This window comes from Caulobacter segnis (assembly GCF_029543125.1).
In the GTDB taxonomy this organism is placed as follows: Bacteria; Pseudomonadota; Alphaproteobacteria; order Caulobacterales; family Caulobacteraceae; genus Caulobacter; species Caulobacter segnis_D.
On the sequence record NZ_JARQWW010000003.1, the window covers coordinates 560,292 to 734,959 of the forward strand.

A 174,668-nucleotide genomic window follows, 5' to 3' on the forward strand; every position below is an offset into this window, starting at 1 on the left:
GTTGCGCATCAGGCCCGTGCGCGGCGAGATCGAGCCCGGACCGCCAAGGCCGACCGTCCCCTGACCGCCCGCCTCGGCCTCCACACGGACGATCAGTTCGACGACGGTGCGGATGGCGGCGTCATAGTCGCCGGGATTGGGTTCGCGCAGGCGCGCCAGGAACCGGCCGTCGGCGTCGAGCGCCGCCGCCTCGATCTTGGTGCCCCCGAAATCGACGCCGATCTGGATCATCTCAACTCGCCTAAGAACTAGCCGGCCAGGAACTTACGCAGGAAGCGCCGGGTGCGTTCCTCCTTCGGCGCGGCGAACAGAGCCTTGGACGGCCCCTGCTCCACCACCACCCCGCCATCCATGAAGATGGTCCGGTCGGCCACGTCGCGGGCGAAGCTCATCTCGTGTGTGACAATGACCATGGAGCGCTTCTCCTGCGCCAGGTCACGGATCGTCGCCAGCACCTCGCCCACCAGTTCGGGATCGAGGGCGCTGGTCGGCTCGTCGAACAGGATCACGTCCGGCCGCATGGCCAGGGCGCGGGCGATGGCCACCCGCTGCTGCTGACCGCCCGACAGGCGGGACGGATAGGCGTCCGCCTTCTCGGCCAGCCCGACCTTGGCCAGAAGGTCGCGGGCGCCGGCCACGGCTTCGGCGCGCGGCTCCTTCTTCACGATCACCGGACCTTCGATGACGTTCTCCAGCGCCGTGCGATGAGGAAACAGGTTGAAGCTCTGGAACACGAAACCGACATGCAGGCGCAGCGACTTCACCGCCGCCTTCTGCCTGGCCAGCGGCTTCGCTCCGTCCAGCACCACGCCGGCCACGCTGATCGTCCCGGCGTCGGCCGCCTCCAAGGCGTTGAGGCACCGCAGCAAGGTCGTCTTGCCCGAGCCGCTGGGGCCGATGATGGCGACAACCTCGCCCTCGCCCACCGTCAGATCGACGCCCTTGAGAATCTCGTTGTCGCCGAACCGCTTATGGAGGCCGCGCACCTCGATCATGCTCATCGCGCGGCCTCCCGGCTGTGCCGGCTGGCGCGCTTCTCGGCGGCGCTCTGAAGGGTCGCCAGACCGGTCGAGACGATCCAGTAGATGGCCGCCGCCGACAGATACATGGCGAATATCTCGTAGGTCCGGGCGGTGATCAGCTGCGCCTGACGGAACAGCTCCGGCACCTGGATAGTCGCCGCCAGTGAGGTGTCCTTCACCAGGCCGATGAAGCTGTTGCCCAGCGGCGGCAGGGCCGTGCGCGCCGCCTGGGGCAGGATGATCCGCACCAGGGTCTGCCCCCGGTTCATGCCGATGGCGCTGGCGGCCTCCCACTGGCCGCGATCCACGGCGGCGATGGCGCCGCGCAGGATTTCGGAGGCATAGGCCCCGACGTTCAGGGAAAAGCCGATGATCGCCGACGGCATCGGCTCGATCTCGATCCCGATGGTCGGCAGGCCGTAATAGATCAGGAACAGCTGCACCAGCAGCGGCGTGCCCCGGAACGCCGACACATATACCGCCGCGATCCAGCGCACGGGCGCCAGGGTCGACAGCCGCATCAACGCCAGGCCAAAGCCCAGCAACAGCCCCAACGCCATGCTGCTGACCGCCAGCACGATCGTGAAGAGGCACCCCTTCAGCAGAAAGGGCGCCGACTGCATGATGAGGTCGAGACCCGTCTCCATCCGTTATTTCGTCACGTCCTGGCCGAACCACTTGGTGGAGATCGCCGCCAGCTCGCCCGAGGCGCGAAGGTCGTCGATGGCCTTGTCCACAGCGGCCTTGACCTCGTCGCTTTTCTTGAAGGCGACGCCCATCTCGGTGCGTGCGAACGATTGCCCCGAGGCTTTCACCGGCGCGCCGCTCTTCACCAGGTCCAGCACCACCAGCTTGTCGTTCAGCACGGCGTCGATGCGCCCGGCCTTGAGGTCCTGGTACTTGGTGGGATCGTCGTCATAGGTCTTCACGACCGCCGTCGGCACGTCGCTGCGCAGCCACGCTTCGTAATTGGTGCCCAGGCCCACGCCTACGGACTTTCCGGCCAGATCGGCCGGGGTGGCGATGGGGCGCGGGTCGTCCTTGCGAAGAATGATCTGGATGCCGCTGACCGTATAAGGCTGCGAGAAGCCGTACTTGGCCTGACGCTCCGGCGTCATGCTGATCTGGTTGGCGACCACGTCCAGGCGGCCGGACTCCAGGCCGCCCAGCAGGCCGGCGAACGGCGTCTGGATGAACTCGGCCTTCAGCCCCATCTTCGCGGCCAAGGCCTTGCCGAAGTCGATCTCGTAGCCGGCCAACGCCCCATCCCTGCCCTGGAAATTGAAGGGCGGGTACGTCCCCTCAACACCGATCCGCAGGACGCCGCGCTCCTGGATCGCAGCCAGGCCTTCTTTCTTTTCACCCTTGGCGCAGGCGCTCAGGGCGAGCACGGCAGCCAGGGCGACAAAGGCGCGGCGATGAAGGCGAGCAGACATGGCGGCTCCGAATCTGGTTTTCGCCACTATAGGCCGCTGCACGAAAATCCGAGCGGCGCCTTGCGGCCTTGCGTGTAATCCGCATAGAGGCGCCTAAGTATCAGCGCAATCGCCACGCACGGTCCCCTGGATGCCCGACGAACTTGTGCCCAGACAGAAGAAAGGCCCGGAACGCATCGTCGTGCGCCCGGACCAAGTCTATCAGCAAGAAAGCCGGGGACTCGAAGGCCTGCCGCGTTCTCTGCGCAGCCATATCAACGAGTTCCTGGCCATCTCATTCATCGTCGTGATCGGTCTGCTCGGCGCGGCCGCATTGGCCATCACCGTCCTTACCTGATCACCGCGCCCTAGCGCGGATCCGGATCCACGATCGGCGGGGTCGCATTCACCGGCGGCTGCGCGTTCATCGGGTCGACCGTAAGCGCATCCGGCTGAGGAGTCGGCGCCGGGGCCGGCGTGGAGGCCTGCGGAATGGCCACGATCGGCGGCGGCACGCTGGCGGACACATCGCTGGTCGCCGCAGACGCGCTCGGCGCGGTCACACGAGAGGCAGCCTGAACACGCTCGGTGGCCTCAGCTGCGGCGGCCCGGCTTTCGGCCGAAGCGGCGACACGGCGCGGAGCGGGCGTCGAACGGACGGCCGGAGCCGGCGCGGCGGCGGGCTCGGTGACCGGTTCAGCCTCGGCCACCTCGGTCGGCATCGGCGCCGGATTAGGGGCCGGGGCCGGCGTGGTCACCGGTTGCGCATCCGCGATCTCGGTCGTGGCGGCCTCATCGGTCGTCTTGGGGCCGCTGGTCGCCCAGACCAGGGCGCCCGTGGCGACCAGCGCCACCGGAATGGCGAACAGCATCATCTTGTTGGTGGCGCTGCTCTTGGCCTTGCGGGCGTAGACCGGCCTATAGACGCCGTCGTCACGGTCCAGATTGACCGGGCCGCCGTCCACCGGACGCTCGCTGCGGATGTTGCGCGCGGCGTAGTTGTCCTCACCGCTCAGGTCGGGACCGCCAAGGTTCGGGCCAGGATGATAGGACGTCATCTTGTCTTCCTCCGTTATCTGAAGTCGGAGGGAGAACGAGGCTCAGGTTCCTACTGTTCCGCTCGGCGCGAAATGACCTTGAGCTCGTCACAATCGCGCCCCGATCCTGAAACGCGCGTTTTCAGGTCTTCGGAAGACTGTCCAGATACCTGATCAGCATGCCCATGTTGTCGATATAGGCCCCGGTGGAGATGCCGATCGGCGGGTTCTCGGCAACGTAGGGCGAGGTGTCCGTCTTGTCCCCCACCCGCGTCTGCGAATAGTCGCCCGGCGCCGGGGTGGGCGAGCCGTCACCCGCATAGGGATTGCTCGCCGCCTTCAGTTCGGTCGGCCACCAGCCGGCCTTGTTCAGGCCCGCGATCAGCTTTTGCGCATCCTCCGGCTTCACGCCGTCGGCGACGTGCAGGGCGTTGACGTTCAGGTCGGAGACCGAGACGTCGTCGCCGGTGAAATACTTGGGCAGGCCGATGGAGCCCGGCTTGGCCTTCAGGGGCGAGTTCTTGGACACCTCGGCCGGTGACGCCGCCTTCAGCGCCTCATACTCCGCCCGCAGCTTGGAGACGTTCACCGCGCGGGTGGAGCCGTAGTGGATGACCGTCTTGTCGGGATTGTAGTCGGCGTAATAGCGGCCATTGACCACGTTGGAGCCGGAGCGGTGGATGAACAGCGCCTTGCCCGTGCCGATCTCGATGAAGGTCGGGTGCGTGCGGCCATCCTTGGCCAGTTCCGGCGGCAACTTCACCTGGTCCAGCCAGTCTAGCGCCTCGGGAATGCGGGCCAGGAACTTCGGATCGCCCGTCAGACGATAGAAGCCCATCATTGAGGTGACGTTCTGCGCCGTCGTATGGGTGGCGAAGGCCTTGGGTTCATAGGTCCGCGCGCCGGCCGGCTTCAGATCCTCGACGGTATGCTGCAAACCCCAGCCCGGCTGCGGTTGCGGCTGCTGGGTGACCACGAAGCTGTTCATGGCGCGGTTGATCGGGTCGACCACCCGCTGATCGCCCAGGGTCTGATAGACCATGAGCAGGAACTCCAGGTTCTCGCCCGCCACGTCGTCGTTGAAGGTGATGTAGCCTGTATAGTCGGCGTTGCCGTGCAGGCCGCCGTCCTTGGTCAGCGGATAGCGCTGCGGCCAGCCGCCCACGGGATACTGGCTGTCCAGGACGAAGCTGATCGCCTTCTGCAGCGGGGCCCAGTACTGCTTGTCCTTCTTTTCCAGATAGATGCGCAGCATGAACTGCGACGCCTCGGCGGTGCCGGCGTCGTCGAAGGTGGCGTTGCCGTAGTAGTGCTGGAATTCCTCCAGCCGCCAGCCGTTCTTGCCGATGGTGTCGTACCAACGCTTGATCGAGTCTTCGCCGGCGAAGTCGTACAGATAGTTCCACCCACCGGCCGGATGCTGGGCCGCGATCAGGGCCGAGGCCGCCGACTGGGCCGCCGTGTAGTAATACTCGTCGCCGGTGGCGTGATAGGCGTCCAGGAACAGGTGGCCCGCCGTCGCCGTGCCTGGCGGCTGGACCCACATCATGGTCGGAAACGCCTCCATCTCGCCGAAACGGCGGGAGAAGTCGGGCAGGTACGACCACACATAGCCGCCCTTGTAGGCCACGGTCTCCACCATGAACTGCGTGGCGCGCTTCATGGTCGCCAGGGTCTGGGCCCGGGTCGGAACAGCGCTTTGCGCCATGACCGGAGTGAAGGCGGCCAGGGCGGCGCCCATGGCCAGCAGGCCGCGACGGGACATCGAATTGTTCATGGTGACCGCTTCTCCCCAGACTTTGTTTTGATGATGGCTACCCCTGGATGACACCGGTGTCCACGGGTTCCGGGGTTCGTTGAGCGGAACCGCCGCAGTTCGTGTGGATTTGGCCCTCGAGACGCCAGAGCGGGAAACATCGACCGTGGCCAGCGCCAAGCTTTCCACCTATCGCGCCAAACGCGATTTCACCAAGACCGCCGAGCCCAGCGGGAAGGGGGCTGTCGAGGCCTCCGAACGCCTGCGCTTCGTCATCCAGAAGCACGCCGCCACCCGCCTGCACTACGACCTGCGCCTGGAGCACAAAGGCGTGTTCCTGTCCTGGGCGGTGACGCGCGGCCCATCCCTCGACCCGGCCGACAAGCGCCTGGCGGTGGAGGTTGAGCCGCACCCCCTCGACTACGGCGATTTCGAAGGCGCCATCCCAAAAGGCCAGTACGGCGGCGGCACGGTGATGCTGTGGGATCGCGGCTACTGGTTTCCACCGCCCGGCGAGGACGTGGACGCCATGCTGAAGAAGGGCGACCTGAAGGTCGTCTTCGCCGGCGAGCGGATGCAGGGCGAATGGGTGCTGGTGCGCATGAAGCACGACCGCAACGGCGGCAAGCGCACCAATTGGCTGCTGATCAAGCATCGCGACGGCTATGAGCATGAGGACGACGACGACGCTCTGCTGAACGATAACGCCTTCTCTATCGCTTCCGGCCGCAAGATGGAGGAGATCGCCGAGGGCAAGGGCAAGGCCCCCACCCCCTTCATGACCGATCAGAAGCGAAGCGCCGGGTCGGTGTGGAAATCCAACCGCGATCCGGAGGCCTCCGCAGAGAAGGCCGCCCGGAAAGCCGACGCCCCCAAAGCCAAGGCCTCCCAACGCCCGAAGAAACCGGCGAAGGCCGCCAGGCTCCCTGACTTCATCGAGCCGCAGTTCTGCAAGCTCGTCGATCGCCCGCCGGTCGGCGACGGCTGGGGCCATGAGATCAAGTTCGACGGCTACCGCATGCAGCTTCGCGTGCACGACGGCGCTGCGGCCCTTCGCACCCGCAAGGGCCTCGACTGGAGCGACAGCTTCCCCGCCATCGTGGAGGACGCGGCAGACGCCCTACCCGACTGCATGATCGACGGCGAGGTCGTGGCGTTGGACGAGAACGGCTCTCCCGACTTCGCCGGCCTGCAGGCGGCGCTTTCGGACGGCCGGACCGACGACTTGATCTACTACGTCTTCGACCTGCTGTTCGCGGATGGCGAAGACCTTCGCCCCCTGCCCCTTTCCGAGCGCAAGACACGGCTGAAAGCGCTGCTGGAGAAGGCCAAGCCGGGCGACGGACGCATCCGCTACGTCGACCATTTCGCCACCGGCGGCGACGCCGTGCTGCAATCGGCCTGCCGCATGTCGCTGGAGGGCATCGTCTCCAAGAAGCTGGACGCTCCCTATCGCTCAGGCCGTGGCGGGGACTGGACCAAGTCCAAGTGTCGCGCGGGACATGAGGTGGTCATCGGCGGCTACACCACCACGGGCTCGGCTTTCCGCTCCCTGATCGCCGGGGTGAATCGCAACGGCAAGCTGGTCCACGTCGGCCGCATCGGCACCGGCTACGGCAAGGAGAAGCTCGCGGACCTGGTGCCCAAGCTGAAGGCGCTGGAGACCGACAAATCTCCCTTCGAAGGCGCGGGCGCTCCCCGGAAGGCCGCAAACGTCCGCTGGGTGAAGCCGCAATTGGTGGCCGAGATCGAATACGCCGGCTTCACCGGCGACGGCGCTCTGCGCCAGGCCAGCTTCAAGGGGTTGCGCGCCGACAAGCCGGCCAGGGAAGTGCAGTCCGAAGCGCCGGTCCCTGTCGAGGAAGCCGAGTTGGCGCAACCCGCGCCCGCCAAGTCCAAGGCGAAGGCCCGTCCCGCCGCCAAGGCTCCTGCCGCCGACAATCACGTCCTGGGGATCACCATCTCCAGCCCCGACCGTATCGTGTGGCCGGACGCCGGCGACGGCGAGCCCGGGACCAAGCTGGACAACGCCCGCTATCTGGAGGCCGTCGCTGACTGGATGATGCCGCACATCAAGGGGCGCCCCTGCTCGGTCATCCGTTTCCCGGACGGCATCGGCGGCGAGAAGTTCTTCCAGCGTCACGTGGGCAAGGGGATGTCGAGCCTGATCGCCGCCAAGGAAGTGTCCGGCGACCGTCAGCCCTACATCCAGATCGACCGCAAGGAGGCGATCATCGCCCTCGCCCAGTTCGGCTCCATCGAGTTCCACCCCTGGAATTGTCAGCCGGACGACGTGGAGCACGCCGGACGCCTGGTCTTCGACCTCGATCCCTCCGAGGAGCTCGGCTTTGACGTGGTTATCCAAGGCGCCCGCGAAATCCGCGACCGCTTGGAGGAACTGGGCCTGGTCAGTTTCTGCAAAACTACGGGGGGCAAGGGCCTGCACGTGGTCACGCCGCTCACCGCCGGCAAGGCCGCCGTGCCGTGGGACGAGGCCAAGGCCTTCGCGCGGGAGGTCTGCGACCGCATGGCCGCCGACAGCCCCGACCGCTATGTGGTCAACATGGCCAAGAAGGTCCGCAAGGGCCGGATCTTCCTCGACTATCTGCGCAACGACCGCATGTCGACAGCAGTGGCGCCGTTATCCCCCAGAGGACGGCCGGGCGCGCCGGTCTCCATGCCGCTGAACTGGACGCAGGTCCGCACGGGGCTGGATCCCAAGCGCTTCAACATCCGCACCGTCCCCGACTTGTTGGCCAGGAGCACGGCTTGGGCCGACTATGACGACGCAGCCCGCTCGCTGGCGGCGGCGATCAAGCGGCTGAAATAGATCAGGACGCCCGCTTGCGCGCCGCCGTCGGCTTCTTGCGCGGCGTCGCCTTCTTGGCCGCCGTCGCGGGCTTGCGTCGCGTTGCGGCGCCGCTGGACCCCAAGCTCTTCTTCAGCGCCTCCATCAGGTCGACGACATTGGTGTCGTCCGGCTCCTCGACCTTCACCTTGCGGCCGACGCCTTTCTCCTTCTGCGCGATCAGCTTGCGCAGGGCTTCTTCGTAGCGATCCTTGAAGTCGGACGGATCGAAAGGGCCGTCTTTCTGCTCGATGATCTTTTCGGCGATGGACACCATGCCCGCATCGGCCTTCTTGGCCGGGATGTCGTCGAAATAGTCGGCGGCGTCGCGCACCTCGTCATGACTGCGGATGGTGTAGGCCAAAAGGCCCTTGTCCCGCGCCTCGATGGCCATGATCCGCTCACGCGTGTGCATGACGACGCGGCCAAGCGCGATCCGCCCGGTCTTCTTCAGGGCGTCGCGGATGACGCTGTAGGCCTCGATGGCAAGCTTGCCGTCCGGAACCAGGAAATACGGGCTGTCCCAGTAGAGGCGGTCGATCTCGTCCTCATCCACGAACCGCTCGATGTCGATGGTCTTGGTGCTCTCCAGCCGGACGCTGTCGATCTCGTCCTGGGTGACCACGATGTAGCGGTCCTTCTCGTACTGGTAGCCCTTCACCAGATCGCGACGCTCCACCGGCCCCAGCTCGGGATCGGTGGGCACCATGCGGATGCGGTTGTGCGTGTCCTTGTGCAGCAGGTTGAAGTGAACATCGCCCGCGGCCGCCGTTGCGGTGTACAGAGCCACAGGACAGGTCACCAGCGACAGGCGCAGGTGCCCCTGCCAGGTCGGACGTGCAGCCATGATCGAACCTCTTCTCCCAGAACGAGCGAATCAACGCCGCCGGAAGCGCGAGGTTCGATCGTGAGCGAGGAGATCCTGGTCGACGCTCGGGGGCACCACTGCCCCGTCCCGACGCTGCGCCTGCGCAAGGCGCTGGAGCAGGCCCCTGCCGGCGCCCGCATCCGCCTGCTGGCCACCGATCCCATGGCGAAGATCGACGTTCCGCACTTCGCAAGCCAGTCCGGCGCTCAGCTCCTGGAATCCGGCGAGGACGCCGGCGCGCTCAGCTTCCTGGTGTCGAAGCCGCTCTGAGGTCTTCGGTCTCCAGCTGCGCCAGCAGCCGGCGCGGAGCCTCTTCGATGGCGATCTCCACCTCGGTGGCCAGCGCCCCGCCGAAGAAGATCGCGTTGACGTTCCAGCTCAGCCAGATCAGCGCCACGATGATCGCCGCCAGCGAACCGTACATGGCGCCCAGGTGCGCGATCTGGTCCACATAGAAGGCGCTGGCCCAGGACGCCCCGACGAACATGGCCGCCGCCGCCGCTCCGCCGATGATCGAGGCCCGCCACCCCACCACCTTGGCCGACATGGCGTAGCGATAGACCAGCGTCATGCCGAGCGTCAGGCCCAGGCTGACCCAGGTCCACTCGCTGTAGATCCAGGTGACGCCCTCCAGCGGCCGCCAGTCCAGGGTCGCCCCCACCAGGCGGAAGGTCAGGAACACGCCCGACAGGAAGATCATCATGGCCATGGCCGCCAACAGGACGATCAGGGCCAGGAAGTTGAACTTGAAGAAACCGCGCGGGTCCTCTTCGTCATGAATGAAGGCCAATCCCGCCAGCATGGCCTTGAAGCCCCGGTGCGCCGCATAGCCGCCGATGATCAGCGAGATGGCGCTTTGAGCGGAGGTCGCCTGGATCGGCGCGTGCGACAGGCGGTTGAGCTCGCTGCGGAACAGCTCCTGGGCGCCCGGCGGCAGCAGATAGGCAAAGCTGTCGGCTTGCGCCGCCGCCGCCTCGGGGGTCAGCAGGAAAGTGTAGATGCTGACCAGCAGCGACAGGGCCGGAAACACCGCCAGCATGGCGAAGAACGACACCCCGCCTACATAGAGCATGACGTCACGGCCCCACAGGCGGCTGAGCGCCCGACCGAGCACCATCAGGACTTCACGCGTCCAGTAAAGCGGATCCAGGGCCCGGAATCGGTTGAGGAGCTTGCGCAGCCGCATCGGCGGAACCTGCCCGCCCGATTGCTGCGGCGCAACCTTCGAAGCTCTACAGCGCCTCTGTGCTCCTGAGCGCTTCGATCTCGTCGCCGCTGAAACCCCAGTCCGACAAGGCCGTGTCGTTATCGGCGCCGATCTTCGGGGGCGGACCCTGGATCACGCCCGGGGTCGCCGAAAAGCGCGGCGCCGGCGCGGGCTGGGTCACCCCGCCCAACTCCAGGAAAGTCTGACGCGCGACGTTATGCGGATGCTTCGGCGCCTCATCCAGATCCAGAATGGGGGCGAAGCAGACGTCCGTGCCGCCCATCAGGGCCGTCCACTCGTCCTGCGTCTTGGTGAGGATCACGGTCGCCAGCTTCTCGCGCAGGGCCGGCCATTCCTCGCGGCTCATCTGTTCCTGGAAATGCGGATCGGTGATCCCCGTCTTCTCCAGCAGCAAGGCGTAGAACTGAGGCTCGATGGAGCCGATCGACACCCACTTGCCGTCGCGGCACTGATAGGTGTCGTAGAAGTGCGCCCCGCCGTCGAGCATGTTGGCGCGGCGCTCCTCGCGTTGCAGGCCCATGGCCTTGAAGCCGTAGAACATCGACATCAAGGACGCCGCGCCATCGCTCATGGCGCAGTCGATCACCTGCCCCTGCCCGCTTTCGCGCGAATGGATCACACCCGCCAGCAGGCCGAAGGCGAGGTAGAGCGCCCCGCCCCCGAAATCCCCCACCAGGTTCAGCGGAGGCACCGGCTTGTCCTCGGTTCCGATGGCGTGCAGGGCGCCGCTGATGGCGATGTAGTTCATGTCGTGGCCGGCGGCGGTGGCATAGGGGCCCGTCTGTCCCCAGCCCGTCATCCGGCCATAGACCAGCTTGGGATTACGCTTCAGCGCCACATCCGGCCCCAGGCCCAGACGCTCCATGACACCCGGACGGAAGCCCTCGAACAGCGCCTCAGACCGCTCGACCAGCTTCAGGCAAGCCTCGACCGCCTCGGGTTTCTTCAGGTTCAGGGCGATGGACCGCCGCCCCCGGGCGGTGATGTCCGCCGGGGACGACCGGCCCGAACCCTTGCGGTCGATCCGCACCACATCGGCGCCCAGGTCCGACAGCAGCATGCCGCAGAACGGCCCCGGCCCGATGCCGGCGAACTCCAGCACCTTCAATCCTGCAAGCGGCCCCTGAGCCATGACGACCTCCCTGTTCTTATCCTCAGGCTGGCAAGCCTGACGCACGGGCAGGCAAGACAGAAACGCCAGTCTCTAGGATTGGGGCTTCAGGCCGGCCATCAGGATGTCGATCAGGCGACAGGCGCTTTGCGCCCAGCCCGGCTGGTCGTAGCCGTAGCTGACCCCGACCATGGCGCGATAGACATCATCGTTCGTGACGTCTGAGCGGATGTCGCCGGCATCGATCGCCGCCTGCGTCAGCCTTTTCATGGCGTCGGTGATCGTCGCGCCGGAGGCCGCATAGACTTGCGCGCTGTCGCCAGTGGAAGCTTGCAGAGCCGGCATGATCACCCGCTTGGTGGACATGTAGTCGACCAGCAGATGCAACCAGGCCTCAAGCGCTTCGCCCGCGCGGCGGGTCTCCAGCAGCGTATCGGCCCAGGCGCCAAGCTGCTCGACCTCGCGCTGATAGACCGCCGACAACAAGGCGCCGCGGGTCGGAAAGTGCCGATAGAGCGTCCCGATCCCCACCTTGGCCTGCCGGGCGATCTCCTCCAGAGGCACATCAGCGCCCAGTTCAGTGAAAGCGGCCTTGGCCGTCTCCAGCAGGCGGATGCGATTGCGAAGGCTGTCGGCGCGCGGCTTGCGCCTTTTTTCTGCTCCGGTCTCCACCGTCGCTCCTTGAAAAACGGAGGGGCCCTCCGAATATATGCGGAGACCGCCTCCGCTTTTACACCTGGATGGCGATCATAACAACGATCCACCTCCCGGGAGAGATGTCCATGAGCGGACCTTACGGCGCCAAATCCACTACTGATGAAGTCCTGAACGGCGTGAACCTCAGCGGCAAGCGCATCCTTGTGACCGGCGCCTCCGCCGGCCTCGGCGTTGAAACCGCCCGCGTGCTGGCCGCCCACGGCGCGCATGTGGTCGGCGCGGCGCGTGATCTGGAGAAGGCCAAGCGGGCCACCGAAGTGGTGCGCGCGGACGCCGCGAACGGCGGCGGCCTCGAACTGATCGAACTGGACCTGGCAAATCTCGCCTCGGTGCGCGCCGCCGCGGACAAACTTCTGGCCGCCGGCCAGCCCTTTGACGTCATCATCGCCAACGCCGGCGTCATGGCCACGCCCTTCGGCCGCACCGACGATGGCTTCGAGACCCAGTTCGGAACGAACCATCTGGGCCACTTCGTGTTCGTGAACCGCATCGCATCGCTGCTGAAGGCGGGGTCCCGCGTGATCGCCCTATCCTCCGCCGGCCACCGCTTCTCGGACGTCAATCTCGACGATCCGAATTTCGAGACGACCGAGTACACACCCTTCGGAGCCTATGGGCGCTCCAAGACGGCCAACGCCCTCTTCGCGGCCGAGTTCGACCGCCGCCATCGCGACCGCGGGGTCCGCGCCGCCGCCGTTCACCCGGGCGGCATCCAGACCGAACTGTCGCGCCACATGAGCGACGGCGATATCGAAGCCCTGGTCGAGCAGATCAACGCCGCCCGCGCCCAAGGCGCGCCGGCCTTTGAGTTCAAGACCATCCCGCAGGGCGCGGCCACTTCGGTCTGGGCCGCGATCGTCGCTTCGGCCGACGAAATCGGCGGTCGCTACTGCGAGGACTGCCATGTGGCGGAGTTCGTCGGCGAGGAAGCCGACATGATGAGCGGCGGCGTGCGCCCCTACGCGCTCGACCCCGACAACGCCAAGGCGCTGTGGGCCAGGAGCGAGGAACTGGTCGGCGAACGGTTCTGACCCTGGCAAAGCCCGCCGATGTTCCAACATCGGCGGGCTTGAAGGCCTACAACGACTGCCCGTCGTCCACGGTGATCAGCGATCCGGTCATTCCGCGCGCGCCCGGGCCGGACAGCATCAGCAGGGCGGCGTCCAGATCGCCTTCCTGGCCCAGACGACGGCGTGGCAAGCCCTGGATCTGCTTCTTGCCGCCCTCGCTGGCGAACCACGCCGAATTGATCTCGGTCTCGATATAGCCGGGGCAGATGGCGTTCACGGCGATCCCGTGCCGCGCCCATTCCAGCGCCATGCCCTTGGTCATGTGGGCCGCCGCCGCCTTGGTTCCGCAATAGGTGGTCAGGCCCGGCAGAACCTTCTGGGCCGCGATGGAGGCGATGTTGATGATCCGCGCCTCACCCGCCCGGGCCCGGCCGTTCTCGATCATCCGTTTGGCCGCTTCCCGCGCGCCGAAAAACAGGCCCCGCACATTCACGGTGAAGGCCGCATCGAAATCCTCCGGCGTGATGTCGAGAGACCGCCCCTCCGCGCCCACGCCGGCGTTGTTGATCATGATCGAGATCGGCCCCAGAGCGTCCTGCACCTGATCCAGCACCGGTCCGATGGCGTGGGCGTCGCTGACGTCCAGCGCGAGGGCCACGGCCTTGCCGCCCCGCGCCTTGATCGCCTCGGCCTCAGCCTCAAGCCGGTCCGTCCGGCGAGCCAGCAGCGCCACCGCCGCGCCTTCGTCCGCCAGGATGTGGGCGAAGCGCCGCCCCAGCCCGCTCGAAGCGCCCGTCACGACCGCCACGCCGCCCGCCACAATACCTTGCATTAGATGTCCGTCCCTGATGATGCCCGTCTGTCGCGGGCGCGCGCTTCTGATACTGTCGCCATTCCGAATCTGGAAGGCGATGGAAATCGTCGCCGTCGGTGTTTCAACCTGGTTCTTAGGTCTTGTCTCAGCCTCGCCTCCTGATCATCGCGCGTGACGACACGCAGGCTGGCCCCTTGGCCGAAGGGCTCGACCGCCTCGGCTGGCGGACCGTAACGGGCCGAGGCCCCGGCGCCGCCCTGGCCGCCATCGACGATTTCCCGATCGAAGCGGCGATCATCGACCTCGAAAGCGGCCCGGACCTCGTCAGCCTCGCCAAGCATCTGAAGGCCGCCGCCGCCCCGCGCCACCTGCCGATCATCGCCCTGGGCATCCCGCCCCTGGGGGAGGACCGGCAAGGCTTCGACCTGATCCTCGGCCACCCCGTCCACCCGGCCCAGGCCGTTCTTCGCATCGAATCCCTCGTGCGCACCGCCATCGCCGAGGAGGAGTTCGAACTTCGCCGCGAAACCTTCGCCGACCGCGACAAGCCCCTGGCGCCCGTGGAGCCGTCGGATCAGCCCTACCGCATCCTGGCCATCGGCGAGCCGGCTCCGCAGTTCCTGGCCCTGTCCAACACGCTCAAGAGCTTCGGGGTCGAAGTCACGGGCGCCTTCACCGCCTACACCGCCTTCGACTACCTGCACGAACGCCCCTTTGACGCGGTGATCCTGTGGGCCGGCGAGAACCGGCAGGAGGCGCTGTCCATCGCCTCGGGCCTGCGCCGCAACACCCGCCTCTTCCACATCCCCGCCCTGCTCTATCTGGGCGCGGCGTCCGAGATCACGCCGACGGAGGCCTTCCACAAGGGCGTCTCCGACGTGGCCGTCCACGGCACGCCGGAGGACGAGACCGCCCGCCGCATGATCGAGCTGGCCCGCGCCCATCGCTATGGCGAGGCTGTGCGCGGCGGCCTGGAGAAGGCGCGCAGCTGCGGCCTGATGGATGTGGCCACCGGCCTCTTCACCCGCGACCTGTTCGCCGCCCACCTCGCCCGCCAGGCCGGGGCGGCCGTCAGCCGCGCCCGCCCCCTGTCCGTGGCGGTCCTGAAGATCGCCGAGAAGCCCGGCCTCGCCCAGATCCGCGCCGGCGGCTGGGTCGACCGGGCGGTGCCACAGATCGGCTCCATGATCGGCCGGCTCGTCCGCGCCGAGGACACCGCCGCCCGCCTGGCGCCGGAAGTCTTCGCCCTGTCCCTGCCCGCCACCAACGAGGCCCAGGCCCGCGCGGCCGCCGAACGCATCGCCGCCGTCATCAGCTGCACCGCCTTCGACGCCGGCGACGGCAAGAAGCCTTTCGTTTGCGATTTCGACATCGGCGTCGCCCAGGTCCGGGGTGAAGAAGGCGCGGCAAAGGCGCTCGAACGTGCCGCGGCTCTGGCCTTGCGGCCCGTAGCCCGCTAGGAGGCGCCATGCCTCTCGCCATCGACTTCATCGCCGACGTCGTGTGCCCCTGGTGCTATCTGGGCTGGAAGCGCCTGCAGCAGGCCCTCGCCCTGCGCCCGGACGTCGAAGGCGTGATCACCTGGCGGCCCTATCAGCTGGATCCGAGCCTTCCCGAAGAAGGCGTGGACCGCGCCGCCTATATGGCCGCCAAGTTCCCGGACAAGGCCCGCCTGCAAGCCGTTCACGACGAACTCGTCCGCCAGGCCGCCGAGTGCGGCGTGACCATGAACTTCGCCATCATCGACAAGGCGCCCAACACTGGCGCGGCCCAACGCCTGATCCGCTGGGCCGGCGGCGCCGGTGTCCAGGGCGAGGTGGCCGAGGCCGTGATGGCCGCCTACTTCACCGAAGGTCGCGACATCGGCGATCCGGTCGTCCTGGCCGATATCGCTGAAGCCGCCGGCATGGACCGCCTCACGGTCCTCAAGCTGTTGTCCGAAGGCGCTGACCGCGAGGTCGTCGCCCACGAGCACCAGATGGCCGTGCGCGGCGGCGTCACCGGGGTGCCCTTCACGATCTTCGGCGGCAAGGTCGCCGTAGTCGGGGCCGAAAGCGCCGAGAACATGGCACGCGCCATCGACAAGGCGCTGGAGATGTCAGCGTGACCCTGGATCAGGTCGCTCACTACTGGCCCTACATCGCCGTGCCGATCGCGGCCGTGGTGGTGATGATCCGCCTGCACCGCATGAAGAAGCACCGCCCCATGCGGCTGGAGATGATCTGGGTTCTGCCCACGGCCATGGCCGTCCTGTGCGGTCTGCTGCTCTGGCGCTTCCCGCCCGAGGGGCTGGAATGGCTTTGGCTGGGGGCGATCTTCGCCCTCGGCGGGGCGGTCGGCTGGCATCGTGGACGGATGGTCGACATCATCGTCTGCGATCAGACCTCCATACTGAAGATGAAGGCCACGCCCGCGGCGATCTTCATGTTCGTGGGCCTGGTGCTGTTTCGCGCCGCCCTGCGCCCGATCCTGGAGGTGGAGTCCGCCGCCTGGCACGTGCGCGCCGCCCTGATCACCGACGGCTTCATCGTCTTTGCCGTCGGCTTGGTTATCATGGCGCGCATCGAGATGGGCACGCGGGCCCTGCGCCTCCTGCATCAGGCGAGGACGGCGGCCTAAGCCGTCTTCGCCAGTTTCGCCAGCTCGGTCAGGATCCGCTCGGCGGCGTTCAGACGGTCCTTGGGCGTATCCCACTCGCCCTTCACCACCAGCTTCTGGTCAGGCCGCACCTTCCAGGCCGCGCCATGCTTGGCCACGAACTGGATCAGGCCCATGGGGTTGGCGAACTCGTCGTTGCGGAAGGTCGCTACGGCGCCCTTCGGCCCCACGTCGATCTTGGCGACATTGGCTTCGCGGCACAGCCCCTTGATCCCGACGACCTTGAGCAGGCTGTCAGCCTCCGGCGGCAGCGGGCCGAACCGGTCGATCAGCTCGGCGGCCAGAGCTTCCCGGTCCTGCGCCTTTTCGGCTTCCGACAGACGGCGATAAAGCGACAGGCGCACGTTCAGGTCCGGCACGTAATCATCCGGAATCATCACCGCCGCCCCGGCGTTGATGATCGGCGACCAGCCGCGGTCCGCGAACAGGCCCACATCCTTGCCGGCGCGCTCCTTCAGCTCGGCGACCGCGTCTTCCAGCATCTGCTGGTAGAGCTCGACCCCGATCTCCTTGATGTGGCCGCTTTGCTCGTCGCCCAGCAGATTGCCGCCGCCCCGGATATCCAGGTCGTGGCTGGCCAGCTGGAAGCCGGCGCCCAGGCTGTCGAGGGATTGCAGCACCTTCAGCCGCTTCTCGGCCGACAGGGTCAGTTGTTTCTCCACCGGCGTGGTCAGATAGGCATAGGCGCGCGCCTTGGACCGGCCGACCCGGCCGCGGATCTGATAGAGCTGCGCCAGGCCGAACATGTCCGCCCGGTGGACGATCAGCGTGTTGGCGCTGGGAATGTCCAGGCCGCTCTCCACGATGGTCGTCGCCAGCAGCACGTCGTACTGCCCGTCGTAGAAGGCGGTCATCACCTCCTCGAGCTGGGTCGGCGCCATCTGGCCGTGACCGACGATGACCTTGATCTCGGGCACCTGCTCTCGCAGGAACTTCTCGATGTCGGTCAGGTCCTTCAGGCGCGGCACCACGTAATAGGCCTGACCGCCGCGGTACTTCTCGCGCAGCAGCGCCTCGCGGATCGTCACCGGATCGAACGGGCTGATGAAGGTGCGCACCGCCAGGCGGTCCACCGGCGGCGTGGCGATGATCGACATCTCGCGGATGCCCGACAGCGCCATCTGCAATGTGCGCGGGATCGGCGTCGCCGTCAGGGTCAGCATATGCACGTCGGCGCGAAGCTCCTTGAGCTTCTCCTTGTGCTTCACCCCGAAGTGCTGCTCCTCGTCGACGATGACCAGGCCCAGGTCCTTGAAGGCCACCTGCTTGGACAGCACCGCATGGGTGCCGACCACGATCTCGAACTCGCCGTTGGCCAGACCGTCGCGGGTCTCGCTGGCTTCCTTGGCCGGGGCCAGGCGCGACAGGCGGCGCACCTTGATCGGCCAGCCCTGGAAGCGCTCGACGAAGGTCTTGTAGTGCTGACGGGCCAGCAAGGTCGTCGGACAGACGACCGCCACCTGCTTGCCGCTCATGGCCACGACAAAGGCCGCGCGCAGCGCAACCTCGGTCTTGCCGAAGCCCACGTCGCCGCAGATCAGGCGATCCATCGGCTTGCCGGAGCCCAGATCGTTCAGCACGTCGGCGATGGCGTTGAGCTGATCGTCCGTCTCCTCGTACGGGAAGCGGGCGCAGAACTCGTCGAACACGCCCGACGGCGGATCGGTCTCCTCCACCGACTTCACCGAGCGGGCGGCGGCGATGGCGATCAGGCCTTCGGCCATCTCGCGCAGGCGTTCCTTGGCGCGCGCCTTCCGCGACTGCCAGGCGGCCCCGCCCAACTTGTCCAGCACCGCATCCTCGCCGTCCGCGCCATAGCGCGTCAGCAGGTCGATGTTCTCCACCGGCAGATACAGCTTGGAGTCGCCCGCATAGTGCAGCTCCAGGCAGTCGTGCGGCGCCTCCTGGACCTCCAGCGTCTTCAGGCCCTCGTACCGACCGATGCCGTGGTCGATGTGGACCACCAGATCGCCCTGGGTCAGGGCGCTGGCCTCGGCCAGGAAGTTGGCGGCCCGGCGCTTCTTCCTCGGCCGCGCCAGACGGTCGCCCAGGATGTCGGTCTCGGCGATGACCACCAGGGTCTCGGTCTCGAATCCGGCGTCCAGCGGCAGCACCACGCGCAGCGGCGTCTTGGGATCGGCCGCCTTGGCCGCCTGCCAGTACGGCGCGAAGTTGATCTTCTTGACGCCATGGTCGCCCAGCATCGAACCCAGGCGTTCGGACGAGCCCTCGGTCCAGCTGGCGAACAGCACCCGCTTGCCGGCCGCGATCTGGCGGTTGGCGTAGTCAGCCACCGCCTCGAACAGATTGCCGCTGTCGGTCTGGCGCTCGGCGGCGAAGGTGCGGCCCAGCTTGGCGCCCATGTCCACCACCTGCTCGCCCTCGGTCAGGAAGGGCGTGAAGCGGCGATTGGCCCGATGGCTGATGCGCTGCTCCCACTCGGCGGCGTCCATATAGAGCGCGCGCGGCTCCAGCGGCCGGTAGGCGCTTTTACGGTCGGCGGCGGCGCGGGCGTCGTAGGCATCCTCGATCATCGCCAGACGCTCGTCCCGCGCCTCCGTCGCCAGGTGATCGACGCCGATCAGGGTATGCGGCGGCAGGTAGTCGAAGATGGTCTCCATCTTCTCGTACAGCAGCGGCAACCAGTGCTCGAGACCGGCGCGGCGCGAACCTTCGCTGACAGCGGCGTACAGCGCGTCCTCGCCCGGGGCGCCGAAGCGGCTCACATAGCCCTTGCGGAAACGGCTGATCGCATCGGCGTCCAGCAGCGCCTCGCTGACGGGCAGCAGGTCGATCTCCTTCAGCTGCTTGGTGGAGCGCTGGGTCTCGGGATCGAAGGCCCGGATGCTCTCCAGCGTGTCGCCGAAGAGGTCCAGGCGCACCGGCTCCTCGGCCGCCGGCGGGAAGACGTCGATCACGCCGCCCCGGATGGCGAACTCGCCCCGATCCGACACCGTGGAGGCGCGGACATAGCCGTTGATGGCGAAATAGCGCTCCAGGTCGGCCACATCGACGCTGTTGCCGACCTTGGCCGCATAACCCGCGCGGCTGACCACGCTCTTGTCCGGCACCCGTTGCAGGGCCGCCGGCGCGGCGACTACCAGGATGGCCGGCTTCTTCGCGTCGAACCCGCGCGCCAGCCGCGCCAGGGTCGCCATGCGCTGAGCGCTGACGCCCGAGGTCGGGCCGATGCGGTCGTAGGGAAGGCAGTCCCAAGACGGGAACAGCGCCGTCTCGACCTCCGGCGCGAAGAACTTCAGCGCCTCGATAAAGGCCCCGGCCCGCGCCGCGTCGCGGGCGATGAACACCGACAGCCCGCCGCGCGCCCGCGCGACATCGGCCATCACCAGGGCGTCGAACCCCTCCGGCGCGCCGGCAAGGTCGAGGCGACCATCGTCCTTGGCGATGCGTTTGGCGTCGTAAGCCATGAAATTCCCTAGAGTTTAGGCGCCCTGCCCTTGGCCCCGCGCGGCGTGCGCCTCGAAGCGGAAGGTCTTCAGCATGTCCATCACGTCGTGATCGAACGCCGCCGGCGTCGAAAAGCGCCCGATGATCCAGCCGTAGATGTCGTGATCGTTCTCCTCCATGAGCGTCTCGAACCGATCGAGCTGCTCCGGGGTCAGGAGATGCACATGATTGTCCGCGAACGGCCCCAAAATGAGGTCCGCTTCACGAAAGCCGCGATGCCAGGCCCGAAACCTGATCTTCTTCAGTCGTACGTCATCCATGGGCACGGGCGGATATAGGCGCGCGCCGCCCATTAGACCAGCAGCTTCGATTGCTTTTCGGGGGGCGACGCCGCGATCGGTTGCCAACCCACGATGCGCCGCTTAACCCGCAGACTTTGGGGGAGCGTGATGTTGCATATCGTTGAAGACGACCTCGAAGGCGCCGCGACGCTGGAGCTGCTGGACCTGCACCTGGCCGGAATGCACGAGCATACGCCGCCAGGCTACGTCCACGCCTTCGACGTCTCGCATCTGAAGGTTCCGGAGATCACCTTCTGGACCGCCCGCTCCGGTGACCGGGTGGCCGGCATGGCGGCTCTGCGGATGCTGGACGACGGCCTCGGCGAGCTGAAATCCATGCGCACCCACCCCGACTTCCTGCGTCGGGGCGTGGCGGCGGCGCTGCTGGAGCATGCGATCGCGACGGCGAAGCAACGCGGTCTTTCCCGGCTGAGCCTGGAGACCGGCAGCGGCCCCGGCTTCGACGCCGCCCTCATGCTCTACCGCCAACGCGGCTTCAAGAACGGCCCGGCCTTCGGCGGCTACCAGGCCACGGACTTCAACCAGTTCCTGCACCTCGATCTGGCCTGAAGGCGATCTCGCGAAAAAATCCGCCACGCCGTGTCGGGTCCGGGCATAGTCCCCCGTCCTTGGGTCATGAACAGGACGGGATATCCCATGCAGTACGCCATCCTCTGCTACAATCAGGAAGACGTCGTCGGCGCCTGGACCAAGGAGGAAGATGACGCCGTCATGGCCCGCCTCATGGTGGTCCAGACCAACCTGGCCAAGCAGGGCAAGCTTGGCCCCACGGCCCGCCTGCTGCCCACCACCTCCGCCACGACCCTGCGCAAGACCGCAGGCGAACCCATGGTGATCGACGGCCCCTTCGCCGAGACGAAGGAGCAGTTCCTCGGCTTCTACGTGGTCAACTGCGACACGCTGGAAGAGGTCATCCAGATCGCCAAGGACCTGGCCATCGCCAATCCCGGCGTAGGCTCCTACGAAATCCGCCCCGTCGGGGTCTTCTTCCCCCATGGCGCTCCGCAGGAAGCCATCGACGCATGACCGACCTGGACTGGATCGAGGCGGCGATCACCGCGGCCCGACCCCAGGCCGTCGGCGCCCTCCTGCGCTACTTCCGTGACCTCGACGCCGCCGAGGAGGCGTTTCAGGAAGCGTGCCTGCGTGCTCTGAAAAGCTGGCCGCGCAACGGCCCGCCCCGCGACGCCGCCGCCTGGCTCATCCTGGTGGGCCGCAACAGCGGCGTGGACGCGGTGCGCAAGCAGGCCCGCCTCACCGCCCTTCCGGATGAGGCCGCCATCTCGGACCTCGACGATGTGGAGGACGGCGTCGTCGAAACCCTGGACGCCGACCACTACCGCGACGACGTCCTGCGCCTGCTGTTCATCTGCTGCCACCCGGACCTGCCGGCCACCCAGCAGATCGCCCTGGCCCTGCGCATCGTCTCCGGCTTGACCGTGAAGCAGATCGCCCGCGCCTTCCTGGTCAGCGAGGCGGCCATGGAGCAGCGGATCACCCGCGCCAAGGCCCGCATCGGCGCCGGCGACGCCTCCTTCGAGACCCCGGGGCCCATCGAGCGCGCCGAGCGGTTCGAAGCCGTGGCCGCCATGCTCTATCTGGTCTTCAATGAAGGCTATTCCGGCGCCGCCGATCCGGCCCGCGCCGGCTTGGCGGATGAGGCCATCCGTTTGTCACGCCTGCTGCTGCGCCTGTTCAAGACCGAGCCGGAGATCATGGGTCTGACCGCCCTGCTCCTGTTGCAGCACGCCCGCTCCGCCGCCCGCTTCGACGCCGAAGGCCAGGTGATCCTGCTTGAGGATCAGGACCGAAGCCGCTGGAGCCGCACGATGATCGCCGAGGGCTTGGCCCTGGTCGACAAGGCCGTGCGCCACCAGCGCCCCGGGGTCTACCAGATCCAGGCCGCCATCGCCGCCCTTCACGCTCGCGCGGCGACGCCCGCCGATACCGACTGGCCGCAGATCGACCGGCTCTACGCCGCGCTTGAGCATATGCAGCCCTCGCCCGTCGTCACCCTGAACCGGGCGGTGGCTGTGTCAAAGGTCGCGGGACCTGAGAAGGCCCTGGCCCTGATCGAGCCCCTGGCCGACCGCCTGGCCAACTACTTCCATTTCCACGGCCTGCGTGGCGGTCTGCTGCTGCAGCTGAACCGTCAGGCCGAAGCCCGCACGGCCTTCGACCGCGCCATCGCCCTGGCCGGCACGCCCGCCGAGGCCGCGCACATCCGCACCCACCTGGACCGCATCCTCAAGGAAACCGGCCTCGCTGCCGAATGATCGGCATCGACTGGCCCGCCAGGGCATAACCCGGTAAGCGCACCCCATGAGGATGACCCGCGAACTCGAAGGCTACATGTCGGCCCTCGCCCACCCCATGCGGGCGCAGGTGGAGACGGTGCTCGTCGCAATGCTCTCCGAGGACGCCGACATCGCGGCGGGCGTTAAGTGGAACGCCCCCAGCTTCACCTGGAAAGGCGAAGACCGGGTCACCTTCCGCCTGCATCCAAAGGGCTGGCTTCAGCTCATCCTGCATCGGGGCGCCAAGCCGCGCGACGGCGCCTTCGCGTTCGAGGACCCGACCGGCCTGATCACGTGGCTGGCCCCTGACCGCGGCATGATCGAGCTGAGGGATTCAACGGCGGTGGCGACCAACCTGCCGGCCGTCGTCGCCGTCAGCCGCGCCTGGATGGTGGCGACCGCCTAAAAGGTGTCGAGCCGGGCGATCACCAGGCAGGTGGGCTCGCCGCTCTCCAGCGACACCAGCACCGACTTGCCCTGCTTGGGGGCAAAGAACGCCGCCTTGTCCGGCATCTCCACCCCGACCATGCCAGGACTGGAGAACCGGCAGACCGGATAGGTCTTGCCGCTCCGGCCGCCGTCGGCGTGCAAGAGCGTGCATTCCATGTGACCCAGCCGGCGCTCGAACCGGACGCCTTCATATTCAGTGGCCCTGGCCTTGGGCAGGGCCGCGCCGTCATAGCCGGCCCGAGTGACTGTCGGGCAAGGCTCCCCGGGCATCGACCAGGCCTTCGCCTCGGCCACATTGGCGTTCCGCTGCTTGATCATCTTTGGAATGAAGGACGCCGGCAGCAGCACCGCCAGCCCGCCTAGCACGAGCCAAAGGATCGGCGGCTTCTTGCGAACCTTCAGAACCCCATAGTCGTTCGTCATGCCAAACACCTCCAGCACGCCGAGGAGCTTTGCAAAACGCGCCTGCTGCTGACAAGCGGGACAATCGCCCCCGATGCGCGTTACACACGGTCATGGCCAAACGCCCGCCCCTGAACAAGACCGCCCGCCCGCCGCAAGGGCTCCCTGACAAGGAAACCCTGCTGAAGTTCCTGCGTGAGGCGGGGGAAGCCGACAAGGCCGACATCGCCCGCGCCTTCGGGCTGAAGGGCGCCGACCGCCGGGCCCTGCGCGACATGCTGAAGTCCCTCAACGCCGAAGGCGCCCTGGGCAAACGCGGCCGCAAGGGCTTCGCCGAGCGCGGCGCCCTGCCGGAAGTCGGCGTGGTCGAGGTGGCGGAGCGTGACCCCGACGGGGATCTCTACGTCCAGCTCATGCGAGCCGAGGACGCCGACCTGATCCGTCTGGCCCCCGACCGCAACGAGGCCGCCGCGGGAGCCCCCGGCCTGGGCGACCGCCTGCTGGTCCGCTTCGAGAAGCTGGAGAACGGTGAGACCGAAGCCCGCATGATCAAGCGCCTGGGCCAGAGCGCCCACCGCCTGCTCGGCGTCATCCGCAAGCACCGCCGTGAGGTCCGCGTCGAGCCTGTCGACCGCAAGGTCAAGGAAAGCCTGCTGATCCCGGAAGCCGAGGCCGGCGACCTGAAGGACGGCGATCTGGTCCTGGCCGCCATCGGCCAGTCCTCCAGCCGCTACGGCCCCAAGCGCGGCAAGATTCTGGAGGTCCTGGGCCGCGAGGATGATCCCAAGGCCGCCAGCCTGATCGCCATCCACTCGCACGGCATCCGCACCGGCTTCTCCGAGCAGGCAGAGGCGGAAGCCGAAGCCGCCGAGGCGCCGACCCTGTCAGGTCGCGAGGACCTGCGCGACCTGCCCTTCGTCACCATCGACCCGGTGGACGCGCGCGACCACGACGACGCCGTCTACGCCCATCCCGATCCGTCGGAGAAGAACCCGGGCGGCTGGGTCGTCTGGGTCGCCATCGCCGACGTGGCCGCCTATGTCCGCGCAGGCTCGGCCCTGGACCGCGAGGCCCGCGACAAGGGCAACAGCGTCTATTTCCCCGACCGCGTCGAGCCGATGCTGCCCGAGCGCCTGTCCAACGGCCTGTGCTCCCTGCGCGAGGGGGAGAACCGCGCCACCTTGGCCGTGCGCATGGTCTTCGACGCCAGCGGCCGCAAGATCAGCCACCGCTTCGTGCGCGGCCTGATGCGCTCGGCCGCCAAGCTGTCCTATGAGCAGGCCCAGGCGGCCATCGACGGCATGCCCGACGACAAGGCCGGCCCGCTGCTGGAGCCGATCCTCCAGCCGCTATGGATTGCCTATCGCGTTATGCTGAAGGGCCGCGAGGCCCGCGCCCCGCTCAAGATCATGAGCGAGGAGCGCAAGATCGCCATCAGCCCCGAGGGCGAGGTCGTCTCCATCAACCGCCGCGTCTCCCTCGAAGCTCACCAGCTCATCGAGGAGATGATGATCCAGGCCAACGTCTCGGCCGCCGAGACGCTGGAAGGCAAGAAGACGCCCCTGATCTACCGTGTCCACGACACGCCCAGCCAAGAGAAGGTGTTCAGCCTCGCCGACTTCCTCGGCACCCTGGGCATCAACTGGAACAAGGGCGAGGCGCCGCGCACCGATCGCTTCAACAAGCTGCTCGACGAGACGCGCGAGGGGCCGCACAGCGACATCGTCAACGAGATCGTCCTGCGCACCCAGATGCAGGCGCACTACTCCACCGACAATATCGGCCACTTCGGCCTGAACCTGGACCGCTACGCCCACTTCACCAGCCCGATCCGCCGCTACGCCGACCTGATCGTCCATCGCGGCCTGATCCGCTCGCTCGGCCTGGGCGACGACGGCCTGACCGATCAGGACATCAGCCAGCTGCGCGATACGGCCGAGCACATCACCCACTCCGAGCGCCGCGCCATGGCGGCGGAGCGGGACGCCACCGACCGCTATGTCGCCGCGTTTCTTCAAGACCGCGTGGGCGCCGACTTCACGGGCCGCATCACCGGCGTCACCCGCTTTGGCCTGTTCGTGCGTCTGGCGGAGACCGGGGCGGACGGCCTTGTGCCTGTCTCCACCCTGGGCGGCGAGTACTTCGTCCACGACGACCGCATGCACGCCCTGGTGGGTGAGCGCACCGGCCGCCGCTGGCCGCTGGGCATGACGGTGGAGGTTCGCCTGATCGAGGCCACGCCCGTCACCGGCGGCCTGGTCTTCGAAATGCTCAGCGAGCCCATGGCCGCCGACAAGTCCCTGCCACAGCCCCGCCTGGGCATACGCAAGCGGGGCGGCCCGCCGCCCGGCGTCCGTCTGTCCAAGAAGGCCGGCAAGGGCGCCCGCAAGGACAAGGGCGCTCCGAAGAAGAAGGGCGCGCGCAAGCGTTAGGCGCGCGCCGCCTCGTCCCTATTTCGCGGCCTTGGAGTCCAGATAGTCCATGGCCAGGGTCACGTGGGCCTTCACCCCGGTCTCCAGCACCTTCTCGTCGATGTCGAAGAAGGGCGAGTGGTTTACCGGGCTCTCACCGGCCTTGTACTGCGCCTTGCGGCCGCCGAGTTGCAGGTACAGGCCGGGCACTTTCTGGGCGAAGAACGAGAAGTCCTCGGCCCCCGTCACCAGGTCGCCGTTCGGCTCGATCTTGCCGCCTGCCGCACGCGCCAGGCTCGGCTGCGCCCACTTGGTCAGGGCCGGGTCGTTGTAGGTCACCGGATAGAAGCCGTCGAAGCCGACCTCCGCGGTGGCGCCCCAGGTGTCGGCGATGCCCTTCACGGTCTTTTCGATGCGCGCCTTGGCGTCCGCATTGCGCGCATCGGAGAAGGTGCGCAGCGTCCCTTCCATCACAAAGTCCTCGGGGATGATGTTGTTGCGCACCCCGCCATGCATGGTGGCGATGGTGATGATGGTCGGCGAGGCCGTCACATCCAGTTGACGCGCCGCCACGCCGTTCAGGGCGGTGACGATCTCCGACGCCGCCGAAGACAGGTCCACGCCGCTCCACGGCCGGGCGCCATGGGTTTGACGGCCCTTCAGCTTGATCGTGATGCGGTCGGCGCTGGCGTAGAACCCGCCGGAACGCCAGTTCAGCACGCCCGGCTCGCCCGGGCCGATATGAATGCCGAAGATCGCATCGACCTTCGGGCTGTTGAGCACGCCCTCCTTGACCATCACCTGCGCGCCGCCGATGCCCGCGCCGGCCTGCATGCCCTCTTCGGCGGGCTGGAAGATCAGCACGACCGTGCCCCGGATCTGGTCCTTCATGCCGGCCAGCACCTCGGCCGCGCCCATCAGCATGGCGATGTGTGTGTCATGGCCGCAGGCGTGCATGACGGGGACTTCCTTGCCCTCCCACACGCCCTTGGCCTTGGACGCGAACGGCAGGCCGGTTTTCTCCTCCACCGGCAGGCCGTCCATGTCGGCGCGCAAGGCCACCACGCCGCCCGGCTTGCCGCCCTTCAGCACGCCGACGACGCCGGTCTTGGCCACGCCGGTGCGGACCTCGAAGCCCAGGTCCTTCAGGTGCTTGGCGACGATCCCCGCCGTGCGGGTCTCCTGCTCGCCCAGTTCGGGATGCTGGTGGAAATCACGTCGCCAGGTGACGACCTTCGGCTGGATCTTCGCCGCCGCCGCCGCGATCGCTTCGGTGGTGGCCGCCTGCGCGACCTGACCCGAAACCAGCGCGGCCGCAGCCGCCAGACCCAAACTCACAACGCGCATGGCTCAAACCCCCGCAAAATCCGGGTTGCAACCTCTCCGGCGACAGAAGCGCGGTCAAGCAGATCACGCGATTGACGCTACGGCGCCTCTTTTCGCGTCAGCGAAAGAGCCTAACCTGCCTTGCATGGCTGAACCGACTTTGGACGCTGAGTACGACCCCCTCACCCACGGCGCCTTGCGAAAGGCGGGCGCGGCGGCGGTCGCCACACGCCATGCCGCCACGCTGATCGTGGTCCGCCGGGACGGTCCGTCCCCGCGCGTGCTCATGGGACGCCGAAACGGCGGCCACGCCTTCATGCCCGGCAAATGGGTGTTCCCGGGCGGCCGCGTCGACCGCACCGACTTCACCGCCCCTTCGGCCACGGACCTGCCCGCCGAGGTCCTGGGCCAGCTGTCGGACGCTCCTCGGCACAAGAGCATCACCCTGCCCCGCGCTCTGGGCATGGCCGCGATCCGCGAGACGTTCGAGGAGGCCGGCCTGCTGCTGGCCAAACCCATTCCGCCGCGTCCCGGCGCGGGTCCATGGCGGGATTTCCTGGCCGCCGGCGCCGCGCCGGACCTTTCGGCCCTGACCTATGTGGCCCGCGCCATCACGCCGCCCTATCGCCCTCGCCGCTTCGACGCGCGCTTCTTCATGGCCGAGGCGGACCGCCTGATCAGCCTGGAGCGCCGCCCGGGGGACGGAGAGCTGGACGAGATCGGCTGGCTGTCCTTGGATGAAGCCCTGACGCTGGAGGAGCTGCCCGCCATCACCCGCTTCGTGGTGCAGGAGGTGGCCGAGCGCCTGAAACAGCCCGGCCGCCCGATCCCCTACATGCGCTTTCTCAACGGCCGCCGGAAGCTGGTCTATCTTTGAAAGCAGACAGGCGCACATATGTATATGCGCGCCGTCAGGCCCTACTCAGCCAACGGCTTGCTCAGATCGAACCGGACCCGGAAATCCCGGTTCTGCCGCGCCAGCGAATAGGTGAAAGCCTCGCCCGGGAGCACTTCCACGGCCCAGACGTTGGTCACCGAGGCCGGATTGCCCTTGGTCGTGAAGAGGGTCTTGGAGAAGGCGTCCGCCGGGAAGGCCTGCCGCATCGCCGATCCTGCATCGGCCGTGTCGCCGCCGTATTGGCTCAGGGCGTCCTCCGTCCCGTCCTCATGACGATGATCATGCTTCAGGCGCAGGCCGGCTTCCGTCCGTGTGATCACCCAGGTGCGCGACCTGTCGGCCCCCACCTGAAACGGAATGCGGATCTGCGTCGCCGAGCAGTCGCGCACATGCATCAACATGGACTGAGACCGCATGGCGGCGTCCGCAGCGTCGCTGCTTACCAGCTTGCCGGCGAATCGCTTGCCGCACAGGGCGGTCAGGTTCCGGAAGAACGCGTCTTGCGTCGAAGCGGCGCTCGGGGTGGAAAGAGCCGCAGCGGCGGCCAGTACTGTGCTTATGATCATGGTTACAGCCTAGTTCGACTAAGGCGTTGACTTCCAGCGCTCCTTGAGTATTTTCCGCGCTCTCAAGTTTTTGGGCGCGCGGAGTTCGCGCTCCTGCGCAGGATTCGACCATGGCTAAACCGGCTTCCATCAAGATCCGCCTCAACTCGACGGCGGATACCGGGTTCTTCTACGTCGCGAAGAAGAACGCCCGCACCAAGACCGAAAAGCTCGTGCTGAAGAAGTACGACCCGGTCATCCGCAAGCACGTCGAATTCCGCGAAGGCAAGATCAAGTAAGATCGGCCTCAGCGCTGCTATTCAAAGAACGCCCGGTCCCGCGACCGGGCGTTTTTCGTTTCCGGCATAGCCGCTAGGATATCGGCATGACCCGCCTGATCGGCCTCGCCGCCGCCCTCTGCCTGCTCACCGCCTGCGCCGCGCCCCCGGCCAAGGTCGAGGCCGCCACGCCGGAATACGGCTATCAGGTGGTCCAGACCCTCCCCCACGACCCGCAGGCCTTCACCCAGGGCCTGTTCTTCAAGGATGGCGTGTTCTTCGAAAGCACCGGCCAGCACGGGCAATCCTCGATCCGCCGGGTCGATCCGGCCACGGGCAAGGTCCTGAAGCTCCAGCCCCTGGACGAGCGCTACTTCGGCGAAGGCATCATCGACGCCGGCGACCGCCTGGTGCAGCTCACCTGGCGGCACGAGGTCGGCTTCATCTACGGCCTCGACGACTTCAAGCCCCGGGGCCAGTTCGCCTATCGGGGCGAAGGCTGGGGCCTGACCCGCGATGCGACCCGCCTGTTCATGAGCGACGGCACCGCCGACATCCGCGTTCTGGATCCGGCGACATTGAAAGAGACCAGCCGCATCCACGTGACAGACGCCGCCGGCCGTCCCGTGGACCAATTGAACGAACTGGAATGGGTGAAGGGCGAGATCTACGCCAACATCTGGCAAACCGACCTGATCGCCCGCATTGATCCGAAAAGCGGCAAGGTCGTGGGCTGGATCAATCTTTCGGGCCTGTTGCCCGCGGAAGATCGCGGCAGCGCCGATGTGCTCAACGGCATCGCCTATGACGCGGCGACCGACCGGCTGTTCGTCACCGGCAAGCTTTGGCCCAAGCTCTTCGAGATCAAGCTGACCACCCCGCGCAAGCCTTAGGCGCGGCGCGAGATCACCCGGTTGCGGCCGCTCGCCTTGGCTTCATAAACCGCACTGTCGGCCCGCTTCAGCAGGGCCTCGGGCGTGTCGGTCTCATCCAGGGTCGCCGCCACACCGACCGAGATGGTCGCCGTCAGAAGCTCTGTCCCGCCCGCCACGCGGAACGGAGAGCCCGCCACGTGAGTGCGGATGCGCTCGGCGATCCGTTCGGCGTCCTCGATCCGGGTGTCGGGCATGATCACCGTGAACTCCTCGCCGCCATAGCGGCAGGGCAGGTCGATGGCGCGGACGTTGGACGCCAGGCGCACGGCGAACTCGCGCAGCACCTCGTCGCCCACGTCGTGGCCGAAGGTGTCGTTGATCTGCTTGAAGTGATCGATGTCGATCATCATCGCCGCCACCGGCTCGCCGCCGCGCACGGCACGCGTCACCAGCGCCCCCAGCTGCCCCACCATGTAGCGGCGGTTGTGCAGGCCGGTCAGCTGGTCGGTGACCGCCAGCTCCAGCGAATGGTCCAGGTTGTCGCGCAGGAAGTCGGTATAGCGCTTGCGCTTGATCTGGGTCCGCGCCCGGGCGGCCAGTTCCTGCGGGTCAATCGGCTTGGTCAGGATGTCGTTGACCCCGATCTCCAGCGCCTTGACCAGACGGCCGCGGTCATCCGGGTCCACCACGGTGATCACCGGGATATGGCGCGTCGCTTCGTCCGAACGCAGGCCGGCGGCGAAACGCAGGCCGTCGAAGGACTTGGCCGTGGCGTTGACGATGACCAGGTCCACCGGGCCGCGGCTGGCCACCTGGGCCTTGTCCACGTCGCGCTCCCAGACCGGGCGATGGTCGATGGTCAGGTCGTCGATCAGGCGTTGAGCCTGGCGTTCGTTGTCATCGACGATCAGCACACGCCCGCCGGTGCCGCCCAGGCGCGCGGCGGCGCCGGCGATCACCCCGATGCGGCGGCCCGAGGCCTCCCGCTGGCGAAGCTCGTCGATCACCAGCTTCAGCCGCGTCAGGCTGCGCACGCGCGCCATCAGCAGGGCGTCGTCGATCGGCTTGGTCAGGAAGTCGTCGGCCCCGGCCTCAAGCCCGGCGATGCGGTCGGCGCGCCCGTCGAGGGCCGTGACCAGCACCACAGGGATATGGCGGGTGGCGGGATCGTCCTTCAGCCGGCGGCAGACGGCGAACCCGTCCATGCCCGGCATCATGACGTCCAGAAGGATGATGTCCGGCCGCTGTTCCGCGGCCATGGCGAGGGCCGTCACGCCGTCATAGGCGTGGCTGACGTCGTAATACTCCGCCGTCAGCTTGGCTTCGAGCAGACGGACATTGGCCTCGATGTCATCGACGACCAGAATGCGCGCGCTCACAGTTCCCCCTCAGCTCGGATGCGGCGCGTGTTTAGCCCAGAAAGCGCCGAATCGTCTCGAGGAAGTGTGATACCGAAATGGGCTTGGAGATATAGGCCTCGCAGCCGCCCTCGCGGATGCGCTCTTCGTCGCCCTTCATGGCGAACGCCGTCACGGCGACCACGGGGATGTGCGACAGGTCGTCGTCTTCCTTCAGCCACTTGGTGACCTCCAGCCCGGAAATCTCCGGCAGCTGGATGTCCATGAGGATCAGGTCCGGGCGGTGCTCACGCGCCATGGCCAACGCCTGCAGGCCCTCGCGGGTCTCCAAGGTGTCGTATCCCTGGGCCTCGAGCAGATCATGAAAGAGTTTCATGTTCAGCTCGTTATCCTCGACGATGAGGACCTTCTTCGTCATCCTGACTCCGAACGCGGCGACCGGCGCGGGAAACGGCCCGCGCCATCTACGGCTTGCCTAGGTGCCACGGATATCCTTAAGCCCGCGCTAATTACGATCAGAACGGGACATTTTGCGTCCCACAATGGGAGAGCAACGGTGGATCAGCGGGTTTCAGACCTAGAGTCCGCCAGGGTCGATCCCCATGCGCCGCTGCTGATCGTGGACGTGGACGAGGTCATCGCCCACTTCGTCGGCGGCTTCTCCGCCTTCCTGGGTCGGCACGGATTCGAGCTGCGGACCGACCGCTACGCCCTGTTCCAGAACATCTTCCGCCCGGGCGAGGCCGAGCATCTCGACATGGCGATCGGCTACCAGCTCTACAACGACTTCTTCAGCGAAGGGGCCGACTTCCTGCCCCCCGTGGACGGCGCCGCCGACGCCCTGGCCACCCTCTCCACCCGCGCCGCCGTCGTCATCCTGACCAATGCCCCGGAGTGCGGCCGCCACCCGCGCGCGGCCTGGCTGAAGAAGCACGGCTTCGACTATCCCATGGTCATTGGCTCCGGGCCCAAGGGCCAGCCCGCCGCCACACTGGCCGCCCGCACCACAGGCCCCGTCGCCTTCATCGACGACCTGCTGCCCAATCTGGACTCGGTGGCCGAGGTCGCCCCCGCCATCAGCCGTTTCCAGATCGTCGCCCACCCGGAGCTGCGCCACCTGGCGCCCACCGCCCCGGACCGCCACGCCTGCTTCCACGAATGGTCGGAGCTTCATCCGGCTCTGGAGAAGGCGCTTTGGCCCGCCTGACCGCGCTTTGCCGCGACTGCGGCTGGACCGCAGACGCCTCCCCTCGCCGCTGCCCGTCCTGCAACGGCTTCCGCGTCGTCGCCCATGAAGAGCTTGCGACCCTGTCCATGGCCCACATGGACTGCGACGCCTTCTATGCCTCCGTCGAAAAACGCGACAATCCGGAGCTGCGCGACGTCCCTGTCATCATCGGCGGCGGCAAACGCGGCGTGGTCACGACCGCCTGCTACATCGCCCGGGTGAGCGGCGCGCGCTCGGCCATGCCCATGTTCAAGGCCCTGGCTCTGTGCCCCAACGCCGTGGTCATCAAGCCGAACTTCGCCAAGTACAAGGACGCCTCCCGCGCCATCTTCGGCCGGGTGGAGCAGCTGACGCCCCTGGTCCAGCGCCTGTCCCTGGACGAGGCCTGGATCGACCTGTCCGGCACCGAACGCCTGCACGGCGCGCCGCCGGCGGTGATCCTGGCCCGCCTGCAGGCCGAGATCGAACGCGAGGTCGGCCTGACCGTCTCCATCGGCCTCGCCCCCAACAAGTTCTTGGCCAAGATCGCCTCGGACCTCGACAAGCCGCGCGGCTTCTCGGTGATCGGCGCGGCCGAGGCCAAGACCTTCCTCGCCTCAAGGCCGATCAGCATCCTGCCCGGCGTCGGGCCGGCCTCGGTGAAGTCGCTGGAGGCGCAGGGCTTCCGCACCGTCGGCGACATCGCCGCCGCCGATCCCAAGGATATGGTCAAACGCTTCGGCGCCCACGGCCTGCGCCTGTCGCAACTGGCCCAGGGGCGCGACGCCAGGGCCGTCGATCCCGACCAGACCCGCAAGACCATCAGCGCCGAGACCACCTTCAACGACGACCTGCATCGCCTGTGCGATCTGGAGGACATGCTCTGGCCGCTCTGTGAAAAGGTCGCCCGCCAGGCTCGGGCCGAAGGCGTCGCCGGCCGCGTGGCGGCGCTGAAGCTGCGCACCCCGGACTTCAAGATCCACACCCGCCGCCGCACCCTCGCCGTCCCCACCCAGACGGCCAAGACCCTGTTCAACGTCGTCCGCGAACTGCTGAAGGCCGAGCCCGGCGGTGTGGCCTATCGCCTCATTGGCGCCGGTCTCACCGAATTCGTCGAGGCCGAACAGGCCGCGTCCGACTTTTTCGCCACGGACGAGCGCCGGGCCCTGTCAGGCGAGCGCGCCATGGATTCCTTGCGGGCCAAGTTCGGCGCCGACGCCTTGGTCACCGGACGCGCGCTGCGCCGCAAAAAGTGATCACTTCCCACAGGCTTTTCGCCCCTGCGGGAAAGATGTGGTGAAGAGGACCCTTCCAAAGCGGCGCGCTTTTCATATCTAATCCCCAGAACGACGGACTGCTTCGTCCTGTCGGGAGACCTTGATTGATGCCGGAGAGAGCAGGCGCAGGACAGAACAACGGGGCGGGTTCGGCCATCGTCACCCAGACGAAACCGAAGACGCAGAAGCCTTCGCTGTATCGCGTGCTCATCCTGAACGACGACTACACGCCGATGGAGTTCGTCGTGTACGTCCTCGAGCGCTTCTTCAACAAGAACCGCGAGGAAGCGACTCGCATCATGCTCCACGTTCATCAGAACGGCGTCGGGGTGTGCGGCGTGTTCACTTATGAAGTCGCAGAAACCAAGGTCGCCCAGGTCACGGATACAGCTCGCCGGCACCAGCATCCGCTGCAGTGCACCATGGAAAAGGACTAGGAGACCGGATGCCGTCTTTTTCTCGTCCGCTCGAGGAATCCCTGCATCGCGCGGTGGCTTACGCCAACCAGCGCAAACATGAGTACGCGACGCTTGAGCACCTGCTGCTCTCGCTGACTGACGACGAGGACGCCGCCGGGGTGATGCGCGCCTGCGACGTCGATCTCGCCGCCCTCAAGAAAAGCCTCACCAACTATCTCGACGTGGAGCTGAAGTCGCTCATCGTCGAGGATGGTGAAGACGCCAAGCCCACGGCCGGCTTCCAGCGCGTGATCCAGCGCGCCGTCATCCACGTCCAGTCTTCGGGCCGCGACGAGGTGTCGGGCGCCAACGTGCTCGTGGCCATCTTCTCCGAACGCGAAAGCCACGCCGCCTACTTCCTGCAGGAGCAGGACATGACGCGGTACGACGCGGTGAACTTCATCGCCCACGGCATCGCCAAGAAGGCCGGCGCTTCCGAAGCCAAGGCCGCCAAGGGCGCCACGGTGGAGAACGACGAGGACAAGCCCGCCGTGAAAACCGGCGGCGAAGCCCTCGAAGCCTACTGCGTGGACCTCAACGAAAAGGCCAAGCAGGGCAAGGTCGACCCGCTCATCGGCCGCGCGGCCGAGGTCGAGCGCGCGATCCAGATCCTGTGCCGCCGCACCAAGAACAACCCGCTGCTCGTGGGCGACCCCGGCGTCGGCAAGACCGCCATCGCCGAGGGCCTGGCCCGCAAGATCATCACCGGCCAGGTGCCGGAGGTGCTGGCGGAGGCCACCATCTTCTCGCTCGACATGGGCGCGCTGCTGGCCGGCACCCGCTATCGCGGTGATTTCGAAGAGCGCGTGAAGCAGGTGGTCAAGGAGCTGGAGAACCACCCCAACGCGGTGCTCTTCATCGACGAGATCCACACCGTCATCGGCGCCGGCGCCACCAGCGGCGGGGCCATGGACGCCTCCAACCTGCTGAAGCCGGCCCTGGCCTCGGGCACCCTGCGCTGCATGGGCTCGACGACCTACAAGGAGTTTCGTCAGCACTTCGAGAAGGACCGCGCCCTGGTGCGTCGCTTCCAGAAGATCGACGTGAACGAGCCGACGGTCGAGGACACGATCAAGATCCTCAAGGGCCTGAAGACCTACTACGAGGACTTCCACAAGCTGAAGTACACCAACGACGCCCTGAAGGTCGCCGTTGAGCTGTCGGCCCGCTACATCACCGACCGCAAGCTGCCGGACAAGGCGATCGACGTGATCGACGAGGCCGGCGCATCGCAGATGCTGCTGCCGGAGGGCCGCCGCAAGAAGACCTTGGGCGTCAAGGAGATCGAAGGCGTCGTCGCCAAGATCGCCCGCATCCCGCCCAAGTCGGTGTCCAAGTCCGACACCGAGGCCCTGCGTCAGCTCGACAGCGATCTGAAGCGCGCGGTCTTCGGCCAGGACGAAGCGCTCAATCAGCTGTCCAGCGCCATGAAGCTGGCCCGCGCCGGTTTGCGCGATCCGAACAAGCCCATCGGCTGCTACCTGTTCACCGGCCCCACCGGCGTCGGCAAGACGGAAGCCGCCAAGCAGCTGGCCTCCACCCTGGGCATCGAGATGCTCCGCTTCGACATGTCCGAGTACATGGAGCGTCACACGGTCAGCCGCCTCATCGGCGCGCCTCCAGGCTATGTGGGCTTCGACCAGGGCGGCCAGCTCACCGACGCGGTCGATCAGCACCCGCACGCCATCGTCCTCCTCGACGAGATCGAGAAGGCGCATCAGGACGTCTACAACATCCTGCTGCAGGTGATGGACAACGGCGCCCTGACCGACAGCAACGGCAAGAAGGTCGATTTCCGGAACGTGGTCCTGATCATGACCACTAATGCCGGCGCCTCCGACGCCCAGCGCCAGTCGATCGGCTTCGGCCGCGGCAAGGTGGACGGCGAGGAGGAAGCGGCCCTGAAGCGCATCTTCACGCCGGAGTTCCGCAACCGCCTGGACGCCATCGTGACGTTTAAGCCGCTGGATCAGGAGGTCATTCGCCAGGTCGTGCAGAAGTTCGTCATGCAGCTGGAGGCCCAACTGGCCGACCGCAACGTGACCATCGAACTGTCCGACGATGCGGCCGACTGGCTGGCCAAGAACGGCTTCGACGAACTGTACGGCGCCCGTCCCCTGGCCCGCGTCATCCAGGAGCACATCAAGAAGCCCCTGGCCGACGACATCCTGTTCGGACGCCTCGCCAAGGGCGGCCACGTCAAGGTCATCCTCAAGGACGCCAAGATCGCGTTCGAGATCGACGACGCCGTGGGTCCCGAAACCGCCGAGGAAGCGACGGACGAGGCCCCGCCGCCTCCCCGCCGTCGCCGCAAGAAGCCCGACGACGCCCTGGCCTAAGCCGCGGCCGATCGGCGAACTAAAGCAACGGGAGGCGTCGCAAGGCGCCTCCCGTTTTCTTTCGGGTGAGGGCTCGCCTCAACCGCGGCCACGTGGAAGTGCGCGAGAATATCAGATTAGCGTCATGATTGATTTCTCGTATCGCCGGACGGCCAGTGAGAGCCTCACTCCTTCGTTGACTTGGACCTTGCCCGCCCCGGAGGCGTTGCGAGGTTTGATCGAACCGGATCACCTGGACTACATCGTCCAGCTGGCTCGCTATGAACGCTTCGGCAGGACTTCGACGCTGTCGTAAAGGCGCTGCAAGCTAAGGGCGTGGCCTTTGAGCATTACGCCGAGCTGCCGGACACCAGACTTGAGGGAGACGTCCACGTCTCAGGCGAGATGCGCATCGCCTGGTTCAAGGACCGTGACGGCAACATCATCAGTATAGGCAATTACGCCGCGGACTGACGGCTCAGCCCATCGCCGCGGCTTGGCCTGCGCCCTGCCCGCTCAGCACGCGTTCGATGGCCGCGAGCAGTTGATTCAGGTCGATGGGCTTGGCGATGTAATCATCCATTCCCGCTGCGAGATAAGCCTGGGTCTCATGGCTCAGCACGCTGGCGGTGATCGCCACGATCGGCGTGCGCTGACGCCCCTGCGCCTTTTCAGCGGCGCGAATGCGGCGTGTGGCGGTCAGGCCGTCCATGCGCGGCATGTGGATGTCCATCAGGATCATGTCCCACTGCTCGTTCTCCCAAGCGGACAAGGCGTCCTCACCGCCCTCGGCCAACGCACATTCGACACCGAACTGGCGCAGCAGAGTCTGGATCACCAGGCGGTTGGTGGCGTTGTCGTCCGCCACCAGCACCCGCAAGTCCTCCAAGGGCGCATCGCTGAGCCCCGCCTGCTCACCGCCGCTCTTGGCGACGTCCTCTGCATCCGCCCTCGGCAAGGGTGCTTCGAAGCTGAAGCATGAGCCCTTGCCCGGAGTGCTTTCAAACCGAATCTCGCCACCCATCAGGCTGACGATCTCCTTACAGATCGCCAGGCCAAGACCGGTGCCCCCGAACCGCCGCGTCGTCGAAGCGTCGGCCTGCACGAACTTCTCGAACAGGCGCGGCGACTGGTCGACGGCGATTCCCACGCCCGTGTCCGTCACTCGGCAAGACAGTTGGTCGCCGTCGCAGGTGATGCTGGCGGTGACGGAGCCCTTCTCGGTGAACTTCAGGGCGTTGGATAACAGGTTGCTCAGCACCTGCCGCAGGCGCGCTTCATCACCCAGACGCCAGCGATGGCCGCCGTCATTCAGGCTCAGGGAGAACTTCAGCCCCTTCTCCTTGGCGAGAGCCTTGTAAAGATCGCCCAGCTCCTTGCCGAAAGCACGCAGGTCAAAGACCGTCTCCGACAGCTCCAGCCGCCCGGCTTCGATCTTGGAGATGTCGAGCACGGTATTGATCAGCCCCAGCAGAGCGTGGCCGGAGCCCCTGATCGTCTCCAGCCGGGTGCGCTGCGTGGCGTCCAGCGGACCGTGCGCCATGGCCTGCGCCATGCCCAGCACCCCATTCAGCGGCGTCCGCAGTTCGTGGGTGATCGTCGCCAGAAACTCGGTCTTGGCCCGGTTGGCGGCCTGTTCGCGAAGCGCAAGCTCATGAGCGCGGCGGCGCCAGGCCTCGGTACGGGCCAGTTCCTGTTCGATCTGACGGTTCAGCGCCTCAGTGGCCAGACGCGCCCTCACCTCTCGGGTGATGGCGCCGCGCATCAGGGCGGCCATGCCGATAGCCGCGAAGGCGCCAGCCAGACCAATAAACTGATACTGGTCGCGAATGCCGGGACCCACCGACGCCGCCAGCGCGATCATGCTGCCCAGGGACAACGCGACGCTCGCATACACAACTCGCCGGCTGGGACCGGCGGTGGCGAAGGCCATGGCCATCAATACGAAGTAGACGAGCTTGTGGGTCTCCGCCGGGTGAGTCTGGATATAGACCAGCACATTGCCGAACAGCGCAGCGTTGCCGACCAGCGCGCCGACCTCAAGGCGCCACAGTCGCGTGTTGGGTCGGCAAACCCACTTCCAAGCCGCCATGCAGGCGGCCACGGCGATTGCCGACAAGGTGACCAAAATCCAGACCAGCCGGCTTTCCTCGACCGCCGCATGAACGGCGGTGATGATCGCGTAGTAGCCGGCCACGGCGAGCAGATAGGTGCGGACGACCGGCGAATAGAATGTCGCCAGCTCCTGGCTCGGAAGCGGAGCATCTTTTGAGAGACGGAGCTGTTTTTGGCTCTGGGTCATGGCGATCGGCGAGAAAGTAAGCCGATGTGCGATTTAGATTACATGAATCCCCGAAGCCATCAGCGCCGCCGGCTAACGGAGGCCGCCGCCTATCGCCGTTCGCCGCTCGGTTGTTTTCCTTGGCCAGCTTGAGTTTTGGCAAGTCTAATCAAGCTCAGCCGTGTCAATGCGTCGCGCCCCTGTCGCATTGTTCCAACTAGACTGTCGCGTTCGCCAAGAGCAGCGTCCCCGACGTTTTACAGTGGCCACGGAGTTTGTCGCCACTTCCTACTTGAAATGAGGTGCTCATCGTTCCGCCCCAGGGAGGCGACCCGTGAAGACGATCGCAGTGCTTTCGCGTAAGGGCGGCGCCGGGAAAACCACCCTCGCCGTCAATCTGGCCATCGCAGCCCATCTGGCCGGCCGCGCCGTCACCCTGGCCGATGCCGATCCGCAGAGATCCGCCTCGGACAGCCTGCGCGCCCGCACAGGGCCGGGCCCCGAACTGGCCGAGACCAGCGCCGGCAAGATGTTCCAGATCCGCTCGGCCGCCGAGCGTGCGGACATGGACTATCTGTTGGTGGACACGCCCGCCGCCCCAGAGGCGGAGGTGGTGCAGATCGCCAACTGCGTGGACTTCTGTCTTCTGGTCTGTCGACCGAGCTTCCTCGATATCGCTTCGATCGCACGTTCAGCGGAAATGGTCCGGCGCCTCGGCAAACCTTCGATGATTGTCCTGAACCAGGCTCCGGCTCGGCGAAACGGGTTCGAAGCTCCGGCGGTGCTCAAGGCGGTCGAAGCCCTGCGCTTTACGGGCCTGTCGATCGCCCCGACCGGCGTGCGCTCCCGGGTGATGTTCCAGCAGGCCATCGCCCATGGGCGCTCCACCCTCGAGTGGAGCCCAACCGATCCAGCCGCTCAGGAAGTCGCCGCGCTTTGGGCGGCGGTCGAGGCGGCGATCATGCGTCCGGCCATCGACCGGCTTTTCGGCTAAAGCGCCGCCGAGATCAGGGCCGCCAAAGCCTTGAGCTCCTCAAGGTCGGCCATGCCCTCGCCGTGCCTGCCGAGCGTCTCGCCCTCGTAGCGGGGAATGACGTGGAAGTGCAGATGGAAGACGGTCTGCCCGGCAGGCGCCCCGTTGAACTGGGTCACCACCACACCATCCGGCTTGAGGGCCGATGTCGTCGCCTTGGCCAGCTTCTGCGTCGCCGCCGCCAGGGCCGCCACGGTTTCTGGCTCAGCCTCCAGCAGGTTGCGCGCCTTGGAGGTCTTGGAGATCACCAGCGCATGCCCCTTGGACTGCGGGAACACGTCCATGAAGGCCAGAACCTGATCATCCTCGAAGATCTTCACGGCGGGCATCTCGCCGCGCACGATCTTCGCGAAGATGTTCCCCTCGTCATAGGTCCCGTTCAGGCTCATCACGTCGTCTCCGAATGTTTGAAAGGCGAGAACTCGGCCGTCAGCATGTCCATGTCATCCTGCACGGCCTCGCGCTCACGCTCCAGATAGCGGGCGACCGGATCACGCAGAGCCGGATCGGCGATCCAGTGGGCGGAGTAGACGGCGCTGGGCAGGTAGCCGCGGGCGATCTTGTGCTGTCCTTGCGCTCCGGCCTCGACACGCGGCAGGCCCAGGCGGATCGCGTGTTCGATCGCCTGATAATAGCAAAGCTCGAAGTGCAGGAAGGGCACATCCTCGACGCAGCCCCAATGACGGCCATAGAGGCAATCGTCGCCGACCAGGTTCAGCGCCCCGGCGATCCATTGGTCCTCGCGCCGCGCCATGATCAGCAGCACGCGATCGGCCATCCGCTCACCCAGCAGCGAAAAGAAGGTGCGGTTCAGATAGGGCCGCCCCCACTTTCGCCCGCCGGTATCCATGTAGAAGCCGTAGAAGGCGTCCCAATGGTCCTCGTTCAGATCGGCGCCAGTCAGGGCGACGATCTCCAGACCGTCCCGGGCGTCGCGCCGCTCGCGCCGGATCGTCTTGCGCCGATTGGACGACAGAGCCGCGAGGAAATCGTCGAAGGCCGCATAGCCGTTGTTGTGCCAGTGATACTGCTGGTCCTGCCGCAGCAGCATCCCCTGCCCGCCCATCCACGACCACTCATCCTCGGTGGGAAAGGTCACGTGCAGGGACGAGGCCTCCATGCGCTGACAAAGCTGCAGCGCCCCGCCCAGCAGCATCGACCGCGCCGCGTCGGCCTCAGCCCCGGGCCTGACGATCAGCCGAGGCCCGGTCACAGGCGAAAACGGCGCCGAGCACTGGAGCTTGGGATAGTACCGGCCTCCCGCCCGTTCATAAGCCTCCGCCCAAGCGTGATCGAAGACATACTCACCCTGGCTGTGAGACTTCAGATAGAGCGGCATCACCGCCGCGATTTCGCCGTCCTCGTCCTCGACGCTTAGATGCTGCGGCGCCCAGCCCGTACGCTCCACAGCACAGGCGCTCTCCTCCAGGGCGTTTAGGAAGTCGTACGAGACGAACGGATCGCCATGCGGGGCGGCGCAGGCCTCCCAGGCTTCCCTGCCGATTTCACTGATACGGCGATGAACGCGGACCGCGGGCCGCAGGGAACTCACGCGCGAAAACCCTCGAAGATCTGGTTGTCGCAATGGTCCTTCACCCGATCCCATTGGTCGGGCGACCGCACGGTCCAGGCGATCACCGGCATGCCGCCGGCCCGCAGTTCATCGGCCTTGGCCGAGGGCAGCATATCGAGACCCAGGGCCAGGAAATCCGGTCGCGCAATGGTCACATGCTCCAGCGCCGCCAAGGACTTTCGCAGGGCCGGCGCCAACTTCTCCGCACCCTTGTCGGCCCAGTTATAACTGTCGAGCCCGCGCAGAACCTGCGGATGATGATCAGCGAACCACGCGTGGGAGTATGGATTGAAGCCGATCACCGCCGTCGGGCCGTTGTGATCGATCAGGATTTCGCAGACCCGCTTCTCCAGCGGGCCGACCTCGCCGAACGGGGTCTTCAGCTCGATGTAGACCATGGCGCGGTGGCCGATATGGACCAGCACTTCCGCCAGGCTCGGGATGGTCTCTTCCGTTCCCGCCAGACGCAGTCGGGAAAGATCGGCGGCGGTGTGATCGGCGATACGCCCGTCAACACCGCACATGCGGTCCAGGCGATCGTCGTGAAACACCATGGCCTCGCCGTCGGCGGAGAGCTGGACATCCAGCTCGACGCCATAGCCGCCGGCGCAAGCGGCTTGGAAGGCCGCCAATGAATTCTCCGGCGCGCCATCAGGCGACCAGAGCCCGCGGTGCGCCACCGCGGGTCCGAACAGGCGCTCCCAAGCCTCGCCGAAGGTCTCGACGGCGGGCCGTTCGCGCGTGCGCATCAGTTGATCTCCACCACGGCGTCGACCTCCACCGCGAAGTTCAACGGCAGGCGATAGACGCCCACGGCAGAACGCGCATGGCGGCCGGCGTCGCCCAGCGCCTCGACCATCAGGTCGGAGCAGCCGTTCACCACCTGCGGGATGTCGAAGAAGCTCGGGCCGGCCTGGACGAAGCCGCCCAGCTTCACGACGCGGACCACGCGGTCCAGATCGCCGCCGCAAGCGGCCTTCATCTGGGCCAGCAGATTGATGCCGCACAGGCGCGCCGCCTTCTGTGCCGTCGCCAGATCCACCGCTTCGCCCACCACGCCGGTGATGCCGCCGGCGGCGTCGCGAGACACCTGGCCCGAGATGTGGACGAGGTTTCCGCTGCGCACGAACGGCACATAGTTGGCGATCGGCGCGCCCGGCTCCGGCAGGGTGATGCCCAGGGCGGCGAGGCGTTGTTCGACTTGGCTCATAAGGGACTCCTGAAGGTCGCGGTCATGAATACAGCGACGCGACCGCGCGGCAAAGCAGGAGCCTAAAACGAAAAGGGCCCGGACCTTTCGGGCCGGGCCTCAACTCGTTGGGGGACGCCCGGGTTTAGCGGGCGGCCTGCACGCGCTCGACGGCGGCGGTGACGCGCTCGTTCAGCGGCTGGACCGACTCCTTAACCGAGGCCGACACGGTTTCGGTCCACTTGCCGACTTCGGCAAGGTAGGTCTCCATCGCGGTCTTGGCGAAGGCGGTCTGCAGCTCGATGGCTTCCTGGACGCTCTTGGCCGAGGCCAGGGTCTTGGCGGCGGCCACCTGGTCTTCAACCGACTTCTTCGAGAACGCGATGGCCTGGGCGCCCAGAGCTTCGGCGCCCTTGGTGGCCGCAGTGACCGAAGCGACGACAGCTTCCAGGTTCTTCTTGGAGTGAACGTTCATTTCGTTCAGGGCGGCCAAGGACTTTTCGATATTGTCCTTGAACGCTTGGTTGCCGGCGGTGGTGAACTGCTCGACGGTGGTCTTCAGGGTCTCGGTGGTGGCGGCCATCGGAAATCTCCCGGTGTGGAATTGGCGGAGCTCTGACGGCTCCGATGTGCGGAGAACGTCTCATGTTGCAGTGCAGCAGTCAACTGATTTTTGTGCAGCGCACAAATCAAGCGCCGCTGTAATTGCTCATGAATTCAGCGCTGCGGCCAATTCACTCACAATCCTTTAACCTTAGCGAAACCCTACGGCGCTCATGTTAGACATTCGTCCGGCGCTACAGCGCCTCAGTGATTCCAACGACGGACGCCGCGCATGACCCAGCACGCCCGCCGCCTGCTTACCGCATTCGGCCTCGCCGCCGGCCTGATCGTCTCGGCTACCGCCGCGACGGCTGCGCCCATCCTCAAGGTCCCGACCTCCGAGCCGCGCTACGCGGCCATCGTGATGGACGCCAACTCGGGCGAGATCCTCTACTCCAAACGCGGCGACAGTCCCCGGTATCCCGCCTCCATCACCAAGGTGATGACCATGTACATGGCGTTCGAGGCGCTGGCCGAAGGCAAGCTGCGTCTGACGGACGAGATCGTGGTCTCCCCGCGGGCCGCCGCGCAGCAGCCGACGAAGCTGGGCCTTCGCGCCGGGTCGCGCATCACCGTCGATGAAGTTCTCCGCGCCATGGCGCTGAAGTCCGCCAACGACATGGCCGTGGCCATGGCCGAACGTCTGGGCGGCACCGAAACCCGCTTCTCCGCCATGATGACCCTGCGCGCGCAGGAGTTGGGCATGGAGAACACCCGTTTCGTGAACGCTTCAGGCCTGCCGGACAGCCGCCAGATCTCGACCGCTCACGACCTGGCGATCCTGTCGCGCGCCGTCATGCGCGACTACCCGCAGTACTATGCCTATTTCGGCCAGCAGAACGCCGTGGTGCGCGGCCAAGCCATGCGCAACCACAACAAGCTGTTGGGCAAGATGCCTGGCGTGGACGGCCTGAAGACAGGCTTCACCAACGCCTCGGGCTACAACCTCGCCGCCTCGGCCGTGCAGAACAACCGCCGCCTGATCGCCGTCGTCCTGGGCGGCCCCTCGGGCGCCTCGCGCGACAACAGCGTCGAGGACCTCCTGCTCACCGGTTTCGACGTCATCAAGCGCCGCAGCCGCGGCGAGCGGATCACGGTCGCTCAGAACCTGTTCGAGCCGGAACCGTCCGGCCCCATCATGCGTCCGTCCATCGAGCAAGGCGACGCCGAGCAGGACAACCTAAAGATCGTCCTGACCGAGAACCCGGCCACGCCGCCGAAGATGACCGTTCAAAAGAAGATGCCGGCCAAGTCCGCTGGCGCCTACAAGGTCCAGGTCGGCGCCTTCAAGCAAAAGAGCCTGGCCGGCAAGCAGCTTCAGATCACCGAGAAGAAGTTCGCCAAGGTGTTCGCCAACGCCACCGGCTCCGTGGAATCCGGCCCCGGCGGCTCGTTCCGCGCCCGCTTCAGCGGCTTCTCGGCCGATGGCGCCCAGCGCGCCTGCGCCACCCTGACCGCCCAGCGTCAGGTGTGCATGATCGTGAAGCCGTAAGGTCTAGCCTTTCAGTAGACGGTCCCGCGCGGCGTTCAGCTGCGCGGCCAAGCCGGCGGTTCCGCCCTTGTCGGGATGCGCCATGCGGATCAGGCGGCCATAGGCCGCCTGTATCTGTTCGGGACTGGCGCCTTCTTCGACACCCAGAATGTCCCGTGCTTCGCGGGCTGAAAGACCGGAGACCGGCTGCGAAGCCGCACGGGCCTGCGCCTTGGGGCGGCTCCCACGGGCGGCCGACGCCAGGCCAAGACCCACAACCAGCAGAACCAGAGCCGTGCCCCAGGCGCCCCGAATGCCCATGAAGGCGCCGACGGCAAAGACAGCGATCGCGCCCGCGCCGAAACCCACGCGCCACCCCTCGCCCTTCAACCGGCTCCAGGAGCCGGCGCGACCGAGCGAAACGAGCAGGGCCAGAAGCCCCGCGCCGATGGCGAGATAGAGCATGAAACGCCCTTACTGGGCGGCGAGCAGAACTTCGCCGGAGAAGCCGGACAGGCCCACGAAATGCATCAGCGCCCGCAGTTCCTGCCGCGCCGCCACGTGGGTCAGTGAGACAGGCACCGGGCGAACCTGAGCCGACAGGTCGGCGATGGTCAGGCCGAACGGGAACAGCTCGCGATAGATCACGCGGTCGCGCAGGCCCGGGCCCATGCGGAAGCCGGTCTTGCGGGACAAAGCCTGCATGCGGTCGCTGACGCGCTTGCGGTTGCGGGCTTCGGTGGTGGCCATGCGGTTCGACAGCACGACCCAGTCCAGCGCCTTGCCGGCCGAGGCCGCGCGCTGCTTGCGGGCCTCCCAAACCGTCTGGGCGTAGAGGCTGGGGCGCGTGACTTCCAGGGTCACGGGATCGACAACGCCCAGCATATCGAAGTCGACGAAGCTGTCGTTCATCGGGGTGACGATCAGGTCGGCGCGCCCATGGGCCAGACGGGAGACGGCGGTGTCGCCGCCCGGCGTGTCGATGAGGATGAAGTCCACCTGCTCGGTGAGCTCGGCGAAGGTCGCCTCGAAACGGGCGATCTGTTCTTCATCGGACGCCTGGGCGAGCGCCACGCCTTCGTCGCCATAGGTGGCGTCGACGGGCATTGGCAGCTCCACACCCTTGGCCGCCACCCACGCGCGGCGGTTGGCGAAGAAATGACCCAGGGAGCACTGACGCAAATCGAGGTCCATGATCCCCACCTTCGCGCCGCCATGAAGCAGCGCCGTGGCGAGGTGGACGGCGATGGTGGACTTGCCCGCACCGCCCTTTTCGTTGCCGACGACTATGACGTTCGCCTGCGACATGACTTAGCCTCCTGCACCCCGAATCGGTTCCGGGTTAACGATAAGTGAAGCCGAGCCGCTGAGTCGGTCAACGCAACCGCCTGAGTCGTTCACAATTGTCGCAGGTCAATCGGCCACTTGGCGGAAACCAGTGGACGCCTCACCAGGCGCCGAGTTCGCGCAACTGGCGCGCCAGCTCCGGCGGCATGTCGCCAAGATCGCCCACGGCCAGATCACGCGGCGCATCATCTCCGGTCAGGTAACGCCAACCCTGGAACGCCCGGCGCGGCTGCGGCTCGACACGGATCACGTCGCGATCGAGGGTGACCTCACAGCGCGCGGCCTGCCCATCACCCACCGTGTCAATGGCGATGATTCTCTGACGGCACAGGATCACGCCCTTGAACACACGGTACAGCGAACCGCCGTCCACCAGTTCGTCGATCCGCTTGGGGGTCATGCGGGTCTGCATGATCCAGGGACGGTCGGCTTCCTTATGCCATTCGAGGAGCTCTTCGACGGTGTCGCAACCGACGCAGAGCTTGATCATATTGAGCGCCATGGTCGTGACTTAAGCCGCCGGCTCGAGTCTCGCCAGAGTGATCCCTTCGGAAACCTGCGCGCCCGTCGTCGCAGCCAGTTCGGCGACCACTCCATCGAACGGGGCGGTCAGGGCGTGCTCCATCTTCATGGCTTCAAGCACCAGCAGGGCCTGCCCCTTGGTCACGGCGTCGCCGGCCTTGACCGAGATGCTGACGATCTTGCCCGGCATGGGCGAACGAACCGCCCCATCGCTCGCGCCGCCGCCTTCACCGGTCGCATGGGCGCGCGGGGCGGAGAAAACCAGCGCTTCGCCGCCCTCGAACAGGACGATCTCGCCATCCTCGCCCAGCAAGACATCGGCCTCTACCTCGCCCGGCACGGCGGCCTCGACCACCTTGCCGTCATGGACCAGGCGCACCGGAGCGCGGTCCCGACGGTTCAGGCGGAAGCCCGCCAGCCCCTCGGCCGGCGACCAGGGAGACACATCGTCTTCGGCCTGGGACAGCAGGGCCGCCACAGCCGCGGCCTTGGCGTCCTCGGAAGGCTCGACAGTCGCGATCAGAGCGTCGATCCGCGCCTCGATGAAGCCGGTGTCCACGCGGCCGGCAACGAAGTCCGGATGATCGGCGCAACGGGCCAGGAAAGCGGCGTTGGTCTTCACCGGCCAGACCTCGACGTGCCGGCAGGCGTCGGCCAGCTCTGCGGCCGCGGCCTCACGCGTCGATCCGTGAACGATCAGCTTGGCGATCATCGGATCGTAGAAGGGCGTCACGTCGCCGCCCTCCTCCACCGCGCTGTCGACGCGGATGTGGTCCGGCAGGCGGAAGTGGTCCAGCGGCCCGGTGGACGGCAGGAAGCCCGTCGCCGGGTTCTCGGCATAGAGGCGCGCCTCCATGGCCCAGCCGTTGATCGACAGCGCCTCCTGCTTCAGCGGCAGCGGCTCGCCCGAAGCGACGCGCAGTTGCCACTCCACCAGATCCTGGCCCGTGACCGCCTCCGTCACCGGATGCTCCACCTGAAGGCGGGTGTTCATCTCCATGAACCAGATGCGGTCGGCGCGCAGGCCTTCTGAAGCGTCGGCGATGAACTCCACCGTGCCGGCGCCCACATAGTTCACGGCCTTGGCCGCCTTCACCGCCGCCTCGCAGACGGCGGCGCGGGTCGCCGCGTCCATGCCGGGGGCCGGCGCCTCCTCAATCACCTTCTGGTGGCGGCGCTGCAGGGAGCAGTCACGCTCGAACAGATGAACGACCTCTCCGTGGTTGTCGCCAAACACCTGCACCTCGATGTGGCGCGGGCGGGTGACGTACTTCTCCAGCAGCACGCGGTCGTCGCCGAAGCTGGCCGAGGCCTCGCGACGGCACGATCCGAGAGCGGCGATGAAATCCTCCGCCGCCTCGACCTTGCGCATGCCCTTGCCGCCGCCTCCGGCCACGGCCTTGATCAGAACCGGAAAGCCGATCTTGGCCGCTTCGTCTGACAGGCGCTCTTCCGACTGGTCGTCGCCCAGATAACCGGGCGTGGTCGGCACGCCGGCTTCGATCATCAGCGCCTTGGCGGCGTCCTTCAGGCCCATGGCCGTGATCGCCGACGGCGGCGGACCGATCCAGACCAGGCCGGCGTCGGTCACCGCCCGGGCGAAGGCCGCGTTCTCGGACAGGAAGCCGTAGCCAGGATGGATCGCCTGCGCGCCGGTGGCCTTGGCCGCCGCCAGGATTTTCTCCGGCAGCAGATAGCTCTCACGCGCCGCCGCCGGGCCGATCAGTACGGCTTCATCCGCCTCATGCACATGCGGCGCGTCGGCGTCGGCCTCGGAATAGACGGCGATGGTGCGCACGCCCAGGCGGCGCGCGGTGCGGATCACCCGGCGCGCGATCTCGCCCCGGTTGGCGATCAGGACAGACTGGATCATTCGGCTCTTCTTGTTATTCCGCCCGAGCTTTACTCAGCCCACGACGGTTTGCGTTTCTCCAGGAAAGCGCGGACGCCCTCCTGCCCTTCCTCACTGACGCGGCGACGCGCGATCTGGCGCGCGGTCTCCTCCATCAGCCCATGATCGATCTGTTGGCCGACCACCATGTCCACCAGACGCTTGCTGTCCCCGATGGCGCCGGGCGCGCAGGGCTTCATGCCGTCGGCGATGGCGGCCTTGAGCGCATCCATGGTGCCGGCGTCAGGCGCCACCTCGCTCACCAGCCCATAGGCCTGTGCGTCGCCCGCGCCGAACACGCGGCCGGTGGCGAACAGCACCTTGGCGTTTCGCGGACCCACCGCGGCGACCACATAGGGGCTGATGGTCGCCGGAGTCAGGCCCAGCTTCACTTCCGAAAACGAGAACTTCACGTCCTGCGTGGCGATCGCCATGTCGCACGCGGCGACCAGACCCGCGCCCCCGCCGAAGGCCGCGCCCTCGACCAGCGCCACGGTCAGGGCCGGCACGTCGTGCAGGGCCTTGAGCATCGACGCCAGCTCCATGGCGTCTTCGCGATTGTCCGCCTCGCTCCAGTCGGCGGCGGAACGCATCCATTCCAGATCCGCCCCGGCGCTGAACATGCCGCCCGCGCCGCGCAGGAACACCACCCGCACGCCTTCGGCCCCGTGCAGGGTTTCGAAGGCCTGGCGCAGGGCGGCGATGGTCGCCGCATCGAAGGCGTTCTTCTTGGCCGCGCGGTTGATGGTGACCGTCACCGCGCCGTCCACCGTGCCCTCGATCAGCACCAGATTGGTCGTGGCGTCGGTGTCGATGTTCTCCACCAGGGGGTCGGCGATGGGGTTGGTCACTGTGCGGGCTCCTAGCTCTTACATCCGGAAGATGCCGAACGTCGTGTCGGGCACGGGGGCGTTCAGACTGGCCGATATGGCCAGACCCAGAACGTCCCGGGTTTGCGGAGGATCAATAATGCCGTCGTCCCACAGGCGGGCAGAGGCGAAATACGGGTCGCCCTCGGCCTCGTAGCGGGCGCGGATCGGATCCTTGAAGGCCTCCTCGTCCGCCGCCGGCCAGTCCTCGCCCTTGGCCTCCATGCCGTCGCGCTTGATGGTCGCCAGAACGCTGGCCGCCTGCTCGCCGCCCATGACGCTGATGCGGCTGTTGGGCCAGGTGAACAGGAAGCGAGGGGAATAGGCCCGGCCGCACATGCCGTAGTTGCCGGCGCCGAAGCTGCCGCCGATCAGGACGGTGAACTTCGGCACATTGGCTGATGCCACGGCGGTGACCAGCTTGGCGCCGTCCTTGGCGATGCCGCCGGCCTCGTATTTTCCGCCGACCATGAAGCCGGAGATGTTTTGCAGGAAGACCAGCGGGATCTTCCGCTTGCAGGCCAGCTCGATGAAATGCGCGCCCTTCAGCGCACTCTCGCTGAACAGAACCCCGTTGTTGGCCAGGATCGCCACCGGATAGCCCCAGATGCGGGCGAAGCCACAGACGAGGGTGGTGCCGTACAGCGCCTTGAACTCGTCGAACTCCGAGCCGTCGACGATGCGGGCGATCACCTCGCGCACATCATACGGCGCACGCACATCCGTCGGGACGACGCCGTAGAGCTCCTCTGGATCGAAGGCCGGATCCTTGGGCTCGCGAACATCCATGTTCACGGTCTTGGTGGTGTTCAGGTTGGCGACGATGGAGCGCACGATCTCAAGGGCGTGCTCATCGTTTTCGGCCACATGGTCCACGACGCCGGACTTGCGGCCGTGAGTGTCCGCCCCGCCCAGCTCCTCGGCGCTGATAACCTCGCCCGTGGCCGCCTTCACCAGCGGCGGCCCGCCCAGGAAGATGGTCCCCTGGTTGCGGACGATCACCGTCTCGTCCGACATGGCCGGCACATAGGCGCCGCCCGCCGTGCAGGACCCCATGACACAGGCGATCTGGGCGATGCCCTCGGCGCTCATCCGCGCCTGGTTGAAGAAGATGCGGCCGAAATGGTCACGGTCCGGGAACACCTCCGCCTGATGCGGCAGGTTCGCCCCGCCGCTGTCCACCAGATAGATGCACGGCAGACGGTTCTGCTGGGCGATCTCCTGGGCGCGCAGGTGCTTCTTCACCGTCAGCGGGAAATAGGCGCCGCCTTTCACCGTCGGATCATTGGCGACGATCATCACCTCGCGGCCCGACACCCGGCCGACGCCGGCGATAACGCCCGCGCCCGGGGCCTCATCGCCATAGAGGCCAAACGCCGCCAACTGGCCGATCTCCAGGAACGGGGCGCCGGGATCCAGAAGGCGCTCCACCCGGTCGCGGGGCAAAAGCTTGCCGCGCGAGGCATGCCGCGTCCGTGACGCTTCGGGCCCGCCGAGCGCCGCCGCCGCGACTCGTTCGTGAAGCTGATCGGCCAGGCGGCGGTTGGCCTCTGCGTTGCGGGCAAAGGCTTCGCCTTTGGAATCTATGGCGCTTTTGAGCTTTGGCATGAACCGACGCATAGCCTGTTGAACGGAACCCCGGAAGTCGAAGAGGTCGCACCCTGCGTTCTTCGCCAACCGGACGGCCACGCTATAATCGGGGCCTTCGGGGGGAACGTCTTGCCTGAGTCGCTGACCAAGACCGCGCTTGGCCGCCTTTTCGCGCAGGAACAGTCGCGCGGCGGCGCCAGTTGGTTCTCTTTGCCGGGCGGCACGCCGCTCTACGATCCCGGCGGTCCGGCGGAAGAGCTCTACTTCCTGCGCGCTGGCCGCCTCGGCGCCTTTCGCCAGGAGGAGGGTCAGGAGCCGCAGTTCCTGGGCGTCATCCGTCCTGGTGAACCGGCCGGCGAAATGGCCTTCATCGCCGAAACCCCGCACTCCGCCCGCGTGGTCGCCCTGCGCGACAGCGAAGTGCTCGCCCTGCCCCGCGACGCCTTCTTCGAGGCCGCCGACCGCGATCCGGCGGTGATGACCGAACTGGCGCGTCTGATGATCCTGCGCTCGCGCCAGGCGGCTACCCAAGCCTCGATCGGCGAGCCCTCGGTGTTCGGCTTCGTCGCCACCAATCCCGGCCCGCCGGTTCGCGATCTGGTAGAGGCCGTCGGCGAGGCCATTGAGGCGCTCGGCTACGAGGTGGCGGTCGCCGGCGCTGAGTCCCTGCAGGCGCCGATGGAGTGGTTCTCCAACGTCGAGCGGGATCACGATTTCGTTCTCTACGCGGTCGAGACCGGCGAAGACGCCTGGAAGCACGTGGTCGGCCGGCAGGTGGACCGCCTGTTCCGCGTGGGCCACGGCGACCAGCCGCCGCCGCCGGTGGCCGCCAAGGCCTATGAGCCGCTGCAGCGCCAGCGCCTGGTGGACCTGATCCTTATCCATCCCGCCAAACGCGCGCGGCCCAGCGGTTCGGCGGCCTGGCTGGACATCACTGAAGCCGCCCGCCTGTTCCACATCCGGCACGGCGACGCGCATGACATCGCCCGCATCGCCCGCCTGATCACGGGCCAGTCGGTCGGTCTTGTCCTGTCCGGCGGCGGCGCCCGGGCCTACGCCCACATCGGCGCGATCCGGGCCCTGCGCGAGTTCGGCGTGCCCATAGACTTCGTGGCCGGCGCCTCCATGGGCGGAATCGTGGCGGCGGGCCTCGCCATGGGGTGGGACGATGCGGAAATGGAGACGCGCATCCGCGCCGCCTTCGTGGATTCCAGTCCGCTGGACGACATCGCCTTCCCGATCCTGGCCCTGACCCATGGCGACAAGGTGCGCGCCCGGCTGGAGCAGCACTTTGGCGACACCCAGATCAGCGACCTGTGGCTGCCCTTCTTCTGCGTGTCCTCGAACCTGACCTCCGGCGCCTATCACGTGCACCGGCGCGGCGTGCTGAAAGACGCCCTGCGCGCCTCGATCTCACTGCCCGGCGTCCTGCCGCCCATGGTCGAGGACGGCGAGGTGCTGGTGGACGGTGCGGTGATGAAGAACTTCCCGGCCGACGTGATGCGCGCCTTCCAGCTTGGCCCTATCATCGGCGTGGACGTCACCCGCGGCCGCAGCATCAACGCCGCCGACATGCATCGCCCCAAATCCTGGCTGCGATGGCTGCTCAGCGGCGAATGGCGGAAAGGCCCGCCCATCGTCGCCCTGCTGATGCGCGCGGCGACGGTGACCACGGGGCGCGATCTGGCCGCCTCCCGCACCGCCTCCGACGTCCTGGTGACGCCCAAGGTTGACGGTGTCGACATCCGCGACTGGGGGGCGTTCGAACCGGCGGTCCATGCCGGCTATCTGGCCGCCATCGAAGCGCTCGAAGCCTTGGACAAGCCGGTGTCGGAGCTGCGCCGACGGCCCAGCCTCAGGGAGCGCGCTGCGCTACGATGAACAGCCGCTCGAACGGGAACAACGTCGTCCCGTCGGCGCGCATCGGAAACGCCGACGCGATATTGACGCGGAAGGCGTCGAGGAACGCGTCCTTCAACGCTCCCTCGCCCAACACGTCGAAATAGGGCCGCAACGCCGTCCCGCTCATCCAGTCGACGACCGCGTCCTCCCCCTCGAGCACATGCAGATAGCGCGTGCTCCAGATATCGACGCTGTCGCACAGGGGCGCGAGCCAGTCGTGGTATTCCGCCGCCGTCGGCATCCGGCGGATCGCGTCAGCATCCTTCAGGACTTCGGCCCAGGGCCCCTTAGCCGCCGTGCGCCGCAAAATGCCGTGGTGGACGCTCTCGTAGGCCAGCGGCATCTGGCAGGCGAACACGCCGCCAGGATTCAGCAACTTCACAAGACGCAGGAACAGCGTTCCGTGGTCTGGAGCCCATTGCAGGGCGGCGTTGGTGAAGATCAGGTCGGCTGACGCCTCAAAGCTGTTCAGATCGCCCAACACCCAATCCACGGCCTCTGTCCGCTTGCGGCACTCGGCGATCATGTGCGGGCTGGAATCCAGGCCATGAACCTTCGCCGCGCGATAGCGCCGAGCCAAGAGAGCCGCGTGCTCGCCCGTGCCGCAGCCCAGATCCCAGATTTCACCAAGATCACCGCCGCGCGGAATCTGCAGCATCAAATCCAGCGCCGGGCGGTCGCGATAACGCTTGTAGCGCTCATAAAGGGCAGGGTCCCAACTGGGCATGGCGCTTGCTCCGTCATCGACTCAACACACTTCAAGCCTGCCTCAATTCCTCCCTCAAAGCCGCATAAGCATCACACATCGCCTCCTCGCCGAGGGAACACTCCGCTGTCTCGTCGGTTCTTGGCGTGAAGGAGAAACGCAGTGCCTCGTACCGCTCCCCGACCGATTGTCTGGTCCTCCAGCGATCAAAACCCGGACGCCGAAGCCCGCGCCGAACTCAACTGGGCGATCCTGGCCGCCATATCCTTTTGTGGCGCGGTCTGGGCCGGCGCGCTGCTGCTGGCCTCCGCGGTCGTAAACTGACCTGCGCGCAAACGCCGCTTGTCGCGCGGCGAAAACGGGTCACATACTGACCTTCCTGTTCAACAGCTGAAAGGAGGTGATCCAGTGTCTCATTGTCTCCAACCGCGGTCGCAAGCCGTCACCTGGAGCCTCAAGACCGAGGTTTCCGCCTGACAGCTCGTTGAGCTGATCAGTTCGGTTTCGTGGCCGCGGCCACGACGATGGAAGGGCTGCCCCCAAGGGGCGGCCCTTTTTCATTGGCTGGTCAGGTGGTGCAGGACGATGCCGCCGGTGGTCGACACGTTCAGGGAGTCGAAGCCGCCACGCATGGGAATGCGCACCGTCTGCGCTTGCGCCATGAGCTTTGCAGATAATCCGGGGCCCTCTGCTCCGAGCAGAACCGCCACACGCTCAGGCCGCCGGGTCTCCGCCAAGGTGCGTTCGCCATTGGGACTGAGCGCCAAGGCCTGGAAGCCGCCTCGCTCCAGCAGGCCCACCACATCCGCGCCCGGCGCCAACCTCACGAACGGCGTCAGCAACGCCGCCCCCACCGAAACCCGGATGGCCTTGCGGTACAGCGGATCGCAGCAGTCGGAATCCAGCAGCACCGCATCGACGCCGAACGCCGCCGCGTTACGCAACAGTCCGCCCATGTTGTCGTGATTTGCGATCCCAAACAGGCACATGACAACCGCGCGCGCCGGCAGCACCGCCAACAGATCATCGGGCTCCGGGTCCAAGGGACGGCGCCCCAAGGCCAGGATGCCGCGATGGATCGGAAAGCCGACGATGGCGTCCATAACCGCCTGGCTCGCCACATGCACCGGAACCTCCGGCGGCAGGTCGGTCAGCATCGACGCCAAGCGCTCGGCCTGACGCTCCAACAGCAATAGCGACAGGGTCTCGCATCGCTCGCTGCGGATCAAACAGCGCAGAACGACTTCGCCCTCGGCGATGAACAGCCCCTCGCGCCCCACCAGATCGCGTTCACGCACGTCGCGATAGGCGGCGATCCGCTCATCGGTCGGGTCGTGAATTGGGACAATCATCCGCCGCCTTTGGCGTCCCGCGCGGACGAAGGCAAGCCTCAGTCGAAGACTGCCTTTGGAATGTGCGTCATCCGGCACGCCAGGTCCGCCTCGCCCGACGCCACGATCCACACATCGCCGCCATCGGCGATCCCTGTCGTAAACACTACGTCACGTATGTACATATGTTCTTCCAGGTCAGCCGTCAGGTCCGCCCTTCCCTCCAGCAGGGCAACCTCGTCCTCCAGGCGCAGGATACGGCTGGGGTCCTCCAGGTCGAGCAGAGCCCAGAAGGTGCGATAGATCCCGATCAGCGCTCGGGTCTCCACCCCGTGATAGAGAACCAGCCAGCCCTTGTCCGTTCTTACCGGCTGCGCCCCGCCGCCGAGGCGCATATTGGCCTTCGAGCCCTTGCGCGGCCGGATGCCCGTGCCGTGCAGCGGCCGCCAATGCAGGGCGTCCGGCGAACGAGCCAGATTGATCGACGCTCCACCCAGCCACTCGCTGTCGGGGGGGTAGGCGAAATAGCAATCGCCCTGCGGCCGCGTCAGCGCGTGGAACGCTCCGTCGATCATGCCTTCGAAGAACAGCATGTCCTTGTTCTGGTGATCGAGGATGATCCCTTGCAGGGTCCAATCCATCCCGTCCGTGGACGTATGGAGTGTTGTGGAATGCCGCTCGGGGCTCACCGAGCAGGTGGTCATGTAATAGGTCCCGTCGATCCGGGTGATGCGCGGGTCCTCCACCCCATACATCTGGTATGAGGCCGCCGGCTCGATTGCACGGTCGTAGTGAACCTCGACGACCTCCAGCCCGTCGGGTGACAGCTCCACCGGCAAAAGCCAGGACAGCGAGGTCAGGCCCAGCACCTTTGAATGGTGATGCGTCAGCTGAAAGACGCGCGGATCGGCGGTATTGGCGTCGGCCAGGGGAAAGGCGTCGCGGACATAGCCATCCGCCGTCCAGCGGATGCTGTAGACGTGCTCAGCGTCCGTGGGGTCGCGCAGCGCCTCAGCCACCCGCACCATCAGCAGCAGGTTGCCGTTGGGCAGCCGGCAAAGCGCGGGATTGAACGCGCCGAGCACGAAGGTCGGCGCATCCAGGGTCTTGCGCAGTGGAGAGCGGCTCAGATCGACGTCGCCGGGCCTGAAGACCAGTCGGTCGATCTCGAACTGCGCCATGGCCGATCCCCCTCTAGGCTCACCCGAAGCCTAGAGAACCATCGACATGCGCCGGTGTTCCGAACCTAGACCTTGAACTGAGCCAGGGCGTCCGTGGCGGCCTGGGCCAGGCTCTGGATCTTGCCCCAGTCGCCGTCCTTCATGGCGGCGTCGGGGGTCAGCCAGGAGCCGCCCACGCAGGCGACGTTCGGCAGCTTCAGGAAGTCAGGCGCGGTCTCCAACGTCACGCCGCCCGTGGGGCAGAAGCGGACATAGGGGAACGGCCCCCCGAAGCTCTTCAGCATGGGAACGCCGCCGGCGGCCACGGCCGGGAAGAACTTGAAGGCGCGATAGCCGTGCTCCAGCCCGGCCATCAGCTCAGACGCCGTGGCGATGGCCGGCAGATACGGGATCGCGCCGTCGCGGCCCATGGCCAGCAGAGCCGGCGTTGCGCCGGGCGAGATGGCGAACTGGGCGCCGGCCTTGGCGGAATCCTCGAGATCCTTGGCGCTCAACACCGTGCCCGCGCCGATCACGGCTTCCGGCACAGCGTCGGCGATGGCGCGCATGGCGTCCAGGGCGGCCGGCGTGCGGAGAGTCACTTCGATGGTGGTGCAGCCGCCGGCGACCAGCGCCTTGGCCATCGGAACCGCCTGGGCCACGTCGGCGATGGTCACCACGGCCATGACCGGGGCCAGATCCATGTAGGTTTCGATCGCGTCGGTCATCGGGGTCGCCTTGAGCCAGGGTTTGAATTTCGAGCGCTGTCATGTCACGGGCGAGCTCGGGTTTGAACCCGTGCAGCCATGAAAAAATGGGGCGCCGACAACGCGGCGCCCCAGTTTGCGCAGGAGCGAGCTCCCGAAAGAGCCGCTAAGTGACGTCGGCAAGGCCGACGAAACAGGTGTGTCGCGGTGGGAGCCGTGACACCGGTGTCAAAGATGCCACGATCCTGACGTTACGCAAGCGTTTTCGTATACGGATATCAGCCGGTGTTCCGCAGGCCCGCCGCGATGCCGGCCACGGTCGACTGGATCGCCAACTTGATGCGCGGATCTTCATCCCCTGCCCGTCGGCGGCGCAGCAGCTCAAGCTGGAGATGGTTGAGCGGATCAACCGAATGACCGGCCAGTTGCACGGATTCCGCCAGCTGGGGCTGGTTGTCGAGCAGGGCCTCCCCGCCCCGGATCGCCAAGGCGAGCTTCACGGCGGCATCGTGCTCGCGTTTGACGGCGCCGAAGATTCGCTCCGCAGCGGTGCGGTCCGGCGACAGCTCAGCATAACGAGCCGCCATGGTCATGTCGCTCTGCGCCAGGGCCAGCTCCATGTTCGACAGCAGGGCCGAGAAGAAGTCGTACTCCTCGACCAGTCCCTTGAGCTGATCGGTGGAGAGACCCGCCTTCTCCACGCCCGAGGCGAAGCCGTACCAGCCCGGCAGCATGAAACGCGCCTGCGACCAGGAGAACACCCACGGAATGGCCCGCAGGTCCTCGATCTTGCGGCTGGCGGTCCGCGAGGACGGGCGGCTGCCGATATTCAATTGAGCGATCTCGCCCACCGGCGTCGCCGACCAGAAGAAGTCCTCGAACCCGGTGTCGTCATAGACCAGGGCGCGATAGGCTTCGAAGGATGCGTGCGCCAAGGCATTCATCGCATCCTCCACCGGAGCCGGCGGGTGCGTGATCCCCTCCTCTACACTGGCCAGCAGCACGGCGGCGGCCATGCCGTCCAGATTGCGCCGCGCCGTCGGCTGGTCGCCATAGCGCCGGGCGATCATTTCGCCCTGCTCGGTCATCCGCATGCGGCCCTGAACCGTCCCGGGCGGTTGCGCCAGCACGGCCTCGGCGGCCGGACCGCCGCCGCGTCCGACAGAACCCCCGCGGCCATGGAAGAAGCGAACGCCCGCGCCACGGCTCTGCGCCGCCTCGGCCAGGGCCGAAGCCGCGGCCGCGACCCCGCGACGAGAGGCGACATAGCCGCCGTCCTTGTTGCTGTCGGAATAGCCCAGCATGATCTCCTGCACAGGCTTGTCGCCCAGCAAGGACTTGGCGATCGGCATGTCCAACCAGGCGCGGATCACATCCGGCCCACGCTCCAGATCACCGATGGTCTCGAACAGCGGACTGACGAAGACGGTCGACGACGGCTCGGCGCCGCCGGTGACGATGCCCACCTGCTTGAGCAGCACCAACGGCTCCAAGATGTCCGACACCGTGGCGGCCTTGGACACCACATAGGCGCCGATGGCGGCCGGGCCGAAGTCGCGCACCGCCTCGGCGGCGCTCTCGAGAATCTTCAGCTCCTTCTCCGTCTCCTCGGAATAGGTGACGAAAGGCGAACGCAACGGCCGTTCATGCGCCAGTTCCGACAGCAGGAGCGGCACGCGGAACTTCTCGTCCAGGCCCAGATAGTTCGCCTCCGAGCCCGTGCGCGCGAACAGCTCATGCAGCACCCGCTCGTGCACATCCGCGTTCTGGCGCAGATCGATGGCCAGCAGATGGAAACCGCAGGCCCGCGCCACATCCAGCAGGGTGCGCAGGGTCGAGCCCACCAGCCGCTCGCCCTCATGGTCGATCAGGGAGTCGCGGACCGTCTCGAGATCACTGATGAAGGCTTCCGGCCCCACATAGGGCTCCGCCGTCGACGGACCAAAAGCGTAGGACACATGCTGCCCGGCCAGCTTCTGCGCCGTCGCCGAAAGGCGCTCGAAGATGTCCGACAGAACCAAGCGATAGGGTTCGTCCTTGCGATGGACGTCATTCGCCGACTCACTGAGCTCCGCCATGGCCTGAAGGTCGGCGGACACCTCGGTGTAGCCGGTGGAGATCGCCAGATCCGACCAAAGCTTGCGCACCTGGCCTGCATAGAAGTCGAGAATGATGCGCGCCTGGGACTTCAGCGCGGCCTTCAGGGTCTCGCCGTCCACGCCGGGGTGACCATCGCGGTCCCCGCCCAGCCAGGTGCCCAGCTTAAGCATCGGCGGAACCGGCGCGCCGTCCTCGATCGCGTGCGACCAGGAGCCATACAGGTCCACCAGCGCCGGCAGGATCGAGGTGCGCACGATCGACAGGGCGTTGCGGATTTCATCCCGCACCGTGATCCGTTCCGGGCGGTGCTGACGGGTGCGCCACAGAAGAGCGATCTCGCGGAAAAGGTCGGCGCGGATCTGGCTTTCCAGGTCAGCCGGCAGATGGTGGCGACGAAGCGCCATCAGGCGGGAGATTTCGAACTCCCGATCCACCACGCCTCGGCGCCGCACTTCGGTCGGATGCGCGGTCAGGACCGGCACCACATTCAGCCCGGCCAGCAATTCTTCCAGGCGCTCGGGATGATCCTTCTTCACCCCGGCGATGGCGGCGGCCAGGGTCATGGGCTTCTCGCTGCCCGGCATGACCTCGGCCTCGGCGTGACGACGGCGCCCGGCCACGTCCTCGCCGATATTGGCCAGCAGCGAGTGATAGGCGAAGGCCCGCGCCAGGAAGAGCCCCTGGTCAGCCGACAGGCCCGTGAACAGGGCCTCCAGATCGGCCTCCGCTCCCTCAAATGCCGCCTTTCGCGCCCGCTCGACCAGGTCCGCCGCGTCATCGCCATCGAGATAGCGGATCGCCTCGGTCAGGAGGGCGTCCAGAAACTCGGCGTTCTGCTTGACGTGGCGGCCGGTGTGCGGCTCACGACCCGGTTCGAGGGAAGGCATGGCGTCTCCGTTCGGCGGCCTCTCAGGCCAGGGCCGCCACCCTTGGGTGACGTGTCGTAAGGTGGCGCTTAAACTGCTGCTTGCAGGCCGTCCACAATAGAAGAACTGGGGTCGCTATCGATCCTCTTCGAGGTGCGTATGCGTGTTCAGAACGCCCACGAACTCCGCTTCGCGACCGGCGTCGCGGGCTTGCTCCACCATTATTCGGGCGGCGTCGCTGGCGGCCTCCTGCGTCGGGTGAAGGCTGACGATGTCGGCCCCGATGTTTACGGTCCAACCATCCCGGTACTTGAGGACGACATAACGCTCTGACGACATGGGTCTTGGCTCCTAGAGCGCCAAACCCGTTCGCCGCCGAACAGTTGCGGCTACGCTTTGAATTACCGGGAGAAATTCCGCGCGCTGATCACTGGCGCGAAGGTCGCGATCAGGATCTTGATGTCGAAGGCCAGCGACTGACGATCCATGTACTCTCGGTCCAGCCTCACCTTTTCGGCGATGGAGATTTCGTCCCGCCCGTTGATCTGAGCCCAACCCGTCAGACCGGGACGCAGAGCATCGACGCCGACCGCGGTACGCTGCGCCACCAAGTCGTCCTGATTGAACAGGGCAGGTCGGGGGCCCACCAAACTCATGTCGCCGATCAGAACGCTCCAGAGCTGCGGCAGCTCGTCGATGCTGAAACGGCGCAGGACCTTGCCGTTGGGCGTCAAAAAGGCGTCTGCGTCGGTGAACAGATGCGTCGCCACCTGGGGCGCGTCGATCCGCATGGTCCGGAACTTGGGCATCAGGAACAGGCGGTTGCCCCGCCCCACCCGCTTCGACCAATGCAATCCCGGCCCTGGCGTCTCGAACCGCACGAGCAGCCACACCACCAGCAAGACCGGCCAAAGCATCATCAGCCCACCGCCGGCGGCTACGATGTCGAACAACCGCTTCATCTCAGCCCCACAGCGCCGCGACGGGCGGGTGGATGATCGAACCTTCGAACCGCAGGCCGGGGTCCCGGTCCCGCGCCAAAAGCAGCGGCCCGTCCAGATCCACGACCGCAGCCCCTTGAGCAATCAGCATGGCCGGCGCCATGGCCAAGGAGGTGGCGACCATGCAGCCCGCCATCACCTTCAGCCCCAGAGCCCGCGCCTCGTCGTCCACGGCAAGCGCCTCCGTCAGACCGCCGGTCTTGTCGAGCTTGATGTTCACCGCGCCATAGCGCCGGGCGCAGGCAGCCAGTTCGGCGCGGGTATGAAGGCTCTCATCGGCGCACAGCAGGACCGGGCTCACATATCCCTCCAGCGCCTCGTCCTCCCCCGCCTTCAGCGGTTGTTCGATAAGGCGCACATCCAGCCTGACCAGTTCCGGCGCCAGACGGCGCAGATCATCGAACGACAGCCCTTCATTGGCATCGACAACAAGTTTCGAGTTCGGAGCTGCGCCCCGCACGGCCTCAACGCGAGCCAGATCATCGGGCCCGCCGATCTTCAGCTTCAGCCACGGACGGTGCGCCGCCTTGGCGGCGGCCTGCGCCATGGCTTGCGGCTCACCCATGCTGATGGTGTAGCAGGTCTCCACCGGCCCTGGTTCGGCGCGCCCGGCCAGCGCCCAACCCGGACGCCCGACCCGCTTTGCCTCCAGGTCCCATAGGGCGCAGTCCAGTGCGTTTCGCGCCGCGCCGGCGTGCAACAGACCTTGAAGTCTCGCACCATCCAGCCCGCCTTCAACGGCGGCGCGGACAAGCTCGATTTCAGCGAGCACGCCCTCGACGGTCTCGCCGTAACGGGCATAGGGTGTGGCCTCCCCTCGCCCGACAAGGCCGCCGTCCTCGATCTCGACCACCACCACACGCGCCTCGGTCTTGGAGCCGCGCGCGATGGTGAAAGCGCCGGCGATAGGCCAGCGCTCGTCGCTTACGGTAAGGCGCATCAGGCCAGGTCGCCAGCCGCCGCTTCCAGCAGCAGATAGGCGCGCCCAACCTCGGAAGCGACTAGCGCGCCCACCAGGAAGCCGCCGCGATCCTGCTCAACCGCCTCGTCGATCATCGCCGCCTGGCGACGCAGGAAACGGTCCACCTGAGTGCGCAGGGCGGTGTCGGAGAACAGGCGCCGCACCAGACGGCGGGTCGCTGCGGGCGCCAGCTTCTTCACCATCTCCCGCGCCCCGGCCCGGTCACCGGTCTTCAGAACCTCGGCGATGTCGTCCAGGCGCGACTGCGGCAGCAAGGCCGTCGGGTCGATGCCCATGCCGGTGATCTCGCCATGCAGCTTTTCGCCAAGGCGCTGATCGTCAGCGGAGCCGTCGTCGATGGTGGACAGCAGGTCCTTCCACGACCAGTCGCCACGATCTCCCTGCGGCTCCGGCGCAACCTCCTCCTTCGGCCCGCCGGCGGCGCCGAATACCGAGCGGAACTCCTCGTCCGTGGCGGTGGGCGTCAGCCTCAGGCGCGGACGCAGGCCGCCGGGCTCGGGCACAGCTTCCGGCAGGGCGGCGCGGGCCTTGGGCGCCGGCGGCGCGGCGACGGGAGCCGGCGTCGGGGCGGACTGACGCGGCGCGGCGGGGGGCGTCGAAGACACCCGGCTCGCGGCCTCGTTGAGGATGTCGTAGTTGCGGCGCACCCGGGCCTGGAAGGCCGCGTCGATGGCTTGCGTCTCCTCGGCGGCCTGACGGGCGGCGCTGAGCAATTCGCCCACCCCGCGCTCAACGGCCAGCTTGACCGCCTCGGCCTGCTGCAGGGCGTCGTCGGGCAGGCCGCGCACGCGATCCGCCACTTCCGCCATCAGGGCCTCCAGCTCGCCCAGCGTATGGCGGGCGCGGCCGACGCCGTCCTCCAGCTTCTGGGCAGTGCGGGCCCCGGCCTGCTCGACCATCAGGGCCGATTGCTCGATCAGTTCGCGGGCATCATTCAGGCGCGCCTCGAAGATGGCGTCAGCCTTCTGGCCAGCGGCGAAGGCGGCTTCATTGAGCTGGTCCACCCGCGCCATGGCGGCGTCGGCGTGCTGGTCAGCGGCCTTGCGCGCCTGTTCGGCGGCGGACGACAGCCCTTCGAAGGCGCCGGAAAGCTGCTGCTCCAACCGCGCGCGTTCGGACGCGGCGGCCTCGGCCACGGCGCCGAGCGAACGGCCCGCTTCGATGCCCAGGGCCTCGCGCTCCTCCTTGGCGGACTCGGCGATCTGACGAAACTGCTCGGTGGTGCTGGCGATCAGGCCGGTCAGGGTCTCTGCCGCGCGGGTCGATATCTCATTCAACTCCCCGGCGCTCTGACGGGTATGGCCGACAAATTCCGAAAGCTGCGCCGTGCGGGTCTCCGTCTCGGCGGCGAAGTCCTCCTGATCGGCGCGCAGCCCTTGGGCGGCGTCCACCAGGGCGGTGCGTTGATTGGTCAGCGCGAGCTCGACGGCGCGCAGCTGCTCGCCGACGCCAATGCCTGCGGTTTCCAGACGAGCGATCTGGCGCGACAGGTCGTCAGCCGTGGTGCGGGCGGCGGTGTTGGCCTCTCCCGCGGCGGCGGCCATGTCGGCGGCGCGGGCGGCCAGGGCCGCCTCGGCCTCGCGAAGCTGAGCCTCGGCGAGGTCGGAGGCCTCGGCGACCATGCGGGCCTGACGGGCGATGGCGTCGGTGACGGACGAAGCCTGGCCATCGAGGGTCTGCGACAGGGTCGTCATCGACTCCCGCTCGCGGCCAAGGTTCTCCGCCAGATGACTTGCGGTGCGGGCGGAGGTCGCGGCGGCCTCGGCCAGACGCTCGGTCTCCACAGCCAGAGCCTCACGCAGGGCGAGCATACGCTCCCGCGCCTCGGCGGCGGCGGCGTTCGCGTGCTCGATCTGCAGGCGTACGGCGGCGACCACATCGCTGGCCCCGCTGGCGGCCAAGGCGGCCGGGCTCAGCAGCTGGTCGGCCATCTGTCGGGCGCGTCGCGCTTCCGACGCCAGTCGCATCCCTTGGCGCAGCAGATAAGCGGCCAGCAGCACGAAGGCGGCCGAGCCGACGCCCAGCAAAAGCAGCAGGCCCAGCGTGAAGCCGTCGAAAGCGAAGGGACCGGAGCTTTGGCGCCAGCCCAGCGTGAAGGCGATGGGCGTCACGCTCCAGATCGCCGCCACGGCCCAGGCCGCGAACCAGAACAGGCCGCCACCCGACGCCGGTTCGGGGCGGGTGTCGAGGCGGAAGGCAGACGCAACGGGCTCGACTGGCGGCGGAGGCGGCGCGGATGCGGCGGGTGCGGTCTCGACCTCCGGCTGCACCACGGGCGTCTCTGCCGCGGGAGCCTCGACGATGGCCATGTCGAGATCAGGCGCGGTTTCGGGGGCAGCCTCCGGCGACGCCGCGGCGGGCGTCTCGGCCGCCAGCGGTTCGGTGGGAAGAACGGAGAAATCGAGCGGTTGGCGCTTACGAGCCTTCATGCGGCAGCCGAAATCCTGCGACGATGCGAACTTAGGACCACAGGGCTATGCGCACGGCGGCCCCACCTCGCGCGCACGGCGAGCCTACCGGCGAAAACCTCGCCAGCAAAGACACTTCGCACTGTCTGTGAAGGTTATCCCCGACCGATATGACGGCCAGCGACTTGAGGTCAGGCCGGGGTCCGGCGAGCCTTGAGTGCGTCCGGGGTCTGGCCAGCATTGACCGAGACCGGCTGCATCTGCGGTGAGCGGGCCACCGAGCGGCCGGCCTCACGCTTGCGCAGGTGGTCGCTATCCGAGTGGGTCTGCAGGTTCACGCCGAACGACGCGAAAGCGGCGCAGGCGGCGGACACCACCAAAGCTGCCAGAATTTCCACGATCGCGGTCAAGAGTCAGAATCCCCAGTTCGACAACCCGGGTTATGTTGCAAGCGCGGCCTTAAAGCAACGTGACCAAACATGAACTTTCAGTCATGCGAGCGCGGGCGCCGGCCCTGAAAGCGTCGATAGAAATCATGGCCGCGCTCGAAGCCGGTTCGACTTGCCGCCGCAAGCGCCGTTCTCTAGCTGAAAGGACAGGGCCCAACCGCCGCCGCGCTCGCGGCCGGCGGAACATTGTGCGTTGATGGAACCCGCCGTGGCCCTGTCCGATATCGAAGCCGCTCCCGTAACCTCAACCGCCTCCCCGGCGGTCGACTCTTCGCGGCTGACCCACCTGCAGCGGCTGGAGGCTGAAAGCATCCACATAATGCGCGAGGTGGCCGCCGAGGCCGAGCGCCCGGTGATGCTCTACTCCGTCGGCAAGGACAGCGCGGTGATGCTGCATCTCGCGGTGAAGGCCTTCTATCCCTCACGCCCGCCCTTCCCCTTCCTGCACGTGGATACGACCTGGAAGTTCCGGGAGATGATCGCCTTCCGCGACCGCATGGCGCGTGAACTGGATCTGGAGCTGCTGGTCCACACCAACCCCGACGGCCTGGCCCAGGGCATCGGCCCGTTCAGCCACGGCTCCGCCGTCCACACCGACGTGATGAAGACCGCCGCCCTCAAGCAGGCCCTGAACCTCTACGGCTTCGACGCTGCCTTCGGCGGCGCCCGCCGTGACGAGGAGAAGAGCCGCGCCAAGGAGCGGGTGTTCTCCTTCCGCTCGGCCGAACATCGTTGGGACCCCAAGAATCAGCGCCCCGAACTGTGGAGCCTCTACAACGCCCGCAAGCACCGGGGCGAGAGCATCCGCGTCTTCCCGCTGTCCAATTGGACCGAGCTGGACATCTGGCAGTACATCCATCTGGAGAACATCCCGATCCCGCAGCTCTACTTCGCCGCCGAACGGCCGGTGGTGGAGCGCGACGGGACGCTGATCATGGTCGATGACGACCGCATGCCCCTGAAGCCGGGCGAGACGCCGCAGATGCGCAGCGTCCGCTTCCGCACCCTGGGCTGCTATCCCCTGACCGGGGCGGTGGAGAGCACGGCCTCCACTCTGCCCGAGATCATCCAGGAGATGCTGCTCACCACCACCTCCGAGCGTCAGGGGCGGGTCATCGACCACGATCAGGCCGCCTCCATGGAGAAGAAGAAGCAGGAGGGCTACTTCTGATGGCTCACCAAAGCGCCCTTATCGCCGAGGACATCGAGGCGTACCTCACCGCGCACCAGCACAAGTCCCTGCTGCGCTTCATCACCTGCGGCTCGGTGGATGACGGCAAGTCAACGCTGATCGGCCGGCTGCTCTACGACTCCAAGATGATCTTCGAGGACCAGCTCTCGGCCCTCGAAAGCGACTCCCGAAAGGTCGGCACCCAGGGCGGCGAGATCGACTTCGCCCTGCTGGTGGACGGCCTCGCCGCCGAGCGCGAACAAGGCATAACCATCGACGTCGCCTATCGCTTCTTCTCGACCGAGACGCGCAAGTTTATCGTCGCCGACACGCCTGGGCACGAGCAGTACACCCGCAACATGGTCACCGGCGCCTCCACCGCCGACGCGGCCGTGATCCTGATCGACGCGCGCAAAGGCGTCCTCACCCAGACCCGCCGTCACAGCTACCTCGTCAAGCTGCTGGGCATCCGCCACGTGGCCCTGGCCGTGAACAAGATGGATCTGGTCGGCTGGGACCAGGCGGCCTTTGACGCGATCGTGGCCGACTACACCGACTTCGCCCGCAAGATCGGGTTGGACGCCTTCACCGCCATTCCGATCTCCGGCCTGATGGGTGATAATATCACAGCGCAGAGCACTGACTCTGAATGGTATTCTGGCCTAAACCTCATGCAGTGGTTGGAAAGCGTCGAGGTCGATGACGATCTGCGCGAACGCCCCTTTCGCATGCCTGTCCAGTGGGTGAACCGCCCCAATCTCGACTTCCGCGGCTTCTCCGGCCAGATCGCCGCCGGCACGGTGCGGTCGGGCGATCGAGTGAAGGTGCTGCCCTCTGGCCGCGAGACCACGGTGGCGCGCATCGTCACCCTGCCGGGCGACCTCGACGCCGCCGTCGCGGGCCAGTCCGTGACCCTGACCCTGGCCGACGAGGTCGACATCTCGCGAGGCGACATCCTGGCCGCCGCACAGGATCCGTTGCCGGTCGCCAACCAATTCGAGGCCACTTTGGTCTGGATGGACGACCACGCCCTGTCGCCGGGCCGCCCCTACTTGCTGAAGATCGGCGCGCGGACCGTCACCGCCAGCGTCACCGACATCAAGCACCGAGTGAATGTCAACACACTGGAAGAAAACGCCGCCAAGCGGCTGGAACTGAACGAGATTGGCGTCTGCAACATCAACCTCGACCAGGCCGTTCCGTTCGAGTCTTACAGTGAGAACCGCGACCTCGGCGGCTTCATCCTGATCGACCGGTTGTCCAACCGGACTGTGGGCGCCGGGCTGATCCGCTTCGCTCTGCGCCGTTCGGACAACATCCATTGGCAGCACACGGACGTCGACAAGACCGCCCGCTCCGCGCTCAAGAGCCAGAAGGGCCGCGTGGTCTGGCTGACCGGTCTGTCGGGCGCCGGCAAATCGACCATCGCCAACCTGGTCGAGAAGCGCCTGCACGCCAACGGCCGCCACACCTATCTGCTGGACGGCGACAACGTCCGCCACGGCCTGAACAAGGATCTCGGCTTCACCGAGGAGGACCGCGTCGAGAACATCCGTCGCATCGCCGAAGTGGCGAAGCTGATGGTCGACGCCGGCCTGATCGTGGTCACCGCCTTCATCTCCCCCTTCCGGGCGGAACGTCAGCTGGCTCGGGAACTGCTGTCCGAGGGCGAGTTCGTGGAGGTGTTCATCGACACACCCATCGCCGTCGCCGAGGCCCGTGACGTGAAGGGCCTCTACGCCAAGGCCCGCTCAGGCGCGCTGAAGAACTTCACCGGGGTCGACAGTCCCTATGAAGCTCCGGACAAGCCTGAGATCCGTATCGACACGACCGCCACCTCGGCGGTGGAGGCGGCCGAGCAGATCGTCGACTGGCTGGAAGGCCGTGAGGCGGACTACACCATCTAGGCCCTGGAGCGGCGGATCAGGACCACGGAGCCAGCCACGCCGACGCCCGCCAGCAACGCCATGGCCAGATAGCCGTGCGCGCCGAAGTGATCGAAGATCGGACCGGACAGGATCGTCGCCAACCCGATCATCAGGCCAGACGACAAGGCGGAGCTGACAGTTTGCGCCGCCGAGGCGCTCTGTGGCGGGGACAAGCGCTCCACCAGGTTCAGCGACGCCATGTAGGTCGCCGCAAACGTCATGGCGTGCAGGGTCTGCAGCGGGAACAGCATTCCGACCGGCGGTGAGAAGGCGAAGGCCCCCCAACGGATCACGGCCGCCAGACCGCCGATCACCAGCAACCGCTCCGGCCCGGTGGCCCGCCGCCACCGCTCGCCGAACCACATGAACAGCACCTCGATGGCGACGCCCGTGCCCCACAAGAGGCCGATGACCGCCTCGGATATCCCCTGCTTGCGCCAGAGCAGCACCGAGAAGCCGTAATAGAAGGCGTGCGCCGCCTGGATGCAGCCGACGGAAAGCACCATCAGCATGAAGGTCCGGTCGCGCAGGAGGTCGCCCAAGCCGCGCCAGCGATCCCGCCGCCCCGCCTTTTCACCGTCCGCGTGAACCAGATCCTTTGGCGCCGCCATGACCGCCAATGCAGTCAAAGCCGCCGCCCCGGCGGACCAGATGATGACGATGCTGGCGTCCAGCCGGGTCAGCAGCAAACCCATGCTGACATTGGCGACGATATAGGCCACCGACCCGATGCCCCGCGGCCAGCCATAATTGAAGCCGTCGCTGCGCGCCCGGCGCATGGTCAACACGTCGGTCAACGGCGTGATCATGGGCAGCAGGGAAGCCGCCAGAAACCAGCACAGCATCCACGCACCCAGCCCATGCACGGCCAGAAGCGCGCCGTAGGCCACCGCCGAACCGGTCGCCAAGATGATGATCGGCGTCCGCCGCAAGGTGAAGCCGTCCGCCCACACCGCCAGCACCGGCGAGGTCAGCACTCGACCCAGCATCGGCGCCGACAGGATCAGGCCGATCTGCGCGCCGCTCAGCCCCTTGCCGCCCAGCCACACGCCGATGAACGGCAAACTGACCCCGGTGCCCAGGAACAGGGCCGAATAGACCACGGCGAGGCGAAGCGGCACGGACATCGCCGGGCCTTTAGCAGAGTCCCGCGAACTGGTTTAGACACAGCCTGAACAAACGGAGCCTTGAGATCATGTCCCTCCGGAACCGCCGCACTTGGCTTTGCCTCGCCGCCCTCAACGGCCTTTTCGCCGTGGGTTTCGGCGCCTTCGCCGCCCATGGGATCCAGGACCTCAAGGCCGCGGACTGGCTGCGCACCGGCTCCACCTACGCCTTCATCCATAGCTTCGCGATCTTCGCCGCCGCCCTGGTGGCCAGCCTGGGCGCGCATCGCGCGCGCTGGGCTCCGGCTTTCTTCCTGTCCGGCGCCCTGCTCTTCTCAGGCTCGCTCTACGCCATGGCCCTGGGCGCGCCGCGCTGGCTGGGCGCCATCACCCCGATCGGCGGCGTGTCGTTCATGATCGGCTGGGCGATCCTGGCCTGGGCCGCCCTTTCACTTCAGGCCGACTGAGGCTTGCGGAAGGCCAGCAGGTAAAGGGCGGCCATCGAGCCGACCAGGCACAGCAGCATCACACCCGCCATGGGCCGCGCCGTGCCGTCGTGCAGCGCACCGCCGGCCCAGGCGGCCAGTGCTCCGGCTCCGAACGACGCCCCGCCCATCAAGGCGGAGACCGACCCCGCCCGACGCGGATCAACGCTGAGCGCCCCCGCCATGGTGTTGCCGGCCATCAAACCGTAGGACGCCAGCGCCGCGAACAGCAGCAGAAGAACCGACCACATGCCGCCGATCCCGGTCACGGCGGCGATGGTCAGCAGCACCGCCGAGATCACCGCCGCGATCGACGCTCGCGCCAGCACTGCGTCCGGCGTCAGGCGACGCAGCAGCAAGCGATTCACCTGGCTCGCCCCAATCACTCCGAAGGCGTTGAGCCCGAACACCCAGCCAAAGGCCTGCGGCGTGAAGCCGTAAGTCCCGATCACCAGATCCGGCGAGGCGGATATGTAGGTGAACAGCACCGCCCCGTTCAGCGCCCCGGCGGCGGCGTAGCCCAGCAGCCGGGTGTTCCTCAGCAGCGCCTGAAACGCCCGCAGCGGGTTCTCCGATCGCGCCTGGGCCGCCGTCTCTTCCGAGCGCGACTCCTGCAGGCTGAAGATCACCCCCAGGCCGCACAGCACCCCGAACCCGGCCAGAACCCAGAAGATCGCCCGCCAGCTCGCCACCGTCAGCACCCAACCGCCCAGCAGCGGGGCCAGGATCGGCGCCAGGCCCATGATGAGGGTCAGCAACGACAGGATGCGCGCCGTATCCACGTGGTTGAAGCGATCTCGGACCACGGCCCGCGCCACCACGGCCCCGGCGCAGCCGCCTAGCGCCTGGACCAGACGCGCGATGATCAGGCTTTCCATGTTCGCCGCCAGGGCGCAGGCGACGGAAGCGGCGATATAGACGCTGATCCCCACCAGGATTGGAATGCGGCGGCCGAACCGGTCAGACGCCGGACCATAGAAGAACTGCCCAACCGCCATCCCCGCGAAGAAGGTCGCCAGGGTCAGTTGCGCCTGCTCCGGCGGCGCGTTCAGGTCCCGCGCCAACTGCGGCAGGGCCGGCAGGTACATGTCGATGGACATGGGCGCGAAGGCGGTCAGCGCGCCCAGAAGGACGACAAGTCCCCAGGGCGTGCGGGCGGGATGGTCTATGGGAGAGGAAGTCACGGGCCGTCCTTACGCCCCTCGCCCACGGGATGAAAGCGCCTTGCGCTTGCGGAACTCCGGTCGCCGCGTCAGGGTGGCCGACAACGACAAACAAATGTTTGGAAACGCCATGTCCGCTCTTGAACAGATGATGCCGCCCGTCCAGTACGCCGACGTCAACGGCGTCCGCATGGCCTATTACGAGGCCGGCACGCGCGGCGGCGTCCCCATCGTGTTCAGCCATGGCTTTCCAGAGCTCGCCTTCTCCTGGCGGCATCAGATCAAGGCCCTGGCCGACGCTGGCCGCTGGGTGATCGCCCCGGACCAGCGCGGCTACGGCCTCACCTCCAGCCCCGAGGCGGTCGAGGCCTATGACATGGAGAACCTGACCGGCGATCTGGTCGGGCTGCTGGATCACCTGGACGCCAAGAGGGCCGTGTTCGTCGGCCACGACTGGGGCGGCATCGTCGTCTGGCAGATGCCGCTGCGCCATCCCGACCGTACGGCCGCGGTGATCAGCCTGAACACCCCCTTCATTCCCCGCGCGCCTGTCGATCCCATCGCCATCATGCGTTCGCGCCTGGGCGAGGAGATGTACATCGTCCACTTCCAGAAACCCGGCGAGGCCGACGCCATCCTGGGCGCGGACGTGGCCAAGACCATGGGCTTCATGCTGCGCCGCCCGCCAGCGGACCAGGGTGAATCCGCCGGCTTCGCCACCGAGCGCAAGGAAGGCGACGGCTCCGCCTTCCCCCTGGTGCGGATGGTCGAGGCCTACGACCCCAAATTCGACACCCGCGAGACGTTCCTGTCGGATGAAGAATTCGCCGTCTTCGTGGACAGCTTCCAACGCACCGGCTTCACCGGCGGCATCAACTGGTACCGCAACTTCACGCGCAACTGGGAGAAGTCGGCCGACCTGCCGACCCGGGTGGACGTGCCCAGCCTTATGGTCATGGCCGAGCGCGACGCGGTCCTGCCGCCCTCCTCCGCCGATCACATCGGCCAATTCATTCCCGATCTGGAGAAGGTGTTGATCCCCGGCAGCGGGCACTGGACCCAGCAGGAGGAGCCGGAAGCGGTCAACAAGGCGCTCATCGACTGGCTCGACCGGCGTTTTCCGCTGTAGCGCTGGCGGGCGTTCGCGCGGCGCCCTAGGCTGGCGGCATGGATCACAACGCCGCCTCCCCCGTCATGTCCACCTCCGGCCGCCGGGGCCTCTACCCCGAGATCGACGCCTACGCCTTCGGCTGGATGCAGACCGACGGCCCGCACGAGATCTTCTACGAGGAATGCGGCAATCCGAACGGCAAGCCGGCTGTCGTTCTGCATGGCGGCCCGGGCGGCGCCATCAACCCGACCATGCGGCGCTTCTTCGACCCCACGAAGTGGCGCGTCGCCCTGTTCGACCAGCGCGGCTGCGGCCGGTCACGGCCGAACGCCAGCCTGGAGGACAACACTACCTGGTCGCTGATCGCCGACATCGAGCGCCTGCGTGAAAAGCTGGGCGTGGAGAAGTGGACGGTCTTCGGCGGCTCCTGGGGCTCCACCCTCGCCCTCGCCTACGCCGTCACCCATCCGGAACGGGTGGAAGGTCTGGTCCTGCGCGGCATCTTCCTGCTGACCGAGCGCGAGCTGCGCTGGTTCTATCAGGACGGCGCCTCCATGCTGTTCCCCGACGCCTGGGAGCGGTTCCTGAAGCCGATCCCCGAGGCCGAGCGCGGCGACCTGATGGCCGCCTATCACAAGCGCCTGACCTCCCCTGACCGCGCCATCCAGGCCGAAGCCGCTGCCGCATGGAGCCAGTGGGAGGGCGACACCATCTCCATTCGGGGACCGGAAGCCCGCCCGCCGAAGTTCAACGAGATTGACTTCGCCATCGCCTTCGCGCGCATCGAGTGCCACTTCTTCACCAACCGCGGCTTCTTCGAGCATGACGGCTGGCTGCTGAAAAACATCGACCGCATTCGCGACATCCCCGGCTGGATCGTTCAGGGCCGCTTTGACGTGGTGACGCCGCTGGAAAGCGCCTACGCCCTGCAGAAGGCGTGGCCCAAGGCCAGATTCGACATCATCTGGGACGCCGGCCACGCGTCCACAGAGCCGGGGGTCATCGACGCCCTGATCCGCGCCACCGACGCGGCGGCCCGCTGAGCTAGCGTTCCAGCGCCGCCAGAACGTGCTCGGTAAGCAGCGTGTCGGTGACGCCATGAGGGTTACGGACGCCGAAGTTCTCGGTCGTGACGACGACGACAGCCTCCAGGTCCGGGAACACCATCACCCGATTGCCGCCGCTGCCGGACATCATCCAGGCCCGATGTGAACCGGCGGCGGTCTTATAGGTCGGCAGCCAGACCAGATAGCCGTAATCGCCCCGCGTTTCGGACACATTCACGTGGGGTTTGGTCATCGACCGCACCCAGGCTTCCGGCAATACTTGGCGACCGTCGCGACGCCCGCCGTCCAGCAGCAACTGGCCCAAGGCCAACAGATCGCGGCTTCGCAGCCCCAGCCCCCCGCCGCTCATGGCGATGCCCGTCGGAGATGCCTGCCAGCGCTCCCCCTCAATGCCGAGAGGACCAAACAACGCGTCGTGGGCAAAGGCCTGCAGCGGCCGCCCGGTCGCCTTCTGCACCACGGCGCCCAGCGTCACCACGCCGGCCGTACAGTAGCTGAACGACCGACCATAGGGCGACGCCTCCGGTTTGGGGGTCCATTCGGGGAAGCCCTTGATCGGCAGGTCCAGGGCGAACCTGGCCCAGTCCTCGATCAGGTACATCCGCTCCTCATTGCCCCGCGAGAATGAGTTGTTGTCATCACACTCCAGCAGCGAACTCATCGTCAGGAAGTCCTCGACGGTGATGCGCGCCTTGCGCGGGTCTGGGTTCTCGAATGGCCGACGGCCGCTGACGAAGGGGGCGACCGGCGTCTCGACACTCTTCAGATCGCCCCGCGTTATGGCCGCGCCGACCAGCATCGCCGTTACGGTCTTGGTCACCGAACGGGTGTTGCGCCGCGCCTCCGCTCCGCCTTCGTCGAAATAGGCTTCGTGGACCAGTTGCCCACGACGAGAGACAAGGACGCTGGTGATCTTCTGGAACTTGCCGGCGCGAACCGCCTCATCCATCGCCGCCCAGCTTTCAGTGGCCGAAGCTCCAGCGGCAGGCTGGGCGATGACCGGTGTGGAGACGGCAACGACGGCCACGACGGCGGCCAGCAGATTACGCATTTCAAAGTTCCCCGACGAAACAGGAGCCTTCAATGCCGCTCCGACGTCCAGCCGTCTTGAACAGGTGAAACCGTCTAGACGAATGCGGCCCGGTAACGCGCGGGCGTCAGACCATAGACAGCCCCGAACTCCCGCGTCAGATGGCTCTGGTCGGCATAGCCCGCACGATCAGCCGTCTCAGCCAGATCAACGCCGCGCGCGACAAACACGGCGGCTTGGTCCGCCCGGGCGATGCGGATGGCGGTGGCCGGGGAACGGCCGAAGTGGCGACGATACCGGCGAGCGAGGCTGACGGGATGAACCCCGACCTCGCGAGCCACCTCCCGCACCTCAAGCCCGGGCTGAACGCAGAGGTCCCAAATCATCTGATCGGCCCGCAAGAGCCAGTCCGGCGCTGGATCTTCATCCAGCTCTCCGGCGCTCAGGACGGCCGAGGCCATATCGAGAACCAGCCCCTCCACCGCGACCTCGTCACCCGCCGATAACCGCGCCAGGCGACCGACGAGGCGGCGGGCCGCTGTCCCGGCGCAACTATCCCTCAGCCGCAGCGGATCGCCCTGCGCCGCCCCCTTAGGCGGCATGAAACTGACAGACAGAAAACGACCGCCCGGCTTCTCGAAGGAGTCGCGGTGCTCCACGCCCGGAGGGTTCCACAGCAGGGCGCCCGGCCCAAATGACGCGTCGCGTGGGCTTTGCGGATCGTGCGCCAGGCTGCGGTAGCCGCCGTCCAGAGCCAGAACGAAGTGAGCGTCCTCATGGACGTGAGTGGGAACGCCTTCCGGCGGCAGGCTCGCCCGCCACAGTCCCACCTTGAAACCGGCCACATCTGTCGCGCGGGACCGATCGCCCAAAAACGCGCCGGGGAGGAAGGACATGGCAGCCATGACGTCAGACTAGGCGGGCAATTACGACCAAGCCATGGCGCCGCTTGCGGGACCATAAACTTCACCGTCCATGTCACATCCGCGATCCACGCCTCGTCTTCGTGTCGGAAGTTCAATCACACAAAGACAGGATCCAAACCCATGACACGCCTGACCTGGTATGAAGTCGCTCCGGAAGGCGCCAAGGCGCTGTTCGGCGTCCATCATTATGTCACGAAGAACACCAGCCTCCCTGAGGAGCTGGTCCATCTGGTTTTCCTCCGGGTGTCCCAGATCAATGGCTGCGCCTACTGCATCGACACGCACAGCCGCGACCTCCTGAAGACCATGTCCATCGACAAGGTCCTGCTCGTGCCGGTGTGGGATGAGGTTCCGCACCTCTTCTCGGACCAAGAACGCGCCGCTCTGGCCTGGGCCGAGGAGGTCACCCGTCTCAGCGAGACCCACGCTTCGGATGAAGCCTATGCGGCGGCGTCGGCGGCGTTCGACCCGAAGACGCTCGTGGAGCTGACCATCACCATCGCCGCCATGAACGCCTTCAACCGATTGGGAGCGCCGTTCCGCCTCCCGGTGTCCGCCAAGGCCTAGCTCAGGATAGGCGGGGTGCGCTCACCGCCCATCCCGCCCCTTACGCCTAGAGCAGCGTGCCCTTGCCGCTGGTCACTTCGGTGTAGCGATGCACGCGCGCCGCCAGGACCAGGCCAAAGCCGATCATCATGGTCAGCATCACGGTGCCGCCGTAGGACAGCATCGCCATGGGCACGCCCACAACGGGCGCCATGCCCATCACCATCGCCCCGTTGATCAGCACATAGAGTGCGAAGGTCGCCGTGACCCCCGCAGCACCCAGACGGCCGAAGTGGCTATGGGTGATCGAGGCCATGCGCAGGGCCATGAAGATCACCGCCCCGTACAGGAACAGCACCGAGACACAGCCCACGAAGCCGAACTCTTCAGCCAGGGTCGCGAAGATGAAGTCGGTGTGCTTCTCCGGCAGGAAGTTGAGCTGACTCTGCGAACCCAGGCCGAAGCCCTTGCCCAGCGGCCCGCCGGACCCGAGCGCGATCTTTGACTGCAGGATGTGATAGCCCGAACCCGACGGATCGTTCTCCGGGTCGAGGAAGGTCAGCACCCGTTTGCGCTGATAGTCGTGCAGCACGAACATCACGAATGGCGGAATGGCCAGGCCGACCGCTAGAGCCGCCCCGCCGATCAGCTTCCACGACAGGCCCGCCAGCACCATGATCGCGCCGCCCGTGGCGGCGATCAGCACGGCGGTGCCGAGGTCCGGCTGGTGCGCCACCAGCAGCACCGGCACGCCCACCATGGCCGCCGGGATCAGCAGCCACCAGGACATCCGGGCGCTGTCGCCCGACATGCCGTGATAGAACCGCGCCAAACCCAGCACGACCCCGATCTTCATGATCTCCGACGGCTGAAGGCGCACCGGCCCCAATTGCAGCCAGCGTTGGGCGCCGAGCGAGATGTCGCCCATCACCTCCACCGCCAGCAGCAGGATCAGGCCTATGCCGTAGACGGGATATGACAAGGCGAACCAGACCCGCAGGTCGATCATCGCCAGGCAGATCATCAACGCGAAGCAGAAGGCGAAACGCCCCGCCGTCGATAGCGCCCACGGCGTCCAGGACCCGCCGGCGATGGAGAACTGCATCAAGATGCCGGCGCCGGCGATCAGGCACAGCGCCAGGCAGAAGACCCAGTCGATCTCCTTGAACTTGACGATCAGCCGGTCGCGTTCACCCGGCCGGGTCAGGGCGCTCATGGTCATCGGGGCGTCTCCGGCGTGGGAGCAGGCGTCGGCGCAGCAGCCTCGGCCGGCGGCGTCGGGGTCTCGATCGGCGCGTCAGGCGCCACGCCGTCCGCGGTCGTCTCCGGCGTCAGTTCGGGCATGGGCAGCGGACGCTCGATGCGGGCGCGGACCTCGGGATCCTTCAGGAGGGCCACACGCATGACTTCACGGGCGCGGGGGGCGCCGGCGGTGGCGCCGCCCATGCCGCCATGCTGGATGATGACCGACAGCGCGTAGCGTGGATCATCATACGGCGCGAAGGCGACGTACAGGTTGTGGTCCTTGAAGCGCCACGGCACGCCGGTCATCTTTCGCGATCCGGCGCCGTAGGAGCGGACCTGCGCCGTGCCGGTCTTGCCCGCCATCTTCACGTCGCCCAGGCCAAGCTGGCTTTGGCGATAGGCGGTGCCGCCGGTGTCATTGGCCACAGCGGCCATGCCGCCACGCACGATGTTCAGGTGTTCTTGGCTGAACGGCAGGTCCGGCACGTCGTCGCCGTGCGGCCGCTCCACTCCACCCACGGACTTGATAAGCCGAGGATTCAGCGCCTTCTTGCCGTTGGCCAGACGCGCGGTCATCACACACAGCTGCAGAGCGTTGACCGCCAGAGCCCCCTGCCCGATCGCATAGCTGGGCGTCTCGCCCGGATACCAGGTCTGGTTCGCGGGATTGCGCTTGAAGGCGCGCTTCTTCCATTCCCGGTCGGGCACAGTGCCCTTTTTCTGGCCGGGAATGCCGATGTCGAAAGTCTGGCCAAAGCCGAAGGCCCGCGCCACCTGGGCAATCCTGTCCGGCCCGACCCGCAGCGACATCGTATAGAAATAGACGTCGCAGGAGTTCTTGATGGCGTCGTGGACGTTCTGCGAGCCATGGCGGCCCCAGCAGTGGAACGTCCGCCCGCCGAAGAACCAGCCGCCGGAGCAGTGAACCCGTTCCTCCGGATTGATCCCCGCCTCCAGACAGGCCAGCGCCGTCATGGTCTTGAAGGTCGAGCCCGGCGGATAGGTCCCGCTCAGCGCCTTGTCGAGCAGGGGCTTGCGCTCATAGTCCGCCAGCGCCCGGTACTCCGGCCCGGACAGGCCCCGCACGAACCGGTTGGCGTCGAAGCTAGGCGCGGAGACCATGCACAGGATGTCGCCGCTGCGGCAGTCCATCACGACGATGGCGCCGCTCTCGTCCCCCATCACCTCCAGGGCGCGGTTCTGGATGTCCGCGTCCAGGGTGAGGCGAACCTCCTTGCCCGGGATGGAGGGAATGTCCCCCTCCGGATCGGCCCTGACCACGCGGCCACGGGCGTCCACCTCAACCTTGTTGGCGCCCGGCTTGCCCCGGAGCTGAACATCCAGGGCCTTCTCGACCCCCTGCTTGCCGATCCGGAAACCGGGGTGCAGCAGCAGCGGCTCGGGGTTGGGTCCGGCCTCCTTCAGGTCGCGGTCGGAGATTTTGGCCACATAGCCGATCACGTGGGCGAAGGCCCCGCCAAACGGGTAGACCCGCACCTCGCCCATGTCGGCGGTCACGCCCGGCAGCTCCGGCGCGCGCACATTGATGCGGCTGAACTCCTCCCAGGTCATGTCCTCCATGACCGCTACGGGGGCGTTGCGGGGGCTGTTGTTGATGTCGCGGATCACGCGCTTCTGGCGCGCCTCGTCCATCGGCAGCAAAAGCGCCAGCTCCGCGACCGTCTTCTCCACGTCCATTTCCTTGGATCGTGAGACCAGAAGCCGGAAATTAGGGCGGTTGGACGCCAGCGAAACGCCGTTGCGGTCCAGGATCAGGCCACGCGGCGGCGGCGCCAGACGGAAGTTGAACTGGTTGCCGGCCGACAGCTTCTGATACCGCTGCGCCTCGACAAGCTGAAGCTGCGCCAACCGCCCGCCCAGGGTCAGCAAGCCGATTCCGGTCAGGCCGCCCATGAGGAACGCGCGGCGGTGGAAGGTCCCCTGCCGCTCGTTCACCTCCGAGAAGAAGATCGACGGTTCGCCCATCAGCGGAAACGCACGTCCTGGTCTTCAAACCGTTCGATCAGCCAGGCGGCGGCCGGATACAGCGCCACCGTGATCAGGAACTGCCAGAAGATCGACAGCGGCCCAGGACGGCCAAGCTCGCCGAACACCATGAAGACGTAGCCCACGGCCATGGCCAGGGCGATGCAGCCGACGTACCAGGCGAACATCATCAGCTCGCTCTGGCCGCTGAGAATGTTCCGCAGGGCGATCACCACGCCATAGACGATGAGCAGCGCGAGAGCCCACAGGCCGATCGGGCCGCCCCAGAAACCGTCGAAGAACAGGCCCAGGATCAGCAGGGCGAACGGCGCCAGCACCGAGGGGCGGATCACCCCCCAGGCGAAGGCGGGAACCAGAGCCCACATGGGCTCCGGCATCTGGAAACCGAAGGCGCGCGCCGGCATGGCGAACAGGATCGCGGCGACGATGCAGATCAGCATCGGCACGGCCAGCCATTGGACAGGATTGAGCCCGGCGGCCGCGCGCCTCACTGCGGCGTCCCCGGGGTCGTCGCGGGGGCCGCCGGCTGCGGGGCCGGAGGCCGGGGCGCGGCGGGTGCTGGGGCCGGTTGAGCAGGCGCCGGCGTCACGGTCGCCGGCGGCGTCGTTCCGCCCGCGGGCGGCGGCGGGGTGTTGCCCAGGATGCTCTGCTGCTTGAACGCTTCAGGATCTTCCGTCTTGGGCGTCGGCAGTTGTGTGGTCGACAGCGACTTCTGGTCCGCCAGCTGGCCGAAATCCCGGAACAGCAGGATGCGGACATAGTCGATCGGCGTGGAGTCCGCGAACAGGGCCACGCGCCAGGCGCCGTCCAGCCCCTTCACCGCCACGCCCACGGGCAGACCGCGCGGCAGCACGCCGCCGTCGCCGGAGGTGACGATGCGGTCCCCCTCCTTCACCGGGTCGCGGCCGCGCAAATACTCCAGGCGCGGATTGGGTCCGCCGTCACCGGTCAGGATCGAGCGGGCGTTGGTGCGGTCGATCATGACCGGGGTGCGCGAGGTCGTGTCGGTCAGCAGCAGCACGCGGCTGACATTAGCCCCCACCCCGACAACCCGGCCTATCAGGCCGTGCTCGCTCATCACCGGGTTGCCGCTGATGACGCCCTTGTCGCCGCCGGCGTCAGCCAGACGGGTGTTGGCGAAAGGACCACGGCTGTCGCTGATCACCCGCGCCGCCACCATGGGGATCGGCGGATCGGTGCGCAGACCCATCAGGGTGCGGTAGCGTTCGTTGATGTCGCGCTGGGCCAGGGCCACGTCGCGCCACTGGCGCATCTCGACCAGCTCGGCCTTCAGCTTGCGGTTGTCTGAGACGGCGAAGAAGTAATCTCCGACCCAATCGACGACCGAGCGGGTCCAGCGGCCAGGCGCGGCCACGGCCCCGCTGACCGGCGCGGCCACGGTGTCCACGGCCTGGCGGGTCACGCCATAGGCCTGGTTCTGCAGGGTCTCGCGGCGGTCATTCACCAGCAAGGCGACGGCGACAATGCCGGCCACGATCAAGGCCACCGCCGCCGTCCAGGTCAGCGGGACCTTCAACTCGCCAAACTGACCTTCTTTCAAGGCCACTTTATGGGGTCTCCCGGCGCCCCCGCGCCCGACTCAGGTGTCGCCCCAGTCTAGCCCGCATTGCGGACGAAACGCAGGGGCGTCACGGCGTTTAAGCGAGCGTGGATTCCAGGACGCCCTTCATCCACTTGGGATGCTCGAGCACCTTGCCGCAGCCGAGGGCCACGCAGGACAGCGGGTCGTCGGCCACGGTCACCGGCAGGCCGGTGTGGTCACGGATTTCAGCGTCCAGACCGCGCAGCAGCGCGCCGCCGCCGGTGAGCATGATGCCCTTGTCGGCGATGTCGCTGGCCAGTTCCGGCGGCGTGGCTTCCAAAGCCACCTTCACGGCTTCGACGATCTGGCCGACCGGCTCCGACAGTGCGTCGGCGGCCTGCTTTTCGCTGATGCGCACTTCGCGGGGCACGCCCTGCATCAGGTCGCGGCCCTTCACGTCGATCGACAGGCCTTCGCCGTCGGCCGGCGCGCGGGCGGTGCCGATCTCCTTCTTGATCCGCTCAGCCGTGGTCTCGCCGATCAGAAGGTTATGGTGGCGGCGCATGTAGCTGATGATCGCCTCGTCCATCTTGTCGCCGCCCACGCGGACGGAACGCGAATAGACGATGCCCGACAGGGACAGAACGGCCACTTCGGTGGTGCCGCCGCCGATGTCGACGACCATCGAACCGGTAGGCTCATGGATCGGCAGGCCGGCGCCGATGGCGGCGGCCATCGGCTCGTCGATGAGGCCGACGCGGCGGGCGCCGGCGTTCAGGCAGCTGTCGTTGATAGCGCGGCGTTCCACGGCGGTGGCGCCCGACGGCACGCATACGATCACCTTCGGGTTCACAAAGCCCTTTCGGTTGTGAACCTTGCGGATGAAGTACTTGATCATCTCTTCGGCGACTTCGAAGTCGGCGATGACCCCGTCGCGCATCGGACGGATGGCTTCCATGTGGCCGGGCGTGCGGCCCAGCATCTGTTTGGCCTCGATGCCGACCGCGTGGACGGTCTTGCGGCCGCCGACATTGCGCAGAGCCACGACGCTGGGCTCGTTCAGCACGATGCCCTTGCCCTTCTGATAGATGAGGGTGTTGGCGGTGCCGAGGTCGATGGCGATGTCGTTGGAGATCACGCCGAAGAGGGATGAGAACATCGAGGGCCCTGGAACTGGGTTTTTTTGGCGACGGGCGGATTTTTGCTCCACGGACGCCAGGGAGATGCTGCGGAAGCGCAAGCCCCCCGGCCGCGCCATCGCCAGACTCACCCTCAGGCCCGCCGAACTCGCTTCGTTTGCCCTGCTAGTAAGTTGATTTCAAGGCCTATCGCGCGCGCCGTTCATCATCCTGTCGCGGCGAGCACGACGCCCGCCGCCGTCAGGCCGCCCGCCGCCCATTGCAGCAAACTGAGCCGTTCAGCGAACAGGCGTCTTCCAACCAGCGCCGCGATAGGCATCTCGATCACGCCGACCGCCCTCACCGGCCCCACCGGGCTGAGCGCCATGGCCGTGAACCACAGACCCGACGCGGCTGCGCCGCAGAATCCTGCGCCGAGCGATCGCCGCCAGGCTGCGACCACGGCGATCACCGCCGTCCGGTTGGTGGCGAGCAGCCAACCACCCAGACTCACGGTCTGGATCGCCTGCACCACGGCCACGGTTGCGAAGGCCGACAGCACCAGATGGTTCGGATCCAGCGCCAGCGCCCCCTGACGGAAGAAGTTGGCGCTCAGCGCGAACATCGCCCCGGAGCCTAGCCCGAACAGCACCGCGCCACGCTGCATATGCACAGCGCCGCCTCGCGGCCAGGACAGCGCGGTCAGGCCAAGCGTGGCGATCCCGCCGCCCAGCCAGACCAGGGGCCCCACGTGATCCCCGAAAAACAGAACACCCCAGACCAGGGCGAACGGCAGGCCGCTTTGCTGCATGGCCGTGCCCAGCGCGAAGGACGACCTCTGCATGGCCGTCAACATCGAGGCCGTGGCGGCCATCTGCAGCCCCGCCCCCGCCAGACAGGCCAAGAAGAACGCTGCTGACGGATGAAATCGCGCCCCAGGCGTCGCCAGCCAGAGAATGCCGACGAACAACAGCGCGAACGGCAGGCCGAACAGGAACCTCACCAGGGTCGCGCCCCAGGGCCCCGCCCCGGTCATGACCGAGCGTTGCGCGGCGTTGCGGGCGACCTGAAGGGTCGCCGCGCCGATGGTCACGGGAATCCAGAGCATGGGATGCGGGGCTTAGCCTGCGCCGGATGGCGCGGCCAGGACTAGAAGCCGCTGGCGATGGCCGTTTCCGGCCGTGCCTTCTCCCGACGCGCGAACAGGTTGTTGAGCGCGTTCACATACGCCTTGGCCGAAGCCGTCAGGGTGTCGGTGTCGGCGGCCTGGCCGGTGGCGATACGGCCGTCTTCTTCCAGACGCACCGAGACCTGGGCCTGGGCGTCCGTGCCCTCGGTCACCGCATGCACCTGGAACAGACGCAGAGCGGCGCTGTGCGGCACGATCTCGTGGATGGCGTTGAACACCGCGTCCACCGGGCCGTCGCCGGTCGCCTCGGCGGTCTTGACCTCGCCGTCCACGTCCAGGGTCAGCTCGGCCGACTGGCCGTCGGTGCCGGCCACGACGCGCAGGCGCTCGACCTTGATCTTCTCCGAGCCACGCGCCAGCGCGTCATCCACCAGGGCGACGATGTCGTCGTCGAAGACGTGCTTCTTCTTGTCGGCCAGCTCCTTGAAGCGGGTGAAGGCGTCGTTCAGGGCGTTCTGACCCAGCTCGTAGCCCAGGGCCTTCAGCTTCTCGCGGAAAGCGTGGCGGCCCGAGTGCTTGCCCATCACCAGGTTGGTGGCGCCCTGGCCCACGTCCTCGGGACGCATGATCTCGTAGGTCTCGGCGTTCTTCAGCATCCCGTCCTGGTGGATGCCGCTCTCGTGGGCGAAAGCGTTCTTGCCGACAATGGCCTTGTTGAACTGCACCGGGAAGCCGGTGATGGCCGAGACATAGCGGCTGGCGCGGGTGATATGCACCGCGTCGATCTTGGTCTGGTAAGGCAGGGTCTGGCCGCGCACTTTCAGCGCCATGACCACCTCTTCCAGGGCGGTGTTGCCGGCGCGCTCGCCGATGCCGTTGATGGCGCACTCGATCTGGCGAGCGCCCCCGTCCAGGGCCGCCAGGCTGTTCGCCGTCGCCAGGCCCAGGTCGTTATGGCAGTGGGCGGAGAAGATCACCGCGTCAGCGCCGGGCACGTTCTCGATCAGGTCGCGGAAGATCGCGCCGTACTCGTCCGGATAGGTGTAGCCGACAGTGTCGGGGATGTTGATCGTGGTCGCCCCGGCCTTGATCGCCGCCTCGACGCAGCGGCGCAGCACGTCGCGCTCGGTGCGGGTGGCGTCCTGGGCCGACCATTCCACGTCGCCGCACAGGTTGCGGGCCATGGTCACCGACTTGGTGGTGGCGTCGATCACGTCCTCGATGGACATGCGCAGGATGTGGTCGCGGTGCTGCGGGCTGGTGGACAGGAAGGTGTGGATGCGGCCGCGCTTGGCCGGGCGGATCGCCTCGGCGCAGCGTTCGATGTCGGCGGCGGCGGCGCGCGCCAGGCCGGCGATGATGCTCTCGGTGACGACCTTGGAGACTTCGCGGGTGGCTTCGAAGTCGCCGTTGGAGGCGATGGGGAAGCCGGCCTCGATCACATCGACGCCCATCTCCTCCATGATCTTCGCCAGCTCCAGCTTCTCCTCCAGAGACATGGACGCGCCGGGCGACTGCTCGCCGTCACGCATGGTGGTGTCGAAGATGATGACGTGGTCGCGCTTGGCGCTGGATACGGAGGCGGTCATGGAAGAAGTCTTTCGCGGGATCGGCTGGCTGGGTCAGTTACTGGGAACGCCCCTGAGCGGCCGGCCGCGAAGATAAGCGCGGCTAAACGGCGGCCCAGGGGCGGCTAAGCCCCAGCGCAAGAAGCAGCAGGTTGTCGCGGTTGCGGCGCATGGGCCCTCTCTACCGATTCAGCGGGTCGCGCGCAATAGAAATGCGCGAAATAGGGCTGTCGGCCGCCATCTCGGCAAGATCGTTCCCCAAATCCTCGCGGGAGAGATCTGCAGCGCGCCTATTCCTGCTCGCGCTTCTTCAGCCAGTTGCGGGCGACCCAGCCCAGACCGATCCACAGAGCCGCCACGCCGACCAGCAGCCCCACATGGCCCATGCCGCCGCCCTTCATCGCCTGGACGATGGAATTGCCGGCGAAGGCGGTCAGAGCGATCTTCGGGATGATCCCGATCGCCGTGCCCGCGGCGAAGTGCCAGAACTTCATGGGCGTCACGCCCGCCGCCATATTGACGACGATGAACGGCGCCGACGGCACCAGGCGGACGATCAGGCTGGCGCTGAAGCCGTTGCGTCCGATCAGGCGCATGAAGCTCTTCACCCCGTCGCCCGGAATGTCACGCAACAGCCGCCCGCCGAAAGCCCGCCCTAGCCAGAATCCCACCACCGAGCTGACCAGCGTGCCAATCCAGCTGTAGGCGAACCCGGTCCAGGCTCCGAAAGCCACCACCGCCGCCGCGATCAGCACGAACTGGGGCACGCCCAGGAACGCCAGGGCCGCGAAGGCGAACACCGCAACCGGCAGACCCCAGATGCCATGAGCCGATCCCAGCCAGCGCTCGACCGTCGCCTCGCCGGAGAAGCCCAGGACCGACGCCCCGAACAGGAACACCACCCCCACCCCGCCGAACAGGACGAAGGACACCGCCAACGCCCGCCAGGCGCGGGCGTCCATGTTCATGACGAAATCGATCAGGCGACGCATGGGCATGGCCTCGCCGATCCGTCCGGGCGGGTCAAGCCGGCTCTACCGTCCGCAATAGATAAGGTCAGCCTTCCAGTCGAACGGCCCGCCCTCGACCGTCATGCGCTCTGTGACCTCCGTGAACCGAAGGCGGAGTCGGCCGTCAGCCGTTTGCCCCTCCGCCAGGCAGGAAGCATCGACATCGTAGCCGCCGGCCGCCTCGCGCACGTCCTTGAAGGTGCAGGACACCTCGCCGGGCGTGGAGACGCTGCGATCCTGGAACCGCCACGCCGCGTGACCGCAGGCCGTCTCGGCCGCCGCCCATCGGCCGACATAGCGCGGCGGCGCCGCGACCGACGGCGCGCGGCTCGGCGCTTGCACCGAAGTCACGGGAGAAGATGTCGCCTGCGAAGCGCCCGCATCCTGGGGCGGGGTGTCGTTGCAGGCGGCCAGCAGGAACGCCGCTCCGATCCATGAAAGATGACGCATGCGATCCTCGCCTTTGACCTCTGTGCAAAAAGAGCCGCGCCTGATGGGGTTCCATTCGTTGCGCCGCAGCACGACCGCGCGTAAAGACCGCCGCAATCCTGAAACCTTCCAGGGGAGCCCTGACCCGCCATGTCCATCGAATCCGCCGCCCTGCGCCGCATCGCGCCCTCGGCCACCATCGCCATCAGCGCCAAGGCGCGGGCGCTGCAAGCCGCCGGCCGCAATGTGATCGCGCTCTCCGCCGGCGAGCCCGACTTCGACACTCCGGACAACATTAAGGCGGCGGCCATCAAGGCCATTCAGGACGGCAAGACCAAATATACCGACCCGGACGGCATGCCCGCGTTGAAGGAGGCGATCTGCGCCAAGTTCGCCCGCGAGAACGGCCTGACCTACAAGCCGAGCCAGGTTCACGTGGCCCCCGGCGGAAAGCCGGTGATCTACAACGCCCTGGTCGCCACCCTGAACCCGGGCGACGAGGTGGTGATCCCCGCCCCGTACTGGGTGTCCTATCCCGACATGGTCCTGCTGGCTGGCGGCACGCCGGTCTCGGTCGAGACCCGCGCCGACAACGGCTTCAAGCTGGAGCCGGCGGCGCTTGAGGCGGCGATCACCCCCAAGACCAAGTGGCTGATCCTGAACTCCCCGTCGAACCCCTCGGGCGGCGCCTACACCAAGGCGGACCTGCAGGCGATCGCTGACGTCCTGCTGCGCCACCCGCAGGTCTGGGTGCTGACCGACGACATGTACGAGCACCTCGTGTTCGACGACTTCGAATTCTTCACCATCGCCCAGGTGGAGCCCAAGCTTTACGACCGCACCCTGACCATGAACGGGGTCTCCAAGGCCTACGCCATGACCGGCTGGCGGATCGGCTACGCCGCCGGCCCCGAGCCGCTGATCAAGGCCATGGCCAAGATGATCAGCCAGACCACCTCCAACCCCTGCTCCATCTCGCAGCACGCGGCGGTCGAAGCGCTGAACGGCCCGCAGGACTTCATCAAGCCGAACCAGAAGCTGTTCCAGGAACGCCGCGATCTGGTCGTCTCGATGCTGAACCAGGCCACCGGCATCCAGTGCGCCACGCCGGAAGGCGCCTTCTACGTCTATCCGTCCTGCGCCGGCCTGCTGGGCAAGACCGCGCCCAGCGGCAAGGTGATCAATTCGGACGAAGACTTCGCTGTCGAGCTTCTGGAAGCGGAAGGCGTGGCCGTGGTCCACGGCGCGGCCTTCGGCCTGTCGCCGTTCTTCCGCATCTCCTACGCAACCTCCAACGAGGTGCTGGAGGACGCGTGCGGGCGCATTCAGCGCTTCTGCGCCTCGGTCCGCTAAACAAAAGGCCCGCCGAAAGGCGGGCCTTCTTTCTTAGGGCGGGAAGCTTCTAGTGCTTCTCGCGCCATTGAGCCTTGGCCTGATCCTGGGTCAGGTTCAGACGAACCTTCTCCTTGGCCTCATCCACATAATCGACCCACGACAGCGGGATCATGTGGTGCTTGAAGCCGGCGCCGAGATCCAGCTTGGCCAGCTCAATCTCCTGGCCGACCACATGGTCGACGCGGCCGACGTGCTTGTCGTCCGAACCGACAACTTCGAAATGTTCGCGGATCTGGGTGGGGGTGATCATCGGATCGTCTCCTCTTGCGGGCCTCGGGGGCGGCCCGTCGGCTGTTCCAACGGCCTGACCGGATTCAGGTTCAATCATCGTTGAACCGAAGCGGCCGAGACGGCATCGTCCCCACATGCGTGCCTTTCTCCCCCTCGCCTTCGCCGCGGCCGTTGTCTCGACCGCTCCCGCCTCCGCCCAGATCGCCGCGACCATGGCGGGCGACGGCGTCACCGTGACCGACGGCGGCAAGCCGGTGCTGTTCTACCGCACCAAGGCCGCCGATCCGGCCGATCCCGGCCGCCTGAACTTCGTCCACCCGCTCTACGCGCCCGACGGCAAGACCGTGCTGACGGAAGAGAAACCCGCCGACCATATCCACCACCGCGGCGTGTTCTGGAGCTGGCACCAGGTGTTGGCGAACGGCGCCTCCGTCGGTGACGGCTGGTTCATGCAGGGGCTGGGCTTCCGCACCACCGACCGCGCCTTCGCTGACGGCGTGCTGACGGTGAAGGTCGACTGGCTGGACGCCAAGGGCGTGGTGATCGCCAATGAGGTCACCAAGGTCGCGCCCCGGAAGCTCGGCCCCGAAGGCGCACGCCGCATCGACTTCGAAACGGTCATCACCCCCGTCGTGGGCGGCTTCGCCCTCGGCGGGAGCGACGATGTGAAGGGTTATGGCGGCTTCTCCATCCGCACCATAAAGCCGGACGCCCTGAGCTTCGTCTCCGACGGCAAGCCGGTGACGCCGACGAACGAGGCGGTGGAGGCCGGCGGCGTCATGGCCCTGGAATGGCCCAAGGAGGCCGCCTACCCCGCCTGGACCATCCACTTCGGCTGCAAGGCCCAGGGCAAGCCGATCACGAGCTGGATTCTGCGCAAGTCGCTGTCGATGCAGAACTGCGTCTTCCCCGGCCGCCAGCCATTCCCGCTCGCCAAGGGTCAGCCGCTGCGCCTCGAGTCTTCCGTGGTGGTCAGCCCGGCGGGAGCTCGCTGATGGCCGAGGTCATCAACTTCAACAAGGCCCGCAAGGCCAAGGCGAAGGAAGCTGGCAAAACGGCGGCGGTGGAGAACCGCGCCCGCTTCGGCCGCACCAAGACCGAGAAATCCCTGGACGAGGCCCGCGCCGAAAAGGCCGAGCGAGCGCTCGATCAGGCGAAGCTCGACAAGGACTAGAGCGCCATCGCAGGCCGGCCCAAGCGGTCGCGTTCCTGCGACGGGATCGCCAGATACAGGTCCGGCGCGTCGATCTTCAGCCGCTTGCGGGCGGCCTCCAGATCTTCCGCGAACAGGGCGTTGTAGTCCTCGCCCGGCAGCCAGGCGGCCTTGCGCCCGTTGCGATAGGCCTGCCAAGCCGCACGTCCGAAAGGGTGGCCGGAGCGCATCTTCATGTACTCCCGCGCCCCGGCGAAAGAGATGAAGCCGAAGCCGAGATTATCCGTCTGGCCATAGGAGAAGGCCACCACGCACACTTCGCCGAAGCCGTCCGTGCCGTAGCCGGTCAGGACGTGCCAGACATCGTGGATGTCACGCACGCGACGCCCGAACCAGGCATAGGGATGGGCCGCGTCCACATCGTTGTCAGGGACTTTGCGGCTCTCATCCGCCAACCCTTCCGCTGACAGGCCGCGCGGCGCGATGAAGTCGCGATAGGCCGCGCCCACCGTCCCGGGGCCGAAGCTGGCCAGCCACGCGTGGTCCGACAGGCGGTCGGCGAACTCTTCGCGCTGATAGGCGATGTAGCCGCCCTTGGGCGTGGACAGCAACCGGCGGTAGCCCCGCGGGATCGTCTTGCCCGACAGGGCGCGCATGATCTCAAAGACCTGCTGGGTGTCTTCCTTGTCAGCGATCAGGCGGCGCATGGCCTGCAGGGCGCGCACCGGCTGCAGGGAGAACCTGCCCGGCGTGGCGCGGCTGGTGGGCCGCCTTGCAAGGTCGGCGGTCATGTCCATAGAACGGGTCTCCACGGGCGCGCGAACCTGACGCGGCCGTCACCCTTTTTCAAGCCGAGGCGCCGTTGGCCGGTCTCTCCAAACGCTCCGTGAACCTGTCCGGTCACGCCACGTCCCTCGCCTTGGAGCCTGAATTCTGGGCGATTTTGGACGAGGCGGCGAAGCAGGAGGAGAGCATGGCCAAGCTCCTGCTGCAGATTGACGCAAGCCGCGGCGACCGCCCTCTAGCGTCCGCCTGCCGGGTCTTTGCGCTCAATCGCGTGCTCACCTCTGCACGGGGCGCGTAGTCTCCGGCGCCTTCTGCGGTTCGGTCATCGGAATAGTGGTCGTCCGGGAGACGGATTTCTTTTCGGTCCCGAAGACCAGCCACAGGGCGACCGCCCCGACGACGATCACGCCGATCATCGCCCACAGCAGCAGCGGCACCTGTCCGCGCTCTTCACCTTGCGGTTCGTCAGGATCAGACATCACACGCCTCCCAATGCCTGAACGACCCAGCCGTAAGCGCGTTCCCGCCCCTTAAGCCGGGCGGCGTTTGTGCTACATATGTTCCATTGAATCAGAGAGTTTTGTTTCCGTGTCCGACCTGCCTGCCGTCCGCATCTCCGACCTCGCCCGCGCCGACGGTCCGCAAGGCTCGTATCTGGACGGCCTTAACACCGAACAGCGCGCCGCCGTCGAGGCGACCGACGGTCCTGTGCTGGTCCTGGCCGGCGCCGGCACGGGCAAGACCCGCGTCCTGACCACCCGCCTCGCCCACATCCTCGCCACCGGCAAGGCGCGCCCGTGGGAGTTGCTGGCGGTTACCTTCACCAACAAGGCCGCGCGCGAGATGCGCGAGCGGATCGGCCACATCATCGGCGGTCAGGCCGCCGACCTGCGCTGGTTGGGGACCTTTCACTCCGTGGCCGCTCAGATTCTACGCCGCCATGCCGAGCTGGTGGGCCTGAAGTCCAACTTCACCATCCTGGACACCGACGACCAGGAACGCGTGATCAAGCAGGTGCTCGAAGCCCAGAACATCGACCCAAAACGCTGGACGCCCAAGGCGCTCGCCGGCCTGATCGATCACTGGAAAAACCGCGGCTGGACGCCGGACAAGCTGCCTCCGGGCGAGGCCGAGCACTTCGCCAACGGCAAGGGCGGAACCTGCTACCGCATGTACCAGGACCGCCTGCGCACGCTGAACGCCTGCGACTTCGGCGATCTGCTGCTGCACAACCTTACCCTGTTCATGAACCACCCGGACGTGCTGGAGGACTACCACCAGCGCTTCAAATACATTCTGGTGGACGAGTATCAGGACACCAACGTCGCCCAATACCTGTGGCTGCGCCTGCTCGCCCAGAAGCGCCAGAATGTCTGCTGCGTGGGCGACGACGACCAGTCGATCTACGGCTGGCGCGGCGCGGAGGTGGACAACATCCTGCGCTTCGAGCGGGACTTCCCCGGCGCCAAGGTCGTCAAGCTTGAACGCAACTACCGCTCCACCAGCCACATCCTGGCCGCCGCCTCCGGCCTGATCGCCGCCAACAAGGGCCGCCTGGGCAAGACCCTGTGGACCGAGGGCGAGGACGGCGAGAAGGTCCGCGTCGCCGGCGTCTGGGACGGCGAGGCCGAAAGCCGCCTCGTGGCCGACGAGATCGAGCGTTGGAAGAAAAGCGGCCGCAAGTACAAGGACGTCGCCATCCTGGTGCGCGCCTCCTTCCAGATGCGCAGCTTCGAAGAGCGCTTCGTCCTGCTGCAGATCCCCTACACCGTCATCGGCGGCCCCCGCTTCTTCGAGCGGGCCGAAATCCGTGACGCGCACGCCTATCTGCGCCTGATCAATTCGGAAGACGACGATCTGGCCTTCGAGCGGATCGTCAACGTTCCCAAGCGCGGCATCGGCGACACCACGGTCCAGAAGCTGCTGGCCGTGGCCCGCAACAACAACATCTCGGCCACCCTCGCCTCGCGCGGCGTCGTCATGACCGACGAACTGGCGGCCAAGACGCGCACCTCGCTGGCCAACTTCATCCGTGACATCGACCGCTGGCGCTCCATGAAGGACAGCCTAGACCACGCCCGCCTCATGGAGACGGTGCTGGAGGAGAGCGGCTACACCGACATGCTGCGCGCCGACAAAGGGCCGACCAGCCAGACCCGCCTCGAGAACTTGAAGGAGTTGGTCCAGTCCATGGCCGCCTTCGACACCCTGGAGGCCTATCTGGAGCACGTCTCCCTGGTCATGGACCTGGATCGCGGCTCCAGCGACGACAACGTCCAGATCATGACCCTGCACTCGGCCAAGGGCCTGGAATTCCCGCTGGTCTTCCTGCCAGGCTGGGAAGAAGGCGTCTTCCCGTCCCAGCGCAGCATGGACGAGAAGGGCGAAAAGGGCCTGGAGGAAGAGCGGCGCCTGGCCTATGTGGGCATCACCCGCGCCCGCGAAGAAGCTCGCATCTCCTTCGCCGCCAACCGTCAGGTCTATGGCCGCTGGACCAGCCAGCTTCCCAGCCGCTTCGTGGACGAACTGCCGCTCGCCAATGTCGAGGCGGGGTCCGAGACCGGCTATTACGGCGGCGGTCCCGGCATGCAGCAGGCGGCCAGCCGCTGGGACGATCAGCCAGCCTTCGACTCCGGCTACACCTCCCCCGGCTGGAAGCGGGCCCAGGACCGCTCGGCCAGCTTCGTCCGCTCAGGCTCCGGCTCGCGGGGCCCGGTGATCGAGGGCGACGGCCGCCTGGTCGCCGTCTCCGATCCGTCGGCTGCCTCCAACGGCTACAAGCGCGGCGACCGCGTCTTCCACGTGAAGTTCGGCTATGGCGCCGTGAAGGGCGTAGAGGGCAACAAGCTCACCGTCTCCTTCGACAAGGCCGGCGAGAAGAAGGTCATCGACAGCTTCGTGGAGAAGGCTTGAGGCCTAGTGTGCTTCGAGACGCGCTGCCGCGCACCTCAGCACGACGAAGGTTGGGTTGGCTTTGAGTCCGTCATCCTGAGGAGCGGCCTTGAGGCCGCGTCTCGAAGGAGGCATTGAAAAAGGCCCGGGCGGCGAACCGTCCGGGCCTCCCTTGTAAATCCATATGTACATATGGATGGGATTAGTAGCTGGCGTAGCGGTAGCCGCCGTTCGCCGGACGGACGTAGTCGGCGTGGACGTAGCCGATGCCGACGCCGTCACGGCCCACCAGGATCCACTCGCCCTCGTTCGCCACAGCCATGGCCTTGAAGGTCTGACCGCGGGTCAGCGAGGTGGTCTTCGCACCGCGGGTGGTCGGGGCGGCCCGGACATTCACCGTCGAGGTGGCGACGAACATCTCGTTCAGACCGTCATAGCGGGCGGGCTGGACGTAGGAGGCCAACTTGTAGCCACCGCTCTTGTACGTGCCGCCGTATTCGTTGGCGGTCCGCTTCTCCTGCATCTTGCAGCCGATGGCCGAACCCGCCGCCGCGCCGCCGACGGCGCCGATGACAGTGCCCGTGCCGCGGTCGTTCTTGGCCAGGTTGCTGCCCAGGACGCCGCCCAGGATCGCGCCGATCAGGGCGCCGCCCTCCTGCTTGCCGCCGGGAGCCTCACAGCCGATGACCGGCTTCAGGTTCGCGGCGCTCGCCATGGTGGGCGCGGCGGTCGTCGCCAGCATGGCGGCGATCGAGGCGGCCGTCACAGCGGCCAGGGTGTTCTTCGTCTTGGCGGTCATGATCAGGTCTCCTCTGGTTTTTGATCAGCCAGTGAGGAGACCCTAGAGCGCTCAAGCTGAACGCCACTGGAGCCTGTCGTTATCTGCGGTTCAGCTTGGTGAAGGACCGTTCACGCACGGGGTGTCACGATCCGCCCGCCGGTCATGGCCGCCTTCACCCCCGTGGTGCCGGGAAAGCTGATCGGCAGCCCCTTGGCCGTGCGCGCCGCCAGATAGGCGAAGGCCTCCGCCTCAATGGAGTCCCCACGCCATCCCAGGTCTTCCGCCGTCCTCACCGGCATGGGCATGACCTTTTCCAGCGCCTTCATCAGCTCCGGATTATGCCGCCCGCCGCCGCAGACGATCAGGGCCTTGGGCTGCACGGCGGCATAGGCCACGCCCTTCGCCGCGCCCGCCGCCGTGAACGCCACCAGGGTCGCGGCCGCATCCTCCAGCCGCAGGGCGGCCACCGGCTCCAGGGAGAAGTCGTAGCGGTCCAGGCTCTTGGGCGGCGCGGCCTCGAAATAAGGATGGGCCAGCATGGCGTTCAGGGCCGCCTCGTCAACCGCCCCGACGCTGGCGTACTTGCCGCCGGCGTCGAACCGCCCCGCCCCGCGCTCCTGCATCAGCAGGTCGATCATCCCGTTGCCCGGTCCGGTGTCGAAGCCCAGCATGGTCCCATCGGCGTCGATCAGAGTGACATTGGCCACCCCGCCAATGTTCAGGATCGCCACCGGCGGCTCCAATCCCCCGGCCCGGGCTCGCGCCAAGTGATAGATCGGGGCCAGCGGCGCCCCCTCCCCGCCCGCCGCTACGTCGGCGGTGCGGAAGTCGAAAGCCACGGGAACACCCGCCCTGTCGGCCAGCGCCTGAGCGTCGCCCAACTGTATCGTCCGCCCGATCCGTTCGGCGGTCGGCCGCTCGTGCAGAACCGTCTGGCCGTGCATGCCGACGAGGTCGAAATCCGCCCAGGTCAGGCCGTGCTCCTCCAGGAAGCTCGATGCGGCGGCGAAATGCTCATCCGCCACCGCCTGCGCCGCTGGGGCGAAGCTTTCCGGCTTCGGCGTCCCGCGCTCCCACTTCAGGGCGTCATGGGTGGCGGCCAGCACCAGATCGCGCGTGGCGTCGCTCAGCTTGCGCTCGCCCGCCGGTCCGAAGGCGCTGATCGCCTCCCCGTCCGTCTCCAGCACCGCCATGTCGACGGCGTCCAGGGACGTGCCCGTCATGAATCCGAGAACCTTCATGCGCCTTGACTGCCATTCCCTGCGGCGGGTAGCTAGCGTCCATGATCGCTCGCCGCGCCCTTTCCGGCCTCTATTACCGCTCGCAGTCCTAGCGAGCGGCTCCGCGATCCTGCCTGCCGCCCAACCGCCGGCGGCATGTCTTCCACACAGCCCGTGTCTCCGGCCTTCAATCCAAGCCCGGACTCATGAAATCCACGACCATCCCCACCCCAGCCGTGCTAAACGCGCGCACCCAGACTGAAGAGAGCACCGCCATGTCCGCCGATCCCGCGTTCAAGTCCGACTTCCTGCAGACCCTGCAGGCGCGGGGCTACATCCACCAGATCACCCATCCGGAGGAGCTGGATGAAGCGGCGGCCAAGGGAACGATCACGGCCTACATCGGCTTCGACGCCACGGCCCCGTCCCTGCACGTGGGCAGCCTGATCCAGATCATGATGCTGCGCCGCCTGCAGCAGGCCGGTCACAAGCCCATCGTCCTGATGGGCGGCGGCACGACCAAGGTGGGCGACCCCACCGGCAAGGACGAAAGCCGCAAGCTGCTGTCCGACGCCGACATCCAGGCGAACATCGCCGGCATCAAGCAGGTGTTCTCGAAGTTCCTGACCTTCGGCGACGGCCCCACCGACGCCGTGATGGTCGACAACGACGAATGGCTGTCGAAGCTGGGCTACATCCAGTTCCTGCGGGACTTCGGCGTCCACTTCACCGTCAACCGCATGCTGGCCTTCGACTCGGTGAAGCTGCGGCTGGAACGCGAACAGCCGATGACCTTCCTTGAGTTCAATTACATGCTCATGCAGGCCACGGACTTCCTGGAGTTGCAGCGCACCCGCGGCTGCGTCTTGCAGATGGGCGGCTCGGACCAGTGGGGCAACATCCTCAACGGGGTGGAGCTGATCCGCCGCGTGGACCAGAAACCGGCCTTCGGCCTGACCACCCCGCTGCTGACCACGGCCTCGGGCGCCAAGATGGGCAAGACCGCCGCCGGCGCCGTGTGGCTGAACGCCGAACAGCTTAGCCCCTACGACTACTGGCAGTTTTGGCGCAACACCGAGGACGCCGACGTCGGCAAGTTCCTGCGCCTGTTCACCGACCTGCCCCTGGACGAGGTCGCGCGGCTTGAGGCCCTGGAAGGCGCCGCCATCAACGACGCCAAGAAGGTGCTCGCCGACGAAGCCACCCGCATGGCCCACGGCGAGGAGGCCGCCAAGACCGCCCGCGACGCGGCCCAGAAGCTGTTCGAGCAAGGCAGCCTCTCCGCCGACCTACCGACCTTCGAAGTCCCGGCCGCGACCCTGGCCGAGGGCGTTCAGCTCGCGGCCCTGTTCACCGACGCCGGCCTGGCCGGCTCGCGCGGCGAAGCGCGCCGCCTGGCCCAGGGCGGCGGCGTGCGCATGAACGACCAAGCCGTCTCCGACGCCAACGTCATGGTGACCGAGGCCGATTTGGTCGACGGCGTCATCAAATTGGCCGCCGGCAAGAAGAAGATCGTTCTGGTGAAGCCGGTCTGAGACCCGACTGAGGAATTAAGAGCATGACCGAACTGTCCGTCGGCGACCGCGCCCCCGATTTCGATCTCGAGACCGACACCGGCCGCATCAGCCTGTCGGGGCTGAAGGGCAAGACGGTCGTGCTCTACTTCTATCCCAAGGACGACACCCCTGGCTGCACGACCGAAGCGCTGGACTTCTCCGCCGCCCGGGACGATTTCGCCAAGGCCGGGGCCGTGGTGGTCGGCGTCTCCAAGGACACCGCCAAGAAGCACGGGAAATTTCGCGCCAAGCACGACCTGACCGTCGAGCTCGGCGCTGATCCTGAAGGCGGCATGGTCGAAAGCTACGGCGTCTGGATCGAGAAGACCCTCTACGGCCGCCAGTACATGGGCATCGACCGCGCCACCTTCGTCATCGACGGCGAAGGGGTGATCCGCCATATCTGGCGTAAGGTGAAGGTTTCCGGGCACGCGGCGCAGGTTCTTGAGGTCGTTCGCGCGCTTTGACGGAACCAACCGACTGCCTTCGCATTAGGCTGTCCACACAACAAAATCCCATTGACGCGCCATTAACCATTAATGGTGCATCTTTGCCGCGCCTGCGTGTGCTTTTCGCCTCTTGCACCGCTTCTTAAGTTTGTGCCCTTATCCCGGCCGTCGTGAGTAATTGTGCGGGGTGGGCATGACACGCTTCAGGCGACTGTGGCGATCGCTCCATGAGCTTTTTCCGGAACGGCATCTCTATGTCCGCTCCGGCGGCCAGATGCGTGGCGTTGTTCTGACCCCTGCCAAACAGATGGTCATCGCCGGCGGCGTCGCCGGCCTCGCCCTGTGGACGGGCGTCTCGACCGTCGCGATGCTGATCAACGCGTCGTCGCTGAACGCCGCAGACCAGCAGGTCATGCGCATCAAGGCGCAGAACGAGCGGATGAATGCGGACCGTCAGGCCCGCCTCAACAGCGCCATCGCCCAGCTTTCCGCGGTCAACGGCTCGGTCGACGACCTGGCCGCCTCGGTCGAGCGTCGCCATGCCGCCCTGGCCATGCTGGTCAGCGACTTCAAGGGCGCGCCCGGCGCGGCCGAAGCCCTGAAGCCCGCCGCCCCGCGCCTGGCCGAAGCCAATCCGGTGGAACGCATCAACGCCACCCGCATGGACCAGGAACGCCTGATCCAGTCGGCCGAGACCTACGCCAAGACGCGAGCCGAGCGCCTGCGCGTGGCCTTCCGTCTCGCCGGCCTGAACCCCGAATCCTACGTCAATCGCGGCGGCTCGCTGGGCGGGCCGCTGATCGAGGCGAAAGACCCCCGCGCCCTGGCTGCCGTCCTGGACGTGGAGCCGGACTTCGCCATGCGCATCCAACGCGCCTCGTCGAACATGTCGGACATGCGCAGCCTGTCCACCGCCGCCAACCGCCTGCCGCTCGGCCGTCCGGCCTATGCGGTGAAGACCAGCGGCTTCGGCGTGCGCTTCGATCCCTTCACCCGCCGTCCCGCCCTGCATTCGGGCCTGGATTTCGCCGGCGGCATCAACACCCCGATCAGCGCCACTGCGCCGGGCGTCGTGTCCTTCACGGGCGTCCGCTCGGGCTACGGCAACACCATCGAAATCGATCACGGCAGCGGCTTCAAGACCCGCTACGCCCACCTCCAGGCCATCGGCGTGCGTCCGGGCCAGCGGGTCGGCGTCGGCCAACGGATCGGCGGCATGGGCAACACGGGCCGCTCCACCGGCCCGCATCTGCATTACGAGGTCTGGGTCAACGGCAAGGCGCAGAACCCAGACCGCTTTGTGAGGGCCGGCGACTATGTTCAGCAAGCAAACAGCTAAGGGCGGCGCGACCGTCGAGAACCTGCCCGCCGTCCATGACGGGGGCCGTCGTCACAGCGCCCCCAAGGTCGCGTCCCTGATCAGCGCCGACATCGCCATCAAGGGCAACCTGTCCGGCGGCGGCGACCTGCATCTGGACGGCACGATCAAGGGCGACGTGAAGGTCGAACGCCTGACCATCGGCGAGACCGGCCACGTCCAGGGCTCCATCACCGCCGAGACGGTCGATGTGCGCGGCCGCGTCTCGGGCGCGATCACCGCCAAGCAGGTGCGCCTTTTCAGCACCGCCCACGTGGATGGCGACATCACCCACGAGCAGCTGTCGATGGAGATCGGCGCCTACTTCCAGGGCCGAAGCCTCAAGCTCCAGCGCCCCGCGCCCGCCGCGGCGCCGCAGCCGGAAGCCGACGTGGTCGCCCTCCCCGCCGCCGAATAAGCAAAAGGCCCGCATGAATGCGGGCCTTTTTCATTTCTAGCCTTCCACCGCGTCCCGGGTGGCGCCGACCCGCTGAGCCAGGGCCGCGCCCATGAACTGGTCGAGGTCGCCGTCCAGAACCCCCTGGGTGTCGGAGGTTTCAACCTCCGTCCGCAGATCCTTGACCATCTGGTACGGCTGAAGAACGTACGACCGGATTTGATGACCCCAGCCGATGTCGGTCTTTTGATCTTCCAGCGCCTGCTGCGCGGCTTCACGCTTCTGCAGCTCCAACTCGTACAGGCGCGCGCGCAGCATCTTCCACGCTTCTTCGCGGTTCTGGTGCTGCGAGCGGCCCGCCTGACAGGCCACGGCCACGCCGGTCGGAATGTGCGTCAGACGCACAGCCGAGTCCGTCTTGTTGATGTGCTGACCGCCGGCGCCGCTGGCGCGGTAGGTGTCGGTCCGCACGTCGGCAGGGTTGATCTCGATCTCGATGGTGTCGTCCACCACGGGATAGACCCACGCCGAGGCGAAGCTGGTGTGGCGCTTGGCGGCGGCGTCATAGGGGCTGATGCGGACCAGGCGGTGGACGCCGGCCTCGGTCTTTAGCCAGCCATAGGCGTTCGGGCCCTTCACCTGCAGGGTGGCGGACTTGATCCCCGCCTGTTCGCCGCTGGTCTCTTCGATCAGCTCCACGCTGTAGCCGTGGGCGTTGGCCCAGCGGGTATACATGCGCAGCAGCATGCCGGCCCAGTCGTTCGACTCCGTGCCGCCGGCGCCGGAATTGATTTCCAGGTAGCAGTCATTGCCGTCCGCCTCACCCGACAGCAGAGCCTCCAGCTCGGCGCGGGCGGCGCGCTCCTTCAGGGCGGCCAGTTGGGCGCGGGCGTCCTCCAGAGAGCTTTCATCGCTCTCCATGTCCGCCAACTCGGCGTATTCGACCGCGTCCTTCAGTTCGCGCTCGAGGCTTTGCACGGCCTCGACGCGGGCGGCCAGGGCGGCGCGTTCGCGGCTGACGGCCTGGGCCTCCGACGGGCGGTCCCAAAGGGTCGGGTCCTCGACCCGGGCGTTCAGCTCATCAAGCTTGCGAAGCGCAGGCTCCCAGTCGAGACGCCGGCGCAGCAGTCCGACCGACTGCTCGATGTCGGCCGCGGCGGCCTGGACATCCGGTCTCATGTGACACTCCTAGAATTCGAGCGGCGCAGATAGCGTGCGCGGCCCGTCAATACAATCCGGTCAGGTCAGGGTCGCGCTTGGGCGGCGCCTGTCCGGGGGCTGTGGGCGCGATCTGACCATAGGGAATCGGGCCGGTGGGGATCAGCGGCGTCGTCACCGGCTTGGGCTCGGTGCCCGGGCGGAACGCTTCACGCATGCCGCGGACATAGCCGAACTTGGCGTTCTTCGGCTCCTTGAACGGGGTCGGCGGCACGCCCTTCATGGCTTCCTGCATGAAGTCGATGAAGATCGGCACGCTGGCCACCCCGCCCGTCTCGCTGGAGCCCAGGGAGCGGTTGTCGTCGAAGCCGATGAAGACACTGACGATGATCTGCGGCGTGTAGCCCACGAACCAGGCGCTGCGGTACTCGTTGGTGGTGCCGGTCTTGCCCGCCACCGGACGGCCCAGAACCCGCGCCTGGGTGGCGGTGCCGCGCTGGACCACGCCTTCCAGCATCGAGGTGATCTGATAGGCCGTGATCGGGTCCATCACCTGCTGACCGGTGACCGGCAGGCGGGGGCTTTCTTCGCCGTTGAAACCGGAGCCGCACTTGGGGCACTCGCGCTTGTCGGCCCGCAGCAGGGTCTTGCCCTCGCGGTCCTGCACCAGCTCGATCAGGTGCGGCTCCACCTTGCGGCCGCCGTTGGCGAACGGTGCATAAGCGGCGGTCAGGCGGAACGGCGTGGTCTCGCCGGCGCCCAGGGCCATGGCCAGAACCGGCAGCATCTTGTCGGTCACGCCGGTGCGCACCGCCATGTCGGAGATCTTCCGCATGCCGACGCCCTGCGCCAGGCGCACGGTCATGGTGTTGCGCGACAGCTCAAGACCCCGGCGAAGCGGCAACGAGCCGTAATATTCGTGGTTGTAGTTCTCCGGAGACCAGACCTCGCCCTCCTTCGCCCCGACCAGGCTGATCTGGGCGTCGGCGACGGTGCTGGCGGGCGTATAGCCGTTCTCCAGCGCTGTGGCGTAGACGAACGGCTTGAAGGCCGAACCCGGCTGGCGCTTCGCCTGGGTCGCACGGTTGAACTTCGACAGCGAGAAGGAGTAGCCGCCCACCATGGCCAGCACGCGGCCCGTATGGGGCTCCATGGCCACCAGCGCGCCGTTGACCAGCGGAACCTGCTTCAGACGGTAGCCGCCGCCCTGCGCGGGCTCCACGAACACCAGGTCGCCGGCCGAAAGCCCCTTCCCGGCTCGCGCCCACGCCACATCCTCGGACGCCAGCAGGCCCGGCGCGCCTTCCTTGGCCGGGCGCACGCGCACCGAACCGCCGGACACGCTGTCCACCAGCGCGGCCTGCCAGGCGCGACGCTCGGACGGCGGGCTCTTCTTCAGGGCCGCGGCCTCCCAGCCCTCGGCAACCTCGACCTGACCCCACGCGCCGCGCCAGCCGTGACGGCGGTCGTAGCGCTCCAGCCCTTCCATCAGGGCCTCACGGGCGGAGGACTGCAGGCGCGGATCGAGAGTCGTCCGCATGTAATAGCCGCCCTCGTTCAGGCGCGGCCCCAGGGTGGCGAGGGCGCGGCGGCGCACCTCCTCCACAAAGTAGTCGGCGTCGCGGTACTGGGCGCGGGTCGGCGCGGGCTGGACCTTCAGGTCCTCCTTCATCGCCGCCTGCGCCTGGGCGCGGGTGATCCAGCCGGCCTCGGCCATCTGACCCAGCACCCAGTTGCGGCGCTGGACGGCCCGGGCCTTGTTGCGGATCGGGTGATAGTTGTCCGGCCCCTTGGGCACGGCGGCCAGATAGGCGGCCTCGGCGATGGTCAGGTCGTTGATCGCCTTGCCGAAGTAGTTGTAGGCGGCCACGGCCACGCCGTAGGAGCGGTAGCCCAGCCAGATCTCGTTCAGATACAGCTCGAGAATCTGCTGCTTGGTCAGGCTGCTCTCAAGCCGCTGGGCGAGGATCGCCTCCTTCAGCTTGCGGCCCACCGTCCGGTCGGACGTCAGCAGGACGTTCTTGGCCACCTGCTGGGTGATGGTCGAACCGCCTTCCAGGCGGCGGCCGGCCGTGGCGTTGCCGACGTTCTTGATCATGGCGCGCGACAGGCCGCCCACATCCACGCCGCTGTGCTCGAAGAAATTGCGGTCCTCGGCGGCCAGGAAGGCGTAGATCAAGTGCGGCGGTATCTGGTCGTAGCGCACGAAGATGCGCCGCTCGCGCGAAAACTCGCCGATCAGGGTGCCGTCCCAGGCATAGACGCGCGTGGCGGTAGGCGGACGATAGTCCTGCAGATCGCCTGCGTCGGGCATGTCGTGGAAAAGCCAGGCGGCGTACACAGCCACAGCGAAGCCCGCCAAGGCGATGACGCTGAGCGCCGTCACCCCGGCGATCGCGGCCCACTTTTGCAGCGGTTTCAAGCTCGACTGACCTCCGCGGGAAACCGTCCCGCAGACCGTCCTCTATCGTGCTCCGCGCAGGGCGCCAACGGGCCAGTGGCCGCATCCCCTCGCGAACATGGTTTACCGAGCGGCCAGCCGCGTCTGCTGAGCAAAATAGGCGTCGATGGCGTCGCCGATGGCGGACGTCATGCGGTTGCGAGACGCCGGATCGGACAGGCGCGCCTCGTCATCGGGATTGGTCATGAAGCCCATCTCGAACAGCACGGCCGGAACATCCGGCGCCAGCAGCACGACGAAGCCGGCGTCACGATGGCTGCGGCGCAGCAGCGGAATTTCCGCCCCGCTCACCTTCTCCAGCAGGGTCTCGGCGAACATGGCCGAGCGATTCTTGGTGGTGCGCTGGGTCAGGTCCAGCAGGATCTGGCTGACCGCCTTGTCGCCGCCCGACAGGCTGGCGTTCATGAACCAGTCGTTCTTGTTCGCGACCTCGGCCACACGCCCCTGCCCCTTCTCGGACAGGGTGTAGACGCTGGCGCCCTGGGTCGACGGGTTCGGGCCGGCGTCTGCGTGCAGCGAAATGAACAGGTCGGCGTCGGCGCGGCGGGCGATCTGCACCCGGCCTTCGCGCGGCACATAGACGTCCGTATCGCGGGTCAACAGCACCTTGTACTTGCCGCTGCGCTCCAGCCGGGTCTTCAGGCTCTGGGCGGCGGCGAGCACCAGCTCCTTTTCCTTGTAGTGAGCGCCCGAGGTGCCGGGGTCGTTGCCGCCATGGCCGGCGTCGATCACCACGACCTTCTTCAGGCGCAGCGGCGGCGGCGAGGCGGTCGAGATCGGGGTGGCCGCCAGGGCGGCCTTGGCCTCCGAAGCCAGCGGCGCGGCCGGCGCGCCCTTGGCCCGCAGGTCGATCACATAGCGATAATTGGTTGCGCCGTCCGACGGCGGCAGCAGAAAGCGGCGGCGGACCTCGGCGTCCTGGCGCAGATCAAGACTCAGGCGGGCGCCGCCCGCGGCCTCTTCGACCATCCAGGCCTTCACCAGGCCATAGCCCGCGCCTTGCAGGTCGCCCGTGACCGTGGTGCGCGGCATGGCCAGGACCACACGGCGGTCCAGGGTTCCATCGGCCAGAAGCTTGGCGCTGGTCTCCTTGTCGAGCTCCAGCACCACGCGCGTCTCGAAGCGGTCGCCGCCGAATCGCACCTTGGTCAGACCGGCGGATTCAGGTCCCTGGGCGAACGCCACCGCGGCCGCGCCAGCGGCGAGCGCCGCCGACAGCGCCAGCGCCGTCCACTTGATCCCAGACCCTTTAACCCTCGCGCCCATCAACCAGAGCCCCGAAAATACACGCCATGGCGCAGAAGCTGTCATTTGGCCAGATCATGGTGAGCAAGTGGTTAAGACGCCGCACGTATCGTGGCGCTTCCCTTTTGCGGCCCGATGCTGCAAAAGTACGCGCGCGTTCGCTGTGTCTTTGACGACGCGCGCTATCGCACCCCGGCCCGCGTCGGGTCAGAGCCGCCATTATCGGCATCGACGCGTCATCCGATCCGCGCCTCACCGGCGCGTCAGGGAATTGAACCCATGGGCTGCGTCGCACACGCCCGCTTCCGGCTAAACGCCGCTCGCAAGATCCGCTTCGGCGGCGCGAGCAGCGCGGCCGCGCGCGCCCTCATCACAAGCCGGCGCCCGGGCTGCATGCCTGCCGCGCGCCGTGGAGATCGCCTTAATGTCGAAGAAAATGTTGATCGACGCCGCTCACGCCGAAGAGACGCGTGTGGTGGTCGTGGATGGAACTCGCGTCGAAGAGTTTGATTTCGAAAGCCAGACCCGCAAACAGCTTCGCGGGAACATCTATCTAGCCAAGGTCACCCGCGTGGAGCCCAGCCTCCAGGCGGCGTTCGTCGAGTACGGCGGCAACCGTCACGGCTTCCTGGCCTTCAACGAAATCCACCCGGATTACTATCAGATTCCCGTCGCCGACCGCGAAGCGCTGATGCGCGAGGTCGCCGAGGAGGATGACGATCATCACCACGCCCCAGCCGCGCCGGAGCTGGACGAGGATGGCGAGCCGATCGTGCGCGCCGCCTCCGACCACGACGACGACGACGTCATGGAAGAGGAAGTCGAGCGCCGCCGCCGGCGCCTGATGAAGCGCTACAAGATCCAGGAAGTGATCCGCCGCCGGCAGATCATGCTGGTCCAGGTCGTCAAGGAAGAGCGCGGCAACAAGGGCGCGGCCCTGACCACCTACCTCTCCCTGGCCGGCCGCTACGGCGTCCTGATGCCCAACACCGCCCGTGGCGGCGGCATCAGCCGCAAGATCACCACGGCCACCGACCGCAAGCGCCTGAAGACCGTCGTCCAGAGCCTGGACGTGCCGCAGGGCATGGGCCTGATCGTCCGCACGGCGGGCGCCAAGCGCACCAAGCTCGAGATCAAGCGCGACTACGAATATCTGATGCGTCTGTGGGAGAATATCCGCGAGACGACCATGAGCTCGGTCGCCCCGGCGCTGATCTACGAGGAGGAAGACCTCGTCAAACGCGCCATCCGCGACCTGTACGACAAGGATCTCGACGGGATCTGGGTCGAGGGCGAGGCCGGCTTCCGCGAAGCCCGCGACTTTATGCGCATGCTGATGCCGTCGCAGGCCAAGAAGATCCAGCAATGGCGCGAACCGACCCCGCTCTATGTGGCGCACAAGGTCGAAGACCACCTGTCCCAGATCTACTCGCCGGTCGTGCCGCTGCGCTCCGGCGGCTATCTGGTGATCAACCAGACCGAGGCCCTGGTGGCCGTGGACGTCAACTCGGGCCGCTCCACCCGTGAGCGCAACATCGAGGCGACGGCCCTGAAGACTAACCTGGAGGCGGCGGAGGAAGCCGCCCGCCAGATGCGGCTGCGCGACCTCGCCGGTCTCGTCGTGATCGACTTCATCGACATGGACGAGGGCAAGAACAACCGCGCCGTCGAGAAGAAGCTGAAGGACTGCCTGAAGGACGACCGCGCGCGGGTCCAGATGGGCAAGATCAGCGCCTTCGGCCTGATGGAGATCAGCCGCCAGCGCCGCCGTTCGGGCGTTCTGGAAGCCACCACCCACGTCTGCGAGCACTGCGAAGGCGCCGGCCGCGTCCGCACCGTCGAGTCCTCCGCCCTGTCCGCCCTGCGCGGCATCGAGATGGAAGCCCTGCGCGGCGGCGGCGAGGTGATCCTGAAGGTCAACCGCACGGTCGGCCTCTACATCCTAAACGAGAAGCGCGCCTATCTGGCCGGTCTGCACCAGCGCCACGGCCTGTTCGTGGTCGTGGTGATCGACGAGCTGATGCACTCGGGCGACTTCGACATCCAGCGCAACGGTGAAGCCGCCGCCCGTCCGATCCCGGACTACGGTCTCCCCGCGCCTTCCGCTCCCGAACCCGAAGACGACTTCGTCGCCGAGGAGGAGGAAGAAGAGGAAGACGAAGAGATCATCGACGAGAGCGAGGACGAGGACGAGGAGTCCGACGCCCGCCCGCGCCGCGAGGAATCCGAAGGCCGCAACGGTCGCGGCCGCCGCCGCCGTCGTCGTGGCGGCCGCCGCGATGAGGAGCGTCCTGAACAGGCCGCCCGCCCCGCGAGCGAGGAAGATGACTTCGACGCCGAAGGTGACGACGACGAGGACGGCCCGCGCCGCCGCCGCCGCCGCGGCCGTCGCGGCGGTCGCCGCATGCGCGACGACTCCCGTCCGGCGGACTCCTTCACCTGGACCCGCCCGCGCGTGCCGTTCGGCGACGATCCGTTCGTCTGGCACAACGTGGCCGATCTGGACGGCTCGCAACCGCGTCCGGCCAACGACGCCCCGCCTCGCCCGGCGCGTGAGCCCCAGGCGGCCGTCGCCGAGGCCGCTCCGGCTGAAACGGTCGCCGCTTCGGTCGATGAAAAGCCCGCCAAGCCGGCCCGTCGCGGTCGTGGCCGTCGCGGCGCCGCTGCCGAAGCTGTCGAGGCCGCTCCGGTCGAGGCCGTGGCCGAAGCTGAAGTCGCGCCCGTGATCGCTGCTCCCGCTGAGGAGCAGGACGTGTGGGTCGAACTGCCGGCCAAGGACGAAGCGCCGAAGAAGCCGCGCCGCAGCCGCTCGCGCAAGAAGACCGACGCCGAGCCGGAAGCCGTTGAAACGGCGCCGGTCGAGGCTGAAGTCGAACCCGCTCCGGCCCCGAAGCCGGCCGCCAAGAAGACCGCCCCCAAGCCGGTCGTCGAGGCGCCGGTCGAACCGGAACCCGAAGCCGCCCCGGCCGAGCCCGATCCGAACGAGATTTCGGGCCCGGCGACGACCAAGCGTCGCGGATGGTGGCGCCGCTAGACCGGCGTGCTTAACTTGGTGGCGGGCGCGCGGGGGCGCGGTCTGGAGTTTCTTGGATGACGTCGCTTGCGCGGCCCGCCCGTCGCCTTCTCAGCATCGCGCTCGCCGCCGTGGTCGCGGCCGGATCAATCCTTCCGGCCGCCGCCAGCGCTCAGCAGGGCGTGTCCCTGATCCGCGACACCGAGATCGAGGAGATCCTGCTGGGGGATTCCAAGCCGCTCTTCGCGGCGGCCGGGATGGACCCCAACAGCGTCGAGATTCTGCTGGTGGGCGGCAAGGATCTGCAGGCCTTCGCCGGGCCGGGCGTCATGGGCGTCTATACCGGTCTGATCCTGCAATCTGAGAACCCCAACCAGCTTCGCGGGGTCATCGCCCACGAAATCGGCCACCTTCAGGGCGGCCACTCCTTCCGCCGGGGCGAGATGCAGCGCGCGGGCCTCAAGCCCATGCTGCTGACCATGGGCCTGGGCGTCCTGGCCGCCCTCGCCGGCGCGCCTGACGCAGGCGCCATCCTGGCCGGCAACGCCAGCTATTTCGGCACCCTGGGCGCTCTCGGCTACAGCCGCGAACAGGAAAGCCGCGCCGACCAGGCCGGCGCCACCCTTCTGGAGAAGACCGGCCAGTCGGGCCGCGGCCTCGTCGAGTTTTTCGACAACTTCCGTTACCAGGAGGTCTTCGACGAAAGCCGGCGCTTCGCCTATTTCCGAAGCCACCCCCTGTCCTCGGACCGCATCGAGGCCCTGCGCGGCCGGGTCGAAAAGCTTTCCCACTACGACGCGGTCGACAGCCCCGACGATGTGGCCAAGCACGAGATCATGAAGGCCAAGCTGGACGGGTTCATCAATCCGCAGCTCTCCCTGATCCGCTACAAGGAGACGGACGCCTCCTATCCGGCCCGGTACGCCCGCGCGATCGCCTACTACCAGATGAAGGAGCCTGATCGGGCCATCCGCCTGGTCGACGCCCTGCTGACCGAACAGCCGAACAACCCGTACCTGTGGGAGCTCAAGGGCCAGATCCTGTTCGAGTTCGCCCGCACGGCCGAGGCTGAAGGCCCGCAACGCAAGTCGGTGGAGCTGAAGCCGGATGCGCCCCTGCTGCGCACCAATCTCGGCCAGACCCTGATCAACATGCCCGATCCCAAGAAGATCGAGGAAGGCATCGCCGAGCTTAAGCGCTCCCTGGTCGAGGACCCGGAGAACTCCACCGCCTGGCGCCTGCTGGGTCAGGCCTACGACACGCAGAAGGAGCCGGGCAAAGCCCGCCTGGCCACCGCCGAGTACTACTTCTCGCTCGGCGCCCTGCAGGAGGCGCGGGTCTTCGCCATGCGCGCCCGGGAAAACCTGAGCAAGGACACCATCGATTGGCGACGCGCCACCGACATCGTCCTGGCCTCCCGCCCCTCCGACGAGGACCTCAAGCGCATCGCCCGCGAGGGCTAGGCTTGACCGTCCCCGGCGTTTAGACCGGGCGGGACATCAGGAGAATCTGCCTTGCGCCGCACCGTGTTCGCCGCCGTCCTCACCTCCGCCCTCGCCCTCGGCGTCTCCGCCTGCGGCGAGCCCCAGGCCGACAAGGCGTTTGGCGAGAAGGTCCGGGCCTACCTGCTGGAGCATCCCGAGATTCTCATCGAGATGAGCCAGAAGCTGGAGCAGAAGCAGCAGGCCGCCGCCAATGAGCAGGTGAAAGGCGCCCTCGCCCAGCATCGCCAGGCGCTGGAGCGTGACCCGCGCGACTTCGTGGCCAATCCCAACGGCAAGATCACGGTGGTCGAGTTCTTCGATTACCGCTGCAGCTTCTGCAAGCTCGCCACCCCCGCCGTCGTCCAGCTGATCAAGGAGAACCCGGACGTCCGCTTCGTCTTCAAGGAGTTCGTGATCTTCGGCGCCGCGTCCGAGACCGCCGCCCGCGCGGCGCTGGGCGCCAAGGCCCAGGGCAGGTATCTGGACGCCCACGGCCGCTTCATGGCCGAGAAGTCCTTGGACGCTGCTGGCGTCGACCGCCTGCTGAAGGAAGCCGGCGTCGATGTGGAGAAGGCCAAGCTCGACGGCCAGAACGCCGCCGTCACCCAGCAGCTCAAGGACGTCCACGACTTGGCCGTCGCCCTGGGCGTGGACGGCACCCCCGCTTTCTTCATCGGCGACACGGTCGTGCGCGGCGCGGACATCGAGGGCCTCAAGAAGGCCATCGCCGAAGCCAAGAAGACCGCCGGCTGACCTGTCGGAACTTTAAGCTGCGGGATCAAGGTCGGCGGTGTATTCGCCGACCAACGTTCAACACCGGATTCCGCATGTTCAAGACCATCCTGTCCGCCGCCCTGGCCGCGCCGACGATCGCTCTCGCCACCCCGCCGCAGCAGGTCGCCCCGGAAACCGTCAAGGCGATCGAGGCCGTGGCCTACGACTATGTGGATGGCCAGTTGGAGGGTGATCCGGCCCGGGTCGCCCGCGCCCTGCATCCCGATCTCGCCAAGCGCATGGTCAAGACCGCCGATCGCGACGAGACCCTGCCCCTGCGCCGGATGACCAAGGACGAGCTGGTCTCCCTCACCGCCGACGGTGCGCTGAAGACGCCGAAGGACCAGTGGGATCGTCAGGTGCGCGTGGTCGAGGTCGACGCCAACATCGCCATGGCCCGCGTCGAGACGCCCTGGTTCATCGACTACTTCCACCTCGGCCGCTTCGGCGACCGCTGGGTCATCGTCAACGCCCTGTGGCACATGAAGCCGCGCCAGGCGGCTCCCGCAAACTAGATCAGGCTGGCCTAGATCAACCCAGAGAGCGGCGAGGATGGGTCGGCGTACATGCGCTTGCCCATCCGGCCCGCCAGATAGGCGTCACGGCCGGCGATCACCGCGTGCTTCATGGCGTTGGCCATGCGGATCGGGTCCTTGGCCTCTGCGATGGCGGTGTTCATCAGCACCGCGTCGCAACCCAGCTCCATGGCCACCACCGCGTCTGACGCCGTGCCGACGCCAGCATCCACCAGGACCGGCACCGCGCTCTGCTCGATGATCAGGCCCAGGTTCAGGACGTTCTGGATGCCCCGGCCCGAGCCGATCGGCGCCGCCGCCGGCATGATCGCCGCCGCACCCGCGTCCTCCAGCTTCTTGGCGTAGACCGGGTCGTCCGAGCAGTAGACCATCACCTGGAAGCCGTCGCTGATCAGCAGCTTCAGCGCGCGCAGGGTCTCCTCCATGTCGGGCAGCAGGTGCGGCGTGTTCGACAGCACCTCCAGCTTCACCAGGTCCCAGCCCCCGGCCTCGCGCGCCAGACGCAGGGTCCGCACCGCATCCTCGCCCGTGAAGCACCCCGCCGTGTTCGGCAGATAGGTGAACTCGTCCGGCTTCACATAGTCGACCAGCATCGGCTGGTTTGGATCGGTCAGGTTCACCCGGCGCACCGCCACGGTGACGATCTCCGCCCCGGCCGCGCGCGCGGCGGCGGCGTTGGTGGGGTAGTCCTTGTACTTCCCCGTCCCGACGATCAGGCGCGAGTTGAAGGTGCGACCGGCGACGGTCCAGGTGTCGGCTTGGGCGGCGGGGGTATGAGCGTTCATGACCCGGGTTCTACTCCCCCTGCCGGGCAGAACAACCGCTCAGATCAAAGGAATCCAGCAATACGTCCGCATCGACTCGACCTCGGGCGGGATATGGGCTCGGTTGCGTCTTGATAGAAAAGACACTGGGGGGAAACATGCGCTTCATCACCTCGACGGCCCTGGCCGCCGTTCTCGCCGCCGCTGCGAGCCAAGCCTCGGCCGAGGTCTCCAGCGCCGTGCGGCAGGAAAGCCAGTCCCTCGCCGGCCTTTCACAGCCCGCTGAGTTGATCGTCGACCGCTGGGGCATCCCCCACATCTACGCCGCCAACACCCGCGACGCCTTCTTCATGCAAGGCTGGAACGCCGCCCGCGACCGGCTCTGGCAGATCGATCTGTGGCGCAAGCGGGGTCTCGGCCGCCTGTCGGCCAGCTTCGGCCCCGCCTATGTGGAGCAGGACCGCGCCGCGCGCCTGTTCCTCTATCGCGGCGACATGGCCGCCGAATGGGCCGCCTACGGACCGGACGCCAGGACGGCTGTCGAAGCCTTCGCCGCCGGGATCAACGCCTATGTGGCCGAGGTGAAGGCGGGCACGAAACCCCTGCCGATCGAGTTCAGCCTCACCGCCAGCCAGCCGGAGACCTGGTCGCCGGAAGACGTCCTGCGCATCCGCAGCCACGCCCTGGTCTCCAACGCCGTGCAGGAACTGGCCCGCGCCCGCACCCTCTGCGCCGGCGGCGACAAGGCCGAGCGCATGCGCCGTCGGTTGGAGCCCGCGCACGAACTGATCCGTCCCGAGGGCCTCGATCCCTGCGACGTCCCCGCCGACGTGCTCAAAGACTATCTGCTGGGCACGGCCACGGTCAGCTTCGACCCCATGAAGACCAAGGTCGCCGCCGCGCCGCTGGACTTCGCCGAGACCGCCGACCGCATCACCGCCGAAGGCTCCAACAACTGGGTGATCTCGGGCGCGCGGACGCAAAGCGGCCGCCCGATCCTGGCCAACGACCCGCACCGCGCCGTGGGCGCCCCGTCCCTGCGCTACATCGCCCATGTGGAGTCGCCGGGCCTGTCGCTGATCGGCTCTGGCGAGCCGTCCGCCCCGGGCATCTCCTTCGGCCACAATGGCAAGGCGGCCTTCGGCCTGACCATCTTCGCCATCGACCAGGAAGACCTTTACGCCTACCAGACCGACGGCGACCGCTATCGCTACAAGCACGGCTGGGAGCCCATGAAGGTGGTCCGCGAGACCATTGAGGTGAAGGGCCAAGGCCCGCGCGAGGTCGAGCTGCGCTTCACCCGCCACGGCCCCCTGCTCCACGCCGACGCGGCCAAGAAGCGCGCCTTCGCCCTGCGCACCGTCTGGAATGAGCCCGGCATGTCCGGCTACTTCGCCTCCTCCTGGCTTTGGGGCGCCAAGGGCTGGGACGATTTCGAGAAGGCCAGCCACCGCTGGGGCGCGCCCTCACTCAACCTGATCTACGCCGACACCGGCGGCACGACCGGCTGGGCCGCTTCGGGCCTGACACCGGTCCGCTCCAACTGGGACGGCCTGCTGCCCGTGCCCGGCGACGGCCGCTACGAGTGGGCGGGCTTCCAGCCGGCTGGCGCCCTGCCCTCGATCAAGGATCCCAAGGCCGGCTTCTTCGCCACCGCCAACGAGATGAACATCCCGGCCGACTATCCGAACGAGGAACGCCGCCTCGCCTTCGAATACGGCGACCGCTCGCGCATCGACCGGATCACCGAGGTGCTGTCCGCCAAGTCGAAGAGCACCCTGGCCGACTCCATGGCGCTGCAGGGCGACAGCATCAGCGTCAATTGCCGCCGTCTGATCGGCCTGCTCGCCGGCCTCTCCTCGCCCGACGCGCGTGTGCAGCAGGCCATCGACCTGATGCGCGGCTGGAACGCCGACATGGCGGTGGACAGCGTCCCCGCCGCCATCGCCGAGGTCTGGGCGGTCAAGCACATGGCGCCCGCCCTGATCCAGGCCCTTGCGCCCGAGGCCAGGGCCGCCATGGGCATCCCCACCCAGCACGCCATCCTCTCCACCCTGGAGGAGATGCCGGCCGCCGAGCGCGCGCCGATCCTGCTGGGCAGCCTGCCGGCCGCGCTGGACGAACTGACCGCTCGTCTGGGCCCGGACATGACCACCTGGCGCTGGGGCCGCCTGCATGTGGCCCGCTTCGAGCCCGCCGTCGCCGTCCTGGCGGACGCCCAGACGGCGGAACAGATGAGTGTCGGTCCGCTGCAGGTGCCGGGTTCAGGCTCCACCCCGCACGCCGCCGGCTATCGCTTCAGTGATTTCCGCCTGACCGCTGGTGCCACGGTGCGCCTGGTGATCGACGTGGGCGGCTGGGACAATTCCATGGCCGTCAATTCGCCCGGCCAGTCCGCAGACCCGCTCAGCCCCCACTACCGCGACCTGTTCCCCATATGGGCGGCCGGCGACTACGTCCCGCTGCGCTACAGCCGCGAGGCCGTGGAGCGGGACGCCGAGACGGTGATCAGGCTGACTCCGGCGAACTAGCCCTCTTCGCCGTCCTCGTCGCCGATGGCGGCGGTGACCAGTTCGCGCCACACGGGATCGCTGTCGTCCACCAGATCGACATCCTCCAGCAGCGCGACCGCGCCGCCGCCGTCGGGCATGACCAGGCCGAGAACCTCCATGGTCTCGCCCTCCTCGGTCTCGTGCGCCTCGGCCTGGACGGCCACGGCCGCCTCCTCGCCGTCATCGCTCCACCAGATCACCGGTTGCGGCAGGGCCATATCGATGGGCCGGCCGTTCTCGGTGTCGTCCAAGGCGAAAATGGCCCGCTTGGCCTGCACGTCCTCCAAGGTCGCCACAGCGCCTGTGAACGGCTTCAGCCGGCTCCAGTCCTCGACGTCATAGCCGCCCTCTTCGAACAGGGGCTCTTCGGCGTCGTCGATCATTGTCATGCTCCGGAGGTTCAGGGGCGACGACCTAAACTCCTGGCGGCCGCCGTCCAGAAAAATCTCATGCGTCCTGTCGGTCCGAGGCGCGCCGAGACGTCCTTGGGACATCGAAACAGCCCGCAAGGAGCCCTCCGATGCCCGATTCAGCGCAAGGCCAGACTCTCGAACCCGTCGAAGTGAAGGGCGGCGTCGTCGCCTACCTCTGCGTGGACGGCGCGGCCAAGGCCGCCGCCTTCTATGAAAAGGCCTTCGGCGCCGTGATCGCCGCCCAGTATCCGCCGGACGAGAATGGCAAGACCATGCATATCCATATGTACATGAATGGAAGTTCGGTGATGCTGTCCGACGCCTATCCCGAGCACGGCCATCCTTATGTCCCGATGCAGGGCCTCACCCTGATGCTGCCTGTCACCGACATCGCAACCTGGTTCAAACGCGCCGTCGACGCCGGGGCGGAGGCGAAGCTCGAGCCCCAGGTCATGTTCTGGGGCGACACCTATGGCGAGTTGAAGGACCCGTTTGGCGTGACCTGGGCCATGAACCAGGCGGCGTAGAACCTTTTCTCCTGCCCCGTAGGCGTACGGGGGCGCTCTACCGGCGCTAACCCTATAAAACTCCGCTCACCCCGGCGAAGGCCGGGGTCCAGGTGAAGCCCTGCTGACGCTCTGGATGAATCTGGATCCCGGCCTTCGCCGGGATGAGCGGTTGAGGGTCAAGCCAGTTCTGCGCCCTCCCCGGCAGGCGGGCAGGAGAAGAAACCTCACCCGCCCCCGATGAAATGCACGATCTCGATCCGATCTCCGTCCATCAGGGGCGTATCGGCATAGGTCGATCGGGGCACGATCTCCAGATTGCGCTCCACGGCGACCTTGCGCACGTCCAGACCCAGCGAAACCACGAGGGACGCTACGTCACCCACGCCCTCCACCGCACGCTGTTCGCCATTGATCATCAACTGCATGGTTCGCCTCGTTTGAGCCGCAAAGCTTGTGACCCCGTCTTTCGGGGGATACAAGACGGCGGAATCGACCGCGGGGCCGAATGTCCAAACCGATCTATGTGCTGAGCGGGCCCAATCTCAACCTGCTGGGCCAGCGCGAGCCGGAGATTTATGGGAAAGACACCCTGGACGACGTGCGCGCGCGCTGCGAAGCCGCCGCCGGAGCCAAGGGGCTGAGCGTCGTTTTCCGTCAAACCAACCATGAAGGCGAACTGATCGACTGGGTCCAGGAAGCCCGCACCCAGGGCAGCGCCCTGGTGCTGAACCCGGCCGGTTATGGTCACACTTCCGTGGCCCTCCTCGACGCGCTCAAGACTTTGGCTATACCCATTGTCGAGTGCCATCTCTCCAATCCGGCGGCGCGAGAGGATTTTCGCCGTCACACCTACGTTTCGCTCGCGGCGACGGGAGTCGTTTCCGGCTTCGGCGCGGCGAGTTATGAACTGGCTATAGCGGCCGCGGCCGGCCTCGTCGGCGCCGCCTGACCCGCACGGCCAACAGAACAAGGTCTAATCTCCAAATGTCCACGCCCAAGGCCCCAGCGGATTCCATCGACGCGCGTCTGGTGCGCAAACTGGCCGACATCCTGTCCGACACCGGCCTGACCGAGATCGAAGTCGAACAGGGCGAACTGCGCATCCGCGTCGCCCGCGAGGTGACCGCCGTCGCCGCCGCTCCGGTCGCCTACGCCGCCGCGCCGGCCCCGGCGGCCGCGCCTGCGCCCGCCGCCGCCCCGGCTCCGGCCGCGGCCCCGGCCGCTGAAGCTGCTCCGGCCGCCGCCCGCGGCGACGCCGTGAAGTCGCCCATGGTCGGCACCGCCTACCTGGCCCCGCAGCCGGGCGCCGACAACTTCATCAAGGTCGGCGACAAGGTCACCGCCGGTCAGACCCTGCTGATCGTCGAAGCCATGAAGACCATGAACCCGATCCCGGCCCCCAAGGGTGGCGTGGTGGTCGAGATCCTGGTGGGCGACGCCCAGCCCGTCGAGTTCGGCGAGCCGCTCGTCGTCATCGAGTAGCGGTCATGTTCGACAAGATCCTTATCGCGAACCGCGGCGAGATCGCCCTGCGGGTTCACCGCGCCTGCAAGGAGATGGGCATCGCCACCGTGGCGGTCCACTCCGAGGCCGACCGCAACTCCATGTGGGTGCGTCTGGCGGATGAAAGCGTCTGCATCGGCCCCGCTCCGGCGGCCAAGAGCTACCTGAACATCCCGTCGATCATCGCCGCCGCCGAGATCACCGGCGCTCAGGCGATCCACCCCGGCTACGGCTTCCTGTCGGAAAACGCCCGTTTCGCCGAGATCGTCGGCGCTCACGGCTTCACCTTCATCGGCCCGAAGCCGGAGCACATCCGGGTCATGGGCGACAAGATCACCGCCAAGCAGACGGTGAAGGACGCCGGCATCCCGGTCGTTCCGGGCTCCGACGGCGGCGTCGCCACTGTTGAAGAGGCCCTGGCGGCTGCCGAGCACATCGGCTTCCCCGTGCTGATCAAGGCCGCCTCAGGCGGCGGCGGTCGCGGCATGAAGGTCGCCCTGGACCGCGATTCCCTGGGCGAAGCTGTCGCCACCGCCCAGGCCGAGGCCGCCGCGGCCTTCGGCGACGGCACGGTCTATATGGAGCGATACCTCCAGAAGCCGCGCCACATCGAGCTTCAGGTCATCGCCGACGCTCACGGCAACGTGGTTCATTTGGGCGAACGCGACTGCTCCCTGCAGCGCCGCCACCAGAAGGTCCTGGAAGAAGCCCCGTCCCCGGTCATCGACAGCGCCGCCCGCGCCAAGATCGGCAAGGTGGTGGTCGATGCCGTCCGCGCCATCGGCTACCTCGGCGTCGGCACCATCGAGTTCCTGTACGAGGACGGCGAGTTCTTCTTCATCGAGATGAACACCCGCCTGCAGGTGGAGCACCCGGTCACCGAAGCCATCACCGGCATCGACCTGGTGCGCGAACAGATCCGCATCGCGGCCGGCCTGCCCCTGTCCTTCACCCAGGAAGACGTCGTGTTCGAAGGCCACGCCATCGAATGCCGCATCAACGCCGAGAACGCGCGGACCTTCACCCCGTCTCCGGGCGTGGTGACGGACTTCCATGCCCCCGGCGGCCTGGGCGTGCGTCTGGATAGCGCCATCTACGCCGGCTATTCGATCCCGCCGTATTACGACAGTCTGATCGGCAAGCTGATCGTCCACGGCCGCGACCGCGCCGAGTGCATCGCCCGTCTGAAGCGCTGCCTGGGCGAAATGGTCGTGGGCGGCGTCGAAACCACGACCCCGCTGTTCCAGGACCTGTTGAACCAGCAGGACATCCTTGACGGCGACTACAACATCCACTGGCTGGAAAACTGGATCAAAGCGCAGGGCTGACGTGGACGCGTTCACGGTCGAGGACCTGATCGACTGTTATCGTCGGGGCGTCTTCCCCATGGCGGACGCCCGCGACGATGACCGGGTCTTCCTGATTGATCCCGAGCGCCGGGGCGTGCTGCCGTTCGAACGGTTCCACGTCCCGCGCCGCCTCGCCCGCACCCTGCGGAGCGAACCCTTCACCATCCGCATCGACACCGCCTTCGACGCCGTGGTCGAGGCCTGCGCCGAGGCGCGACCCGACCGGCCGGAGACCTGGATCAATCACCCGATCCAGATGATGTACCGCGAACTCTATCTCCTCGGCCTCGCTCACAGCGTCGAATGCTGGCGGGACGGCGAGCTGGTCGGCGGCCTCTACGGCGTGTCCCTGGGCGGGGCCTTCTTCGGCGAAAGCATGTTCAGCCGCGCCACGGACGCCAGCAAGGTGGCCTTGGTCCACCTCGTCGCACGCCTGATCGCCGGCGGCTTCGTGCTGCTGGACACACAGTTCCTCACCGACCACCTGGCGCGGTTTGGGACGATGGAGATTCCTCGCGACAAATACCGCCGGCGGCTCGAAGCCGCCCTGGCGATGGACGCCGACTTCTACCGCTTCCCGGCGGGCGCCGGCGCGGCCGAGGCCTTGCAGGCGATCAGCCAGGCGTCATAGACCGGGTGCTCCAGCGGATGCACGCCCGGCGAGGACGCGTACATCCAGCCCTTGAAGACATCGCGCACCGCCCCGACCGGACGGCCCCGGTCATCTCGGCTCTGCGACACAACCTGTACATATGCAGCGGCGTCCGGCGACGCCTCGTCCGCCGCGCTGGTCTCGCAGGCCCGCACCGTGAAGATCAGGTTCTTGTAGCGGATCGGCTGACCGATCGGCGCCTCGAAGCGCATGGTCTCGGCGGTGATCTTGTCCAACGCCTGCATGATCGCCACACCCGAACGGCCGCGCTTCAGCGGTTCATCCGGCTTGGGAGCGATGGCGGGCTTAGCTGGCGCGGCCTCGGCCGGCGCGGGGGTCACCACGGCCGGCTCGGCGGCCGGCGCGGGCGGCAACGGCACCACGGCGATGGGCGGCGGCGCTTCCGATGCGGGCGGCGGCGCGGGCGTGGCGGCAGGCGGCGTCGCCACCTGGGCCGGCGGATCGTTGCGAGGCTGGGTCTGCTGAGCGACTGCGAAGCTTGCAGCGGCGGCCGACAGCAACACCGCGCCGCCGACGATGATCCGCGCGGGCTTCAAGCGCCTTACTCCGGCGACCAGGCCTGATAGTCGCCGGTGGCGGCCTGACGCTCGCCGCCGCGCGCGATGGAGCCCTGCGGACGCCAGGCGTGGACGGTGCCGGTCAGGTTCGGCAGGTGATCCTTCTCCCACGCCTTGCGCGGCAGCGGCTGCGAGGTCGGAACCTCGTCCAGGGTGTAGTGCAGCCAGCCGTGCCATTCGGCCGGGACCTTCGAGGCGTCGGCATAGCCGCGGAAGATCACCCAGCGGCGCTTGCGGCCCTTGTCATAGCTTTCCCGGTCGTCGCGGGCTTCGAAATAGCGGTTGCCGTACTCGTCCGTGCCGACATGGCGGCCCAGGCGGCTGACGGTGAAGCGCAGGCCCACGGTGCCTTGGTTCCACCAGGTGAAGATCGATTTCAGCAGGTTCAGCACGCGGACGGTCGCTTCCGAAAACAGGGGCGCAAAGCATCCGCCGGACGACGGATGCGCGCGGAATATAGGCGGGGCTTGTCGCAGCGTCCAGCACGTCGGCCAATGCAACATCTTGGGGATAAGCCGTCGCAAACCCCAACATCTATTGATCCTGACGCACCCGGACACTAGCCTTTCGCCGGCATGGTGAATGGGAGAGTCGCTTCATGCGGTTCGTAAAGCGTCTTTCGGCCAACGGGCGTGCGGCGGAGGTCGAACTCCGCACCGTCGAGACCGCGGACGCCCTGGCTGGAATCCTGGCTCCCAAGAGCTGGTCCGACGCCCGCGTGCAGGCCTGGATCGACTGGGCCGCCCAGCTTCCCCACGACCTGCCCAAGGCTGACACGCCCAAGGCCCTGATCGCCGAATCTCCCGCCGGCGCCTTGCTGGCCGGCGGGCCCGACCGCTACGCCCGCCGCCTCGCCGCCCACGGCCTGGCCCAGGGCCTGTTCGCCAAGGCCGCCGACGCGCAGACCTTCCGTGAGGAGCTGTTCGCCGCCCTCGCCCACGGCCTCATCGCCCCCGCCGCGCTGACGCCGACGGTCCGCGGCGAGACCGTCGTCCTCGACGACCTGGAGTTCAACGTCGCCGCCGCCCGCCACGTGGCCGATGTCCGCGCCGCCGCCTGCGCCGAGCGCGCCGCCCTTCACCTGGCCGGCCGTCTGGCCGCTGTGTCGGACGCCGTGACACGCTGCGAGGGCGACGCCGCCGCCTGCGCCGATCCGCGCCGCAACACTGCTCTGGCCCGCGCCGCCCGCGCCGCGCGTGAGGCCGGCGCCGATGACGCCCAGATCGCCGACGCCATTCTGCTGGCCCGCAGCGGCGCGACCCCGGTCGCCCAGGCCGCCCCGAGCCTGACCACCCCGTCCCGCCTGTTCGTCTCCGCCAGCCGCAAGGCGGTGGAGGCCGCCGAACCCGCCGCCCGCCGCGCCGCCCAGACGGGGTGGGAGACCGGCCGCCTGACCCTGGCCTTCGATCCCCCGGCCGCCGCCGCCCTGGCGACCCCCGCGCCGCGCGCCGCCATCGACGTCCGCGCCTTCGCCGCTGAAGCCGGCTTCGACCTCGACGCCTTCGCCCATGTGGTCCGTCTGGCGACCGCCGCCCTGGAGATCGAGCGCGCCGCCGCGGGCCTGCCCGCCGGACGCATAGACCTGACCCTGGCCGGCCTCGGCGACCACGTGGTCGGCCTGGGCCTGGCCTACAGCTCGGACGAGGGCCGCAAGGCCGCCTCCGCCCTCTACGCTTTGCTCGCCGCCGAGGCCTTCCACGCCTCCGCCGAGCTCGGCGCCGCGCCGGTGGCCGAAGACGACCGCGCCGCCCTCGCCGCCTCCCTGCGCAAGCGCGCCCAGGCCGCCCGCAAGCTGAAGGGCGACATCGCCGCCCGCGCCGCCACCCTGTTCAGCGCCGCCGCCGACCAGCCGGAAAAGCTGGCCCACGCCTCGGTCGCCGCCCTGTTCGACGACGCCGAGCTGGCCCTGCGCCTCGCCGCGCCCCTGGGCGCCGCGCCCTGGACCGGGGCCATGACGGTGTCCGAGACCGCCGACGGCCAGATCGTGCCCGTCCTGTCGGAAGCCGCCCTGGCCGGCGCGGCCGCCCTCGGCCTCAAGGACGACCTGCGCGCCCATGCCCTGGGCGTCGGCGACCTGCGCGAGGCCCCGGCCATCGACCACGCAGCGCTGGAGGCCAAGGGCTTCACCGCCCACGAGATCGCCGCCGCCGAAGCCGTCCTGCCCCTGGCCGGCTCCCTGCGCGCCGCCTTCGCCCCGGCGGTCATCGAGGCCGGCTTCGTCTGCGACGTCCTCGGCGCCGACGGCGACGCGGTCATGGACCCGGACTTCGACACCCTGGCCTTCGCCGGCTTCACGCCGGAGCAGATCGCCGCCGCCGAGGCTCACGCCCTGGGCGCCCGCCGCCTGTCCGACGCGCCGTTCCTGGGTGAGAAGGCCCAATCGGTCTTCTCCGAGCCGGCTGAAATCGCCCTGCCCGCCCGCCTGGCCATGACCGCCGCCGTGGAGGCCTTCGCCTGCACCCCGGCCGCCTTCGTGCTGGAGCTGGACTTCGCCGACACTCCGACCGAGGCCGCGCGTCTTCAGGCCGCCGCCGCCCGCGCCGGGGTCCGCGCCCTGCGCCTCAGCCGCGCCGCCGCCCCGGCCAGCTTCGTCCTAGACCTGCCCGAGATCGAGGAAGCCCCCCGCCGCAGGCTGGAGAGCGCACCCGAGATCCGCGAACGCATCGTCGAGAAGATCGTCGAGCGCGACCGCTCCCGCCGCAAGCTGCCCGACCGCCGCAAGGGCTACATCCAGAAGGCGGCCGTGGGCGGCCACAAGGTCTACATTCACACCGGCGAGTACGACGACGGCGAGCTGGGCGAGATATTCATCGACATGCACAAGGAAGGCGCCGCCTTCCGCTCGCTGATGAACAACTTCGCCATCGCGGTCTCCATCGGACTGCAGCACGGCGTGCCTCTGGACGAGTTCGTCGAGGCCTTCGTCTACACCCGGTTCGAACCCGCCGGCCCGGTGACCGGCAACGACTCCATCCGCTCGGCCACCTCGATCCTCGACTACATCTTCCGCGAGCTGGGCGTGTCCTATCTGGACCGTGACGACCTGGCCAACGCCGACCCGTCCGAGTTCAACGCCGACGGCCTCGGGGCCGGCAAGAACGCCCCGGAAGGGGTGGAGGACGAAACGCCGCAGCCCGCCTCCAAATTTATCTCCAAGGGCTTCTCCCGCGGCGCGGCGCCCGACAATCTGGTGCTGCTGCCCTTCGGCGGCCGCAAGGCTGAAACCCCTGCTGCGACTGGGGTTATCGCCGGCATGTGCGCCTCTTGCGGCGACCAGGCCGTGGTCCAGCGCGGCGGCGTCAGCATCTGCGACACCTGCGGCGCACAGTCCGGACGGGCCGACGGCGGGGCCATTAACTCGAATTAAGTGGCGCCGCAGCAGGGCCGGGACCAAATGGGGACCGTAACCGTCGCTGGAGCGTATGTAATGTCGCGTACCGCCTTCGCCCTCTCCGCCCTGATCCTCGCCGCCTCGTTCGGGAGCGCCCACGCGCTCGCCCCGAACGGCGAAAAGGACGTGGCGCGCATGATCTCGCTCAGCGGGTCGTGCAGCGGGTGCGATCTGTCGGGCAAGAAGCTGCTCAACGCCCGCATCAACGGCGCGAACTTCCAGAGCGCCAAGCTGGTCGGCGCCGACATGCGCGGCGCCAAGATCGTCGGCTCCAACTTCGCCAGCGCCGACCTGTCCCGGGCCGACCTGCGCGGCGCCTACATGATGGGTGCGAACTTCCAGTCGGCCGAGCTGTCGGGCGCCCAGATGGAGGGCCTGGAGGCCACCGGCTCCAACTTCGTCAACGCCAGCCTGCGCCGTGTGGACCTGCGCAGCGCCGAACTGCGCGGCGTCAATTTCTCCAGCGCCGACCTGGCGGATTCCGACCTGCGCCACGGCGAACTGCACGGCGTGGTCCTGGTCAACGCTTCGGCCAGCCGGGTCGACTTCCGCAATGCGGAGATGAACGGCTCGAACCTCAGCGGCGGCAACTTCTCCAACGCCGATTTCCGCAACGCCGATCTCACCGGCGCGGTCCTCAACGGCGGCGATTTCCGCGGTGCGGACTTCCGCAACACCGACCTCAGCGGCGTCTCACTGCATGGCGCGGACCTGTCGCGGGCCAAGGGCCTGACCCAGGACCAGATCGACGAGGCCTGCGTCAACAACTCCACCCGCCTGCCCTCGGGCCTTTCCGCGCGCGGCTGCAAGAACGGCCACCGCCGCGTCATGATCAACGCCGCCGAAGCCGGCCGCATCAAGGCTGAAGCCAAGGCCGAGGCCATGGCCGCCGCCGAGGCCCGCGCCAATGCGGCCGCCGCGGCCCGAGCTGTCCCGCGCCCGCCGGCTCCGCCCAAGCCGCCCCGCAGCTGACGCGGCCTCGCCCAGACCAAAGAAAAACCCTCCGGCCCGCAAGCCGGAGGGTTTCTTGTTTCAGGCTGTCGCCGCCGATCAGGCCTTGATCGGCGGGGCGGTGCGGATGTGCAGCTCCTTTAGCTGACGATCCTGCACCTCGGCCGGGGCGTTCATCAGCAGGTCCTGGCCCTGCTGGTTCAGCGGGAAGGCGATGACCTCGCGGATGGCCACCTGCTCGGCCAGCAGCATGACGATCCGGTCGATGCCCGGGGCCAGACCGCCGTGCGGCGGGGCGCCGAAACGGAAGGCGTTCAGCATGCCGCCGAACTGCTCCTCGACCACCTCGGCGCCGTAGCCGGCCGTGGCGAAGGCCTTGAGCATGATCTCGGGCTTGTGGTTCCGGATCGCGCCGGAGCACAGCTCATAGCCGTTGCAGACGATGTCGTACTGGTAGGCGCGGATCGTCAGCGGGTCCTGGGTCTCCAGGGCCTCCAGACCGCCCTGCGGCATCGAGAACGGGTTGTGCGAGAAGTCGACGCGCTTCTCTTCCTCGTTCCACTCGAACATCGGGAAATCGACGATCCAGCAGAACTTGAACTGGTTCTCGTCGACCAGCTTCAGCTCGGTGCCGACCCGCGTGCGGGCCAGGCCCGCGAACTTCGCGAATACGGTCGGGTCGCCGGCCACGAAGAAGGCCGCGTCGCCCGAGCCCAGGCCCAGCGATTCCATCAGGGCCTGCGTCGGCTCGCCCAGGTTCTTGGCGATCGGACCGCCCCAGCCGCCCTGGTCTTCCGACCAGAACACATAGCCCAGGCCCGGCTGGCCTTCGCCCTGCGCCCAGCTGTTCATGCGGTCGCAGAACGCGCGGCTGCCGCCGGTCGGCGCGGGAATAGCCCACACCTGGTTCTTTTCGTCCGCGCCCAGGATCTTGGCGAACAGGCCAAAGCCGCCGTCACGGAAGTGCGCGGAGACGTCCTGCATCTTGATCGGATTGCGCAGGTCCGGCTTGTCGCTGCCGTACCAAGCCATCGACTGGGCATAGGTCAGGCGCTCGAAGCCCTGGTGCTCGAACGATTGGCCGAAGTCATTGGTGAAGGTGTGCGTGCCCGAGATCGGCGAGACCGGCTTGCCGTTCGAGAACTCTTCAAAGACGCCGTGCATCACCGGCTCGATGGCCGCGAACACGTCTTCCTGGGTGACGAAGCTCATCTCCACGTCGAGCTGGTAGAACTCCAGCGAACGGTCGGCGCGCAGGTCTTCGTCGCGGAAGCACGGAGCGATCTGGAAATAGCGGTCGAAGCCAGAGACCATCAGCAGCTGCTTGAACTGCTGGGGCGCCTGCGGCAGCGCATAGAACTTCTCGGGATGCAGACGCGACGGCACCAGGAAGTCGCGCGCGCCTTCCGGCGACGAGGCCGTCAGGATCGGCGTCTGAAACTCGTTGAAGCCCTGCGCGAACATGCGGTTGCGGATCGACTGGATCACGCGCGAACGCAGGACGATGTTCTTGTGCAGCGTCTCGCGGCGCAGGTCGAGATAGCGGTGCTTCAGGCGGATTTCTTCCGGATAGTCCGGCTCGCCAAACACCGGCAGCGGCAGCTCGGCGGCTTCCGACAGCACCTCGACCGCCTTCACGCGGACCTCGACCTCGCCCGTGGGCAAGCCGGCGTTCACGGTCTCGGCCGAGCGGGCGATCACCTCGCCGTCGATCTTCAGCACGCTTTCGGTGCGCAGGCGCTCCACCACGTCGAAGCCCGGGGTCTCCGGGTGCAGCACCAGCTGCGTCAGGCCGTAGTGGTCGCGCAGGTCGATGAAGACCAGACCGCCGTGGTCGCGCTTGCGGTGGATCCAGCCGGACAGGCGCACCTGGGCGCCGGTGTCGGAAGCGCGGAGCTGGCCGCAGGTATGAGAGCGATAGGCGTGCATGGGAGGCGGTTGGAATCTTCAACAAAAAGGTGAAATTTCGAGCGGCGGAAGGGCGCATGGCGGGCCGATGATGTCAAGGTTTGCGGGGATTTTCGGCTGCTTGTCCCCAGCCCCAAAACCTCCCGTACTCTCATCCCATCCCGTCGCATGGGAGGGCGCTAGGCCGGCGATCCGAAGCGTGGCGGGATGTGGTCGAGCGGGACAAGCGCCGGCGGTCAAGGGCCGTCGGGGTGAGGATGAGGGACGTAAGCTCATCCATCGGACGGCGTCGTCGCGCCTCCGCCCGTCCAGGGGCCTCCGGGAGTGAAGGGCCTAAGACGTCCGCGCGCTCCCCCCTCTGGGATAACGGCTACGCGGAGCGTGCGACTTCGTCGAAACGGTTCTCCAAACTCAATCCCCGGGCGAAGCCCCGGACGCTCCGCCGCCCTTCCAACTTTTCGGGTTCGTGCCCGTGGGATGCGGAGCCGTGTCTAATTCAACCCAAACGCCGTCACCCTAGGCCTTGTGCCGAGGGCCCAGAAACTCCGCCTAAACCGCGTGAACTCCGCACCCTCAGCCGCGTCCGGATCCTCGCCACAAGGGCGAGGAAGACGGAAGAAAAGACTGATCGTCCTTTGAACTACGAAGTCACCCCGTCACGATCCGACCACACCCCAACACCAAGCTTCACAACGGTTTTGCTTCCACGCGGCCAAGTCGGCGCCTAACCTCCGCTTTGCTCCCTCCTTGATCCAGGAAACGCCATGCTTCCTCTCGTCCTGGCTGGCGCGCTGGCCCTGGCGTCCCCTGCCCCTTCGTCCAACGCTTGGGATGGCGTCTACACCTACACCCACGATGGCGGCCGCACGGCCGGAGGCTCGCCGATCCTGGTGACCTGGCGCCTGACCCTCAAACAGGGGCTCTGCGAGTTTCATGGCGAGGGATTCCAGACCCTGGAGACCTTCCAGTGCAGCACCCACGATTCGCCCTCGGGACTTGAGGTGCGGTTTCTGCGCTATCCGCCGCCGGCGACCGGCAATCGCTTCGGCGTACAGGTCTACAAGCCGGGCGCGCCGCTCTTCACCCTCTCCCGATCCAAGGGCCGCGTGCTGACGCGCTGGACCGGCTTCGTGCCCGACGAGGGCGTTGATCGCAAGCCGGCGCCCTATCTGAAGAAGGTCCAGTGATGCGCGTCTCGAAACCTCTCATCGCGTTCCTGGTGCTCGCCGGACTGATCGCCGCCGGATGGAAGGCCTATGACACCGCCAAGCCACGGGTCCACCCGATCAAGGTCGCCGACGCCCAGAGAATCGCCGCCGCCGAGAAAAAGTACGGCGCCGGCGCGCCGCAGGAAGTTCCGGCCGGGGATGAGGTCGCCGAGCCTGCCGATCCCGTCGACAGACGCACCGAACTCTTCGGTCCGGCCCGCGCGGTCGATGGCGACACCTTGCTGATCCAGGGCGTTGAAGCCGATCTCTGGACCATCGACGCCCCGGAGCTCGCCCAGACCTGCCTCGACAAGAACAAGAAGCCGTGGACCTGCGGCGAGGCGTCCCGCGAACATCTGGAAAAGGCGATCGCCGGCCGCAAGGTCGCGTGCCGTCCGGAAGGCCCTCCGCCACGCGACGGCCGCTGGCTCGGCCTCTGCTTCGTCGCCGAGGCGCCTTGCAGCGACCCGAGCCAACCCTGCGAATCCGACCTCAAGTCTCTGAACCTGGCGCAGGTGCGCAACGGATGGGCCATGGACTTCGAAGGCCAGTATTCGGAACCCGAATCCGACGCGCAGAAGGACAAGGCCGGCCTATGGGTGGGCAGTTTTGACCCGCCCGAGAAATGGCGGGAGCTCAATCCGCAAGCCCGATGACCTGAGCGCCCTCATGGCAATCTGGTGATTGAAGACAAAGCGCGCCCTGCGAACCGGTCTCAAATCCCGCCCGGTCATCCACAACTTGCCGAAGTCCTCCACACCCCGTCGCAAGGAAGACATCGACCTGCCACAGAAGTCCCGTTAAATTCGCAACGTGATTAACGACTTGGACGTCAGCGCGTTTGGCTCGGCAACTGAGACTGAAGCTTAAGAGGCCTCCCTCCTTCGCGCGGGAAGACTTCGTGACGTCTCCGACGAATAGTGAAGCTTTGCGCGCGCTCGACGCCTGGCCTCAATGGCACGGCGGCTGTCTCGCCCTGATCGGCCCCGCCGGCGTGGGCAAGAGCCACTTGGCCCGCGAGTGGGCCGCGCGTGTCGACGCCGTCGCCCCCACCCGCAAGGAGCCCGCCGACCTCGCCTCTCTCCATGGCCGCCCCGTGCTGCTGGAGAACGCCGACACCTGGGTCAGCGACGAGGCCCTGTTCCATCTGATCAATATGGCCGCCCAGCACGACGGCTCCCTGCTGCTGACCTCGCGCAAACCGCCCATGGAGTGGACCACCCGCCTGCCCGACCTGCGCTCGCGTCTCAACGCCATGCCCGTGGCCGAGATTGAAGAACCGGACGACACTGTGCTGGAAGGCGTGCTGCGGAAATTCTTCCTGGAACGCAACATCCGCCCGGCCGAGGACGTCTATCCCTACTTGCTGCGCCGGATGGAGCGTTCAGTCCCGCAGGCCCTCGACATCGTGAAGAAGCTGGATGAGGCCGCCGACGCCGAGCAGAAGGCGATTTCCCGCGTCCTCGCCCGTCAAATTCTTGAAAACGACACGGAAAACCTAGAACTTTTTAGCGAATAGCGCTGACATTCGCGGTTCGCGCCAGGAAAGTTCAAGCATGACCGATGTGATCCAGACCGCCCCGACCGAGCCCAAACTGGCGCTCGACGAGGCCTTGCTGGCGTCGCCGGAACGCTTCATCAACCGCGAGCTTTCTTGGCTGGCCTTCAACCGCCGGGTGCTCGAGGAAAGCCAGAACCCTCGCCACCCGTTGCTGGAGCGCCTGCGCTTCCTGGCCATCTCCGCGGGCAACCTCGACGAATTCTACATGGTTCGCGTGGCCGGCCTGAAAGGCCAGGTCCGCGAAGCCGTGCGCACTGTCAGCCAGGACGGCCTCACCGCCCAGGAGCAGCTCGCCGCCATCAACGAGTCGGCCGCCGAGCTGATGGCCGATCAGCAGGCCATCTGGAGCCAGATCCGCGCCGAGCTGGCGTCCGAGAACCTGACCCTTCTGGACGCCAAGGACGTGACGCCCCGAGACCGCGCCAAGGCCGAGGAGATTTTCCTCTCGCGCATCTTCCCGGTGCTGACGCCCCTGGCCATCGACCCGGCGCACCCGTTCCCCTTCATCCCGAACCTGGGCTTCTGCCTGGCGCTGAAGCTGAAGCGCACCGCCGACGGCAAGTCGCTCTACGCTCTGGTGCCCGTCCCGGCCCAGGTGGAGCGCTTCTGGCAGCTCACCGAGGCCTCCAGCCGCTCGCGCAAGAGCGAGCGCCGGATCATCGCCCTCGAATCCCTGATCATCCTGTTCCTCGACCACATCTTCCCCGGCTACGAGGTCGAGGGCCGCGGCCTGTTCCGCTTGATCCGCGACAGCGACGTGGAGATCGAGGAAGAAGCCGAAGACCTGGTGCGCGAGTTCGAGGCGCGGCTGAAGAAGCGCCGCCTGGGCTCCGTCGTCCGCGCCAAGCTGCAGACGGCCATGCCGCAGGACCTGCGCGACTTCATCATCGAAGGCCTGCGCGCCGAGCCGCAGGACGTCGTGCTGGTCGACGGCAAGCTGGGCCTGGCCCAGATGACCCAGCTCATCCCCTCCCACCGGCCGGAACTGAAATTCCCGCCCTTCCAGGCCCGCTTCCCCGAGCGGATCCGCGACCACGGCGGCGACTGCTTCGCCGCCATCCGCGAGAAGGACATCCTGGTTCACCACCCGTTCGAGAGCTTCGACGTCGTCGTCCAGTTCCTGAAGCAGGCGGCCCGTGACCCCAACGTCCTGGCCATCAAACAGACCCTGTACCGCACCAGCGCCGACAGCCCGATCATCGCCGCCCTGATCGAGGCGGCGGACAACGGCAAGTCCGTCACCGCGGTCGTGGAGATCAAGGCTCGCTTTGACGAGGAAGCGAACCTGAAGTGGGCCAAGGACCTGGAGCGCGCCGGCGTCCATGTCGTCTTCGGCTTCATGGAATACAAGACCCACGCCAAGGTCAGCGTCGTGGTCCGCCGCGAGGGCGACACCCTGCGCACCTACTGCCACTTCGGCACCGGCAACTATCACCCGCAGACGGCCAAGGTTTACACCGACCTGTCGTTGTTCACGACCGATCCGGCCATGGCGCGCGACGCCGGCCTGCTGTTCAACTTCATCACCGGCTACGCCCGGCCCGAACGGCTGGAGAAACTGTCCTTCTCGCCGATCACCCTGAAGACCGATCTGCTCGAAATGATCGAGCGAGAGGCTGAAAACGCCCGCGCCGGCAAGCCGGCCGCCATCTGGGCCAAGCTGAACAGCCTGGTCGACTCCATGGTGATCGACGCCCTCTACGCCGCCAGCCAGGCGGGCGTGGAGATCGACCTGGTCATCCGCGGCATCTGCTGCCTGCGCCCCGGCATCAAGGGCCTGTCCGAGAACATCCGGGTCAAGAGCATCGTCGGCCGCTTCCTGGAGCACGCCCGGGTCGTCGCCTTCGCCAACGGCCACCCCATGCCCAGCGCGCATACGCGGGTCTTCATCTCGTCGGCCGACTGGATGCAGCGCAACCTCGACCGGCGGGTGGAAAGCCTGGTGCCGATCGAGAACCCGACCGTGCATCAACAGGTGCTCAACCAGATCATGGTCGCCAACCTCAACGACGAGGCGCAGTCCTGGCGCCTCGACGCCGAGGGCGAGTACGCCCGCGATCCGGCCTGGAACCACAAGGGCGCCTTCTCCGCTCATGATTACTTCATGACCAACCCCAGCCTGTCCGGCCGGGGGGCGCGTGTGAAGGACATGCCGCGAGCCTTTGACCACGTGGGCCCGCGCGGCTAAACGCGTCTCTAGGATCGCCCTCCCCGGCGAGGCCAGGAGCTCTTCGTGCTGACGACCCGTAGCTTTCGGGAAAACTGGCTGACGCCCGCCTCGCGCCGCACGGCGACCGGGGCCGTGTCCCAGGACGCCGCCGTCATCGACATCGGCTCCAACTCGGTCCGCTTGGTGCTGTACCGGCTGGAGGGCCGGGCGATCTGGACGATCTTCAACGAAAAGGTCCTGGCAGGCCTGGGCCGTGACCTCGCCGTCACCGGCAAGCTGTCTCCGGAAGGCTCCGCCGCCGCCCTGGCCGCCATCCGCCGCTTCCGCGCAGTGCTGGACGCCGTGAAGCCGGCCCAGACCTTCGTGGCCGCCACCGCCGCCGTCCGCGACGCCACCGACGGCCAGGAGTTTTTGCGCCGCATCAAGGCGGAGGCTGACTTCACCGTCCGCTTGCTCTCGGGCGAGGAGGAAGGCCGTTACGCCGCCCTCGGCGTTCTGGCCGGCGATCCCACCTCACAGGGCGTGGTCGGCGATCTGGGCGGGGCCAGCCTGGAGCTGACCCGCCTGGCCGCCACCGGGGCCGGTGATGCGATCACATTGCCGCTGGGCCCCTTCTCCCTGGGCCTGACCCAGAGCTTCGATCACGGTCGGGTGCGCAAGGCGGTCGACGCCGCCCTGTCCCCCGTGGCCAAGCGCTTCAAGGCCGCAGATTTCCACGCTGTGGGCGGGGCCTGGCGCAACCTGGCCCTCATGCACATGCGGATGAGCGGCTACCCGCTGCAGCTCGTCCATCAGTACGAAATGAACCGCGCCGAGGCGCTGGAGGCCGCCCGTTTCGTGGCCAGCCAGTCCAAAGAGTCGCTTGAGCGCATTCCCGGCGTCTCCAAGAAGCGCGCCGAAACCATGCCCTATGCGGCGGTGGTGCTCGAAGCGCTGATCGAGAAGCTGAACCTTCAGACCGTGGCCCTGTCCGCCTTCGGGCTGCGCGAGGGCCTGCTGTTCGAGGCCATGCCGCCCAAGGTCCGCATGTTGGACCCACTGGTCGAGGGCTGCGCCACCTTGGGCGTCCACGATTTCGACGACACCCTGGAAGCGGCGCTGGAGGCCTGGGTCACGCCGGCCTTCGCAACCCTGCCCCCGCTGTTCGGCGACCGGGACCCGGTTCTTCTGGCGGCCGCCTGCCGGCTGGCCAATCTCGGTGCGCGGCTGCACCCCGATCACCGGGCGGATCTCGTTTTCGAACAGGTGCTGCGCGCGCCGATCGCGGGCATGAATCACGCCGAGCGAGGCTTCCTGGCGGCGGCGTCCTACGCGCGTCACAGCGGAACCTTCAATCCGCCGGAGCCGGAAACCCTTGCCCGCATCCTGTCGCCGGAGCGCACCCGCCGGGCGCGCGCCCTGGGCGCGGCTATCCGGCTCGGCAGCGACCTTTCAGGCCGCAGCGCGCCCCTGCTGGCACGCTCGCGCCTGACGATCGACAAGGGATTGGTCCGCCTCAGCGCCGAACAAGGCTGGGCGGACATGCTGCTCGGCGAGCAGACGGCGAAGCGGGCCGGGACCCTGGCTCAGGTCCTCGGCCTCAAGCTTCAGATCAGCTAGCCTTCGGGGCCCGGCGGACCTCGACGACCCGCACCCGCGCGCCGTCCAGCACCAGGGCCAGCTCGCCGCGCTTCAGTTTCAGGGCGTCCGCCCCGAACGCGTCATAGCGCCAGCCTTTCAGGGCCGGGGTGTCCGCGTCATCGTCGGCGGCGATCTTGTCCAGGTCCGAGACCGTGGCGATCAGCTTGGACGCCACGCCGGCGTCCTCGGCCCGCGCCTTCAGCAGCACCTTCAGCAGCTCGACCACGGCGCCGGCATTCTGCGGCGGAGGCGGGCCGCGTTCGATCACCGGGGCGTAGCCTTCCGGGTCCTGCAGGGCGGTCTTGATCGCCGCCAGCAGGTCTGGACCGAACTTGGAGCCGGAGAAGCCCTTGGGCACGCCACGCAGGCGGTCCAGGCCCGCCGCATCGGTCGGGGCCTGGGCGGCCAGCTCGTCGATGGCGTCATCCTTCAGGATGCGGCCGCGCGGCTGGTCGCGGGTCTGGGCGGTCCGCTCGCGCCAGGCGGCCACGGCGCGGAACACGGCCAGGTACTTCGCCTGGGTTTTGCGCGGCTTCAGGCGGCGCCAGGCCTTTTCCGGATCGACGTCATAGGCGGCCGGATCCGTGACGGCAGCCATCTCCTCCTCGACCCAGGCCAGGCGGCCGGCCTTCTGCAGACGCTCGCGCAGCATGGGGAACAGCGCCGCCAGGTGCGTCACATCGGCCACGGCATAGGTCAGCTGGGCGTCGGTCAGCGGCCGGCGGGCCCAGTCGGTGAAGCGGCTGGACTTGTCCAGCTCGATCTTCAGCATCTGGCGGACCAGGGCGTCATAGGCGATCTGCTCGCCAAACCCCGCCGCCATGCCGGCGATCTGGGTGTCGAACAGCGGCCGCGGCATGGCGTCCAGGTTGTTGAAGATCTCCACGTCCTGACGGGCGGCGTGGAACACCTTCAAGATGCTCTCGTCCCGCAGGATGTCCAGGAACGGGGTCAGGTCGATCCCATCGGCCAACGGATCGATCACCGCCTCGATATCGGGCGTCGCGGCCTGGATAAGGCAGAGCTTCGGCCAATAGGTCGTCTCACGCATGAACTCGGTGTCCACGGCGACGAAGGGCTGGCCTTTGATCTGATTGCAGAACGCCGACAGCGCGGCGGTGGTTGTAATGGGCTGCATCGAGCCGCTATAGCCCCGCGCGAGGAGTCTGCAAGGGCTCAAACGGCAAAGTACGGCGAAATCTCGTCATACGAAGGCAAGGCGCGCACAGCATGACCGACCGTCCGAACGGACTCACCTACGCCCAGGCGGGCGTCGACATCGACGCAGGCAATGCTCTGGTCGAGGCCATCAAGCCCCTGGCTAAGGCCACCCGCCGCCCCGGTGCGGACGCCGGGCTGGGCGGATTCGGCGCGCTCTTCGACCTGAAGGCGGCCGGCTACGACGATCCGCTGATCGTCTCGACCACCGACGGCGTCGGCACCAAGCTGAAGATCGCCATCGACAGCGGCCTGCACGACACGGTCGGCATCGACCTGGTGGCCATGTGCGTCAACGACCTGCTGGCTCAGGGCGCCGAGCCGCTGATGTTCCTGGACTACTTCGCCACCGGAAAGCTGGACGTGGAGATCGCCAAGCGCGTGGTCGCCGGCATCGCCGAGGGCTGCAAGCTGGCCGGCGCGGCCCTGGTGGGCGGCGAAACCGCCGAAATGCCCGACATGTACGCCGACGGCGAATACGACCTGGCCGGCTTCACGGTCGGCGCAGTGGACCGCGACGACGTGCTGCCCAAGCTGGACGCCCAGCGCGCCGGCGACGTGCTGATCGGCATCGGCTCCTCGGGCCCGCACTCCAACGGCTACTCGCTGGTTCGTAAGATCGTCGAGCGCTCCGGCCTCGCCTGGGACGCCCCCGCTCCGTTCGCCGAAGGCAAGACCCTGGCCGAGGCCCTGATGGCCCCGACCCGCATCTATGTGAAGTCGGTCCTGCCCCTGCTGCAGGCCGGCCGCGTCAAGGGCGGCGCGCATATCACCGGCGGCGGCCTGATCGAAAACCCGCCTCGCGCCATCGCCGAAGGCCTGGTCGCCAAAATCGACTGGAACGCCTGGGCCCTGCCCCCGGTGTTCGCCTGGCTGCAGGAAGCCGGCGGTGTGGCCGATCACGAACTGCGCCGCACCTTCAACTGCGGCGTCGGCTTCATGCTGATCTGCTCGCCCGCCGATGCGGAGCCGGTTCTGGCCGCCCTGCTGAACGCCGGCGAAGACGCCTTCATCTGCGGCGAGCTCGCGGCCGCCTGATGAAGGTCCGTGTCGGCGTTCTGATCTCCGGCCGGGGATCGAACATGGAGGCGCTCATCGAGGCCTCCAGGGCGTCCGACTGCCCGTATGAGATCGTTCTGGTGCTCTCCAACAAGCCGGACGCCGGCGGGTTGGAGACCGCACGCCTGGCGGGGATCACGGCCGTAGCGGTCGATCAGAAGCTCTTCGCCGGCGATCGCGAAGCGCATGAGCGCGCCCTGGACGCCGAACTGCGCAAGGCTGGTGTCCAGGTCATCGCCCTGGCCGGCTACATGCGCGTGCTGACGCCGTTCCTGGTGGAGACCTGGGCGGGCCGGATGCTGAACATCCACCCCTCCCTGCTGCCCCTGTTCCCGGGGCTGGACACCCACAACCGCGCCATCGAGGCCCGGCATGCCGAGGCTGGCTGCACGGTGCATCTGGTGACGGTGGGTGTGGATGAAGGGCCGATCGTGGCCCAGGCGCGTGTCCCGATTCTGCCGGGAGACGACGCGGAAGCCCTGAGCGAGCGGGTGCTCGTCGCCGAGCACCAGCTCTACCCAAGGGCGCTGTCCGAATTCTGCCGGACCCTAGCCGCCTAGCAGCGGTTCGTATTGCGGCAGTTGGTGGTCGCCGCGCCGGCGACGCCGCCGATGGCCGCACCGGCCAGCGCGCCATTGCCGCCGCCCACAACACCGCCAACCGCAGCGCCGCCCAGGGCGCCCGTGGCGGCGCGTTCAGTGACCGTGGTGCCGCAGGCGGCCAGAAGCAGACCGGCGCCGACCAGCGGAGCGAATTTTAGAATCGGGGACATGGAGAGGACTCCTTCTTGCGGGGGATGTCCTTCCAACGGGACCGCCTGCGTCGGGGTTCCGACATGCGCCCATAAGAAAACGGCCGGGACGTCGCCGCCCCGGCCGTTCAAAAGCTCAAGCTTGCCCGAAGCTTAGCCGACGATCTGGTCGTCGGTGAAGAACTGGGCGATCTCGATCTTGGCGTTGTCCAGGCTGTCCGAGCCGTGGACCGAGTTTTCGCCGATCGACAGGGCGAACAGCTTGCGGATGGTGCCTTCGGCCGCTTGTTCCGGGTTGGTGGCGCCCATGACTTCGCGGTAGCGGGCCACGGCGTTCTCGCCTTCCAGAACCTGGACGACGACCGGCTCAGCGGTCATCTGGCCGACCAGTTCGCCGTAGAACGGACGCTCGGCGTGAACTTCGTAGAACTTCTTGGCTTGCGCCTCGGTCAGGTGGACGCGGCGCTGGGCGACGATGCGCAGGCCGGCCTTTTCGATCACGGCGTTGATCTCGCCGGTCAGGTTGCGACGCGTGGCGTCCGGCTTGATGATCGAGAAAGTGCGTTCGGTCATTTTCCGAAATCTCGTTAGTTGAGTTGTGGATTGGGAGGTTGCGGGCTTATAGCGGCGGGCCGCGCCCGCGCCAACCTCCCTCGGCTATCAGTTTAATGCTTCAGATCAACGACCTCACTTTCGACGCCTGGGGGCGGCGGTTCTTCGAGAACGCCACCGTCATGATCCCGCCGGGCGCCAAGGTCGGTCTGGTCGGCCGCAACGGCGTGGGCAAGTCGACCCTGTTCAAGCTGATCCAGGGGCAATTGACGCCGGGCGGCGGCGAAATCGCCTTGCCGCGCAACGCCCGCCTGACCTCGGTGGACCAGGAGCACCCGGCCACGCCGATCACGCTGATCGACACCGTCCTGGCCGCCGACGAGGAACGTGAGACCCTCACCCGCCGCCTGGAGACCGCGCCGCCGGAAGAGCTGGGCGAAATCTACGGCCGCCTGATCGAGATCGACGCCGATGCGGCGCCAAGCCGCGCCGCTGAAATCCTCATCGGCCTCGGCTTCACCCAGGCCGACCTGACTCGGACCATGGCCGAATTCTCGGGCGGCTGGCGGATGCGTGTCGCCCTGGCGGCGGCGCTGTTCTCCGAGCCGGACGTCATGTTGCTCGACGAACCGACCAACTATCTCGATCTGGAAGGCGCGCTGTGGCTTGAGCAGCGGCTGAAGAAGTATCCGCACACCGCCCTGGTCATCAGCCACGACCGCGAACTGCTGAACAACTCGGTGGGCTACATCCTGCACCTGCGCGACGGCAAGCTGGAGCTCTACACCGGCGGTTACGACGACTATGAAAGCCGCCGCGCCGAGAAGGAGCGCCTTCAGGAGGCGAACCGCGTCAAGATCGAAGCCCAGCGCGCCCACCTGCAGTCTTTCGTCGACCGCTTCCGCGCCAAGGCGTCCAAGGCCACCCAGGCCCAGTCACGCCTGAAGATGATCGCCAAGCTGCCGCCGGTCAGCGCGGTGAAGGGCGAACACGTCGCTCCCTTCACCCTGCCATCGCCGCAACGCCCCCTGCCCCCGCCGCTGATCCGGCTGGAGAAGGCCAATGTGGGCTATGGCGACCACGTGGTGCTGCGCAATCTGAACCTGCGCATGGACCTGGACGACCGGATCGGCCTGTTGGGCGTTAACGGGGCCGGCAAGTCGACCTTCGCCAAGCTGATCGCCGGCGCGCTCGAAGTGAAGAGCGGCGAATTCCATCGCGACCGGAAGATGAAGGTAGGCTGGTTCCACCAGCATCAGATCGAAGCGCTCGATCCCACCGACACGCCGCTGGAGATCATCCGCCGCGCCATGCCCGAAGCGTCGGAAAGCAGCCGCCGCTCGCGTCTGGCCCAGTTCGGCCTCGGTTTCGACAAGCAAGACACCACCGTCGCCAATCTGTCGGGCGGCGAGCGGGCCCGCCTGCTGCTGAACCTTGTGGCGATGGAGGCTCCGCACATGCTGATCCTCGACGAACCGACCAACCACCTGGACATCGACAGCCGCCGCGCCCTGCTGGACGCCCTCAACGACTATGAGGGCGCTGTGATCCTGATCACCCACGACCGCTCGCTGATGGAGCTGGTGGCTGACCGCCTGTGGCTAGCCGCCGACGGCACGGTGAAGCCGTTCGACGGCGACATGGAGGATTACGCCAAGTATGTGATGGAGCGCGCCCGCGCCGCCCTGCGCGCCCCGCGTCAGGTGGAGGAGCAGGCGGCCCCCTCCGCGCCGCCACCCCCGCCCGCGCCACGCATCAATCCGGCTCAGGCCGGCCCTCTGAAGCGCAAGCTGGAGGCCGCCGAGATCACCCTGACGCGCGTCACCAAGCAGTTGGCCGAGATCGACGAGGTGCTCGCCGATCCGCAGATCTATGTGAAGGACGCCGCCAAGGCCGCTGAACTGGGCAAGAAGCGCGAGAAGATCCAGGGCCAGGTCGATGACGCCGAAGCCGTCTGGATGGACCTGGCCGAGCAACTGGCGGCGATCGAGAACGCCTAGCGCCGGGTGAAGTGCGTCAGCCGCACTTCACTTCCTTGATCACACCGGTATCGGCGTCGAACAGGATATTCACTCGGTCCTCGCGGAAATCCATGGTGACCGGGCACGTGGTGCAGGTCACGCGGCGACGTGAAGGATCGTTAGGGACCGGGATCTCGGTCTTTTTCTTGCCGATCAGGTACTGCAGCTCGTCCGCGCCGCAGGTGTCCTTCGGCTTGGGCGGGGGCGGCGGCAGGATTGCGTCGGCCGGCGCGGTCGGCGTTTCCGGCGGCGGCGGCGGAGCCGGCTCGGGCGTGGTGGTGCAGGCCGCGGCCAGCACGAAGGCCGCCGTCGTCGCCAAGATGATCCGCTTCATGCCTGCTTCTCCCAGCCTCTTTCCGCGCCCTGCCGCCAGTAGGACACGGGGTGTCCCGCGTCCTTGAAACCCTTCCACCGCCCGCGCGCCGTCGCCAGGGCCGCATCGTCGCGGCCGTCGAACAACAGGATGCAGCGGGCGTGGCCGGAAAGGTCTCCCGGCTCGGCGCCATCCAGCAGGAACAACGCCTCCGCGCCGTTCGGGTTGTCCAGCTTGTTGCTCAACAGCACCGGCTGACGCTCGGCGAACGGTTCGTGATCGGTCCCATGGCCGATGAAGCTGTCCTCGCGCCAGCTCCATAGCCAGCCGTCCAGGTGCTCGACCCGGTCCGCATCCGGCGTGCGGACCAGGGCCTTCCAGCCGCGCTGCAGGGTCTTTTCCAGCAGCTCGGGCAACACCTGATCAAGGGTGCTGCGCTCGAGGTGGTAGAACCAGACTTCGCACGGCTGGGCCATGGGGCTCCTCTTCGCCGGAAGCTTAGCCTTCGTACTTGTCGGCGACCATGCGGTTCAGCAGGCGCACGCCGAAGCCGACGCCGCCATCCGGGATGGTCGGGTTTGTCGAGGGCTTCTTCCAGGCCACGCCGGCGATATCCAGGTGCGCCCACGGCAGGCCGTTGACGTACTTCTGCAGGAACAGGGCGGCGGTGGCCGAGCCCGCCGGACGGCCGCCGACGTTCTTCATGTCGGCGATCGGGCTTTCGATCTGCTTCTCGTAGGCGGCCGGCAGCGGCATGCGCCACAGCAGCTCGTTCTCCGCCTCGCCGGCGGCCAGCAGGTTGGCCGACAGTTCGTCGTTGTTGCTGAACAGCCCGGCGTAGTCATTGCCCAGGGCGATGATGATCGCGCCGGTCAGGGTGGCCAGATCGACCATGAACTGCGGCTTGAAGCGGTCCTGGCAGTACCAGAGGGCGTCGGCCAGCACGAGGCGGCCTTCGGCGTCGGTGTTGATGACTTCGATGGTCTGGCCCGACATGGAGGTGACCACGTCACCCGGGCGCTGGGCGTTCCCGTCCGGCATGTTCTCGACCAGGCCGAGAATGCCGACCGCGTTCACCTTGGCCTTGCGGCCCGCCAGCACGTGCATGAGGCCGGCCACGGCGGCCGCGCCGCCCATGTCCCACTTCATGTCTTCCATGCCATCGGCGGGCTTCAGGCTGATGCCGCCGGTGTCGAAGCAAACGCCCTTGCCGACGAAGGCCACGGGCTGAGCGTCGCCGCCGCCCTTCCACTGAACCACGACCAGCTGGCTTTCGCGGCGGCTGCCCTGGCCCACGCCCAGCAGGCTGCCCATGCCCAGCTTGCTCATCTCGGCCTCGCCGAGAATCTCGACCGTCAGGCCAAGCTTCTCCAGGCCCTTCACGCGGGCGGCGAACTCTTCCGGGTGCAGGATGTTGGCCGGCTCGGAAACCAGATCGCGGCTGAAGATCACCGCGTCAGCCAGGGCGGACAACGGCTCGAACGCCTTCTGGGCCGCGGCGACATCGGCGGTCTCGATCTTCACCACCTCGATGGAGGGCTTTTTCTCGGCCTTTTCGGTCGTGCGGTAGCGGTCGAAGCGGTAGGCGGCCAGGCTGGCGCCGAAAGCGGCCTTGGCGGCGGCCTCGGCGTCGCCGCCGGTGCGGATCACAAGTTCCTTGGCGCCGCTGGCGCTGACGGCCTTGTAGGCTTGGGCGGCGAGGTTCTCGGCGTCACCCGGAGCAGCGCCGGCGCCGACCAGCAGCAGCCGGCCGGCCTCGACGCCCGACGGGGCCAGCAGCTCGACCGTCTGCCCCTTGCCGCCCGTGAAGCGACCCGCGGCCACGGCGCGAGCGAGCGCCCCGCCGGTCTGGGCGTCAAGCGCCTGCGCCTCGGCAGACAACGCGCCGCCTTCGAAGGCCACGGCGGCGATGACGCTCGCGCCGGTGACAGCCGTGTTGAGGGGCGCAAACTCGATCCGCATCGGAAACTCCTGCTCGCAGACGAAGACTGGATGTCTCGCGGCATAGTCCAAGCCGCACAGCAAGGAAAGCGATGCAGTTGTCTCCGCGCTGCGGCGGCGTATAGAACGGTCCTTCCCATTGCGGGACAGAACAGCAAAAGCCGCCCCGCCACATGCGTCTAATCGAGCGCTATCTCTTCCGTCAGTTGCTCGGACCCCTGGTCCTGGCGGCGACGGCGCTCACGGGCGTCGCCGTGCTCAGCCAGAGTCTGCGCGGACTCGACATCATCGTGGAGCAAGGCCAGACGGCGCTTTTGTTCGCGGGCCTCACCGCCCTGGCCCTGCCGCAGCTGTTCAATCTGATCCTGCCGGTGGCGGTGTTCGTGGGCGCGCTGGTCTCCCTGAACCGCCTGCACACCGAACAGGAGATCGTCGTCTGCTTCGCTGGCGGCATGAGTCGGTGGCGGGTGATCTCGCCGGCGATCCGCATTTCGATCTTCGCGGCGATCCTCGCCCTGGTGCTGAACCTGTGGGTCCAGCCCTGGGCCCAGCGGACCATGCGCGAGATTCTGTTTTCCGTTCAGGGCGACCTGGTCACCACCCTGGTGCGCGAAGGTGAGTTCTCGGAGCCGTCTCCCGGCCTGACGGTCTATGCCCGCCAGGTCGACCGCGACGGCCTGATCCACGACCTGTTCGTGCATCAGCAGAAGGACAATGGCGGCTCCGTCACCTACACCGCCCGCGAAGGCCGGCTGGGCAAGCTGGATCAGACGCCGGTCCTGATCATGCGTCAGGGCTCGAACCAGGAGTTCTCGCCTGACGGCGTGCTGAACTACCTGTCCTTTGACGAGTACACCTTCGACCTGCGCGGCTTCCTCGATCGCGACAGCCTGGTCCATTACAAGATCTCGGACCGCTATCTGCACGAGCTGTTCTTCCCCGACCTGCAGCAGGCCTGGGAGCAGCGAAACCGAGACAAGATGTTGGCGGAGGCTCACTTCCGCCTGTCCTCGCCGCTCTACAACATCGCCTTCATGATGATGGCCCTGGCGGCGGTGATCGCCGGGTCGTTCAACCGCGCCGGCTATGGCAAACGGATCGCCTTGGTGGCGGCGGGCGCATCGCTGGGCCGCATCATCGGCTTCGCTGTTCAGGCCGCCTGCGCCGACGAGCCTCTGCTGAACATCGTGCAGTACCTGATCCCGCTGATGATGATCGCCTGGGCGACGCAGCAGCTGTTCCGCCAGCGCGTCCGCCGCTTCATCTCCATCGAGCACCATCGAGGCTCCCGCAACCTGTTCGGCGAGGCCTCCACATGATCCTGACCGGACGGATCGAGCGCTACGTCCTGACCCGGACGTTGAAGGCGCTTGGGGTGGCGACCGCCATCTTCGCGGCCGTCGTGCTGCTGATCGACTTCGTGGACGTCTCGCGGGAGGTCGGCACGCGCACCGACGTCAACTTCCTGCAGATGGTCGGCCTGACCCTGCTGCGCGCGCCGGCGACGATCCTGGTTCTGACGCCCTTCGTCTTCCTGTTCGGGACGCTCGGCGCCTTCGTGGGCCTGAACCGGCGCAGCGAGCTGGTGGCCATGCGGGCAGCCGGCATCTCCGCCTGGCGGTTCATTCTGCCGGCAGCGGCGGCCGCTTTCGTCATCGGCGTGCTGACCGTCACCACGCTGAACCCCGGCGCGGCCATGCTGGCCGGCAAGTTTGAAGACATTCGCTCGCAGTTGATGGACAACTACCTCAACACCGCGCCCAAGCCGAACTGGCTGCGCCAGGGCGACGCCGACACCCAGGTGGTGATCCGCGCCCGGTCCCGCGAGCGGGAGGACGGCGCCATGGTCCTGCGGGGGGTGTCGTTGTTCATCTACAGCCGCGATCGCGAGGGCGTGATGCGCTTCACCCGCCGCGTTGAGGCCGAGCGCGCCCAGCTAATGCCCGGTTACTGGCAGCTCAACAACGTGCGCGAGGCGACGCCGGGCGCCGGCTCCATCCGCTCGGAGAACCTCACCATTCCGTCGACGCTGGACCCTGCCCAGGCGGCCCTGCGGTTCGGCACGCCGCAAGCGGTGGCCTTCTGGCGACTGCCCAAGACGATCATCGAGACGAAGCGCGCCGGCTTCTCGACCACGCCCTATGAACTGCGCCTGCACCAATTGCTGGCGACGCCGCTGCTTTTCGCGGCCATGTCGGTTCTCGCAGCCGCCTTTTCGCTGCGCCTGATGCGCCTCGGCGGCTTGGCCGGGCTCGCCGGATCGGGCGTCGCCCTTGGTTTCGCCTTCTTCTTCTTCAACGAAGTGTGCGGCGCGATGGGGCGGGCGGGAATCATCCCACCCTTCGCGGCGGCCTGGACACCCCCGGCCCTGGCGCTTCTGGCGGGCGTCATTCTGCTTTCTTATACCGAGGACGGTTGAGTTCGTGGCCCCGTTGCACCAAGAGTCCGCCCGTGGAGGATGGGTCCATATGAGTTCCAGCCAGAAGGCGCTGCTTGGCGGCGCGGCCGCGTTCGCGCTTCTGATCGCCGGCGGGTCCGCAGGCGCACAGACGCTCACGCCCCTGCCCGAGCCTGCGCCGGCTCCCGCCCCCGTCACGGACGGCCTGGGCGAGGACGGATTCTACCTGGAGGCCGACATGGTCATCCGGGACGATAAGAACGACACCATCACCGCCCGAGGTCAGGTGGAGGCCCGCCGCAACGGCCGCACCCTGCGCGCTGAGGAGGTCGTCTATAATCAGGGCACCAAGATCGTCACGGCCAAGGGCAACATCGTCCTGGTCAATGCCGACGGCTCCACCCAGTTCGCCGACGAACTGACCCTGGATGAGGACATGTCGGCCGGTTTCGCGCGCGGGTTCTCCATGCGCTCGGAGCCGAACATCAAGATCGCCGCGGACGCAGCGATCCGCCGCAACGAGAACGTCAACGAGCTGTCCCGCGCGGTCTACACGCCCTGCCCGGTCTGCGCCGAAGAAGGGGGCGACGGGTCGCCGACCTGGCAGATCAAGGCGTCCAAGGTCGTTCAGGACAAGACCAAGCAGCTCGTCTACTACCAGAACGCCGTCATCGAGATGTGGGGCGTTCCGGTCGCCTACCTGCCGGTGTTCTGGCACGCCGACCCGCAGGCTGGCCGCCGCTCCGGCTTCCTGCCGCCCAAGATCGAAGTCACGCGCCGCCGCGGCTTCTCGTACGAGCAGCCCTACCTTCAGGTCCTTTCGCCGTCTTCGGAAGTGGTCCTCAGCCCGCAGTTCAATGCGGATGTGAACCCGTTCCTGAACCTGACCTACCGCAAGCGCTTCTACTCCGGTTATCTGGAAGCCCGCGCCGGCTACACCTACGAACGTGACATCGACGGCAACGGCGAGCGGTTCGGCGAACGGACCCATCGCAGCTATCTGCTGGCCAAGGGCAAGTTCGAGATCGACGACAAGTGGGACTGGGGCTTCGCCGCCGAGCGCACCTCGGATGACTTCCTGTTCGACAACTACAGCGTCGACAGCGTCTACGAACAGCGCGCCCTGTTCACGCCGGATGACCGCCGGCTGATGTCGCAGATCTACGCGATCCGTCAGGATTCGCGCTCCTACCTGTCCATCGCCGCCGTCAGCGTCCAGGGCTTGCGGCTTGAGGACAACAACCGGACCTTCCCGACGGTCGCCCCGCTGGTTGAGGCGCGCTGGGAGCCGGAAAGCGCCGTGTTGGGCGGTCGTCTGCGGGTCCGCGCCAGCGGCGTGGTGCTGAACCGCGACCAAGCTCCAACCACCACCATTCTTCCGACGCCGGAAAATCCCCGTCCCGCCGGCGTCGACAGCCGTCGCGCCACCGGGGAGGCCAGCTGGCGCCGCGACTTCACCCTGACCAGCGGCATCCGCGTGTCGCCCTTCGTGCAGACGCGCTTTGACACCTACAATGTCTCGGACCTGCCCGGCGTGTCGGGCTCCGACACCATCACCCGTGGCCTCGGCGTTGTCGGCGCCGACATCAGCTGGCCGTTCTTCAAGCGTCTCGAGAACGGCTCCATCGTCCTGGAGCCGGTGGCGCAGGTCGCCATCTCGCCGGACAGCGACCTGGATCCGCGCATTCCGAACGAAGACAGCCTCGCTTTCGAATTCGACGAGAACAACCTGTTCCGCGCCAACAAGTCGCCCGGTTTCGACCTCTACGAAGGCGGCCAGCGTTTGAACGCCGGCGGACGCGCCCGGATTTCGATGGATGACGGGCGCGAAGCGACCCTGCTGGTCGGCCGCAGCTTCCGCACGGAACGCGACGATCTGTTCCCGCCCCGCACCGGCCTGCAGCACAAGGCGTCGGACTGGGTGGTTTCGGCCAGCGCCAAGCCGGTTCCGGGCGTTTCGCTGTTCACCCGTTCGCGCCTGGACAACGACACCTTCGCGATCCGGCGATTGGAGGCCGGCGCTGACGTCAGCCACAAGCGTGGCTACACGGTCGTCCGCTACCTGCGCGACGCGCTGGACATCAACGGCTTGGAGCAAGAGAACTTCGACGTTTACAGCGAGTTCTTCGCCACCAAGAAGTGGGGCGTCTCTTTCGTCGGCTCCCGTGATGTGGAGAATGGCGAGTGGCGCCGCCGCGACATCGGACTGGTCTGGCGCGACGATTGCCTGCGCATCGACGTGATCTATCAACGCGAGAACCAGTACGTGAATACGCCGGAGGGTGTGAAATTTCGCCCCAACGACTCCGTACAACTGCGCCTAACGCTCGCCACATTGGGCGATACAGGCTACTAGCCACTTCGAATATTCCGGGCCCGCGCCCGAACGAGAGGAACGACAACATCCATGCGGTTGGCGCGTAGTGTGATGAGCCTGACGTTGGCGGCGGCTTCGGTGCTCGCCCTGAACGTCGCGGCGGCTTCCGCTCAGGAACAGGCGGCCGCTCCGGCCCCGGCGGAGGCGGCCCCTCAGGCTCCCCAGCCCCTGGCCGAGAGCATCGCCGCCATCGTCAATGACGATCTGGTGTCTACCTATGACCTGATGCAGCGCATGCGCCTGCTGATGGTGACCTCTGGCGTGCAGCCCACCCAGGAGACCCTGCCGCAGCTGCAGGCCGAGGCCATGCGCTCGCTGGTCGACGAACGGCTGCAGATCCAGGAACTCCGTCGGATCGAGAAGCAGAACAAGACCGAGATCATCGCCACGGACAAGGAGGTCGATCAGGAGATCGCCGACGTCGCCCGCGGCAACAACATCTCGTCCGAACAGCTTCTGGCCTCGCTGTCGGCGCAGGGCGTCGGCGCGCAGACATTCCGCGAACAGCTCCGCGCCGAGCAGAGCTGGCAGAACTACATCTCCGGCCGCTATGGCTCGCGCCTGCGCATCGGCGAAGACCAGATCTCCGCCTTCCAGCAGCGCCTGGCCGAAGCGACCAGCAAGCCGCAGTACCAAGTCGGGGAGGTCTTCCTCGACGCCGCCCGCGTCGGCGGCATGGACGTGGCCATGAACGGCGCCGCCCAGCTCGTCGCCCAGATGCAGCAGGGAGCGCCCTTCCCGGCCGTCGCCCGCCAGTTCTCCGCCGCCGCCACGGCCGCCAACGGCGGCGACGCCGGCTGGGTTTCGGCCGGGGAGATGCCGCCGGAAGTGGACGCCGCCCTGGCGACCCTGCGTCCAGGCCAGCTCTCCGCGCCGATCCCGGTCAAGGACGGCGTCTACATCATCTTCCTGCGCAACAAGCGCTCCGGCGCCGACTCGCTGATGGTCGACCTGAAGCAGGCGGCCGTGACCCTGCCCGCCGACGCGCCGGAATCGGAGGTCGCCGCCGCCAACGCCAAGCTCAACGAGCTGCGTGGTCAGGTGAACAGCTGCTCCGCACTGGAGCCGGCCGCCGCCGCCATGGACGGCGTCATCGCCGGCGATCTGGGCGAAGCCGAGATCAAGGACCTGGCGCCCGCCTTCCAGGAAGCGGCCCGCACGCTTCAGGTCGGTCAGCTGTCGGCCCCGATCCGCACCGACGCCGGCCTGCACATCGTGGCGGTCTGCGGCAAGAAGCAGGGCGGCCAGAACGCCCCGTCGCACGACCAGATCGAGAATCGCCTGCGCGGCCAGCAGCTGTCGCTGATCTCCAAGCGCACCCTGCGCGATCTGCGCAATTCGGCGACGATCGAGACCCGTTGATCACCAAGCCGCTCGCGCTCTCTCTTGGCGATCCCGCCGGCGTAGGCCCCGAGATCGTCGCCAAGGCGTGGGCGGAGCTTCGCAACAGCGGTCCCGCCTTCATGGTTGTGGGCGACGCCCAATCGCTGCGCGCAGCTTCCGGCGCGCCGCCGGTGCGCGCCGTCACCGGTCCCGGCCAGGCGCTGGAGGTCTTTTCACAGGCCCTGCCTGTCTTGGACCTTCCCTTGCAGACCGCCGTTGTCGCGGGACGGCCTGACAGCGCCCACGCCTCGGCCATCATCCGCTGGATCGAGACGGCGGCGGGCCTGGCTCTCTCCGGACAGGTCAGGGGTGTGGTCACCGCCCCCATCGCCAAGGCGCCATTATACGAGGCCGGCTTCAAGTTTCCTGGCCACACCGAATTCCTCGCCGAATTGACGGCGGGCGCGCCTCTCAACGGCCCGCGCGGTCCGGTGATGATGCTGACGGCGGGCGACCTGAGGGTCAGCTTGGTGACCATCCACACGCCCATCGCCGCTGTGCCGGCCGCCCTGAGCGTCGAGCAGATCGTCTCCATCGCCCGCGTGACGGCCCAGGCCCTGAAAGACGATTTCGGGATCGAAACGCCACGCCTCGCCGTGGCCGGCCTCAACCCCCATGCGGGCGAGGACGGCGGCATTGGTCGCGAGGAGATCGAAATCATCGCCCCGGCGGTGAAGGCGTTGCGCGAATACGGCATCGACGCGCGCGGCCCATCCCCCGCCGACACGCTGTTTCACGCCGAGGCGCGCCAGCGCTACGACGCCGTGATCTGCATGTATCATGATCAGGCCCTGATCCCGGTGAAGATGCTGGATTTCTGGGGCGGGGTGAACGTCACTCTGGGCCTGCCCATCGTCCGCACCTCACCCGATCACGGCACGGCCTTCGACATCGCCGGGCGCGGCGTGGCGCGGGCCGACAGCCTGATCCAGGCGATCCATCTGGCCGACCAGATCGCCGTCCGACGGAGCGCGGCATGAGCGTCGCCGACCTGCCGCCTCTGCGCGAAACCCTGACCGAGCATGGTCTGATGGCCAAGAAGAGCTTCGGCCAGCACTTCCTGCTCGACCTGAACGTCACCCGGAAGATCGTCCGCCTGGGCGGCATCGGCGAAGGCGACGTGGTGATCGAGGTCGGTCCCGGTCCCGGCGGCCTGACCCGCGCCCTGCTTGAGACCGGCGCCCGCGTCATCGCGGTGGAGAAGGACGCCCGCTTCCTGCCTCTGCTAGGCGAGCTTTCCGACGCCGCCGACGGCCGCCTGGATGTGGTCGAGGCTGACGCTACGACAGTTGACGAAGCCGCCCTCCTGGCCGCGCGCGGACTTGGTCCGGTGGCGAAGATCGCCTCCAACCTGCCGTACAACGTCGGCACGCCGTTGCTGATCAAATGGCTGACGGGCGCCTTCCGCCCCGCCTCCATGACGCTGATGTTCCAGAAGGAAGTGGCCGACCGCGTGGCGGCGGAAGCTGGATCAGACGCCTACGGCCGTCTGGGCGTCATCTCGCAGGCCGTGTGCGACGCCCGGGTGGTCATGGACCTGCCGGCCCGCGCCTTCACCCCGCCGCCCAAGGTGGCTTCGGCCGTGGTGCAGTTGGTCCCGCTGGCGACGCCGCCTGCTCCGGCTCTGCTGTCGGCGCTGGAGAAGGTGACGGCCGCCGCCTTTGGCCAGCGCCGGAAGATGCTGCGCTCCAGTCTCAAGAGCCTGGGCGGCGCCGAGCTCTGCGAACGGGCCGGGATCGAGCCGGACGCCCGAGCGGAAACCATCGACGTGGACGGCTTCCTGCGCTTGGCCGCCGCGCTCTAGCCCCCTTCAAAGGCGGTGATGATCGGGCATGGCCCGTCCGTCGCCGCACAGTCCCTGGCCAAGCGCTTCAGCGCATCGCGCGCGGATTTCAGCTCGGCGATCTTGGCGTCCAGGGCGGCGATGCGGCTCTGGGCCAAGGCCCTCGCCCGCTCTCGATCCTCACCCGCATCCAGGGCCAGCAGTTCCGCCACCTGATCCAGGGTGAAGCCCGCGGCCTGGGCCGAGCGGATGAACAGCAGACGCCGACGCTCCTCGTCGCCATAGCGCCGGACGCCGCTTCCGCCATCCGGCGTCGGAAGCAGTCCACGACGCTGATAGTAGCGGATGGTCTCCACCCCCACGCCACCCTCGCGGGCCAGTCCTGAGATCGTCGTCGCGGCCATGCTTGACTCCGTACCACGGTACGGACCGTACATGGGACGGGTCCGTTGACCCGCAAGTGGAGACAAGCCCCATGTCGACCCGCAACGCCGTTCTCTACCGCATGGTCATGAAGGATCATGTGTGCCCCTACGGTCTGAAGGCGCTGCATCTGCTGCGGAGCAAGGGCTTCACGGTTGACGACCGCTGGCTGACCACCCGTGCGGAGACCGACGCCTTCAAGGCCGAGCACGAGGTGAAGACCACGCCTCAGAGCTTCATCGATGGGGTCAGGATCGGCGGCTACGACGATCTGCGTCGCCATTTCGGGCGAAAGATCCGCGATCCCAAGGCGCTGACCTATACACCTGTACTGGCGCTGTTCGCGGTGACGGCCCTGATGGCCATGGGCGCCAGCTACGCCGTCGCGGGCTCTCCCCTGACGATCCGCGCCGCTGAATGGTTCATCGGCTTCAGCATGTGCGTGCTGGCGATCCAGAAGCTGCGGAACGTGGAGAGCTTCTCCAGCATGTTCCTGAACTACGACCTGCTGGCCAAGCGATGGGTGCCTTACGGCTACATCTACCCGTTCGCGGAAGGCCTGGCCGGGGTGCTGATGATCGCCGGCGCTCTGACCTGGCTCTCCGCCCCCATCGCCCTGTTCATCGGCGGCGTTGGCGCGGTGTCGGTGTTCAAGGCGGTCTATATCGACAAGCGCGAGCTGAAATGCGCGTGCGTAGGCGGCGACAGCAATGTGCCGCTGGGCTTCATCTCGCTGACCGAGAACGTGATGATGGTCGCCATGGCCGTCTGGATGCTGGCCATGCCGCACGCCGGCTAGGGCAGCGGTTCGTCCAGCAGGTTCTGGATGAAGTCTTCGATCCACACACCGCGCGAACGCTTCAGACGCTCGGCGTGATAGACGTGCGCCAGGTCCGAATAGGCCCGGTCGAAGTCGTCGTTCAGCAGGACGTAGTCGAAGGCCTGCCAGTTGGCGATCTCGGTCTTGGCCCGCGCGATGCGGCGGCGGATCGTCTCGTCGCTATCGGTGGAGCGGGTGTGCAGGCGGCGGTTCATCTCGGCGATGGACGGCGGCAGGATGTAGACCATCACGCAATCGGCGCGGGCCTGTTCGCAGACCTGGAAGGCGCCTTGGTCGTCGATGTCGAACAGGACGCTCTCGCCACGGGCCAGGGCTTCCTCGATCGGCGCACGGGGGCTGCCGTACTTGTTGCCATGAACCTCCGCCCATTCGAGGAAGGCGTTCTTCGAGACCATATCGTCGAAGGTCTCGTGGCTGACGAAGTGATAGTCGCGCCCCTCGTGCTCGCCGGCGCGCGGCTCGCGCGTGGTGGCGCTGATCGACAGGTGCAGGTCGGAATGGTCGGAGACCAGACGGCGGGTCAGCGAGGTCTTGCCGACGCCGGACGGCGCCACGACCATCATCATCAGGCCGCGGGTGGGATGGTTCTGGCTATTCGACATTCTGGACCTGCTCGCGGAACTGATCGACCGTGGCCTTGAGGTCCAGGCCGATGGCGGTCAAGGCCGTGCTGCCCGACTTCGAGCACAGCGTGTTGGATTCGCGCATGAACTCCTGGGTCAGGAAGTCCAGCTTTCGGCCGACGGCGCCGTCGCCGGTCAGCAGAGTGCGGGCGGAGGCGATGTGGCCCGCCAGACGGTCCAGCTCCTCGCGCACGTCGGCGCGTAGAGCCAAGGCCGCGGCCTCCTGCAGGATCTTCTCCTCGGAGACGTTGTCGCCCAGCAGTTCGGCCATGCGCTTGGCCAGCTTGTCCTTCAGAGCGGCGGGCTGGACAGCAGCCTCCTTCTCGGCGGAGGCGACCAGCGCCTCGATCCGATCGACCAGTCCGGTGAGAACCGGCGTCAAGGCCCTGCCCTCCTCGCCCCGCGCGGCCTTCAAACCGTCCAGGGCCACCGCCAGAGACGCGGCCATGGCCTGCTCGATGGCGGCCTTGGCCTCGGCGTCCTCGCCTTCCTCCGCGCTCTCAAGCACGCCCTTGAGCGCCAGCAGACCGTCCAGACGCGGCTTCTCGGCCAAGCCGGTGGCCACATAGGGCTGACCGGCGGAGAGGTAGCGCTCCAGCTGGGCGATGTTGACGCTGATCTGGCCCGCGGCGTCCGCCTGCTTGGCGGTGACGCCAATGGTCACCTGGCCGCGCTGGAACCGCGCCTGACTGCCTTCGCGCGCAGCCCGGTCCAGGGCGTCGAAACCCGGAGGCCCACGGAATCGGGTCTCAAGATTGCGGCCGTTCACCGAGCGGGCTTCCACGGCCCAGGTCCAGGCGCCGAGCGCGCCTTCGGCCCGGGCGAAACCAGTCATGCCGCTGATCATTGCGCAGCCCTTTCGCGCTCGATGCGCCGCCACTTCTCGACGTTGCGCAAATGCTCGTCATAGGTCGCCGCGAAGACGTGCCCGCCCGTGCCGTCGGCCACGAAGAACAATGCGTCCGACCTGGGCGGATTCAGCACGGCGGCGATGGCCGCGCGGCCCGGATTGGCGATCGGGGTCGGCGGCAGGCCGGCGATCCGATAGGTGTTGTATGGGGTGTCGCTGGCGACTTCAGAGGCGCGCAGGCCACGCCCCAGGGGCCTTCCCTTGGTCAGGCCGTAGATGATCGTGGGGTCGCTCTCCAGCCGCATGCCCTTGCGCAGGCGGTTGACGAACACCGCGGCGACCTGCGGACGCTCCGAAGCGATCCCAGTCTCCTTTTCGACGATGGAGGCCAGGGTGATCGCTTCCTGCTGGGTCGTGAACGGCAGCCCCGGCTGACGCTGCTCCCAGAGGGTCGCCATCAGTTCGCCGTGGGCGGTCATCATCCTCTGCAGGACGGCGGCGCGGTCTTCGCCGCGCTGAATGTCGTAGGTTTCCGGCAGGACGGAGCCTTCCGGCGGGGTCGGTGCGACGCCGGTCAGGGCCGGCTGGGCGTTCAGGATGTCGACGACCATCTCGGCCGTCATGCCCTCGGGGATCGTCACCTGACGGCGGACGATGCGGCCGTCGCGGATAGCTTGCAAGATCGAGGACATGGACGCGCCGGAGGCGAACTCATACTCGCCCGCCTTCAGCGAACGGGACCCGCCCGTGAACTGGGCGGCTGTCAGAAAGATAGCGCTGGAGCGGACCACGCCCTCTTGCTCGAGCGTCCGGGCGATCGATGACAGGCCAGCGCCCTTGCGCAGCACCACCGTCGTCACCTCACCCGATTTCGCCTTCGGGCCGGGGCCGGCATAGATCCAAAGGCCGGCGGCGGCGATCAGCAGCGCGACCAGGACCAGGGCGCCGAGGGCTGCCCCGCCCCTGACCGCAACAGCGCGGTTCCTGGGAAGCGGGCGCGGCTTGCCGGGGCGGGACTTGCCCGCCCGCTTCTTCGCGGCGGGACGTCGGCTCACGAGACCCGTCGGAACACGACCGAGGCGTTGGTGCCGCCAAAGCCGAAGCTGTTGGACACAGCCACGTCGATCTTCATCGGCTTGGCCTTGTTCGGCACGAGATCCATTTTCGTATCGACGGCGGGATTGTCGAGATTGATGGTCGGCGGCGCCACCTGGTCGCGGATAGCGAGGATCGAGAAGATCGCCTCGATGGCCCCGGCGGCGCCCAGCAAGTGCCCGGTCATGGACTTGGTCGAAGACATGGCCACGTTTGCCGCATGATCGCCCAGCAGGCGCTCCACCGCCCCGGCCTCGATGCCGTCGGCCATGGTCGAGGTGCCATGGGCGTTGATGTAGTTCACATCGCTCGCCTGGATGCCGGCGCTCTTCAGCGCGGCCTTCATGGCGCGGTAGCCGCCGTCGCCGTCCTCGGACGGAGCGGTGATGTGATAGGCGTCCCCCGACAGGCCATAGCCGATCACCTCGGCGTAGATCTTCGCGCCGCGCGCCTTGGCGTGCTCATACTCTTCCAGCACGACAATGCCGGCGCCTTCGCCCATGACGAAGCCGTCGCGGTCCTTGTCATAGGGACGCGAAGCCTTCTGCGGCGTGTCGTTGAATTCCGTGGACATGGCGCGGCAGGCAATGAAGCCGGCGATGCCGATCGGGCAGATGGCGGCTTCCGCGCCGCCGGCCACCATCACGTCCGCATCGCCGTTGCGGATCAGGCGCATGGCGTCGCCGATGGCGTGCGCCCCGGTGGCGCATGCGGTGACCACCGCGTGGTTCGGGCCCTTGAAGCCATAGCGGATCGAGACTTGGCCAGAGATCAGGTTGATCAGAGCCGACGGGATGAAGAACGGGCTGACCTTGCGCGGGCCGCGCTCCTTCAGTTCGATGGCCGTGTCAGCGATGGTCGCCAGGCCGCCGATGCCGGAGCCGATCATGACCCCGATGCGCTCCTTCAGGTCCTCGTCCTCGACCGCTTCGAGGCCGGCGTCCTTCACCGCTTCGTCAGCGGCGGCGATGCCGTACAGGATGAAATCGTCGACGCGGCGCTGATCCTTGGGGCTCAGCGTCTTGTCCGGGTCGAAGGAGCCGGGCACGTCCGCGCCGCCGCCGCCACGTCCATCGACGCGCGGGACCTCGCAGGCCACCTGGCAAGCATAGTCGGTCGTATCGAAGGCCGTGATCTTACCGGCGCCGGACTTGCCTGCGACGATGCCTTCCCAGCTCAGTTCAACGCCCTGGCCCAGAGGGGTCAGAAGACCCATTCCCGTGACGACAACCCTACGCATGCTTCAAAACTCCCAACCCTGTTGATTGGCCGACCCAAAGAAATCGCGGGCCGAAACGAAAACCGCCGCGCTGCGCCGGACAATGCCCGATGCAGCGCGGCGGCGAAACGACGGTCGCGAGACCGACAGGCTCCTTACGAGCCGGTCTTCTCGGCGATGAACTTCACGGCGTCGCCAACGGTCTGAATGTGCTCAGCCGCGTCGTCCGGGATTTCGATGTCGAATTCTTCTTCGAAGGCCATGACCAGCTCGACGTTGTCGAGGGAGTCAGCGCCCAGGTCGTCGATGAAGCTGGCCTTCTCGGTGACCTTTTCCGGATCGGCGTCGAGGTGCTCGATGACGATCTTACGGACGCGCTCGAGAATGTCGGACATATAAGTTCTAGTCCCTCTAGTGACTGTTTAGGACGTGGCGAAAGGCTGGGAGGCCATACGCCACGGGAATCTTCGGGGCACTCGCTATCACGTTCCTTTCGGGGTGACTAGCAAAGCCCTCGACTTAGATCATCGCCATGCCGCCGTTGACGTGCAGGGTCTGACCGGTGACGTAGGCCGCCTCGTCGCTCGCCAGATACACGCAGGCGGCGGCGATGTCGCCCCCCTGGCCGAGACGGCCAGCGGGGATCGAGCTCATGATGGTGGCCTTCTGCTGCTCGTTCAAGGCGTCGGTCATCGGGCTTTCGATGAAACCGGGCGCCACGCAGTTGATGGTCACGCCGCGGCTGGCCACTTCCTGAGCGGCCGCCTTGGAGAAGCCGATCATGCCGGCCTTGGACGCGGCATAGTTGGCCTGCCCGGGGTTGCCGGTCACGCCGACCACCGAAGTGATGCCGATGATGCGGCCGTTGCGGCGCTTCATCATGCCCTTCATGGCGGCGCGGGAGAGGCGGAAATAGCTCTCCAGGTTCACCTTCAGGACCGTCTCCCAGTCCTCGTCCTTCATGCGCAGCAGCAGGCCGTCGCGGGTGATCCCCGCATTGGCGACCAGGATGTCCACCGGTGTGCCGGCGGCTTCTTCGGCGGCGCCGATCAGGCCGTCCACGGCGGCGGGATCAGACAGGTTGGCGGCGACGGTGCTGGTGCGTTCGCCCAACTCCCCGGCCAGGGCCGTCAGGGCTTCCTGACGGGTGCCGGAGAGCACGACGTGCGCGCCGGCGGCATGCAGGGCGCGGGCGATGGCCCCGCCGATGCCGCCCGTGGCGCCCGTGACCAGGGCGGTCTTGCCGGAAAGATCGAACATTCTGTGTGTCCTCAGAGGGATTGGGCGAAGGCTTCGAGATCAGCCGGCGTGTTGAGCGGAACGGCTTCGGCGTCCGGGGCGATCCGCTTGGCCATGCCGGACAGCACCTTTCCGGCGCCAGCCTCGGCGAAACGGGTCACGCCGCCCTCGCCGGCCAGCCACAGCATCGATTCGCGCCAACGAACGCGGCCGGTGACCTGTTCGACGAGCAGACGGCGAATCTCTTCCGGGTCATGCACCGGACGGGCGGTGACATTGGCCACCAGCGGCGCGCGCGGCGCAGCGATCGTGGCGGCGGCCAGCGCTTGAGCCATTTCGTCGGCGGCGGGCTGCATCAGCGGGCAATGGAAAGGCGCGGAGACATTCAGCGGGATAGCCCGCGCGCCCAGCTCCTTGGCCTTCTCGATGGCGCGGTCCACAGCCGCCTTGGCGCCGCTGATGACCACATTGCCCTGGTTGTTGTCGTTGGCCACGACGCAGACGCCCAGTTCGGCGCCCGCCGCGGCAGCTTCCTCGGCCAGGGCGACGTCGGTCTTGGGGCCGATCAGGGAGGCCATGGCCCCCTCGCCCACCGGCACGGCGCGCTGCATGGCCTGACCACGGAGCTTCAGCAGACGCGCGGTGTCGGCGATGCTGATCGCCCCGGCCGCGGCCAGGGCGGAGTATTCGCCCAGGCTGTGGCCGGCCACGAAGGCGGCTTTGTCGATCCCGACGCCGAACTCACGTTCCAGCGTGCGCATGACCGCCAGGCTGACGGCCATGAGAGCCGGCTGGGCGTTCTCGGTCAGGGTCAGGGCCCCTTCGGGACCTTCACGCATCAGTTTGGACAGCGACTGGCCCAGCGCCTCGTCGATTTCCTGAAAGACTTCCCGCGCCGCGCCGAACGCGTCGACCAGTTCTGCGCCCATGCCAACGGCCTGGCTGCCTTGTCCGGGGAAGATGAAGGCGATGCTCATGGGCCTCGCTCCTTATGGAATCCGGCCGGGAGGGTTAGGGTAAAGCGGTCCTTGGGGCAAGTTTCGACGGATTTCCACCAGCCGACAGCCGCGCTAGGTTGAGCTTTCCTAGGAGGAAATCCATGAAACGCCTGCTCGCCTACGCCGCGCTGATCACCGCCGTCGCCAGCCCCGCCTTCGCCGCCCTGCCCGTGGGCGCCAAGGCTCCCGATTTCACCGCCGACGGCGCACTGGCCGGCAAGCCGTTCAAGTTCCACTTGGCGAACGCCCTCAAGAAGGGCCCGGTCGTGCTGTACTTCTTCCCCTCGGCCTTCACCAAGGGCTGCACGATCGAAGCGCACGAGTTCGCGGAGGCCGCCGACGACTTCAGCAAGGCCGGCGCGACCCTGATCGGCGTCACCGCCGGCAACACCGACCGTCTGGCGGATTTCTCCAAGGAAGCCTGCCGCGACAAGTTCCCGGTGGCGGCGGTCAGCAAGGACACCATCAAGGCCTATGACGCCGTGCTGGCGCTGAAGCCGGACCTGTCGGACCGCACCTCCTACGTGATCGGCAAGAACGGCAAGGTCGCCTTCGTCCACAGCGACATGAACCCCGTGGATCACATCAAGCTGACCCTGAAGGCCGCGCAGGATCTGAAGGCCAAGAAGTAGGGCCTACCAGTCGACCTTGAGCAGGCGCATGACGACTCGCTGATCCGGCGGGCCGTCATTGCGTTCCTGGGTGCTCAGAATGAACTCCGCCGGCAGCTGCAGCGGGCGCGTGAAACTGACGGCGACCCGCTCCTCGCCGCGATTCCCCGCCCCTATGGCGAAAGAGCCCACCGGACGACCGCCGAGGGTCAGGGCAGATGAAATGTCGGCGCGGCCGACAGCCTCCCCGCCCGGCGCCATGGGCTGCAGCGCATTCATGTCCATGGACAGGCGCAGGAAATTGGCCGACGGCACAAGGCCGAACCCCATCCGGCGCCCCATGGACGAACGCAGCGCCGCCTCGGTTTCATTCCAGCTGGCCCCGAACGACAGGGACTGGGTCTCATCGCGGGTGTAGCTGGTCCGCTCCGTCACCCGGAAATCGAGGCCGTAGGTCGCCGAGTCGGGGTTGCCGTTCACCTTGGCCGTGAATGAGGCGTCCCCGCCCATAACGCGCGACATATCGAGGGTCTGGGCGGCCGAATAGCCGGTCAGGTCGCCATTGGCGGCGGACACGGAAAGCGCGGGCTTCTGCGACAGGACGCCGGCCGAAGCCGCCGCGCCGATCAACGACGCCGCAAGCCCCAAACCCAAGCTGCGTAAAGCCCTGCCCATGAACCGCCTCTAGCACACGAAGGCTCTAAGGTCAGCTTCCGGTGGGCGGATTCGTCGTCTGCAGCGCCTTGCAGTCAATTTTTGAGCAGAGGCGCTCCAACATGTCCGACTGCATCTGGGGCATGATGTCCGACATGATCTTTCCCATGGCTGGGCCCATCTTAGGCAGCTTGCCGGTGATCGATCGGCCCGTCGGGCTTTCGTAAAAGACGACAAGCGCCTCAAGCTCCTGCTCGGTGAAGACATCCGCCATCACCGGCACATAGGCGTCGAGGATCTTCGGCATCATCGCGGCGGTGCTCTCAGCCGCAGTCTCCATCACGATCTGCTGCTGCTCGCGGGACATGTTCGGATGTCTTTTGACCATGCCGTCGATCATGGCGGGCAGCATGCCCTTCATCATCGCGTCCATGGTCTTGTCCATGTCCAGCGCGGCGACGTAACGGCGGGCCAACTCAAGCGACCGCGGCGACGCGGGCGCCTGGGCGGCGGACGGCATGGCCGCGGCGAGCATGACGCAGGCTGCGGCGATGGATAGAATGCGTTTCATGAGGCCCCTCGAGTCGAATTCGACCGAGAGTTGAACCCGAGCGCATTCTCAGCCGCAACTGCTGAGAAAACTTGCATTTCCGACCTTCCCCGTGTAGATGCGCGCGTTCTCACGGAAGGCGGTCTTTCGCAGGGCTCCGGTTCACCGGGGTCGGGATACTCCCCCAGCTCGCGCAGGATCCATCGTTTCCGACGGACTTCCGCCGTCGGACGCGCCGCCTTCCAAACCCGGAAGAAGGAAACCATGGCTCTTTACGAACACGTGGTCATCGCTCGGCAAGACATCTCGCCGCAGCAGGCCGAAGCCCTGAACGACCAGCTCAAGGCTCTTATCGAAGAACAAGGCGGCTCGATCGCCAAGATCGAGTACTGGGGTCTTCGCAACCTCACCTACCGCATCAAGAAGAACCGCAAGGGTCACTATTCCCTGCTCGCCATCGACGCTCCGGCGGCGGCGGTGAAGGAAATGGAACGCCAGCTGTCTCTGAACGAAGACGTGCTGCGCACCCTGACCGTCCGCGTCGAGGAACTCGACCTGGAACTGTCCCCGGTTCTGGCTCGCCGCGACCGCGACCGTGAACGTCGCGACGACTACGCGCCGCAAGCTTAAGGGAGATTGAGATCATGACCGATACGACCGCTCCCGAAACGGGTGCAGCCGCCGCTCCGGCCGCTGGCGCCCGCCGCCCGTTCTTCCGCCGCCGCAAGGTGTGCCCGTTCTCCGGCGCCAACGCTCCGAAGATCGACTACAAGGACGTGAAGCTGCTGCAGCGTTACGTCTCTGAACGCGGCAAGATCGTGCCGTCGCGCATCACCGCGGTGTCGGCCAAGAAGCAACGCGAACTGGCCAAGGCCATCAAGCGCGCCCGCTTTCTGGCTCTGCTCCCCTACGTCGTGAAGTAAGGGAGACGCCACGATGAAAGTCATTCTGCTCGAACGCGTCGAAGGCTGGGGTTCGCTCGGCGACACGGTGACGGTGAAGGACGGCTACGCCCGTAACTTCCTGCTGCCGCGCCAGAAGGCCCTGCGCGCCACTTCGGCCAACCAAAAGGTTTTCGACGCCCAGCGCGCCGAAATCGAAAAGCGCAACGCCGCCAACCGCGACACCGCCTCCAAGGCCGGTGAAGCTCTGGACGGCGCCTCGTACGTGATGATCCGTTCGGCTGGTGAAACCGGCCAGCTGTACGGCTCGGTCTCCGGCCGCGACGTCGCTGACGCCGTGAACGCCGAAGGCGGCAAGATCGAACGTTCGATGGTCGTGCTGGACAAGCCGATCAAGACGCTCGGCGTCCACGAAGTGAAGGTGAAGCTCCACGCGGAAGTCACCATCACCGTGAAGCTGAATATCGCGCGCAGCCAGGACGAAGCTGACCGCCAAGAGCGCGGCGAGAACGTCATCGCCTCGCAATTCGAAGAAGAACGCGCCGCGGCTGACGAAGCCGCCGCCGACCTCCTCGAAGGCGGCGCCGGCCAGCAGGAAGGCGAATACGCCTAACCCTTGCTGCAGCAAGCGAACTGAGAACGGCGCGGGTCCTGCCCGCGCCGTTTTTCGTTTTCAGCCCTCAAGCGCAGATTGGCGCCTAGGAATGATGCGCGATCCATTCCAAGCGTGCTGAAAAACAACGCTATCCATGCCTTTGTGACATTTTCCGCAAAGGCGCCCATGCGGAAATTCTCGCCCCATCCGCAACCCATGTTCTCCTGAACTTCGGGAGGCGTACCCCCGCTGCTGCAGCCGCGGGACCTTGTTCCAGGAAGTGTTCGTACCGCTCCACGGCGCGAAGACGCCGAGGGCCCAGTTGTTTTGTTGGGTTTGGGGTTTCGAGGTCCGCACGGCACACGCCGCGCCGAAACCCCGCAAGCGTGCGTGAAACTGCAAGAGCAGAGGGGGTTCATAGTGCGAAATTCAATGCTTCGTGTCGGCCTGCTGGCCGGCATCTCGACGGCTGCTGTCTTGTCCATGGCTTCGGCCGCCCTGGCCCAAAGCGACGTGATCGAAGAAGTCGTCGTCACCGGTTCGCGCGGCAAGCCGCGGACGGTCCAGGATTCACCTGTCCCGATCGATTCCTTCAGCGCCGAAGACATCAAGGCGACCGGCTTCTCCGACACCAACGACGTGCTGAAGACCCTGGTGCCGTCCTACACTATCGCGCGTCAGCCGATCTCCGACGGCGCCACCTTCATCCGCCCGGCCTCGCTGCGTGGTCTGTCGACCGACAAGACGCTGATGCTGATCAACTCCAAGCGGCGCCATCGGGCGGCCCTGGTGACCATCGGCGGCGACGGTTCGCAAGCGGCCGACGCCGCCACCATCCCGTCCACGGCCTTGAAGTCAGTGGAAGTTCTGCGCGACGGCGCCGGCGCCCAGTACGGTTCGGACGCCATCGCTGGCGTGATCAACTTCATCCTCAAGGACGACGCCGAAGGCGGCATGCTCGTCGCCCAGGCCGGCCAGTACTACGAGAAGGACGGTGAAGGCATTCTGGTAGCCGGCAACATCGGCATGCCGCTGACCGAGAACGGCTTCGTCAACCTGTCCTTCGAATACACCACAGACCAACCGACTTCGCGTGGCCGCCAGTACTGCAACGTCGGCATTCCCAACGTGCCCACCGGCTTCTGCGTCGACACCTACGCCGCCAGCAATCCGGTCTTCGCCGCCAACGTGAAGCGCCCCGTCGTGCAGAAGTGGGGACAACCGGAATCGGAAGCCATCCGCGGCTTCCTGAACTCGGGCCTCGAACTGAGCGGCGGCTCCAAGCTCTATCTCTTCGCCAACTACTCGAAGAGCCACGCCAAGGAAGACTTCAACTACCGCTTCCCGGCCATGGGCCAGGCCCAGCTCGACAACCCGATCCGCCTGCAGGACGGCTCGATCTTCCGCTTCGCCACGTACTGGCCGGGCGGCTTCACGCCCCAGTTCTTCGGCGACGTCACCGACTACAGCGTCACCGGCGGCTGGAAAGGCGATTTCACGGACAAGCTCAGCTACGATTTCAGTGGTCGCTTCGGCTACAACAAGATCGCCTACAAGCTGACCGACACCATGAACCCGTCGATGGGTCCGGCCTCGCCGGAGGAATTCCATCCGGGCGACCTGATCTCGCAGGAAGCGGCCGTCAATGCCGACTTCGTCTACGAGCTGGGCGGCTTCACGCCCGAGCCAATCTCGGTGGCCTTCGGCGGCGAATACCGCAAGGAGACCTACAAGATCATCACCGGCGACGTGCCGTCCTATCAGGCCGGTCGCTGGTCGGTGGCCGATCCGTTCGACTTCTGCACCAACGAAACGGCCGTCGCGTCCCGCACCCTGCGCCCAACCGCGCCGCAGAACATGGGCATCAATTGCGCCGTGGCTAACGATCCGGTCTACACCTCGCTGGCCGTGGGCTCGAACGGCTTCCCCGGCTACTCCCCGGATTATTCGGGCAAGCTGTCGCGTGACAGCTATGGCGTCTATGTCGACGCCTCCACCGACCTGACCGAGCAGTTGTTCGTCCAGGCGTCCGTGCGCGCGGAGGATTTCTCGGACTTCGGTTCGACCCTCGACGGCAAGGTCGCGGCGATGTTCAAGATCACCCCGACCTTCGGCCTGCGCGGCTCGGTCGGTTCCGGCTTCCGGGCGCCGACGCCTGGCCAGTTGTTCACGACCAACGTGTCCACCCGCGTCGAGAACGGCCTGACCATCGCCTCGGGCTTGTTCCCGGCCAGCAACGCGGTGTCTCAGTTCCTGGGCGCCGAGGAGCTCGGTCCCGAGAAGTCGACCAACTTCTCGCTCGGCTTCACCGCCACGCTGTTCGACGGCCTGAACCTGACGGTCGACGCCTACTACATCAAGATCAAGGACATGTTCTACGCGGTGACCCCGATCACCGTGACGCCGGCGATCCGCACCCAGCTCATCGCCGCCGGCGTGCCCGGCGCCGACACCATCGGCCAGGTGCAGTTCTTCCAAAACGCCTTCGACAGCTCGATCCGCGGCCTCGATGTGGTGGCGACCTATCGGTTCAACTGGGAGAACGGCCAGTCCACAAACCTGATGGGCAGCTTCAACTACAACAAGCCGAAGGTGGACAAGGTCGCGGCCTTCTTCGACGGCGAGTACGTCCACGACTACGAGAACGCCACCGCCCGCTGGCGCGGCGCCCTGACCGCCACCCATTCGATGGGCAAGTTCACCCTGATGGGCCGGGCCAACGTCTGGGGCCCGTACAAGAACATGTTCAGCGTCGCCAACCCGATCGTCCAGAAATGGGATCCGGTCATCCAGGTCGACACTGAGGCGAGCTACGACGTCACGGAGAACTATCGCCTGACGCTCGGCGCCCGGAACATCTTCGACAAGTACCCTGACCCGGACAGGACCGGCGAGTCCGGCACCAACGGCCGCATCTACCGTTCCGACACCCTCGTCGACTGGCAAGGCGGCTTCTACTACGCGAAGTTCACCGCCACCTTCTAAGGTGGACAAGCGATAGAACTAAGGAAGGCCGGGCGGTCGAAAGTCGCCCGGCCTTTTCTGTTCCCATCATGCGAAACACCGAGCCGTGGGGTTATCCACAGCCGGAGCATTGTTTGTGGATCGCGCTCACACGCCGCAGGCGGGTGCATTTCCGATCCGTTAAAACATTCCGATGGCTATCGCTCCCGCCCTCGACCTGCGCCCGACGAACGACATCGCCGTGGCGACTGCGCCTTCGAATATCGAAGCCGAACAGGCCCTGCTGGGCAGCCTGCTCTACGACAACGCGGCCTATGAGCGGCTGAGCGACCAACTGAACGCCAGCCATTTCTACGAGCCCTTCCACTCGCGCCTCTTCCAGTCGCTGGAAACGCATATCCGCAAGGGCCAGCTGGCTGACCCCATTCTGCTCGCCGACGTCTTCAAGAACGATCCAGCGTTCCAGGAGCTGGGCGGCGTGCGCTACCTGGCCGACCTCGTGGACCGCGCCCCGCCGGCGGCGAACGCGTCGGACTACGCCCGAGTCATCTATGATCTGGCCCTGCGCCGCGACCTGATCCGCATCGGCGGCGATATCGCCCACGCGGCCACCAGCGACGCCGACCTCGCCGCTCGCGAGCAGATCGAAAAGGCGGAACAGCAACTCTACGGCCTGGCTGAAAGCGGCGGTCCGTCCACCGGCTTCGTTTCGTTCTCCGACGCCCTGCGCGGCGCGGTGGAGATGACGGCCGAGGCCTACAGCCGCGACGGCGGTTTGGCCGGCGTCTCCTCCGGCCTGATCGACCTGGACGCCAAGGTCGGCGGCCTGCACCCGTCCGACTTGATCATCCTCGCCGGCCGCCCCTCGATGGGTAAGACGGCGCTGGCCACCAACATCGCCTTCAACGTGGCCAAGGCCTATGCCTGGGAGCCCCAGCCGGACGGCACGCGCAAGACGGTCAACGGCGGCGTGGTGGCCTTCTACTCACTCGAAATGTCGTCCGAGCAGCTGGCGCTTCGTATGTTGGCCGACGCCTCCGGCGTTTCGGGCGACCGCCTCCGCAAGGGTGAGATCGACGCTTCGGAGTTCGGACGCGTCCGCGACGCGGCCATGGAGATTCAGGAGGCGCCGCTCTACATCGACGCCACTGGTGGTCTCTCCATCGCCAAGCTGACCGCCCGGGCGCGTCGCCTGAAGCGTCAGGTCGGCCTCGATCTGATCATCGTCGACTACCTGCAGCTGGTCACCGGCTCCGACCTTGGCGCGAACGCAAACCGGGTTCAGGAAGTCAGCCAAATCACCATGGGCCTCAAGGCCTTGGCCAAGGAACTTAGCGTTCCCGTCATCGCTCTCTCGCAGCTATCCCGTCAGGTCGAACAGCGCGACGACAAGCGTCCGCAGCTTTCCGACCTTCGTGAATCCGGTTCGATCGAACAGGACGCCGACATGGTGTGGTTCGTGTACCGCGAGTCCTATTACGTCGGCCGCGCCGAGCCGCGCGAAGGCACGCCCGAGCACCTGACCTGGCAGGAGGAGATGGACAAGCTCCAGGGCCTCGCCGAAGTGATCATCGCCAAGCAACGTCACGGTCCCATCGGCACGGTGAAGCTGTCGTTCAACAGCGACACCACCCGCTTCGGCAACCTGGCGCGCGATCACTTCTTCCATCAGGCCCGTGGCTCCGAAGAGTGACGACAGGACGGCCGGACATAACGCCGGCCGCTTGATGCAAGCCGCTTCTAAGACTCGACCCTTGGGTGCTAAGCCCGCCTCGTGACCGACACCACACTCACCGTCGACCTGGACGCCCTCGCCTACAACTACGGCGTCCTGAAGCACTTCGCCGGCGCCGCCGAAACCGGCGCGGCGGTGAAGGCCGACGCCTATGGCATGGGATCCGAAGCTGTCGGCCTGCGCCTGTGGAAGGAAGGCTGCCGCAGCTTCTTCGTGGCGCGCCTGGCGGAAGGCCAGACCCTGAGGCGCGCTCTTGGGGAGCGAGACGCCTCGATTTACGTCCTCGACGGCATGACCGGCCCAGCCGACGGCCCTCGCCTGATGGCGTCGCGCCTGATCCCGGTGCTCAATAGCCTGGCCCAGGTGGAGAACTGGATCACCTACGGCGACCAGCGCTGGCTTGAGGCGGCCCTGCACGTGGATACGGGCATGAACCGCCTCGGCCTGCGCCTGGAGGACGCCCGCGCCTTGGCCAAGAACCGCGCCAAGCTTTCGAAGATGGACGTCGCCCTGGTGATGAGCCACTTGGCCTGCGCCGACGACCCCAATAATCCGATGAGCGCCGCTCAGCTTGAGCGCTTTCGGACCGTTCGTGGCCTGTTTCCCGCCGCGCAGGGCAGCCTGGCCAACTCTGCCGGCGTCTTCCTCGGCGTGGCCTACGGCTTCGACCTGGTGCGTCCGGGCCTCAGCCTCTACGGCGCAAGTCCGAATGGTAAAACCGACAGCCGCCTGAAGCCGGTGGCCAGCCTGCACGCCCCGATCCTTCAGGTGCGCGACGTGCCGGCGGGTGAGACGGTGGGCTACGGCGCCACCTTCACCGCAGTGCGGCCGGTAAAGATCGCCGTCCTGGCGGCGGGCTACGCAGACGGCCTGCCCCGCACCCCGGCCGGGAGCGGAAATGCCTGGTTCGCCAATGGGAAACGCAGGATTCTTGGCCGTATCTCCATGGATCTTCTGGCGATCGACGTCACCGGCTGCGACGAGGCCGAGCCCGGCGCGATGGTTGAACTGGTAGGCCCCAACATCACCGTGGACGACGCCGCCCACGCCGGGGGGATCAGCGCCTATGAGGTGCTCACTCGCCTTAGTTTGCGCGCAACCCGCCGCTATATCGGCGAGGCCTGACGTCGGCGCTATCATCCGCTGAGGTCGAATCAGGAGCGTCCATGGCCCGCGACGGCGCCGTCTATGCCTGCCAGTCCTGTGGCGCGGTTCAGACCAAGTGGTCTGGGCAATGCCCCGCCTGCGGCGTCTGGAACAGCCTGGTCGAGGAAGTGCAGAGCCGCCCGCCCGGCAGCCTGGCGCCAAGCAAGAGCGCCAAGGCCGTCCGAGGCCTCGCCTTCGAGGGGCTTGAAAGCGAAAACCCCACCCCGCCCCGCATCGCCACCGGCGTCGACGAGTTCGACCGCGTCTGCGGCGGCGGCGTCGTTCCAGGCAGCGCCATCCTGCTGGGCGGCGATCCGGGCGTCGGCAAGTCCACCCTGCTGCTGCAGGTCTGCGCCAGCGCCGCCCTCCGCGGCGTGTCCTGCGCCTACATCAGCGGGGAAGAGGCGGTGGAACAAATCCGCGGCCGCGCCGGCCGCATGGGCCTGGCCCAGGCTCCGGTCAAGCTGGCTGCCGAGACAGGCCTTCGCCAAATTCTCGACGGTCTGAAGCGCGATCGCTTCGACCTGGTCATCATCGACTCCATCCAGACCATGTGGAGCGACGCCCACGAGGCGGGACCCGGTTCGGTCACCCAGGTCCGCTCCTGCGCCCAGGAATTGGTGCGGCTCGCCAAGAAACAGGGCGTGGCCATCATCCTGGTCGGACATGTGACCAAGGACGGCCAGATCGCAGGCCCCCGTGTGGTCGAGCATCTGGTCGACGCCGTCCTCGCCTTCGAGGGTGAGCGCGGCTACCCGTTCCGCATCCTGCGCGGGGCCAAGAACCGCTTCGGCGCCACCGACGAGATCGGCGTGTTCGAGATGGGCGACGCCGGCTTGCGTGAAGTCCGCAACCCCTCCGCCCTCTTCCTCAATGACGGCGGCGAACGCGCGGCCGGCGCGGCGGTGTTCGCCGGCATTGAGGGCTCTCGCCCCGTTCTCGTGGAATTTCAGGCGCTTGTGGCGCCATCTGCATATGGAACGCCTCGCCGCGCCGTGGTCGGATGGGATTCCGGACGCCTCGCCATGGTGCTCGCGGTGCTTGAAGCGCGATGCGGCCTTGGATTTGGCGATCGTGACGTCTATTTGAACGTCGCCGGCGGACTTCGGATCACCGAACCGGCGGCGGATTTGGCGGCGGCGGCGGCTCTGGCCTCCTCGGCGCTGGAAGCGGCCTTGCCGCAGGACTGCGTGGTCTTTGGCGAGATCAGCCTGTCTGGAGAAGTTCGACCTGTGAGCCGCATGGAATCGAGGCTGAAGGAAGCCGCGAAGCTGGGCTTCGGTCGCGCCCTGACGCCCGCCGCAGGTCTGCCGGACGTATCGCCCGTGTCGATCAATAGCGCCTCGCGACTGACCGACGCCATCCGCCGCATCGGCGACCAGGCCTGGAGCTGACCGGATCGTGACCGCCTTCGACGTCATCGCCGCCCTGATCCTGCTGGTGTCGGGGGCCATCGGGTTCGCCCGCGGGGCCATGCGCGAATTGGTGACCATGGGCGCCCTGCTGATCGCGGGCGGCGCGGCGATATTCGGCCTGCGCTTCACCGGCCCCCTGTTCCGCGGCTTCATCGAGCCGTCCTGGGCTGGAACCACAGCGGCCGTGCTGGTCGTGTTCGTGATCCTCTACATCCTGCTGCGCCTCGTCGGCGCCAATTTGACGCAGCGGATTCATGACACCCAATCCCTAGGTATGCTCGACCGCTCGATCGGCGTCGGCTTCGGCCTGATCCGGGCGCTCGTTGTGCTTGGTGCGTTCAACCTGGTGTTCCACGCGGCGACGCCGGAGGACCGCACCCCGCGTTGGGTGACCAATTCGGCCCTGTGGCCGCTGTCGGAAGTCAGCGGCAAGGCCCTGAAGAGTTTCGCGCCGAAAGGCGGTAAGATGGCCGGACAACTGGCTCCAGCCATTGAGAAAGCGGTGCGCGACGGCGCCCGTGATGAAGGCTATGACGCCGACCAACGGCGAAGCGTCGATGATCTGGTGGAGAAATCCCGATGAACCCGCAGTCCTCTGACCGCTTCGTGTCGGATGTGTACGCCCAGCACGGCGGCCGCGATCCGGATGACGACGCCCTGCGCCTCGAATGCGGCGTCTTCGGCGTCTTCGGGACGCCGGACGCCTCGGCGATCACCGCGCTTGGCCTGCACGCCCTGCAGCACCGGGGTCAGGAGGCCTGCGGCATCGCGGCCTTCGACGGCCAGCGCTTCCACACCGAACGCCACATGGGCCATGTGGGCGAGGCCTTCGGCGGCAATGACCTGGTGGATCGCCTACCCGGCACGGCCGCCATCGGCCACACCCGCTACTCCACGGCCGGCGGCAGCTTCATCCGCAACGTCCAGCCGCTGTTCGCCGATCTTCAGGCTGGCGGTGTCGCCCTGGCCCACAACGGCAACCTGACGAACTTCCTGCACCTGCGCGAACGCCTGGTCAGCGACGGCGCCATCTTCCAGTCGACCTCGGACAGCGAGGTGATCCTTCACCTGCTGGCCCGTTCGCGGAAGGCCAAGTTCGTCGATCGCTTCATCGACGCGATCCAGCAGCTTGAGGGCGGCTACGCCCTGGTGGCCCTGACCCACAAGAAGCTGATCGGCGTGCGCGACCCGCTGGGCATCCGCCCGCTGGTTCTGGGCGATCTGAACGGCAAGGCCGTTCTGGCCTCGGAGACCGCCGCCCTCGACATGATCGGCGCCAAGTTCGTGCGCGACATCGAGAACGGCGAGATGGTCGTCATCTCCGAAAAAGGCATCCAATCCCTGCGTCCGTTCCCAGCGCAGAAGGCCCGCCCCTGCGTCTTCGAGTACGTCTATTTCGCCCGTCCCGACTCCGTGGTCGACGGCCGCTCGGTCTATGAGGTGCGCAAGCGCATGGGCCGCCGCCTGGCCCAGGACAGCGCCGTCGAGGCCGATGTGGTCGTGCCGGTGCCGGACAGCGGCGTGCCCGCCGCCCTCGGCTACGCCCAAGAGAGCGGCATCCCCTACGAGCTGGGGATCATCCGCAGCCACTTCGTGGGCCGCACCTTCATCCAGCCGACCCAGGGCGTCCGCGAACTCGGCGTGCGCATGAAGCACAGCCCCAACCGCGCGGTGCTGGAAGGCAAGCGCGTGGTGCTGATCGACGACTCCATCGTCCGCGGCACCACCTCGCTGAAGATTGTCCGCATGGTCCGCGAGGCCGGCGCCAAGGAAGTCCACCTGCGCAGCGCATCGCCGCCGATCCTGTGGCCCGATTTCTACGGCATCGACATGCCGTCGCGTGACCAGCTGATGGCCGCCACCAAGACCATGGAAGAGATGGTGAAGCTGCTGGAGGTGGACAGCCTCGGCTTCCTCTCCATCGACGGCCTGTACTGGGCGCTGGAAGCCGGCGCGCGCGATCCGCTGAACCCGCAATTCACCGATCACTATTTCACCGGCGAGTACCCCACCCGCCTGCTGGACCGTGAGATCGCCGAAGGCCGCGCCAACACCTCCGAACGACAGCTGTCGTTCCTGGTCAGCGCGTAGCCGCCAGCTCCCGCAACAGGGTCATCGCTTCCTCCGCCCGATCGGCGGGAACGAACAGATGATCATGGTGGAAGGCCGACACCGGGTTCACGCCCATGCCGGCCTTCGCCAGCTTGGCGGTGATCGCGGCCAGGAAGCCGACGGCCTCCAGCGACGAGTGAACACTGAGCGTGATCATCCGCGACGCAAATACGCCCTCAAGGCCGGCGGATGAGGCAGCCGCCTGCTCCAGGATGAGCGTCACCCCCTCGGCTTCGCGAAACACCATCACCGGCTCCAGGCCGTTGTTGGGCGGAAGCTTCGGCACGGACACGAAGACATAGGTGTTCGGCTGGAGCACCGGCTCCATGCTACGGATCAGGTGATCCAGATCAGTGATTCCAGCCATGGCGGGCTCCTTCTAATAAGCCGCCTTATCCAACGCTCGGCGCCGCCGCAATCGAACCGTGATTTCAGTCAGGGAGTCCGCGCAGCAGATGACGTGGCTTCGCAAACTTCGCCTCGATCCCTACCTTCTGATGATGATCGGCACGGTGGCCCTAGCCTCCGTGCTGCCCGCGCGCGGCATGGCGGCGGAGGGCGTCGGTCTCGTCGCCAAGCTCGGCATCGCCCTTCTGTTCTTCCTGCACGGCGCGCGCCTGTCGCGAAAGGCGATGCTGGCCGGTTTGGCGCACTGGCGCCTGCACCTGACGATCCTGGCGATCACCTTCCTGGCGTTCCCCCTGATCGGCCTGTCGTTCAAGCTGATCCCGCCGAGCGTGTTGCCCGAACCGCTGGTGCTCGGCTTGCTGTTCCTGTGCTGCCTGCCGTCGACGGTGCAGTCGTCGATCGGCTTCACCTCCATCGCCCGGGGCAACATCGCCGCCGCCCTGTGCAGCGCATCCGCCTCGAACCTGCTGGGCATGGCGCTGACGCCGATCCTGGCCGGATTGATCCTGCATACCCAAGGCGGTTTCTCGCTCGACCAGCTTGAAGCGATCGGCCTGCAGCTTCTGGCGCCCTTCATCGCGGGCCAGGTCCTTCAGCCGTGGATCGGCGCGTGGGTCGAAAAGAACAAGCGCATCCTGGGCTTCGTGGATCGCGGCTCGATCCTGCTGGTCGTCTATGCTGCGTTCGGCGAGGCCGTGGTCGAGGGCGTCTGGAGCCGGGTGTCGGCGCTGGAGCTGCTGATCGTCGGCGTTCTGTGCGCCATCCTCCTCGCCCTCGCCCTCGCCGGCAGCCGCACGGCGGCGCGCGCCATGGGTTTCAACAAGGAGGACGAGATCGCCGTGGTCTTCTGCGGCACGAAGAAGAGCATCGTCACCGGCGTGCCCATGGCCGCCATCCTGTTCCCCGCCGCCACGGCCGGCGTCGTCATCCTGCCGGTCATGCTGTTCCACCAGATGCAGCTCATGGCCTGCGCCGTGATCGCCCAGCGCTACGCGGCCCGGGACAAGACCAGCTCAGCCGTCTAGAAGACCGCCCATGGATTCCACGACCGACAAACCTCTCGCCGGGCGGATCGCCCTGGTCACCGGCGCCACGCGCGGCATCGGCGAAGCCTGCGCCTTCGGCTTGGCCCAGGCCGGCGCTCACGTCATCGCTCTGGGCCGCACGCAAGGCGCGCTCGAAGCGCTGGACGACCGCATCTTCGCCGCCACCGGCGAGCACGCGACCCTGGTGCCGATCGATCTTCTGAAGGCTCCTGAGGGCCTCGACGTCCTCGGCGCCGCGCTGCATGAGCGTTACGGCAAGCTGGACATCATCATTGGCGCGGCCGCCGTGCTTGGCGCCCTCACCCCGGTGGGACATCTGGATCCGAAGGGCTGGGACATGATCATGTCCACCAACCTGACGGCCAATTGGCGCCTGATCCGGTCCATGGACCCGCTAATGCGCAAGTCCGACGCCGCCCGCGCCATCTTCTTCACCAGCAGCGTCGGCAGCCAGGCTCGCGCCTTCTGGGGCGCCTATGCGGCCTCCAAGGCGGGGCTGGAGAATCTGGTCGCCACCTATGCCGACGAGATGGAGCACACCCAGGTGCGTGCCCTCTGCGTCGATCCGGGCGGCATGCGCACCCGCATGCGCGCCCTCGCCTTCCCGGGCGAAGACCCGATGGACCTGCCCGCGCCGTCAGAGATCGTTCCGCTGATCGTCGAGCTGGCCCGCGGCGACCGCGAGCCCCCCGAAGGCGTAGTCCGCTTCAAGGAATGGAAGGCCCGTTAGGGCCTTCCATCTATCCCTTGCGCGGTCCGGGCCGCGCGCCCTTCGAACGGCCCGACTTGGCGCTGGTCAGCCCCTTGGGAGCCGAACGCGGCCGTACGGTCGCCTTCTTCGGCGCGGCCTTCTTGACCCCGATCTTCACGACCTTGCCGTTGGCGTCTACGGCCGTCGCCTGCTCCTCTTTCGCCTTCTTGACCTTGGCGGCCTTGGCGTAGCGGGGCTCGGCGCGCGGGCCGCTCTTGGCCTCGCCCTCGGCGTACGGGTTCGCGCCCGACTTGATGGTGATGCGCAGCGGCACGCCCGGCAGGTCGAAGCTTTCGCGCAGGCTGTTCACCAGATAGCGGCGGTAGTGATCCGGCATCTGGTCCGCGCGGCTGGAGAACAGCACGAATGTTGGCGGACGCGCCTTGGTCTGGGCCATGTACTTCGGCTTCACCCGGCGACCGCCCACGGACGGCGGCGGATGCCGCTGCATGGCCAGCTGGAGCCAGTCGTTCAGGTCGCGGGTCTTCACCTTGGTCGACCAGTTGGTATGGACCTTGAGCAGAGCCGGCATCAGGCGATCCAGTCCCCGGCCGGTTTCGGCCGACAAGGCGATCACCGGCGTGCCCCGCACCTGCGGCAGCATGCGTTCGGCGTGCTCGATGAATTCCTTCAGCTTGGCCTGAGGGTTCTCCACCAGGTCCCACTTGGTCAGGACGAAGACGAGGCCGCGCCCTTCCCGCTCGACCAGATCGGCCAGCTGCAGGTCCTGGATCTCAAACGGGTGCGTGGCGTCCATGACCAGCATCACCACCTCGGCGAAGGTGATGGCGCGGATGGAGTCCTGCACCGACAGCTTCTCAAGCTTCTCGTCGATGCGGGCCTTGCGGCGCATGCCGGCGGTGTCGACCAGGCGCAGCTTGCGGTCGCCGTATTCCCAGTCCACGGAAATGGCGTCTCGGGTGATGCCGGCTTCGGGGCCCGTCAGCAAGCGATCCTCGCCGATCAGGGCGTTGACCAGGGTGGACTTGCCAGCGTTCGGGCGGCCGACCACGGCCACCATGATCGGCTTGTCCTTGTCGATCGGCTCGTCGTCCTGCGTCTCGAACGGCAGCAGGGCGGCATAGAGTTCGGCCATGCCTTCGCCGTGCTCGCCGCTGATCGGAATCGGCTCACCCAGCCCCAGGCGCGCACCTTCGGCGGTCCCCGCCTCGCCCGCCTTGCCCTCGGCCTTATTGGCCCCGACGATGGTCGGACGGTTCCGACGGCGCAGTATGGAGGCGAAGATCTGGTCGGCCGGCGTGATCCCCTCGCGGGCGTCATAAACGAACAGAGTGACGTCGGCTTCGTCGATGGCGAGCTCTGTCTGGGCGCGCATCCGCGCCTCCAGGCTCTCGTCCTTCACATCCTCGAAGCCGGCGGTGTCGATGAGCTCCAGCTCAAGGTCGCCGATGCGGCCGGCCGCGAAGCGACGGTCGCGCGTGACCCCCGGCTGGTCATCGACGATGGCCAGCTTCTTGCCGGCGAGGCGGTTGAACAGCGTCGATTTTCCGACGTTCGGCCGGCCGACGATGGCGAGTTTGAGCGGCATTTCAGAATCCAAGCGCCCCCCGCAGGAATGCGAGGGGCGCTGTTGTTTTAGCGAACCAAGGTTAAGCGCGCAAAAAAGCGCGCTCGCCCCTAGCGGATCGCGATCAGTTTGGCGTCGTCAGTGACGACATAAAGCATGTCCCCGACCGCGATCGGAGCAATCATGGCGGAGCTGCCCAGCTTCAGGGTCGAGACCACTTCACCCGTCTTCGGATTCAGAGCGGCCGCCTCACCACGGCTGGACACGGTGATCAGGCGATCGGAGGCCAGGATCGGGCTGGACCAGATGATCGGATTCTTGCGGCGCTTCTTCAGCTGGCGCTTGCTCAGACCGTCAGTCGAGTTGAGGTCACGGATCCAGTAGACTTGACCGTTCTCGCGCGAGACGCAGATCACTTCGCCGGCCTTGGAGACCACGAAGGCCACGTCGCCTGCGCCCCAGGGCGAGCCGATGCCGGTGACCGGGATGTTCCAGCGCTGCTGGCCGGTGCGCAGATCGGTGGCCGAGAAGACGCCCGAATGGCTGACTGCGAGCACGTCGCCCTTGTAGATGATCGGACGACCCGCAATGTCGCGGATTTCCGACAGGGCGTTGGTGCGGCTGGCGCGCGAGAGGGCCTCGCTCCAGACCTCGTTGCCGTTGCCGGTGCGCAGGGCCACCAGTTCACCTGAAGAGAACGGCGCGACAATCGTGTCGCCCGAGATCGCCGGAGACGAAGCGCCCAGGATGCGCGCCGGCTCGGTCAGGGCCTGATAGTTCCAGTTCGGCGCGCCGGTGGCGGTCTCGAAGGTCAGCAGTTCGTTGTCGATATTGACCACGAAGACGCGACCGCCAGCCACCGTGGGGGCGCCGTGGATCGGGTTCGATACTTCACGCTTCCAACCCTGTTCGCCGGTGGCGGCGTCCAGTTGGGCGATGAAGCGGAACCCGGAAGCGACATAGAGCTTGCCGTCGGCATAGGCCAGACCGCCGCCGAAGCCGTCGCGGTCGCGCCGCTCCTTGGGCTTCAGGTTGCGGCTCCAGATTTCGTTGCCGGTGCGGGCGTCTAACGCGACGACCGTGGCTTCGCCGTCCATGACGAAGATCTTGCCGTCGGCGGCTACCGGCGGCGCGGTGACGTGAGCCGAACGGCTGGAGCCCTTGCCGAAGTCCTTGCGCCAGGCGACCTGGAAATTGGCGCCGGCGGCCACATGTTCGACGGACTGCTCGGGGGTGCCGCCGGGCAGCGGCCAGTCAGCGCGCGGTTCAGCCGTGGGCAGATAGAAGTCAGCGCCCTTCAGGCCCTCGTTCTGCTCGACCTTCTGATCGAAGGCGATGATCGAGATGCGTTCGCCTTGCGTGGCGGTCGTCTTGTTCCCGTCCTTCTTGTCGAACGGGTTGATGGCCGAAACGGCCGAACCAACGGTCGAGCAGGCGGACAGTCCACCCAGCGCCACCAGGGTGACGGCGGCGGCGGTTAGAAGGCGGCGCTTCATTGCGCGCCTCCCGGAACCATGGCGGGCGCCGGGGCGGCCGACGGCAGGGTCGGCGTGGCGGTGGCGGCGGCCTTGGCGATGGCCGGCAGCGACTTGGCCGAGCCGGAGTCGATCATCTGCATGGCGGTGCGGGCGCGCTCGCGGACCTGCTCGCTCGATTCGGGAAGCAGGGTCAGGACGGAGAAGTCGCTGCGCGCCTCGTCCATCTTGCCGGCCGAGAGCTTGGCGAAGGCCAGGGCTTCCTTGGCCTGGACCCGATAGGGCCGCTTTTCTTCGGTCAAGGGCGTCAGCCTCTTCTCGATTTCGGCATACGGGGCCGTATCGATCAGGGCGAAGGCGGATTTGAGGCGGGCGGCGTCGGCCAGCGCCTCGTCCGGGGCGGCCTCGGCGGCCTGGTCGAACAGGGTCACGGCCTCGGCGGCCTTGCCTTCCTCGACCTTGATGCCGGCGAGCTGCATCAGCGACAGCGCCTTGTAGGCCGGCGTGCCGGACTTGGCGATCGCTTCGAAGCCCGTGACGGCCGCAGCCGTGTTGTTCGAGCCGAACGATTCGACAGCGGCGGCGTACTTCTCGGAGGCCTCGGCCGCCGTGCGGCTGCGGTGGCTGTCCCAGGCCCAGTAGCCCAGCGAACCGGCCAGGGCGATGGCGAGACCGCCGACCACCCAGGGAGCCGTCTTGCGAGCAAGGGTCTTGTAGCGGTCAGAGCGAAGCTGCTCCTCCACCTCATCAAACACGTCGACCACGAAAAGGGGCTCCGAAGGCACACGCGCCCCGCAGGGCGCCGAAGAGGCCGCGAACCTATAGCGTCGCACGCCTCCCCGCAACGCACCCGCGGGGCGATTAAGTCGCTGTTACAGCTCTCCCGCCGCGCGCATGGCCACAAAGACCACCGCCAGGGCCGAAAGCCCGGCCGCGGCCCACATGACCTCGCCGCCGAAAGGCAGGCTGGAAAGCTCCAGACCCATCTTCGACGCCTCCATCACGCGATGCGAGAGCATCCTCACCGGCTCGGTGGGAATGTCCTCCGCCCGGACAAGAATGCCCGAACGGATGAGCTGCCACACACCGGTCAGGCCGCCGATGAAGCCGGCGACCCATATCGTCCACTGCCGCATCGACCAGCCACGCTCCAGGCGGGTGACCACCTGCCGCGCGAAAGCCTCGCGATCATCGAAGACTGGGGTGTCCGCGAACATGCGGTCCAGTCTGGTTTCGAATTCCAGGTCAGCCATGACCCTGCCTCCCGGCCGCCGCCGCTCCATCCTGCGGAGCCAAGCGGCCTCTGAGCCTATCCAAACCACGTTTGACATGGGACTTCACCGTTCCCAGGGGCGCCCCGAGAGCTTCAGCCGCTTCAGCGTGGGACAGGCCCGCGCCGTAGCAGAGCGAAATACACATCCGCTCCGAGGCCGGAAGCGCACGCAGCGCCTCGTCGAGGTCGATCCGCGTCGCCGCGAAAGCTTCTCCCCCGTGTCCTTCCGAAGCTTCACCATCATCTGTGGCGGCAACAAGGCGTGACTCCTTGCGCCAACGACGAACGTAGAGCCGGGCTGCGATCCGCTTGACCCAGGCCGCGAACGGCCCCTCCCCGCGGAACTCCGCGACCCGCTCAAACGCCTGAAGAAAGGCGTCCTGAGCCAGGTCGTCGGCGACCGACGGCTCCGCCCCCATCCGGCGCAGAAGCGCGCGGACCGCGGAACCATGGCGTCTCACCAGCTCGCCGAAGGCCGGCCGATCACCTGTGGCCGCAAGCGTGGCCAACTCGACGTCGTGCAGACTTCCGACATTTGCAGGCGGGCTAGTCTTGCCCATGATCCAATCTCCCCAACTGGATCGCGATCAGTCCTGCTTCTCGATCCGGTCGCCTTTGTTGGGATTGAAGAAGCTGAGAACCACATAAGCCACGCCGATCAGACCCGGGATGAGGCCGATGCCCATCAACGGATAGACCGCGTCGCTTTCCTCATAGCCGACCATCCAGCCGAAGGCGGCGATGCCCGCGCCGACGGAGATCAGGATGATGCCGGTGCGGATGTCGCTGGCGGCGGACGAAACCTTGCGGGGCTTCACGTCCTTGCTCATCGCGTCGATGAGTTCCGGCGGCAACTCCTGACCCTTGTCGATGGCGGCGCGGATGGTGGCCTGCATCTCGCGACGCTCGCGGCTCTTCAGCCACTTCGGAATGATGACGATCGCGACGACCATGATGAATGGCGCGAGCGGAATGAGAATTTCCATGACCTGAACCCCTTTGACTTGCAGCGGTGAGCCTGTCGCTTCCGCCTTCTGTAGGGAAGAGGCTTCGGCGCAGTCCAACAGATGCAGGGGTTCTGATTAAACCTTCGTCATGCTTCAGCGACGCGCGATCACCCTCGCCAAAAGGCGTCCGCCGAAGGCCGTCGCCAGGGCGAGCACCAAGGCCAGCAGGCCCGGCGCCAACGGCTCGAACGTCCCCGTCTCCACCGTCTGATGCTTCAGCACGCTGTCCAGCGTCCAGAGCACCGAGGCCGCCGCCGCCGCCAAGGGAACGAGGGCCAGGAGGCGATAGAGCGCCCGACGCCGGGCGATGCGTTGCGCCAACAACGCCGAAAAGGCGAATCCCTGCGGTTCCGGCCGGGCGGCGGCCGACAGCAGCGCCGACAGTTTCTGCTCAGGCGTCATGCGAACCTCCCAAGGCGGCGAGCAGGCGGGCCCTGCCACGTTCCACATAGGATTTCACCGTGCCCAGCGGCAGGTCCAGCGCCTGAGACGCCTCGCCATGCGACCAGCCCTCGACCAGGCACAGGGTGATGCACGCCCTCTGCACCTCCGACAACTCGCCCATGGCCTGCGCCACCGCCAGCCGATCCTCGGCGGACAGGCCGGGCGTCGCTTCGGCGATCTCCAACCAGGCGCCGTCGCGCGCCACGTCCCGCCGCCGCGTGCGCATGCGGTCCTGCGCCTTGCGCCACCCCATGCCGCAGAGCCAGGCCCTCACCCGCCCCGCGTCCTTCAAGTCGCCCAAGCGGCTCCAGGCGGCCAGAAAGACTTCCTGCGCCACATCCTCCGCCTCGGCCGCCGATCCCCCGAGACTTCGCCTCAGGAAGCCCCGCAGCGCCGCCTCGTGCCGCTGCACCAGCCGCATGAAAGCCGCATCCGAACCGGCGCGGGCCTTCGCCACCAACGCCTCGTCGCTCCACCCCGTGTTCATGAGCGACGGTCATCAGGCGCGCGGGCGAGTGACGAGCAGGATGACCAGCGAGGCCAAGGCCAGCGCCGCCATCACCACCGCCACGATCACGAAGGCCGACCCGACGCCGAACAGGTCGGTGACCGCGGCATAGGTGAACCCCGCCGCCATCACCCCGAACATCACCACCGAATAGAGGTGGCCTTCGCGGCTTTTACCCATGCCGCCCGCGTTACGGCTTTCGTCCTGGGGGCGATCAAGCGCCTTGAGAAGCTCAGCCGGCGGCTCGGTCCCCTTGGCGGCGTAGGTCTTCAGCAGCTCGATCGTCGATTGTTGCCGACGATACTTCAGCCATGAATCCCAACCCGCGCAAGCGAAGCCGAAAAGCGGGAAGATAAGCCACCAATAGCTTCGAAAGAGATCTTCCATGTCGTTGTCTCCATCCAGGGCGCGATGATCCGCGCCTCTCTCGTCTGGTAGTCGCCGCCGCCAACGAGAATGGATGCAGTCCTCGGAAAAATCTTTCGTCTAGCTCATGGCCGCCGAATAGATGTCCGGCTTGAAGCCCACGAGGCGGCGATCGCCCAGGTCCAGGACCGGGCGCTTGATCATCGAGGGTTGAGCCAGCATCAGATCGATGGCCTTGGCGGCGTCGATGTCCTGGCGATCGGCTTCGGGCACCTTTCGGAAGGTGGTTCCGGCGCGGTTCAGCACCGTCTCCCAGCCGAACTCATCGACCCAGGCCTGCAGATGCGCGCGGTCGATTCCGGCGGTCTTGTAGTCGTGGAAGTCGTAGGCGACGCCCTTGTCCTCCAGCCATTTGCGGGCCTTGGCGACGGTGTCGCAGTTCTTGATGCCGTACATGGTGATCATGCCCCCTCCCTTCCGCCATTCGCGGGGAAGATCAAGGCGCATGGAAAATTCGCCGTCCCTGTCGGATCGGATGCGCCACACCCGTCCTTGAACTGACAAGCCATGGAGCGATCATCGCTCCAGCCAAGGAGGACGCGTCGATGCCGAAGATCACCCCGTTCCTGTGGTTCGACACCCAGGCCAAGGAAGCCGCCGACTTCTACGTCTCGATTTTCCCGAACTCGAAGATCCGCGACGTCTCCTATTACAGCGAGGGCATGCCCGCCCCGGCCGGCTCGGTGATGGTCGTGGAGTTCGAGCTGGACGGCCAGGTGCTCCAGGCCCTGAACGGCGGTCCGCACTTCAAGTTCGACGAGGCCGTGTCCTTCGTCATCGATTGCGTCGATCAGGCCGAGGTCGACTACTATTGGGACAAGCTTCTGGCCGACGGCGGCGTGGAATCCCAGTGCGGCTGGCTGAAGGACCGCTACGGCTTCTCCTGGCAGGTGACGCCACGCCGGCTGATGGAGCTGATGGCCGACCCGGACAAGGCCAAGGCCGGCCGGGTGGCCGCCGCCATGATGCAGATGGTGAAGATCGACATCGCCAAGATCGAGGCGGCGGCCGAGGCGGCCTAGCTGTCGAAGCTATGAAGGTTGTTCACCCGGGGTTGGGCTGAGAAGCTGGGGTTGCGACGCTCCAACCTCCAAGCCGGG

General features: G+C 67.1%; 174 protein-coding genes (1 of these 174 only partly in view). 80 read left to right on the forward strand and 94 right to left on the reverse strand.

Annotation, left to right across the window (positions count from 1 at the left end; genetic code table 11):
• The 4 genes in view from P7B02_RS11755 to tcyJ are tightly spaced (at most 17 nt apart) and all read right to left on the reverse strand, a layout consistent with a single transcriptional unit that may run on beyond the window.
• Positions 1–231 carry the beginning of an ROK family protein gene (locus tag P7B02_RS11755; protein ID WP_277786530.1) on the reverse strand. It extends 663 nt beyond the left edge of the window, so 231 of the gene's 894 nt are visible here — the first part of the coding sequence; the start codon lies at positions 229–231; its stop codon lies beyond the left edge, outside the window.
• A 17-nt stretch (positions 232–248) separates the two neighbouring features.
• A complete protein-coding gene (gene tcyN / locus P7B02_RS11760; RefSeq protein WP_277786531.1) occupies positions 249–1,001 on the reverse strand; it encodes an L-cystine ABC transporter ATP-binding protein TcyN in 753 nt (250 codons plus the stop codon).
• A complete protein-coding gene (gene tcyL / locus P7B02_RS11765; protein ID WP_277786532.1) occupies positions 998–1,669 on the reverse strand; it encodes a cystine ABC transporter permease in 672 nt (223 codons plus the stop codon). The genes tcyN and tcyL overlap by 4 nt, the downstream gene beginning before the upstream one ends.
• A gap of 3 nt (positions 1,670–1,672) precedes the next feature.
• Positions 1,673–2,458: a cystine ABC transporter substrate-binding protein gene (gene tcyJ / locus P7B02_RS11770; RefSeq protein WP_277786533.1), complete on the reverse strand. Its 786-nt coding sequence runs from the start codon at positions 2,456–2,458 to the stop codon at positions 1,673–1,675.
• A 130-nt stretch (positions 2,459–2,588) separates the two neighbouring features.
• Here tcyJ and P7B02_RS11775 point away from each other — a divergent pair, with 130 nt between their 5' ends.
• Positions 2,589–2,795, forward strand: coding sequence for a hypothetical protein (locus tag P7B02_RS11775; RefSeq protein ID WP_277786534.1), 207 nt, complete (start codon positions 2,589–2,591; stop codon positions 2,793–2,795).
• A gap of 10 nt (positions 2,796–2,805) precedes the next feature.
• Here P7B02_RS11775 and P7B02_RS11780 read toward each other — a convergent pair whose 3' ends face one another.
• Both P7B02_RS11780 and P7B02_RS11785 read right to left on the reverse strand, forming a co-directional pair.
• The gene (locus tag P7B02_RS11780; protein ID WP_277786535.1) at positions 2,806–3,495 is read right to left on the reverse strand and encodes a hypothetical protein; all 690 of its coding nucleotides are present in this window, start codon (positions 3,493–3,495) and stop codon (positions 2,806–2,808) included.
• Between the two features lie 121 nt (positions 3,496–3,616).
• Complete coding sequence (locus tag P7B02_RS11785) at positions 3,617–5,251, reverse strand: pectate lyase (protein ID WP_277786536.1); 1,635 nt, start codon at positions 5,249–5,251, stop codon at positions 3,617–3,619.
• Between the two features lie 145 nt (positions 5,252–5,396).
• Between P7B02_RS11785 and ligD the strand changes: the two genes are divergently transcribed.
• A complete protein-coding gene (gene ligD, locus P7B02_RS11790; protein ID WP_277786537.1) occupies positions 5,397–8,060 on the forward strand; it encodes a DNA ligase D in 2,664 nt (887 codons plus the stop codon).
• A 1-nt stretch (position 8,061) separates the two neighbouring features.
• On the opposite strand, the gene P7B02_RS11795 is transcribed toward ligD, so the two are convergent.
• On the reverse strand, positions 8,062–8,925 hold the full coding sequence (locus tag P7B02_RS11795) for a Ku protein (protein WP_277786538.1): 864 nt from the start codon (positions 8,923–8,925) through the stop codon (positions 8,062–8,064).
• Between the two features lie 60 nt (positions 8,926–8,985).
• Here P7B02_RS11795 and P7B02_RS11800 point away from each other — a divergent pair, with 60 nt between their 5' ends.
• Positions 8,986–9,216, forward strand: coding sequence for a sulfurtransferase TusA family protein (locus P7B02_RS11800; protein ID WP_277786539.1), 231 nt, complete (start codon positions 8,986–8,988; stop codon positions 9,214–9,216).
• On the opposite strand, the gene P7B02_RS11805 is transcribed toward P7B02_RS11800, so the two are convergent.
• The 3 genes from P7B02_RS11805 to P7B02_RS11815 form a co-directional block, all read right to left on the reverse strand.
• The gene (locus P7B02_RS11805; protein WP_277786540.1) at positions 9,188–10,132 is read right to left on the reverse strand and encodes a YihY/virulence factor BrkB family protein; all 945 of its coding nucleotides are present in this window, start codon (positions 10,130–10,132) and stop codon (positions 9,188–9,190) included. The genes P7B02_RS11800 and P7B02_RS11805 overlap by 29 nt on opposite strands.
• Before the next feature lie 46 nt (positions 10,133–10,178).
• Entirely contained in the window at positions 10,179–11,306 is a 1,128-nt protein-coding gene (locus P7B02_RS11810) for a CaiB/BaiF CoA transferase family protein (protein ID WP_277786541.1), read from the reverse strand.
• Positions 11,307–11,378: 72 nt separating this feature from the next.
• Positions 11,379–11,957: a TetR/AcrR family transcriptional regulator gene (locus P7B02_RS11815; RefSeq protein ID WP_277786542.1), complete on the reverse strand. Its 579-nt coding sequence runs from the start codon at positions 11,955–11,957 to the stop codon at positions 11,379–11,381.
• A 110-nt stretch (positions 11,958–12,067) separates the two neighbouring features.
• Between P7B02_RS11815 and P7B02_RS11820 the strand changes: the two genes are divergently transcribed.
• Entirely contained in the window at positions 12,068–13,033 is a 966-nt protein-coding gene (locus P7B02_RS11820; protein WP_277786543.1) for an SDR family NAD(P)-dependent oxidoreductase, read from the forward strand.
• 46 nt (positions 13,034–13,079) lie between these two features.
• Here P7B02_RS11820 and P7B02_RS11825 read toward each other — a convergent pair whose 3' ends face one another.
• Complete coding sequence (locus tag P7B02_RS11825) at positions 13,080–13,844, reverse strand: SDR family NAD(P)-dependent oxidoreductase (protein WP_277786544.1); 765 nt, start codon at positions 13,842–13,844, stop codon at positions 13,080–13,082.
• Positions 13,845–14,020: 176 nt separating this feature from the next.
• Here P7B02_RS11825 and P7B02_RS11830 point away from each other — a divergent pair, with 176 nt between their 5' ends.
• From P7B02_RS11830 to P7B02_RS11840, 3 genes are read left to right on the forward strand one after another with little or no spacing between them, the layout of a single operon-like run.
• Positions 14,021–15,286 (forward strand): diguanylate cyclase domain-containing protein, encoded by a 1,266-nt coding sequence (locus P7B02_RS11830; protein WP_277786545.1) that lies wholly within the window; start codon positions 14,021–14,023, stop codon positions 15,284–15,286.
• A gap of 8 nt (positions 15,287–15,294) precedes the next feature.
• Positions 15,295–15,933, forward strand: a complete 639-nt coding sequence (locus P7B02_RS11835) for a DsbA family oxidoreductase (protein ID WP_277786546.1) — start codon at positions 15,295–15,297, stop codon at positions 15,931–15,933.
• The gene (locus P7B02_RS11840; protein ID WP_277786547.1) at positions 15,930–16,445 is read left to right on the forward strand and encodes a CcdC protein domain-containing protein; all 516 of its coding nucleotides are present in this window, start codon (positions 15,930–15,932) and stop codon (positions 16,443–16,445) included. Before P7B02_RS11835 ends, P7B02_RS11840 begins: the two co-directional genes overlap by 4 nt.
• Here the strand turns inward: P7B02_RS11840 and mfd are convergent.
• Both mfd and P7B02_RS11850 read right to left on the reverse strand, forming a co-directional pair.
• Positions 16,442–19,912: a transcription-repair coupling factor gene (mfd, locus tag P7B02_RS11845; protein WP_277786548.1), complete on the reverse strand. Its 3,471-nt coding sequence runs from the start codon at positions 19,910–19,912 to the stop codon at positions 16,442–16,444. The two genes, P7B02_RS11840 and mfd, sit on opposite strands and share 4 nt — an antisense overlap.
• 15 nt (positions 19,913–19,927) lie before the next feature.
• Positions 19,928–20,245, reverse strand: coding sequence for a succinate dehydrogenase assembly factor 2 (locus P7B02_RS11850; RefSeq protein WP_347276652.1), 318 nt, complete (start codon positions 20,243–20,245; stop codon positions 19,928–19,930).
• Positions 20,246–20,341: 96 nt separating this feature from the next.
• Here P7B02_RS11850 and P7B02_RS11855 point away from each other — a divergent pair, with 96 nt between their 5' ends.
• The 4 genes from P7B02_RS11855 to P7B02_RS11870 all read left to right on the forward strand — a co-directional run bounded on the left by P7B02_RS11855 (position 20,342) and on the right by P7B02_RS11870 (position 22,957).
• Positions 20,342–20,803 carry a GNAT family N-acetyltransferase gene (locus P7B02_RS11855; RefSeq protein WP_431355808.1) on the forward strand — a complete coding sequence of 154 codons (462 nt, stop codon included), beginning with the start codon at positions 20,342–20,344 and terminating at the stop codon, positions 20,801–20,803.
• Between the two features lie 87 nt (positions 20,804–20,890).
• Complete coding sequence (locus tag P7B02_RS11860) at positions 20,891–21,280, forward strand: YciI family protein (RefSeq protein WP_277786550.1); 390 nt, start codon at positions 20,891–20,893, stop codon at positions 21,278–21,280.
• Positions 21,277–22,530 (forward strand): RNA polymerase sigma factor, encoded by a 1,254-nt coding sequence (locus P7B02_RS11865; RefSeq protein WP_277786551.1) that lies wholly within the window; start codon positions 21,277–21,279, stop codon positions 22,528–22,530. The genes P7B02_RS11860 and P7B02_RS11865 overlap by 4 nt, the downstream gene beginning before the upstream one ends.
• Positions 22,531–22,576: 46 nt before the next feature.
• Positions 22,577–22,957: a DUF1801 domain-containing protein gene (locus tag P7B02_RS11870; protein ID WP_277786552.1), complete on the forward strand. Its 381-nt coding sequence runs from the start codon at positions 22,577–22,579 to the stop codon at positions 22,955–22,957.
• Here the strand turns inward: P7B02_RS11870 and P7B02_RS11875 are convergent.
• The gene (locus P7B02_RS11875) at positions 22,954–23,424 is read right to left on the reverse strand and encodes a hypothetical protein (protein ID WP_277786553.1); all 471 of its coding nucleotides are present in this window, start codon (positions 23,422–23,424) and stop codon (positions 22,954–22,956) included. The genes P7B02_RS11870 and P7B02_RS11875 overlap by 4 nt on opposite strands.
• A 92-nt stretch (positions 23,425–23,516) precedes the next feature.
• On the opposite strand from P7B02_RS11875, the gene rnr reads away from it, so the two are divergent.
• Positions 23,517–25,835 (forward strand): ribonuclease R, encoded by a 2,319-nt coding sequence (gene rnr / locus P7B02_RS11880; protein WP_277786554.1) that lies wholly within the window; start codon positions 23,517–23,519, stop codon positions 25,833–25,835.
• Positions 25,836–25,853: 18 nt separating this feature from the next.
• On the opposite strand, the gene P7B02_RS11885 is transcribed toward rnr, so the two are convergent.
• On the reverse strand, positions 25,854–27,161 hold the full coding sequence (locus P7B02_RS11885) for an amidohydrolase (RefSeq protein ID WP_277786555.1): 1,308 nt from the start codon (positions 27,159–27,161) through the stop codon (positions 25,854–25,856).
• A 124-nt stretch (positions 27,162–27,285) separates the two neighbouring features.
• Here P7B02_RS11885 and P7B02_RS11890 point away from each other — a divergent pair, with 124 nt between their 5' ends.
• Positions 27,286–28,017, forward strand: coding sequence for an NUDIX hydrolase (locus P7B02_RS11890; protein ID WP_277786556.1), 732 nt, complete (start codon positions 27,286–27,288; stop codon positions 28,015–28,017).
• A gap of 41 nt (positions 28,018–28,058) precedes the next feature.
• Here the strand turns inward: P7B02_RS11890 and P7B02_RS11895 are convergent, their stop codons facing one another.
• The gene (locus tag P7B02_RS11895; protein WP_277786557.1) at positions 28,059–28,604 is read right to left on the reverse strand and encodes a hypothetical protein; all 546 of its coding nucleotides are present in this window, start codon (positions 28,602–28,604) and stop codon (positions 28,059–28,061) included.
• A gap of 110 nt (positions 28,605–28,714) precedes the next feature.
• Between P7B02_RS11895 and rpmG the strand changes: the two genes are divergently transcribed.
• Together rpmG and P7B02_RS11905 are read left to right on the forward strand one after the other, a co-directional pair.
• Complete coding sequence (gene rpmG, locus P7B02_RS11900; RefSeq protein WP_269716951.1) at positions 28,715–28,882, forward strand: 50S ribosomal protein L33; 168 nt, start codon at positions 28,715–28,717, stop codon at positions 28,880–28,882.
• Positions 28,883–28,968: 86 nt separating this feature from the next.
• Entirely contained in the window at positions 28,969–29,754 is a 786-nt protein-coding gene (locus P7B02_RS11905) for a glutaminyl-peptide cyclotransferase (RefSeq protein ID WP_277786558.1), read from the forward strand.
• Here P7B02_RS11905 and P7B02_RS11910 read toward each other — a convergent pair.
• Entirely contained in the window at positions 29,751–31,115 is a 1,365-nt protein-coding gene (locus P7B02_RS11910; protein ID WP_277786559.1) for a PleD family two-component system response regulator, read from the reverse strand. The genes P7B02_RS11905 and P7B02_RS11910 overlap by 4 nt on opposite strands.
• A 31-nt stretch (positions 31,116–31,146) precedes the next feature.
• A complete protein-coding gene (locus P7B02_RS11915; RefSeq protein ID WP_269716948.1) occupies positions 31,147–31,512 on the reverse strand; it encodes a response regulator in 366 nt (121 codons plus the stop codon).
• 138 nt (positions 31,513–31,650) lie between these two features.
• On the opposite strand from P7B02_RS11915, the gene P7B02_RS11920 reads away from it, so the two are divergent.
• From P7B02_RS11920 to P7B02_RS11940, 5 genes are all read left to right on the forward strand, one after another.
• Positions 31,651–32,301, forward strand: coding sequence for a hypothetical protein (locus P7B02_RS11920; protein ID WP_277786560.1), 651 nt, complete (start codon positions 31,651–31,653; stop codon positions 32,299–32,301).
• Positions 32,298–33,557 carry a DNA polymerase IV gene (locus P7B02_RS11925; protein WP_277786704.1) on the forward strand — a complete coding sequence of 420 codons (1,260 nt, stop codon included), beginning with the start codon at positions 32,298–32,300 and terminating at the stop codon, positions 33,555–33,557. The genes P7B02_RS11920 and P7B02_RS11925 overlap by 4 nt, the downstream gene beginning before the upstream one ends.
• 128 nt (positions 33,558–33,685) lie before the next feature.
• Positions 33,686–34,015, forward strand: coding sequence for an ATP-dependent Clp protease adapter ClpS (gene clpS, locus P7B02_RS11930; protein ID WP_269717032.1), 330 nt, complete (start codon positions 33,686–33,688; stop codon positions 34,013–34,015).
• 8 nt (positions 34,016–34,023) lie between these two features.
• Positions 34,024–36,375, forward strand: a complete 2,352-nt coding sequence (gene clpA, locus P7B02_RS11935) for an ATP-dependent Clp protease ATP-binding subunit ClpA (RefSeq protein ID WP_277786561.1) — start codon at positions 34,024–34,026, stop codon at positions 36,373–36,375.
• Positions 36,376–36,690: 315 nt separating this feature from the next.
• The gene (locus P7B02_RS11940) at positions 36,691–36,828 is read left to right on the forward strand and encodes a hypothetical protein (RefSeq protein ID WP_277786562.1); all 138 of its coding nucleotides are present in this window, start codon (positions 36,691–36,693) and stop codon (positions 36,826–36,828) included.
• A gap of 4 nt (positions 36,829–36,832) precedes the next feature.
• Here P7B02_RS11940 and P7B02_RS11945 read toward each other — a convergent pair whose 3' ends face one another.
• Positions 36,833–38,656 (reverse strand): ATP-binding protein, encoded by a 1,824-nt coding sequence (locus P7B02_RS11945; RefSeq protein ID WP_277786563.1) that lies wholly within the window; start codon positions 38,654–38,656, stop codon positions 36,833–36,835.
• 313 nt (positions 38,657–38,969) lie between these two features.
• On the opposite strand from P7B02_RS11945, the gene P7B02_RS11950 reads away from it, so the two are divergent.
• On the forward strand, positions 38,970–39,629 hold the full coding sequence (locus P7B02_RS11950; protein WP_277786564.1) for a ParA family protein: 660 nt from the start codon (positions 38,970–38,972) through the stop codon (positions 39,627–39,629).
• On the opposite strand, the gene P7B02_RS11955 is transcribed toward P7B02_RS11950, so the two are convergent.
• The 5 genes from P7B02_RS11955 to P7B02_RS11975 all read right to left on the reverse strand — a co-directional run bounded on the left by P7B02_RS11955 (position 39,626) and on the right by P7B02_RS11975 (position 43,013).
• A complete protein-coding gene (locus P7B02_RS11955) occupies positions 39,626–40,057 on the reverse strand; it encodes an HIT family protein (RefSeq protein WP_277786565.1) in 432 nt (143 codons plus the stop codon). The two genes, P7B02_RS11950 and P7B02_RS11955, sit on opposite strands and share 4 nt — an antisense overlap.
• Positions 40,057–41,220: a GNAT family N-acetyltransferase gene (locus tag P7B02_RS11960; protein WP_277786566.1), complete on the reverse strand. Its 1,164-nt coding sequence runs from the start codon at positions 41,218–41,220 to the stop codon at positions 40,057–40,059. Before P7B02_RS11960 ends, P7B02_RS11955 begins: the two co-directional genes overlap by 1 nt.
• The gene (locus P7B02_RS11965) at positions 41,217–41,990 is read right to left on the reverse strand and encodes a glycerophosphodiester phosphodiesterase (RefSeq protein WP_277786567.1); all 774 of its coding nucleotides are present in this window, start codon (positions 41,988–41,990) and stop codon (positions 41,217–41,219) included. The genes P7B02_RS11960 and P7B02_RS11965 overlap by 4 nt, the downstream gene beginning before the upstream one ends.
• Positions 41,990–42,451, reverse strand: a complete 462-nt coding sequence (locus P7B02_RS11970; protein ID WP_277786568.1) for a RidA family protein — start codon at positions 42,449–42,451, stop codon at positions 41,990–41,992. The genes P7B02_RS11965 and P7B02_RS11970 overlap by 1 nt, the downstream gene beginning before the upstream one ends.
• A 124-nt stretch (positions 42,452–42,575) precedes the next feature.
• A complete protein-coding gene (locus P7B02_RS11975; RefSeq protein ID WP_277786569.1) occupies positions 42,576–43,013 on the reverse strand; it encodes a phasin family protein in 438 nt (145 codons plus the stop codon).
• 252 nt (positions 43,014–43,265) lie between these two features.
• Here P7B02_RS11975 and P7B02_RS11980 point away from each other — a divergent pair, with 252 nt between their 5' ends.
• Positions 43,266–44,525, forward strand: a complete 1,260-nt coding sequence (locus P7B02_RS11980; protein ID WP_277786570.1) for a D-alanyl-D-alanine carboxypeptidase — start codon at positions 43,266–43,268, stop codon at positions 44,523–44,525.
• Between the two features lie 3 nt (positions 44,526–44,528).
• Here the strand turns inward: P7B02_RS11980 and P7B02_RS11985 are convergent, their stop codons facing one another.
• The 6 genes from P7B02_RS11985 to P7B02_RS12010 form a co-directional block, all read right to left on the reverse strand.
• Entirely contained in the window at positions 44,529–44,969 is a 441-nt protein-coding gene (locus tag P7B02_RS11985) for a J domain-containing protein (protein ID WP_277786571.1), read from the reverse strand.
• 9 nt (positions 44,970–44,978) lie between these two features.
• Entirely contained in the window at positions 44,979–45,812 is an 834-nt protein-coding gene (locus P7B02_RS11990) for a division plane positioning ATPase MipZ (protein ID WP_277786572.1), read from the reverse strand.
• Between the two features lie 139 nt (positions 45,813–45,951).
• Positions 45,952–46,353 carry a DUF1489 family protein gene (locus tag P7B02_RS11995; protein ID WP_277786573.1) on the reverse strand — a complete coding sequence of 134 codons (402 nt, stop codon included), beginning with the start codon at positions 46,351–46,353 and terminating at the stop codon, positions 45,952–45,954.
• A 9-nt stretch (positions 46,354–46,362) separates the two neighbouring features.
• The gene (locus tag P7B02_RS12000; RefSeq protein ID WP_277786574.1) at positions 46,363–48,246 is read right to left on the reverse strand and encodes an acetyl-CoA carboxylase biotin carboxylase subunit; all 1,884 of its coding nucleotides are present in this window, start codon (positions 48,244–48,246) and stop codon (positions 46,363–46,365) included.
• A 29-nt stretch (positions 48,247–48,275) separates the two neighbouring features.
• On the reverse strand, positions 48,276–49,115 hold the full coding sequence (locus tag P7B02_RS12005) for an enoyl-CoA hydratase-related protein (protein ID WP_277786575.1): 840 nt from the start codon (positions 49,113–49,115) through the stop codon (positions 48,276–48,278).
• 18 nt (positions 49,116–49,133) lie between these two features.
• Positions 49,134–50,741 (reverse strand): carboxyl transferase domain-containing protein, encoded by a 1,608-nt coding sequence (locus P7B02_RS12010; protein ID WP_277786576.1) that lies wholly within the window; start codon positions 50,739–50,741, stop codon positions 49,134–49,136.
• Between the two features lie 111 nt (positions 50,742–50,852).
• Here P7B02_RS12010 and P7B02_RS12015 point away from each other — a divergent pair, with 111 nt between their 5' ends.
• Positions 50,853–52,604, forward strand: coding sequence for a patatin-like phospholipase family protein (locus P7B02_RS12015; RefSeq protein WP_277786577.1), 1,752 nt, complete (start codon positions 50,853–50,855; stop codon positions 52,602–52,604).
• Here the strand turns inward: P7B02_RS12015 and P7B02_RS12020 are convergent.
• Complete coding sequence (locus P7B02_RS12020) at positions 52,579–53,352, reverse strand: methyltransferase domain-containing protein (RefSeq protein ID WP_277786578.1); 774 nt, start codon at positions 53,350–53,352, stop codon at positions 52,579–52,581. The two genes, P7B02_RS12015 and P7B02_RS12020, sit on opposite strands and share 26 nt — an antisense overlap.
• A 141-nt stretch (positions 53,353–53,493) precedes the next feature.
• On the opposite strand from P7B02_RS12020, the gene P7B02_RS12025 reads away from it, so the two are divergent.
• Positions 53,494–53,655: a hypothetical protein gene (locus P7B02_RS12025; RefSeq protein WP_277786579.1), complete on the forward strand. Its 162-nt coding sequence runs from the start codon at positions 53,494–53,496 to the stop codon at positions 53,653–53,655.
• 66 nt (positions 53,656–53,721) lie between these two features.
• Positions 53,722–53,808 (forward strand): hypothetical protein, encoded by an 87-nt coding sequence (locus P7B02_RS12030; protein ID WP_269717031.1) that lies wholly within the window; start codon positions 53,722–53,724, stop codon positions 53,806–53,808.
• 80 nt (positions 53,809–53,888) lie between these two features.
• Here the strand turns inward: P7B02_RS12030 and P7B02_RS12035 are convergent, their stop codons facing one another.
• From P7B02_RS12035 to P7B02_RS12075, 9 genes are all read right to left on the reverse strand, one after another.
• On the reverse strand, positions 53,889–54,683 hold the full coding sequence (locus tag P7B02_RS12035; RefSeq protein ID WP_277786580.1) for a TrmH family RNA methyltransferase: 795 nt from the start codon (positions 54,681–54,683) through the stop codon (positions 53,889–53,891).
• A gap of 38 nt (positions 54,684–54,721) precedes the next feature.
• Positions 54,722–55,843: a glycosidase gene (locus P7B02_RS12040; RefSeq protein WP_277786581.1), complete on the reverse strand. Its 1,122-nt coding sequence runs from the start codon at positions 55,841–55,843 to the stop codon at positions 54,722–54,724.
• Positions 55,844–55,908: 65 nt separating this feature from the next.
• Complete coding sequence (eda, locus tag P7B02_RS12045) at positions 55,909–56,550, reverse strand: bifunctional 4-hydroxy-2-oxoglutarate aldolase/2-dehydro-3-deoxy-phosphogluconate aldolase (RefSeq protein ID WP_277786582.1); 642 nt, start codon at positions 56,548–56,550, stop codon at positions 55,909–55,911.
• Positions 56,551–56,807: 257 nt separating this feature from the next.
• Positions 56,808–59,516 (reverse strand): phosphoenolpyruvate carboxylase, encoded by a 2,709-nt coding sequence (ppc, locus tag P7B02_RS12050; RefSeq protein WP_277786583.1) that lies wholly within the window; start codon positions 59,514–59,516, stop codon positions 56,808–56,810.
• A gap of 114 nt (positions 59,517–59,630) precedes the next feature.
• Positions 59,631–59,834 (reverse strand): DUF2188 domain-containing protein, encoded by a 204-nt coding sequence (locus tag P7B02_RS12055; protein ID WP_277786584.1) that lies wholly within the window; start codon positions 59,832–59,834, stop codon positions 59,631–59,633.
• A gap of 62 nt (positions 59,835–59,896) precedes the next feature.
• Positions 59,897–60,457 (reverse strand): sugar transferase, encoded by a 561-nt coding sequence (locus P7B02_RS12060; protein WP_277786585.1) that lies wholly within the window; start codon positions 60,455–60,457, stop codon positions 59,897–59,899.
• Between the two features lies 1 nt (position 60,458).
• Positions 60,459–61,436: an N-acetyl-D-Glu racemase DgcA gene (gene dgcA, locus P7B02_RS12065; protein ID WP_277786586.1), complete on the reverse strand. Its 978-nt coding sequence runs from the start codon at positions 61,434–61,436 to the stop codon at positions 60,459–60,461.
• Complete coding sequence (locus P7B02_RS12070) at positions 61,436–63,907, reverse strand: polar localization protein TipN (protein ID WP_277786587.1); 2,472 nt, start codon at positions 63,905–63,907, stop codon at positions 61,436–61,438. Before P7B02_RS12070 ends, dgcA begins: the two co-directional genes overlap by 1 nt.
• A 170-nt stretch (positions 63,908–64,077) precedes the next feature.
• Positions 64,078–64,296: a hypothetical protein gene (locus P7B02_RS12075; protein WP_277786588.1), complete on the reverse strand. Its 219-nt coding sequence runs from the start codon at positions 64,294–64,296 to the stop codon at positions 64,078–64,080.
• A gap of 247 nt (positions 64,297–64,543) precedes the next feature.
• Here P7B02_RS12075 and cysD point away from each other — a divergent pair, with 247 nt between their 5' ends.
• Both cysD and cysN read left to right on the forward strand, forming a co-directional pair.
• Positions 64,544–65,506: a sulfate adenylyltransferase subunit CysD gene (gene cysD, locus P7B02_RS12080; protein WP_431355809.1), complete on the forward strand. Its 963-nt coding sequence runs from the start codon at positions 64,544–64,546 to the stop codon at positions 65,504–65,506.
• Entirely contained in the window at positions 65,506–67,413 is a 1,908-nt protein-coding gene (gene cysN / locus P7B02_RS12085) for a sulfate adenylyltransferase subunit CysN (RefSeq protein WP_277786589.1), read from the forward strand. Before cysD ends, cysN begins: the two co-directional genes overlap by 1 nt.
• Here the strand turns inward: cysN and P7B02_RS12090 are convergent.
• Positions 67,410–68,561 (reverse strand): MFS transporter, encoded by a 1,152-nt coding sequence (locus P7B02_RS12090; protein WP_277786590.1) that lies wholly within the window; start codon positions 68,559–68,561, stop codon positions 67,410–67,412. The genes cysN and P7B02_RS12090 overlap by 4 nt on opposite strands.
• Before the next feature lie 68 nt (positions 68,562–68,629).
• Between P7B02_RS12090 and P7B02_RS12095 the strand changes: the two genes are divergently transcribed.
• Positions 68,630–69,007 carry a DUF423 domain-containing protein gene (locus tag P7B02_RS12095; protein ID WP_277786591.1) on the forward strand — a complete coding sequence of 126 codons (378 nt, stop codon included), beginning with the start codon at positions 68,630–68,632 and terminating at the stop codon, positions 69,005–69,007.
• Here P7B02_RS12095 and P7B02_RS12100 read toward each other — a convergent pair.
• Positions 68,995–70,209, reverse strand: coding sequence for a multidrug effflux MFS transporter (locus P7B02_RS12100; protein ID WP_277786592.1), 1,215 nt, complete (start codon positions 70,207–70,209; stop codon positions 68,995–68,997). The two genes, P7B02_RS12095 and P7B02_RS12100, sit on opposite strands and share 13 nt — an antisense overlap.
• 109 nt (positions 70,210–70,318) lie before the next feature.
• Here P7B02_RS12100 and P7B02_RS12105 point away from each other — a divergent pair, with 109 nt between their 5' ends.
• Positions 70,319–71,317: an alpha/beta fold hydrolase gene (locus P7B02_RS12105; RefSeq protein WP_277786593.1), complete on the forward strand. Its 999-nt coding sequence runs from the start codon at positions 70,319–70,321 to the stop codon at positions 71,315–71,317.
• A 38-nt stretch (positions 71,318–71,355) separates the two neighbouring features.
• On the forward strand, positions 71,356–72,342 hold the full coding sequence (pip, locus tag P7B02_RS12110) for a prolyl aminopeptidase (protein ID WP_277786594.1): 987 nt from the start codon (positions 71,356–71,358) through the stop codon (positions 72,340–72,342).
• A 1-nt stretch (position 72,343) separates the two neighbouring features.
• Here pip and P7B02_RS12115 read toward each other — a convergent pair whose 3' ends face one another.
• Both P7B02_RS12115 and P7B02_RS12120 read right to left on the reverse strand, forming a co-directional pair.
• Positions 72,344–73,417, reverse strand: coding sequence for a serine hydrolase domain-containing protein (locus P7B02_RS12115; protein ID WP_277786595.1), 1,074 nt, complete (start codon positions 73,415–73,417; stop codon positions 72,344–72,346).
• A gap of 74 nt (positions 73,418–73,491) precedes the next feature.
• Positions 73,492–74,241 (reverse strand): helix-turn-helix transcriptional regulator, encoded by a 750-nt coding sequence (locus tag P7B02_RS12120; protein WP_277786596.1) that lies wholly within the window; start codon positions 74,239–74,241, stop codon positions 73,492–73,494.
• A gap of 201 nt (positions 74,242–74,442) precedes the next feature.
• Here P7B02_RS12120 and P7B02_RS12125 point away from each other — a divergent pair, with 201 nt between their 5' ends.
• The gene (locus P7B02_RS12125) at positions 74,443–74,889 is read left to right on the forward strand and encodes a carboxymuconolactone decarboxylase family protein (protein WP_277786597.1); all 447 of its coding nucleotides are present in this window, start codon (positions 74,443–74,445) and stop codon (positions 74,887–74,889) included.
• A 46-nt stretch (positions 74,890–74,935) separates the two neighbouring features.
• Here the strand turns inward: P7B02_RS12125 and rodA are convergent, their stop codons facing one another.
• The 9 genes from rodA to P7B02_RS12170 all read right to left on the reverse strand — a co-directional run bounded on the left by rodA (position 74,936) and on the right by P7B02_RS12170 (position 84,938).
• Positions 74,936–76,090 (reverse strand): rod shape-determining protein RodA, encoded by a 1,155-nt coding sequence (rodA, locus tag P7B02_RS12130; RefSeq protein WP_277786598.1) that lies wholly within the window; start codon positions 76,088–76,090, stop codon positions 74,936–74,938.
• Entirely contained in the window at positions 76,087–78,099 is a 2,013-nt protein-coding gene (gene mrdA, locus P7B02_RS12135; protein WP_277786599.1) for a penicillin-binding protein 2, read from the reverse strand. Before mrdA ends, rodA begins: the two co-directional genes overlap by 4 nt.
• Positions 78,099–78,611, reverse strand: coding sequence for a hypothetical protein (locus P7B02_RS12140; protein ID WP_277786600.1), 513 nt, complete (start codon positions 78,609–78,611; stop codon positions 78,099–78,101). The genes mrdA and P7B02_RS12140 overlap by 1 nt, the downstream gene beginning before the upstream one ends.
• Positions 78,608–79,687: a rod shape-determining protein MreC gene (gene mreC / locus P7B02_RS12145; protein WP_277786601.1), complete on the reverse strand. Its 1,080-nt coding sequence runs from the start codon at positions 79,685–79,687 to the stop codon at positions 78,608–78,610. The genes P7B02_RS12140 and mreC overlap by 4 nt, the downstream gene beginning before the upstream one ends.
• A 91-nt stretch (positions 79,688–79,778) precedes the next feature.
• Positions 79,779–80,822 (reverse strand): rod shape-determining protein, encoded by a 1,044-nt coding sequence (locus P7B02_RS12150; RefSeq protein WP_269716901.1) that lies wholly within the window; start codon positions 80,820–80,822, stop codon positions 79,779–79,781.
• A 185-nt stretch (positions 80,823–81,007) separates the two neighbouring features.
• Complete coding sequence (locus P7B02_RS12155) at positions 81,008–81,889, reverse strand: DMT family transporter (RefSeq protein WP_277786602.1); 882 nt, start codon at positions 81,887–81,889, stop codon at positions 81,008–81,010.
• Between the two features lie 41 nt (positions 81,890–81,930).
• The gene (locus tag P7B02_RS12160; protein WP_277786603.1) at positions 81,931–83,499 is read right to left on the reverse strand and encodes a 2-isopropylmalate synthase; all 1,569 of its coding nucleotides are present in this window, start codon (positions 83,497–83,499) and stop codon (positions 81,931–81,933) included.
• A gap of 269 nt (positions 83,500–83,768) precedes the next feature.
• Positions 83,769–84,470: a TVP38/TMEM64 family protein gene (locus tag P7B02_RS12165; protein WP_277786604.1), complete on the reverse strand. Its 702-nt coding sequence runs from the start codon at positions 84,468–84,470 to the stop codon at positions 83,769–83,771.
• A 42-nt stretch (positions 84,471–84,512) separates the two neighbouring features.
• On the reverse strand, positions 84,513–84,938 hold the full coding sequence (locus P7B02_RS12170; RefSeq protein ID WP_277786605.1) for a hypothetical protein: 426 nt from the start codon (positions 84,936–84,938) through the stop codon (positions 84,513–84,515).
• A gap of 129 nt (positions 84,939–85,067) precedes the next feature.
• Here P7B02_RS12170 and P7B02_RS12175 point away from each other — a divergent pair, with 129 nt between their 5' ends.
• A complete protein-coding gene (locus tag P7B02_RS12175; protein ID WP_277786606.1) occupies positions 85,068–86,270 on the forward strand; it encodes a pyridoxal phosphate-dependent aminotransferase in 1,203 nt (400 codons plus the stop codon).
• Between the two features lie 49 nt (positions 86,271–86,319).
• Here P7B02_RS12175 and P7B02_RS12180 read toward each other — a convergent pair whose 3' ends face one another.
• The gene (locus P7B02_RS12180) at positions 86,320–86,562 is read right to left on the reverse strand and encodes a DUF2171 domain-containing protein (RefSeq protein WP_277786607.1); all 243 of its coding nucleotides are present in this window, start codon (positions 86,560–86,562) and stop codon (positions 86,320–86,322) included.
• Positions 86,563–86,677: 115 nt separating this feature from the next.
• Between P7B02_RS12180 and P7B02_RS12185 the strand changes: the two genes are divergently transcribed.
• Both P7B02_RS12185 and P7B02_RS12190 read left to right on the forward strand, forming a co-directional pair.
• Positions 86,678–87,538 carry a DUF6807 family protein gene (locus P7B02_RS12185; protein ID WP_277786608.1) on the forward strand — a complete coding sequence of 287 codons (861 nt, stop codon included), beginning with the start codon at positions 86,678–86,680 and terminating at the stop codon, positions 87,536–87,538.
• Complete coding sequence (locus tag P7B02_RS12190) at positions 87,538–87,717, forward strand: DUF4169 family protein (protein WP_277786609.1); 180 nt, start codon at positions 87,538–87,540, stop codon at positions 87,715–87,717. The genes P7B02_RS12185 and P7B02_RS12190 overlap by 1 nt, the downstream gene beginning before the upstream one ends.
• On the opposite strand, the gene P7B02_RS12195 is transcribed toward P7B02_RS12190, so the two are convergent.
• Positions 87,714–88,493 carry a Coq4 family protein gene (locus P7B02_RS12195; RefSeq protein ID WP_277786610.1) on the reverse strand — a complete coding sequence of 260 codons (780 nt, stop codon included), beginning with the start codon at positions 88,491–88,493 and terminating at the stop codon, positions 87,714–87,716. The two genes, P7B02_RS12190 and P7B02_RS12195, sit on opposite strands and share 4 nt — an antisense overlap.
• A gap of 65 nt (positions 88,494–88,558) precedes the next feature.
• Here P7B02_RS12195 and P7B02_RS12200 point away from each other — a divergent pair, with 65 nt between their 5' ends.
• Positions 88,559–88,780, forward strand: a complete 222-nt coding sequence (locus P7B02_RS12200) for a ribbon-helix-helix domain-containing protein (protein ID WP_277786611.1) — start codon at positions 88,559–88,561, stop codon at positions 88,778–88,780.
• Here P7B02_RS12200 and P7B02_RS12205 read toward each other — a convergent pair.
• Positions 88,758–88,961 (reverse strand): hypothetical protein, encoded by a 204-nt coding sequence (locus P7B02_RS12205; protein ID WP_277786612.1) that lies wholly within the window; start codon positions 88,959–88,961, stop codon positions 88,758–88,760. The two genes, P7B02_RS12200 and P7B02_RS12205, sit on opposite strands and share 23 nt — an antisense overlap.
• 67 nt (positions 88,962–89,028) lie before the next feature.
• On the opposite strand from P7B02_RS12205, the gene P7B02_RS12210 reads away from it, so the two are divergent.
• Complete coding sequence (locus P7B02_RS12210) at positions 89,029–91,395, forward strand: ATP-dependent helicase (RefSeq protein ID WP_277786613.1); 2,367 nt, start codon at positions 89,029–89,031, stop codon at positions 91,393–91,395.
• 181 nt (positions 91,396–91,576) lie between these two features.
• Here P7B02_RS12210 and P7B02_RS12215 read toward each other — a convergent pair whose 3' ends face one another.
• The gene (locus P7B02_RS12215; protein WP_277786614.1) at positions 91,577–92,173 is read right to left on the reverse strand and encodes an SH3 domain-containing protein; all 597 of its coding nucleotides are present in this window, start codon (positions 92,171–92,173) and stop codon (positions 91,577–91,579) included.
• Positions 92,174–92,283: 110 nt separating this feature from the next.
• Positions 92,284–93,396 (reverse strand): anhydro-N-acetylmuramic acid kinase, encoded by a 1,113-nt coding sequence (locus P7B02_RS12220; RefSeq protein ID WP_277786615.1) that lies wholly within the window; start codon positions 93,394–93,396, stop codon positions 92,284–92,286.
• 185 nt (positions 93,397–93,581) lie between these two features.
• On the opposite strand from P7B02_RS12220, the gene tyrS reads away from it, so the two are divergent.
• The 4 genes from tyrS to P7B02_RS12240 all read left to right on the forward strand — a co-directional run bounded on the left by tyrS (position 93,582) and on the right by P7B02_RS12240 (position 97,155).
• Positions 93,582–94,910: a tyrosine--tRNA ligase gene (gene tyrS, locus P7B02_RS12225; RefSeq protein WP_277786616.1), complete on the forward strand. Its 1,329-nt coding sequence runs from the start codon at positions 93,582–93,584 to the stop codon at positions 94,908–94,910.
• A gap of 23 nt (positions 94,911–94,933) precedes the next feature.
• Positions 94,934–95,398, forward strand: coding sequence for a peroxiredoxin (locus tag P7B02_RS12230; RefSeq protein WP_277786617.1), 465 nt, complete (start codon positions 94,934–94,936; stop codon positions 95,396–95,398).
• Positions 95,399–95,573: 175 nt separating this feature from the next.
• Complete coding sequence (locus P7B02_RS12235) at positions 95,574–96,719, forward strand: peptidoglycan DD-metalloendopeptidase family protein (protein ID WP_431355810.1); 1,146 nt, start codon at positions 95,574–95,576, stop codon at positions 96,717–96,719.
• Positions 96,697–97,155, forward strand: a complete 459-nt coding sequence (locus P7B02_RS12240; RefSeq protein ID WP_277786619.1) for a bactofilin family protein — start codon at positions 96,697–96,699, stop codon at positions 97,153–97,155. Before P7B02_RS12235 ends, P7B02_RS12240 begins: the two co-directional genes overlap by 23 nt.
• A gap of 36 nt (positions 97,156–97,191) precedes the next feature.
• On the opposite strand, the gene prfB is transcribed toward P7B02_RS12240, so the two are convergent.
• The 3 genes from prfB to P7B02_RS12255 all read right to left on the reverse strand — a co-directional run bounded on the left by prfB (position 97,192) and on the right by P7B02_RS12255 (position 102,019).
• Complete coding sequence (gene prfB / locus P7B02_RS12245; protein ID WP_277786620.1) at positions 97,192–98,313, reverse strand: peptide chain release factor 2; 1,122 nt, start codon at positions 98,311–98,313, stop codon at positions 97,192–97,194.
• Positions 98,314–98,359: 46 nt separating this feature from the next.
• Entirely contained in the window at positions 98,360–100,714 is a 2,355-nt protein-coding gene (locus P7B02_RS12250) for a penicillin-binding protein 1A (protein WP_277786621.1), read from the reverse strand.
• A gap of 102 nt (positions 100,715–100,816) precedes the next feature.
• Entirely contained in the window at positions 100,817–102,019 is a 1,203-nt protein-coding gene (locus tag P7B02_RS12255; RefSeq protein ID WP_277786622.1) for an N-acetylmuramoyl-L-alanine amidase family protein, read from the reverse strand.
• Between the two features lie 403 nt (positions 102,020–102,422).
• Here P7B02_RS12255 and P7B02_RS12260 point away from each other — a divergent pair, with 403 nt between their 5' ends.
• The 4 genes from P7B02_RS12260 to P7B02_RS12275 all read left to right on the forward strand — a co-directional run bounded on the left by P7B02_RS12260 (position 102,423) and on the right by P7B02_RS12275 (position 107,784).
• The gene (locus P7B02_RS12260; protein WP_277786623.1) at positions 102,423–105,032 is read left to right on the forward strand and encodes an Rne/Rng family ribonuclease; all 2,610 of its coding nucleotides are present in this window, start codon (positions 102,423–102,425) and stop codon (positions 105,030–105,032) included.
• A 56-nt stretch (positions 105,033–105,088) separates the two neighbouring features.
• A complete protein-coding gene (locus P7B02_RS12265; RefSeq protein ID WP_277786624.1) occupies positions 105,089–106,474 on the forward strand; it encodes a M48 family metalloprotease in 1,386 nt (461 codons plus the stop codon).
• Positions 106,475–106,525: 51 nt separating this feature from the next.
• Positions 106,526–107,248: a DsbA family protein gene (locus tag P7B02_RS12270; protein WP_277786625.1), complete on the forward strand. Its 723-nt coding sequence runs from the start codon at positions 106,526–106,528 to the stop codon at positions 107,246–107,248.
• Positions 107,249–107,322: 74 nt separating this feature from the next.
• Positions 107,323–107,784, forward strand: coding sequence for a nuclear transport factor 2 family protein (locus P7B02_RS12275; protein WP_277786626.1), 462 nt, complete (start codon positions 107,323–107,325; stop codon positions 107,782–107,784).
• A gap of 11 nt (positions 107,785–107,795) precedes the next feature.
• Here P7B02_RS12275 and P7B02_RS12280 read toward each other — a convergent pair whose 3' ends face one another.
• Entirely contained in the window at positions 107,796–108,590 is a 795-nt protein-coding gene (locus P7B02_RS12280) for a thiazole synthase (protein ID WP_277786627.1), read from the reverse strand.
• 137 nt (positions 108,591–108,727) lie between these two features.
• On the opposite strand from P7B02_RS12280, the gene P7B02_RS12285 reads away from it, so the two are divergent.
• A complete protein-coding gene (locus P7B02_RS12285; RefSeq protein ID WP_277786628.1) occupies positions 108,728–111,100 on the forward strand; it encodes a penicillin acylase family protein in 2,373 nt (790 codons plus the stop codon).
• Here P7B02_RS12285 and P7B02_RS12290 read toward each other — a convergent pair.
• Positions 111,097–111,504 (reverse strand): hypothetical protein, encoded by a 408-nt coding sequence (locus P7B02_RS12290; RefSeq protein ID WP_277786629.1) that lies wholly within the window; start codon positions 111,502–111,504, stop codon positions 111,097–111,099. The two genes, P7B02_RS12285 and P7B02_RS12290, sit on opposite strands and share 4 nt — an antisense overlap.
• 137 nt (positions 111,505–111,641) lie before the next feature.
• On the opposite strand from P7B02_RS12290, the gene P7B02_RS12295 reads away from it, so the two are divergent.
• A complete protein-coding gene (locus P7B02_RS12295) occupies positions 111,642–112,061 on the forward strand; it encodes a VOC family protein (protein ID WP_277786630.1) in 420 nt (139 codons plus the stop codon).
• A gap of 206 nt (positions 112,062–112,267) precedes the next feature.
• On the opposite strand, the gene thiS is transcribed toward P7B02_RS12295, so the two are convergent.
• Positions 112,268–112,468 carry a sulfur carrier protein ThiS gene (thiS, locus tag P7B02_RS12300; RefSeq protein ID WP_277786631.1) on the reverse strand — a complete coding sequence of 67 codons (201 nt, stop codon included), beginning with the start codon at positions 112,466–112,468 and terminating at the stop codon, positions 112,268–112,270.
• A gap of 80 nt (positions 112,469–112,548) precedes the next feature.
• Between thiS and P7B02_RS12305 the strand changes: the two genes are divergently transcribed.
• Genes P7B02_RS12305 through aat form a run of 4 tightly spaced genes read left to right on the forward strand, consistent with a single transcriptional unit; the run spans position 112,549 to position 115,526 of the window.
• Positions 112,549–112,992 (forward strand): type II 3-dehydroquinate dehydratase, encoded by a 444-nt coding sequence (locus tag P7B02_RS12305; protein ID WP_277786632.1) that lies wholly within the window; start codon positions 112,549–112,551, stop codon positions 112,990–112,992.
• A 35-nt stretch (positions 112,993–113,027) separates the two neighbouring features.
• Positions 113,028–113,525, forward strand: coding sequence for an acetyl-CoA carboxylase biotin carboxyl carrier protein (accB, locus tag P7B02_RS12310; protein WP_277786633.1), 498 nt, complete (start codon positions 113,028–113,030; stop codon positions 113,523–113,525).
• 5 nt (positions 113,526–113,530) lie between these two features.
• The gene (accC, locus tag P7B02_RS12315; RefSeq protein ID WP_277786634.1) at positions 113,531–114,874 is read left to right on the forward strand and encodes an acetyl-CoA carboxylase biotin carboxylase subunit; all 1,344 of its coding nucleotides are present in this window, start codon (positions 113,531–113,533) and stop codon (positions 114,872–114,874) included.
• 1 nt (position 114,875) lies between these two features.
• Positions 114,876–115,526 (forward strand): leucyl/phenylalanyl-tRNA--protein transferase, encoded by a 651-nt coding sequence (gene aat / locus P7B02_RS12320; protein WP_277786635.1) that lies wholly within the window; start codon positions 114,876–114,878, stop codon positions 115,524–115,526.
• Here the strand turns inward: aat and P7B02_RS12325 are convergent.
• A complete protein-coding gene (locus tag P7B02_RS12325) occupies positions 115,463–116,104 on the reverse strand; it encodes a DUF2155 domain-containing protein (RefSeq protein WP_277786636.1) in 642 nt (213 codons plus the stop codon). The two genes, aat and P7B02_RS12325, sit on opposite strands and share 64 nt — an antisense overlap.
• A 5-nt stretch (positions 116,105–116,109) precedes the next feature.
• On the reverse strand, positions 116,110–116,508 hold the full coding sequence (locus P7B02_RS12330) for an NADH:ubiquinone oxidoreductase subunit NDUFA12 (protein WP_277786706.1): 399 nt from the start codon (positions 116,506–116,508) through the stop codon (positions 116,110–116,112).
• Positions 116,509–116,723: 215 nt separating this feature from the next.
• On the opposite strand from P7B02_RS12330, the gene P7B02_RS12335 reads away from it, so the two are divergent.
• Both P7B02_RS12335 and P7B02_RS12340 read left to right on the forward strand, forming a co-directional pair.
• Complete coding sequence (locus P7B02_RS12335; RefSeq protein WP_277786637.1) at positions 116,724–119,492, forward strand: ribonucleotide reductase; 2,769 nt, start codon at positions 116,724–116,726, stop codon at positions 119,490–119,492.
• A 60-nt stretch (positions 119,493–119,552) separates the two neighbouring features.
• On the forward strand, positions 119,553–120,488 hold the full coding sequence (locus tag P7B02_RS12340; protein ID WP_277786638.1) for a pentapeptide repeat-containing protein: 936 nt from the start codon (positions 119,553–119,555) through the stop codon (positions 120,486–120,488).
• Positions 120,489–120,566: 78 nt separating this feature from the next.
• Here the strand turns inward: P7B02_RS12340 and aspS are convergent, their stop codons facing one another.
• Positions 120,567–122,396, reverse strand: a complete 1,830-nt coding sequence (gene aspS / locus P7B02_RS12345; protein WP_277786639.1) for an aspartate--tRNA ligase — start codon at positions 122,394–122,396, stop codon at positions 120,567–120,569.
• A gap of 743 nt (positions 122,397–123,139) precedes the next feature.
• Between aspS and P7B02_RS12350 the strand changes: the two genes are divergently transcribed.
• The 5 genes from P7B02_RS12350 (at position 123,140) to P7B02_RS12370 (ending at position 128,913) form a co-directional block, all read left to right on the forward strand.
• Positions 123,140–123,562, forward strand: coding sequence for a DUF5991 domain-containing protein (locus P7B02_RS12350; protein ID WP_277786640.1), 423 nt, complete (start codon positions 123,140–123,142; stop codon positions 123,560–123,562).
• The gene (locus P7B02_RS12355; protein ID WP_277786641.1) at positions 123,562–124,239 is read left to right on the forward strand and encodes a thermonuclease family protein; all 678 of its coding nucleotides are present in this window, start codon (positions 123,562–123,564) and stop codon (positions 124,237–124,239) included. Before P7B02_RS12350 ends, P7B02_RS12355 begins: the two co-directional genes overlap by 1 nt.
• 245 nt (positions 124,240–124,484) lie before the next feature.
• Complete coding sequence (locus P7B02_RS12360; protein WP_277786642.1) at positions 124,485–125,102, forward strand: DnaA ATPase domain-containing protein; 618 nt, start codon at positions 124,485–124,487, stop codon at positions 125,100–125,102.
• 37 nt (positions 125,103–125,139) lie between these two features.
• A complete protein-coding gene (locus P7B02_RS12365; RefSeq protein WP_277786643.1) occupies positions 125,140–127,332 on the forward strand; it encodes an RNA degradosome polyphosphate kinase in 2,193 nt (730 codons plus the stop codon).
• Between the two features lie 114 nt (positions 127,333–127,446).
• Positions 127,447–128,913, forward strand: a complete 1,467-nt coding sequence (locus tag P7B02_RS12370) for a Ppx/GppA phosphatase family protein (protein WP_277786707.1) — start codon at positions 127,447–127,449, stop codon at positions 128,911–128,913.
• On the opposite strand, the gene rnd is transcribed toward P7B02_RS12370, so the two are convergent.
• The gene (gene rnd / locus P7B02_RS12375) at positions 128,906–130,072 is read right to left on the reverse strand and encodes a ribonuclease D (RefSeq protein WP_277786644.1); all 1,167 of its coding nucleotides are present in this window, start codon (positions 130,070–130,072) and stop codon (positions 128,906–128,908) included. The genes P7B02_RS12370 and rnd overlap by 8 nt on opposite strands.
• A 92-nt stretch (positions 130,073–130,164) precedes the next feature.
• Here rnd and purM point away from each other — a divergent pair, with 92 nt between their 5' ends.
• Positions 130,165–131,190, forward strand: coding sequence for a phosphoribosylformylglycinamidine cyclo-ligase (purM, locus tag P7B02_RS12380; protein ID WP_277786645.1), 1,026 nt, complete (start codon positions 130,165–130,167; stop codon positions 131,188–131,190).
• A complete protein-coding gene (gene purN, locus P7B02_RS12385; RefSeq protein ID WP_277786646.1) occupies positions 131,190–131,771 on the forward strand; it encodes a phosphoribosylglycinamide formyltransferase in 582 nt (193 codons plus the stop codon). The genes purM and purN overlap by 1 nt, the downstream gene beginning before the upstream one ends.
• Here purN and P7B02_RS12390 read toward each other — a convergent pair.
• Complete coding sequence (locus P7B02_RS12390; RefSeq protein WP_277786647.1) at positions 131,768–131,983, reverse strand: hypothetical protein; 216 nt, start codon at positions 131,981–131,983, stop codon at positions 131,768–131,770. The genes purN and P7B02_RS12390 overlap by 4 nt on opposite strands.
• Before the next feature lie 132 nt (positions 131,984–132,115).
• A complete protein-coding gene (ndk, locus tag P7B02_RS12395) occupies positions 132,116–132,535 on the reverse strand; it encodes a nucleoside-diphosphate kinase (protein WP_277786648.1) in 420 nt (139 codons plus the stop codon).
• A 95-nt stretch (positions 132,536–132,630) separates the two neighbouring features.
• On the opposite strand from ndk, the gene P7B02_RS12400 reads away from it, so the two are divergent.
• Positions 132,631–134,514: an ABC-F family ATP-binding cassette domain-containing protein gene (locus tag P7B02_RS12400; RefSeq protein ID WP_277786649.1), complete on the forward strand. Its 1,884-nt coding sequence runs from the start codon at positions 132,631–132,633 to the stop codon at positions 134,512–134,514.
• A 16-nt stretch (positions 134,515–134,530) separates the two neighbouring features.
• On the opposite strand, the gene P7B02_RS12405 is transcribed toward P7B02_RS12400, so the two are convergent.
• The 3 genes from P7B02_RS12405 to P7B02_RS12415 are packed head-to-tail and all read right to left on the reverse strand — an operon-like array spanning position 134,531 to position 136,810.
• On the reverse strand, positions 134,531–134,869 hold the full coding sequence (locus tag P7B02_RS12405) for a peptidase inhibitor I78 (RefSeq protein ID WP_277786650.1): 339 nt from the start codon (positions 134,867–134,869) through the stop codon (positions 134,531–134,533).
• Entirely contained in the window at positions 134,866–135,324 is a 459-nt protein-coding gene (locus tag P7B02_RS12410) for a DNA polymerase III subunit chi (RefSeq protein ID WP_277786651.1), read from the reverse strand. Before P7B02_RS12410 ends, P7B02_RS12405 begins: the two co-directional genes overlap by 4 nt.
• A gap of 22 nt (positions 135,325–135,346) precedes the next feature.
• Positions 135,347–136,810: a leucyl aminopeptidase gene (locus tag P7B02_RS12415; RefSeq protein ID WP_277786652.1), complete on the reverse strand. Its 1,464-nt coding sequence runs from the start codon at positions 136,808–136,810 to the stop codon at positions 135,347–135,349.
• Between the two features lie 152 nt (positions 136,811–136,962).
• Between P7B02_RS12415 and lptF the strand changes: the two genes are divergently transcribed.
• From lptF to rsmA, 6 genes are all read left to right on the forward strand, one after another.
• Positions 136,963–138,108 (forward strand): LPS export ABC transporter permease LptF, encoded by a 1,146-nt coding sequence (lptF, locus tag P7B02_RS12420; RefSeq protein ID WP_277786653.1) that lies wholly within the window; start codon positions 136,963–136,965, stop codon positions 138,106–138,108.
• Positions 138,105–139,208: an LPS export ABC transporter permease LptG gene (gene lptG / locus P7B02_RS12425; protein ID WP_277786654.1), complete on the forward strand. Its 1,104-nt coding sequence runs from the start codon at positions 138,105–138,107 to the stop codon at positions 139,206–139,208. Before lptF ends, lptG begins: the two co-directional genes overlap by 4 nt.
• A 49-nt stretch (positions 139,209–139,257) precedes the next feature.
• Complete coding sequence (locus P7B02_RS12430) at positions 139,258–141,543, forward strand: LPS-assembly protein LptD (protein WP_277786655.1); 2,286 nt, start codon at positions 139,258–139,260, stop codon at positions 141,541–141,543.
• 72 nt (positions 141,544–141,615) lie between these two features.
• Positions 141,616–142,926 (forward strand): peptidylprolyl isomerase, encoded by a 1,311-nt coding sequence (locus P7B02_RS12435; RefSeq protein ID WP_277786656.1) that lies wholly within the window; start codon positions 141,616–141,618, stop codon positions 142,924–142,926.
• The gene (gene pdxA / locus P7B02_RS12440) at positions 142,923–143,927 is read left to right on the forward strand and encodes a 4-hydroxythreonine-4-phosphate dehydrogenase PdxA (RefSeq protein WP_277786657.1); all 1,005 of its coding nucleotides are present in this window, start codon (positions 142,923–142,925) and stop codon (positions 143,925–143,927) included. Before P7B02_RS12435 ends, pdxA begins: the two co-directional genes overlap by 4 nt.
• On the forward strand, positions 143,924–144,751 hold the full coding sequence (gene rsmA, locus P7B02_RS12445; protein WP_277786658.1) for a 16S rRNA (adenine(1518)-N(6)/adenine(1519)-N(6))-dimethyltransferase RsmA: 828 nt from the start codon (positions 143,924–143,926) through the stop codon (positions 144,749–144,751). Before pdxA ends, rsmA begins: the two co-directional genes overlap by 4 nt.
• On the opposite strand, the gene P7B02_RS12450 is transcribed toward rsmA, so the two are convergent.
• Entirely contained in the window at positions 144,748–145,134 is a 387-nt protein-coding gene (locus P7B02_RS12450; protein ID WP_277786659.1) for a MerR family transcriptional regulator, read from the reverse strand. The genes rsmA and P7B02_RS12450 overlap by 4 nt on opposite strands.
• Before the next feature lie 71 nt (positions 145,135–145,205).
• Between P7B02_RS12450 and P7B02_RS12455 the strand changes: the two genes are divergently transcribed.
• Entirely contained in the window at positions 145,206–145,952 is a 747-nt protein-coding gene (locus P7B02_RS12455; protein ID WP_277786660.1) for a glutaredoxin family protein, read from the forward strand.
• On the opposite strand, the gene gmk is transcribed toward P7B02_RS12455, so the two are convergent.
• From gmk to fabD, 7 genes are all read right to left on the reverse strand, one after another.
• A complete protein-coding gene (gene gmk / locus P7B02_RS12460) occupies positions 145,949–146,596 on the reverse strand; it encodes a guanylate kinase (protein WP_277786661.1) in 648 nt (215 codons plus the stop codon). The two genes, P7B02_RS12455 and gmk, sit on opposite strands and share 4 nt — an antisense overlap.
• Positions 146,586–147,452, reverse strand: a complete 867-nt coding sequence (locus P7B02_RS12465; RefSeq protein ID WP_277786662.1) for a YicC/YloC family endoribonuclease — start codon at positions 147,450–147,452, stop codon at positions 146,586–146,588. Before P7B02_RS12465 ends, gmk begins: the two co-directional genes overlap by 11 nt.
• A gap of 8 nt (positions 147,453–147,460) precedes the next feature.
• Entirely contained in the window at positions 147,461–148,522 is a 1,062-nt protein-coding gene (gene mltG / locus P7B02_RS12470; protein WP_431355811.1) for an endolytic transglycosylase MltG, read from the reverse strand.
• Positions 148,519–149,802 carry a beta-ketoacyl-ACP synthase II gene (gene fabF / locus P7B02_RS12475; RefSeq protein WP_277786663.1) on the reverse strand — a complete coding sequence of 428 codons (1,284 nt, stop codon included), beginning with the start codon at positions 149,800–149,802 and terminating at the stop codon, positions 148,519–148,521. The genes mltG and fabF overlap by 4 nt, the downstream gene beginning before the upstream one ends.
• A 134-nt stretch (positions 149,803–149,936) precedes the next feature.
• On the reverse strand, positions 149,937–150,176 hold the full coding sequence (locus P7B02_RS12480) for an acyl carrier protein (RefSeq protein WP_277786664.1): 240 nt from the start codon (positions 150,174–150,176) through the stop codon (positions 149,937–149,939).
• A gap of 124 nt (positions 150,177–150,300) precedes the next feature.
• A complete protein-coding gene (gene fabG / locus P7B02_RS12485) occupies positions 150,301–151,041 on the reverse strand; it encodes a 3-oxoacyl-[acyl-carrier-protein] reductase (RefSeq protein WP_277786665.1) in 741 nt (246 codons plus the stop codon).
• 11 nt (positions 151,042–151,052) lie between these two features.
• Positions 151,053–151,997 carry an ACP S-malonyltransferase gene (fabD, locus tag P7B02_RS12490; RefSeq protein WP_277786666.1) on the reverse strand — a complete coding sequence of 315 codons (945 nt, stop codon included), beginning with the start codon at positions 151,995–151,997 and terminating at the stop codon, positions 151,053–151,055.
• Positions 151,998–152,119: 122 nt separating this feature from the next.
• On the opposite strand from fabD, the gene P7B02_RS12495 reads away from it, so the two are divergent.
• Positions 152,120–152,650, forward strand: coding sequence for a peroxiredoxin (locus tag P7B02_RS12495; protein ID WP_277786667.1), 531 nt, complete (start codon positions 152,120–152,122; stop codon positions 152,648–152,650).
• A gap of 3 nt (positions 152,651–152,653) precedes the next feature.
• Here the strand turns inward: P7B02_RS12495 and P7B02_RS12500 are convergent, their stop codons facing one another.
• Together P7B02_RS12500 and P7B02_RS12505 are read right to left on the reverse strand one after the other, a co-directional pair.
• Complete coding sequence (locus P7B02_RS12500; RefSeq protein ID WP_277786668.1) at positions 152,654–153,304, reverse strand: hypothetical protein; 651 nt, start codon at positions 153,302–153,304, stop codon at positions 152,654–152,656.
• Between the two features lie 31 nt (positions 153,305–153,335).
• A complete protein-coding gene (locus P7B02_RS12505) occupies positions 153,336–153,818 on the reverse strand; it encodes a DUF2059 domain-containing protein (protein ID WP_277786669.1) in 483 nt (160 codons plus the stop codon).
• A 279-nt stretch (positions 153,819–154,097) separates the two neighbouring features.
• Between P7B02_RS12505 and rpsF the strand changes: the two genes are divergently transcribed.
• The 9 genes from rpsF (at position 154,098) to purF (ending at position 164,681) form a co-directional block, all read left to right on the forward strand.
• Complete coding sequence (gene rpsF, locus P7B02_RS12510; protein ID WP_277786670.1) at positions 154,098–154,463, forward strand: 30S ribosomal protein S6; 366 nt, start codon at positions 154,098–154,100, stop codon at positions 154,461–154,463.
• A 14-nt stretch (positions 154,464–154,477) separates the two neighbouring features.
• Positions 154,478–154,756, forward strand: a complete 279-nt coding sequence (gene rpsR, locus P7B02_RS12515) for a 30S ribosomal protein S18 (RefSeq protein WP_277786671.1) — start codon at positions 154,478–154,480, stop codon at positions 154,754–154,756.
• Positions 154,757–154,769: 13 nt separating this feature from the next.
• On the forward strand, positions 154,770–155,348 hold the full coding sequence (gene rplI / locus P7B02_RS12520; RefSeq protein ID WP_277786672.1) for a 50S ribosomal protein L9: 579 nt from the start codon (positions 154,770–154,772) through the stop codon (positions 155,346–155,348).
• Between the two features lie 414 nt (positions 155,349–155,762).
• The gene (locus tag P7B02_RS12525; RefSeq protein ID WP_277786673.1) at positions 155,763–158,315 is read left to right on the forward strand and encodes a TonB-dependent receptor plug domain-containing protein; all 2,553 of its coding nucleotides are present in this window, start codon (positions 155,763–155,765) and stop codon (positions 158,313–158,315) included.
• Between the two features lie 166 nt (positions 158,316–158,481).
• Positions 158,482–159,987, forward strand: a complete 1,506-nt coding sequence (locus tag P7B02_RS12530) for a replicative DNA helicase (protein ID WP_431355813.1) — start codon at positions 158,482–158,484, stop codon at positions 159,985–159,987.
• An 81-nt stretch (positions 159,988–160,068) separates the two neighbouring features.
• Positions 160,069–161,154 carry an alanine racemase gene (gene alr / locus P7B02_RS12535; protein WP_277786675.1) on the forward strand — a complete coding sequence of 362 codons (1,086 nt, stop codon included), beginning with the start codon at positions 160,069–160,071 and terminating at the stop codon, positions 161,152–161,154.
• 41 nt (positions 161,155–161,195) lie between these two features.
• A complete protein-coding gene (gene radA / locus P7B02_RS12540; protein ID WP_277786676.1) occupies positions 161,196–162,569 on the forward strand; it encodes a DNA repair protein RadA in 1,374 nt (457 codons plus the stop codon).
• Between the two features lie 7 nt (positions 162,570–162,576).
• Positions 162,577–163,173 (forward strand): CvpA family protein, encoded by a 597-nt coding sequence (locus P7B02_RS12545; protein WP_277786677.1) that lies wholly within the window; start codon positions 162,577–162,579, stop codon positions 163,171–163,173.
• The gene (gene purF / locus P7B02_RS12550) at positions 163,170–164,681 is read left to right on the forward strand and encodes an amidophosphoribosyltransferase (protein WP_277786678.1); all 1,512 of its coding nucleotides are present in this window, start codon (positions 163,170–163,172) and stop codon (positions 164,679–164,681) included. The genes P7B02_RS12545 and purF overlap by 4 nt, the downstream gene beginning before the upstream one ends.
• On the opposite strand, the gene P7B02_RS12555 is transcribed toward purF, so the two are convergent.
• Complete coding sequence (locus P7B02_RS12555; RefSeq protein ID WP_277786679.1) at positions 164,671–165,069, reverse strand: ACT domain-containing protein; 399 nt, start codon at positions 165,067–165,069, stop codon at positions 164,671–164,673. The two genes, purF and P7B02_RS12555, sit on opposite strands and share 11 nt — an antisense overlap.
• Positions 165,070–165,157: 88 nt before the next feature.
• Between P7B02_RS12555 and P7B02_RS12560 the strand changes: the two genes are divergently transcribed.
• Both P7B02_RS12560 and P7B02_RS12565 read left to right on the forward strand, forming a co-directional pair.
• Positions 165,158–166,135: a bile acid:sodium symporter family protein gene (locus P7B02_RS12560; RefSeq protein WP_277786680.1), complete on the forward strand. Its 978-nt coding sequence runs from the start codon at positions 165,158–165,160 to the stop codon at positions 166,133–166,135.
• Between the two features lie 10 nt (positions 166,136–166,145).
• On the forward strand, positions 166,146–166,886 hold the full coding sequence (locus P7B02_RS12565; RefSeq protein WP_277786681.1) for an SDR family NAD(P)-dependent oxidoreductase: 741 nt from the start codon (positions 166,146–166,148) through the stop codon (positions 166,884–166,886).
• Positions 166,887–166,896: 10 nt separating this feature from the next.
• On the opposite strand, the gene der is transcribed toward P7B02_RS12565, so the two are convergent.
• The 10 genes from der to P7B02_RS12615 all read right to left on the reverse strand — a co-directional run bounded on the left by der (position 166,897) and on the right by P7B02_RS12615 (position 173,973).
• Positions 166,897–168,456, reverse strand: a complete 1,560-nt coding sequence (der, locus tag P7B02_RS12570; protein WP_277786682.1) for a ribosome biogenesis GTPase Der — start codon at positions 168,454–168,456, stop codon at positions 166,897–166,899.
• An 89-nt stretch (positions 168,457–168,545) separates the two neighbouring features.
• Entirely contained in the window at positions 168,546–169,931 is a 1,386-nt protein-coding gene (locus tag P7B02_RS12575; RefSeq protein WP_277786683.1) for a PQQ-binding-like beta-propeller repeat protein, read from the reverse strand.
• Complete coding sequence (locus P7B02_RS12580; RefSeq protein WP_277786684.1) at positions 169,928–170,674, reverse strand: tetratricopeptide repeat protein; 747 nt, start codon at positions 170,672–170,674, stop codon at positions 169,928–169,930. Before P7B02_RS12580 ends, P7B02_RS12575 begins: the two co-directional genes overlap by 4 nt.
• A 108-nt stretch (positions 170,675–170,782) precedes the next feature.
• On the reverse strand, positions 170,783–171,163 hold the full coding sequence (locus P7B02_RS12585; RefSeq protein WP_277786685.1) for a hypothetical protein: 381 nt from the start codon (positions 171,161–171,163) through the stop codon (positions 170,783–170,785).
• Entirely contained in the window at positions 171,156–171,743 is a 588-nt protein-coding gene (locus tag P7B02_RS12590) for an RNA polymerase sigma factor (protein ID WP_277786686.1), read from the reverse strand. Before P7B02_RS12590 ends, P7B02_RS12585 begins: the two co-directional genes overlap by 8 nt.
• A 27-nt stretch (positions 171,744–171,770) precedes the next feature.
• Positions 171,771–172,169, reverse strand: coding sequence for a DUF6249 domain-containing protein (locus tag P7B02_RS12595; protein WP_277786687.1), 399 nt, complete (start codon positions 172,167–172,169; stop codon positions 171,771–171,773).
• Between the two features lie 114 nt (positions 172,170–172,283).
• Complete coding sequence (locus P7B02_RS12600) at positions 172,284–172,592, reverse strand: hypothetical protein (RefSeq protein WP_277786688.1); 309 nt, start codon at positions 172,590–172,592, stop codon at positions 172,284–172,286.
• Positions 172,582–173,121: an RNA polymerase sigma factor gene (locus tag P7B02_RS12605; RefSeq protein WP_277786689.1), complete on the reverse strand. Its 540-nt coding sequence runs from the start codon at positions 173,119–173,121 to the stop codon at positions 172,582–172,584. Before P7B02_RS12605 ends, P7B02_RS12600 begins: the two co-directional genes overlap by 11 nt.
• Before the next feature lie 12 nt (positions 173,122–173,133).
• Positions 173,134–173,529: a hypothetical protein gene (locus P7B02_RS12610; protein ID WP_277786690.1), complete on the reverse strand. Its 396-nt coding sequence runs from the start codon at positions 173,527–173,529 to the stop codon at positions 173,134–173,136.
• Positions 173,530–173,628: 99 nt separating this feature from the next.
• Positions 173,629–173,973 (reverse strand): ArsC family reductase, encoded by a 345-nt coding sequence (locus tag P7B02_RS12615; RefSeq protein WP_277786691.1) that lies wholly within the window; start codon positions 173,971–173,973, stop codon positions 173,629–173,631.
• 140 nt (positions 173,974–174,113) lie between these two features.
• On the opposite strand from P7B02_RS12615, the gene P7B02_RS12620 reads away from it, so the two are divergent.
• Positions 174,114–174,590: a VOC family protein gene (locus P7B02_RS12620; protein ID WP_277786692.1), complete on the forward strand. Its 477-nt coding sequence runs from the start codon at positions 174,114–174,116 to the stop codon at positions 174,588–174,590.
• Positions 174,591–174,668 lie beyond the last annotated feature (78 nt).

Excerpts from the sequence above, each read along its gene's own strand:
- P7B02_RS11855 (WP_431355808.1), top strand. The coding sequence starts at position 20,342 with ATGTTGCATATCGTTGAAGACGACCTCGAAGGCGCCGCGACGCTGGAG.
- P7B02_RS12235 (WP_431355810.1), top strand. The coding sequence starts at position 95,574 with ATGACACGCTTCAGGCGACTGTGGCGATCGCTCCATGAGCTTTTTCCG.
- pip (WP_277786594.1), top strand. The coding sequence starts at position 71,356 with ATGGATCACAACGCCGCCTCCCCCGTCATGTCCACCTCCGGCCGCCGG.
- P7B02_RS12575 (WP_277786683.1), bottom strand. The coding sequence starts at position 169,931 with ATGAAGCGCCGCCTTCTAACCGCCGCCGCCGTCACCCTGGTGGCGCTG.
- P7B02_RS11820 (WP_277786543.1), top strand. The coding sequence starts at position 12,068 with ATGAGCGGACCTTACGGCGCCAAATCCACTACTGATGAAGTCCTGAAC.
- P7B02_RS12410 (WP_277786651.1), bottom strand. The coding sequence starts at position 135,324 with ATGGCCCAGCCGTGCGAAGTCTGGTTCTACCACCTCGAGCGCAGCACC.
- cysN (WP_277786589.1), top strand. The coding sequence starts at position 65,506 with ATGGCTCACCAAAGCGCCCTTATCGCCGAGGACATCGAGGCGTACCTC.
- P7B02_RS12265 (WP_277786624.1), top strand. The coding sequence starts at position 105,089 with ATGACGTCGCTTGCGCGGCCCGCCCGTCGCCTTCTCAGCATCGCGCTC.
- rsmA (WP_277786658.1), top strand. The coding sequence starts at position 143,924 with ATGAGCGTCGCCGACCTGCCGCCTCTGCGCGAAACCCTGACCGAGCAT.
- P7B02_RS12090 (WP_277786590.1), bottom strand. The coding sequence starts at position 68,561 with ATGTCCGTGCCGCTTCGCCTCGCCGTGGTCTATTCGGCCCTGTTCCTG.
- P7B02_RS11970 (WP_277786568.1), bottom strand. The coding sequence starts at position 42,451 with ATGAGCCAAGTCGAACAACGCCTCGCCGCCCTGGGCATCACCCTGCCG.
- gmk (WP_277786661.1), bottom strand. The coding sequence starts at position 146,596 with ATGTCGAATAGCCAGAACCATCCCACCCGCGGCCTGATGATGATGGTC.
- P7B02_RS12020 (WP_277786578.1), bottom strand. The coding sequence starts at position 53,352 with ATGCCCAGTTGGGACCCTGCCCTTTATGAGCGCTACAAGCGTTATCGC.
- aspS (WP_277786639.1), bottom strand. The coding sequence starts at position 122,396 with ATGCACGCCTATCGCTCTCATACCTGCGGCCAGCTCCGCGCTTCCGAC.
- P7B02_RS12305 (WP_277786632.1), top strand. The coding sequence starts at position 112,549 with ATGTCCAAACCGATCTATGTGCTGAGCGGGCCCAATCTCAACCTGCTG.
- purF (WP_277786678.1), top strand. The coding sequence starts at position 163,170 with ATGAACCCGCAGTCCTCTGACCGCTTCGTGTCGGATGTGTACGCCCAG.
- P7B02_RS12215 (WP_277786614.1), bottom strand. The coding sequence starts at position 92,173 with ATGACCGCCAAGACGAAGAACACCCTGGCCGCTGTGACGGCCGCCTCG.
- P7B02_RS12560 (WP_277786680.1), top strand. The coding sequence starts at position 165,158 with ATGACGTGGCTTCGCAAACTTCGCCTCGATCCCTACCTTCTGATGATG.
- purM (WP_277786645.1), top strand. The coding sequence starts at position 130,165 with ATGACCGACCGTCCGAACGGACTCACCTACGCCCAGGCGGGCGTCGAC.
- P7B02_RS12350 (WP_277786640.1), top strand. The coding sequence starts at position 123,140 with ATGCTTCCTCTCGTCCTGGCTGGCGCGCTGGCCCTGGCGTCCCCTGCC.
- P7B02_RS12040 (WP_277786581.1), bottom strand. The coding sequence starts at position 55,843 with ATGGCGCAGTTCGAGATCGACCGACTGGTCTTCAGGCCCGGCGACGTC.
- P7B02_RS12285 (WP_277786628.1), top strand. The coding sequence starts at position 108,728 with ATGCGCTTCATCACCTCGACGGCCCTGGCCGCCGTTCTCGCCGCCGCT.
- mrdA (WP_277786599.1), bottom strand. The coding sequence starts at position 78,099 with ATGGGCGAACCGTCGATCTTCTTCTCGGAGGTGAACGAGCGGCAGGGG.
- P7B02_RS12160 (WP_277786603.1), bottom strand. The coding sequence starts at position 83,499 with ATGACCGCCTCCGTATCCAGCGCCAAGCGCGACCACGTCATCATCTTC.
- rodA (WP_277786598.1), bottom strand. The coding sequence starts at position 76,090 with ATGACCATGAGCGCCCTGACCCGGCCGGGTGAACGCGACCGGCTGATC.
- P7B02_RS12220 (WP_277786615.1), bottom strand. The coding sequence starts at position 93,396 with ATGAAGGTTCTCGGATTCATGACGGGCACGTCCCTGGACGCCGTCGAC.
- P7B02_RS11980 (WP_277786570.1), top strand. The coding sequence starts at position 43,266 with ATGACCCAGCACGCCCGCCGCCTGCTTACCGCATTCGGCCTCGCCGCC.
- clpS (WP_269717032.1), top strand. The coding sequence starts at position 33,686 with ATGCCGGAGAGAGCAGGCGCAGGACAGAACAACGGGGCGGGTTCGGCC.
- P7B02_RS12335 (WP_277786637.1), top strand. The coding sequence starts at position 116,724 with ATGCGGTTCGTAAAGCGTCTTTCGGCCAACGGGCGTGCGGCGGAGGTC.
- P7B02_RS12280 (WP_277786627.1), bottom strand. The coding sequence starts at position 108,590 with ATGAACGCTCATACCCCCGCCGCCCAAGCCGACACCTGGACCGTCGCC.
- rnr (WP_277786554.1), top strand. The coding sequence starts at position 23,517 with ATGGCCAAACGCCCGCCCCTGAACAAGACCGCCCGCCCGCCGCAAGGG.
- P7B02_RS12615 (WP_277786691.1), bottom strand. The coding sequence starts at position 173,973 with ATGATCACCATGTACGGCATCAAGAACTGCGACACCGTCGCCAAGGCC.
- P7B02_RS12595 (WP_277786687.1), bottom strand. The coding sequence starts at position 172,169 with ATGGAAATTCTCATTCCGCTCGCGCCATTCATCATGGTCGTCGCGATC.
- P7B02_RS11835 (WP_277786546.1), top strand. The coding sequence starts at position 15,295 with ATGCCTCTCGCCATCGACTTCATCGCCGACGTCGTGTGCCCCTGGTGC.
- P7B02_RS11985 (WP_277786571.1), bottom strand. The coding sequence starts at position 44,969 with ATGCTCTATCTCGCCATCGGCGCGGGGCTTCTGGCCCTGCTCGTTTCG.
- P7B02_RS12035 (WP_277786580.1), bottom strand. The coding sequence starts at position 54,683 with ATGATTGTCCCAATTCACGACCCGACCGATGAGCGGATCGCCGCCTAT.
- P7B02_RS12585 (WP_277786685.1), bottom strand. The coding sequence starts at position 171,163 with ATGGCTGACCTGGAATTCGAAACCAGACTGGACCGCATGTTCGCGGAC.
- P7B02_RS11975 (WP_277786569.1), bottom strand. The coding sequence starts at position 43,013 with ATGGCCGCCACCACCGAGACCCTGAAGACCACCGTCGAGCAGTTCACC.
- P7B02_RS12620 (WP_277786692.1), top strand. The coding sequence starts at position 174,114 with ATGCCGAAGATCACCCCGTTCCTGTGGTTCGACACCCAGGCCAAGGAA.
- P7B02_RS12435 (WP_277786656.1), top strand. The coding sequence starts at position 141,616 with ATGAGCCTGACGTTGGCGGCGGCTTCGGTGCTCGCCCTGAACGTCGCG.
- lptF (WP_277786653.1), top strand. The coding sequence starts at position 136,963 with ATGCGTCTAATCGAGCGCTATCTCTTCCGTCAGTTGCTCGGACCCCTG.
- eda (WP_277786582.1), bottom strand. The coding sequence starts at position 56,550 with ATGACCGACGCGATCGAAACCTACATGGATCTGGCCCCGGTCATGGCC.
- P7B02_RS11850 (WP_347276652.1), bottom strand. The coding sequence starts at position 20,245 with ATGGGCGGCGCGCGCCTATATCCGCCCGTGCCCATGGATGACGTACGA.
- P7B02_RS12260 (WP_277786623.1), top strand. The coding sequence starts at position 102,423 with ATGTCGAAGAAAATGTTGATCGACGCCGCTCACGCCGAAGAGACGCGT.
- P7B02_RS12400 (WP_277786649.1), top strand. The coding sequence starts at position 132,631 with ATGCTTCAGATCAACGACCTCACTTTCGACGCCTGGGGGCGGCGGTTC.
- P7B02_RS12010 (WP_277786576.1), bottom strand. The coding sequence starts at position 50,741 with ATGCCAAAGCTCAAAAGCGCCATAGATTCCAAAGGCGAAGCCTTTGCC.
- accB (WP_277786633.1), top strand. The coding sequence starts at position 113,028 with ATGTCCACGCCCAAGGCCCCAGCGGATTCCATCGACGCGCGTCTGGTG.
- P7B02_RS12125 (WP_277786597.1), top strand. The coding sequence starts at position 74,443 with ATGACACGCCTGACCTGGTATGAAGTCGCTCCGGAAGGCGCCAAGGCG.
- P7B02_RS12600 (WP_277786688.1), bottom strand. The coding sequence starts at position 172,592 with ATGACGCCTGAGCAGAAACTGTCGGCGCTGCTGTCGGCCGCCGCCCGG.
- P7B02_RS11875 (WP_277786553.1), bottom strand. The coding sequence starts at position 23,424 with ATGACGAACGACTATGGGGTTCTGAAGGTTCGCAAGAAGCCGCCGATC.
- P7B02_RS11870 (WP_277786552.1), top strand. The coding sequence starts at position 22,577 with ATGAGGATGACCCGCGAACTCGAAGGCTACATGTCGGCCCTCGCCCAC.
- prfB (WP_277786620.1), bottom strand. The coding sequence starts at position 98,313 with ATGAGACCGGATGTCCAGGCCGCCGCGGCCGACATCGAGCAGTCGGTC.
- P7B02_RS11990 (WP_277786572.1), bottom strand. The coding sequence starts at position 45,812 with ATGTCGCAGGCGAACGTCATAGTCGTCGGCAACGAAAAGGGCGGTGCG.
- P7B02_RS11905 (WP_277786558.1), top strand. The coding sequence starts at position 28,969 with ATGACCCGCCTGATCGGCCTCGCCGCCGCCCTCTGCCTGCTCACCGCC.
- P7B02_RS11895 (WP_277786557.1), bottom strand. The coding sequence starts at position 28,604 with ATGATCATAAGCACAGTACTGGCCGCCGCTGCGGCTCTTTCCACCCCG.
- P7B02_RS11780 (WP_277786535.1), bottom strand. The coding sequence starts at position 3,495 with ATGACGTCCTATCATCCTGGCCCGAACCTTGGCGGTCCCGACCTGAGC.
- P7B02_RS12205 (WP_277786612.1), bottom strand. The coding sequence starts at position 88,961 with ATGTCTGATCCTGACGAACCGCAAGGTGAAGAGCGCGGACAGGTGCCG.
- P7B02_RS12175 (WP_277786606.1), top strand. The coding sequence starts at position 85,068 with ATGTCCATCGAATCCGCCGCCCTGCGCCGCATCGCGCCCTCGGCCACC.
- mfd (WP_277786548.1), bottom strand. The coding sequence starts at position 19,912 with ATGGCTTACGACGCCAAACGCATCGCCAAGGACGATGGTCGCCTCGAC.
- P7B02_RS12170 (WP_277786605.1), bottom strand. The coding sequence starts at position 84,938 with ATGCGTCATCTTTCATGGATCGGAGCGGCGTTCCTGCTGGCCGCCTGC.
- P7B02_RS11915 (WP_269716948.1), bottom strand. The coding sequence starts at position 31,512 with ATGACGAAGAAGGTCCTCATCGTCGAGGATAACGAGCTGAACATGAAA.
- fabD (WP_277786666.1), bottom strand. The coding sequence starts at position 151,997 with ATGAGCATCGCCTTCATCTTCCCCGGACAAGGCAGCCAGGCCGTTGGC.
- P7B02_RS12555 (WP_277786679.1), bottom strand. The coding sequence starts at position 165,069 with ATGGCTGGAATCACTGATCTGGATCACCTGATCCGTAGCATGGAGCCG.
- P7B02_RS11865 (WP_277786551.1), top strand. The coding sequence starts at position 21,277 with ATGACCGACCTGGACTGGATCGAGGCGGCGATCACCGCGGCCCGACCC.
- P7B02_RS12500 (WP_277786668.1), bottom strand. The coding sequence starts at position 153,304 with ATGGGCAGGGCTTTACGCAGCTTGGGTTTGGGGCTTGCGGCGTCGTTG.
- P7B02_RS11885 (WP_277786555.1), bottom strand. The coding sequence starts at position 27,161 with ATGCGCGTTGTGAGTTTGGGTCTGGCGGCTGCGGCCGCGCTGGTTTCG.
- P7B02_RS12465 (WP_277786662.1), bottom strand. The coding sequence starts at position 147,452 with ATGACTGGTTTCGCCCGGGCCGAAGGCGCGCTCGGCGCCTGGACCTGG.
- radA (WP_277786676.1), top strand. The coding sequence starts at position 161,196 with ATGGCCCGCGACGGCGCCGTCTATGCCTGCCAGTCCTGTGGCGCGGTT.
- P7B02_RS11825 (WP_277786544.1), bottom strand. The coding sequence starts at position 13,844 with ATGCAAGGTATTGTGGCGGGCGGCGTGGCGGTCGTGACGGGCGCTTCG.
- P7B02_RS12240 (WP_277786619.1), top strand. The coding sequence starts at position 96,697 with ATGTTCAGCAAGCAAACAGCTAAGGGCGGCGCGACCGTCGAGAACCTG.
- P7B02_RS11995 (WP_277786573.1), bottom strand. The coding sequence starts at position 46,353 with ATGGCGCTCAATATGATCAAGCTCTGCGTCGGTTGCGACACCGTCGAA.
- P7B02_RS12605 (WP_277786689.1), bottom strand. The coding sequence starts at position 173,121 with ATGAACACGGGGTGGAGCGACGAGGCGTTGGTGGCGAAGGCCCGCGCC.
- rnd (WP_277786644.1), bottom strand. The coding sequence starts at position 130,072 with ATGCAGCCCATTACAACCACCGCCGCGCTGTCGGCGTTCTGCAATCAG.
- purN (WP_277786646.1), top strand. The coding sequence starts at position 131,190 with ATGAAGGTCCGTGTCGGCGTTCTGATCTCCGGCCGGGGATCGAACATG.
- clpA (WP_277786561.1), top strand. The coding sequence starts at position 34,024 with ATGCCGTCTTTTTCTCGTCCGCTCGAGGAATCCCTGCATCGCGCGGTG.
- rpsF (WP_277786670.1), top strand. The coding sequence starts at position 154,098 with ATGGCTCTTTACGAACACGTGGTCATCGCTCGGCAAGACATCTCGCCG.
- tyrS (WP_277786616.1), top strand. The coding sequence starts at position 93,582 with ATGAAATCCACGACCATCCCCACCCCAGCCGTGCTAAACGCGCGCACC.
- P7B02_RS11860 (WP_277786550.1), top strand. The coding sequence starts at position 20,891 with ATGCAGTACGCCATCCTCTGCTACAATCAGGAAGACGTCGTCGGCGCC.
- rplI (WP_277786672.1), top strand. The coding sequence starts at position 154,770 with ATGAAAGTCATTCTGCTCGAACGCGTCGAAGGCTGGGGTTCGCTCGGC.
- P7B02_RS12390 (WP_277786647.1), bottom strand. The coding sequence starts at position 131,983 with ATGTCCCCGATTCTAAAATTCGCTCCGCTGGTCGGCGCCGGTCTGCTT.
- P7B02_RS12480 (WP_277786664.1), bottom strand. The coding sequence starts at position 150,176 with ATGTCCGACATTCTCGAGCGCGTCCGTAAGATCGTCATCGAGCACCTC.
- P7B02_RS12450 (WP_277786659.1), bottom strand. The coding sequence starts at position 145,134 with ATGGCCGCGACGACGATCTCAGGACTGGCCCGCGAGGGTGGCGTGGGG.
- P7B02_RS11795 (WP_277786538.1), bottom strand. The coding sequence starts at position 8,925 with ATGGCTGCACGTCCGACCTGGCAGGGGCACCTGCGCCTGTCGCTGGTG.
- P7B02_RS11775 (WP_277786534.1), top strand. The coding sequence starts at position 2,589 with ATGCCCGACGAACTTGTGCCCAGACAGAAGAAAGGCCCGGAACGCATC.
- ndk (WP_277786648.1), bottom strand. The coding sequence starts at position 132,535 with ATGACCGAACGCACTTTCTCGATCATCAAGCCGGACGCCACGCGTCGC.
- P7B02_RS12185 (WP_277786608.1), top strand. The coding sequence starts at position 86,678 with ATGCGTGCCTTTCTCCCCCTCGCCTTCGCCGCGGCCGTTGTCTCGACC.
- P7B02_RS12525 (WP_277786673.1), top strand. The coding sequence starts at position 155,763 with ATGCTTCGTGTCGGCCTGCTGGCCGGCATCTCGACGGCTGCTGTCTTG.
- P7B02_RS12230 (WP_277786617.1), top strand. The coding sequence starts at position 94,934 with ATGACCGAACTGTCCGTCGGCGACCGCGCCCCCGATTTCGATCTCGAG.
- P7B02_RS12190 (WP_277786609.1), top strand. The coding sequence starts at position 87,538 with ATGGCCGAGGTCATCAACTTCAACAAGGCCCGCAAGGCCAAGGCGAAG.
- ppc (WP_277786583.1), bottom strand. The coding sequence starts at position 59,516 with ATGCCTTCCCTCGAACCGGGTCGTGAGCCGCACACCGGCCGCCACGTC.
- tcyN (WP_277786531.1), bottom strand. The coding sequence starts at position 1,001 with ATGAGCATGATCGAGGTGCGCGGCCTCCATAAGCGGTTCGGCGACAAC.
- fabF (WP_277786663.1), bottom strand. The coding sequence starts at position 149,802 with ATGCGTAGGGTTGTCGTCACGGGAATGGGTCTTCTGACCCCTCTGGGC.
- rpmG (WP_269716951.1), top strand. The coding sequence starts at position 28,715 with ATGGCTAAACCGGCTTCCATCAAGATCCGCCTCAACTCGACGGCGGAT.
- P7B02_RS12405 (WP_277786650.1), bottom strand. The coding sequence starts at position 134,869 with ATGAAGCGGATCATCTTGGCGACGACGGCGGCCTTCGTGCTGGCCGCG.
- P7B02_RS12165 (WP_277786604.1), bottom strand. The coding sequence starts at position 84,470 with ATGCGTCGCCTGATCGATTTCGTCATGAACATGGACGCCCGCGCCTGG.
- thiS (WP_277786631.1), bottom strand. The coding sequence starts at position 112,468 with ATGCAGTTGATGATCAATGGCGAACAGCGTGCGGTGGAGGGCGTGGGT.
- P7B02_RS12590 (WP_277786686.1), bottom strand. The coding sequence starts at position 171,743 with ATGGGCAAGACTAGCCCGCCTGCAAATGTCGGAAGTCTGCACGACGTC.
- P7B02_RS12275 (WP_277786626.1), top strand. The coding sequence starts at position 107,323 with ATGTTCAAGACCATCCTGTCCGCCGCCCTGGCCGCGCCGACGATCGCT.
- P7B02_RS12495 (WP_277786667.1), top strand. The coding sequence starts at position 152,120 with ATGAAACGCCTGCTCGCCTACGCCGCGCTGATCACCGCCGTCGCCAGC.
- P7B02_RS12055 (WP_277786584.1), bottom strand. The coding sequence starts at position 59,834 with ATGTCGTCAGAGCGTTATGTCGTCCTCAAGTACCGGGATGGTTGGACC.
- P7B02_RS12295 (WP_277786630.1), top strand. The coding sequence starts at position 111,642 with ATGCCCGATTCAGCGCAAGGCCAGACTCTCGAACCCGTCGAAGTGAAG.
- tcyJ (WP_277786533.1), bottom strand. The coding sequence starts at position 2,458 with ATGTCTGCTCGCCTTCATCGCCGCGCCTTTGTCGCCCTGGCTGCCGTG.
- P7B02_RS12095 (WP_277786591.1), top strand. The coding sequence starts at position 68,630 with ATGTCCCTCCGGAACCGCCGCACTTGGCTTTGCCTCGCCGCCCTCAAC.
- P7B02_RS11945 (WP_277786563.1), bottom strand. The coding sequence starts at position 38,656 with ATGACCCAGAGCCAAAAACAGCTCCGTCTCTCAAAAGATGCTCCGCTT.
- P7B02_RS12115 (WP_277786595.1), bottom strand. The coding sequence starts at position 73,417 with ATGCGTAATCTGCTGGCCGCCGTCGTGGCCGTCGTTGCCGTCTCCACA.
- P7B02_RS11890 (WP_277786556.1), top strand. The coding sequence starts at position 27,286 with ATGGCTGAACCGACTTTGGACGCTGAGTACGACCCCCTCACCCACGGC.
- P7B02_RS11810 (WP_277786541.1), bottom strand. The coding sequence starts at position 11,306 with ATGGCTCAGGGGCCGCTTGCAGGATTGAAGGTGCTGGAGTTCGCCGGC.
- P7B02_RS12000 (WP_277786574.1), bottom strand. The coding sequence starts at position 48,246 with ATGATCCAGTCTGTCCTGATCGCCAACCGGGGCGAGATCGCGCGCCGG.
- P7B02_RS12610 (WP_277786690.1), bottom strand. The coding sequence starts at position 173,529 with ATGGAAGATCTCTTTCGAAGCTATTGGTGGCTTATCTTCCCGCTTTTC.
- accC (WP_277786634.1), top strand. The coding sequence starts at position 113,531 with ATGTTCGACAAGATCCTTATCGCGAACCGCGGCGAGATCGCCCTGCGG.
- lptG (WP_277786654.1), top strand. The coding sequence starts at position 138,105 with ATGATCCTGACCGGACGGATCGAGCGCTACGTCCTGACCCGGACGTTG.
- P7B02_RS11955 (WP_277786565.1), bottom strand. The coding sequence starts at position 40,057 with ATGAGCCTGAACGGGACCTATGACGAGGGGAACATCTTCGCGAAGATC.
- rpsR (WP_277786671.1), top strand. The coding sequence starts at position 154,478 with ATGACCGATACGACCGCTCCCGAAACGGGTGCAGCCGCCGCTCCGGCC.
- P7B02_RS12415 (WP_277786652.1), bottom strand. The coding sequence starts at position 136,810 with ATGCGGATCGAGTTTGCGCCCCTCAACACGGCTGTCACCGGCGCGAGC.
- P7B02_RS12060 (WP_277786585.1), bottom strand. The coding sequence starts at position 60,457 with ATGAAGCGGTTGTTCGACATCGTAGCCGCCGGCGGTGGGCTGATGATG.
- P7B02_RS11785 (WP_277786536.1), bottom strand. The coding sequence starts at position 5,251 with ATGAACAATTCGATGTCCCGTCGCGGCCTGCTGGCCATGGGCGCCGCC.
- P7B02_RS12505 (WP_277786669.1), bottom strand. The coding sequence starts at position 153,818 with ATGCTCGCCGCGGCCATGCCGTCCGCCGCCCAGGCGCCCGCGTCGCCG.
- P7B02_RS12105 (WP_277786593.1), top strand. The coding sequence starts at position 70,319 with ATGTCCGCTCTTGAACAGATGATGCCGCCCGTCCAGTACGCCGACGTC.
- P7B02_RS12430 (WP_277786655.1), top strand. The coding sequence starts at position 139,258 with ATGAGTTCCAGCCAGAAGGCGCTGCTTGGCGGCGCGGCCGCGTTCGCG.
- P7B02_RS12340 (WP_277786638.1), top strand. The coding sequence starts at position 119,553 with ATGTCGCGTACCGCCTTCGCCCTCTCCGCCCTGATCCTCGCCGCCTCG.
- P7B02_RS12255 (WP_277786622.1), bottom strand. The coding sequence starts at position 102,019 with ATGGGCGCGAGGGTTAAAGGGTCTGGGATCAAGTGGACGGCGCTGGCG.
- P7B02_RS12365 (WP_277786643.1), top strand. The coding sequence starts at position 125,140 with ATGACCGATGTGATCCAGACCGCCCCGACCGAGCCCAAACTGGCGCTC.
- P7B02_RS12565 (WP_277786681.1), top strand. The coding sequence starts at position 166,146 with ATGGATTCCACGACCGACAAACCTCTCGCCGGGCGGATCGCCCTGGTC.
- tcyL (WP_277786532.1), bottom strand. The coding sequence starts at position 1,669 with ATGGAGACGGGTCTCGACCTCATCATGCAGTCGGCGCCCTTTCTGCTG.
- der (WP_277786682.1), bottom strand. The coding sequence starts at position 168,456 with ATGCCGCTCAAACTCGCCATCGTCGGCCGGCCGAACGTCGGAAAATCG.
- P7B02_RS12180 (WP_277786607.1), bottom strand. The coding sequence starts at position 86,562 with ATGATCACCCCCACCCAGATCCGCGAACATTTCGAAGTTGTCGGTTCG.
- P7B02_RS12455 (WP_277786660.1), top strand. The coding sequence starts at position 145,206 with ATGTCGACCCGCAACGCCGTTCTCTACCGCATGGTCATGAAGGATCAT.
- P7B02_RS11805 (WP_277786540.1), bottom strand. The coding sequence starts at position 10,132 with ATGCGGCTGCGCAAGCTCCTCAACCGATTCCGGGCCCTGGATCCGCTT.
- P7B02_RS12150 (WP_269716901.1), bottom strand. The coding sequence starts at position 80,822 with ATGTTCTCATCCCTCTTCGGCGTGATCTCCAACGACATCGCCATCGAC.
- P7B02_RS12195 (WP_277786610.1), bottom strand. The coding sequence starts at position 88,493 with ATGGACATGACCGCCGACCTTGCAAGGCGGCCCACCAGCCGCGCCACG.
- P7B02_RS12070 (WP_277786587.1), bottom strand. The coding sequence starts at position 63,907 with ATGAAGGCTCGTAAGCGCCAACCGCTCGATTTCTCCGTTCTTCCCACC.
- P7B02_RS12290 (WP_277786629.1), bottom strand. The coding sequence starts at position 111,504 with ATGATCGACGACGCCGAAGAGCCCCTGTTCGAAGAGGGCGGCTATGAC.
- dgcA (WP_277786586.1), bottom strand. The coding sequence starts at position 61,436 with ATGCGCCTTACCGTAAGCGACGAGCGCTGGCCTATCGCCGGCGCTTTC.
- fabG (WP_277786665.1), bottom strand. The coding sequence starts at position 151,041 with ATGTTCGATCTTTCCGGCAAGACCGCCCTGGTCACGGGCGCCACGGGC.
- P7B02_RS12355 (WP_277786641.1), top strand. The coding sequence starts at position 123,562 with ATGCGCGTCTCGAAACCTCTCATCGCGTTCCTGGTGCTCGCCGGACTG.
- P7B02_RS12155 (WP_277786602.1), bottom strand. The coding sequence starts at position 81,889 with ATGCTCTGGATTCCCGTGACCATCGGCGCGGCGACCCTTCAGGTCGCC.
- P7B02_RS11965 (WP_277786567.1), bottom strand. The coding sequence starts at position 41,990 with ATGCGCACGCGCGAACGGCCCGCCGTCGAGACCTTCGGCGAGGCTTGG.